The organism is Microbacterium sp. CCNWLW41 (assembly GCF_037083505.1).
This window is the reverse complement of record NZ_JBAOJP010000008.1, coordinates 171,308-400,688: the sequence shown is the minus strand read 5'-3', so window position 1 is coordinate 400,688 and position 229,381 is coordinate 171,308. Positions and strand designations below refer to the sequence as shown.

Here is a 229,381-nt window from a genome sequence, read left to right as displayed (position 1 = left end):
GGCCGCGGTCCTGCGCGCTGGTGACGAGGGCGCAGATCTCCTCCATGGACATCGGCACCTCGGGGATGCAGATCACGTGCGCCCCCGCGGCCATGCCCGCGTGCAGAGCGATCCAGCCGACGTGACGGCCCATCACCTCCGCGACCATGCACCGCTGGTGGGAGTCACCGGTGGTGCGGAGGCGATCCATGGCATCCGTGGCGATGTTCACGGCGGTGTCGAAACCGAAGGAGTAGTCCGTCGCGCGCAGGTCGTTGTCGATCGTCTTCGGCACGCCGAGCACCTGGATGCCGTCGCCGGAGAGGCGGTTCGCCGCGGCGAGCGTGCCCTCGCCGCCGATTGCGACGATGCCGTCGATGCCGTGCTTCGCGAGCGTGCGCGAGATGTTCTCCGGACCGCCGCGCTCACCGTCGTACGGGTTCGTGCGGCTCGTGCCGAGGATCGTGCCGCCCACCTTGGAGAGCCCCTTCACCTCGTGCCGGGTCAGCGGGAAGACATCGCCGTCGACCACTCCGCGCCATCCGTCACGGATGCCGACGAACTCCAGGTCGTAGGTGGTCGTCCCCTTGAGCACGATGCCGCGGATGACCGCGTTCAGGCCGGGACAGTCGCCGCCGCTGGTGAGGATGCCGATCTTCATGCTGCCGCCTTCGGGTGTTCGGGTGGGGGGGATCGGCGCCGTTGCCTCTCCCGACCCTAGCGTCGCAGGGCACCCGGCGCCATTCGACGGCGCCGAAAACCGAACTTCTTGACGCCGCTTCTCCGCGATTCTCCCGTTCTTGCCGTGGTTGCCCGCTCGGGGGCCGAAATGACAGGAAGGAATGTGACTTCTTGAGCCGAAACGACCGGAAGGCCCCGGCACGAGGTGCCGAGGCCTTCCGATGCCGGATGCCGTCACTCGCCGCCGAGCGCCTCCCGGACGAGATGCATGAGGGCTGCGAGCTGCACGGACTCGCTCGCCGCCTCGTCCACGGCCTCGCCGTCGAGCGCGCGGGCCGCCAGGCCCTGCTTCTGATCGATGAGCTCCGCGATCTTCGTGTCGATCGTGTGCGCCGCGAGAATGCGCCATGCGGTGACCGGCTCGTCCTGACCAATGCGGTGCACACGGTCGATCGCCTGCGTCTGCTCCGCGGCCGTCCAGCTCAGCTCCGCGAGCACCACGTTGGACGCGGCCTGGAGGTTGACGCCGACGCCCGCGGCGGTCAGCGAGCACACCGCGATCCCGACCTCCGGATCCGCGTTGAAGTCGTCGATCGCCTGCTGGCGGGCGGGCGTCGACTGGTCGCCGCGGATCGAGACGGCCCGGATGCCTGCGGCGGCGAAGTGCGCCTCGGCCTGATCCATGACGTCGATGTGCTTCGCGAAGAACACGACCTTGCCGACGGACCGCTGCAGCTGGGCCGCGTAGTCGGCGGCCAGCAGCGCCTTCGCCTGGCCGATCCGGCGCACCATCGTGAAGACGTTGTCCCCGCCGGTGCCCGCGGCCTTCGATTCCTCGAGCTCGTTCTGAGCGACGAGGCGCACGATGTCGTCGTCGATCTCCCCCGCTTCGAGGGTGCTGCCCATGCCCCGCTCGCCGCGCGCCTCAAGGATGCGGCGGTAGCGCGCCGCGAGCCGCTCGCCCAGCTCGCGCTCCGCCTCGCGGATGCTGCGGCCGTACTCGTCGTCGAGCTGGACGGGAAGGTCCGCGATGAGCTTGTCGGGCAGGTCCGCCGCGACGTCGATCTTCTTGCGCCGCACGATCCCCATCGAGATCACCGCGTCGCGCGCTTCCGGGTAGAAGGCCTTGTCCGCGGGGGTGAGCCCGGTCTCGTCGAGCTTCTCCATGAGCAGCGGCGCGGGCTTGTCGCCCGTGGTCCAGCCGAGGAAGCGCCAGATCGCGTCGAAGTCCTCGACGTCGTTGATGAGCGGCGTCCCCGTGAGCGCCATGAGCAGGGGCGCACCGCCGGGCGTCGTCTCCCGCACCCGCGAGGCGAGCGCCAGGACGTTCTGGGATCGCTGGGACGAGAGGTTCTTGATGAAGTGCGCCTCGTCCACCACCATGCCGCGCAGCCCGATCGCTCCGAGCCACGACAGGTGGCGGTCCAGGATCTCGTAGTTGACGATGAAGACGTCGGCGAACGCGTCGATGTCCTGCCCGTCCCCCTGGATGACGGTCGCACGGCGCCGGGGCGTCCAGCGCTCGACCTCGCGCGCCCAGTTCATCTTGACGACGTTCGGGACGACCACGAGCAGCGGGTAGGCGTTCGCGACGGACGCGGCGAGCACCGACTGCGCCGTCTTGCCGAGGCCGGGCTCGTCGGCGAGGAGGAAGGAGCGGTGCCCGGCCCGGACGGCCTCCAGGAACCGCGCCTGGTGGACCATGACCTCGAGCCCCTTGGGAGAGATGTGGTCGTACTCCGGAACCGGGGGCAGCTCCATGGTCGCCGCCTGCCCTCCGGCACCGGTCTCGAACGCCTTGTACAGCGGCCCCATCAGCTCCCAGCCGTCGAGACGACGCCGCGGCGTCGTCGTCGGTCGCGGCGTCAGGTCCGGGGCGAGGAAGGGGTTGGCCATCAGGCGGGACTCCACCGACGGCGGCGTCACCTGACGCTCAGCCAGGGCCGCGGGCACGACCGGGGCCTGGACCGGCGCCACGTCGGTGATGATGAGCTCCTCCGGGGGCAGCTCCGCCCCCGACTCGAGCAGCCAGTCGCGCCGCATCCGCTTGGCGACGGGGCTCGTCGCCTGGTCGGCCTCCAGCAGCTGGATGAGGGACGTGTCGCGCGCCGCCGTCTTCGCGAGAATCGTCGCGACGCCGTCCAGACGCTTGAGGAGCTCGGCGCGCGCGGCGTCCGCGATCTCCTCCTGCGCCTTCACCCGGGCGCGCTCCTCTCGCACGAGGAAGGCGATGACCTGGAACTTCACCCGGTTGGTCGGACCGAGCTTGCCCCGCTGGGCCTTGGCCTCGATCTCCCGCACCTTGCGCGCGAGGATCGGGATGAGGGGTGCGTCGTCGTCTCGACGCGACGTCTTCTTCCGCCGAGTGGCGGTCGCCGTGGTCGGCATGCTCCTCCTGAGCGTGGATGCCATCTTCGCCGGATGGCGAACGTACGGATGCCCCGCATGCGGCTCACGCCAGGACAGTGCGGGCGGCGGAGTCCTCCCGCGCACGGATCCGCACACGCGAACCGCGTCGGACCGACGCTCCCGATCGATGCACCGGAAAACATGGCGCAGGGACCGCGGAGGCTCCGCGGTCAAGTCTACGACATCGGAACGCCCCGACGCCGCAGCGCATCACCGCCCCGCGTCACCCAGAAGAAGTCGTCGTGCCTGCACGACGTCCGCGGCGATGCTCTCCTTGAGCTGCTCGATGCCGGTGAAGGCGGTCATCCCCCGCAGCCGCTGGGTGAACTCGACCACCGCGTCGTGTCCGTAGAGGTCCAGATCGTCCTGGTCGAGCACGTGCGCCTCGACCTGTCGCTGCGGCACGTCATCGAACGTCGGATTGGTGCCGACGGAGATCGCCGCGGGGTGGCGCACCCCTGTGGTGCGGTCCTCCAGCCATCCGGCGTACACGCCGTCGGCGGGGGCCAGCGCGTCGAGGGCGGGCTCGAGGTTGGCGGTCGGGAACCCGAGCTCCCGCCCCCGCTTGAGCCCGTGCACCACCTCGCCGCGGACCGTGACCGGACGGCCGAGGACCGCGGCCGCCAAGGACACGTCGCCGGCGGCGAGCAGCTCGCGGATCCAGGTGGACGACACCCGTCGGTCGGCGCCTTCCAGGAACACGTCCTCGACGAGGTCCACGATGAAGCCGGACTCCGCGCCCAGCTCTCGCAGCAGCTCCGGCGTCCCGGCCCCGCGGTGGCCGAACCGGAAGTCGCGACCCACGAGGATGACGGCGGCATGCAGCGCGTCGACGAGGATCGACTGCACGAAGTCGGTGGCCTCCCTCGCCGCGAGCTGCTCGTCGAACGTGAGGACGAGGGTCGCGTCCAGCCCGCACTCGGCCAGGAGCTCGAGCTTGCGCTCCACGGTCACGAGGCTGTCGGGGCAGCGATCCGGACGAAGGATGCTGAGCGGGTTGCGGTCGAACGTGACGGCGACGGTCCGCGCCCCCAACGCCTGTGCGTCCGCGCGGGCGCGTTCGATGACGGCGCGATGGCCGGCGTGGACGCCGTCGAACTTCCCGATCGCGACGACCGTGCGGCCGAAATCCGCCGGGATCTCGGACGGGTCGCGGAAGACGATCACGCCCGCTCCTCCCCCGCGTGTGCGGACGGGCGGTGCGTGCGCAACCACCACATCCCGAGGATCGGGAGGAACAACGGCACGAGGAGGTAGCCGAGCCCGAACTGCGACCAGACCGTCTGGTGCTGGAAGATCTCCGGCACGAGGAGGCTCAGCGCGCCGACGACGAGGACGCCGGTCATCTCGAACACGATCGCCACCCACGCCACCGTGTACCAGCCCGGGCGCCCGGCGAGGATCAGCGCGAGCGTCGCGACGATGTAGACCACCGCGGCGGCGGCGGACAGCGCATAGGCGAGCGGGGCCTCGTCGAACCGCTGCACGATCTGCACGAAGGACCGGCCGGTCGAGGCCAGGGCCATCACGGCGTAGACGATGACGAGGACGCGTCCGACGCCGCGCATGCGGCGGGTCGGGGGCGTGTCGGGGCGGGTCGAGACGGTGCTCATATCGCCTTCCATCCTACGGTGCGGAAGGATCGGCGATCCGCGCCTCCGCGCCTCCGACAAGGGCGCCCGCGGCGTCAGACGCCGGGGAACGGCGTGGTCCAGATCACCTGCATGCGCCAGATCATGACGGCAAGGGACAGGGCGACCACCCCCATGATCACGGTGCTCCAGCGGCTGCGTTCGAGGAGGGCCCAGAGGACGCCGCCGATCGGCAGCAGGACTGCGGAGACGAGATACACCCAGTACTCCAGCGCGTTGCCCAGCGTCGGGTTGCCCACGAACGGCGCGACGATCGCCACGACCACCTGCGCGACCAGCAGCAGCTCCAGCAGCGCCAGCGCGCCCACGGACAGGTCGCTGGGACGACGCCCCGCGAGCCCCAGGCCGACGCACAGCAGACCGCCGCCGATCGCCACCACGAGCTGAGCGATGGTGAACCCGATGATCATGCGTGCTCCCCCTCCGCCGTGGCGGGAGCATCCGGCTCGGGCATGTTCATCGTGCTCTTCAGGTCCGCGCCGCGCGGCTCCACGATCCCGACGAGCGATCCCGCCGGGTCGATGGCCGCGGCGCGCGTGCCGGGGATCCTCTCCCGCTGCCCGACCAGGCGTTTTCCGTGACGCAGATCGCGCGCCTCGTCCGCGGAGACGTCGAGCCGTGGGAGGACACGAGCCGCCGCGACGGCCGCGGACAGCCGGGGGTGCACGGCCAGTTCGTCGATCCCGCCCGCCTCGGCGACGTCGAACGGCCCCACCCGCGTGCGGCGCAGCCCGGTCAGATACCCGCCGACGCCCAGCCCTGTGCCCAGATCGCGGGCGAGGGCGCGGATGTAGGTCCCGGAGGAGCAGTCCACGATCACATCGAGGTCGATCCCGTCCTCGCCCCGTCGGATGTCCTGCACGTCGAATCGGGAGACGGTCACGTCGCGGGCGGCGAGCTCGACCTCCTCCCCCGCACGGACCCGGTCATACGCCCGACGCCCGTCGACCTTGATCGCCGACACCGCGCTCGGCACTTGCTGTAGGGGCCCGGTGAGCGCCTGCACACCGGCGGCGATCCGCGCGTCGTCGACGGCAGCGAGGGCGGCAGGCGTGGCCGGATCCGTGATCTCGCCCTCGGCGTCGTCGGTCGTCGAGTGCGCGCCGAGGCGGATCGTAGCGGTGTAGGTCTTGTCGGCTCCCACGATGAACGTGAGCAGGCGCGTCGCCGCCTCCACGCCGAGGACCAGGAGCCCGGTGGCCATGGGATCGAGGGTCCCGGCATGGCCGATCTTCCGCGTGCCCAGTCCCCGGCGTGCCCGCGCCACGACATCGTGGCTGGTCAGCCCACCGGGCTTGTCGACGAGGAGGATTCCGGGGGCGGTCACCTCTCCACCCTATCCGCGCGCGCGCTCCCCTCCCGCCGGGGCGACGTCCGCGGCCCGGTTATCGTGGAGGGATGTCCTCCGCCGGCCCCACCGCCCCTGCCGAGGCGGAGCGGACCGCCTCCCTCCTCGGCGACTGGTACCGCCGCCACGCCAGGGATCTGCCCTGGCGGCGGGCAGAGTTCCTGGAGCGCTACGGCGCGTGGGGCGTCCTGGTCAGTGAGTTCATGCTCCAGCAGACGCCCGTGACGCGGGTCATCCCCCATCTCGCGGCCTGGCTCGACCGCTGGCCCACCCCGGACGCCCTCGCGACGGCCACCCCGGCGGAGGTCGTGCATCAGTGGGCGAACCTCGGATACCCCCGGCGGGCGCTCTGGCTGCATCGCGCGGCCGGCGTCGTCGCGGCCGAGCACGGGGGGACGGCCCCGCGAGAGGTGGAGGCCCTTCTCGCGCTGCCGGGGATCGGCGACTACACGGCGCGGGCGGTCGCGGTCTTCGCGTACGGCGACCGCCACCCGGTCGTGGACACGAACACCCGGCGCGTCCTCGCCCGCGTGCGGCACGGACGCGCTCAGCCCGGCCCGCCCTCGCGAGGGGATCTGGAGGACATGCGGCGCATGCTCCCGGACGACCGCGAAGCCGCGGCCGTCGTGAACGCGGCGATGATGGAGCTCGGAGCGACGATCTGCGGGGCCCGCTCGACCGACTGCGGCTCCTGCCCCCTGGCCGATGAGTGCGCCTGGCGAGCGGCCGGGTATCCCCAGGGCGAGGACCGACGACGCCGGCAGGCGCGCTACGAGGGCTCGGACCGCCAGGCTCGCGGCGGCGTTCTGAAGGCGCTGCGCCACGCTCCGGAGCACCGTCTCCCCGCCGACGCGGTGCTCGCCGACTGGCCGGACCCCGCACAGCGAGACCGGGCCATCGACTCCCTGATCGCCGACGGGCTCGTCGAAGCCGATGACGCGGAGCTGAGACTTCCACACTGAGTCGCGCGCGGCGCTCAGCCGTGCTGATTCGTCCGGTGTGCCAACGCGGTGAGCTCGGAGCGGGAGCGCACGCCGAACTTGGCGAACAGCCGCCCGACGTGGACCTCCACGGTGCGCACGGACAGGCCCAGCGACGCGGCGATCTCGCGGTTCGTCGACCCCTCGGCCACACGCATCGCCACCTCCAGCTCGCGCTCGGTCAGCAGAGGTTCCCAGACGGTGCGGCAGGTCCCGAGCGGATCCACCGGCGTGAGATCGATGCCGGAGTCCTCGGCGAGGTGCAGCGAAGCGGATTCCTCCGCACCCAGGCGCGCGAGCCGCGCTGTGACCGACGCGGCCCAGGCGTCGGCGCCGGCCTCGGCGAACAGACTTCGGGCGGCGCGAAGGTGCCGCAGTCCGACTGCGCTCTCGCCACGCGCGGCGTTCGCGGATCCGAGCAGAGCCTCGATCCGTCCGCGCTCGAACGGTGATCGGACACGACGACCGGCATCGGCGGCGCCCGCGTAGTCGACGGCCGACCCGCCGTCGCCGAGCGTGCGGACGACCGCGCGCAGGTGCCGGGCATGCGCCGCGTCCGGAGGCTCGACCGTAGCGTCGACAGGGAGGGGCCCGACCTCGTCCAGCCCGGGGACCCCGAGACACGGAGAGGGTGCCCCGCGCTCCGACCAGAGCCGGAGGTGAGTGGCCGCCTCGTCGCTGCGACCGGCGAGATAGGCGGCGACGCCGCGCTCGACCAGACCGTCCGTGCCGGTTCCCGGGGCGAGGCCGGCTGCAAGCGCTTGCGAGAGCGGCCCCGTCCGCCCGTCGACGGCGAGCTCGAGCCGTCGCAGCACCGTCACGCCGAGGCCGGCGAAGGGGATCTCGACCGGGAGGACCCCACAGGACGCGCGCAGCAGCTCCGCGGCCGCCCGCACCTCCCCGCGCCAGAAGCGCAGCAGCGCCACGGCGACGATCCGATAGGCCTCCGCGACGGGGCTCCGCTCGAGGCCGCCCCAGAGCGCGTCTGCGCGCGGCCGCGGATTCCCCGGTGCGAGCAGGAACAGTCCCCCTTCGGCATCGCCGGCGAGAGCCCGGTACAGGGCGGCGCGAAGCGTGTCCGCCGACGGCGCCTCCTCGTCCCGCTCGCGTTCGTAGAGGGCGCACCACGCCGCGGCCGCGTCCCTGATCGTCCCGCCGGCGATCGCCAGCGCCATCGGGTCCCTGGTGAGCGCGAGCAACCGTCGAGACCGCGCTCGTTCGCCACGCTCCGCGCTGAGCGCGGCGCCCACCGCCGCGGCCCGGCTCCACGCGCGCCACTGCTCGGCACCGTCTTCCGCGGGACGATAGTCCGTCAGCTCGATCTCCGGCACTGCTCCGTGCAGGAAGGCCGTCGCGGCGAGATGCTCAGGCAGAGCGTCCAGGGCGATCGCGGGGTCTTCGAGGAGCGGTGAGAGCCACCGGGACGCTTCCTCGGCCCACCCCGCGGCCAGTGCGGCTCTCCCCGCGAGCAGCCGGCAGGAAGCGACATCGGCGGGTGCCGCGTGCCCCGCGGCCTCCCTGGCGACGAGGAACGCCCACTCGGCATCCCCGTCGGCGAGAGCGTCCGCGGCGAGCGTCAGCAGGTCGGGGACGAGGCGCGGGTCTCCGGTCGCGTTCGCGCACGCCCGGTGCCACTGCGCGCGACCGTGCTCGCCGACGGCGGCGTACGCGGCCGCCCACCGGTCATGGGCCGCGAGGCGCTCGGCGAGGTCCGCCGAGCCGAGCACCCAGGCCCTCAGGCGCTCGTCAGCGAAGACGAAACGCCCCGCAGAGATGGAGAGGTCTCTGCTCAGGCGGCTCCCGATCACCCGGTCCGCGCGGCATCGTCCGGCTCGCAGCAGCATCGACAGGCGGTCGTCCGCACTGAGCGCGGCCAAGAGAAGCACCCTCCGCTCCTCGGGCGTCCAGGTCGCCCCCGCGACACGCTCCGCGAGCGCGGGCGTCAGGGGAAGCGGGTGCGGCAACGGTCGCCGACCGGTCGCCTCCGCATGGGTGAGCCGACCGGCGACCTCCACGAGTGCTCGGTCATCGTCCTGCAGCTGCGCGCGAAGCCGCGCCACCACCCTGGGCACCGCGTGCACCCCGCGCGCGTGCAGAACGGCCAGGATCCGCTCGACGTCGGCGGGACACGGCAGGCCGGTTGCCCCTGTCGCCGCCTCCCGCGCCGCGCGCGGAGAACCCGCAAGACCCGTCCCCATCCGCACCCCGCTCACCCCGTCGTTCGCGGATCCATCCTAACAATGCATGCCAGACAACGACGCGACTGTCTGTGGAAAAAGGGGCGCATGACCGCAGAGTTCCGCTCTGCACGGGAACAGCATGCCAGCGTAGGGCCAGGAACGACGATGCCGCCCGCCCCGAAGGGCGGGCGGCATCGTGATCGACTCAGACGTCGTCGAGGTCGTCGTCCACGCGATACGGATCGGCGTCCCCCGCATGCCGCGCCGAGGACGCGAGCTCCGCCACCTCGGCATCACGCTCACGGGCCTGACGGAGCAGATCCGAGATGTGATCCGCGGACTCCGGCAGAGCATCGGGGATGAACTCCAGCGTCGGCACCAGACGGATGTTGAGCTGGCGGCCGACCTCCTTGCGCAGCAGCCCCGTCGCCGAGGCGAGGGCCGCACCGCTGGCGATCCGCTCCTCCTCGCTGCCGAGGACGGTGTAGAACACCGAGGCGTGCTGAAGATCGCCCGAGACCCGGACGTCCGTGATCGTGACGAATCCCAGACGCGGGTCGCGCAGCCCCTTCTCCAACCGCTCGGCGAGGATCACGCGGATCCGATCCGCGAGTCGTGCCTGTCGTTCTCCGGCCATCGTTCTCTCCTGCCCTGTGCCACCGCGGTCGTTGAGCGAAGAGCGAAGGGACGAGACGAAACGCCCTCAGATGACCTGAAAGCGTTTCGTCTCGTTTCGCTCGCCCAACGACCTGCTGTCGGATCAGCCTCGCGGCTTCTCCACCATCTCAGTGGTCTCGATCTCGTCGCCGACCTGGATGTCGTTGTACTTGCCGAGGCCGATACCCGCCTCGAAGTCCGTGCGGACCTCGGTGACGTCGTCCTTGAAGCGGCGCAGCGACTCGATGGCGAGGCCATCGGCGATGACGACACCGTCGCGGATGACGCGCGCCTTGGCGTTGCGCGTGATCGTGCCCGAACGGACGATGACACCGGCGATGTTCCCGAACTTGGAGGAACGGAACACCTCGCGGATCTCGGCGACGCCCGACTGGACCTCTTCGAACTCCGGCTTGAGCATGCCCTTCAGCGAGTTCTCGATCTCGTCGATGGCGTTGTAGATCACCGAGTAGAAGCGGATGTCCACGCCCTCGCGGGCCGAGGCCTCACGCGCTTTGGTGTCGGGGCGGACGTTGAAGCCCACGATGATCGCGTTGTCAATCGTCGCCAGGTTCACATCGGACTCCGTGATCGCGCCGACGCCGCGGTGGATGATCCGCAGCTGGACCGAATCGTCGACCTCGATCTTGAGGAGCGACTCCTCCAGCGCCTCGACGGCACCGGACACGTCACCCTTGATGATGAGGTTGAGCGTCTCGACCTTGCCCTCCTCGAGAGCACGGGTGAAGTCCTCGAGCGAGATGCGCTTGCGGGCCTTGGCCAGCAGGGCGTTGCGCTCGACGGCCTCCCGCTTCTCCGCGATCTGCCGGGCCATGCGGTCCTCTTCGGTGACGATGAAGATGTCCCCGGCACGAGGCACCGAGTTCAGGCCCTGCACCTGGACCGGACGGGACGGGGCGGCCTCCTCGACCGTCTCCCCGTTCTCGTCCAGCATCGCCCGTACGCGGCCGTAGGCCGTGCCCGCGACGATCGCATCGCCGACGCGCAGCGTTCCGGACTGGATGAGCACCGTGGCCACCGAGCCGCGCCCCTTGTCGAGCTTCGCCTCGATCGCGACACCGCGCGCCGCCTTGTTCGGGTTGGCCGTGAGGTCCAGCCCCGCGTCGGCCGTGAGCAGCACGGCGTCCAGGAGCTCCTGGATGCCGGTGCCCGCACGCGCGGACACGTCGACGAACATGACGTCGCCGCCGTACTCCTCGGCGACCAGGCCGTACTCGGTGAGCTGCTGGCGCACCTTGGCCGGATTCGCCTCGGGCTTGTCGACCTTGTTGACCGCGACCACGATCGGCACGTCCGCCGCCTGGGCGTGGTTCAGCGCCTCCACCGTCTGCGGCATGATGCCGTCGTCGGCGGCCACCACGAGGATCGCGAGGTCGGTCACCTGCGCGCCGCGGGCACGCATGGCGGTGAACGCCTCGTGACCCGGGGTGTCGATGAAGGTGATCGCACGCTCGTTGCCCTCGTGCTCCGTCCACACCTGGTACGCACCGATGTGCTGCGTGATGCCGCCGGCCTCGCCCTCGATGACGTTGGTCTGCCGGATCGCGTCGAGCAGTCGCGTCTTACCGTGGTCGACGTGGCCCATGACGGTGACCACGGGAGGACGGATCTCGAGGTCGTCCTCGCTCTCCGCCTCCAGCTCCGCCTCGAGGTCCAGACCGAAGCCCTCGAGGAGCTCCTTGTCCTCGTCCTCGGGCGAGACCATCTGGATCTTGTAGCCGAGCTCGGCGCCGAGGACCTCGAAGGTGGCCTCGTCCAGCGACTCCGTCGCCGTGGCCATCTCACCGAGGTTGAAGAGGATCGTGACGAGCGTCCCCGGCTGCACGGTGTACCCGTTCAGCGCCTCGAGCTTGTCCGCGAAGTCCGCGATGGACGCGCCGCGACGCAGTCGGATCGTCTCGCCGTTGCCCTTGGAGACATTGACGCCGCCGACGACCGGCGCCGACCGCATCTCGAACTCTTGCCGCTTCGCCCGCCGCGACTTGCGCTGCTTGCTCTTGCCGCCGCCCTTGCCGAACGCGCCGGCGGTACCGCCGCCGGGACCGCGTCCGCGGCCTCCACCGCCGCCCGGGCGACCGGCGAACCCGCCGCCGGGACGCTGGAAGCCGCCGCCGGCACCCGCGCCGGCTCCGGCGCCGCCGGGACGACCGGGACCGCCGGGGCGCTGCTGGAACGGCGCGCCGGGACGACCGCCCTGACCGCCGGGACGCCCCGGACGACCGCCGGGACCGGGGCGGGGGCCGCCGATGCGGGGCGAACCGGGACGCGGCGCCTGCGGCCGCGGGATGTTGCCGGGCGTCGGGCGCTGGCCCATGCCCTGCTGGGAGGCGAACGGGTTGTTGCCCGGACGCGGGCCGGCCGGGCGCTGGCCCATGCCCTGCTGCGACGCGAACGGGTTGTTGCCCGGACGCGGCGCTCCCGGCTTGGGAGCCTGGCCACCGGGCTTCGGAGCCGCGGCCGGACCGGGCTTCGGCCCGGTTGCCTGCTTGTCCGCCGGAGCCTCCGCCGCGGGGGCGGTCGGTGCGGGGGCGGAGGGAGCCGGGGCCTCGGCCTTGGCCGGGCCCGGCTTGGGACCGGGGACCGGAGCCTGGCCCTGGGGGCCGGGCTTGGGCGCGCCGGGCTTCGGCGCCGCGGCCGGCTTGGCGTTCGCGGGCGCGGCGGCCCCTGCCGGCTTGTCCGACTCGATGGCGGCCCGCAGCTTGCGCGCGACGGGGGGCTCGATGGTCGAGGACGGGGACTTCACGAACTCGCCGAGCTCCTTGAGCTTGGCGAGTGCGAACTTGCTGTCGACGCCGAGTTCAGCGGCGATCTCGTGCACACGTGGTTTGGCAGCCACAATTCTCCTGTCTGGGTCGGTCCGCCCAGGCAGGGCAGACCACTAGTCGCGGACGGGTCTCATTTCGAGCCGTTCACTTTGTTTCCATAGCCGTTCAGCCGTTTCTCGTTGGTCTGCGTGTTCTCCGCCCAGGGCGGTTCCTGGGCTTCCGGGAAGTCCAGGGCGGGCGACACACGGAGCGCACGGGCGAATGCGCGGCGCCGCTGGGCGGCTTCGACGCATTCGGGAGTCGGATGCACCCAGGCGCCTCGGCCCGGAAGCACGGCGCGAGCGTCGAAGACGAGCGCACCGTCCCGGACGACCACCCTGAGCAGGGCGGCCCGAGACGCACGAGTGCGACAACCGACGCACGTTCGTACGGGATCCATCCTACACCTCGTCGCCTCGCGGATCCGCCGCGGTCACCCCTCGTCGAGGATGCTGTCGGGCTGGATGTCGATCTTCGCGCCCGTGAGCTTGGCGGCCAGCCGGGCGTTCTGCCCTTCCTTGCCGATGGCGAGCGAGAGCTGGTAGTCCGGCACCAGTGCGCGCACGGCCTTGGTGGCGGGGTCCAGGACGAAGGCGCTGGTGACCTTCGCGGGCGACAGGGCGTTCGCGACGAACGTCGCAAGGTCCGCGTTGTGGTCGACGATGTCGACCTTCTCCCCCGCCAGCTCCTCGGTGACGGCGCGCACGCGACGCCCGAGCTCGCCGATGCAGGCGCCCTTGGCGTTGATCGCGGGGTCGTTCGCCTTCACCGCGATCTTGGTGCGGTGACCCGCCTCGCGGGCGAGGGCGACGATCTCCACGAGCCCCGCGGCGATCTCCGGGACCTCCAGCGCGAAGAGCTTCCGCACGAGACCCGGGTGCGTGCGGGACACCGTGATGGACGGGCCCTTCGCCCCCTTGGCGACGGACGTGACGTACACGCGCAGCCGCGATCCGTGACGGTACTCCTCGCCCGGGACCTGCTCCTCGGGGGGCAGGATCGCCTCGACCGAACCCAGGTCCACGTGGATCATGCGCGGGTTGGGCCCCTGCTGGATGACGCCCGCGACGATGTCGCCCTCCTTGCCGCGGAACTCGCCGAGGACGGCGTCGTCGGCGATGTCGCGCAGGCGCTGGCTGATCACCTGCTTCGCGGCGAAGGCGGCGATGCGTCCGAAGTCGGCCGGGGTCGCGTCCTCCTCGCCGATCACGGCGCCCTCGTCATCGTGCATCGGGACCAGGACGGCCACGTGGCCGGTCTTCCGGTCCAGCTCGACGCGGGTGCCGGCGGGCAGTTCGCCGTCCGAGGAGTCGTTCTTGGCGTAGGCCGTCAGGATCGCCTGCTCGATGATGGCGATCAGCTCGTCGAAGGGGATCTCCTTCTCGCGCTCGATCGTGCGCAGCAGTCCGAGATCGATGTCCATGGCGGGCCTCCCTATTCAGCTCTCAGCCGCGCGCCCCGCGCACGGCATCCGTACAACGATACCGGACCGGCCGGCCTCGATCCCCGGGGTCCGGCTGCCCTCTCGTGGATACTGGGCGGCATGGATGCGATCAACGAGTGGCTGCTGACGTGGGGCGATCGGTACTGGACCTGGGTCGTGCTGCCGATCGTGGTGGCCCTGGGTCTGTACTTCACCGTCCGCAGCGGCGTCGTGCAGTTCCGGCTCATCCCGGAGATGTTCCGGACCCTCACCAACCGGACGCCGCAGACGGCGGACGGGCGTCCGCAGTCGGTCTCCGCGTTCCAGGCCTTCACGATCTCCGCGGCCTCGCGGGTGGGCGTCGGCAACATCGCCGGCGTGGGGACGGCGATCGCGATCGGCGGCCCGGGCGCGGTGTTCTGGATGTGGCTGATGGCGTTCATCGGCGGCGCGTCCAGCTTCATCGAGTCCTCCCTCGCCCAGCTGTACAAGGTGCGCGATCGCGACGGGTTCCGCGGCGGCCCCGCGTACTACATGAGCCACGGTCTCCGCGCCCGCTGGATGGGCGTGCTGTTCGCGGTCGTGCTCATCGTCTGCTTCCCCATCGCGTTCAGCTCCCTGCAGGCGAACACGGTGCAGGCCACGCTGGCCGCGTCGCTGCCCGCCGGATCGGACGGCTGGCTGCCGCTGGTGAGCGGCATCGTGCTGGCCGGCCTCACCGCGCTGGTCGTGTTCGGCGGGGTCCGCCGGATCGCCTCGGTCACCCAGACGCTCGTCCCGCTCATGGCGATCGCCTATCTCCTGCTGGGCCTCGTCGTGGTCGTCATGCACGCCGACCGCATCCCGGAGGTCATCGGCGCGATCTTCGGGCAGGCGTTCGGTCCCAACGAGGTGGTCGGCGCCGCGTTCGGATACGTCGTGCTGCAGGGCGTGAAGCGGGGAATGTTCTCGAACGAGGCGGGACTCGGATCCGCTCCGAACGCCGGCGCGACCGCCGCGGTCACCCATCCGGTGAAGCAGGGGCTCGTGCAGACGCTCGGCGTCTACTTCGACACGTTCCTCGTGTGCTCCATCACGGCGTTCATCATCCTCGTCTCCGTCCCGGACCTCGCCCAGGCCGAACGGGGCATCGGGCTGACGCAGGGGGCCCTCGTCGGAACCCTCGGCGAGTGGTCGAACATCGTCCTGAGCGTCATCATCTTCCTGCTGGCCTTCAGCACGATCATCGGCAACTACTACTACGGCGAGTCGAACATCGAGTTCATCACCACCCGACGCGGGACGCTCACCGCGTATCGCGTGGTCGCCGTCGCCGCCGTGTTCCTCGGCGCCCTCGTGTCGGCCGACGTCATCTGGAACTTCGCCGACGGGGCGATGGGCCTCATGGCGCTGGTCAACCTCATCGCCATCCTGCTGCTTTCGGGCATCGCGTTCCGGCTGCTGAAGGACTACACCGCCCAGCGACGGGAGGGACGCGATCCCGTCTTCACCCGGGACCGGCTGCCGGACGTGCACGGGATCAGCGTGTGGGAGGACGAGGAGACCGTGACCGGTCCCATCTCCGCCCCGGCGCGCACGCGACGCTGATCCGGGGGTGCCGTCCTCGGGCATCGCCGGGCAGACTGGGCTCATGACCGGGACACCGATCCCCTGGGTGCTGCACGTCGATCTCGACCAGTTCATCGCCGCCGTCGAGGTGCTGCGGCGCCCAGAGCTGGCCGGCCTCCCGGTGATCGTCGGCGGTCGCGGGGATCCGGGGGAACGCGCCGTCGTGTCCACCGCGTCGTACGAGGCGCGGGAGTTCGGCGTCGGGTCGGGCATGCCCCTGCGGATCGCGGCCCGGAAGGTGCCGGACGCCGTGATCCTTCCCGTGGACGCGCCCGCCTACCTGGCCGCCTCCGACGAGGTCATGGCGGTGCTGCGCGCGCATCCGGGCGCCGTGGTCCAGGTCCTCGGCTGGGACGAGGCCTTCGTCGGGATCCGCACCGCTGACCCCGAGGAGTCCGCGCGGCAGGTGCAGCGCGCGGTACTCGAGCGCACCTCGCTGCACTGCAGCGTCGGCATCGGCGACACGCTCGTCCGAGCGAAGATCGCGACCGGCTTCGGCAAGCCCCGCGGGGTGTTCCGGCTCACCGCGGAGAACTGGTTCGACATCATGGGTGAGCGCCCCACCCGGGATCTCTGGGGCGTCGGCCCCAAGATCTCGAAGCGCCTTCTCGGCCTCGGCGTCCGTACCGTGGCCGAGCTCGCTTCCGCCGACGAGACGGCTCTGATCGACGAGTTCGGGCCTCGGATGGGCCCGTGGTACCAGGAACTCGGTCGCGGGGAGGGGGCCTCCGTGGTCGACGACACCCCGTGGGTCGCGCGCGGGCACAGCCGGGAGACCACGTTCCCGAAGGATCTCCTGGACCCGGGCGACATCGCGGAAGCGACCGGAACGCTGATCGATCAGGTCCTCGCCGACGTCACCGAGGAGGGGCGTCCTGTCGTCGGCGTCGCACTCAAGGTCCGGTACGCGCCGTTCGTGACCAAGACGTTCACGAAGCGGATCCCGGAGACATCCGCGCCGGACGACGTCCGCGCCGCGATCCTGGCGCTGGTGGCACGGATGGAGGAGAACCGGCCGGTGCGTCTGATCGGCGTGCGCGCGGAGATGACGATGCCCGAGGACGCGCGAGAGGGGCACACGCCGACCCGCGGCGGGTGGTGACCTGCCCTGAGCGTCCGTCAGTCCAGCGGATGCACCGCGTACTGCTGCACCAGGTCCGCGTCGCGACCCGTGCGCACCAGCAGGTGGCGCGCGCTCATCGAGACCACGTGGCCGGCGACGGGCGTGCTCAGCACGTTGCCGTGGACGTCGACCGCGACTGACGCGTCATCGTCGCCCTCCAGCCAGACGTATCCGGCCGGAGTGCTCTCGGGGACGCCGCCGATATCCGGGAACCATCCGGAGTCGGTCACGTCGCCGTCAGCGTCGACCGTGAGAAGCCGCGTCTCCCGTTCGTTCCCCGATCGGAAGCCCTGGCACACCAGCAGTGCACCTCCGCCGCAGCTGCCGAATCCCTCCGGCGGCTCGAGCTCGTCTCCGAGGGTCGTGACGATCTTCCCGCCCGCGGCGCCCGCCAGATAGGCGCCGCCGAGCGCGGACTCGGCCACGGCGAGATCCTCGGCCCGCCACAGCGACGTGCCGGTGCGCGCATCGATCCGGGACACACCGACAGCGCTGCCCGGGACCATCTGCTCATCCGGGTCGACGTGCTCCACCCAGGCGGCAGCGCCGGGAAGCTCCGGGAGGGCGAGACCGGGAACCGTCCAACGCACCTCACCGGTGGCCAGGTCGAGGCCCTGGGACTCGGTCGTCGCACGACCGGCCGGCGGCGGCGCGCCGTTCTTGTTGGTGAGAGTCACGACCACGGTGGCATCGTCGACGGCGATCCGCTCGAGCCACAGGCTCGAGTAGTAGCCGGCGGCGGGGTCGTCGACGGCGACGGACGGACGCAACGGCGTCGTCCAGAGCACCGACCCGTCGTCGGCGGACAGCGCGACCAGCCCGCGCTCATCGCTCACCGACACCTCTCCCGGCGCGCACAACGAGGTCGGGCATCGGGTGAGGAAGTACTCGGCGAGGAGGACCTCTCCGTCGGCGCTGGCCGCGAGGGGGCCGTCGATCACGGACGCGCCGTCTGCGTTCAGAGGCGTCTTCTCTTCGATCCGCCAGCGCTCCCCACCGCTCGCGAGATCCGTGACCACGACGGTCCTGCCGTTGTCCCGGCCATAGGCGATCGCGTCTCCGGCCAGAACGACCCGCCACACCTCGCCGAGCCCCGCGGTCGTCCACGAGGCCGACCCGACGTGGAGCCGCGGCAGTTCGGGCATCGGTCGAGGCGGCGCGGAGACCGGAGCCGTCGGTGCGGCCGTGTCCTGCGCCGTCGGCGACTCCCGCGACGCAACAGTTCCCGTGCAGCCGGCCACCGCCAGCGTCACGCCGATCACGAGGACGAGACTCCGAAAGATGGTGGTCCCGCGCACGGCACCTCCTGGTGTGCAATACGACCCACGTTTCCGGGGCGTCCGACGATTATGGCACCTCGGCGATCGGGACACGACGTGACGCGGACCGAAGCGACCACGCCGACCGCCGACGCCCGGGATCAGGGCACCAGGTCGTCGATCGCGCGGATCAGCTGGTACAGGTCGCCCACCGCACGCTGGCGCAGCCGCAGCACCAGTCGAGGGAGCTCGAGCTGGTCCTCGTCCGTGCGCTCCGGGCCCAACGGGCCGGATCGCTCGATCGCGCCGGAGGCGCACATCCCGCCGAAACGCTCGTTGAGCGCGGCGAGCTGCTCGTCGGTGGGCTCCTGGCGGATGCGCAGGACCAGACGATCCCCGACCCAGCGCAGCGAGTCGTAGTTGCGCCAGAAGCCCGTGATCTCCGCGGCGGCGGCGTCGACGGAGTCGGTGATGAGAACCCGGTCCAGGTCATCCGGGGAGATGACGCCCGCAGGGACCAGCTGCTCGTCCACGAATCTCCGGAGACCGGACCAGAAGCCGCCCCCGCGCGCATCCAGCAGAGCGATCGGCATGGGCTCCGCCTTGCCGGTCTGCTGCAGGGTGAGCAGCTCGAACATCTCGTCCAGCGTCCCGAACCCGCCGGGCAGACACACGAACCCGCGGGACTCCTTCATGAGCATCAGCTTGCGGGTGAAGAAGTACTTCATCGCCACCACCTGCGACTCCTGCGCGACGATCCCGTTCGCCTTCTCCTCGAACGGGAGCCGGATCGACACGCCGAGGGACTTCTCGGGCCCGGCGCCCTCCGCGGCCGCCTGCATGATGCCCGGGCCGGCGCCGGTGACCACCATCCACCCCTCTGCGGCGAGCGCCGCGGCGACGTCCCTGGCCTGACGGTAGAGCGGGTCGTCCTGCCGGGTGCGGGCGGATCCGAACACGGTCACCTTCGGCACGCCGTGGAAGGGACGGAAGAGCCGGAAGGCGTCACGCATCTCGGCGAGCGCCGCCGACGCGATCTTCAGGTCGAGCCGGTCGGTCTCCTCCTGACCGAGCCGCAGGGCGGTCTGCAGCATCCGCGAGACCAGTGTGCGCTCCCCGTGCACACCGGCCTCGTCCATGAGCGCGTCGATGTCGGTCTGCAGCGTCTCGGGAAGGATCACGTCGGTCATGCTTTCAGCCTGGCACAGCCCGCCGCCCCTTCAGCGCACCGCGTCGCCGAGGTCCACGCCCCGGAGTTCCGGCACGCGAGAACAGGCGAACGCCCGGGATCAGGCGGATCGCGCCGATCCCTGCCTGTTCCCGGGCGTTCGCCTGATTCGGGGTGTCAGCGTGACGCGGCGAGGCGTCGGACGGCCTCGTCGGCCGGCAGCGCCTCGCGCTCGCCGGTCCGGCGGTCCCAGAGCTCGACCTGGCCGTCGGCCGCGCCGCGGCCGACGATGAGGATGCGCGGCACGCCCACCAGTTCGGCATCGCCGAACTTGACGCCCGGCGACACCTTCGGGCGGTCGTCGTAGAGCACCTCGAACCCGTCGGACTCGAGCTGCGCGGACAGGCTCTCGGCGAGGGCGAACGCCGCCTCGTCCTTGCCCGTCGCCACGACGTGCACGTCGAACGGGGCGACCGAGGAGGGCCAGATGAGCCCCTTGTCGTCGTTGTTCAGCTCGGCGATGATCGCGAGGATCCGGGTCACGCCGATGCCGTAGGAGCCCATGGTGACCGTGACGAGCTTGCCGTTCTCGTCCAGCACCTTCAGCCCGAGGGCCTCGGCGTACTTCCGCCCGAGCTGGAAGACGTGGCCGATCTCCATGCCGCGCGCGAGCGTCACCGGGCCCGAGCCGTCGGGAGCCGGGTCGCCCTCACGGACGTTCGCGATCTCCACGTAGCCGTCAGCGGAGAAATCGCGGCCGGCGACGACGCTGTGCGCGTGCTTCTCGTGGATGTTCGCCCCGGTGATCCAGCGGGTCCCGTCGGCGACCCTCGGGTCGAGCAGATAGCGGATGCCGGTCGCCGACTCCTCGCCGAGCACGGCACCCGTGGGCGACCAGGGACCGATGTAGCCCTTCACGAGAAGCGGGTGCTTGGCGAAATCGGCGTCGGTCGCGGGCTCGACCTCGGCCGGCGCGAAAGCCACCTCGGCGCGCTTCTCATCCACGTCCCGATCGCCCGGGACGCCGACGACGACGAGCTCGCGCGATCCGTCGAGGTGCGTGAGCGCCAGGACGACGTTCTTGAGGGTGTCCGCGGCGGTGACCTCCCCGTCCAGGACACGGTTGCTGTGCGCGACGAGCGACTCGATCGTCGGGGTGTCCGGCGAGTCGAAGACGGTGGCCTCGGGGGCGTCCTCCCACCCGAGCGCCTCGGGCGCCGTCGTCGTGTACGCCTCGACGTTGGCCGCGTAGCCTCCGGCCGAGCGCACGAACGTGTCCTCACCGACGGGCGTCGGGTGCAGGAACTCCTCGCTGCGAGAGCCGCCCATGGCGCCGGCGTCGGCCTGCACGATCACGTACTCCAGGCCCAGGCGCTGGAAGATGCGCTCGTACGCGTCGCGTTGAGCCTGGTAGCTGGCGTCGAGCCCCTCGTCGGACGCGTCGAACGAGTACGCGTCCTTCATGGTGAACTCGCGTCCTCGGAGCAGGCCCGCCCGGGGACGCGCCTCGTCGCGGTACTTGTCCTGGATCTGGTAGATCGTCAGGGGCAGGTCCTTGTAGGACGAGTACAGGTCCTTCACGAGCTGCGTGAAGGCCTCCTCGTGCGTGGGCGCGAGCAGGTAGTCGCCGCCCTTGCGGTCCTGGAGACGGAACAGCAGCTCGCCGTACTCGTCCCAGCGGCCGGTCGCCTCGTACGCCTCGCGGGGCATGAGCGCCGGGAAGTGCACCTCCTGCGCCCCGGCCGCGGCCATCTCCTCGCGGATGACCGTCTCGATCCTCGCCTTGACCCGCAGCCCCAGTGGCAGCCACGCGAAGATGCCGGCCGCCTGCGGTCGGATGTACCCGGCGCGGATCAGCAGCTTGTGGCTGGCGACCTCGGCGCCGGCGGGGTCTTCGCGGAGCGTACGGAGGAAGAAATTCGACAGACGTGTGACCACGCGATCAGTCTAGTGATGCCCGGGGTACCGCTTGTGCGGCCGCGGGCTGCCGGGCTCTGCATCGATCCCCCTCCTCCCTTTTGTGTCAGGCAAATGGTACATTCGGCACACCTGCCGACCGGTCAAAGGGGGAACACCGATGATCACCGCACTCACGCTGGCGTGGACGCTCGGCCCTCCGGTGACGGCGCTCACGATCGCCGCCCTCGCCCGGTTCGTCGCGCTCCGCTCGGTCCCCGCTCTTGGGCCCCGCCTCACCGCTGCGACGGCGACGACGGGGACCGCGCTCTTCCTCGCGCAGGTGGGGATCGCCGTCCTCGGGGTCGCCGGCGCCCTCGCTCTTAGCTCCCCCGAGGCGGAGCGGGTCCGGGCCATCGCCCCCCTGGTCATGGGAACACTCGGCGTCATGGGCCTGTCGATCCCCGCCGAACGCCGCCCACGCGCGAGAGCCGCGACAGTCGCCCGGCGTACGGTCAGCGTGTTCCTCTCCCGAGGCTGGCCCCTCGCCATCACCGGGATCGGCGCCCTCGTCCTCATTCTCTCGCTGGCCGCGGGTTCGGTGTCCCGCCCCGACGCCGAAGGAAGGAGTGTGGAGTTCGCTCTCCCGATCGGGCCAGGCGGCGAGGCGAGGACGACGATCTACGGCTGGTACTTCTCAGTCCCCGCACTCATCGTCACCGGTCTGCTCCTGGTCGTCACCGCCATCGCCTGGCACGCGCTGACCCGCTTCCCTTGGGGGGAGGACATCGCGCTGGATACAGCCGTCCGCCGTACCCGCGCCGCGAACATCGGCCGCGCGACCACCGGAGCCCTGCTCATCCATCTGTCGTTCATCACGCGTTCCCTCGCCGGAACGGCCAGCATCTCCGGACGCTTCGAGTCCGGACCGTGGATCGTGCCCTCCTTCGCGGCGATGGGGCCGGCTCTCTCCGTCGCGAGCCTGATCGCGCTCATCGGCGGGTTGGCGCTCTGGGCGGTCGTCGCCTTCACCGCCATCCCCGGACGCGGCCTCCGGACGCGGGATCCGGCGGAATGAGGATCTCCATCTCCCCGACGGGCGGGACGCCCGCGGAGCAGGTGCACAGTCAGCTTCGGGGCCTCATCACGACCGGCGGTCTCGGCGCGGGGGAACGTCTGCCGTCCGTGCGTCAGCTCGCAACGGACCTGGGCGTGGCGCCGGGGACCATCGCCAAGGCATACAAGCAACTGGAGGCCGACGGCTTCGTGGTGTCCCGCACCGGCGCGGGGACCCGGGTCAGTCATTCGGCTACCGCTGTCTCGCAAACTGTCGCCGACGCGGCACGTCGGCTGGTCGCGGCCGCCAAAGCCGACGGCTTGGGACGGGAGGACACCGAACAGGTGCTGCGAGCGATCTGGTGACGGCGTTCAGTTCAGGGGACGGGTGCCCTCCGGGATGCCTGCCCCCGCGTAGATCCCCGACGCGGCGTCCTGGAGGGCGGTGAGCGCCACGCGCTGCGGCAGCGGTCCGTAGGAGATGCGGGCGACGCCGAGCTCCTCGTACTCGGGCGCGGTGAGCGCTCCGGGCAGCCCGATCACGCTGACCTTGCGCACGCCGATCCCCTCGACGAGCTGCCGGGTGACGTCGGCGTCGAGGATCCCCGGGACGAAGACGCAGTGCGCTCCGGCTTCCAGGTACGCCCGCCCCCGGGCGATCGCGTCGGCGACGCTCTCTTCCACCGGACGGCCGCCGGCGCGGACGAACGCGTCCGTCCGCGCGTTGAGCACGAACGGCACGCCCTCGGACTCGGCCGCGGCGATGATCGCCTCGACCGCGGCGACGGACTCCGCCAGCGGCTTCAGACGGTCCTCCACGTTCGCGCCGACCACGCCCGCGCCGATCGCGAGACGCGTCGTCTCCCCCGGCGCGCCGTAGGCGTCGTCGAGGTCCGCGGTCACCGGCAGATCCGTGGACGCGGCGATGCGCCCCACCATGTCGATCATCAGGTCCCGCGGGATCGCACCGTCGTCATAGCCGAAGCTCGACGCGATCGAGTGCCCCGCGGTGGCCAGGGCGGTCGTCTCCGGGAGGGCGGCCACGGCAGACGCCGAGACCACATCCCAGACGTTCACCACCCGCAGGATCTCCGGAGCGTCATAGAGGGCGGCAAGACGGACGGCACGATCGGTCGAAGAGGTCATGCGACCACGCTACCCACGCGGACGGACACCGGGGCCGGATCCGCGCCGAAGGCCGTCGCCGTAGGCTGGCGTCATGCCGCAGCGCCGATCGCACGTCGCCCCGTCCGCCGAGCAGAGCGAGCTCGCCGCCGCCCTCGCCGACCTCCGGACGAGCCTGGACGCGCCGGCCTCCTTCTCGGCCGAGGCGGAGGCGGAAGCCGCCGAGGCGACCGCGACGGCCCCCGACCTCGACCTGCGCGACATCCCCTTCGCCACGCTGGACCCGGCCGGCTCCCGAGACCTCGATCAGGCCTTCCATCTGGAACGGGCAGGATCCGGCTTCACCGTTCGCTATGCGATCGCCGACGTCCCCGCGTTCGTCCGCCCGGGCGGAGCCGTGGATGCGGCGGCCCGCGAACGTGGTCAGACCCTCTACGCCGCCGACGGATCCATCCCGCTGCATCCTCGAGCGCTCAGCGAGGATCGCGCGTCCCTCCTGCCGGACGTGGACCGCCCCGCGCTCGTGTGGACGTTCGTGCTCGACGCCGAGGGAGCCGTGACCGATCGCCGCCTGGAACGCGCGCTGATCCGATCCCGCGCCCAGCTCGACTACGTCGGCACCCAGCGGGCCCTGGACGCCGGCGAAGAGTCCCCCGCGTCCCTGCTGCCCGAGGTCGGCGCCCTGCGGTTCGCCCAGGAGAGCGCCCGCGGCGGCGCCAGCCTGAACCTCCCGGACGAGGAGGTCGTGCGCCGCGAGGACGGCACGTACGCGATCGAACGGCGCCACCCGCTCCCGGTCGAGGAGTGGAACGCGCAGCTCTCGCTGATGACGGGCATGGCCGCCGCCGAGATCATGCTGGAGGCCCGGATCGGCGTGCTTCGCACCATGGCGCAGCCGGACGACGCGGCGTTCGAGGAGTTCCGCCGCCGCACCCGCGCCCTCGGACGACCGTGGACGACAGGACGATACGGCGACTACCTGAGAGGTCTCGACCGCGCGGATCCGCTCACCCTTCCGATCCTCGAAGCCGCGACCACCCTCTTCCGGGGCGCCGGCTACGTGACCTTCGACGGCACGGTGCCGCAGGACGCCGGCCAGGCCGCGATCGGCGCCCCGTACGCGCATGCCACCGCGCCGCTGCGTCGCCTGGTCGACCGCTGGGCGCTGACGATCTGCCTCGCCGCGGCCCGGGGCGAGGAGGTCCCGGATTGGGTCCGGGAGAGCCTGTCGTCGCTTCCGGCGATCATGCAGGCGAGTGGCCAGCGCGCCTCACGACTGGAGTCCGAGACGGTGAACCGGGTCGAGGCGGCTCTGCTCACTCCCCTGATCGGCTCCTCGGTGCCGGCGACGATCATCGAGATCCGCAGGGACCGAGCCGAGGTCCAGCTCACCGACCCGGTGGTCACCGCCACGGCGCCGGTCCCTCCCGGGGCGGCGCCGGGCTCGGTGGTGTCGCTGCGGGTCGTCGGGGCCGACATCGCCCGCGGCGAGATCGAGTTCGCACTCTGATCTCGCCGTTCGGGGCGCGTCCCGGGGCATGAGGACCCCGCGGAAGACCCCGATCCCCCGGCGGGCGCCCCGAATCAGGCCGAGGCCGGGACCGCCGTCGTCGTCATGACGAGCAGCTGCGGGTCGGACAGGTCCAGCGTCACCCGGATCGCGGCGAACTCCGCGGTGCTCGTGACGTGCGTGCCGCCGCAGAGGATCGAGGCCGTGCCCTCGGGAAGCTCGCACACCCAACGACGCCGGTCCGTGATGGCGGGGCCGTCGGCCTCGATCCGGCTGGGGGCGCCGGCCGCCACCCAGGCCGCGAGCTGCGCGTTGATCCGTTCCTCGCGCTCCGAGAGCGAGGCTGCGAAGGTCTCGGTGTCGAACCCCGCCTTGCGCAGGCTCTTCCCCAGGCGGTACTCGTCGACCGATCCGTCCGGGCGGATCCGGCTGCTCTGATTCGCGCGGCCCTCGAAGTCGGGGGTCCCCAGCGCGTCCGACCCCGGATCCTTGCGCCAGAGGTCCGCGACGGCGAGGTCGAGGGCGAGGGAGGCGAGGTGACACGCCGTGTGCCCCCTGCTCAACCCCGCGCGGCGATCGGCGTCGACGTCCAGGACAACGCGGGCCCCCGGAGCGAGCCATCCGGGCGCCTCGCCTCCGAGACGGTGCCCCACGCCCCACGTCCATCCCTCGGCGCCGCGCTTGACCGGGATGTCCGTCCCGACGGCGAAGGCGCCGTCGTCGGACACGGCGACCATCACGGCCTCGGTGACCTCCACGGGCTCCCCGTCAGCGCCGCGAACCCATCCGGTGTCGCCGGGCTGGTCCGGCCAGGTGTGGTCGACGGGATGGAAGGGCGTGGCGTCCACCACGAGGACGTCGCCGTCCACCCGCGCCACCTGCGCGTCGCCGTGCACGTCCCCCTGCGCGAACGTCACCGTCGTCATCTCGTCTCCTCCGTCTCGTCCAGGACGTCCGCGATCATGCGATGCCCCTGTGCCTCGAACTCGTCGTCGCCCGTCTGGTACGCCCAGGCCGCGGTCCCCACGGCCTCTGCGAGCCGCAGCGCCGTCCAGTGGTCGTGCGCGCCCTCGCCGCCGAGGCGGGGATCCGCGCCGTAACCGTCGAGGAACGCATCCTCACACGACGGAGCGTCCCGCCATTGCTGCGCCGCGAGGCGCAAGAGGTCCGATGCGCGGCTGCGGAAGGAGAACCGTCCGAAGTCGATGACGCGGAGCCCCCGGGCCGGATCGTCGCCGGCGAGGAGCCAGTTGCGCGGCTGCCAGTCGCCGTGGGTCGGCACGAGCTCCGGGGTCCCCGGCCGGAGCCGGTCGAGCAGCGCCCGCACCTGCTCCTGGACCTCCGGGCGGATGCGGTGCGGCGAGGCGAGGGAGCGGCGGACGCGGTCGAGCACCCCCTCGTCGCCGGGGCGGGACGCCTGGTCGTGGAAGCGGCGCAGCAGCTCGCCGGCACGGCGGTGGACCGCAGGATCGAACGCCGCGTCCGTCCCGTCCACGAGCTCGCCGGGAAGGTGGTCCGCCACGAACACGCGATCCTCCCGCGAGGCGTGCCGGAGCCGCGCCGCGAGGCCGTCCCGCGACCAGACGTCGGTCCAGCCGTCGTGCGCGTCGAGCTCCCGCCCGATGTGGTGGTTCGACGGATCGCCCGCCTTGACGATGAGACGACTCCCGTCGTGCTCCGCCTCGTACACGAACGCCGAGACGGAGCCGTGCCATCCCCGGTCGGCGACGATCCGCGCTCCGGGGATCCACTCGCTCAGGCGAGCCCGCTGGGCGGCACTCAACCGGTCCGCCCCGGGGAAGTCCCGAGCGCCCGGACCCGCGGTCACGCCGTGACGACCTGGGCGGTCCCGATCGGCGCGTCCGGGCCCATCTCGTCGGCGATCCGGTTCGCCTCTTCGATCAGCGTCTGCACGATATCCGCCTCGGGGACGGTCTTGATGACCTCGCCCTTGACGAAGATCTGCCCCTTGCCGTTGCCGCTGGCCACCCCGAGATCCGCTTCGCGGGCCTCACCGGGACCGTTCACGACGCAGCCCATGACGGCCACGCGCAGCGGGACGGTCATGTCCTTGAGCCCCTCCGTCACGCTGTCCGCCAGGGAGTACACGTCCACCTGCGCGCGTCCGCACGACGGGCAGGAGACGATCTCGAGCTTGCGCTCGCGGAGGTTCAGCGACTGCAGGATCTGGTGGCCGACCTTGACCTCCTCCGCCGGCGGCGCGGACAGCGAGACCCGGATGGTGTCGCCGATCCCCTCCGCGAGGAGGATCCCGAAGGCGGTGGCGGACTTGATGGTGCCCTGGAAGGCCGGGCCCGCCTCGGTGACACCGAGGTGCAGCGGCCAGTCGCCCATGGCGGCGAGCAGTCGGTACGCCTTCACCATCACGATGGGGTCGTTGTGCTTGACCGAGATCTTGAAGTCGTGGAAGTCATGCTCCTCGAACAGCGACGCCTCCCAGCGCGCGCTCTCCGCGAGCGCTTCCGGGGTCGCCTTGCCGTACTTCTCCAGCAGGCGCTTGTCGAGCGAGCCCGCGTTGACGCCGATGCGCAGCGAGACGCCGGCGTCCTTCGCGGCCTTGGCGATCTCGCCGACCTTGTCGTCGAACTGCCGGATGTTGCCGGGGTTCACCCGGACCGCCGCACAACCGGCGTCGATCGCCTGGAAGACGTACTTGGGTTGGAAATGGATGTCCGCGATGACGGGGATCTGGCTCTTCTTGGCGATGATGTGCAGCACATCCGCGTCGTCCTGGGACGGAACGGCGACGCGGACGATCTCGCAGCCGGACGCCGTCAGCTCGGCGATCTGCTGCAGGGTCCCGTTGATGTCGGTGGTCTTGGTCGTGGTCATCGACTGCACCGAGATCGGGGCGTCACCGCCCACGAGCACCTTGCCGACCCGGATCTGACGGGTCTTTCGGCGCGGAGACAGGATGTCGGGGACGCGGGGCATCCCGAGGTTCACGGCTGGCACCCTTCCAGGGTAGTCGTCCGTTACGCGACAGGGCCGGATGCACGCTGTGTGGTACCTTCAGGCGCATGTCCGTGAACTCCGACCGCCCGTCATCCTGTGGCTGGTGGCCCGCCTTCTAGGCGGACCGTTCGCGTACCACGAGACCGAGACCGCCCTCCCGGGGCGGTCTTCGTCGTTCGGCCGCACCGGATTCCCTCCAGGAGACACCGATGACCCCCACCGCCTCGCCGGAGTCCGACGCGACCAGGCTCCCGGCGCGTCTGCGCGCCCTCGCCGCCGATGCCTCCGCGTCCTTCGTCCTCCTCGCCCGCGAGGGCACCGACGCGGTAGAACTGCTCACCGGTCCGATCCGGGACGTCGATCTCCTCGCCGACATCCCTCTGCACGGGGCGGACGGCGGATCCCGCGAGGTGTTCGCGCTCGTCCCCTTTCGCCAGGTGCGCGAGCGGGGGTTCGAGGCGCAGGACGACGGGGCCCCGCTGCGGTGCCTCCTCGTGGAGGAGCATCTGACGGCGGACGCCGACACGGTGCGCCGGGCCCTCCCCGACGAGGCGATCCCGCTCCGGGACGGCGGGTTCGACCTCAGCGACGACGACTATGCCGCGATCGTCGAGACGGTGATCTCCGAGGAGATCGGGCGCGGCGAGGGCGCGAACTTCGTGATCCGCCGCGACTACACCGCGCGCATCGACGCGGATGAGCGCCACGCGGCGCTCACCTGGTTCCGCGCGCTGCTGGAGCACGAGCGGGGTGCCTACTGGACTTTCGCCGTGGTGACCCCGGACGTCGTCGCCGTCGGGGCGAGCCCGGAGGCTCATGTGGTCGCCCGCGACGGGATCGTCACGATGAACCCGATCTCGGGAACCTTCCGTCACCCGGCGGGCGGGGCGACCGCCGAGACCCTGACCGCGTTCCTCTCCTCCACCAAGGAGACGGAGGAGCTGTTCATGGTCGTCGATGAAGAGCTCAAGATGATGAGCGCCGTCTGCTCGGACGGCGGACGCATCACGGGGCCGCATCTCAAGGAGATGTCCCGCCTCACCCACACCGAGTACATGCTCCGCGGCCGGAGCCGGCTGGATCCGCGGGAGATCCTGCGCGAGACGATGTTCGCCCCGACCGTCACCGGGTCCCCGATGCAGAACGCCTGTACGGTCATCCGGCGCCACGAGCGCAAGCCGCGCGGGTACTACTCCGGCGTCGCCGCACTGTTCACCCCGAACGCGGAGGGCGGACACGACGTGGACGCCCCGATCCTCATCCGCACCGTCTATCTGAGCGACGGCGCCCTCAGCGTCCCGGTCGGCGCGACCCTCGTCCGTCACTCGGACCCCGCCGGCGAGGTCGGCGAGACGCACGGGAAGGCCGCCGGGGTGCTCGGGGCGATCGGGGCCGTCGCCCGCGACGCCGCCGCCGAGGCCCGGGCGGATGCGGACGCCCCGGGTGCGGAGAAGGATGCCGCTCGGCTCGCCGACGACCCCGCGATCGCCGCTCTCCTCGCCTCGCGCAACGAACGGCTCGCGGAGTTCTGGATCCAGCCGCAGGAGGACGACTCGGCCGCCGGGCCGTTCGCGGGCAGGACGGCGCTCGTCGTGGACGCCGAGGATCGGTTCACCACCATGCTCGCGCATCAGCTGCGCCATCTCGGCCTGGAGGTGCGGATCGCCGCCTGGAGCGAGGTCGCCGACGAAGACGTCGACCGGGCAGACCTGCTCGTCGCGGGGCCCGGCCCCGGCGACCCCCGCGATCCGTCCAGCCCGCGGATCACCCGGATGCGGGAGGTGGTCGCCCGGCGGCTCGACGCCGGCCGCCCTCTCTTGGCCGTCTGCCTGAGCCACCAGATCCTCGCTGACCGTCTGGGCATCGGTCTCGCGCCGCTGCCCAGCCCTCATCAGGGAGTGCAGAAGACCGTGCCCGTGTTCGAGGAGGACGCCTCGATCGGCTTCTACAACACGTTCACCGCGCGGGTGGCGCCGGGAACGGCCGCGGTGGGAACCGCGGAGGTGTCCGCGGATCCGGCGTCCGGCGACGTCTATGCCCTGCGCGGACCGGCGTTCGCCTCGGTGCAGGGGCATCTGGAGTCGATCCTCTCCCGTGACGGGATGCGCACGCTGCAGCGGCTCATCGCACACGCCCTGTCCTGATCCCCGGCCGGGCCGCCCGCCGCGGCGCCTCGCCCGAGGAGCCATCCGAATCAGGCATTCGCGCGGGATCAGGCAACCTCTCGCTTTGTTCGCCTGATCTCGCGCGAATGCCTGATCCCACGCGGGCTGGCGCGGGCCCACCCCAGAACCTTTAGCAACCCTAGTTGACAGCATGCAATAAGCAACGTAGGTTGCTTGCATGGAGTCGACACGGATCGCGGACGTCGCCGCGGACACCACCGATCCCCGCGCGGGACTCAGGGCCGTCGCGACGCTGCGCGCGCTCGCGGACACGCTGGAGCTGCGCCAGGTCGAGGCGGCTCTCCGCAGCGGCATGAGCTGGCAGGAGGTCGCCGACGCCCTCGGCGTCACCCGCCAGGCCGCGCACAAGAAGCACGCGAAGCGGATCGATCCGTCGATCCCCGTTCCCCGGAGGACCTCATGACGTTCACGCAGACCCTCACGACCAGCCACACCCTGTCGGTCACCGCCATGGAGGAGGCCTCCCGCCTGGGCCAGCACGAGGCCGACATCGATCATCTCCTGCTCGCGTTGACCCTGACCGAGCAGCCGGCGGGCCAGGTGCTGCGGGCGATGGGGGTGACCCTTCAGACCGCGCGGGACGCGATCGCGGAGCTTCGCGCGGATCAGCTCCGCTCCCTCGGCATCGCCACGTCGGAGCCCGCACCGGGTCGCATCACGATGCAGGAGGGCGGCGAGTACACCTGGACGCCTCGCGCGCTCGAGCTGATGAGTCGCGCCGCCAAGCACGGCGGGGACGCGACCGCGGTGCTGCGCCAGCTCATCGCCGAGCCCAGCGGACTGATCGTCGACCTGCTCGAACGCATGGGGCATAGCCCCGAAACGGTCGCCGACCGCCTCGACGAGGTCGGCACGCTCTCGCGCCATCACCCGCGGACGGAGCCGGGGGCCATCGTCGGCACCTCCGAGGCTTTCGTCCCTGCACCGATGGCGGACGTCTGGGCGTTGCTTGCGGATGCGCGACGCATGCCGGAGTGGGAGCCGATGACCGAAGACGTCGAGCCGCCGGAGGGATCCCCCTCCCCCGGATCGAGCTGGACGACGCTCGGACCCCGGACCTCGTCGAACGGCAAGTCCCTGCCCGCACAGACCCGTCGCCGGACCGTGGAGCTGCTCATCGCCGACGAGCCTGCGCAGATCGGCTGGGCCTTCCGGTTCCCGGATGCCCCGCGAAGCAACTCGGCCCGGCTGGACATCGTGCTGTCGCCCGCGGCGGGAGGCACGCAGCTCCGCCTGACCTGGGGCTGGGTGCGCACACGACGGCGGCGGTCGATCCTGGGTCTCGTCCTGCGCCCGCTCTACCGCTTCTTCCTGTGGCTCCAACTGCAGCAGATCTCCGGCGGGATCAGCCGCGCCCTCCGGTCCCCGAGCTGACCCGTGGCGCGGGCCCCGAAGCGGGTCAGCCGGCCACGCCGGCCGCGGCGATCCTGGCGTCGAGCAGGCGCCGTTCGGCGTCGTTCCCGCTGAGCTGTCGCGCCCGCTCATCCGCCGCCCGAGCCTCATCGGCGCGGCCGATCCGTCGCAGGAGAGCGGCGCGCACGGCATGCCAGAGGCGGTAGCCCTCCAGGCGTGATCGGACGGCTTCGACCTCGTCGAGACCGGCGCGCGGCCCGGCGCACTCGGCGAGCGCCACCGCACGGTTCAGCCGGACCAGCGGCGACGAGTCGTAGACCAGGAGCAGGTCGTACAGGGCGAGGATCTGGGGCCAATCCGTGTCCGCTGCGTCCTGGGCGTCGGTGTGGCACGCCGCGATCGCCGCATGCAGCTGCCAGCGACCGGGCCGCCGAAGCGCACCGGCTCGCTCCAGTGAATTCCTCGCTGTCGCCAGATCGGCCGCATCCCACAGCGAACGGTCCTGGGCATCGAGAGGGACCAGACTGCCGTCCATCACGCGAGCGGGTCCGCGCGCCCGATGGAAGTGCAGAAGCGCCCGTAGCCCGTGCGCCTCGGCCTCGTCCGGGAGACAGAGCGCGATCACCCCCGCGAGCCACAGCGCGTCGTCGGCGAGATCGTGTTCGGGGTCGGCGCTCTCGCCGTCGCGGAGCTGCGCCGCGTCGTACATCACCGAAACGACGGTGAGGACGAGGTCGAGCCGGGCGGCGCGCTCCCGCCCACGCGGGACACGGAGGGGGATGCCGGAGGCGGCGATCTTCCGCTTGGCCCGCACGATCCGTTGCGCGACCGTCGACTCGGGCTCGACGGTCGCGCGGGCGATCTGCGCCGTGGTGAGGCCCACGACCGCGCGAAGCGTCAGCGCGAGCTGTCCGGCGGGGGCGATGGCGGGGTGGCAGCAGCCGAACAGGAGCGGGAGCCGCTCGTCCAGCACCTCCTCAGCCTCTTCGCCCGCGGGCGCCGGGACGTCCTCCCCCGCACCCGTCATCGCCGTGGCGGCGACAGCCTCGACCTTCTCGCGGTATCGGCGCGAGCGCCGGACGAGATCGAGCGCGTCATGCCGGGCTGCGGTCATCAGCCAGGCTCCTGGCCGCGGAGGCACCCCGTCGCGGCGCCACGCCCGGAGCGCCTCCTCGATCGCGGAGGACGTGGCCTCTTCGGCGACGTCCAGGTCGCCGAAGGAGCGGTGCAGCGCCGACACGACCCGCGCGGCCTCCCCGCGGACGACCCGCGCCAGCTCGGTGTCGGACCGGGAGGCGGCCCGGTCCGACACCGGTGCGCCGTTCATCAGGCGAACAGCTCCTCGTCGTCGTACATGGGGCGGATCTCCACGGCGTTGCCGGGGTGCTCCAGGGACGGCCAGGTCCGGGCGAGGGCCAGCGCCGCATCGAGATCGGGAACGTCGATGAGGGTGAAGCCGCCGATGACCTCCTTCGCCTCGGAGAAGGGGCCGTCCACGACGACCGGACCCCGGTCGGAGGCCCGGACCGTTGTCGCGGATTCTGCGCTGTGCAGCGCCGCTCCGCCGTCGAGGATGTGCTGCGCGTTCGCCTCGTGCCATTCGAGGATGCGTGCGAGGTCCGCCTCCTGCACCTCCTCCGGCACACGGGCGTCCAGCTCGGGGTCGGAGGTGAACATCAGAACGTACTTCATGGGCGGTCCTTTCCTGATCGGGAACGGTTGGGGGAACCGTTTCACAGGAACAGCGCTCGGGCAACCGCGAGATCGACACCGATGGCCGATCTCGCCCGAGCCCGCGTCCGACTACCGCACCGGCACCCCCGCCACGGGCTTCTCCTCAGCCAGCGCGTCGACGGTGATCCGCCCCGTGTCGTCCGCCACCCCGCGCGTGGGCAGCGTGAGGATGAAGGCGATGCCGACCAGCGCCGCTCCGATGGCGAGGAAGGCGGCGGCGTAGGGGTTGCCGGTGAGCTGGGTGAGCTGCGCGGCGAGGTACGGACCCGCGCCTCCTCCGATGGCGGCGCCGAGCCCGAACCCGAGGGCGGCCCCGGTGTAGCGCACGCGTGCGGGGAAGACGGCCGTCATCGACGCGTACGCCGGGGCGGCGACCGCACCGCCCAGGCCGCCGAGCAGGCAGAAGCCCGCCGCGCTGACCCAGAAGTTCCCGGCCGTCGCCTTCATGAGCATCATCACGGGGAGGAAGGACACCGCCAGGACGCCCATGATGATGATCATGGTCTTGCGCCGGCCCAGCCGGTCGATCACGAGCCCCGTCAGGATCGTGAGGACGATCGCGGCGATCCCTTGCAACGAGGCCATGACCGCCGTCGCGCCCGGCTCGAATCCCGCCTCCCGCTGGAGGAACAGCGGGATGTACACGGCCAGGATGTAGCCGATCATCAGGACGGTCCCGGTCAGCACCATCACCTTGAGCAGCGGACGCCAGTAGCCGACGATCAGCTCTCGGACCGGCGAACGCTCGACCTTGTGCGCCGCCGCGAGGCGGCGGAACTCCGGCGAATCCTCGAGACGGAGGCGCAGGAGCAGGCAGAGGAGTGTGAGCGGGAGCGACAGCAGCAGCGGGACCCGCCAGCCCCACTCGGCCATGACGCCTTCCGAGAGGATGGCCGTGATGACCGCCACCGCTCCCGGGGCGAGGAACGCCCCGGCGGCGGAGCCGAGCGGCGTGATGGTGCTGAGCAGACCGTGGTTGCCGCGGTGGGCGTGCTCCGAGACGAACGTGGTGGATCCGGCGAGCTCGCCGCCGGCGGAGAACCCCTGCAGGAGTCGGAGGATGACGAGCAGCAGAGGCGCGAGAGCGCCGATCGCGGCATAGGTCGGGAGCAGGCCCATCGCCGTCGTCACGACCCCCATGCCGATCACGGTGACCATGAGGGCGAAACGCCGCCCCATCCGGTCCCCGAGGCGTCCGAAGAACAGCCCGCCGAGCGGACGGGTGAGGAAGCCGCTGCCGAGGGCGAGGATGGAGCTCAGGATCGACAGGAAGGGATCCTCCCCGGGGAAGAAGAGCGGCGCCGTGTAGACGATCAGGTAGGCGTAGACGAAGAAGTCGTAGGACTCGACGATCGTGCCGAGCAGCCCCGCGAGGGACGCGCGGCGCACCATCGCGGGGGTCGGGATGGGGGCGGAGACGTGCGATGCATGGTGGCTCATGGTGACCTCTCTGTCACGGACCGGGTGGGGGCACGGCGGCGGGGCGTGTGTGCCGCGCGGGACCTCGGCGTCCCGCGCGCACCCCTTGAACATTGACGGATGTGGCCAACGGCCACTGGCTGGACTCTAGCACCAAGCAAGCGCTTCGTCACGAGTTCTTCGGGCGCCGTTGACAGCCCTTCGCGCCGCCGGTTAGCGTCCCCGGATGACGCACCGACTCGAACACCGCCTCCGCGCGCTGGAGGATCGCCTCCACCTCCTCGAGCTGGAGGGCCGCTACGCACGCTTCTTCGACGATCACGACGGCGACGCGTGGAGCTCCCTGTTCACCGAGGACGGGATCTACCGGTCGCGCATCGCCGACGAGACGTTCGTCCAAGGCCGATCCGCACTGCGGCGGTTCTGCGATCAGGCGCCGTTCGACGGACTGCACCTGTTCCACGTACCCCAGGTGTCTCTCGACGGCGACTCGGCGACCGCACGGATCCACCTGGAGTACCGCGGGGTGTGGGCCCGGGACCCCGGAGCGCCGAGCATCACGATGACGGGGTACTACGACGTCGCCTACGCACGCGTCGACGATGGGTGGCGGATCAAGGAACGGGTCACCACGACGTTCTCCCGGGAGCACTCCGTGACGCACGGCTATCCGCGAGGAAGCGGACTGACTCCGGAGCACGCCTGACGCGACGCGCCCCGGTCAGCCCGGCATCCCTGCGCCGCCGTTGGGTCGAAGGACCTGTCCGGTCACGAAACGCGACGCGTCGGCGGCCAGGTACAGCACGGCCAGCGCGATGTCGACCGGCTCGCCCGTGATGCCGAGCGGGGACACGGCGGCACGGCGGGCGAAGACCTCGCGCCGGGCCTCCTCGTCGACCGCGCCGTCCGCCGTCGTCCAGTGGTGCGCGACCATCGGGGTGTCGACCCACCCGGGGGCCACGGCGTTGACCCGGATGCCCTGCGGTCCGACCTCGACGGCCAGCGACCTCGTCAGCATCGCCACGGCGGCCTTCGTCAGCGAGTATCCGGCGATGCCGGCGGTCGGCAGGTCGATCGCGCTGGAGGCGACGTTGACGATGGATCCGGCTCCCTGGGCGGACATCGCGCGGACCGCGCTGGCGCAGCCCCAGTACGTGCCCCGGAGATTGACGTCGAGCAGGAGGTCCACCTCCTCCTCGGGCATGTCGGCGACGGCGCCGTAGCGGATGACGCCCGCGACGTTGGCCCAGACGTCGATCCGTCCATGTCGATCGCGAGCGGCCGTCGCGAGATCCTCCATGTCCGTCCGTCGCGAGACATCGGCGACGAACCCGGTCGCAGCACCGCCGGACGCGCCGACGAGCGCGACGGTCTCGGTGAGCGTCAGGGGATCGGCGTCGCTGACGAGCACGGCGGCCCCCGCCCTGGCGAGCGTGAGCGCCACGCTGCGCCCGATCCCTCCGCCAGCACCGGTCACGACCGCCACGCGGTCCGTCAGGTCGAAGTACGGCTCGATGTCGGCGTGCATGCGGGCGCCTCCCGGATCAGGCGGCATCATTCGCACCGCGCTTCGCGTCGTTTGTCGCGAGCGTAGCCATTGGCCACAAGCACGTCAAACATCCCCTCGCAGGAGCGCTCCGCATCAGGCGTTCGCGCGAGTTCAGGCAACGCACGGGCGGTGTCGCCTGATCCGGCGCGAACGCCTGATCTCGCGCGGGGCGCGGCAACGGCCACGCCTCGCGCTCGCGGGGTGTCGGCTCCGGGCTCAGCCGCCCAGGAGATCCACGGGGTTGAAGAGGTCCGCGATGAGCAGCAGCGCGCCCATGGCGATCAGGACGCCCGCGACGACGATGGTGAGCGGAACGAGGCGCGTCGCGTCCACCGGCTTCGGCGGGGGCCGGCGGAACAGCCGTGCCCAGGCCCGCTTGACCCCGTCCCAGAGAGCCACCACGATGTGCCCTCCGTCGAGCGGAAGAAGCGGGACGAGGTTGAAGACGAACAGGGCGATGTTCAGCGAGCCGAGGAGGCTGAACAGCACCACGAAGCGGTTCAGCACCGGCGCGTCCGTGGCGGCGACCTCGCCGGCGAGCCGCCCGACGCCGACGACGCTGAGCGGACCGTTCGGATCGCGCTCTCCCCCGGTGACCAGCGAGACGCCGACGTCCCACAGCCGCACCGGGAGGGTCGCGATCATGGACGCCACACGTCCGACGTTGTCCGCGGCCGCCTCGACACCCGCGGTGAGCGGCTGGGGCACGTACGCGAGCTGCGCGCCGACCCCGGCGTACCCGACCGTCTTCAGGACCGGTGCGCCCCGCTCGTCGACGACCGCTCGACCGTCGGCGTCCACCTCGCCGCGCTGAGCGGCCACGGGCGTCAGGGACAGCTCCACCGGGCCGCCGTCGCGCTCGACGACCACCGCGAGCGTCCTGCCGGGCGAGGCCTGGATGATCGCGCTGGCCTCCGCGAAGGTCGTGACCTTCTCGCCGTCGATCGAGACGAGCACGTCCCCCGGGAGGATCCCGGCCTGTGCGGCGGGCGCCACGGGGTCGCCGGGCGCGCACTCCTCCTGGGTGGACCCGGCAGGCAGCACGCATTCGGACACCGTGGCGATGGTGGTCGTCCCCTGCTGAACCCCGATGCCGCTGAGCAGCACCGTGAAGATCAGCACGGCGAGCACCAGGTTCATGAAGGGCCCGCCGAACATGACGATGATCCGCTTCCACACGGGCAGCCGGTAGAACACCCGGTCGGCGCGCGAGGGGTCGATCGTCTCGTCGTTCGCGGTGCGGGCGTCCTGGATGAGGGCGCGGAACATCCCGCTGCCGGCTCGCCCCTCGCCCTCGCCGTCCGCTGCGGGCGAAGGCGGATACATCCCGGACATGGAGATGAAGCCGCCGACGGGCAGGACCTTCACGCCGTACTCCGTCTCGCCGAACCGGCGGGACCACACGCGCGGACCGAAACCGATCATGTACTGGCCGACGTGCACGCCGAAGAGCTTCGCGGGCACGAGGTGCCCGATCTCGTGCAGCGCGATCGAGACGCCGATGCCGACCAGCATGAACAGCAGGCCGCCGATGTACAGGAGGATCTCCACCCGGACACGCTACCGTCCGGGATTAGGAGAAGGCCGAGTCCCTCGGGATCCGCGCCGCCTCAGGAGCCCGCGGCGATGAGGCGGTCCGCGCGCCGGCGCGCCCACTCCTCCGCCTCGGCCAGGCTCTCCAGGGTGAGGCTCTGGGGCGGCTCATGAGCGTCCACCACGGCCGCGATCGTGTCCACGATCCCGAGGAAGGACAGACGCCCCTCGTGGAACGCCGCAACCGCCTGCTCGTTGGCGGCGTTGTACACCGCGGGGAACGTCGCGCCGGCCCGCCCGACGCTCCTGGCCAGGTCGACGGCGGGAAAGGCGTCGTCGTCCAGCGGCTCGAAGGTCCAGGACGTGGAGGCCGTCCAGTCGATCGGTCGCCCGACACCTCCGACGCGGTGGGGCCAGTCCAGGCCCAAGGAGAGCGGAAGACGCATGTCGGGCGGCGACGCCTGGGCGATCGTGGAGCCGTCCACGAACTCGACCATCGAATGCACGACGGACTGAGGGTGCACGACGACCTCGATGTCCTCGTAGTCCACGTCGAACAGCAGGTGCGCCTCGATGACCTCGAGACCCTTGTTCACGAGCGTCGCCGAGTTGGTCGTGATGACCTTGCCCATGTCCCAGGTCGGATGCGCGAGGGCCTGCTCCGGCGTGATCCCCGCCATCTCGGCGCGAGACCTGCCGCGGAAGGGACCGCCCGACGCGGTGACGATCAGCCGGCGGACCTCGCCGTGCCCGCCCGAGCGCAGCGCCTGCGCGATCGCCGAGTGCTCGGAGTCCACCGACACGATCTGCCCGGTCTGCGCAGCCGCCGTGACCAGGGATCCCCCGACGATGAGCGACTCCTTGTTCGCCAGCGCGAGGGTCCGTCCGGCACGGAGCGCGGCCAGTGTGCTGCCGAGCCCCACTGAGCCGGTGATCGCGTTGAGCACGACGTCGGCGTCGACGTCCCGGACCAGCTGCTCCGCCTCGGATGCGCCGAGCGCGGTGTTCTCCACCCCGAACTCCTCGGCCTGCGCGGCGAGGGTCCGCGCGTCCGTTCCCGCGGCCAGCCCGACGACCTCGAAACGGCGGGGATGGGCGCGGATCACGTCCAGCGCCTGGGTGCCGACGGAACCGGTCGAGCCGAGGACGATGATGCGACGCATGACGCCAGCCTACGGCGCCGGGGCGCGGCGGTGCGGAGCCCGGACGCCGGGTTACTGGGCCGGAGTCGTGATCAGCGGCGTCGTGCCGACGATGTCCACCACGAACACCAGTGCTTCGCCAGCCAGGTCGCTCGTGTTGCTGTCGCTCTTCTCGCCGTACGCGTCCTTCGGCGGCATCTGCACGATCACCTGCGAGCCGACCTTCTGCCCCTCCAAGGCGGCCTTGAAGCCGGCCACCACCCCGGTCGTCGGGAACTGCGCGGGGAAGGCGTCCCGCTTCCACGACGAGTCGAACTCGCTGCCGTCGCTCCACTTCACGCCGCGGTATTGCACCGTCACGAGATCACCGGGCGACACCTCGGGGCCGTCGCCCTCCTTCAGCACCCCGACCGCGGTCTCGGTGGGCGCGTCGCCGCCCGGGATCGTGATCGTCGGCGCGCCGTCATCAGCCAGCTTCACGGCGGGCATGCCCTTGGGCGCGTCGACGTCCTTCCCCGTCGCGATCGTGCTGAGCTCGTCGATCGACTGCACATAGATCACGACGGGGTTCTGCCCCTCCTGGCCGGGGAGGGCGAGGACGACCTCCGAGCCGAGCGGCACGCACTCGAGCGCCGCGACGAAGATCGGCGACTGGGTGGAGTCGTAGATCTGGCCTCCGGTGTTGCTGCTCAGGAGCACCGGAAGCGCGCCGTCCGGACCGCGCTCGGAGGTCTCGAGCACCTCGTTGGTCGTGGCGTCGACGATCTTGTACCGCGCCGACACGAAGTCTCCCGGCTTGACGTCCTCGCCGTCGCCCTCTTTCACGACCGTTCGCTCGATGTCGGGGACCTCCGTTCCGGCGGGGACGGTGATGGCTGCGTCGAGTCCGGAGCCTTTGACCTCGACCGCATCGGACGCCGCCCCTGGCTGCGCATTGATGAGACAGGACCCCGCCGACGGCGAAGAGGTCGGATCAGGGGACTCCGCTGCGCCTGCGCAGCCGGAGAGCAGGAGCGCCGACACAGCAGCGACGGAGAAGACGGCGACGAGACGATTGCGCACGGAGAACCTCGGGAGACATCGATCGGGAACACCCCATCCTCGCCCGCCGGGCTTTGCTGCGCCTGGGAGACGCGCCAGAAAGGACTGGGTCGACGGCGCGCCGGAGCATGCCCGCGCCGGCATGGACGCTGCCCTACCCTTGTCGGGTGACTCCCGAGCCCCAGCCCGTCGAAGACGCCCAGGACCCGACAGCCGTCGACGAGGCGGAGCTGCATCGCGCCGGCTTCTTGTACCTGTTCGGACGCGCGGTGCTCGCGCCGCTGGCCCGCCTCATCTACCGCCCCCGCGTGGAGGGACGGCGGAACGTGCCCAAGACCGGACCGGTCATCATCGCCTCCAACCATCTGTCGTTCATCGACTCCGTCGCGATCCCGGTCGCGGCTCCGCGCCGCGTGCACTTCCTGGCGAAGTCGAGCTACTTCGAGGGCAAAGGGATGAAGGGCCGGATGGTGGGCGGCTTCATGCGCTCCGTCGGCGCGATCCCGGTCAATCGCGGTGCGGGGCAGGCAGCGCTCGACGCGCTGGACCAGCAGCGCCGTCTGCTCGACGAGGGGCTCGCCGTGGCGCTCTACCCCGAGGGCACGCGCTCGACCGACGGGCGCCTGTACAAGGGCCGCACCGGCGCCGCGTTCCTGGCGCTGCAGACCGGAGCCCCCGTCGTGCCCGTCGGCCTCGTCGGCACGGCCGATGCGATGCCGGTGGGTGCGAGCATGCCTCGGCTCGGCACCCGGGTCACGGTCCGCTTCGGCGAGCCGCTCGACCTCTCGCACCATGGGCCGGCCACGTCGGGACGGGCCCGCCGTCAGGCCACGGACGAGATCATGTCCGCGATCCACGCGCTGTCCGGGCAGGAGCTCGCCGGCGTCTACAACGAGGTCCCCGCGCAGGGCGCGATCGAGAAGATCAAGCAGGCCCTCCCTCACGAGCGCCGCTGAGGCCGGCCTCAGCGACTCACGGCGCCACCCGGATCGTCGCCTCGTGCCGGACCGGGAACGACACCGAGTTGGCGATGAAGCACCACTCGTGCGCCTGCGTGTGCGCGCCGCGCGCCGCCGGGACCATGGACTCGTCGGCGACGGTGACGACCGGTCGCAGCACGACCTCGGTGAAGGCGCCGCCACCCCTGCCGTCCTCCACCATCGTGCCGCGGGCGTCGTCCCGGTACTCCATGACGACCACTCCCGCTGTCACGCACGCGTGCAGGTACGACAGCAGGTGGCACTCCGACAGCGCGGCCAGGAGCAGGTCCTCGGGGTTCCAACGCGACGGGTCTCCGCGGAAGGGCTTGTCCGAGGAGGCGAGGAGGTCCGGCTTCCCGGTGATCGAGATCGTGACGTCGCGCGCATAGTCGCGATACCCGCTCGTTCCGGTCCCCCGGTTGCCCGTCCAGGTCGTCGTGAGTGCGTAGCCGTGCGTCCCGATGTCCATCCCGTCATCGTGCCACGCACGCCGGTAGGCTGGCGGACGTGGTGGAGACTCTGACCGTTCAGGATGCCGTCGAACTCGCCGTCGTCGAGCGGGGAGGGTTCGTCGAATCCCGCCACGTGGGCGCCGCGGTGGTCCTGTCCCCCGAGGGCGAGGTCGTCGCCGCGCACGGGAATGCGAGCGCCCTCGTGCTGCCGCGCTCGAGTCTCAAGCCGCTGCAGGCGATCGCCTGCCTCACCGCGGGCGCGCCGCTCGAGGGCGAGCAGCTCGGACTCGCGACCGCCAGCCACGCCGGCACCGACCGCCACGTGGAGGTCGTGCGCTCGATGCTGGTGGAGGGCGGACTCACCGAGGACGACCTCGGCTGCCCCGCCGACTGGCCGTCCGACTCCGCGACGCGCGACGAGCTCGTGCGGGATCACGGCGAGCCGACCCGGATCCGGATGAACTGCTCCGGCAAGCACGCGGCGATGCTGCGGGCCTGCGTGGCGACCGGGTGGCCCACGGACGGCTACCTCGCGCCCGACCACCCGCTCCAACTCCACATCCGCGACGTCGTCGAGCGTCTGTCCGGGGAGAAGATCTCCGCGACGGTCGTCGACGGCTGCGGCGCTCCGGTGCACGCGCTGACCCTGATGGGCCTCGCCCGCGCGGTGCACCGCGTCGGAACGGCCTCGGAACGCTCCCCGTTCGCCCTGCACCGGGTCGCCGGCACGCTGGTGCGGACCGTGCGGGAACGGCCGTGGACGATCGACGGACCGGGACGCCCCGACACGCTCGCGATCGAGAAGCTGGGCGTGTTCGTGAAGGGCGGCGCCGAGGGCGTCATGGTCATGGTCGCCCCGAACGGCGCCACGGTGGCGCTCAAGACGCTCGACGGCTCGCTGCGGGCGAGGACGATCGTGGCGGCGACGCTGCTGCTGCGCGCCGGCGCGCTGGAGCAGGGCGCGGTCGACGAGCTCGCCGCCGTCCTTCCGCTCGCCGTGATGGGCGGCGGTGTCGAGGTCGGGTCCATCCGGCCTGCCGCCGGGATCTAGCGTCCTGGCCTGGGCCCTTCTCGACCGATCGGATCACACTCCGCCGTCTCCCCGGCCGTCCGCACGCGCTGCGGCCCGCCGCGCCGCGCGCCTCGTCTGCGGGGCGGCTCTCGGCACAGGAACGCCCTCCGCGCGGGCGGGGTCTGCCGCAAACGGAAGCAGGACGCGGGCAGGGCCCCGCCCGTCGCGGATCGACCAGGCGCGTCCTGCGTCCGGACGTGCGTACGGCGGCAGATCACGCACGCCGACGAGGGTGCGGAGCTCACGGGCCGCCTCGGCCACCACGAGGATCTCGCCCCGGTCCCGCACGCCGTGCCAGAGGCTCCAGTGCCGTTGCCATGCCTCCGCCTCGCCGACGAGCAGGAGGGTCCGCGAGGGCGCGATGAGGTCCTGGACCCCCGTCCCCGGAGCGATCTGGTCCAGCGTCCGGACCGTGACCCCGGGAGCACCGGAGGCCAGCGCGGCCGCGGTCCTCCTGGGGAACGGTGCGATCACCCCGCACACCCCGGCCGACGGCCGCCAGGGCGCAGTGCGGTGCTCCTCGGCCGCCGATCCTGCGCCGTGGCGTCCCGCGGGGCCGCTCAGGCGTGCGATCTGGATCTCGCGACCGGCCAGGTCCGCCCGCCCGTCCGGACGCATCGGATCGAACGACGCCGGCTCGCCACCCGCCGCGAGATGCTCTCCCCGGCTCGGCATGCGGAGCACCGCCCGCTGCGGCAGGAGGTCGGCGAGGGCCGCGACCGGTCCGGCGCTCCGCGACGCGGTGAGGACGACGAGGCATCCCCGTGTCGCCGCGGCACGGACCACGCGCTGCAGGCGCTCCGCCCACGCGGCGGCGTACTCAGCGGGGAAGGACGCCAGTCGTGCGTCGAGATCGTCACAGACGAGCGCACGAGGCCACGCCGCCCGCCCCTCCGCCAGATCCTCGACGATCGACCAGGCCGCTTCCGGGTCGTCCGGGATCGTCCGGTGCGACGGAACCTGTCCGATCACCGTGCGCACGAGCGTGCTGCGGCCGGCGCCCGGCCCGCCGAAGACGGCGAGACCGCGGTCGTGTCCGGGGCGGAGAACGACGACCGGCTGCCGTTGGTGTTCGGGGTCGTCGGAGAGGCCGAGGACGACGGCGTCCTCCGGCATCGCTTCGGGTGAGGCTGCGCGCAGCGTCGCGGCGTCCACGTCCGTCGGAAGGGGCGGGAGCCACGGGCTCGTCGCCCGCCGCGACGCAACATGGTCCTGGGCGATGCGACGCAGATCCTCCTCCTGCGTCCGACCGACCCGCATCAGCACGGGAGCGGTGTCCTGCGGACGACGGACCAGGACGAGACCGCGTCCTCCGGCGTCACCCGGCAGCTCCGCCGCGTCGTCCACTCCGATCATCACGCGACTATCGGCGGGGTCGGACACACGGAGACAGAGCCGCAACGGGCAGTTGGCGGCGAGCGCGTCGCGTACCACGCCCGTCGCTCGTTGCGTGCCCAGGACGAGGTGCATTCCGAGCGCGCGCCCCCGCGCCGCGATGTCGGTGAACACGGCTCCCAGGTCCGGATGCTCCTGGAGGAGCGCGGCGAACTCGTCGACGACGATGACGAGGCGCGACAGCCGCCCCTCCGCCTCGGCGACGCTCCGGGCTCCGCAGGCGCCGAGCTCCGTCTCGCGCCGCCGCAGCTCGGCCCGGAGGCTCCGGACCCCGCGCGCGGCGCCGTCGCCGTCGAGATCCGTGATGATCGCGGCGACGTGCGGCAGGTCCCGCAATCGTTCGAACGCGGTGCCGCCCTTGAAGTCGGCCAGGACGAACGACACCTCCTCCGGTCCGTGCGACGCGGCCAGTGCCGCCACCCACGACACGAGCAGCTCGCTCTTGCCGGTGCCCGTCATGCCCGTGACCAGCGCATGCGGTCCGTCCTCCGCCAGATCGATCGCGACCTCGCCGTGCGTCCCGGCGCCGAAGACGGCGCGGAGGCTCCCCGGCGCGGCGGGGCTCCGTGTCAGCTCCGCCAGTGCGACGGCGCCGGGAAGGCCGGGTTCCGCATCGGCGGCGGCGCGGAGCACATCCGCGATCTCCGCCGCCTGTGCCGCAGAGATCGCTTCGACCGCACAGCGCTCGTCCCCCGACGGAGTGCGCAGGAGCCCGGTCGCCGGATCCGTGACGTCGAGCACCGTGGCGATCCCGGACGGCGGCTCTTCGTCGGCCCCCACCGCGACCAGGTTCGTCCCCACGACGGCATCCGCCGAGTCCCGCCGTCCGACGAGGACCGTCCACGTCCCCCGCACGCGGCCGTGCGCATGCGGGAGCCCGGCGAGACCGAGGGCTTCGAGGTCCTCTCCCACGATGCGCATCCGAGACGCCGGGAAGCGCAGGCACAGTTGCACCACGAGGGCCCGAAGGACCGCCTCCGCCACCGGGCGGGGTCCGCGGACGCACACTCCGTCGGCGAGCGGGACGGTCAGCGGCACGTCCTCCAGCAGACGCCGCTCGTTCCGGAAGAGACGGGCACGCTCCCCCTCCCCGCCGTGGAGCCGGATGGGGTTGGCGACCGCGCCGCGACCGAGCGTCACCGTCGCCGCCTCCGGAGCCTCCGCCGGACGGACCGGAGCCACGAGGACGCCGAGGGCGTCCGGAGCGCGTCGTCGAAGCGCCGCGCGAACCTCGTCCGCGCGCTCGTCGTACTCACGGTGCACGCGCGTCCAGGCCTCGTCCTGCTCGCTCCGCGCCCGTCGAGCATCGCGTCGCCGATGTCGAGCCGCGTCGGCGAAGGAGGCGAGCAGCATGAGGGGCCCGAGCGCGGCGAAGGCGAGCGAGAGCATCGAGCCGGTCAGCGCCCACTGCGTCGTGCCGGACGCGACGGGAACGAGAGCGGCCACCACCGGCAGCGTCGTCCGTCGCGGCGGAGCGGGAGCGGCGGGGAGCACGAGCGGTTCGACGGGGTCCATCACCCCAGTCCATCGTCCGCACGCCCCTCAGAGCGCGTCGGTCACGATCTGCGTGGACTACTCCGTCGTATCACCGACGGTGGAGGACGAGGACGCGTCCGGGAAGGTCTGCAGCTCCGCGGTCGGCGCGTCCTGTGCGGATGCCGGGGTGCGCACCACGTCGAGGACGATCAGGGTGACGTTGTCCCGTCCGCCGTTCTCCAGGGCGGCCGCCATCATCGCCGCCACCGCGTCCGCCGGGTCCGCGTTCTGGGCGAGGAAGTGCTGGATCCCGTAGTCCGTGAGCTCCTTGGTGAGACCGTCCGAGCAGATCACGAAGCGGTCACCGTCCTGCACCGCGAGCTCGCGGTAGTCCGGCGGCGTCGCCTCGCTCACGCCGACGGCCCGGGTGATCACGTTGCTGTAGGGGTGCCCCTCGGCCTCCTCCGGGCTGAGGCGACCGGCCGTGATGAGCTCCTGCACCACCGAGTGGTCGGTCGTCACCTGCACCAGCGCGCCGTCCCGCAGGAGGTACACGCGGGAGTCGCCGATGTTCAAGGAGACCCAGCGCGGGTCGCCGTCGTGCGTGTCGAGGAAGACGCCCGTCAGCGTGGTCCCGGTGCCCTCGTCCGTCGTCTCCGGATGCGCGGCGATGTCCTCGATCGCCGCTGCGAGCGCGGCCTCGATCGCTGCGGCGGTGATCGAGCCGTCGTGGACCGCGTCTCCCAGACGGGCGATGGTGCGCTGGCTCGCGATCTCCCCGCCGGCGTGGCCGCCCATGCCGTCGGCGACGACGAACAGCGGATACTCGGCGAGGAAGGCGTCCTGGTTGTTCTCGCGTCGCCGACCGCGGTCGGTCGCCCCCGCCCAGCGGAGATCGACGACGTCGCCGGAGGGGAGGGTGATCTCCCGCATGTGCGGTGTCGGCGTGTCAGGCACAGGATTCTCCCCGTCCTCGCGCGATCCGTGCGATCGTTCGAGTCTCACACATCGTAGTCGATGCTCCGGAGCGGTCAGACCGCACCGGCAGCCGGATCGGCGGGCAGCGGGAACAGCGCGTCGATCGCGTCCAGGTCCTCGTCCGACGGGGTCCACGCCGAACCGGCCAGCGCGTTGGCCTCCACCTGCTCGGCGGAGGTCGCCCCCGCGATGACGGAGGAGACGCCCGGCTGCGCGAGGAGCCACCCGAAGGTCGCCTCCAGCATCGTGATCCCTCGTTCGTCGCAGAACGCCCGGTACGCATCCAGGGCGTCCCAGGGCGCGTTCTCCCAGAGGTGGGATCGCGTCGACATGATGCGGCTCTGCGCCGGGCCCCCATCCCTCGTGAACTTGCCGGTGAGCAGGCCGTTGTGCAGCGGGAAGAACGGGAAGAAGCCCAGGCCGTACCGGTTCACGGCCGGGAGCACCTCCCGCTCCGCGGCACGGGCGAGCAGCGAGTACTGGTTCTGCGCCGAGACGAACCGCGGCCCGAGACGCCGCGCGGCGACGAACTCGGCCTCGGCGATCTGCCACCCGGTGAAGTTCGAATGGCCGAAGTAGCGGATCTTGCCGTCGCGGACCAGCTCGTCCAGGGCGTCGACGGTCTCCTCGATCGGAGTGACCGGATCGGGGAAATGGAGCTGGTACAGGTCGATCCAATCCGTCCGCAGACGCCGGAGGGACTCCTCCACGGCACGGCGGATGTACCGGCGCGACCCCATCCCGGCGGGGAAGTCGTACCCCATGTCGTAGTGCCCGTGTCCGAACTTCGTGGCCAGCACCACGCGGTCCCGACGGCCGTCCAGGACCTCGCCCATCAGCGACTCGCTGAGGCCCGGCTCCTTGCCGTAGATGTCTGCGGTGTCGAGGAAGGTCACCCCGCTGTCGATGGCGGCGTCGAGCACGAGCCGCGAGCCCGCGATCGTCTCGGTGACGGTCCCGGCCCTTCCGAAGTTGTTGCATCCGAGTCCGGTGGCGGACACGAGGAGCCCGGAGGAGCCGACACGACGATCTGTGGTCACCATGCCTCCCACGTTACAGGCGGGGGCGGCGAGCGCACGACGAAGGCCCCCGGTCCGAGGACCGAGGGCCTTGCTGCCGCCTACGCGGGGGGCGTGTTGGGGTCGGCGGGCTTCTCCGGCTCCGTCGACGGCGGGGTCGGCGGCGCGGGCGGAGCCGGCGGCGCGGACGGCGGCGTCACCGGCGGGACCGGAGGAACGGGAGGAACCGGCGGCACGCCCGCCCCGGTCTCCGGGGCCGACGGCGGGGCGTACCCGGGCTGCGCCGGGGGTGCGTATCCGGGCTGGGCCGGCGGCGCGTATCCCTGCGGAGCCGGGGACTGGTAGCCCTCGGGAGCCGGCGCGTAGCCCTGGGCTGCGCCGTAGGCGCCGCCCGCCTGGGGCTGCGCGGACGGCTGCACGGGGATGCCCTCCCACTGCGTGCGGTCGGCGAAGAAGGCGTTGTTCGCCCACGGCGCCGGGGCGATGTTCGGGTTCCAGCGAGACTTGTCGAACGCCGCGATACCCATCCAGACCAGGCTGAGGAAGATGTAGAGGACGACCCAGACGGCCTCCTTCTGCAGCTTCAGGCCCACGCGCCACGCGGCGAGGATCATTACGACAGCGCCGCCAAGGGAAAGCAGGCCCGCGAGGATGTTAAGGATCGGAATCCAGGACAGGACAAACGCACCACCGAAGGCGATCAGCGGCAGCCACGGGGAAAGGTCGCCGAGCTTCACGAACACCATCGAGTTGTAGACCGGAACCCAGGCACGCCACTTGCCCTGCACACCGGCCTTCTCGAAGATCTTCATCAAGAACAGCGATGACAGAACGTACCCGATAGCACCGAGGAACAACCCCACGACCGCAATCCCTGCCATCGCCGCGAAGATCGCCCCGTTGTAGTCCGAATAGTCCACGTAGTTTGCGAAGACGTCCATGGTCCCTCCCGATGGATGATGTCGCGACACAGTCCGTATCGCGTTGAACACCTTAGCGTGCCCGCGGAAACCGCACACTCCCCCGCGCCGCGCATCGGTATACCGGCGCCGACATCCGCGGGGCGTCAGCGTCAGCGTTTCGCGACGGGCTGTTCCGTGACGAGCTCCAGCACGGAGCGATCGGCGGTCTCCCGCAGATCGATGCCGCTCCCCGCGGCCCAGGCGAGCAGACCCTTCCGACTGCTCGCTCGCGGGCGATCCTCCGCGAGGGCGCGCACGAGCGCCCCCTTGGCATGCTTGTTGAAGTGGTTCAGGGCGCGGCCGCCCTCGGTGACCACGCGGACGTAGGCCGAGGCCGCTTCGGTGGGCACGGGGCCCAGCGCCACGTACGCCTCGGACCGCAGATCCAGGACGAAGGAGGGCGACGCGGCCCGGATCGCCTCTGTCACGGACGATGCCCAATGCCGCGTGAGCGGTGCGAGCCCGGGAACTGAGACGCCGGCGCCCAGACGGTAGGACGGGATCCGATCCAGCGCCCCCACCGGACCGAACGGCGCGCTGTGGATCCACACGTGGGCACCCAGCCAGCGCCGGGCGGCGGAGGGCAGCGACGGCGCGTCCAGGGCGTCGAAGAGCACGCCCGTGTAGCGGTCGACCGCCGGCATGCACCCCGCGGTCCGCAGGCGCGCGTTGTCCTGGACCGCCTCGCGCTGCCGGGCGCTGAGCTTGAGGACCCGCGCCGCCTCGTCCTCGTCGGCGGACAATCGCACCAGCGCGTCCACCGCCTCCTCACGACGACTCCGGAGGGAGGGCAGCGCCAGTGCCTCGAGATCGAGGGACGCACCGGATCCGCCCGGGCGCTTGGTCTCGGACGGCGGAAGCAGGATCTTCACGCGATGGTCTCCTTCTGCGGGTCGATCCCGGCCCCGACGGACGGAGGCCGAGCGGACGGCGAAGCGCCGGTCCCCGTTCTCGGGGACCGGCGCTTCGGACGTGGATCAGGCGATCAGCGCCGCGTTGCCGGCGACGATCGTCAGGACGTTGCCCTCCATGGAGAGGAAGCCGTCCTGCGCGTTCGCCAGCACCTTCGCGCCGTCCTCCTGGGTGATGCGCACCTGGCCCTCGGCGAGGATGGCCAGCACCGGCTCGTGCCCGGGCATGATGCCGATCTCGCCCTCGACGGTCTTGGCGACCACCAGGCTCGCCTCACCCGTCCAGACCTCCGCGTCCGCGGAGACGAGGCTGACGTGCAGGGTTGCCATGATCAGGCGTTCTCCTTCTGGATCTGCGCCCACTTCTCCTCGACGTCGCTGATCGCGCCGACGTTGAAGAAGGCCTGCTCGGCCACGTGGTCGAAGTCGCCGCGGGCGATGGCGTCGAAGGACTCGATCGTGTCCTTCAGCGGCACCGTCGATCCCTCGACGCCCGTGAACTTCTTCGCCATGTAGGTGTTCTGCGAGAGGAACTGCTGGATCCGACGCGCACGGGCGACGATGATCTTGTCCTCTTCCGAGAGCTCGTCGACACCCAGGATCGCGATGATCTCCTGCAGCTCCTTGTTCTTCTGCAGAATCTGCTTGACCGTGGTGGCCACGCGGTAGTGGTCCTCGCCCAGGTAGCGGGGGTCCATGATGCGCGACGTCGAGGTCAGCGGGTCGATCGCCGGGTACAGACCCTTCGATGCGATCTCACGCGAGAGCTCGGTGGTCGCGTCGAGGTGCGCGAACGTGGTGGCCGGGGCCGGGTCGGTGTAGTCGTCCGCCGGCACGTAGATCGCCTGCAGCGAGGTGATCGAGTGACCACGCGTCGAGGTGATGCGCTCCTGGAGCACGCCCATCTCGTCGGCGAGGTTCGGCTGGTAGCCCACCGCGGAGGGCATGCGGCCCAGCAGCGTCGACACCTCGGAGCCCGCCTGCGTGAAGCGGAAGATGTTGTCGATGAAGAGCAGCACGTCCTGCTTCTGCACGTCGCGGAAGTACTCCGCCATCGTCAGGGCGGACAGCGCGACGCGCAGACGCGTCCCCGGCGGCTCGTCCATCTGGCCGAAGACGAGGGCGGTCTTGTCGAAGACGCCCGCCTCCTCCATCTCGCCGATGAGGTCGTTGCCCTCACGGGTACGCTCGCCGACACCCGCGAACACCGACACACCACCGTGGTCCTGCGCGACGCGCTGGATCATCTCCTGGATGAGGACGGTCTTACCCACGCCCGCGCCGCCGAACAGGCCGATCTTTCCGCCCTGCACGTACGGGGTGAGGAGGTCGATCGACTTGATGCCGGTCTCGAACATCGTGGTCTTCGACTCGAGCTGGTCAAAGTTCGGCGCCTTGCGGTGGATCGGCCACCGCTCGGTGATCTCGATCTGCTCGCCCGGCTCGGCGTTGAGGACCTCGCCGATGACGTTGAAGACCTTGCCCTTGGTGACGTCGCCCACCGGGACCGAGATCGGCGCACCGGTGTCGCGCACTTCCTGTCCACGCACGACGCCGTCGGTCGGCTTGAGGGAGATGGCGCGGACGAGGTCGTCGCCCAGGTGCTGGGCGACCTCGAGCGTGATCTCGGACGACTCGTCGCCGATCGTGATCGTGGTCTTCAGAGCGTTGTAGATGTCGGGGATCGAGTCGTGCGGGAACTCGATGTCGACGACCGGTCCGGTGACGCGCGCGACGCGCCCGACGACCGCGGTCGTGGCGTTCTCAGCCGTGGCGGTGGTGGTCATTTCTTCGTCTCTCTCTTAGAGGCTTACTTGCTCGATGCGAGGGCGTCGGCTCCACCGACGATCTCCGCGATCTGCTGCGTGATCTCGGCCTGACGCGCGTTGTTGCGCAGGCGGGTGTAGTCGGTGATGAGCTTGTCGGCGTTGTCGCTGGCCGACTTCATCGCCTTCTGCGTCGCGGCCTGCTTGGCGGCCGAGGACTGCAGGAGGGCGTTGAAGACGCGGCTCTGGATGTAGACCGGCAGGATCGCGTCGAGCACCGTCGCCGCGTCCGGCTCGAACTCGTACAGCGGGTAGACCGCGCTGCCCGCCTCCGACTCGTCGGCCTCCGCGATCTCCAGCGGGAGCAGACGGACCGTCTCCGGCGACTGCGTCATCATGCTGACGAAGCGGTTGTAGACGAGGTGGATCTCGTCCACGCCGCCCCCGTCCCCGCCGCGCGAGAACGCCTCGAGCAGCGTCGCCGAGATCTCCTCGGCCGTGTGGAACGACGGCGTGTCCGTGTCCCCGGTCCACTCCGCCGCCGCGGCCAGGCCGCGGAACTGGAAGTAGCCGACCGCCTTGCGCCCGATGAGGTAGAACACCGGCTCCTTGCCCTGTTCGCGCAGGAGCTCCGCCATCTCCAGGCCCTCACGGAGGATCTGCGAGTTGAACGCGCCGGCGAGGCCGCGGTCGCTCGAGAAGATCACGACCGCGGAGCGGGTGATCTTCTCGGGCTCACGCGTGAGCGGGTGGTCGACGTTGGAGTGCGTGGCGACGGCGGACACGGCCCGCGTCACGGCCCGCGCGAAGGGCGAGGACGCCTTGACGCGCGCCATCGCCTTCTGAATGCGCGAAGCCGCGATGAGCTCCATCGCCTTCGTGATCTTCTTGGTCGTCTGAGCAGAAGAGATCTTCTGCTTGTAGACCCGGAGTTGTGCGCCCATATCTCAGACTCCCCCGCGACTACGCGCGACGGCCCTTGACGATCTTCTCCTGGTTCACGTCGTCGACGTCCTGCGCCGCGTGCTCCTCGTGGCCGGGAGCCCCGATGCCGTGGCCCTTGCCGCCCTGGAACTCGAGGATGAAGGCGTCCGTGGCCTTCTCCAGCTCGGCGACGGTGTCGTCGTCGAGGACGTTCGTCTCGCGCAGGGTGTCGAGCACCTTCGTGTTGCGACGGAGGTGGTCAAGGAGCTCGCGCTCGAAGCGCAGGACGTCCTCGACCTCGATCGTGTCCAGCTTTCCATTGGTGCCGGCCCAGATCGAGACGACCTGGTCCTCCACCGGGTACGGCGAGTACTGCGGCTGCTTGAGCAGCTCGGTCAGACGCGCGCCGCGGGCGAGCTGACGACGCGAGGCCGCGTCGAGGTCCGACGCGAACATCGCGAAGGCCTCGAGCGAACGGTACTGCGCCAGCTCCAGCTTCAGCGTTCCGGAGACCTTCTTGATCGACTTGACCTGTGCGTCGCCGCCGACGCGGGACACCGAGATGCCGACGTCGACCGCGGGGCGCTGGTTCGCGTTGAACAGGTCCGACTGGAGGAAGATCTGGCCGTCGGTGATGGAGATCACGTTGGTCGGGATGTAGGCCGAGACGTCGTTGGCCTTGGTCTCGATGATCGGCAGACCCGTCATCGACCCGGCGCCGAGCTCGTCCGACAGCTTCGCGCAGCGCTCCAGGAGACGAGAGTGCAGGTAGAAGACGTCACCCGGGTAGGCCTCACGCCCCGGCGGGCGGCGCAGCAGCAGGGACACGGCGCGGTAGGCCTCGGCCTGCTTCGACAGGTCGTCGAAGATGATCAGGACGTGCTTGCCGCCGTACATCCAGTGCTGACCGATGGCCGAGCCGGTGTAGGGGGCGAGGTACTTGAAGCCCGCGGGGTCCGAGGCCGGAGCGGCCACGATCGTGGTGTACTCCATCGCGCCGGCGTCCTCGAGCGCGCCCTTCACCGAGGCGATGGTCGAGCCCTTCTGACCGATCGCGACGTAAATGCAGCGCACCTGCTTGGTGACGTCGCCGGACTCCCAGTTGGCCTTCTGGTTGATGATCGTGTCGATCGCGAGGGCCGTCTTGCCGGTCTGACGGTCGCCGATGATGAGCTGGCGCTGACCGCGGCCGACGGGGATCATCGCGTCGATGGCCTTGACGCCCGTCTGCAGCGGCTCGTGCACGCTCTTGCGCTGCATGACGCCGGGCGCCTGCAGCTCGAGCTCGCGGACGCCCTCGGTCGCGATCTCGCCGAGACCGTCGATGGGGGCGCCGAGCGGGTCCACCACACGACCGAGGTAGCCGTCGCCGACCGGGACCGAGAGGACCTCGCCGGTGCGGGTGACCTCCTGGCCGGCCTCGATGCCGGTGAAGTCGCCGAGGACGACCACACCGATCTCGTGCTCGTCCAGGTTCAGCGCGAGGCCCTTGGTGCCGTCCGCGAACGTGACGAGCTCGTTCGCCATGACGCCGGGCAGGCCCTCGACGTGCGCGATCCCGTCGGCGGCGTCGATGACGGTGCCGACCTCGGTCGCCGCAGCTCCCGTGGGCTCATACGCGGCGACGAAGTCCTTCAGCGCGTCACGGATGACGTCGGGGCTGATCGAAAGTTCTGCCATTGTCTTCCCTTTGTATCTGGGTGCGCGGTTCCCCGCGCGAAGTCCGTTTGTCAGCCTGCGAGCCGGTGCCGCAGGTCGGCGAGACGGGCGGAGATGCTGCCGTCGATGACGTCGTCCGCGACCTGCACGCGCAGGCCTCCGACGACGGAGGGGTCGAGGACCACGTTGAGTGCGACCCGACGGCCGTAGCGGCGGCTCAGCACGTCGCTGAGGCGGGCGCTCTGCGCATCCGAGAGCGGCGCTGCGGTGTGCACCGTCGCCACGATCCGGTCGCGCTGTGCGGAGACGATCCGCATCGCACGGCTGAGCAGCTGACGCACCCGGCGCTCGCGCGGCTGGCGCACGAGCGAGGCGACGATCAGACCGGTGGCGGCGCTGACGTCGTTGCCGAGGAGCTTGTGCACGAGAGCGCCCTTCGCCGCACCGTCGCCGAGACGGCTGCCGAGCGCGAGCTCAAGCTCGGGGTTGGCCGCGACCAGACGCGAGACGGAGAACAGCTCCCCCTCCACGTCGCTGTCGGGCGCGGCGATCGCCGCCGCACGCACGGCCAGCTCCTCGATGCCGTCGACGAGGTCAGCGGCGCTGGACCAGCGCTCGCCGACCGCGACGCGGAGCACGTCCTGCACGGGTGCCGAGGCACCGCCGAAGACGCGGGCCACGAGGGCCGCGCGCGCCTCGCCGGACGCGGAGGGATCAGCGAGCGCGCCGCTCAGCGGGGACGACTCCCCGATCAGCCGCGCGGCGGAGAACAGCTCGCCGGCGCTGTCGAGGGTGATCCCGGTCGCCGCGGTCAGCGCCTGGCTCGACGCCGCGAGGGCCTGAGTGGTCGCGCTGCCCATTACTTCGCCGCCTCGGACGCCTCGAGGTCCGCGAGGAAGCGGTCCACGACGGCGGTCGCACGGGCGTCGTCGGAGAGGGTCTCCCCGACCACGCCGCCGGCGAGGTCGAGGGCCAGCGTGCCGACCTCGCCGCGCAGCGACACGAGCGCCGCCTGGCGCTCGGCCTCGATCTGCGCGGACGCCGCGGCGGTGACGCGCGCGGCCTCGGTGGTCGCGGCCTCCTTGGCCTCGGCGACGATCTTCTTGCCGTCCTCGCGGGCGGCCTCCCGGATCTCCCCGGCCTCGACGCGGGCCTCGGCGAGCTGGCGGGTGTACTCCTCCAGCGCGGCCTCGGCCTGCTTCTGCGCCTCATCGGCCTTGGCGATGTTGCCCTCGATGGCGGCGGAGCGCTCGTCGAGCATCTTCGTCAGACGGGGAAGGGCGACCTTCCAGACGACGATGAGGATGATGAGGAACCACAGCCCCGACCAGATGATGTCGTACCACGCGGGGATGAGGGGGTTCGGTGCCTCCCCGCCCTCGGCCGCGAGGTTCGTGACAAGAGCGTTCAGCATCCTGTCTCCTTCAAAGGTCTGTGGGGATTACGGGAAGGGGATGAAGGCGACGGCGATGCCGACGAACGCCAGCGCCTCGGTGAAGGCGATACCGATCCACATCAGGACCTGGAGGCGGCCGGCCAGCTCGGGCTGACGGGCGACGCCCTCGATCGTCTTGCCCACGACGATGCCCACGCCGATGGCGGGACCGATCGCGGCGAGGCCGTAGCCGACGGCTCCGAGGTGACCGTTGATCTCAGCGAGAACCGTAGTAGCGTCCACGGGGTTTTTCCTTTCGTTGGGTGGGAAGGCTTGTCGCCGACCCGCTCAGTGCTCTTCTGCGACCGCGAGCTGGATGTAGACCGCGGTGAGGACGGTGAAGACGTAGGCCTGCAGGACGACGACCAGCATCTCGAAGACGGTGAACGCGCCGCCGAAGGCGAGGGTTCCGACACCGAGCGCGGCCCAGCCGCCGCCCGCGGTGAAGAAGAAGAACTGGGTCGCCGCGAAGCAGAGAACCAGGATCATGTGACCGACGACGAGATTCATCATCAGTCGGAGGGTCAGCGTGACCGGGCGCAGGACGAACGTGGAGATGAGCTCGATCACGGCCACGATCGGGAGCGCGAAGCCCGGAACACCCTGCGGCAGCAGCGAGTTCTTGAAGAAGCGCCAGCCGTGGCGGCGGATCCCCGCGTAGATGAAGGTGACGTAGCTGATGATCGCGAGCGTCAGCGGGACGGCGACGATGGCCGTCCCCGGCATGTTCAGGAACGGGATGATCCCGGTCACGTTCATGAACAGCACCATGAAGAAGATGCTCACGAGGATCGGGAGGAACCGGTCGCCGTCCTTGCGCCCGAGCAGGTCGTGCGCGATGCCGTTGCGGACGACGCCCAGCCCCATCTCGACCAGGCTCTGGAACCGGCCGGGGACGACGCGCATGTTGCGCGTGCCCAGCCAGAGGATCAGGACGACCGCGATGACCGAGAGGAACTGGATGAGGTGGATCCGGTGGATCGGGATGACGCCGAAGACGTTGAAGAGGATCTCGGGGAAGAACTCTTCCATCGAGGGGCCGTGGAACTCGCCGCCGTCAGAGGCCAGTCGTGGGATCAGGGTCGCAGCGAGATTCAACAGCGCGGGCTCCAGCTTCGGGGCACCGGTCAGTACCGGGGCGACGATGGTCGGGGTGGATCACGGCGCAGCGCTCGCGGTCCGCGAGCGGGCACGTGTCAAGACTATCAGAACCGGGAGTTTCCTGAATCCGCGGCGCCGTCCGCCGAACCGGGCGCGCGGTCCTCGGGGACCTCGGTGGGCAGCTGCGCATCGCTGACGTTCGGCAGACGCATCCGCAGCAGCACGATCACGTCCACGACGAGCGACATCAGCACCCCGGCGACGATCGACAGGAAGAACACCATCGGCGAGATCCAGGGCTGCCCGCGCAGGACGAGCATGACGACGACGAACAGGCCGAGCTTGAGCAGCCATCCGCCGAGCACGATGGCGAAGAAGAGCTGGACGTAGAGCGCGTCGCCGTACCAGCGGTTGGCGATCAGGATGCTCAGCGCCGTGATCGCGAGGAACACCACGGCGAGCAACACGCCGACGAGGCCGCTCCAGACCCCGGAGACACCGGCCACGAGCCCGCCGACGGTGGCGGCCACGGCGGCGAGGACGACGGCCGCGACGGCAGACCAGATCAGGGTGCGCCGCAGGATGGGCGTGCTGGACACGGGGCTCGGGCTCATCGGGGTTCCTCGGGTTCGGGGTCGGCGGCACGGGGCTCGGAGGCGGCGAGGGCGCGACGGCGGCTGGGGAGCAGGGTCACGGTGAGGCAGGCGGCGACGCCGAGGACGCCGAACAGCACGCCGAGAAGGTAATCGCCGTACCAGCCCTCCCGCGTGCCGATGTACATCAGCAGCACCGACAGCGAGATGATCGCCGTCCACGCGTAGAAGATGAGGACAGCGTCGCGGTCGCGGTGGCCGAGATCGAGCATGCGGTGGTGCAGGTGCTTGCGATCCGGGGAGAACGGGGACTTGCCCGCGCGCATGCGCCGCAGCACGGCCAGCCCGAAGTCCAGCAGCGGCAGCAGCACCACGACCACCGGCAGCAGGATCGGGATGAACGCGCCGAGCAGCTGGGAGCGCCCGATCTGGTCCGGGGCGAGCATGGACGGGTTCAGCGAGCTCGTCAGCGAGATCGCCGAGGTCGCCATGAGCAGGCCCATGACGAGGGCTCCGGAGTCGCCCATGAACAGCTTCGCTGGGCTCCAGTTGGTCGGCAGGAACCCCAGGCACGCGCCGATGAGGACCGCGGCGAGGAACGAGGCGAGGTTGAAGTAGCTGGACTGGCCCGTGTCCCTCGCCAGGATGTAGGAGTACGCGAAGAAGACGCCGTTCGCGATGAGGCACACCCCCGCGACCAGCCCGTCCAGCCCGTCGATGAAGTTGATCGCGTTCATCACGATCACGATCGCGAACATCGTGATCGCGATGCTCACCCAGCTCGAGCCGACGATCGGCTCACCGATCGGGAGGAAGAGGATCTGGAGACCGCCGACCACGGTGATGAGCCCCGCAGCGACGAACTGCGCGCCGAGCTTGATCATCCAGTCGAGGTCGAACAGATCGTCGATCACGCCCACGACGGCGATCAGCAGCGCCGCGCCCAGCACCGCCCACATCGTCTGCGGCTGCGCCCAGATCGTCGCGAAGAAGGGGTTCGCGGAGGAGGCTCCGAAGGCCGCGGCGATCCCCAGGAAGATCGCGACGCCTCCCAGACGCGGCGTCGGCGTCGTGTGCACGTCGCGCTCGCGGATCCCCGGGTACAGCTTGAAGCGCAGGCTGAGCTGCCACACCGCCCACGACAGCGCCAGCGTGATCGCGGCCGTGAGGATGATCGTGAAGAGGTACTGCTTCACGCGGGCTCTTCGAGGAGGTCGCCCAGCACGCGCGCCAGCTCGTCACGCGAGACCGCGCCGTTGCGCAGCACCCGCACGCGGGCATCGTCGCCCCTGGGGCGCACGAGCGACGTGGCGTCGACGATGGTCGAGGGCACGCCGGTCGCACTGGGTCCGTGGTCGAGGTACACCGAGACGCTGTCGCCCAGCATCCGCTCGGCCGCGGCGGCCTCGACGGCCGCGTCCTTCCCGGTGAGGTTCGCGCTGGACACGGCGAGCGGCCCCGTCTCCTCCAGCAGCTCGAGGGTCACCCGGTAGTCGGGCATGCGCACCGCGACGGTGCCGTGGGTGTCGCCGAGATCCCACGCGAGGGACGGCTGGGACGGAAGCACGATGGTCAGCCCGCCGGGCCAGAACTCGTCCACGAGGCGCTGCACGGGTTCCGGGATCGTCTCGACGAGCGCCGCGAGCGCCGCCGTCGACCCGACCAGGACGGGCGGCGGCTGGTCCCTGCCCCTCCCCTTCGCGTCGAGCAGCCGCTGGACGGCGGCGGGGTTGAAGGCGTCGGCGCCGACGCCGTAGACGGTGTCGGTAGGGAGCACGATCAGCTCACCGCGGCCGATGGCCTGGCGCGCACGGCGCATGCCGGTGAGGAGCTGATCCGCGTCGCGGCAGTCGAAGACGGGGGACATGACCCCGTCATTCTACGGGGCGACGCCCCGGAATCCGCTCAGGGGCGGATGGCGGTCGTCGCGCGATCCCGCTGCGTGAGGTCGCGGTGGGTCGCCGTCGCCCGCCAGCCGTCGTCCTCCAGCAGCGCGCGGATCTGCGCGCCCTGCAGCTCGCCGTGCTCGAGGACGAGCAGCCCCCCGGGACGCAGGAGGGTGAGCGCGCGCCCGCTGATGACGCGGACCACGTCCAGGCCGTCCTCTCCCCCGTACAGCGCCAGGGCCGGGTCGTGCAGCCGCACCTCGGGGTCGCGGGGGACGGCGGCGTCCGGGACGTACGGCGGGTTGGAGATGACCACGTCGGCCCGACCCGCCAGCTCCTCGAACGCATCGGCGAGGTCGGCCTGCACGAGCGTCAGGTTCTCCTGCCGCTCGGTGTTGCGTCGCGCCCACGCGTGCGCCTCCGGCGACACCTCCGCGGCGAAGACCCGGGCGTGCGGCACCTCTGTGGCCATCGCCAGGGCGATCGCGCCGCTCCCGGTGCCGAGGTCGATGCCGATCGGTGCGGGCACGGGCGCCGCCCGCAGCGCATCGATCGCGAACTGCGCGACGGTCTCGGTCTCGGGCCGAGGGACGAACACGCCGGGTCCCACCGCGAGCTCGAGGTGCCGGAACGGCGCACGGCCGGTCAGGTGCTGCAACGGCTCGCGACGGGAGCGGCGCTCCGCGAGGGCGCCGATCTCGGCGGCGGCAGGGCCCTCGATCTCGTCGCCGCGCAGGGCGGCGGCCTGCACGGCGCCCCGGCTCCAGCCCGGTGCGCCGTGCCCGCCGCCGAGGACGTGGGCGGCAAGTAGCTCGGCGTCCACGACGGGGTCGGGCACGCCCGCCTCCGCGAGCAGGCGGGCGGTTTCGCGCAGGATGCGGTCGAGGGAGTGCGGCACGAGCACCCAGCGTATCCGCCCTGCGCCGGAAGCCCTCCGCCATGGGGCGTCACACGTCTCCCGTCGATGAGGCCGCTCGCCTAGGCTGACACCGCGCCCGCCTCCGCGGGCGCCCGTCGACGAAAGGGCAGCCATGGCCGGCATCCACTCCGACATCACCACCGCGTTCGGGAACACTCCCCTGGTGCGGCTGAACCGCGTGACCGAGGGACTCGACGCGACGGTCCTCATCAAGCTCGAGTTCTACAACCCGGCATCCAGTGTGAAGGACCGCATCGGCATCGCCATGATCAACGCCGCCGAGAAGTCCGGGGCGCTGGCACCGGGCGGGACGATCGTGGAGTCCACCAGCGGCAACACCGGCATCGCCCTGGCGATGGTCGGGGCCGCACGCGGCTATCGCGTGATCCTGACCATGCCGGCGTCGATGTCAAAGGAGCGCCGGGTCCTCCTCAAGGCCTTCGGCGCCGAGGTCGTCCTCACCGACCCGACCAAGGGCATGGCCGGAGCCATCGAGGTCACCAAGCAGATCGTCGCGGACACCCCCGGCGCGGTCTGGGTGCGCCAGTTCGAGAACGCCGCCAACCCGCAGATCCATCGCGAGACCACCGCACAGGAGATCCTGCGCGACACCGACGGCGCCGTGGACGTCTTCGTCGCCGGGGTCGGCACCGGCGGGACCGTCACCGGGACCGGCCAGGCGCTGAAGGCGGCGAAGCCCGACGTGAAGGTCATCGCGGTCGAGCCGAAGGACTCCCCCGTCCTCACGGAGGGACGCCCCGGACCGCACAAGATCCAGGGCATCGGTCCCAACTTCGTCCCGGACGTGCTCGACCGCGAGGTGCTGGACGAGGTCATCACCGCGGACTTCGACGAGTCGCTGCGCGTGGCGCGCGAGCTCGCCGCCAAGGAGGGCCTGCTGGTCGGCATGTCGACCGGCGCCGCCGTCTCCGCCGCCCTCCAGGTCGCCGCGCGCCCGGAGAGCGCCGGCAAGACCATCGTCGTCGTCGCCCCCGACACGGGCGAGCGCTACCTGTCCACCGCTCTGTTCGAAGACCTCCGCGACGAGCCGAAGGACTGAGCCGGGTGGGGGCTCTGGCGCGGATCCGCGAGGACATCGCGGCCGCTCGTCGGCGCGACCCGGCCGCCCGGGGGCCGGTCGAGGTCGCCGTGCTCTATCCGGGGCTGCACGCCGTATGGGCGCACCGGGTCAACCACGCGCTCTGGCGACGGGGGCTGCGCTTCCCCGCGCGCCTCGGCTCGCAGGTGGCGCGATGGCTGACGGGTGTGGAGATCCACCCCGGTGCCCGGATCGGACGGCGATTCTTCATCGACCACGGCATGGGCGTCGTGATCGGCGAGACCGCGGAGATCGGCGACGACGTCCTGATCTACCACGGCGTCACGCTCGGCGGGCGCACCCGCAGCGCCGGCAAGCGGCACCCCACACTCGGCGACGGGGTCGTCGTCGGCGCGGGGGCGAAGATCCTCGGGCCGATCACGATCGGGGCGCGAACGGTGGTCGGCGCCGGGGCCGTGGTCACCAAGGACGCACCGGCCGATGCGCTCCTCGTCGGGGTTCCGGCCGCGCCTCGCGCACGGCGGCCCGATGGTGAGGCCGCGGCGCTGCTGCGCGCGCCCGAGTACACGATCTGACCGGGCGTCCGGGCGGACGACGCGTCAGTCGTCGCCGCCCAGCGCGGACAGCCGCGCCTCCTCGTCGGCGTGGATGGCGGACTCGATGATCGGGTCCAGCGCGCCGTCCATCACCTGATCGAGGTTGTACGCCTTGAAGCCCGTGCGGTGATCCGCGATGCGGTTCTCCGGGAAGTTGTACGTCCGGATCCGCTCCGACCGGTCCATCCCCCGGATCTGCGAGCGGCGCGCATCGGATGCCGCGGCCTCCCGCTCCTCCTGCTGACGCGCGAGCAGCCGCGCCCGCAGCACGCGCATCCCGGCCTCGCGGTTCTGCAGCTGTGACTTCTCGTTCTGCATCGACACGACGATGCCCGTGGGCACGTGCGTGATCCGCACCGCGGAGTCGGTGGTGTTCACCGACTGCCCTCCGGGCCCGGACGAGCGGAACACGTCGATCTTGAGATCGTTCTGGTTGATCTCGATCTCGTCCGGCTCGTCCACCTCGGGGAAGACGAGGACGCCGGTCGTCGAGGTGTGGATCCGCCCCTGCGACTCGGTGGCGGGAACACGCTGGACGCGGTGCACGCCGCCCTCGTACTTCAGGTGCGCCCACACGCCCTGCGCGGGGTCGGACGAGGATCCCTTGATGGCCACCTGGACGTCCTTGTAGCCGCCGAGGTCGGACTCCGTCCGCTCCAGCAGCTCCGTCTTCCAGCCCTTCGCGGCGGCGTACTGCACGTACATGCGCAGCAGGTCGGCGGCGAACAGCGCCGACTCGGCACCGCCCTCGCCGGCCTTGATCTCCATGATCACGTCACGGGCGTCGTCCGGGTCCCGCGGGATGAGCAGCCGTCGCAGGCGCTCCTGCGCCTGCGACAGGCCCTCCTCCAGGGCGGGGACCTCCGCGGCGAAGGCGTCGTCCTCCCTGGCCAGCTCCCGGGCCGCGGCGAGGTCCTCCCCCGCGGCGACCCAGTCGTCGTGCGCCTTGACGATCCGGCTCAGCTCCGCATAGCGGCGGTTGACGCGCTTGGCGCGGGCCGCATCGGCGTGCACGTCCGGGTCGGAGAGCTCCCTCTCCACCCGGGCGTGCTCGTCGCGCAGCGCCGAGACCTGTTCGAACATGACGGCTCCGGCCGGGTCCGGGTCAGCGGATGTTGTTCTCGTGACCGTGGCTGTGGCCGGCCGCGGGCGGCGCCGGGATCGACTTCTGCATCTGCACGAGGAACTCCACGTTGGAGCCGGTCTCCTTCAGCTTGCCGAGCACGACCTCCAGCGCCTGCTGCGGGTCGAGGCCCGCCAGGGCGCGGCGCAGCTTCCAGGTGATCTTCACCTCGTCGGGGCTCAGCAGCATCTCCTCGCGGCGGGTGCTGGACGCGTTGACGTCCACGGCCGGGAAGATGCGCTTGTCGGCCAGCGCGCGCGACAGTCGCAGCTCGCTGTTGCCGGTGCCCTTGAACTCCTCGAAGATGACCTCGTCCATCTTGGAGCCGGTCTCGACGAGCGCCGTGGCGAGGATGGTCAGCGAGCCGCCGTTCTCGATGTTGCGCGCCGCGCCGAAGAACCGCTTGGGCGGGTACAGGGCGGCCGCGTCCACGCCGCCGGTGAGCACGCGCCCGGACGCCGGGGTGGAGATGTTGTAGGCACGGCCGAGGCGCGTGATCGAGTCGAGCAGGACCACGACGTCACGGCCCAACTCCACGAGGCGCTTGGCGCGCTCGATGGCGAGCTCGGCGACGGTGGTGTGATCCTCCGCCGGGCGGTCGAACGTCGAGGCGATGACCTCGCCCTTCACCGTCCGCTGCATGTCGGTGACCTCTTCGGGCCGCTCGTCGACGAGGACGACCATGAGGTGGACCTCGGGGTTGTTCTGCGCGATCGCGTTCGCGATCTGCTGCAGCACGATGGTCTTGCCCGCCTTCGGCGGAGCGACGATGAGACCGCGCTGCCCCTTGCCGATCGGGGCGACCAGGTCGATGATCCGCTGGGTCAGCTTCTCCGGCGCCGTCTCCAGACGCAGGCGCTCCTGCGGGTAGAGCGGGGTCAGCTTGCCGAACTCCACGCGGGTGGCGGCGTCGTCCACCGACAGCCCGTTGATCGAGTCGACCTTGACCAGCGCGTTGTACTTCTGCCGGCCCTGCTGCTCGCCCTCGCGCGGCTGCTTGATGGCGCCGACGACGGCGTCGCCCTTGCGCAGGTTGTACTTCTTGACCTGGCCGAGCGAGACGTAGACGTCGCTCGGGCCGGACAGGTAGCCGGTGGTGCGCACGAACGCGTAGTTGTCGAGGACGTCGAGGATCCCCGCGATCGGGATCAGGACGTCGTCCTCTCCGATCTCGGTCTCGAACTCGTCGTTCGTGCCGCCGCCGCGTCGCTTGTTGCGCTGGCGGGTCCGGGACGAGGCGGACTCTTCGGACGACTCGTCGGCGCCGCCGTTCTGGCCGCCGTTGCCGTTGCGGTTGCGGTTGCGGTTGCGCGAACGCCCCCGCGACCGGCCGCCCTGGTCCTCCGCGTCGCCGTCCTCCTGCTTCGGAGCCTCGACCGGCGCCTCCGCCTCGGCCGGGCGCTCCGCCGACTCCTCCGTGGCCGCCGCGGCGCCGCGGCCACGACCCGAGCGGCCACGGCCGCTCTTCGGCTTCGCCTGCTCCGCGGCGCCCGCGTCAGTCCCGTTCTCGGCCTTGTCGCCCGCGGCGTCGCCGGACGACTCCGGGGCCGGCGACGCGGCGTCCTTCTCGGCGCCGGCGGATGCCGGGACGGCCTCGGGCGCCGCCGCCTCGGCGTCGCCGTCGGTCTTGGTCGTCCGCGACTTGCGCGCACGGGACGGCTTCTTGGGCGCCTCCGCGTCCGCGCTCGCGGGCTCCGCCGCCGGGGCCTCGCCGTCGGCGGCGGGCTCCTCGGTCTTCTTCGCGCGGGATCGGCGCGGCGCCTTGGCCTTGGGGGCTTCGTCGCCAGCGTCGGCCGGGCTCTGGTCCGCCGGCGCCTCCGCGGGCTGAGCTCCCGCCTCCGTCGTCTCGGCGGCAGCGGCCGCCGACGCGGTCGTGGCGCGGCGCGGCGCGCGCTTGCGGGCCGGCGCCTTCGCCGCCTCCGCGGGTGCGGCCTCGGCGGTCGCCGGGGCGTCGGACGCCGGAACCGGCGCGTCGGACTGGGTCTCGGAGATGGTCTCCACGAGTACTCCTCTTCACGTCTGTGGGTGTGAGCGGATGGGTGCCGCAGCCTCGGCATGCGGCTGCACCGGCGATGCGCTGGGCCCGATGCTCAGCGCACGCGAAAGGACTCGGCGAGTCGTTCGGGTGGTGCGAGTGCGGCGCAGATTGCGCCTCGGGCCGGAATCACGATCGTGACGAAGAGCCCTCCGCTCGGTTCCTCACTGTACCACCTCGGACATCCACTGCGACGGCGCGGTGCTCCCACGGAGTGTCCGTGGCCTCCTCGGCGACCCGCGCGGCGTCCATCCGGCTTCCGGGGCCGTCGCACAGCACGAGCACGCTCGGCCCGGCGCCGGACACCACTGCGGCGAACCCCTCGGCGCGCAGCGCTCGCACGAGCCGGCTGGTCTCCGGCATCGCGGGGGCGCGATAATCCTGGTGCAGACGGTCGTCCGTGGCGTCCAGCAGCACGTCCGGGCTCTGCGTGAGCGCCGCGATCAGCAGCGCCGAGCGCGACACGTTGAACACGGCGTCCTCGCTGGGGACCTGTTCCGGCTGCAGGCTGCGGGCGGCCTTGGTGGACATCGTGTACCCCGGGACGAGCACCAGCGGGGAGACCCCGCGATGGACGAGGAGCTTCTTGTGCCGCGGGCCCTGCTCCCCCGTCCAGGCGATCGTCAGCCCGCCGAAGAGCGCCGGGGCGACGTTGTCGGGATGTCCTTCGAGCTCCGTGGCGAGCCGCAGCAGCGCATCGTCGTCGAGGTTCGCGATCCCGTCCAGCAGCCCCTGGGCGGCGAGCACGCCGGCCACGACGGCGGCGCCGGAGGATCCGAGCCCCCGGCCGTGCGGGACGCCGTTGCGCGCCACGAGGCGGATCCCCGGCATCGGCCTCCCGACGTCCGAGAACACGTGCGCGATCGAGCGGATCACGAGGTTCGTCGCGTCCCGGGCGATCTCCTCCGCGCCCGATCCGCTCACCTCCACCTCGATGCGCGCCTGTTCGCCGGTTGCGGGGGTCGCGAGCGCCGTCACCTCGAGCTCGTCGTACATGCTCACCGCGAGCCCTAGGGTGTCGAATCCCGGTCCGAGGTTCGCACTCGTCGCCGGGACCCTGACCTCGACGCTGCGACCCTCCGGGACGACGGCGCCGTCCTCCATCACTCCCCCTCCACGCGCAGCACGGAGACCACGCGCTGCACGACGCTGCTCTCCGCGAGCCGGGCCACCGTGTCGCTGAGCGCCTGCTCGGACGCGCGATGCGTGCCGATCACGATCCGTGCCGTGGCGCTGTCCTCGCCCTCCACGGTCTGCAGCGCCGTCGCGACGGACACGCCCTCCTCGCTGAGGATCCCGGCCACGGTCGCCAGGACCCCCGGGAGGTCCTCGACCTCGAGCGTGATCTGGTACCGGGTGGTGATACGGCCGATCGGCGCGACGGGCAGGCTCTGCCTCGCCGACTCGCCGACGCCGACGCCACCGGCGAGGTGGCGACGGGCGGCCGAGACGACGTCGCCGAGCACGGCCGACGCCGTCTGCACGCCGCCGGCTCCTGCCCCGTAGAACATCAGCGGCCCCGCGGCCTCGGCTTCCACGAACACGGCGTTGTTGCCGCCGTGCACCGTCGCCAGCGGATGCTCGCGATCGATGAGCGCCGGGTAGACGCGCACCGAGACGCCGCCCTCGGGGCCGGACAGCCGCTCGCAGATGGCGAGGAGCTTGATCACGTAGCCCGCGCGACGGGCGTCGGCGATCATGTCCGCGGTCACCGACTCGATGCCTTCGCGGTGCACGTCCTCGAAGGAGACCTGCGTGTGGAAGGCGAGGCTGGCGAGGATCGCGGCCTTCTGCGCGGCGTCGTAGCCTTCGAGGTCCAGCGTCGGGTCCGCCTCGAGGTATCCGAGCTCGGTGGCGATGCGCTGCGCCTCCTGCGCGCTCAGGCCGTCCCGGTCCATGCTGTCGAGGATGAAGTTCGTGCTGCCGTTCACGATCCCGAAGATCCGGACGATCCGATCGCCGGCGAGCGAGTCCCGCAGCGGTCGGATGATCGGGATGGCGGCGGCCACCGCGGCCTCGTAGGACACGGACGCGCCCACCTGATCGGCGGCCTCGAAGATCTCAGCTCCGTGCGTGGCCAGCAGTGCCTTGTTGCCGGTGACCACGTCCGCCCCCGAGCGGATGGCCGCCAGCACGTGCGACCGCGCCGGCTCGATGCCCCCCATCAGCTCGATGACGATGTCGGCGCCGAGGATCAGCGCCTCCGCATCGGTGGTCAGCAGCTCCCGGGGCAGCTCCGTGTCGCGCGGCGCGTCCGGGTCGCGCACGAGGATCCCGGCGAACTCCAGTCGGGCGCCGCTGCGCTCGGACAGCTCCTCGCCGTGCTCGAGCAGAAGACGGGCGACCTGGGATCCCACGGATCCCGCACCGAGCAGGGCGATGCGGAGGGTGCGCTGCGGCGTCATGCTTCTCCTTCTCCGGCGGAGCCGGGCTGGGCGGCGGACGACTCCGCCGGTTCGGGTACGGCGTCGAGGCCCGCGTCGCGGCCGAGGAGGTCCGCGAGGGTCTCGCCGCGCACGATCAGGCGTGCGTGTCCGTCCCGCACCGCCACGACCGGCGGGCGGGGGGTGTGGTTGTAGTTGCTCGCCAGCGCGTGGCAGTACGCGCCGGTCGCCGGCACTGCGAGCAGGTCTCCGGGGGTCACGTCGGCGGGCAGGTACTCGTGCTCGACGACGATGTCGCCGGACTCGCAGTGCAGCCCCACCACCCGGACGAGCACCGGGTCCCCTGTGCCCGCGCGGGAGGCGATCCTCGCCGAGTACGGCGCGCCGTACAGCGCGGGTCGCGCGTTGTCGCTCATCCCGCCGTCGACGCTGACGTAGAGCCGCTCGCCGCGCTCCCCCAGCGACACGGGCTTGGTCGTGCCGACCTCGTACAGGGTCACCCCGGCCTGGCCCACGACCGATCGCCCGGGCTCGAAGGCCAGCGTCGGCACGGCGATCCCGCGCACCTCGCACTCGCGCGCCACCGCGTCGACGATCGCGGACGAGAGGAGCTCGATGGGCGTGGGATCGTCGGCCGCGGTGTAGGCGATGCCGAAGCCCCCGCCGAGGTTCAGCAGCGGGAGCTCCCCTCCGGCGAGGAGCTCGGCGTGCAGGTCGACCACGCGGGCCGCGGACTCCGCGAACCCCGCAGCGCCGAAGATCTGGGAGCCGATGTGGCAGTGCAGTCCGAGCAGGTTCAGGCTCGGCATCTCGCGGATCCGCGCCGCCGCCGTGTGCGCCTCGTCCAGCGCGAAGCCGAACTTCTGATCCTCGTGGGCCGTCGCCAGGAAGTCGTGCGTCTCGGCGTGCACGCCGCTGTTCACGCGGATCAGGACGTCCTGCACGATCCCGGGGCGATCCGCACCCAGGCGGGCGGCGATCGCGCCCAGGCGCTCGATCTCGATCAGGCTGTCGACGACGATGGTCCCGACTCCGACCTCCACCGCGCGCTCGAGGACGGCGACCGACTTGTTGTTGCCGTGGAAGCCGAGCCGGGCGGGGTCCGCGCCGGCGGCGAGCGCCGTCTCGAGCTCGCCGCGGCTGCACACGTCCAGGCGCAGACCCTCCTCGCTCACCCAGCGCACCACGTCGGCGCTGAGGAACGCCTTCCCGGCGTAGTACACACGGGATCGGGTGCCGTGCGCCGCGGCGGCCGCGTCGAACGCCTCGCGGATCCGGCGGGCGTGGGCGCGCACCTCGTCCTCGTCGAGGATGTACAGGGGCGTGCCGAAGCGCGCACGGAGCTCGGACACCCGGACGCCGCCGAGACGCAGCTCCCCGTCGTCGTCGCGACGCGCAGAGGCCGGCCAGACGGCGGGGACCAGGTCGTTCGGGTCGGCGGGCACGGCGAGCCATTCCGGAGCGAGGGGTTCGTCGGGCAGGGCGGAGACCACGGAGCACCAATCGTCGGGAGGGGTGTCGCCGCTTCCCGGGTCGCGTCGAGGACGGACCGCCGCGGAAGCGGTGCTCGGCGGGGCGTCCGGCCGAGTTCCCCAGCAGTCTAGGACACGCGAGGAGGGCGCCCCGTCGCGGTGCGACATGTCATGACGCGCCTCGTCGGGGTGCGTTTCGGTCGTTGAGCGAGCGAAGCGAGACGAAACGCCGCAACCCTCGGCTGGCACCGATTCGTCTCGGTCCTCCGATCCCCCGGGGGCGCCGGATACGCTCGACGCATGGACGCGACGCCGGAAGCCGAGCGACAAAACCCGTTCGCGCGGGCGATTCAGGCCGTGATCGCTTTCGCGCTGAGACGCCGAGCGGTCCGGGCGGCGCTCCTCTACGTCGAACGCCGCGGACCGGTGCTGGCGGACAGCATCACCTACCGCGCCCTGTTCAGCGTGTTCGCGGCGGTGCTCCTCGGCTTCTCCGTCGCGGGTCTGTGGCTCGCGGGGAACCCGGAGGCGTTCCGCGCCCTCGTCGCGGCGGTGGACTCCGCGATCCCCGGGCTGGTGGGACCGGACGGCATCGTGGACGCCGAGGCCATCACCGCGCCCACCGGCCTCACCCTCACCGGCATCGCCTCGCTGGTCGCGCTCGTCGGCGCCGCGCTCGGGGCGATCGGAGCCCTGCGGACCGCATTGCGCTCCCTCGCCGGCACCGTGGGCGACGACGTGTTCTGGCTCTGGGTGATCCTGCGCAATCTCGCCCTGGCGATCGGCATCGCCCTCGCCGTCGCGGTGACGGCGTTCCTGACCGTCACGGGCGGCTCCGGCATCCGGGCGCTCACGGGGGCGCTCGGTGCGGAGGACTCTCCCGCGGCCGTGTGGGCGGAGCGGGCTCTGGACATCCTGATCATCCTCGTGATGGACACGCTGCTCGTCGCCGCGCTGTTCGTCGTGCTGTCCGGCGTGCGGGCCTCGGCGCGCGCGCTGTGGTCGGGGGCCCTCCTCGGCGGCCTCGGGCTCCTCGTGCTCCAGCAGCTGTCCGGCCTCTTCATCGGCGGCGCGCGGGCCAACCCGCTGTTGGCCTCCTTCGCCGCCCTCATCGCCCTCCTGATCTGGCTGAACCTCTCGGCGCAGGTCGTGCTCTACGCGGGCGCGTTCATCATCACCGCCGTCGAGGACCAGGAGGACGCGTCCGCCGGGCGAGCGCGCACCTTCGAGGAGCGTCGACTGGAGCGCGCGGAACGGATGCTCCGGGCCGCGCAGGAGGAGCGCGACGCCGCGAGCGCGGCCGTGCGGAAGGCCGAGCCGTCCGCAGACGCGGCGGTCACCGCGAAGGGCAGGTCCCGTTCCGCTGCAGGGACGCGTCCGACGTGATCGCGCCGTCGGCGCGGAGCCCGGCGACGAGCTGCCCGTCGGTCACCCCCAGCGAGACCAGGTGCAGCCCGGCGGGGATCTGGTCGGCGATGCAGATGCGCTGCGGCGCCGTCAGCCCGTCCGCGAGGCCGCCGAAGCGGCCCGCCAGCTGAGCCGCGTCCAGCGTGACGCCCGCGACCGACGCCGAGACGGGCGTCAACGCGATGTCGCCCTCCACCGCGTCGGGCTTCAGGGTGAGGGCGATCGGCAGGCTCTGTCCGAACAGGCTCAGAGCGCCCTTCGCTGTCACGTTCGCCCCTTCCAGGGCGATCTCCTCGACGGGGAGATCGGTGGCGGATCCGACGAGGTCGCCGAGCTGTTCCGCGGTGACCCTGATCGTTCCCGTCGCTCCCGTCATCGGCCCGCCGCGCAGGGGGAACCCCCGGGCCTCCGCGGTGACGGCTCCGGCGAACGGCCCCACGGCGACGTCGTCGGAGGACAGGTGCAGGGCATCGAGCCTGCCGGCGAGCAGCTGCGCGAGGACGATGCCGTCGGTCGCGACGTCGATCTGCTGGTCCTCCGGCAGGTGCAGAGCCGTGATGACCTGCGTGCGCGCCACGTCGGCGACCACCGCCCGCGCGACGAACTCCGCCACGACGACGAGCGCGGCCAGCACGACGACCGCTGCGGTGACGATCCACGGCCATCGCCGTCGCGTGCGCGTCTCCGGTGCCGAGCCGTCACGCGGCAGCGGCACCGTGGCGTGCTGCGTGCCGAGATCTCGCGGGTACGGCTCCGTGTCGCCCATGCGCTTTGCTCACATCCGCTCGGGCGCCGAGACGCCGAGCAGCTCCAGTCCGTTGCGCAGCACCTGGCCCGTCGCGTCGTTGAGCCACAGACGGGTCCGGTGCACCGCCTCGACGGGGTCGTCGCTGAGCGGGATGACGCGGCAGTTGTCGTACCAGCGGTGATACAGGCCGGCGAGCTCCTCCAGATAGCGGGCGACGCGGTGGGGCTCGCGGACCTCCGCGGCGAACGCGACGATCCGCGGGAACTCCTGGAGGGCGCCGAGCAGCGCCGACTCGGTCTCGTGGGTCAACAGCTCGGGCGCGAACTCGGAGCGGTCCACGCCGGAGTCGGCGGCGTTGCGGGCGACGTTGTGCGTACGGGCGTGCGCGTACTGCACGTAGAAGACGGGGTTGTCGTTCGTCCGCTTCTGCAGGACGTCGAGGTCGACGTCGAGGTTCGAGTCCGAGGCGCTGCGGGTCAGGGCGTAACGTGCGGCGTCCACACCGACGATCTCCACGAGGTCCTCCAGCGTCACGACGGTGCCCGCTCGCTTGGACATCCGGACGGGCGTGCCGTCCTTCACAAGATTCACCATCTGCCCGATGAGGATCTGGAGGTTGACCTCGGGCTCGTCCCCGAACGCCTCGCACATCGCCATGAGCCGCTTGACGTAGCCGTGGTGGTCGGCGCCGAGCATCATGATGCAGCGGTTGAACCCGCGCTCGCGCTTGTCGAGATAGTACGCGAGGTCGCCGGAGATGTAGGCGGGCTGACCGTCAGACTTGATGACGACGCGGTCCTTGTCGTCTCCGAAGTCGGTCGTGCGCAGCCAGAGGGCACCGTCCGCCTCGAACATGTGGCCGAGCTCCCGCAGCCGTGAGACCGCGCGCTCGACCGCGCCTGAGGTGTGCAGGTCGTTCTCGTGGAAGTAGACGTCGAAGTCGACACCGAAGTCGTGCAGGCTCTTCTTGATCTCGTCGAACATGAAGCCGACGCCGAGGTCGCGGAACGCCTCCTGCTTGTCGTCGGGAGCGAGCTCGTCGAGGTTTCCCTCGTACGCCAGAGCCACGCGTCGCGCGATGTCGCCGATGTACGCTCCGCCGTAGCCGTCCTCCGGCGCCGGGCGGCCCTCGTGCGCCGCGACGAGGCTCCGCGAGAAGCGGTCGATCTGCGCGCCGTGATCATTGAAGTAGTACTCGCGCGTGACGCGGGCGCCCTGCGACGTGAGGATCCGGGCCAGCGCGTCCCCGACGGCCGCCCAGCGGGTGCCGCCCAGGTGGATGGGACCGGTCGGGTTGGCCGAGACGAACTCGAGGTTGATGACCTCGGCCGCCCGCGAGTCGTTCGTGCCGTACGCGGGTCCGGCCTCGACGATCGTGCGGGCCAGGGCTCCGGCCGCCCCCGCCTCGAGGCGGATGTTGATGAAGCCGGGACCGGCGACGGAGACCTCGGCGACCCCGTCGACGGCGCCCAGTCCGTCCGCGATCCACTGTGCCAGCTCGCGGGGGTTCGTCCCGAACGGCTTCGCCAGGCGCATCGCGACGTTGGTCGCCCAGTCGCCGTGATCGCGGTTGCGCGGGCGCTCCAGCACGATGTCGGAGGCCGTGATCCCCAGCGGCTCGCCGGGTCGTCGCTCGTCCGAGATCGGGGTCAGGACGGCGAGGACGGCTTCGGCGAGGGCTGCAGGGTTCATAGACCACCCATCCTAGGACCGCGGGCGCATCCGCACCGCGCGGCCGCCGAGGTCAGCGGAAGCGCGCCAGGGTCGCGGTGAGCGCGGCCAGCGCGGAGGCGTCGGGCTCGTCCCCTGCCTCGCGCAGAGCCAGGTAGGCCGCGCCGGCGGCGCCGTCCCCGACCCGCAGGATCTCGAGCGCCTCTCCGCTGCGCGACGCACGACGGATGAACTCGTCCCGTAGGCCTCCGGGCCTGGACAGCACGCTCCCGCCGACCACGATCGGGCCCGGTCCCGTCCGGACGACCTCGAGGGTCGCGGCGAGCGCGGCTCCGGCCTCGCGCAGGATGCCGCGCGCGGTCTCGTCGTCCTCGTGGTCGAAGGCGAGCGGGGCGAACCGCGACAGCTCGACGGGGCGCCGCGCGTAGAGGGTCTCGACCAGCCGGGACAGCTCGCCCGGCCGCCCCTCCACGGTCGTCCCGCCGCGCTCGATGCCGCACGCGGACAGCACGGCGTCGGTCAGCGCCGTCGGCGGTCCCCCGCCGTCGAGATCGGCGGCGGCCGCGCGCGCGACCCGGTGACCGATCCAGAAGCCGCTGCCGCGATCGCCGAGCAGCCACCCCAGTCCGTCGGCGGCCGCGGCGACGTCCCCGTCCTCGACGCGGATCACGCAGGCGCCGGTCCCCGACACCAGCGCGTATCCGGCCGGTGCCGCCGTCCCGCTGAAGTACAGCGCGAGCAGGTCGGACCGGAACTCGAGCCGCCCGGCGAAACCGTGCTGAGCCAGCAGTCCGCGCAGCTGATCTCCGCCGCCGCCGGACGTGTAGCCGGCCATCGCCGCGACGATCACCGAGACATCCTCCGCCCGGCGGCCGGCGACCGCGAGCGCCCCGCGCACGGCGTCGAGCACGGCCCGCGCGGAGGCCTCGGCCCCGACCGAGATCGGGTTCCCGCCCCCGCCGACGCCGTAGCCCAGGCATTCCCCCCGAGGGGTGGCGAGGACGGCTCTGGTCGAGGTGCCCCCGGCGTCCACTCCGAGCACCAGAGCGTCGTGACTCATTCGTGACCCGTCCTCGTTGACGCAGGGGCGAAATAAGAATAGTTTTCATCCGACGGCGCCAACGGTGGCCCGTTTTCAATGGAGGCAATGGTGCCACGGACATTGGACATCGGCAACGATCAGTCGATCTCGCGACGCATCGCGGCCCGCCGCGGCTCGATGCCCACGGCCATGTCCAAGATCGCCGACGTCATCGCCGATCAGCCCACCGCCCCGGTCGAGCTCACGATCACCGAGCTCGCCGCGCTCGCGGGGACGTCCGCCGCCACCGTCACGCGATTCAGCCGTGCCCTCGGCTTCGACGGCTACACGCAGTTCCGCGTGGGCGTGGCCAGCGAGATCGGCCGCGGCGACGCCGACGAGTCCTGGCGTGCGGACATCGGACGCGAGTTCGCGCCGGACGACGCCCCGGAGAAGGTGCTGCAGACCCTGCTCGCCCTGCACATCCGCAGCCTGGAGACCACCAGCGCCTGGCTCGATCTCGACGCGGTCGAGGACGTGGCGCGCGCGATCGCGACGAGCCGTCACGTCGACATCTACGGCGTCGGCGGCAGCGGCGTGATCGCCGAGGAGTTCCAGGGGCGGCTGTACCGGATCGGAGTGAACGCGCACGCGTGGCGGGACGTGCACGACGGGCTGACGAGCGCGGTGCTGCAGGACGCCTCCTCGGTGGCGATCGGGATCTCCAGCACGGGGCGCACCGAGGAGACCGTGCAGATGCTGTCCCAGGCCGGTGCCGTCGGCGCCCGCACGGTCGCGATCACGCACGACAGCGCCTCGTGGATCGCCTCCGTCGCCGACGACGCGCTGTGCACGGCCGCACCGATGCCCTACCTGCGACCGGACGACCTCTCGGTCAAGCACTCGCAGCTACTCGTCATCGACCTGCTCTACCTGCTGGTCGCCCAGCACATGTTCTCGGACGCCGCCACCCGCCTCGCCGCGAGCGCCATGGCGGTCTCCGCCCACCGCCGCCCCGACCGTCCCAGCCGTCGCCGCACCGATCGCACCCCCACGGAGGAGACCCGATGACCGCCACCCCCGCCGCACTGCTGCACGAGGCGACCAGCCGGCTCGAGCGACTGGCCCGCGACGCCGAGGAGGGCGCCCTCGACCCGGCGATCGCCCTGCTGGTGCGCAGCCTCGAGGACGGCGGGGTGATCCAGGCGTTCGGGACGGGACACTCGGAGGCGTTCGCCATGGAGATCGCAGGACGCGCGGGCGGTCTCATCCCCACGAACCGGATCGCGTTGCGCGACATCGTCCTGCACGGCGAGCGCACGGTGGACGTCCTGACCGGAGCGCTGGAACGCGAACCGTGGGTGGTGGACGAGCTCATGGCCGTCTCGCCCGTCGGCGCGCACGACGCGTTCGTGATCGCCTCCAACTCCGGCGTGAACGGATCGATCGTCGGGGTCGCCCTGTGGGCCAAGGAGCACGGACACCCGGTCATCGCGGTGACGAGCCTGGAGCACACCGCCCGGGTCGAGCCGAAGCACCCCAGCGGCAAGCGACTCAGCGAGATCGCCGACGTCGTGATCGACAACCTCGCCCCCTACGGGGACAGCACGCTGGAGCTGCCCGGCGGGTTCGGCATCGGAGCGATCTCCTCGATCACCGCCGCGTTCATCGCGCAGCTGCTCACCCTCGGCGTCGCCCGGGCGATCGGAGACGCCGGCGACACCCCGCCGCTGTACATCTCCGCGAACATCCCCGGCGGCGACGAGCACAACTCCGCTCTGGAGGACCGCTACCGCGACCGACTGCGCCGCGGCGCCTGACCGCTCCTGCTCTCTCACCCCCACCCGCACACATCAATGGAAGGCAGAACACACATGGAACTCAACGAAGCGTCCATCAGCCGCCGCACCCTGCTGCGCGGAGCCGCGCTCGCGGCCGTGCTCGTCCCCTTCGGCGTGAGCCTGGCCTCGTGCGCCGCTCCCGGTGGCGGCGGAGGCGGGACGGCGCCGAAAGGCGAGGTCACCGCGGACAACCCGTTCGGCGTCGCGGCCAACACCAAGGTCGACGCGGTCATCTTCGACGGCGGCTACGGCGTGGACTACGTCGAGAACGCGGCCAAGATCATGCAGGGCAACCACGACGGCGTCGAGGCCAAGGTCTCCCCCTCCACGAAGATCGCGCAGGAGCTCCAGCCCCGGTTCGTCGGCGGCAACCCGCCCGACCTCGTGGACAACTCCGGCGCCAACTCGATCGGCTGGAACACGATCCTCGACCAGCTCGAGGAGCTCGACGAGGTGCTGGAGGCGAACAACCTCGAAGGCGAGAAGATCAGCGACACCCTCTACGACGGCGTCAAGGCGCCCGGGACGTTCGACGGCCGGTTCGTCGCGCTGAACTACGTGATGACGGTGTACGGCATCTGGTACTCGGCGAGCCTTTTCCAGCAGAACGGATTCACGGTCCCGACGAGCTGGCAGGACCTGAAGGCCCTCGGCGAGGCGGCCAAGGCCAAGGGGAAGTACCTGTTCCTCTGGGGCAAGGAAGCGGCCACGTACTACCAGACCATGGTCGTCGACTCGGCCGTCATCCAGTCCGGCGACGACGTGCGTCTGCCGCTGGAGAACCTGGAGGAGGGCTGCTGGTCGCACCCGACGATCCAGGGCATCCTCACGATCCTGCACGACCTGATCCAGTCCGGGTACGTCAAGCCCGGCGGTGGCGGCACGCAGTTCACCCAGGCCCAGTCCCAGTGGAGCCTCGACCAGGAGGCGCTGCTGTACCCGTCGGGTTCCTGGATCGAGAACGAGATGAAGAAGCAGACCGCCGATGACTTCCAGATGACGGGGATCGCGGAGCTGCCGCTGGACGGGAACCAGACCACGCCGAAGGGCACCATGCGCGCGGAGGCCGGCGAGCCGTTCATCGTGCCGTCCAAGGCCAAGAACCCGGCCGGCGGCAAGGAGCTGCTGCGCACGATGCTCTCGAAGGAGAACGCGACCTACTTCGCCAAGGAGAAGCTCGCGCCCACCATCGTCAAGGGCACGGTGCCCGAGGACGGCTTCGGCTCGACCGCCCTGGTGTCGCAGACGAAGCTGCTGGAGGCCGCGGCCGGAAACGTGTTCACGATCAAGTCCTTCAACCTGTACGGCATGAACTCCGACCAGCTCCCCATCTGGAACTCGTTCCTGGACGGGAAGATGTCCGTCGAGGAGATCACCAAGCAGCTGCAGGATCTGACGGACAAGGTCCGAAACGACGACTCCGTCACGAAGATCGAGATCAAATGAGCCTCAGCGCTCCCGGTCTCGACGCGGCGCTGGACACCAGCGCGGTCGTCACCGCCCGCACGGCGCGCCGCAAGGCGCCCCGTGCGGGCCTGCGCCGCAAGCTCACGTTCGACTACGTCTCGTTCCTGCTGGTCTTCCTGGGCCTGCCCGTCGCGATCTTCCTGATCTTCGTCATCTCGCCGTTCATCCAGGCCGTCTACTACTCCATGACGAACTGGACGGGCTTCTCGACCGAGATGGACTTCGTCGGCGTCAGCAACTTCGTCCGGCTGTTCCAGAACGAGACGTTCCTGCAGGCCATGGGCAACAACGCTCTGCTCGCCATCGTCGTCCCGCTCATCACGCTCACCATCGCCCTGATCTTCGCGAGCATGATCACCGTCGGCGGGCCGAGCCACGGCCAGGTCCGCGGGCTCAAGGGCTCGAGCTTCTACCGCGTGGTGTCGTTCTTCCCCTACGTCATCCCCGCCATCGTCATCGGCATCCTGTGGAGCATGATCTACCTCCCCAACGGGCTGCTCAACGGTCTGCTGGGCCTGGTCGGGATCGACACGAACGACTTCGCCTGGCTCGGCGACGAGCGCACGGCGATGCCCGTCACGATCTTCGTGATCGTGTGGGGCATGGTCGGCTTCTACATGGTGCTGTTCATCGCGGCGATCAAGGGGATCCCCGCGGAGACCTTCGAGGCCGCGCGCCTGGACGGCGCCGGACGCACGCGCACCATCCTCTCGATCGTGCTGCCGCAGATCCGCGACAACGTGCAGACCGCGTACATCTACCTGGGCATCATGGCGCTGGACGCCTTCGTCTACATGGCCGCCCTGAACCCGACCGGAGGACCGGGCAACACCACCCTGGTGATGAGCCAGTACCTGTTCCGCACCGCCTTCGAGAAGGGACAGTTCGGTCTGGCGAGCGCCATGGGCGTCGTGCTGGCCGTGATCACCCTGGTCTTCGCCGGACTCGTCATCGGGCTGTTCCGACTCATCGGCGGCAAGGACGAAGGAGGACGCGCATGAGCCTCGACACCCGCACGAGCGTCACCATCGACAAGAGAGCCGCGCGGAGCTCCGCCCGCACGGTGCAGAGCACGACGAGCGACAAGGTCGTCGGCGGGATCTCCCATGTGGTCCTCGTGATCTGGTCGATCGCCGTGATCCTCCCGATGCTGTGGACGCTGCTCAGCTCCTTCAAGACGACCCGCGAGATCTTCGCCTCACCGTTCAGCCTCCCGGCGAGCTGGAACCTCGACAACTTCTTCTCCGCATGGACGAAGTACAACTTCGGGCTCATGTTCCTGAACACCGTGATCGTCGTCGGCGTCTCGCTGGTCCTCGTGATGGTGCTCGGGGCGATGTGCGCCTACGTGCTCGCGCGCTTCGCGCTGCCGGGCAGCCGGGTCATCTACTACCTCATGCTGGCGGGCCTCACCTTTCCGGTCTTCCTCGCCATCGTCCCGCTGTTCTTCATCCTTCAGGGGATGGGGCTGCTGAACACGCTCCCGGGGCTCATCCTCACCTATGTCGCCTTCGCCCTCCCGTTCACGGTGTTCTTCCTCTTCTCGTTCTTCAAGTCCCTGCCCTACGAGATCCAGGAGGCCGCATACGTCGACGGCGCGAGCGAGTGGCGGACGTTCTTCCAGGTGATGCTGCCCATGGCCCGCCCCGGTCTCGCGGCCGTGGCGATCATGAACTTCCTGGGCCTGTGGAACCAGTTCCTGCTGCCGATCTCGCTGAACACCGATCAGACCAAGTACGTCCTGTCCCAGGGCATGGCGAGCTTCGCCTCCGCCGCCGGCTACCAGGTCGACTTCGGCGCCATGTTCGCCGCAGTCATCATCACGATCGTCCCGGTGCTGATCGTCTACATCGTCTTCCAGCGCCAGCTCCAGGGCTCGGTGTCGCAGGGCACCTCCAAGTGACCGCGGGATGACGCGATGACGCCTCGCTCCGCCGGGGCCGCGACGGGACGCGCCGTCTTCCGTGCCGCGGACTCGTCCGTGGACGGGAGACGGCGCGCGCTCGCTTATCCTCGACGCATGCCCCGATCCGTCCGGCGCCTCCCCCGGCGCCGTCTCGCCCTGGTCGCCGCTCTCTCCGCGATCGCCCTGTGCGCCGCCGTGCTCGGGCTGTGGCGCCCGTGGACGCCCGCGACGCCGATCGCGGCGGGTCCGGGAGAGCCGGTCGTCGCCGTCGAGCCCGCTCCGCTCGCGCTGCCCGAGCACCCGCGCGTGCTCGTCTTCGGGGACTCGTGGACCTACGGCTCGGCCGCCGCCTCGCCCACGCTCGGATACGCCTACGTGCTGTCGGAGCTCCTCGGCGCAGAGACGATCGTGGACGGCGTCCGTGGCAGCGGATACCTCAGGCCGGGTTGGGACGGGCCCGACTTCGGCACGCGCATCGCGGCGCTGGACCCGGCGATCGACCCCGATCTCGTGATCGTCCAGGGCTCGATCAACGACCGTCTCCTGATCGACGAGGACTATCCGCACGCCGTCGACGCCGCATGGGACCGGCTGCAGGCGCTGTTCCCCCGGGCGCGCATCGTCGTCCTGGGGCCGGCGCCGCACGCGCTTCCGATCGCCAAGGGCACGATCAGGATCGATCACGCGCTCGACCGCCTCGCCGCGGAGCGCGGCTGGCATTACCTCTCCCCCATCGCCGAGGACTGGATCACCGAGGCGAACTATGCGCAGGTCATCGACACGGGCGCCGGGCGCCTGCACCCGACGACGGCGGGGCACCGCTACCTGGCCGAGCGCGTGGTCGAGTCGCTGCGGGCCCTCGCCGCAGACGAAGCCGCGAGGTGAGGCCCGTCCCGCCCATCACGGGCGACGCGGGATCACCAGCGGCGTCCCCGTCTCCGGATCGGGCATGATGCGGCAGGGCAGGTCGTAGACCTGTTCGACGAGCTCGGGCGTCAGGATGCGGGACGGATGCCCCGCGGCGACCACCGCGCCGTCCTTCATGACCACGAGATGGTCCGCGTAACGCGCCGCCTGGTTGAGATCGTGGAGCACCACCACGATCGTCCGGTGCAGTCGCGAACGGAGCCGTTCGAACAGCTCCAGGAGACCGTACTGGTGCGAGATGTCGAGGAAGGTCGTCGGCTCGTCCAGCAGCAGCACCGGCGTCTCCTGCGCCAGCGTCATGGCCACCCAGACGCGCTGCCGCTGGCCCCCGGAGAGCTCCTCCACCAACCGACCGGACAGCTCGGTCGTCCCGGTCGCCTCCAGCGCCGCCGTCACCGCGGCCTCGTCCGCCTCCGACCAGCGATCGAACATCCCCTGGTGCGGGTGCCGCCCGCGCGCGACGAGGTCCGCCACCCGGATCCCCTCCGGCGCGAGGGACGACTGCGGGAGCAGCCCGAGCCGCGTGGCCAGGCGACGCGTGGGGATGCGGTGGATGTCCGTCCCGTCGAGCAGGACCGCCCCGTCCGCCAGCGGCAGGACGCGGGCGATGGCGCGCAGCAGCGTCGACTTCCCGCACGCGTTCGGACCGATGATCGCCGTGTAGGACCCCGGGGCGATCGAGATGTCGACGCCGTCGAGGATCATCCGGCCGTCATAGCCCGCGCGCACGCCCTGCGCGCGGAGGATCTCCGAGGCGGCTGCCGCGTTCACCGGGGTCCCTGACGGCCCGCGCGGTCCGATGGTGCGACGGGGACGGGTGAGCGGGGTCATGTTCTCCTCCGGAACTCCGAGACCAGGAGCCACGCCAGATAGGCGCCGCCCAGCGAGACGGTGACGACCCCGACCGGCAGCCCGAGCCGCTGCGCGAGCACGTCCGAGGCGAGGAGCGTGAACGCCCCGACGAGTGCCGAGGGCATGAGCATCAGCCCGGATCCGCCTACGAGACGACGCGCGATCTGCGGGGCGGCGAGCGCGACGAACGAGATCGGTCCGGCCCCGGCGGTCACCAGCGCGGTCAGGGCCACGCCCAGCACGACCGCTGCCGCACGGATGCGATTCGCTCGCAGCCCCAGGCCTCGCGCGGCGTCGTCGCCCAGCTCGAGCTGCCGCAGCCCCGGGAGCACGGGGACGAGTGCGACGAGCAGCGCCACGAGGAGCGCGGTCAACGGCCAGAGCTGGTCGTAGCCGAGCGCGTTGAAGGAGCCCGCCGCCCAGAGCGCGGCGAGCATCGCGGTGTCGGCGTCGACGGCGAGCATGAGCGCCGAGTTGAGCGAGGACAGCAGCGCGGCCACGCCGATCCCCATGATGATGAGCCGGAAGGGCTGCACGGTCCCGCGGCGCGAGGCGAGCATGTAGACCACGGCGGCCGTTGCGCACCCGCCCAGGATCGCCCCGGCCGCCACGTCGAGATAGCGGGTCGATCCGAGCAGCAGCATCATCACCACGGCCCCGGAGTAGGAGCCCGCGGAGAAGCCGATGACGTCCGGAGAGCCGAGCGGATTGCGGGTCAGCGACTGGAAGATCGCGCCCGACACCGCCAGTGCGACGCCGCAGGCGATCGCGAACAACGCCCTGGGCAGCCGCCACTGCACGACGAGCATGCGCGCCTGCTCGTCGCCCGCGCCGATCAGGGCGCCCACCACGGCGTCGAGGGGCACGGAGAGGCTCCCCCCTGTGAGCGAGAGCAGGGCGAGCAGTGCCGTCGCACCGGCGAGCGCGCCGCAGACGACCGCCGAGCGCGTCCCCGCCATCGTGGAGACACGCGGCAGACGCACCACGACGGCACGGTAGCCGTGGTCCAGTGCCGGGCGGCGGAGCCAGCGGGATGCGAGGCGCGGTGGAGTGTCACCGTCGGTCACAGCCCGCTCACCGACCTCCGACGCGCGAGGAGGATCAGGACGGGCGCGCCGACGATCGCGGTCACGAGTCCGACCCGCAGCTCGCCGCTGGGCAGGATCACCCGCCCGAGGATGTCGGAGACCAGCAAGAGGATCGGGGCGAGGACGATCGTGTACGCGATGATCCAGCGCTGATCGGGACCGACGAACCACCGGACGGCATGCGGGATCATGAGCCCCACGAAGCCGATCGGACCCGCCAACGCCGTGGCCGTGCCCGCGAGGAGGGTCACGGCGACGATCACGACGACTCGGATGCGCCCTCCCCGGACGCCGAGCGAGGACGCGAGCTCGTCGCCCAGCGCCAGGGCGTTGAGGGAGCGGGCGACCGCGACGCTCAGCACGAGGCCGAGGAGGATCAACGGGGCGAATGACAGCACCACGTCGAGTGCGCGTCCGCCGAGCGAGCCGACGCCCCAGAACCGCAGGTCGTCGAACGTGTCCCGATTCCCCAGCACGATCGCGCTGCTGACTCCGCCGAGCACCGCGCTCAGGGCGACGCCGGCGAGCGTGAGCTTCGCCGGCGTCGCTGTGCCGCCGCCGGTCGCTCCGAGCAGGGAGACGAGCACGGTCACGGCCGCCGCGCCCAGCAACGCGAACCAGACGTAGCCGAGCGGGGCCGTGACGCCGAGGAATCCGACCGTCGCCGTGACGGCGAAGGTCGCTCCGGCGTTGACCCCGAGGATCCCCGGGTCGGCCAGCGGGTTGCGCGTGTAGGCCTGGATGAGGGCTCCGGAGACGCCCAGCGCCGGGCCGACCACGAGCCCGACAACGGTCCGCGGAAGGCGCAGCTCCCGGATCGTGACGTGGGCGTCGATCCCGTCGTCGTAGAACCACAGCGCCTCCCAGACCGTGCGCAAGGACATCTCGCGGGCGCCGATACCGATGCTCGCCAGCACAACGACCGCGAGCACCACGATGGCCGCCACCAGGCCGACCAGACGCAGCGCCGAGGAGCGGGCGACGCCGGCCGGCGCGGTCCGCTCCTCGATCGCGCGCGCCGTGACCGGGATGGTCACCGTCGGTGCATCCGTCGACCGGGCCGGAGCGTCATTCGGCGCCGCCGACCACGGCGCCGCCGTCGATCGCCGCCGAGATGTCCTCGATGTAGCCATGCTCGATCGCCCACGGAATGCTGAGGACGTCGGGGCCGCTCGTGGCCATACCCAGCGTCGCCCCCTCCGCGACGTAGTAGCGTCCCGCGACGATCGGCGCCCAGCGACGGAAGACCGGGTGCTGGAGGGTGTAGGCGGTCTCCTCGGCGGAGTTGGACCAGGCCAGGACGACGTCGGCCTCGACATCGGAGAGCTTCTCGAGACTGATGCCGGTGTAGAAGAGCTCCGGATCCAGTCCCTCGCTCGCCGGGGCCAACGCCGGGCTGTCCACCATGCCGAACTCATGCAGCAGAGAGACGCGCGCGTCCTCGGTGATGTACGCGGCCATCTCCGCGGAGCCTTCCGCGAGGGCGAGGCTGTAGAGGAACGAGGCGCCCTCCAGGTTCGGATACCTCGCGGTCTCGGCGGCGATGGCCCGCTCGGTGCTCTCGATCACCTCGTCGGCCCGTTCCTGCTCTCCCAGGATGGTCCCGATGATCTCGGTGTGCTCCTGCCACGTCCCGGACGTGAACGGGCGGTCCATGTAGGCGACGGTCGGCGCGATCTCGCTCAGTCGCCGATACTGGACCTCGGTGAGGCCCGAGTACACGGCGACGATGACGTCGGGACGAAGGCTCAGGATCTGCTCGTAGTCGGGCCCGTCCTCGCTGCTGCGCAGGATCTCGGGCATCTCGCCTCGAAGCTCGCCTTCCACCTGCTCGCGGAACCACGGTGAGAAGCCCTCATCGTCACCTCCCCAGGTCTCCGGGACTCCGACGGGCACGACGCCGAGAGCCGCCACGATGTCGTGGTTCATCCAGCTGAGGGTGACCACGCGTTCGGGCTTCTCGGGAATCGTCGCCGTGCCCAGCGCGTGTTCGATGGTCACCGGGAAGTCCCCCGACGTCGTCACGGAGGACGGGTGTTCCTCCGCCCCGGCGGATGACGAGCAGCCGGCGACCACGAGGGCCAAGGCGGCCAGGAGGACGAGAACACCGGAACGGCGGAGTGCAGACATGGAACCTCTCAGCGGGCTACCGGCAGCCAAGTAAGGCTTGCCTTAGTCGAGCCTAGGGAGGACGACTTGCCACGGACTGACACGTCTTATCGCCGAGCGGACAGCCCCGTCCGGCTCACTCGTCCGCGGATCCCGGCAGGAAGCGGTGTGGCGGGCGTCCCATGACGCGGTGGAACGCGGCGCTGAACGCGCTGATCGTCGCATAGCCGACGCGGCGAGCGACGATGCCGACCGGGATCCCGTCCCCGAGCAGGCGCACCGCGGCGGACATCCGCGCGGCCGTGCGCCATTGACTGAACGTCATGCCGGTCTCGGCCCGGAAGGCCCGTGCGAGCGTCCGAGCGCTCAGCGAGGCGGACCAGGCCCAGTCGTCCAAGGAGCGCCCATCCCCCGGGTCCACCATGATGGCTCGGGCGATCGCAGCGATGCGGTGGTCCCGCGGCAGGGGCAGCTCGATGACGGGCCGGGCCTCGTCGGCGATGAGCTCCAGGCACACGCGCTGCGCCCTCAGCCGCTGCTGCTTCGGCATCCCCGTCTCGGACAGGTACGCCAGCAGCTCCCGCAGAGCCGGGTTCACACAGACCGCGCGCACCTCGCCGATCGGCGCCTCCCACGCATGGGGCAGCACATGCAGCGCCGCGAGCGTCGTCGCCGCCGACCGAGCGGCGGTATGCGCCGTGCCCGCCGGCACCCAGAGGCCCTGCCCCAGCGCCAGCCGATGCCGCACCCCCTCGACCTCGACGGCCGCCGTCCCGCGCTCGGGCCAGAAGACGACGTGCTCGGGATGCCGGTGCTCCTCGGGAGAGCAGCCGTCCACGTCGTCGACATACGCATGGCGGAGATACCGGGTGGTGAGCAGATACCCCTCGGGGACGATCGAGCCGCGCAGCGGAGACTCCGACCCCTGCAGCCGACGCGCATCCGACAGCGGAGCGACAAGCGTCACCATCCGTCCTCCAGTTAGGTAAGGGTTACCTTCATTCTATTGTCTGGTCGGCGACAACTTCCGTCGCCTGCGGAGATGCCCCGCTCCCTAACGTGAGAGGAGTGACTCCCCCGCCCCCGACCGCCCCGGCGACGCCGGGACGCCTGATCCGCATGGCGCTGATGTCGCACGGACGGGGATGGCGCCTGACCGCAGCCACGGCCGGGTTCATGCTCCATCAGGCATCCGAGGCGCTGGTGCCGGTGCTGATCGGCGTCGTCATCGACCGCGCCGTCCTCCCCCGCGACCCGGCAGCTCTCCTGCTCTGGTGCGGTGCGCTCGCCGCTCTGTTCGTCGTGCTGTCCGTCAGCTATCAGACGGCGAGTCTGGCCATGGTGCGGGTCTACGGCCACGGCGAGCACCACCTCCGCCAGCTCGCCATCGGACGCGTCCTGCATGTACGGCGTCTCGCTCCTCGCCCAGCCGGGGAGATCCTCTCCATCGCGACGAGCGACACCTACCGCGTCGCCGGCGTGGCCTGGAGCGTCGCCGAGCAGGGTGCCACGATCGCGGCGCTCCTGACGGCGGTGGTCACGCTCCTGCTCGTCTCGATCCCGCTGGGCATCGGCGTCCTTGCGGGCGCCCTCCTCGTCCTCTGGGCGATGGCGGCCCTGGCTCGCCCGCTGGAGCGGCGCGGCGCGGCGGAGCAGCGAGCGGCCGCGGCGGCGAGCGCCATGGCGACCGACGCGATCGCCGGCCTCCGGGTCGTACACGGCCTGGGCGCCCAGGGGGCGCTGCTGGCGCGCTACCGGCGAGCCAGCGCGGAATCGTGTTCAGGAGCGGTGCGCGCATCGCGCGCGCTCCTGAACTATCAGGCGGTGAGCACCGCGGTGTCGGTCGGCTACCTCGCCGTGCTCGCCGGGGTCGCGGGGTGGATGACGCTGCAGGGCGCGCTCAGCCCCGGCCAGCTCGTCACGGTCGTCGGCCTGGCTCAGTTCCTTCAATCCTCCCTCGAGCACATCGGGACATTCGGCGCGAACTGGGCGCACAAGCGCGCCTCCGCACGACGCCTGCATGAGCTGGTGACGGCCCCCTACGTCCTCCCAGGCGGGGAGTCCGTCGCCCCTTCCTCCGGGCCGCTGCGCTGGGCGCGGCCCGGAGGCGCTCCCGTCATGATGCGCGAGGGACGCATGACGGGCGTGCGGGTGAGCCGCGCCGATCAGGCCCGCGCGGTCGCGGCGCGGCTCGCCTTCCGCACCCCGCCGCACCCCGGCGAGGTCCTCCTCGGAGGCCGGGATGCACTCGCGCTCGGCCCCGGCGCCTACCGCTCGCGGGTCCTCGCCCCGCCCCACGACGCGACCCTCTTCACCGGGACGCTGCACGAGAACGTGGCCCCCGCGGGACCGCTTCAGGGCGACCTCGTGCGCACGACCGCGCTCGACGACGTCATCGCTCATGCAGGATCGGCGAACCACCCGATCGGGGAGTCGGGCCGTCGCCTCTCCGGAGGGCAGCGGCAGCGTGTGCTGCTCGCCCGCGCCCTGCATTCCCCGGCCGACGTCCTCGTGCTCGACGAGCCGGTCACCGCCCTGGATCCGGTCACGAAGCAGCGCGTCGCCGCCGGCCTGGCCCGCACCGGGCGCACGATCGTCGTCATCACCGCCGATCCGGTCCTTCTCTCCGCCTGCCACGAGGTCGTCGATCTCGGCGCTGCGGAGACGGAAGGGGACAGGGCACGCCCATGACCGATGTCCTTCCCGTCGCCGGCCCTCGCGACACCCTGCGCACGCTCGGACCCCTCCTCTCCCGCCGACGCGGCTCCGTCTCCGCAACGATCCTGCTGCTGCTCGCGGGATCCGCCAGCGCTCTGGCGATCCCGCCCGTTCTCGGCCGCATCGTCGACATCGCCCTCGACGGCGGTCCCCCGGTCTCGATCGCGTCGTGCGCCCTCGTGCTCGCCGGCGCCGGTGCGGCCTCCGCCGTGTGCTCCTGGTGGGGCGGGAGGCTGCTGGTCGCCAGCATCCAGGGGATGCTCGCAGAGCTCCGCGAGGGGGTGTTCGACGCCGCGCTGCGTGTCGATCCCGCCGTCGTCGAGGACGCCGGCAGCGCGGACGTCGTATCCCGGCTGACGGGCGACGTCGACGCGGTGACCGAAGCGGCGTCGGGGGTCCTCCCCCGCTTCGTCGGCGCCCTGTTCACGATCGTGCTCACCGCCACGGGCATGGCCGTGCTCGATCCCTGGCTCGCGGTGGCGGCGCTCGTCGCCGTGCCGATCCAGTTCCTCGCCGCAGCCCAGTTCCTCCGGCGCTCTCGGCCGCTCTATGTGCGGCTGCGCCGCGAGGAGGCATCCCGTGCGCAGGCGATCATCGAGGGCGTCACCGGTGCGGAGACCATCCGCGCGCACGGACGCGAGGAGGCGCGGCTCGCCCTGGTCGCGCGGCGTAGCCTCACCGCGATCGAGACCCAGCGATCGGCCGCCCGCGCACGCAATGTCTTCAACGGCACCCTGAACCTCGCCGAGCTCGCGGGGCTCGTCGCCGTGCTGGCGACGGGACTGTGGCGGGTCGGCGACGACGCGGTGACCGTGGGCGCCGTCACGGCGGCGGCGCTGTTCTTCCACCGGCTGTTCGGTCCGATCGGCGCGCTCCTGTCGAGCATCGACGACCTCCAGCGCGCCCACGCCGGCCTCGAACGCCTCGCCGGTCTCCTCGGACTGCCCCCGCAGGAGCGCACGGGGATCGTGATCCGAGACGGCGCCGTGATCCTGCACGACGTCTCGTACTCCTACCGGTCCGCGTCCACGACGCGGCCCGCCGTGGACGGCGTGAGCCTGAGCATCCCCACGGGCTCCTGCGTCGTCATCGTCGGCGCGAGCGGATCCGGCAAATCGACGCTCGCGCGCCTCGTCTGCGGCCTCGCCACCCCCGACGCCGGGACGGTCCTCGTGGGCGGCGCCCCCGCCGCCCGGGCGATGCGTGCCGATCACCGTCCGGCCGTGATGACCGTGACGCAGGAGACGCACCTGTTCCCCGGCACGCTCGCAGACAATCTGCGCCTGGCCCGCGCGGGCGCGACCGATGAGGAGCTCCGAGAGGCGCTCGACCGGGTCGGCGCCGAATGGACCGGCCCCTTCGAGGACGGCGTCGACGCCGAGCTCGGCCCGGACCTCGACGCGCATCGGATCCAGCAGATCGCGCTCGCCCGCGTCATCCTCGCCGACCCGCCCGTGGTCGTGCTCGACGAGGCCACGGCCGATGCCGGATCCGACGCCGCCGTGGACCGCGCCGTCGCCGCTGTGGCCCGGCACCGCACGGCGGTCGTGATCGCCCACCGACTGCACCACGCCGCGCTCGCGGACGACATCGTCGTGCTCGAGAACGGCCGGATCGTCGAGCACGGCACGATGTCCTCCCTGCTCGCCCGCGAGGGCCCGTTCCGGACTCTCTGGGCGGCGTGGCGCGACACGGCGCCACGCCGGCCCGTCGACACCGCGCGAACCATCACCGAGACCGACGCCCTCGAGATCGACCCCGCCGAAAAGGAGAACAGCCCGTGGCCGTGCCCTGCGCCCCCGCCCGCGTCGTGACCGTGACGCGCCTCACCCCCCACATGATCCGGGTCAGCCTGGAACCCCTCGGCGGATGGCGTTGGCACACGGACGGCATCGGAGACGAGCGCATCGACATCGCCCTTCCCCGCCCGGGCGAGACCGTCGCCGACATCGCCGTCTTCAACCTGCCCGAATACGGCTCGGGCTGGCAGGGTGAGGAGCCGCCGTGGCGCCACTACACGGTCCGCGCCGTGCACGACGGCGGACGACGGTTCGACATCGACTTCGTCGTCCACGGGCACGGCGTCGCCTCGTCCTGGGCGGAGCGGGCGGCCCCGGGTCACGTCCTCGGAGTCTTCAACGATCTGCCGAGCCGCTCGTACTACGACCCGCCCGAGGATGCGGTCGAGCAGATCCTGGTCGCCGACGCCACGGGCCTGCCCGGACTCGGTCGGATCGTCGAGGGCCTCGCACCGGGCACACGCGCGATCGCGATCGCGGAGGTTCCCGACGAGGCGGATGTCCAGGAGTACGCCACCGAGCGCGACGTCGAGTTCCGCTGGCTGATCGGCACGGGCAACGGCCGTGGTCCGAGCTCGCTCCCGCTCGCCGTCGCGGAGCTCGTCGCCCCCGCATCGCCCTGGTACGCGTGGGTCGCCTGCGAGGCGTCCGCCAGTCGTGCCATCCGTAGGGACCTCCGCGTACGACTCGGCTCCCCTCGGGATCGCCATCACGCGATCGGGTACTGGACGATGGACAAGGCGGGCGACGCTCCCGCCGAGGTCGACTGAGCCGGACGCTCCGCGCGGACCAGGGCGGCGGGGTCGACGCTCAGGAACGCGTCGCCGGCCTCCGACGGACGAATCGGGGAATGCCCACAACCGACACCGCGACGCCTGCGACCGTGAACGGGACGGCGCCCAGAGCCAGCATGGCGGCGACCTCTCCACCGGCGAACGCGACCACGTCGTGGGAAAACACGAGCTGCGAGCCCGTCTGGAACGCCGTGTGGAACCCGACGCCGACCCAGATCGACCCCGTGATCATCCGGAGATAGCCGAGCCCGATCCCCATCGTCAGGAAGAGGGACAGGTCCACCGGGCTCGCACCCCCGCGGAGCCCGGCGGCGAACAGCGTGAACAGCAGCGCCTGCACGACGATCGCCCACCACCGGGGTATCTCCCGTCCGATCAGTCCGCCGATGTAGCCCCGGAACGCCGCTTCCTCGGGCAGCGCCTCGAGGAGCAGCACCGCGGGGGTCAGCAGGAGCACCGTCCGCACGACGTCCTCGGGCGGTGCGGTCACCGTGAGCGGCGCGCCCAGCCCCGCCAGGACGCCGAACGCCACCGCTGCAGGAGCCAGCCACAGCAGCGCTCCCCACAACGCGAGCCGGATGCCTCCTCTCCCCCCGAGGCCCGCCTCGACCGTGGTCATGCGATCGCCACGTCTCAGGATCGCGATGACGGCGAACGTGAGAAGCGCGATCGCCGCGCCCCCCGCGCCGCGGGCGAGCAGGGTCCCGGGCGCCGAGGGCGCCGCATCATGCGGGATCAGCGCCGCCAGCAGCGTGACACCGATCCCGAGAGGCAGGACCGCGACGACGATCCGCCCGCTGACGACGAGGAGACGGAGGGCGGTGTCGGCTCTCACGGGCCTTCTCCGATGTCGTCTTCCCCGACGGCGAATGCGCGCAGGAGGAACGGGAGGGCGTGTCGGCGCAGGTCGCGGAGGTCCGCGTCCGGATCGCGCTGCACGACGGTGATCGCACGGTCGAGGACGCTCTCGGCAAGTCCCACCGCGACATCGAGGGGGAGGCGCCGGAACGCCCCGTCCTCCATCCCCTGTGCGAGGATGCCCCGCAGCAGCGCCGTGTCGTCGTCGGCCTCCACGAGGTACAGCGGTCTGCCGTCCGCCAGGCGGTGCGAGACGACGATCTCGACGGCTGCGGCGATCCGGCGACGATGGGCATCGACGTGCGCCAGGTACGCCTCGGCGTAGGCGCGCAGGCGATCGGTCGGCCCGGACATCCCCGCGACCGCGGAGACGAGGTCGTCGCCGAGCGCCGTGAACACGCTGTCGACCAACTCAAGAAGCAGGGCTTCCTTGGCGGTGAAGTAGTAGACGACCGCGCTCTTCGCGATGGCCGCCCTCTTCGCGATCTCAGCCAAGGAGGCGCGATGGTATCCGAGCTCGGTCACGGCGTCGACCGCCGCGTCCAAGAGCTGGCGGCGCCTCGCCGTCTCCGTGAACGTGGGCCCCGACGGCCGCGCACGCACCGTCGGCGCCTCGTGCGGGGGGTGAGAACGCATGGTCTCATCTTAGACCGATCGGTCTGATCCGCGATCCGGACTGCACCCTGCAGTCGGACACGGTATGGAACCCCGACGATGACCAGGAACGGAGAGAGCCCCGGCATGCTGTGCATGCCCGGGCTCTCTCGATCGTCCTGCTGACGTGCCCCCGACAGGAATCGAACCTGCGACCTACGGTACCGGAAACCGGCGCTCTATCCGCTGAGCTACGGAGGCGTACCGAACGATCCTATCAGCGCCCGAGGGGCTTCTCGGACACCGGCGTCCCGCGGGACCGTCGCCCCGCGACGATCAGGGCTCCGCCGACGAGGAACAGCCCGGCGAAGACCGGATACGCGGCGACGCGCTCGATCCCGCCGAGCCCGAGCCCGAGGTCGGATCCGAGCAGTCCCGCGGCGATCGCGCCCAGGCCGATCGCGGCCAGCACGGCGATCGCGAGGGCGAGCACCGGTCGCCCCTCGCGCGGGGCGAGGACGGCCACGGCGACCATCAGCAGGTTGCCGCCGAGGATCGCGAACAGCGCACCCAGGCTGTGCAGGAACAGCCGGACGGGATCGCCTCCGATCGCCTCTGCGAACGAGCCGGGGAACAGTCCGACCACGATCAGACCGATCGCGTGGACGACCGCGAGGACGGCGACGACCATGCGCGCGATACGGTGCGGGCGTCCGGCACGAAGGGCGTCGCCGAGGACGATCACCGCCGTCAGGACGAGGAGGCCTTGGAGCACGAGGGAGACGTCCATGAGGAGATAGGCGGGCGAGCAGACGGTCCGCCCGAGCTCCACGCATTCGGGAACCCCGAGGTCGCTGATGTAGTTCTCGCCGTAGCTGTACGGCGTCCTCGTCCAGGCGGCCGCCGTGATCGCCTCCGCGAGGAAGTACTGCACCCCGGCGAGCAGCAGCACGCCCGCGGTCGTCAGCCGAGTCCGGTCCATGGCTCCATCGAACTCCGTCGAAGAGCTTCGAGCATCTCGGGGCCGACGCCCCGCCTGTCAGGACAGGAGGTGGAGCACGAGAACGCCGACGGCGAGGAGCGGGAACGTGCCCTGCATGGCGGCGGCACGGAGCTTGCTGCCGTCCGCGAGGACGAGCACCAGGGCGGCGGCGAGCATGGTCCCGGTGCCCGCGAGCATCAGCGTGACGCCCGCGCCGACGATGCCGACCGCGGCCAGCACGATCCCCACCGCGGCCATCACCGCCAGGAACAGGTTGTAGAAGCCCTGGTTGAAGGCGAGCTGGCGCATGACGAGCGCATCCTGCTCGCTCGCCACTCCGAACACCTTCCGCGTCGCGGGCGCGGTCCAGCGCACGGACTCCAGGACGAAGATGAAGACGTGCACGAGCGCGGCGAGACCGGCGAGGATCGATCCGAGAAGGAGCATCCGACGATTCTGCCGCCCGGGACGCACGACCGCCAGCGCGTGGTCACCGGGGCGCGGCTCCGTCGGGGCGCTCGGCGTGTCCCCGCAGCGCTTCTCGGCGCCGCGCGGACGCTCTCGCCCGCAGGGATGCCGTGACCTCCGGCTGCGGGCTCCCCCAGCGGTACCAGCCCACGACGCTGATCATCAGCGCCAGGATGAGCCCGGCGATCACCCAGAGCACCACCAGATAGTCCACCCAGGACCCGACCGGCGGCTGGCCGGGCAGGAAGTTGCGCAGCGTCGGCGTCGCGAACAGCATGCCCGCGTTCCAGGTGAAGAAGCCGACCTCGACCCTCCGGCGCCCGCGGAACACCATGATCGCGACGGTGAGCCCGAGCACGGGCATGATGACCATGAGAGCCAGCAGGACGAGTCCGAACGCGATCGCCGCGGTCGCCCGCCGCACCTCGATCTCGTACTGCACGACGGAGCTCTGCCCCAGGACGTACGTCTGGTCGGTCTGCGCGAGCGAGATCACCCACCCCGGGACGTGGTGGGCGTCGAGCACCAGCCCGCCGGGCAGCGTCTGTGAGGCACCGTCACCCGCGGTGTATCCCACCGTGACGAGCGTTCGGGCGGGGTGCCGGTCGAACGGCCACTGCTCGATCTGGCCGCTCGTCGGAAGCCGGACGGTCTGCGGCACGTCGAGGTACCCGCCCGCGAAGGTCACGGTGCTGCTTCCGCCCGCGGACGTGAACAGCACCACCACGTCGCCGCCGTCCGACGCCTCGCTCAGCTGATCGCGGCTCTTCTTCGTGAGCGACACGTCGAAGGAGAGCCGATCCGTTCCCGCATCGACGTCGGTCGGCGTGAGACGCACGTGGACGGCGGCCGGGTCCTCGTCGGCCGGCGAGGGGGAGATCACCGGCGTCGTGCCCCGTGCATAAAGGAGGACGACGGCGGCGTACAGGGCGACGAACACCAGCGCGCACACCACGATGAAGGTCGGGAACGGTCGTCTCCTCGACGCCTTCGCCAGCCCGCTCACGCTCCGCCCCTCTCCGCCGTCCCGCTGCGGGCACGGCTTCTCCGACGCTAGCAGCGGGCCGGACGCCGCTTCGGCTCAGACGAGGAAGATCGGGAGCAGCCCCGGGTTGTGCGCGTGCACCAGCACGAGGAAGACGACCGCGTCGAAGAGCAGGTGCACGGTCACGACATAGGCCAGCGAGTGGGTGCGCAGGAAGATGAACCCCTGCAGCAGCGCGAACGGGATCGTGAGCACCGGCCCCCAGGCCCGATACCCCAGCTCCCAGAGGAACGACACGAACACGATCGCCTGCAGGAGGTTGGCCGCCGTGTCCGGGAAATGGCGGCGCAACAGGGCGAAGACGGTGCAGATGAAGAACAGCTCGTCCCAGATGCCCACGGCTCCGACCCCGACGAAGAGCCGGGCGATGAGGTCAGGGGTGTCGACCACCGGCCAGTTGAGATAGACGCCGCTGGTGATGAAGTAGTACGGCAGGATCGCCCAGCCGAGGACGAGCACCAGGACGAGCCATCCCCACTGCCAGGTCGTCCAGCGGCGCCCCGTCCGCCACGGGAAGCGGATCGCGCGATCGCGGAAGACGAAGCGGGACACCACGTAAGGGACCACCACTGCGCCGCCGAGCGCCAGGGTGAAGCGGAGCATCGCCGCGTTGTCCAGCTCGGCCGCCAGCGGGATGGCGCTGACGATCAGCAGGCCGAGGGCGATGAGGGTCAGGTCCCGGGTGAGGCTCTTCTCCCCCCGGTTCAGGATCCGTCCTCGCTCGGAGACCGCGGCGATGCCGATCCCCACGGCGAGCAGCGTCATGCCGAGCCAGGGCAGCAGGAGGACGAAGAAGGCCGGCGCCGCGAGGCACACGGCGAGGGCGGCGACGACCTGTGCGGCGCGCGGCCCTGACATGACCGGCGTCCCGCCGGTCGCGTCCACCTCCGCTTCGCCCATGGTCACCCCCGGTCGACGCGCCGATAGACGAGATCGCGGATGTCTCGCCCCTTGGCGATGCCTTTGCGCTCGAACGCCGTCATCACCCGGCCGTCGAAACGCTCGGCCCATTCACCGTCGAAGGCGCGCACGAACTCGGGCTCCGCGTCGAGGACCTCGCGCATCTGCAGGGCGTAGTCCTCCCAGTCCGTGGCCAGACGCAGCAGTCCGCCGTCGCGCAGCGCGTGCCCGGCGATCCGGCCGAACCCCGGTCGCACGAGACGACGCTTCGTGTGGCGCTTCTTGTGCCACGGATCGGGGAAGAAGACCCACGCCTCGTCCGCCGCCGCCTCGGGGAGGAAGGAGGACAGCACCTCGGGCGCGTTGGCCTCGACGAGACGGAGGTTGCGCACCCCGGCGCGGTCGGCGTCGAGCATGGTGCGGGCGAGCCCCGCCCGGAACACCTCGACGGCGAGGAAGTCGGTGTCCGGCCGCGCCGACGCCGCGGCGACGATCGCATGCCCCTGCCCCGACCCGACCTCGACGATCAGCGGGGCCGCCCGCCCGTAGCGCTCGGCGGGGTCCAGTCGGGCGTCCGGGTGCACCGACGTCCAGGCGACGTCGCGCGGCACGTCGATGAGGTATTGCGCGGACAGCTCCGCGAACGCACGCTCCTGCGCCTCGGACATCCGTCCGCTCCGGCGCACGAAGGAGACCGGTTCATCGCGGAAGGTGCGGGGCTCTGGCATCCCTCCAGGGTATCCGGGCGCAGACGCGGGCTCAGCCGGTCGGCTCGGTGACGAAGTCGATGAGCTCCTCCACCCGGCCGAGCAGGGAGGGCTCCAGGTCACGGTAGCTGGAGACCCTCGACAGGATCCGCTTCCACGCGTGCGCGATGTCGGCCTGCGTCTCGGCGGGCCAGCCGAACGCGTGGCAGATCCCGGTCTTCCAGTCCGTGCCCCGAGGGATCTGCGGCCAGGCGCGGATGCCCATCGCCGCGGGCGTCACGCACTGCCAGACGTCGATGTAGGGATGCCCGACGATCCGCAGATGCGCACCGTGCGGGCCTTGCAGGATGCGGTCGACGATGCGCGACTCCTTCGACCCGGCCACGAGGTGGTCCACCAGCACGCCGTAGCGGCGGGATCGACTCGGCGGCTCGGCGGCGAGCAGGTCGTCGAGCAGATCGATCCCCTGCAGGTACTCGACGACGACGCCCTCCACCCGGAGGTCGTCCCCCCACACCTTCTCGACCAGTTCGGCGTCGTGGCGCCCTTCGACGAGGATGCGGCTGGGCAGCGCGGCGCGGGCGCGCTGGTCGGCGACGGCGAACGAGCCCGACGCCGTGCGCTTCGGTCCCGATGCCTTCGCCGCCGGCACCACGAGCCGCACAGGCTCGCCGTCGATCAGGAAGCCGCCGCCGAGGGGGAACGCCCGCCGGCGCCCCTTCCAGTCCTCGAGCTCGACCAGGCCGCCCTCGACCCGCGTGATCGCCCCGCAGTACCCGTCGACCGCGACCTCGACGACGAGGTCCTTCTCCGCCTCGACATCCGTCGCCTTCTTCGTGCCCTTGTCCCGCCAGCCGGCGGCAAGGACATCCGATCCGTACCTGTCGTCCATCCCGACCAGCCTAGGTTCGGATGCTGCGCGGCAACGGACCGACGCGGGCACCTTAGCGAGCCACGACTCGTCGCACGCCGAGGTCGACGACCCTGGTGTCGAAGCGCAACACGGTGAAGACGACGGGTGTCGACGACGACGTGTACCCCGTGCTGGTGAGCTGGACGAGCGGGACTCCGGCCATGCTGTCCGGGAGACCGGGCGGGTCGAGGATCGCGTCGATCCTCCCGTCGATCCGTTGCAAGGGCTCGGGCAGACGCTCCCGCAGCGCCGAGATGAGGTCGCTGTCGGCGTCGCTGAAGGTGCTGAGATCCACGGGTGTCCCGTCGAACTCCCGAACGCACCAGTCCAGGACGTGCACCGCAGGCACCCCGTCCACCGTGAAGACGCGTTCCACCGCCCAGACCGGCTCGTCCGCCCCCAGGGCGGATGCCGCCTCGGGAGGGGCCGCGATCGCCGCCACCGAGAAGCGCTCGAGTCCCGCCGTGTGCCCTGACGCGGCGATGATCTCCGGCACGGGCACGATCTCACTGCTCAGGCTGAACGACGCCCGTTCGGGCGGATCGAGCACGATCGTCCCCACACCCCAGCGCCGCGCGACGAGTCCTTCGTTGACGAGCAGGCCCATCGCCTCGCGTACCGTGTTGCGGCTCAGTCCGACGCGTTCCGCGAGCGCGACCTCGGGCGGCAACCGGTCACCCGCTGCGTAGTCGCGGCGGATGAGCTCGCGAAGCTCCTCGGCGGCCTGATCGCGGAGAGTCCTCAGACGCGCCACTGCCGCACCCCCTCTTCGCCATCGCTCGGCCGTAGCGAAAGGCTACTCGATCCGGACCGGCGACCCCTTCGTCTCCGCAGGAGCGGGGACGATGCCGACGTTTCGCGACGGGATCAGCAGCGCGAAGGCCAGGCCCGCCAGAACCAGAGCCGCGCAGATCCACAGCGCGACGACATAGCCGGCGGAGGTCGGGGCGCCGTCCGTCTGCAACGAGGTGATCACTCCCCCGGTGACCGCGACGCCCAGTGACGCACCGATGCCGAAGGCCGCGGTGTTGAAGCCCGTGAGCGCGCCCGGCTCCTCTCGGGAGGCCAGGAGGACGCCGAGGCCGTCGAGCGCGGTGAGGACCATCCCGGTGTAGAACCCGCCGAGGACCAGCGCGACGACGAACGCCACCACCGGCTGTCCGCTGAACGCCGCGAGCACGCCGAGGGCGAGGACGGTGACGGTCGTCCCGACGAGGAGGATGCTCCGCCATCCGACGCGCGGCGCGATCGTCCCCGCCACCGGGGCGAGCGCGAAGCCGACGAGGGACACGGGCATGACGTACAGCAACGCCGCCTGCGTTGCACTCATCCCGAACCCGACCGCCGCGTTCTGCGCGAGCAGCGGGAGCACGAACCCCGTCGCACCGAAGGCGCCGGCGAGGATCAGCACGTTGGCCGCCAGGAGCGGCCAGGCGTTCCTCGACCGCAGCTCGGAGGGACGCATGAGCGGAGCGACCGCGCGGCGCTCGACCACCGGGAAGAGCAGCAGCAGTGCGAGGCCGCCGAGGAGCACCGCCCACGTGGGGACGCTCGCCCATCCCCACTTCCCGCCCTGAGACAGCGCCAGGGACACTCCGGTGAGGCCGCCTGCGATGAGCAGCGATCCCGCCCAGTCGACCCGCTGCGGACGCTGCGACACGGTCTCGGGCACGGCCAGCCGGCACACGACGAGCGCGACGGCCGTGAATCCGAGCATGATCCAGAAGACCGCGCGGAACCCCAGCCCGTCGACGACCGCGCCCGCGAGGACCGCCTCCCCTCCGCCCAGTCCGGCTTTGACGGCCGCGATGATCGCGAGCGCACGACTGAACGTCTTCAGCTCGAGCACGTCGTGGAGGATCAGGAAGGCGAAGGCGTAGACCGCGCCACACATCCCCGAGACCGTCCGTCCGACGAGGAACAGGCCGATGTTCGGCGCCAGCGCCGCCGCGAGATTGCCGGCCATCAGCACGCCCAGGCTGAACAGCAGCGCCTTCCGTCGGCCCGTCCAGTCGCTGATGCGCGTGACGATGATCGCCGAGATCGCGCCCATCAGCAGGAACAGCGTCTGTGCGAGCCCGACCGTCGCCGTGTCGCTCCCGAGCTCCTGGATGATCAGGGGGTTCGCCGGCGCGATCATCGTGTTGTTGAGCTGATAGCTGCCGACGGCGAGCAGGAGCGCGACGATCAGCCACGCGATCCGGCGTCGGGAACGGATCATCGTCTCGGCGGCTTTCATCCCTGCTCCTTCACAAGATTGGACCTTTGGATCTCTCCAACCACGGAGCAATCTCGCGCATTCGCGGCTCCTTGTCAAGCTCTAGTGGATGGTTTACAGCATTAAGGTCCAACCTTTAGTGTCTCAGGGGAAGGGAGCTCATCATGCATCCGAACATCCTCGTCTTCCTCAGCGACGACCACGCCCAATGGGCCGCCGGAGCCTACGGCAACCAGGAGATCCAGACGCCGACGCTCGACCACCTCGCCCGGACCGGGGTGCGCTTCGACAACGCGTTCACCAACTCGCCCGTGTGCTCTCCGGCACGCGCGTCCTTCTTCACCGGCCGGATCCCCTCTCAGCACGGCGTGCACGATTACCTGGGCAATGCGGACCCCGATCCTGGCGCCCCCGAGTGGCTGCGCGGCGAGAGGCTGCTGCCCGAGATCCTGAAGGAGCACGGGTACGTCACCGGGCTGAGCGGCAAGTGGCACCTCGGAGACGACGCCGCACCCGCCCGCGGATTCGACTTCTGGTACAGCCGCGGCGCCGCCGTCTCCGAGGCCGACGGGTACGAATCCCCCTGGCCTCGCCGCGCAGACGTGGAGCAGGCCTACGACCACCACGCGATCACGACCCATGCACTCGAGTTCCTCGAGAACCGCCCGCGGGATCGCCCGTTCTTCCTCGTCGTCGGACACATCGCCACCCACAGTCCGTGGTCCCGCGGGCTCGAGCGGCTCGTCTCCCGTTACCGCGGCTGCGCATTCACCGACATCCCGGATGACATCACCTATCCGTTCGGTCGGCTCCGCTCGGAATCGCTGTACCCGTCGCGCCGGGAGCCCTCCGAGGCGCTCGCGCAGTACTACGCGTCCGTCACCGAGATCGATGAGCAGGTCGGACGACTGCTCGACTCCCTCGCCTCGACCGGTGCGGCCGAGAACACCGCGGTGGTCTACACCTCGGACCACGGGCTCAACACCGGCCACCACGGAATCTGGGGCAAGGGAAACGGCACTCTCCCGTACAACGTCGTCGAGGAGTCGATCCGGATCCCCCTGATCGTCAGGTTCCCGGGCGGAGCGTTGGGAGGCCAGCGGAGGGCGGAGCCGGTGACGCACGTCGACACGTTCCAGACGATCCTGGACCTGACAGGGGCTGCCTGCCCATCGGATCGGGACACGCCGTACCCCGGCCGCAGCTATGCTCCGCTGCTGGTCTCGGCGCCGGATCCGGGGCGTGATGACGCCGTCTTCGTCGAGTACGGGACCCTGCGAGCGGTCCGGCTCGGCGACCTCAAGCTCGTGCGGCGGTACCCCGAGGGCCCGGACGAGCTCTTCGACCTCGTGCGGGACCCTCGGGAGACGCGGAACGCCATCCACGACCCGCAACACCACGAGGCGGTTGCTGCTCTCACCGCGCGGCTCGAAGAGTACTTCGCCCGCTACGAGGTGCCGGAGCACCGCGGGGTGGACGCCCGGCTGCAGCCCCGGCACAACCGCGACGAGGCCTGGAGGGACGACGGCACGATCCGCCTTGAGGAAAGCGCGGAATGGCTGGATCGCCTCGAGCAGCGCGCTCAGGACCGTCGGGCCCGGGTCGGCGCGGGCGCTGTCGAGCACGCGGGCCCTCACCCGCACGCCCGCGGCGACGATGCGTTCGCTGAGAGCGCTCGAGTCCGCTACCCGCTGTCGGAGGCCTGTGAATAGACTCGCAACCGGGGCCGCACGGCTCCGCGGAGGGAGCGAGCATGCGGGCGCGCTGGACGATCGTGGCCGGCCTGGTGCTGGCGTTCCTCGTGTCGGGGACCTTCGCATCCGCGGCGTCGGCCACCGATCCCGGGCGCCTGGACGAGGGGCACGTCACCGACGTCAGCGGCGTGCTCACGCCCGCGCAGGAGGACGCCGCCGAGGCACGGCTGGCCGAGCTCGCCGAGAAGGCCGGCGCCGAGCTCTTCGTCGTGTTCGTCCCGGAGTTCACGAACCCGTCCGACAACGTCGACTGGGTGGCCGCGACCGCGAACGGCAACGGCTTCAACTCCCGCCAGTACCTCGTCGGCATCGCGACCGAGGGGCGGACGTTCGCCATCGCCGGCCCGAAGCAAGACGGCCCGATCTCGGTCGCCGACCGCGAGAAGATCACCGACGCGATGCTCCCGGCGCTTCGGGAAAGCGACTGGGCCGGCGCCGTCACCGCCGGCGCGGACAAGGTGCAGGACATGCTGGTCGATGCTCCGGCCCGCGCGGCGACGACCTGGGCGATCATTGGCATCGTCGCCCTCGTCGCTGTCGTGGTCGTCGTGATCGTGGTCCTCGTCCGCCGCGCTCGCCGGCGCGCTGCGGAGCGCGCCCGCAAGGAGCAGGAGATCGCCGACCTCGCCCAGCAGGCCGGCGTCGCGCTCGTCCGGACCGACGACGTGGTCCGCATGAGCGAGCAGGAGATGGAGTACGCCAGGGCACAGTTCGGCGACGAGGTCATCGGCGAGTTCCTGACGGCTCTGCAGACCTCGCGAAAGAACCTGGACGAGGCGTTCTCCCTGAAGCAGAAGCTCGACGACGAGATCCCCGACACGGACGCCCAGCGGCGGGAGTGGAACCAGCGGATCATCCAGCTCTGCTCGGAGTCGACCCAGGTCCTGGAGGAGCGCAAGGCCGACTTCGACGCGCTGCGGAAGCTCGAGCAGAACGCGCCCGAGGCGCTGGAGAACGTCCGCCGCCTCCGCGCCGCCGCCGGGGCGGAGATCGACCGTGCGGAGCAGATCCTCGCGACCCTGACGGCCACCTATGCCGCGACGGCCGTCTCCGCTGTCACCGACAACCCCGCACAGGCACGCTCGCGTCTGTCCTTCACGGACCAGCAGATCCAGGCCGCGGAGCAGCAGATCGCGGCCGGCGAGACGGGCGACGCCGCCGTGTCGATCCGTGCGGCCGAGGGCGCGGTGCAGCAGGCGACGCAATTGGAGGACGCGGTCGAGCGCCTCGCGACGGACCTCAAGACCGCCGACGACGGCACCACCGGCCTCCTCGCCGAGATCCAGCAGGATCTGCAGACGGCACAGAGCCTGCCGGACGCGGACGGGTCCGTGGCCCGTGCGATGGACGTGGCCCGAGGCCAGGTCGCACAGGCCCAGGCGCTGCTCGGCCCCTCCGGGCGCGACCCGCTCACGGCGCTGCGCGTGCTCGACGCCGCGAACGACGCGCTCGACGCCGTCATCCAGCACGTCCGCGACGAGCAGGCGAAGATCGCGCACGCGCGCAGTGTGCTCGGCAGCACGATCCAGCGTGCCGACGCGCAGATCGCGTCCGCCGACGGCTTCATCCGCAGCCGCCGCGGCGCGATCAGCTCGGCGGCCCGCACCCGGCTCGCCGAAGCCCAGACCGTCCGCGACCAGGCCCGCAGCGCCGCCGACGGGGACCCGGTCGCGGCCTTGGCGCTGGCTCAGCGCGCCGACAGCCTCGCCACCGAGGCGCTCCGACAGGCGCAGCAGGACGTCAACGCCTGGGACGACGGCCCGTGGGGCGGGGGCGGCGGGCGCGGAAACGACGACACCCTCGGCGCTCTTCTCGGCGGCATTCTCATCGGCCGCGCCTCGGGAAACCGCGGCGGCGGCGGAGGCTGGGGCGGCGGTGGCGGCGGCGGACTCTTCGGCGGGGGCGGCAGCAGCGGAAGCAGCGGCGGCTTCTTCGGCGGAGGCGGCGGAGGCTTCTCCGTCGGCGGCTTCGGCGGAGGAGGAGGCGGCAGCCACTCCGGATCCAGCGGAGGCCGATTCTGATCCTGTCCTGTCCCTGACCCACAAGCACGACACGCAATGCGAAAGGAAACGCCCATGACCAAGCAGTCGATCTTCGGTCGCATCTCGACCCTGGTGAAGGCGAACATCAACGCGCTCCTCGACTCCGCCGAGGACCCGCAGAAGATGCTCGACCAGCTCGTGCGCGACTACACCAACAACATCGCCGACGCCGAGTCGGCCATCGCCGAGACCATCGGCAACCTGCGTCTACTGGAGCGCGACCACGAAGAGGACGTCCAGGCCGCGGCGGAATGGGGCAACAAGGCCCTCGCCGCCAGCCGCAAGGCCGACGAGCTGCGCACCTCGGGCAGCGCCGCCGACGCGGACAAGTTCGACAACCTCGCCAAGGTGGCCCTGCAGCGCCAGATCAGCTCGGAGCGCGAGGCGAAGGCCGCCGAGCCGCAGATCGCGTCCCAGACGGAGATCGTCGACAAGCTCAAGAGCGGCCTCAACGGCATGAAGCAGAAGCTCGAGGAGCTGAAGAACAAGCGCAGCGAGCTGCTCGCCCGCGCCAAGGTCGCCGAGGCGCAGACCAAGGTGCAGGACGCCGTGGGCTCCATCAACGTCCTGGACCCGACCAGCGAGCTGGGCCGTTTCGAGGACAAGATCCGTCGTCAGGAGGCGATCGCCCAGGGCAAGGCCGAGATCGCGGCCTCGTCGATCGACGCGCAGTTCGAGAGCCTCGAGGACCTCGGCGAGCTCACCGAGGTGGAGGCGCGCCTGGCCGAGCTGAAGGCCGGCGGCGCTCCCAAGCCGCAGGCCGCGATCGAGGACTGAGGTCCTCCGCCGCACCCATGACGGGGAGGGCTCCCGACAGGGGCCCTCCCCGCTTCGATCCAGGGAGAAGGATCATGTCCCGTTTCCTCGTCGTCCCGCAGTGGCAGGGCTCCCCCGCTCCCCGCGCCATGCTCCTCACGGACGGAGCGGCCGCCATCGCCGGGGACCTCCCACGGGCGGCCACCACCCTCCTCGACGTCCCCCTGGAGGCCGGCGACGCTCAGGGCACGGCCGTGCACCGGCTGAGCAGCCTGCGCCGGACGCAGGAGCTCATGCGGGACGTCCTGACCCAACCGGGATCCGGGGCCGTCGACGAGCCGACGATCGTCATCGGCGGCGACTGCGGCGTCTCGGTCGCTGCCGTCGACGCCCTGCCCGGCGGCCTGGACGACGTCGCGATCGTCTGGTGCGATGCGCACCCCGACCTCCACACGCCGTCGTCCTCCCCGTCCGGCGCGTTCTCCGGCATGTCCCTCCGTGCGCTCCTCGGCGACCCGGCCTCCCCGCTTCCCGCGCGTTCGGGCATCGCTCCCGAGCGCATCGTGCTCGTCGGAGCGCGGGCGATCGACGAACCGGAACGCCGGTTCCTCGACGATTCCGGGATCGCCGAGCTCTCCGCGCTGGAGGATCCCGCCGCCCTCGCCCAGGCGGTCGCCGACACCGGAGCATCCCGCGTCTACGTCCACGTGGACGTGGACGTGATCGACCCCGCCGAGCTCGCCGGCGTCTCCCATCCCGCCCCCTTCGGCCTCTCGGTCGCCGACCTCGTCGCGGCCCTGCGCGGCCTGCGCGCGCAGCTCCCCCTCGCCGGGGCGACGATCGCCGGATTCGCTCCGCGGTCGCCGCTGGCCGCGGTCGACGACATGGGCGCGATCCTCCGACTGATCGGCGCCCTCGCGTGACGCGGACCGAACCGGACTCGGTGCGCCGAGAGGCGGCGGACGTCCTCGCGCGCGGGCGCCGATTCGACGCGAGGATCCCCTCGATTCTTCTGCGCTCCCCGCTCAGCCGGCTCGGCTACCTCTGGGGCACGGCCGTCGGGTGGGTGTGGGGCGGCCTGTGGAGCACCGGCCCCGTCGAACGGCGCGGGGGCCTGTGGGTCTTCCGCGGCATGCCCTCATGGACCTTCGCTCGCGGCGGCGTGTGCGTCGGCGGCTGCTTCCTGACCGGCGACGCCGAGCCGGATGAGCGTTTGCTGCGCCACGAGGCCGTGCACCGCACCCAGTGGCTCCGCTACGGGTTCCTCATGCCGGTGCTGTACCTCTTCGCCGGGAGAGACCCGCTGCGCAACCGCTTCGAGATCGAAGCCGGCTTGGAGGACGGGAACTATCTGCCGCGGCGCGCTCGCAACGACGGAGTCGTCCGAGCTCAGACCAGCCGGGAGAAGCGCTCCGGCGCGTCGATGGCCGCCCGCTCGACGCCGAGGCGCCCGGTGAGGTGATCCACGATGTCGGCCGTGCCGACGAACCCGCCGAGCAGGGTGATGCGCGTGGGCAGCGAGGCGGCGGCATCCGTGTCGCCGACGCAGAGCATCTCATCCGCCCAGGCGATCGCCGCCCGGGAGACGGCGGCTCCCGGAGTGCAGCGGCGTCCGGTTCCCGGAGCGCCCGAGCGGGACGCACGGGGCAGCCAGGAGATCGTCATCCGCGGCGGTGCGGACAGAGGCACGATGGAGTCCGCATCCGGCACCTCGACGAAGATCCGCCCCGTCGTGCACAGCGGCAGAGTGGCCAGCAGCGCCTCCAGCTCCACGAGGGAGTGCTCGTCGGCCGTGATCAGGTGCTGGACCTGAGGGCGACGAGACGCCCGGCGCTGGGCGCGGGGCTTCGTGGCGAGGGCGGTGCGGGGAGTCATCGTGCCTTCAGCTTAGCACCGAAGAAGGGTTGCCTTACCTTGCTCGACCTCGTCCCGCAGTCACTCGACCAGCGCGGCGCCCAGGGCATCGAGCTCGCGGCGGGTCAGCCCCGCGGCCAGCAGGTATTCCGCGGCAGATCCGTAGCGCTCGTCCACATGGACGAGCAGGTCGCGCATCACCGGCGCCGGCGATGCCGTGGCCAGGGCGAGAGCGTGGCGCGCGTCCGGGTGATGCGCACGGAGCCGCTCCGCGACCATCCGCACGTGCTCCGGCGGCATGAGCGTCTCCGTCAGTGCGTAGTCGGCGATCACCGCCTCACGATCCGCTCCGACCGCGGACAGGGCGAGCGCAACGCTCACGCCAGTGCGGTCCTTCCCCGCCGTGCAGTGCACGAGCGTCGGCTCCCCGTCGGCGAGCAGACGAGCCACCTCGACCATCCGCGCCGCGGCGTCGTCGACGAGGCGGCGGTACATCATCGGCAGGCTCACATCCTCCACGAACAGGGAGGCGACCGATCCGTGGAAGAGCGGAATGCGCGTGACCGGCACCTCGACGAGCGCGGACGGCTGGTAGCGGACCTCGTCGTCGTCGCGGAGGTCGACGACGCGGCGCACACGATCACGCAGGATCGCCCGCCCGTGCGCCGTCAGGCCGGAGAGGTGCCCGGAGCGCAGGAGCACGCCCTGCCGGATCCGGGAGGCTCCGGCAGGGATCCCGCCGACGTCGCGGACGTTCGCGGCGCCGGGGACGTCGAGGACGGTCACCGCGCCTCGCGCGGAGGAACCGGGTACCGCCCGGCGATGACGATCCGGTTGAACGCGTTGATCGAGACGCAGGCCCAGCTGAGGGCCGCGTACTCCTTCTCCGTGAAGACGCTCCCCACACGGTCGTACACGTCGTCGGGGATCCCCTCGTCGTGGATGAAGGTGAACGCCTCGGCGAGCTCGAGAGCCGCGCGCTCGCGGTCGGAGAAGACGCCCGACTCGCGCCAGGTCGGCAGCTGCGTGAGCGTGTCGACGTCGACGCCGGCGGCGAGAGCCCGGTCGACGTGGATTCGTGCACAGTACGCACAGCCGTTGAGCTGGGAGCAGTGGATGAGGACGAGCTCCTTCAGCCGGTCGTCGATGCCGTTGGCCCGGCAGATGTCCCCGACCGTGTTCGAGAAGGCGTCCAGCGCCTGATAGGCCGTCGGCTCGGTCCGGGACAGGTGCACACGCTTCTCGCTCATGGCCTCAGCGTACCCGCCCGCGCCCGCACCGGGACCGATGCGGAACGACATTGTTCGTCACATCGAAAATCAGATCGACAATCAAATTCACCTTCTGATGCTCATAGTGACGGTACCCACAGGCATTTCCTTGTCACTTTGCTCTCACATTTCTCCCGAGGGCTCCGGGGGGAGCACAATGAGGGCGTGCCCACCGAGACCACCGAGTTCTCCTTCCTCGACGCCCAGGCCCGCGCGCTCGGAGCGAGCGTCCCGTCGGTGGCGCGGGTGTCGCTCCCCCTGCCGGACGGGCGCAACCTCAGCGCGCTCCGCTTCGGGGACGACGCCCCCGACGTCACCTTCCTCCACGGTGCCGGGCTCAACGCGCACACGTGGGACGCGACCATCCTGGCACTCGGGAAACCGGCGATCGCGATCGATCTCGCCGGCCACGGCGATTCCTCCTGGCGCGACGACCTCGACTACTCCGCCCGCACGCTCGCCGCCGACGTCGCCGTCGCGCTCGAAGCGTGGACGCGGACGCCGCAGGTCGTCGTCGGACAGTCGCTCGGCGGCCTCACCGCCGCCGCCCTCGCGGCCTCGCACCCCGACCTCGTACGGGAGGTGATCGTCGTCGACATCACCCCCGACGTCGACACGAACGCCGGACCGGCGGTGCTGAGGACCTTCTACGAGCAGACGGACGCCGCGTCCCGCGACGAGTTCGTGGACAGGGCGATGGCGTTCGGCCTGGGCGGAAGCCGGGAGGACACCGAACGCGGCGTGTACCTCAACACCCGCGTCCGCCCCGACGGCCGTGTCGAGTGGAAGCACCACTTCGCCCGTCTCGCCGCTCAGCTCCTCGCCGCGCCGGCCACGGGGACGGACGCCTCGGCGGCAGGCCCCGCCCTCGGGGAGGACGGCTGGGAAGACCTCGCCGCCGTCACGGCTCCGCTCACCCTCGTGCGGGCGTCGCAGGGATTCGTCACGGAGTCCGACGCCGCCGCGTTCGCCGCGCGGGTCCCCGGAGCACGCGTCGTCGAGCAGGACGCGTCCCACAACGTCCAGGAGACCGCCCCGGCCGCGCTGGCCGCGCTGATCCGCACCGCCGTCGACCGCACCGCCGCCCGTCCGTGACCCGGCGTCCCCCGCACACACCCCGCTTCTTCCCGTCCCTCCCCTGCACCCCGACACCGGCTACCGCCGCCCTCCGAGAGGAACTCCCATGAGCCGCCGTTCCACGGGTCTCGTCCTGATCACCGGCCTCGCCGCCGCCGCGCTCGCGCTCAGCGCGTGCTCGACGCCGTCCGGCTCCGGCACCGGTGAACCGGATGCCGGCGCCACGCTGAACGTCGGCTTGGTGCTGGAGCCGACCAACCTCGACATCCGGCGCACGAGCGGCGCCGCGCTCGAGCAGATCCTCGTCGACAACATCTACGAGGGCCTGGTGACCCGGACGCCCGACAACCAGATCACCGAGCGTCTCGCCTCCGAGTACTCGGTCTCCGAGGACGGCCTCACGTACACCTTCACCCTCAACGAGGGCATCACCTTCCACAACGGCGACCCGCTCACCTCGGTGGACGTGGTGTCCTCGCTGCAGGCTGTGAAGGACGACGAGTCCCTCCAGGGCCACGCCGAGCTCGCCGGCGTCGCGCAGATCGCGGGGCCCGACCTCGAGACGGTGGTCATCACGCTCTCGGCCCCGAACCAGAACTTCCTCTTCTCGCTCACCGGCGTCGCCGGGCTGGTGTTCCAGAACGGGGACACGACCGACCTCAAGGACGCCGAGAACGGCACGGGGCCCTTCACCCTCGATGCGTGGCGCAAGGGCAGCTCCATCACCTTCACCCGGTACGAGGACTACTGGGGCGACAAGGCCGGCGTCGCCGAGGTCGTGTTCGACTACATCCCGGACTTCACCGCCGGCGTCAACGCGGCGCTCGACGGATCGCTCGACGTGCTCACGGCGGTGGATCCGAACCTCGCCCCGCAGCTGGAGAAGAGCGGCCAGTTCACCCTGACCACCGGTCGCACCACGGACAAGGCCACCCTCGCGTTCAACAACGCGAAGCCGCCGCTGGACGACGTCCGCGTCCGCGAGGCGCTGCGACTGGCGATCGATCACGACGCGCTCGTGGAGGCCGTGGGTGCGGGGCAGACCCTCTACGGTCCGATCCCTGAGCTCGACCCGGGTTACGAGGACCTTTCCTCCGTCGCCCCGCACGACCCCGAGAAGGCCAAGCAGCTCCTCGCCGAGGCCGGCCACGAGAAGCTGGATCTGGCCCTCACGATCCCGAACTTCTACGGCACGACGGTTCCCCAGGTGCTCGTCTCCGACTTCAAGAAGGTGGGGGTCGACCTCACCGTGAACTCGGTCGAGTTCCCCGCGTGGCTCGAGGACGTGTACAAGAACCACGACTACGACCTGAGCTTCGTGCTGCACGTGGAGCCCCGCGACTTCGGCAACTTCGCCAACCCCGAGTACTACTTCGGCTACGAAAACCCCGAAGTCCAGAAGCTGTACGCCGACGCGCTCGCCGCCCTGGACGAGAAGACCTCGAACGAGCTGCTGGCCCAGGCCGCGCGCCTGGTCTCCGAGGACCATGCCGCGGACTGGCTGTACAACGGTGCGACGATCACCGCATTCGTTCCCGGTGTGAGCGGGTTCCCGGAGGACTCCATCAACTCGCGCCTGGACCTGCGCGGCGTCACCCTCGCGGACTGATCCGCCCGATCTCCCGTCGTGCTCCGCTACGCGCTCATCCGAGGAGCCCTGCTGATCGCAGGGCTCCTCGTGGCGAGCATCGTCATCTTCCTCGCTCTGCGGGTCTTCCCCGGGGACGTCGCCCAGCTCATCGCCGGGGACAAGGCCACCCCGGCGCAGGTGGCGGCGCTCCGTGAGGCCCTGGGTCTCGATCGGCCGCTGTTCGTCCAGTACGGCGAGTGGATCGGCGGGGTCCTGCGCGGCGACCTCGGGACCTCGCAGCTGAGCGGCGCCTCGGTGGCCGCGGAGATCGCGGCGAAGGCGCAGGTCACGGTCCCGCTGGGCGTCCTGGCGCTGCTCATCGCCCTGCTGATCGCGATCCCGCTCGGGATCCTCGCCGCGCTGCTCCGCGGTCGCCGCGCCGGCGCTGCCGTCAACGTGGCGGCTCAGGCGGTCGCCGCGGTGCCGGTGGTGTGGGCCGGGATGATGCTCGTCGTCGTCTTCGCCGTGTGGCTGGGCTGGCTGCCCGCGCAGGGCTTCCCGCGGGACGGATGGGCGCGGCCGGACGCTGCGCTCCGCGCGCTGATCCTCCCCGCGCTGACGATCGGCGTCGTCGAGGGCGCCATGCTGCTGCGCTTCGTCCGCAGCGCGACGCTCCAGGCCGCGTCCCAGGACTTCGTCCGCACGGCCGCGGCCAAGGGGCTCACCCGCTCCCGCGCGCTCGTGCGCCACGGGATCCCGGCGGTCGGCCTCTCCATCGTCACCGTCCTCGGGCTCCAGGTGGCCGGGATCGTCGTGGGATCGGTCGTGATCGAACAGCTCTTCACGCTGCCGGGGATCGGCCGGATGCTCGTCGCCGACGTCGGCACCCGGGACCTGGTGAAGGTGCAGAGCGAACTGCTCGTGCTCACCGGGTTCGTCCTCGTCATCGGCTTCCTGGTCGATCTCGTCCACCACCTCGTGGATCCCCGGCAGAGGGAGGCCGCATGACCGACACGGCTCGACCGATCCCCCGGAGGCGCGGGGTACGCCGGATCTGGACCACGGCGGGAGGCCGGTTCGGTCTCGTGGTCGTCGCGATCATCGCCCTCCTCGCACTCACCTCGCTCGTGTGGACGCCGTTCGACCCCCGCGCCACCGACGTCGCGGCCCGGTGGCAGGGACCCGGATGGCCCCACCTCCTCGGCACCGACGGCACCGGGCGGGACATCCTCAGCCTGATCATGGCGGGAAGCCGCACCACGGTGCTCGTCGCGGTGGGAGCGGGCCTCGTGGCCACCGTGGTCGGCGTCCTCCTCGGGGCACTCGGAGCGCTCACGACCCGCGCGATCCGGGAGACCGTCGCGGTCCTCGTCGACATCCTGATCGCGTTCCCGGTCCTCATCATCGCGATGATGATCTCAGCGGTGTGGGGCGGTTCGCTGTGGGTGGTCGTGTGGGCCGTGGGCCTCGGCTTCGGTGTGAACATCGCCCGCGTCACCCGCCCGGAACTGCGTCGGGTGCAGCAGAGCGACTTCGTGCTCGCCGGTCGCGCCTCGGGCCTCACTCCGCTGCAGAGCCTGGTGCAGCACCTGCTTCCCAATGTGGCACCGGTCTTCATCGTGCAGCTGTCGTGGTCGATGGCCGTCGCCGTGCTCGCCGAGGCCGGACTGTCCTACCTGGGCTTCGGCGCCTCGGTCGTGGATCCGTCCTGGGGCGTCCTCCTGGCGGACCTGCAGCGGTACATCGCCGTCCATCCGCTGTCGGTGGTCTGGCCGGGGCTCGCGATCACGCTGACCGTGCTCGCGCTCAACCTCCTCGGCGACGGCCTGCGTGACGCGACGGATCCGACCCTGCGACAGAATCCGCGGGCCGCCGCCGCGCGCTCGCATGTCCCGGAGGTGGTCGCGTGAGCCTCGAGGTCTCGGATCTGCGCATCGACATCGACGGCCGCCGCGTCGTGGACGGCGTCAGCTTCAGCGTCCCCGACGGCGCGCGGGTCGGTCTCATCGGCGAGTCCGGGTCCGGCAAGTCCCTGACCGCGCTCGCCGTGCTCGGCCTGCTCCCCGAGGGCGCGATCGCCACCGGTTCCGTGCGCTGGCGGGGGCGGGAGATCCTCGGCCTGCCCGACCGCGAGCTCGCTACGGTGCGCGGCGACGAGATCGGGATCGTGTTCCAGGAGCCCCGCACGGCGCTGAACCCGATCCGCACCGTCGGGCGCCAGATCGGCGAGAGCATCCGGATCCACGAACGGATCGGACGCCGCGCGGCGCGGTCGAGGGCGATCGCCGAGGCGGAGCGCGTCCGCCTTCCCGACCCCGCGTCGATCATCGACCGCTATCCCCATCAGCTCTCCGGGGGGCAGCGGCAGCGGGTCGCGATCGCCATGGCGCTGGCCGCCCGTCCGCGCCTGCTGATCGCCGACGAGCCGACGACCGCGCTGGACGTGACGATCCAGGCGGAGATCCTGACGCTGCTGCTCTCCCTCGTCGCCTCGGAAGGGATGTCGCTCGTGTTCATCACCCATGACCTGGCGGTGCTCGCCCAGGTCGCGACCCACGGCGTGGTCCTGGAGGACGGCCGGGTGGTCGAGGAAGGGCCCGTCGACACCCTGCTGAGCGCCCCGGCGTCCGCGGTCACCCAGGGGCTGCTGCGTGACGCGACCGCCACGCTCTGGCGTCCGGAGCCGAGCTCGCCGGGCGAACGGGAGCAGCCATGACCGCTCTGATCCGCGCACGCGGCCTCGGCCGCTCCTTCCCGGTCCCCCGCCGCTCCCTCGGCGAGCCCCGGCGCACGACCACGGCCCTGGACGGCGTCGACCTCGACGTCGCCGAGGGGTCCGCGCTCGGCCTCATCGGCGAGTCCGGATCGGGGAAGTCGACCCTCGTCCGGCTGCTGCTGGCCCTCGATCGCCCGACGACCGGCTCCGTGCAGATCGCGGGTCGTCCCGTGGACGCCCGCTCCTCCGCGCGGGACCTGCACTGGCTGCGGCGCCTGACCGGCCTGGTGTTCCAGGATCCCTACGCCTCGCTCGATCCGCGACTGAGCATCGCGCGGATCGTATCTGAGCCGCTGCGCGCCCTGGACATCGACGGAGATCACGCGGCGCGCGTCGCCGAGGTCCTGACGCAGGTCGGACTCGACCCGGATGCGGCGGAGCGGTATCCGCACGAGTTCTCCGGCGGGCAGCGCCAGCGGATCGCCCTGGCCCGCGCGATCGCCCACCGGCCCCGCATCCTGGTGGGTGACGAGCCGCTCTCGGCGCTCGACGTCACGGTGCGCGCGCAGATCCTGGCGCTGCTGTCCGAGCTTCGCACCGACGGACTGACCCTCATCCTCGTCTCGCACGACATCGGCGTGGTGCAGAACCTCTGCGACGCCGTCGCCGTGATGAAGGACGGCCGGATCGTGGAGCAGGGACCGACCGACGACGTCCTGCGCAGACCCGCCGCGGACTACACGCGACAGCTGCTCGCGGCGATCCCCGTGATCCCTTCGTCCGGCGATGCCGGGGCAGCCGCGGCGGGCGCCTGACTCCCCGGGCTGCCGTCCGCGCGCGACGCCGCGTCAGAGGGACTTCTGCAGGAACAGCACGTCCAGCGACCGGCCGAACTTCACCCCGACCCGCTCCAGCCGGCCCGCCTCCTCGAACCCGAACCGTCGATGCAGCGCGATGGATCCCGCCGCGGCGGTCGGCTCGATGACGGCGATCACCTCACGGAGCCCGGCGGCCGTCCCGGCGTCCAACAGGGCCGACAGCAGGACGCGCCCGAGCCCGCGCCCTCCGGCGCCGGGCCGGAGGTAGATCGAGTCCTCGACGGAGAAGCGATACGCCGACTTGGGACGCCAGTGCTGGAGCAGGGCGTACCCGATCACGCGGTCCGCCCCGTCCTCCGTCTCGGGCCCTGTGTCCTCGGCCACGAGGAACGGCAGGCCCGCCGCGGCGAGCACGCCCGCCTTCGTCTCCCAGTCCGCGAGCGTCGTCTCGATCTCGTCGAAGGTGACGGTGCTCTCTCGCACGTAGTGGTTGTAGATGTCGCGGATCGCGGGGAGGTCGCCGGCGACGGCCGGCCGGATCTCGACGCCCGCGGCCGGGGCGGCACCGACGCTCACGCGACCCGCCAGTCCACGGGACCCGCGCCGAGCTCGGCGAGCAGCGCGTTGGCCCGGGAGAACGGGCGGGAGCCGAAGAAACCGCGGCTGGCGGACAGCGGTGACGGGTGCGGCGAGGCGATCACCGGGGTGTCCCCCAGCATCGGACGAAGCCCCTCCGCGTCGCGACCCCACAGGATCGCGACCAGCGGCGCACCCCTCGCGACCAGGGTGCGGATCGCGAGCTCGGTGACCTTCTCCCATCCCCACCCGCGATGGGAGGCGGGCGTTCCGGGCCGTACCGTCAGGACGCGGTTCAGCAGCATCACGCCCTGATCGCTCCACGCCGAGAGGTCGCCGTGCGCGGCCGGGGGGATCCCGAGGTCGCTCTCCAGCTCGCGATAGATGTTCGTGAGGCTCCGGGGCAGCGGCCGCACGGATCGCTCGACCGCGAAGGACAGCCCGATGGGGTGCCCAGGGGTCGGGTACGGGTCCTGGCCGACGATGAGAACGCGGACGTCCTGGAGCGGACGGGAGAACGCGCGGAGGACGTGGGGTCCCGCAGGGAGGTAGCCGCGCCCGGCCGCGTTCTCCGCGCGCAGCCGGTCGCCCAGCTCGGCGATGAGGCCTCCCGCGGGGGCGAGTGCCTCGGCCCACCCCGGATCCAGCTGCCCGCTCTCCGCGAGCTCGGCGAGGGTCTGCGGCATGGGTTCAGTCCTCCCGGCGGGGCCGCAACGGGCCGCGCGCGAGGAGGTAGTGGGCGGCCTGCGCCACCGGGCGCATCGTCACGAGATCGAGGTTCACGTGGCCGGGGGCGTTCAGCGCGTACGCGATGACGTCGGCCACGTCGTCCGCGACCAGCGGGGCGTCGATCCCGGCGTAGACCGCCTCGGCGGCGGCGACGTCTCCGCCCAATCGATTCAGGGTGAACTCGGGGGTGTGCACGAGGCCCGGGGCGATCTCGACGACCCGGATGGGCTCCCCGTGAAGCTCCAGGCGGAGGGCGTGCACGAGCATCGACTCGCCGGCCTTGGCCGCGTTGTAGCCGGCTCCTCCCGGGTAGGCGGCCTGCGCCGCCGTGGAGGTGACGAACAGCACGTCGGCGTGCCCGTCCTCTGCGGCTGCGGAACGAAGCTGAGGCAGCAGCGCGGCGACGAGACGCTGCCCGGACAGCACGTTGGCCTCGTACATCCAGAGCCAGTCCTCGGGGGATCCGTCCTCGACGCGATCGGTCCCGCGGGCACCGCCGGCGACGTGCACGAGGGCGTGCACCGGCCCCGTCTCGGCGAGGTGGGCGGCGAGCGCCGACACGTCGTCCGCGTCCGTCAGGTCCGCCGCGAACGCGGCGGCCCCGGTCTCCTCCGCGAGCGCCTGCAGACGCTCCTCGCGCCGAGCCACCCCGACGACGTCCCACCCGCTCGCCCGCAGAGCGCGGACGGCTGCCTCGCCGATTCCCGTGCTCGCTCCGGTCACCACCGCTCGCCTGTTCACCATGGCTCCCACCGTACGACGAATCCTCGGCCGCGCCCGTCACCGGGCCAGCGTCGTCGCTTTTCCTGTTACGTCACATTTCCCGCGCGTTGTTGACAACGCGCGGGATCCGTAGTGTCGGGGTCAACATCGCGGCTCGCCCGATCCGCATCCCATCCGCATCCGCATCCGCATCCGCATCCGCATCCGACCGTCGTCACGGCGGCCACGAGCAAGGGGAGACCATGTCCGACACCGACAACTGGCGTTTCGAGACCAAGCAGATCCACGCCGGCGCCGCTCCGGACCCGGTCACCAAGGCGCGCGCCACGCCGATCTACCAGACCACCTCGTACGTGTTCGACAGCGCCGACCACGCCGCGAACCTCTTCGCCCTCGCGGAGTTCGGCAACATCTACACCCGCATCCAGAACCCGACGCAGGACGTCCTCGAGCAGCGCCTGGCGGCGCTGGAAGGCGGCACCGGCGCCCTCGTGCTCTCCAGCGGCCAGGCGGCGTCGACCTTCGCCATCCTGAACATCGCGCAGGCCGGCGACCACTTCGTCTCGTCCAGCTCCATCTACGGCGGCACCTACAACCTCTTCAAGTACACCCTCGCCAAGCTCGGGATCGAGGTCACCTTCGTCGAGAACCAGGACGACCCGGAGGAGTGGCGCCGCGCCGTCCGCCCGAACACCAAGCTGTTCTTCGCGGAGACCATCGGCAACCCGAAGATCAACGTCCTCGACATCCGAACCGTCGCCGACATTGCGCACGACAACGGCGTGCCGCTCATCGTCGACAACACGATCGCGACGCCGTACCTGATCCGTCCGTTCGAGCACGGCGCGGACATCATCGTCCACTCCGTGACCAAGTTCCTCGGCGGGCACGGCACCACGATCGGCGGCGCCGTCATCGACGGCGGCTCCTTCGCGTGGTCGCAGAACGTGGAGAAGTTCCCCGGGCTCACCGAGCCGGACCCCTCCTACCACGGGGCGTCCTACACCACGGCGGTCGGCGACGGCCTCGCCTACATCATCAAGGCCCGCGTGCAGCTGCTGCGCGACCTGGGATCGGCGATCGCGCCGCAGAGCGCCTGGAACCTCATCCAGGGCGTCGAGACGCTGTCGCTGCGCGTGGAGCGCCACGTGCAGAACGCGCAGGAGATCGCCGAGTGGCTGGATGCGCGCGACGACGTCGCGGCCGTGAACTACTCCGGCCTGCCGACCTCGCCCTGGTACGCCACGGCGAACCGGTACGCGCCCAAGGGCGTCGGCGCGGTGCTGTCGTTCGAGCTCAAGGGCGGCGTGGAGGCCGGTCGCGAGTTCGTGAACAGCCTCTCGCTCTTCAGCCACCTCGCCAACATCGGGGACGTGCGCTCGCTCGTCATCCACCCCGCCTCGACCACCCACGCGCAGCTCACGCCGGAGCAGCAGCTCTCCGCCGGGGTCACGCCGGGCCTGGTGCGCCTGTCGGTCGGTCTGGAGAACATCGAGGACCTGAAGGCGGACCTCGAGCAGGCCCTCGCCGCCGCGCGCACGGTCTCCGAGGCCGCCCGCGCCTGACACGCTCCTCCTCAGAGACGGAAGGGCCCCGGATCCACGATCCGGGGCCCTTCCGTCTCCCTCTCCTTCCTCCCCGTCAGGTCGTCGAGACCCCCTCGCGTCGCCCAGACCCCCCCTTGGAAACGCGTATCTGCGAGGGGGTCTCGGCGCTCCGAGGGGGTTTCGGCACGAAGAGGGAGGAGGGAGGAGGCAGGAGCGAGGGCGTAACGTGCGGGCGGAGCGGGGCGGGGCACGGGAGAATGGAGGACATGGACTGGCAGACCACCTCGGAAGACACCGTGCCCTCGGCGCGAGTGTCGGATGCGGACGCGCGTCTGCTGCGTGCACGTCCCCCGGCGACCGGAGCCTGGCGGGACGGAGACGCCCCCGGCGACCGGCGGTTCGCGGCGTTCGGCGCCTTCCGCACCGAGGGCGGCGAGGAGCTGCCGGCGATCCGCCTCGCGTACGAGACCTGGGGCGAGCTGAACGCCGCGCGCGACAACGCCGTCCTGGTCCTGCATGCCCTCACCGGAGACAGCCACGTCGTCGGCGACGCGGGCCCGGGGCACCCCACGAGCGGCTGGTGGGGAGACGTCGTCGGCCCGGGCGCACCGATCGACACCGATCGCTGGTTCGTCGTCGCGCCGAACATGCTCGGCGGGTGCCAGGGGTCCACCGGCCCCGCGAGCATCGCGCCCGACGGGTACGAGTGGGCGTCGCGATTCCCGTACCTCACGATCCGCGACCAGGTCGCCGCGCAGGTGCGCCTCGCCGACGCCCTCGGGATCGAGCGGTGGGGCGCCGTGATCGGGGGGTCGATGGGCGGGATGCACGCGCTCGAGTGGGCCGCGGGTTTCCCCGACCGCGTCGCGCGTCTTGCGATCCTCTCCTCTCCCCCGGTGACGACGGCCGACCAGCTCGCCTTGAACTTCGTCCAGCTGGAGACGGTGCGGATGGATCCGCGCTTCGCCGGCGGCGAGTACTACGACGCACCGGTCGGCGAGGGCCCGCACCGCGGTCTTGCGCTGGCCCGCCGGATGGCGCTGCTGAACTACCGGAGCCCGGTCGAGCTGAACCAGCGCTTCCAGCGCTCCTGGCAGTCGGACGTGTCGCCGCTCGGACGAGGCGGACGCTTTGCGGTGGAGAGCTACCTCGACTTCCATGGCAACAAATTCACCCGACGCTTCGACGCGAACAGCTACCTGACCCTGGTCGAGGCGATGAACTCGCACGATGTCGGCCGCGGCCGCGGCGGCGTGGAGGACGCGCTCGCCCGCGTCACGGCGACGACGCTCGTCCTCGGCATCGACACGGACCGGCTCTTCCCCGTCGACGGACAGCATCGGATCGCGCGCGGGATCCGGAACACCCTCGACGGAAACCAGGCGGTGGTGCTCGCGAGCGACTTCGGTCACGACGGCTTCCTCATCGAGACCGACGAGGTCGGGATCCACCTCCGGCGGCTCCTGGACGCCTGACGGCGCCTCACGGTCGGGTCCTGATCGGGCGGGGGAACCGATCAGGCGACGGCCACGAGTGCCCGCCGTTCCGACCGATACGCGGCGAGCGCGACGAGCAGTCCGCCCGCTGCGAGAGCGGCGCCCACCCAGGCGGGCGCGGCGTAGCCCCAGCCGGCCGCGATCACGAGGCCCCCGAGGAAGGCGCCGAGGCTGTTGCCGATGTTCAGAGCCGAGTGGTTCAGGGCGGCGGCGATCGACTGGTTGTCCCCCGCCACGTCCATCAGACGGGTCTGGATGGCGGGTCCGAGAACAGACGACAGGAGACCCACGGCGAAGGCGAGCGGCACGAGGAGCCAGATCGAGAAGGACAGCAGCGCCAGGAGCACCAGCGCACCGCCCATCAGCACGAGTCCGCCGAGCAGGGTCCGGGCGAGCGCCCGGTCCGCGAGATGCCCGCCCAGCAGGTTGCCGACGGTCATCCCCACGCCGAACACCACCAGCGTGACGGGCACCATCCAGGGCGGCGCGCCGGCGTGCTCCGTGACCAGCGGCGCGATGTAGCTGTACACGGCGAAGAAGCCGCCGAAGCCGATGGCCCCGGTGGCGAGAGCGAACCACACCTGCGGGCGGCCGAAGACCCGCAGCTCCGAACGGAAGGTGCGGCCGGGGTCGCCGACGTGGTCCGGGACGAAGAGCGCGATGCAGAGGACCGCGAGCGCGAAGACGACCGTGACGACCAGGAACGCGCTGCGCCACCCCAGGTGCTGCCCCAGGAACGTCCCGGCAGGGACCCCGACGACGTTCGCCACGGTGAGACCGGTGAGGATGAAGGCGACGCCCTGCGCGCGTTTCCCGGGGCCGAGCACGTCGGCGGCGACGAGCGCGCCGATGCCGAAGTAGGCGCCGTGCGGCAGTCCCGCGAGGAAGCGGGCGATCCCGACGGTCTCGAAGGTCGGCAGGACCACGGCGAGGCCGTTACCGATCATCAGCGCGACGGCGAGCCCGATCATCACCCGGTGCCTCGGATACCGGGCGACGACGCCGGCGATCGTGGGCGCGCCGAGCACGACGCCGAGGGCGTAGAGGGACACGAGGATCCCGGCGCGGCCGATCGCCTCCTCGGGGCTCTGCGCCCAGAGGGAGGGAAGGAGGTCCTGCGCGATGTCGGGCAGGAGCCCCATCGCGACGAACTCGGTCATGCCGATGCCGAAACTGCCGACGGCGAGGGAGAGGAGCGCCCTCGCCGCCGCACCCCTCGAGAGAGTCGAGGGTTTCACCGGTTCAGTGTACCGGCGCGCGGATGGAGGATCGGCCGGCTCAGGGGCCGATGTAGCGCCAGGGCAGCGTCGCCATCTCCAGCCGGTGCCGGCCGCCGGGCGCCGGCGCGAGGTCGTGGGCGTCGTCGCCCTCCCACACCAGCACGGATCCGTCGAGCACGCGCGTCGAGAAGCGGAGGGGCGGCGCCGAGTGATGGCCGTCGACCGCTTCCGTGCCGCGCAACCGGTGCAGGGTCACCCAGGTCGGCGGGAAGAGCCGGAGGGATCCGCCCGCATGCGCCGCGAGGGCGTCGTGCGGCGTGAGCCAGGCCGTCTCGGCGACCTCGTCCGGAGAGGCGACGATCGCTCCACCGGGATCCTCCGCCTGGAAGAACCAGGTGCGGATCCTGGGGCGCGCCTGGATCGGCGGTGTCCAGCAGGAGATCGGCGACACCGCGCCCAGTCGCAGGCCGACCTCCTCGGCGGTCTCGCGCACCGCCGCCCGCGCCGCGTGGTCGCGCTCGGTTCCGCCGCCGCGCCGGTCCGACTCCTCGACGCGTCCGCCCGGGAACACCCATCCGCCCGCGAAGGATCCGCGATCGGGACGGCGCAGCAGCAGTACGGCGGGTCCGCGATCCGTCATCCGGAGGATCACCGCCGTGCCCGCGATGGGCAGGATCTCCGACGGGGCATCGGCGCGCATGGCCTCACTCTAGGCCCGTCCCGCCGCGGACGGCGGCAAGGCGGGACGCCGGGGGTTGACAAACGGTATACCACGCGCTTCACTGGAGTTCACTCAGCGGAAGTTCTTTTCCATTCTATGGAAGTAATAAGACGAGGAGCAAGCAATGACGCTTGAGATCGACACCGCCCGACGCCAGGGACGAACGGCATGATCGCCAAGGACCGTGCCACCGGCAAGGCTCGCACCCGGAAGAGGACGAGCAGACGTGACGCGCAGGGCGCCGCCCACGCCGCTCGGCCGGAGGACGAGCGCCTGCCGCTCGCCACCTCCTTCGCCTACGGCTTCCAGCACGTGCTGACGATGTACGGCGGGATCATCGCCCCGCCCCTGATCGTCGGATCCGCCGCCGGCCTCTCCCCTGCCGACATCGGTCTGCTCGTCGCGTGCTGCCTGTTCGTCGGCGGCCTCGCCACCGTTCTGCAGACCGTCGGCGTCCCCTTCTTCGGCGCGCAGCTGCCCCTCGTGCAGGGCGTCTCGTTCGCGAGCGTGGCGACCATGACCGCGATCGTCAACGGCGGCGGGATCCAGGCGGTCTTCGGAGCCGTCATCGTGGCGGGCGCCATCGGCTTCCTCATCACACCGGTCTTCTCGAAGGTCATCCGGTTCTTCCCGCCGGTGGTCACGGGCGTCGTGATCACCGCGATCGGCATCTCGCTGCTCCCCGTCGCAGCGAACTGGGCGATGGGGGGAAACCGTGCCGCGCCCGACTACGGCAGCCTCGGCCACATCGGGCTCGCCGGGCTGACGCTGGCGATCGTGCTGCTGCTGTCCAAGCTCGGCAACGCCGCGATCTCCCGCCTGTCGGTGCTGCTCGCGATCGTCATCGGCACGCTCGTGTCGGTCCCCCTCGGGATGGCCGACTTCTCCCGGGTGGGCGAGGGGCCGGTCTTCGCCTTCCCGACCTTCTTCGCCTTCGGGATGCCGACCTTCGACATCGCCGCGATCGTGTCCATGCTGATCGTGATCCTGGTCATCCTCACCGAGACGACGGCGGACATCCTGGCCGTGGGCGAGATCGTCGGCACCAAGGTCGACGCCAAGCGCATCGGCAATGGTCTGCGCGCCGACATGCTCTCGACCATGGTCTCCCCGGTCCTCAACTCGTTTCCCCAGAGCGCGTTCGCGCAGAACGTCGGACTCGTGGCGATCACCGGGATCAAGAGCCGCTTCGTCGTGACGGCGGGCGGGGTGATCCTGATCGTCCTCGGGCTGCTTCCGGTGCTGGGCCGGGTCGTGGCCGCCGTCCCGACTGCGGTGCTGGGCGGCGCGGGCATCGTGCTGTTCGGAACCGTCGCGGCAAGCGGCATCCGGACGCTCTCGAAGGTGGACTACCGCGGCAACATGAACCTCGTGATCGTGGCCGCCTCGCTCGGCATGGGGGTGCTGCCGATCGCGGCGCCGACGTTCTACGACCAGTTCCCGACCTGGTTCAGCACGATCTTCCACTCCGGGATCAGCTCCGCGGCCGTCACCGCGATCCTCCTCAACCTCCTGTTCAACCACCTGACGTGGGGCAACTCCAAGAACGGGTCGGTGTTCAACGCCGCTCCCGTGCGGATGGTCAGGGAGGAGGAGCTGGCGGCGCTGGAGGACGGCGACTACTACGTCGGCGGGAAGCTGATCGACGCGGGCGGCGCCGAGGTCCGGATCATCCCGACCGGCTCCGTGCCCGTCGTCGGGGGCGCCGAGGCGGCGGCGAAGAACGCCCGCTGACCGTCACGGAGACGACGGGGGGCTCGTCCGCGAGACGGACGGGCGCCCCCGTCTTCCGGTGATCGGGATGCGCGGCACGGTGAGAGGGCGGGCAGGGGCCACCCGGCCCGGGAGCACGCCCTCTGCGCCGACGGCCGGCGACACCGCGAAGGATAGATCTCGTCGAGCCGTTATCCCTCGATCTCGTCGATCGCCTGCTCCAGGCGCTCGATCTTCGCGTCCAGCTCGCCCGTGTAGCCGGGGCGGATGTCCGCCTTGAGGACGAGGGAGACGCGGGACCCGAACGGCATGACCGCGTCGGTGGCGCGCTTGACGACGTCCATCACCTCGTCCCACTCCCCCTCGACCTCCGTGAACATCGAGGTCGTCCGGTGCGGGAGCCCGGAGGCGCGGACGACGGACACGGCCGCCGCGACGGCGTCGTGCACCGACCCGTCGGGGCGGTCGACCCCGCTCGCCGGCGAGCCGGACGGGGCGACGGAGAAGGCGATGAGCATGGTGACCTCCAGGGATCGATGGGTGGGCGAGGACTCAGGCGGAGCGGGCGGGGACGGGCTTCGCCGCGGGAACGGGACCCGCGAGCAGGCGGCGGACGGCGACGACACCGATGGCCACGACCACCAGGTTCCGCACGGTGAGGAGAAGGACCGGAAGGGCCTGAGCCCTCAGGAGGCCGTCGTAGGCGATCGGGTAGACGGCCTGGGTCAGGAGGCTCGCCGCCAGCACCAGCAGCGCCGGCAGCAGTGCCCTCCGCCAGTCGAGCAGCAGCCAGAGGACGATCGGGGCGATCAGCCAGGTCTGGAACTGGGGCGATCCGACCTTGTTGCAGACGATCAGCACGACCGTGAGAGCCAGGGCGGCCGGACCGAGGAGTCGGCGGGCGCTGGCGCCCGCACGCAGCCTCAGGAAGACCAGCCCGGCGACGGCCAGGGCGACGACGGCCATGAGCGGGGTGAGCACCGAGGAGACCGCGTCCGCGCCGGGCGCGACGATCTGGAAGGTGAGGATCTCTCGGCTGTACTCGATCCCTGCAGTACCCGCTACGGCGAGCCACAGGAACGGCGTCGCTGCGACCGCTTCGATCTGCAGCCCGCGCCCCGTCTGCTCGGTGAGGAAGCCGAAGAGGTACGGCGATCCGCCCAGCAGCGCGAGCGTCCCTACGACGAGGGCGGTGACACCGACGGCGGACGCGATCAGCCGTCCCCGCGAGCGCAGGAGGACGACGGCGGCCACGAGCACCGCTCCGGGCCAGATCTTGATCCACGCGCCGATCGTGAGCAGCGCCGAGGCCACGGCGGGGCGGGCGCTCAGCAGCAGCACCGCCAGCACGGCCACCGGCACCGTGATCGCGTCGATCCGGTACACGGCGATGGGGCCGAGCAGCGTCATCGCGAGGATCCAGAACCAGGCCGCACGCCGCCGCGCGGTCGACCTCCCGGTGCCCAGCAGCACGCCGAACGCGACGGCGTCCAGGATCGTGACGAGCACCGCCCATGCGACGAGGTAGCTCGCCGCGCCCGCCACCGGGGCCAGCAGCGTCGCGATTCCCTGGGCGGCGAGCATCGGCAGGAGGGCGAGCTGCGGATAGACCCAGGGCTCGGTCACCCCGACGATGGATCCGCCGGTCAGCGCGCTGCGGGACCAGGGCTCGTAGACGAGCACCACGTCGCCCATCGGCATGCTGGGCAGGATCCATCCCAGCACCGCGACGAGCGCGTGCGCGGCGAGGAAGGCGCTCCACAGCAGCGTCCGCGATCGCAGGCCCGCCATCGTCCGCCCGGTCCCGCCGGTCACGTGAGCAGGTCCTCGACCACGGCGGGGATCGCCTCCGCCACGTCCAGCGCGACGATCGGGCGGCCGACGGCGCCGGGACCGGTCCTCGAGGCGGATCGCCCGGCGCGGCCGTGGATCCAGGCGCCCGCCGCGGCGACGTCGGCCGGCGACGCCCCCGGGGCGGCCGCGAGCAGCGCGCCGAGCACACCGGCGAGCACGTCGCCGGTCCCGGCCGTCGCGAGCCAGGGCGTCCCGGCCTCCACCACGGTCACCGGGCCGTCGGGGCCCGCGACGAGCGTCCGCGCCCCTTTGAGGAGCAGCGTCCCGCCCAGGGCGCGGGCGGTCTCCTGCACGGCGTCGGCCCGCCGGCCCTCGTCCGCGCCGTCCCCCGCAGTGAGCGCGCGCAGCCCCAGCGCGTCCCGGAGCCGGCCGAACTCCCGGTCGTGGGGCGTTGCGAGGATCGGCGCCGAGGCGTCGGCGAGGAGGTCGAGCGCACCGGCGTCCACGACGACCGGTACCGTTCCCGAGAGGATCCGCCGCAGCACCCGCGTCGCGGCAGGGTCCCGCTGCGACGCGTCCATCCCCGATCCGACGACCCAGGCGGAGGCCCGTGGGAGCGCGCCTGCGGATTCGTCATCGTCGCCCTCGGGAAGGAGCTCGACCACGGTCTCGGGCCGCCGAGCGAGGACGGCGTCGCCGACCCGCCGCGCGCCGAGGTGTCGGACGAACCCGGCGCCGGCGCGCCACGCCCCCTCGACGCCGAGCACGGCGGCCCCGGGGTACGCGTCCGAACCGGTGCACAGGGCGACGGCGCCCCGCCGGTACTTGTCGTCGTCGGGCCGCGGCGCACGCACGAGACGGCGCGTGTCGTCGCGGGACCACTCCCGAAGCTGCGGCATGGGTCCACGCTACCCGGGCGCGGAAGCGATCCCGCAGTCCCTCCCCGCGAGCGCGGCCGTGTGACGCGGGTTCGGGCCGGTCCCTGCGGGGCTGGGCTAGCGTCGAATCGTGAGCATCCTGTTCTCTCCCCTGACCATCCGCGGCACGACGTTCCGCAATCGCCTCTGGGTCTCCCCGATGTGCATGTACAGCGCTGTCGACGGAGTCCCGCAGAGCTGGCACCGCGCCCATCTCGCGCAGTTCGCGTCGGGCGGCGCGGGACTGATCGTGGCCGAGGCCACCGCCGTGGTGCCGGAGGGGCGGATCAGCCCCCGCGACACCGGGCTCTGGACGGACGAGCAGCGCGACGCCTGGACGCCGATCGTCCAGGACGTGCACGAGCGCGGCGCGCTCATCGGCGTCCAGCTCGGCCACGCCGGTCGCAAGGCGTCGACGTGGTGGCCCTGGGCCCCGCAGCGCGGGTCGGTCCCCGCGTCCGAGGGCGGCTGGACCACGGTCGCGCCGTCCGCGGTCCCGTTCGAGGGCTTCGCCGCGCCGGCCGCGCTCGACGCGGCGGGGATCGAGCGCGTCGTGGACGGCTTCGCCGCCGCCGCGCGCCGCGCGATCGAGGCCGGTTTCGACGTGCTGGAGCTCCACGCCGCCCACGGCTACCTCCTGCACCAGTTCCTCTCCCCGCTGAGCAACCGACGCGAGGACGAGTACGGAGGCACGCCGGAGAATCGGGCCCGCCTGCTGCTGCGCGTCGTGGACGCGGTGCGCGCCGAGGCGGACCCGGGTATTCCGCTGTTCGTACGGATCTCGGCGACGGACCACGCCGAGGGCGGGTTCACGCCGGAGCTCGCCGCCGCGGTCGCCGACGCCGCGGTCGCGCGCGGCGCGGACCTGATCGACGTGTCCAGCGGCGGTCTCGTCGCGCACCAGCGCATCGACGTCCACCCCGGCTATCAGGTGCCGCTCGCGGCGGCGGTGCGGCGCGGCGGGCGGATCCCCTCCTCGGCCGTGGGGCTCATCACCGCGGGCGCGCAGGCCGAGCAGGTGCTCGCCGACGGATCGGCCGACGCCGTGTTCGCAGGTCGGGAGTGGCTGCGTGATCCCCATTTCGCCCTGCGCGCGGCGCACGAGCTGGGGGTCGAGCTCGACTATTGGCCCGACCAGTACCTCCGCGCGCGCTGGCGCTGATCGACGCGAACGAGGCCCCGCGATCCGCCGGACGGATCGCGGGGCCTCGGCGCGAGCGGGTCAGCGACCGTGACCGCGCCGTGTGGCGTCCTGCACCTCCCCGACGAGCTCTTCGAGGATGTCCTCGAGGAACAGCACCGCGGTGGTGCGCCCCTCGGCGTCGCGCACCTGCGCCAGATGGCGTCCGGCCCGGCGCATGATCGCCAGGGCGTCCTCCAGGTCCGTGTCCTCCTGCACCGGCACCATGTGATGGATGCGCTTGGCAGGGATCGGCTCGAGCGCACGCTCCGCCGCATCGGGGCCCTCCGCGGAGCGGAGCACGTCCTTGAGGTGGACGTAGCCGACGGCGGCGCCGTCCGGATCCACGATGACGTAGCGCGAGAAGCCGTGCTTGGCGACGGCGCGCTCGACGTCGTCCGGCGTCGATCCCATGGGCATCGTCACCAGCGCGTCCAGCGGCACCGCGATGTCGCGTGCCTTCTTGTCCGTGAACTCCACCGCGGCCGCGACCGTCCCGGACGCGTCGTCCAGCAGACCCTCACGACGCGACTGCGTGACGATGGTCGCCACCTCGTCGAGCGTGAACGTCGACGCCGCCTCGTCCTTGGGCTCCACGCGGAACAGCCGCAGCACGCCGTTGGCGGTGGCGTTGAGTCCCCGGATGATGGGGAAGAACAGCTTCGACACCCACACGAGCGGCGTCGCCAGGATCAGCACGGCGCGATCCGGCACGGAGAACGCGAGGTTCTTCGGCACCATCTCGCCGAACACCACGTGCAGGAACGAGACCAGCACGAGCGTGATCGCGAACGCGATGACGTCCACGGCGCCGTCCGGGAGCCCGACCGCGTGCAGCGGCACGGCGAGGAGATGGTGGATCGCCGGCTCGGAGACGTTCAGGATGAGCAGCGAGCACACGGTGATGCCCAGCTGCGAGGTGGCGAGCATGAGCGTCGCATGCTCCATGGCGTACAGCGCGGTCTTCGCGGAGCGGGACCCGCGCTCGGCCAGCGGCTCGATCTGCGAGCGCCGGGCGGAGATGACGGCGAACTCGGCGCCCACGAAGAACGCGTTCGCCAGGAGGAGCACGAAAAGCCAGACCAGGCCTGCCCAGTCGCTCATCGGTCCGCCTCCGATCCGTCGGCGCCCCGGTCGGGCGCATCGCCGCCGTCCGCAGGCGCGGGCGTGAAGCGCACCCGGTCGACACGACGACCGTGCATGCGCACCACCGTCAGCGTGCCGCTGTCGATCGAGACCTCGTCACCCACCGAGGGGACGCGCTCCAGCACGCTCATCACGAACCCGCCGACGGTGTCGTAGACGTCGCCCTCCGGAACAGTGATCCCGGTGCCGGAGAGCAGCTCGTCCGGACGCAGCTCGCCGGGGAAGGTGATCGCGTCCTTGCCGCGCACGACGCCGGCTCTGCTCCGGTCGTGCTCGTCGGACACCTCGCCGACGATCTCCTCCACCAGGTCCTCGAGCGTGACGACGCCGGCCGTGCCGCCGTACTCGTCCACGACGATCGCCATCTGATATCCCCGCGACCGCAGCTCCGCGATGAGGGCGTCGAGATGGACCGTCTCCGGCACGCGCAGCGGCTCGGTCGCGAGCGCGGCGGCGGGCACCTCGGCCCGGCGCTCGCGCGGCACCGACACCGCCGCCTTGAGGTGTACGACGCCCGTGATGTCGTCGAAGTCCTCGTCGTAGACCGGGAAGCGGCTGTGACCGGTCCGTCGCGCGAGCTGGATGACATCGTCCGCCGAGTCGCCGGCGGCCACCGCGTGCATGCTGGGACGCGCCGTCATGACGTCGGCCGCGGTCAGCCGCGAGAACGTCAGGCTGCGATCCAGCAGCGTGGCGGTGTCAGCCTCCAGAAGCCCGGCGCTCGCCGAGCGGCGCACCAGCGACGAGAGCTCCTCCGCCGAACGCGCGCCGGAGAGCTCCTCCTTCGGCTCGATCCCCATCGCCCGGAGCACACCGTTGGCGCTGCCGTTGAGGAGGGAGATCGCCGGGCGGAACACCCAGGTGAAGGCGGTCTGGAACGGGATCACGACCTTGGCGGTCGCCCGCGGCAGCGCCAGCGCGAAGTTCTTCGGCACCAGCTCGCCGAGGATCATCGAGAGCATCGTGGCCACCGTCATCGCCACCACGACCGCCACGGCGTTGACCGCCGCCTCCGGCAGACCCCAGGAGGTCAGCACCGGGCGGAGCAGGTTCGACAGCGCCGGCTCCATCGTGAACCCGGTCAGCAGCGTGGTGAGCGTGATGCCCAGCTGCGCCGACGACAGGTGCGTCGAGGTGATCTTCAGCGCGGCGATCGTCATCGCGAGGCGGGTCTCCCCGCGCTTCTGCCGCGCTTCGAGATCCGCACGGTCCAGGTTCACCAGGGCGAACTCGCTGGCGACGAACAGACCGGTGCCGATCGTGAGCAGGAGCCCCACGCCCAGCCAGATGTAATCCATCATGGCGTCACCTCCGCGGAAGCGGAGACCGGGCAGTGGGGCATGGGACTACAAGAAGGAGGGTCGTCCATAGTGGCTCAGAGTGTAGCGGCCGTCCCTGTGGTTCTGCCGCGACCCGCACCTCACGGCCCGCTTCAGCGCTCGTCGGCTACCAGCTGACCGGCAATGCCTTGCCCTCCTCGTATCCGGCGGCGGACTGGAGCCCCACCAGCGCACGTTCGTGGAACTCCGGGACGGACGAGGCGCCTGCGTAGGTGAAGGAGGACCGCACGCCGGAGGTGATCATGTCCAGGAGGTCCTCGACGCCGGGGCGGAGCGGATCCAGATAGATCCGCGAGGACGAGATCCCCTCGGCGAACAACTCCTTCCGGGCCCGCTCGTAGGCGTCGAGCCGGCCGAACCGCGCCTGCACGGCCTTCGTGGAGGCCATGCCCCACGACTCCTTGTAGATCCGGCCGTCCTGGTCCGTCTGGAGCTCGCCCGGGGCCTCGATGGTCCCGGCGAACCAGGATCCGATCATCACGGACGCCGCACCGGCGGCCAGGGCGAGCGCGACGTCGCGCGGATACCGCACCCCGCCGTCGGCCCAGACGTGTGCACCGTGCTCCCGCGCCGCCTCGGCGGTCTCCAGCACGGCGGAGAACTGGGGCCTGCCCACCGCGGTCATCATGCGCGTCGTGCACATCGCCCCGGGACCGACGCCGACCTTGAGGATCGTCGCGCCGGCGTACACGAGGTCGCGCACGCCGTCGGCGGTGACGATGTTGCCTGCGACGATGGGGATGCCGAGCTCCAGTGCGGAGACCGTCCTCAGAGCGCGCAGCATGCCCTCCTGGTGACCGTGCGCCGTGTCGACCACGAGGACGTCCACGCCGGCGGCGGCCAGCGCCCTGGCCTTCGCCGCCACGTCGCCGTTGATCCCGACGGCGGCGGCGACGGCGAGTCGCCCGTCGGCGTCGACCGCCGGCGCGTACAGGGTGGATCGCAGCGCGCTGCGCGCGGTCAGCGTGCCGACCAGATGCCCGTGCCGAAGCATGCAGACGGTCTCGGCGCCGGTCGCCGTGATCGCGTCGAACGCCGCGCGCCCGTCCGTCACGTCCTCGACGTCGAGCGCGGGCGAGCCCTCGCGAACGAGGTCGCCGAGGGCGGCATCGGGCAGGGCCGTGGCCAGACGGGTCGCCGGGAGGATCCCGCGGATGCCGTCGGCGTCGACCGCGCCGTCGCGCGAGGTCGCGACGACGACCCCGTGCCCCTCGGTCGGCGGCAGCAGACGCAGGGCGTCCTCGACGGACGCGGACGGGTCCAGCACCAGCGGGGTGTCCCAGGCGACAGGCTGCCGCTTGACCCAGCGGATGGCCTCGTCCAGCTCCTGGAGCGGCATGTCCTGCGGCAGCACGCCGATCCCGCCGCGGCGGGCGAGGACCGCGGCCAGTCGCGGCCCCGTCACCGAGTTCATGTTGGAGGAGACGAGCGGGATGGTCGCGGGCGTCCCGTCCAGCGGCGCGAGGTCGACCTGCAGACGGCTCGTGACCCCCGATCGGCGGGGGACGAGGAACACGTCCGAATAGGTCAAATCCACCATGGGGCGTTCACCGGAGAACTGCATGAGGCCAGGCTACCGACACGCCGTCGGCATGGGACCGGGCGAGGTCGTCGTGGCATGCCGTCCCCCGCCTGAAACGCGTTAGGCTTGAACACCAGAAGCGTGGCGATACCGGGGAAGGCCCGGAGCGGAAACCACCGATCTTCAGCGATGAAAGAGGCGATCCAGCGTGTCGAGCCAGGGGACCGGCGTCGGGACTTCGACTGACGGGGAGTTCGGAGCCAATTCCTGGCTCGTCGACGAGCTGTACGAGCAGTTCAAGGCGGACCGCGACTCCGTCGACAAGGAGTGGTGGCCGATCCTGGAGAAGTACCAGCCCGGCCAGGCCACGACCGCCGCGGCCCCGGCGTCCGAGCCGCATCCGGTGACCGCGCCGATCCCGGTGATCGGTCAGCAGCCCGTGGCCCGCACCACGGCGAAGCCGGCGAAGGAGGCGCCGATCCCTGCACAGGCGCCGGTCAAGAAGGACGACGGCGACGCCGAGGAGGCCCAGGACGTCGTCACGCCTCTGCGCGGCATGCCGAAGACGCTGGCGCACAACATGGACGAGTCCCTGACCGTCCCGACCGCGACGAGCGTCCGCACGATCCCCGCGAAGCTGATGATCGACAACCGCATCGTCATCAACAACCACATGTCGCGCACGCGCGGCGGCAAGGTCAGCTTCACCCACCTCATCGGGTGGGCCATCATCCGGGCGCTCAAGGAGTTCCCGAGCCAGAACGTCTTCTACTCCGAGGTCGACGGCAAGCCGTCCGTGGTCGCCCCCGCGCACATCAACCTCGGGATCGCCATCGACCTGCCCAAGCCCGACGGCACCCGTGCACTGTTGGTGCCGAGCATCAAGCGGGCCGACACGATGACGTTCAACGAGTACCTCAGCGCCTATGAGGACCTCATCCGCCGCGCTCGCGGGAACAAGCTGACCGCAGCCGACTTCCAGGGCACGACGATCTCCCTGACGAACCCGGGCGGGATCGGCACCGTCCACTCCGTGCCGCGTCTCATGAAGGGCCAGGGCTGCATCATCGGCGCGGGCGCCCTCGAGTACCCGGCGGAGTTCCAGGGCTCGAGCCAGAAGACCCTCAACGCGCTCGGCATCGGCAAGACCATCACGCTCACGAGCACCTACGACCACCGCGTGATCCAGGGCGCCGGATCCGGAGAGTTCCTGAAGAAGGTGCACGAGCTGCTGCTCGGACAGCGCGACTTCTACGAGGACATCTTCCGGGCGCTGCGCATCCCCTACGCCCCGATCCAGTGGGCCGACGACATCGCCGTCGACCTGGCGGAGCGCATCGACAAGACCGCGCGCGTGCAGGAGCTCATCAACTCCTACCGGGTCCGCGGCCACCTGATGGCCGACGTCGACCCACTCGAGTACGTCCAGCGCTCGCACCCGGACCTGGAGATCGAGAACCACGGGCTGACGTTCTGGGACCTCGACCGCGAGTTCGTCACCAACGGCTTCGGGGGGCACCGCGTCCTCAAGCTCCGCGACGTGCTCGGGGTGCTCCGCGACTCGTACTGCCGCACCATCGGCATCGAGTACATGCACATCCAGGACCCGGAGCAGCGGCGCTGGTTCCAGGACAAGGTCGAGGTCAAGTACGTCAAGCCGGGCCACGACGAGCAGCTGCGCGTACTCAGCAAGCTCAATGAGGCCGAGGCCTTCGAGACCTTCCTGCAGACCAAGTACGTGGGCCAGAAGCGCTTCAGCCTCGAGGGCGGCGAGTCGCTCATCCCGCTGCTCGACGAGATCCTCCAGGGCGCCGCGCAGGCCGGCCTCGACGGCGCCGCCATCGGCATGGCGCACCGTGGCCGACTGAACGTCCTGACGAACATCGCCGGCAAGACCTACGGCCAGGTGTTCCGCGAGTTCGAGGGCTCGACCCTCCCGGGCAACCAGCGCGGATCCGGCGACGTGAAGTACCACCTCGGCACCGAGGGGACCTTCGTCGCCGACGACGGCTCCGAGCTGCCGGTCTACCTCGCCGCCAACCCCTCCCACCTGGAGACCGTCGACGGCGTCCTCGAGGGCATCGTCCGCGCCAAGCAGGACCGCAAGCCCATCGGCACCTTCACCTGGCTGCCGATCCTCGTCCACGGCGACGCCGCGTTCGCGGGCCAGGGCGTGGTCGTCGAGACGCTGCAGATGTCGCAGCTGCGCGGGTACCGCACCGGCGGGACGATCCACGTGGTGGTCAACAACCAGGTCGGTTTCACCACGCTGCCGACGGACTCGCGCACCTCGGTCTATGCCACCGACGTCGCGAAGACCATCCAGGCGCCGATCCTGCACGTCAACGGGGACGACCCCGAGGCCGTGATCCACGTCGCGCAGCTCGCGTTCGAGTACCGCGAGCGGTTCCACCGCGACATCGTGGTCGACCTCGTCTGCTACCGCCGACGCGGGCACAACGAGGGCGACGACCCGTCGATGACGCAGCCGCAGATGACGGACCTCATCCAGGCGAAGCGATCGGTCCGCAGCCTCTACACCGAGGCCCTCGTCGGTCGCGGCGACATCACCCAGGAGGAGTACGACCAGGCGAAGGCGGACTTCCAGAACCGTCTGGAGATCGCCTTCGCGGAGACGCACGCCGCCGAGACCGGCGCGACCCCCATCGCACCGGAGGTGCAGGCCGTCGAGGAGCAGGCCGGAGCGCCGGAGACGACCGGTGTGCCGCGCGAGGTCATCCACCTGATCGGCGACGCGCACGCGAACAAGCCCGAGGGCTTCACCGTGCATCAGAAACTGCAGCAGGCGCTGGACAAGCGCGTCGAGATGAGCCGGAACGGCGGCATCGACTGGGGCTTCGGCGAGCTGCTCGCCTTCGGCTCCCTGCTGATCGAGGGCACCCCGGTCCGCCTGGCGGGGCAGGACTCCCGCCGCGGCACCTTCGTGCAGCGTCACGCGACCCTGCACGACCGCGCCAACGGCCAGGAGTGGCTGCCCCTCACCAATCTGTCGGACAACCAGGGCCGCTTCTTCGTCTACGACTCGCTGCTCAGCGAGTACGCGGCCCTCGCGTTCGAGTACGGCTACTCCGTCGAGGCGCCCGAGGCCCTCGTGCTGTGGGAGGCGCAGTTCGGCGACTTCGTGAACGGCGCCCAGTCCGTGATCGACGAGTACGTCTCTGCGGCCGAGCAGAAGTGGGGTCAGCAGTCCGGTGTCGTCCTGCTGCTGCCGCACGGCTACGAGGGTCAGGGGCCGGATCACTCCTCGGCGCGCATCGAGAGGTTCCTGCAGCTCTGCGCCCAGGAGAACATGATCGTCGCCCGCCCGTCCACGCCGGCGTCTTACTTCCACCTCCTCCGGCGGCAGGCGTACGCGCGACCGCGCAAGCCCCTGGTCGTGTTCACGCCGAAGGCGATGCTGCGCCTGCGCGGCGCGACGAGCCCGGTCGAGGACTTCCTGCAGGGCCGGTTCGAGCCGGTCATCGATGACGACCGGGAGCTCGACCGCTCCGCCGTCAAGCGCGTGATCCTGCACTCCGGAAAGGTGCACTGGGACCTGCGCGCGGAGCTGGAGAAGAACCCCAACCCCGAGATCGCGCTCGTCCGCGTCGAGCAGCTCTACCCCGTCCCGCTCGCGGCGGTGAAGTCGGTCGTCGACACCTATCCGAACGCGGAGATCGTCTGGGTACAGGAGGAGCCGGAGAACCAGGGCGCATGGCCGTTCCTGGCGCTGCACTTCCTCCGCGCCGAGGGCCCGCGCTCGGTGCGCGGCATCACTCGTCCGGCCTCGGCGGCGCCGTCGACCGGATCGTCCAAGGTGCACGCGGCCGAGCAGGCCGATCTGCTCAAGCGGGCCCTCACCCTCTGAGCGTGCGCGGGACGCGGGTCCGCGATCCTCACCGCGAAGCGGCGCTCCGGTTCTCCGGAGCGCCGCTTCGGCGTCTCCGGCGCACGACGCCCACGAGGACCGCCGCGATCGCCAGGACGACCGGGACCACCAGCGCGGCTCCGGCGAGCACGAGGAGACCCGCAGTGAGCACCGTCGCCACCACTGCCATCGCGTGCCCGAACGTGCGGCGAGGGAGGATCCGCACCGCGGCGATCATGCCGACCACATAGATCGCGACCATGCTCGCCGTGTGCACGAGGATGAACGGCTGCAGGTCGAACCCCGTCGCCCATGCGGCGGCGAAGTAGACGAGCACGAGCACGCCGCTGAACAGGAGCGCCCTCCGCGGCACGGCGCCGCTCTCCACCCCGCGGGCGAGGGCGCGCGGGATGTCGCCCGTCGAGGCCAGCGAGGCGCCGAGCTTGGCGAACGCGGACAGGTACACGTTGAGCACGCCCACCGCGACGATGCCCGCCACGGCGCCGATCAGGAAGGGGGCGGCGTCGAGCTCGCCGACCCGGGCGAGATCCAGGAGCACCACGTCCCCGGCTCCGGACCGGTCGCCGAGCGCGCCCACGGTGACGGCCTGCAGGGCGAGATACGCCGCCCCGGACAGGATCAGCGTGACCGCGGTCGCGATCGGGATGGTACGCCGCGGCGACGCGAACTCGCCCGAGATGTGCGTGCCCACCTCCCACCCGGCGAACGCCCAGACGAACATGACGATCGCCGTCCCCACCCCGCCCCAGCCGTACGGCAGGAACGGCTGGAAGCTCTCCGCCCGGACGGCGGGCGCCGCCACCGCGAGCACGAGCACGACCACGCCGACGAGCAGTCCGGTCAGAGCCAGCTGGAGCCAGCCGGTCACACGCACCCCGAAGAGGTTCGCCCCGAACGGCACGGCGAGGAACACCAGAGCCAGAAGCGGCACAGCGCCGGCGTCGATCCCCGCGATGGTCGCGATGTAGCGCGCGCCGAGAACCGCCACGACGGGTCCTCCCGCCGCCACGCCGAACAGGAACCAGTACCCGGTCGCCCTCGCCGCCGTGGGGCCGAGCGCCCGTCGGGCATAGCTGGCGACCCCTCCCGGGTCCGGATAGCGGGCGGCGAGCGCCGCGAACGTGCCGGCCAAGGGGATCGCCAGGAGCGTCACCGCCGCCACCGCGACCACGCTGGCCGGGCCGGCGACCTTCGCCGCCAGCCCGGGCAGCACCAGCAGGCCCGTGCCGAGGACCGAGGCGAGATAGAGGGCGATCCCCTGGGCGAGCCCCAGCCCTCCCCTGGCCGGGGCGGGAGCGTCGGCGACCGCCGCACGTGTGGTCATGCGGCCACGCTAGCCGCGGGCACCGACAGCGGTCACCGTCCGCCCGGCGGCGCGGACGACTTTGGCAGGAACCCGACGGCGGATGACGGGATCGGCGTCGTCCGGCCTGACCGGGGCGTCAGTACCAGATGCCGAGGAGGGGCGCCGCGCTCGTCCGAAGCGCCGCGTCCAGCGCCGCCACGCGCTCCGGCGACGCGTCCAGGCGCCCCGCGGCGTGCAGCGCACCGGGTGCCACTCCCCCGGCGTACAGCGCCGACAGCGTCTCGACGTCCGCCTGCAGCTCCGGCTCCGCGTCGGTGACCTCGACCTGCGCGACGCCGTCGTCCCCGATGACGACCTGCCACGTCCCGCCGGCGATGCCGAGCGGATCCTGCACGCCCAGGACCAGGGACAACGGCGAGGCGTAGGTCCTCGCCGTCAGGACGGCGGGGACGTCGAGCACGCGCAGCCAGCCGTGATCGTGGACCGTCATCTCCACCGACCGCTGATCGACGACCAGCCACGGCAGGGGGTCGTCGAGCGGTCGGAGGTCGGCGGTCACCGTGTCGACCAGGTCGTGCTGGAGGGCGAAGGCCCACAGCGCCCGCGTCGCCTCCGCCGTCTCCGCGCCGAGGTGGCTGACCGACAGGGTGAAGCGGAACGCGTCGGGAGACGACGGGGAGAGGGAGAACACCAGGACGCCGCGCACGGCGCCGTCCTCGTCGAGGTAGCGCACGGCACGGACGGAGGAGGCCTTGTCGTCGCCCGGCGCGAGCCCCGCCATCCGCTCCCACCGTCCCGGCCAGCCCGGGATGTTGCCCACCCGGTCACCGCGGCTGCGCTCGTGGACCTCGGAGAGCGTGGTCGCGAGCTCCTCCTTCTCGATGTACTCGAACCGTCCGGGCGCGGGCGCGGCGCGCCACCCGGCGGTACGCGTGTCGATCCGCATCCGGGCGACGGGGAGCGACGGGGCGAAGCCGTAGCGGCCGTAGATCGTCGCCTCGGACGCCGTCAGTCCGGCCAGCGGCACCCCCGCGGCCGCGGCGGCCCGCAGCTCCCCTTCGAGCAGGTTACGGGCGATCCCCCTCCGGCGGTGCGTCGCCGACACGGTGACCGCGCTGATCGCCCACATCGGGATCTCGCCGCCGGGCACGGTCATGGGCGTCACCCAGCCGTTGACGGTGGCGACCGGGAGCGCCTCCGGGCCGGCCGCGGGAGGAAACACCCCGACGTTGCGGCGATAGGCGAGCGCGTCCCTCATGAAGTCCGCCGACTCCTCGCTCGGTGCCGCGTCGAGGAAGCCCCGCGCATCCGCCCGAGCGAACGCCCGGCCGGCGGCCGGATCGGCGAGGTCGACGATGCGGTACTCGAGCCCCGACGCAGCCAGCCGATCGCGGGAGGTCGGGTCGAGGGGGACGTCGTGCGCGTCGATGAGGCTCATGCGACCAGCCTACGGTCGACGTGCCGACCCGGGCGGCCATCGCCTGCGGGTTCGCACGGACGCCGCCCTCGCGGTACCGCTCAGTGCGCGGTGGCCTGGACGGCGCGCAGACGCGCCAGCACCTGATCGCGCAGCTCCTCCGGTGCCGTCTCCTTGCACGCGCGGGAGATGACCTCGGTCAGCGTCGTCGCCACCAGGGCCTCCTCGCGGCAGGACGGGCAGGACTCCAGATGCGCACGGATGTCGGCGTGCTCGGTCTTGCACACCTCGTCCCGCAGGTACTCCTCCAGATCCCGCCGCGCCTTCTCGCAGCCACAATCGTTCATTTCTTGCTCCTCGTGCCGGCCGCGGAGATGCCTCGCTCCGCGGCGTAGTCCGCCAGCAGCTCCCGGAGCATGCGTCGTCCGCGATGCAGACGGCTCATGACGGTGCCGATGGGCGTCTTCATGATGTCGGCGATCTCCTGGTAGGCGAAGCCCTCGACGTCGGCGAGGTACACCGCCAGCCGGAAGTCCTCCGGAACGGCCTGAAGCGCATCCTTGACGACGGACGCGGGCATGCGATCGATGGCCTCCGCCTCCGCCGAGCGGCTGTGCGAGGCGGTGGTCGACTCGGCCCCGCCGAGCTGCCAGTCCTCGAGCTCGTCGATCGTGCCCTGGTGCGGCTCGCGCTGGCGCTTGCGGTAGATGTTGATGTACGTGTTCGTGAGGATGCGATACAGCCACGCCTTGAGGTTCGTCCCCTGCGTGAAGCTCGACCACGAGGCGTACGCCTTGACGAACGTCTCCTGCACGAGGTCCGCGGCGTCCGCCGGGTTCCTGGTCATCCTCATGGCCGCCGCGTAGAGCTGGTCCATGAAGGGGATCGCCTGCTCCTCGAACTCCTGCCGCGCGTCCGTCTCGCCCGTCGCCGTGATCGCGGGCGCGTCCTCCGATGCCTGGTCATCCATCGCCAGCCAGTCTAGGCCGTCGGGGTCCACGACCACGGGTTCGAGCGTCGCGATCATCGGTCGCCTTCCTGGGATCCGCCGGCGCTGCGGGAACAGCGCTTCAGTAGGGTAGGAACCGATGAGCGACGACAGGTATTCCCCCTCCCCGGCCCCGCCGCACGCCGGGCGCTATCCCGCGCCCGTCGCCACGACGCCGCTGGCGAGCACCGTCTCGGTGCCCGGCTCCAAGTCACTCACCAACCGCGAGCTCGTCCTCGCCGCGATCGCCGACGGCCCCGGGCGCCTGATCGCGCCGCTGCACTCGGACGACTCAGCGCGCATGGTCCAGGCGCTGCGGGCGCTCGGCGCCGCCATCGAGGAGGTCCCCGGCGCCGGAGCCGGCCCGGATCTGCAGGTGACCCCCTCCGCCATCCGCGGCGGCTCCACGATCGACTGCGGGCAGGCGGGCACGGTCATGCGCTTCATCGCCCCGCTGGCGGGTCTGGCGGACGGCGACATCACGCTCACGGCCCACGAGACCGCCCTGCACCGGCCGATGGGGGCGATGATCCATGCCCTGCGCGATCTCGGAGTGGACGTCGACGACGAGGGAAGCTGGTCCCTCCCGTTCACCGTCCGCGGACACGGCCGGATCCGCGGCGGCCGCGTGGAGATCGACGCCTCCGCCTCCAGCCAGTTCGTCTCCGGGCTGTTGCTCGCGGCACCGCGCTTCGACGTCGGGCTGCACCTCGTCCACACCGGCGAGCGGCTGCCCAGCATGCCGCACATCGACATGACCGTGGAGGCTCTGCACCGCCGCGGCATCCACGTGGAGCGTCCGGCACCCGGGGAGTGGGTGGTGGAGGCGGGCGCGCCGCGGGCGAAGGAGCTGCCGATCGAGCCCGATCTGTCGAACGCGGCGCCGTTCCTCGCGGCGGCGCTCATCGCCGGCGGGGAGGTCTCCGTGACCGGCTGGCCCGCGCACTCCACCCAGCCGGGAGCCCTGCTGCCGGATCTGCTCTCCGCGCTCGGCGCGCACACGTCCCGTCGCGGCGGCGTCCTGACGGTGCGCGGCGGAGAGCGCATCCACGGCGCCCAGCTGGACCTCTCCGCGGCCGGTGAGCTGGCGCCCACCTTCGTCGCCCTGGCCGCGTTCGCCGATGCACCGACGACCCTGCGCGGGATCGGGCACATCCGCCTCCATGAGACGGATCGCATCGCCGCGCTGTCGGGGAACCTGCGCGCGCTCGGAGGCGACGTCGAGGAGCTCCCGGACGGGCTGCGGATCACACCGGCGCCGCTGCACGGCGGGGTGTGGCCGGCACACCACGACCACCGGATGGCGACCACCGGCGCGCTGATCGGTCTGCGCGTGCCCGACGTGGAGATCGACGACATCGGAACGACGGCCAAGACGCTGCCCGGCTTCACGCGCCTCTGGGAGGACATGCTCGCCGGATCCTCGGCGCCGATCGTCGGGGGCGCCTCCGCGTGAGCTGGCTGGGCGACGACGACGAGGACGACTTCGACGACTACGACGAGGCGCGGATCCGGACGCGTCCGAACCCGAAGGCCAACCGCCCGCGCACCAAGCGACGTCCCGCCCACGCGGAGGCCGAGGTGGGTCGGGTGCTCGGCGTCGACCGCGGACGCTACGCGGTCCTCCTCGGCGAGGGCACGAACGAGGAACGCACCGTGACGGCCGCCCGCGCCAGGGAGCTGCGGCGCACGCCGATCGTCACCGGGGACCAGGCCCGCGTGGTCGGGGACGTGAGCGGCGACGAAGGCACGCTCGCCCGGATCGTGGGAATCGTCGATCGCACGTCGCTGCTGCGACGCAGCGCCGACGACACCGATCAGGTGGAGCGCGTGATCGTGGCGAACGCCGATCAGATGCTCGTCGTGGTCGCCGCGGCGGACCCGGAGCCGCGCGAACGCCTCGTGGACCGCTATCTCGTCGCGGCGCTCGATGCGGGGATCCGCCCGCTCCTGGTCGTGACGAAGACGGATCTCGCCGACCCCGGTGCGTTCCTGACGCACTTCGACGGGTTGGACGATCTCCGCGTGTTCACCAGCGCTCGCGGGCACATGCCCGTCGAGGACATCGGCGCCGCCCTGGTCGGCCATTCGACCGTCTTCGTGGGTCACTCGGGCGTCGGCAAGTCCACGCTGGTGAACGCGCTCGTGCCCGGAGCCGACCGGGCGACGGGACACGTCAACGAGGTCACCGGACGGGGGCGGCACACATCCTCGTCCACGGTGTCGCTCCGGTATCGGGGGCCGCACGGGTCCGGGTGGGTCATCGACACGCCGGGCGTGCGCTCGTTCGGCCTCGGTCATGTCGACCCCGCCAACATCCTCGCCGCGTTCACCGAGCTCGCGGCCATCGCCGAGGACTGCCCTCGCGGCTGCACGCACCTTCCGGACGCCGAGGACTGCGCGCTCAACGAGGCGGCGGCATCGGGGGGACTCAGCGAGGCGGGGCGTGCTCGCCTGGACTCCCTGCAGCGCCTCCTGGAGACGTTCGGAGACCGCCCCTGAGCCCCTCCCCCAGGCCTCCGGTCGTCAGGCCGACTACGCTGGGACCGTGACGACTGAGCGACTCGAACCCGGAACGCCCGCCCCCGACTTCACGCTGAGCGACCAGGACGGCTCCCCCGTCTCCCTGGCCGACCTTCGCGGCCGGAAGGTCGTCCTCTACTTCTATCCCGCGGCGATGACGCCCGGCTGCACCACGCAGGCGTGCGACTTCCGCGACAGCATCTCGTCCCTGCAGGGCGCCGGGTACGAGGTCGTCGGCGTCTCCCGCGACGAGCCGGCCAAGCTGAAGGAGTTCCGCGAGCGCGACGGCCTCACGTTCACGCTGCTGAGCGATCCGGACCACGCGGTGCACGAGGCCTACGGGGTCTGGGGCGAGAAGAAGAACTACGGCAAGGTCATCCAGGGCGTCATCCGCTCCACCTTCGTCCTCGACGAGCAGGGCATCGTCACCCACGCCCTTTACAACGTCAAGGCCACCGGGCACGTGGCACGTCTGCGCAAGACCCTCGGCATCGACGCCTGATCAGGCTCGGCCGGCCGGTCAGCGATCGGCCGGCGGATCCTGGCCGTCGGGCTCCTCCAGGAAGCGACGGCGGGCTCGCGGCCCCTCCCTCCGCGTGAGCAGGAACAGCAGCACGATCCCGAGCGCGCCGGGAACCCCCACGGCCAGCACGAAGGCGGTCGGGAAAGGACGCACGGACAGCGCGCTGAGCGCGGTCGCGACGGCGAGGATCTGCAGCACCATCCCGCCGGAGCGCCCCCAGGAGCGCCCGCGCAGCACGGCGATCGCCATGGCGACGAGCCCCAGCCCCCCGATGGCCGTCAGCACGATCAGCGCGAGCGCGGACGGCAGGGACGCCGCGTCCCCGGCACCGAGCTGGAAGGCCTCGATCAGGGCGATCACGACGAGCGCGATCCCCTCGAGCGCCAGCAGTGCCGCCGTGACGATGGTGAGCTTCGAGGCGCGCATGGCCCTCCCGGTGTCGATGCTCCGCCCTGCCGATGCGCGGGCACGACGGACGGAGTGCGGAAAAACCCTTGATCATACGAGTTTCATGTAAGAGAATAGATCACAGCCATGTGCTCCCACAGCGGCGTGGGGCGAGCATCCGCTTGCAGTTCCCCTATGCATGACCGCGGGCAGCGCACCCGAACGTCGCCCGTTTCCGGAGTGCGCGTACGCGCGCTCATACGAATCCACACCGAGGAGCCCCCATGGATTGGCGCGACAAGGCCGCCTGTCTCACCGTCGACCCCGAGCTGTTCTTCCCCGTCGGGAACACCGGACCCGCCGTCGACCAGATCGAGAAGGCGAAGGCCGTCTGCGCCCGCTGCACCGTGACCGAGATCTGCCTGCAGTACGCCCTCGAGTCCAGCCAGGACTCGGGCGTGTGGGGCGGTCTCTCCGAGGACGAGCGTCGCGCGCTCAAGCGCCGCGCCGCCCGCGCCCGCCGCGCCTCCTGAGCCCCTTCGGGGCGTCTTCCCGCTGTTCGGGGCCCGTTCCGGACACCCGCGGCCCCATCCGGCGCCCCGATCCCCGGCCGTCCGCCCCGACGTGCGGATGCGTCAGGACCGGACCCAGCGCATCGGGATGTCGATGGTCACCTCGGTGCCTTCGCCGTCCGTGCCCTGCCAGTCGATGGTCCCGCCGAGCTCACCCTGGATCAGGGTGCGGATGATCTGCGTGCCCAGGCCCTGGCCGATCCGCCCCTCGGGCAGGCCGTGCCCGGTGTCGCGGACGATCACCCGCAGGTTCTCGTCCGTCCGCTTGGCCTCGATCGTGACCACGCCCTCCTGGCCGGCGAGCCCGTGCTCGACGGCGTTCGTCACGACCTCGGTCAGGGCGAGGGCCAGCGGCGTCGCATAGTCGCTCGGAAGCACGCCGAAGCGCCCGCTCGACTGCGTCCGCGCCCGCGTGTTCGGCGCCGCGGCGACCTCGGCCACGAGCTTGAGCACACGGGCGAAGACCTCGTCGAAGTCGACCTTCTGCGCCAGTCCTCCGGCCAGGGTGTCGTGCACCACGGCGATCGACTCCACCCGTCGCATGGCCTGGGTCAGCGCGTCCCGCGCCTCCTCGGAGTGCGTGCGCCGCGCCTGGATCCGCAGCAGCGAGGCCACCGTCTGGAGGTTGTTCTTCACTCGGTGGTGGATCTCCCGGATCGTCGCGTCCTTCGTGATGAGCTCCTGCTCCTGGTGCCGGAGCTCCGACACGTCGCGGCACAGCACGATCGCGCCGATCCGCGTGCCGTGGTCCCGCAGCGGGATCGCGCGCAGCGACACCGTGACACCGCGCGCCTCGACGTCCGTGCGCCACGGCGCCCGGCCGGTGACCACGACGGGGAGCGACTCGTCGACCTGACGCGTGGCCGGGAGGATCCGGGCGGTGACCTCCGCCAGGGACTCCCCCTCGAGCTCGTCGTCGAAGCCCATCCGGTTGAAGGCGGACAGCGCGTTCGGGCTGGCGAAGGTCACCACCCCGTCCACGTCGATCCGGATGAGACCGTCCGAGGCGCGCGGGGCTCCGCGCCGCGGAGACGTGGGGGCGGCCAGGTCGGGGAACTCCCCGCTCGCCACCATGCGGAACAGATCGTCGGCGCACTCGTTGAAGGTGATCTGCTGGCGGGACGGCGTCCTCGCCTCACCCAGGTTGGTGTGCCGGGTGAGCAGGCCGATGACCCGCGGTGCGACGCCCTCCTGCACGCGCTCGCGGACGATCGGCACGGCGCGCACACGCGTCGGCGTCTCCTCGAACCAGTCCGGGGACGACGAGTCCACGATGTGCGCGGTGTCGAACGCCTCCTGCACCTGCGTGCGCCACTGGGGCCGGACGCGTTCGCCGACGATGTCCCGATAGAAGAGCGTCGCCGCGCCGCTCGGCCGGGTGTGCGCGACCGCGATGAACGAGCCGTCCGAGGTCGCCACCCAGACCACGATGTCCGCGAAGGCGAGGTCCGCCAGCAGCTGGCCGTCTCCGGCGAGACGGTGGAGCCATTCGACGTCGTCGTCGTTCAGGCAGCCCTGGGCATGCACGAGGTCACTGAGAGTCGACACCCTCTCAGCCTACGGCCCGCGCAGGATCGACCCGTCCGCGGCCGCTGTGCGTCGTCAGAGGACCGCGAGCGTGGTGACCCGCCATCGCCGGTCGTACCCTTCCAGCCGGATCGCCACGGCGCGGGTGCGGGCCGGACCCGCCACCACGATGGTCGCCTCGACCACACCGTCCGCGGGCGCGGAGCAGCGCGTGGACAGGATCCGGTACACCGGGCGCGTCGGCGCGACCCGGCGCGCGCTGCGTGCCCGCGCCGACAGGTTGGCGCGCGTGACGAGCGCCGCGTACGCCTCTTCCGTGAACCAGCGGGCGAGCTGCTCGACCTCGCGCACCCCGGCGAGGACCTCCAGAGCGCCCTGCGTGAGGCTGCGCAGCAACGGCAGCGGATCGGGCAGCTCGGCGGACGAGGTCGGCTGCGGCGCGAAGTCTTCGTACAGTGCCATCGATGGGCCCTCCCGGGATCGGACCTTCGAAGTAGAGCACGGGCCCGGGGCGCCGAACGGGCTGCGCGAGGAGGAATGTGGATAACGCGTACGCGCGAATGCGATGGTCCTCTACGCTCGGCCGGATGGCATGGGAGCACCTGTTCGAGGACCTCGAGGACCAGCTCGCCTCGGGGTGGGAGGCGCAGCGGGCCGCGCTGGACGCGGAGTCCGAACGGCTGCGCATCGCCCGGCTGGAGCTGCGCACCCGGCTCGGCGCGCTGGCCCGCAGCGCCACCACGGTCACCGCCACGCTCGTCGACGCCACCACGGTCCGCGGGCGTCTGTGCGGGGCGGGCGCGGACTGGGCCGCGCTCGTCCCGACGGGAACGTCCGCGATGACGGTGCTCCCCCTGACCGCCGTGACGCTGTGGGGTCTCGACCACGGCGCGGTCCTCGACAGCAGCACCGACGGAGAGCCGCTGACGCCGCTGCAGGAGCGGATGACGCTCGGCTTCGTCCTGCGCGACCTCGTCCGCCGCCGCGCCGGCGTCACCGTCCGGATCCGGGGCGGACTCGTGCTCGCGGGGACGATCGACAGAGCCGGCGCCGATCATCTCGACCTCGCCCTGCACGACGCGGGAATGCCGCGCCGCACTCAGGCGGTGCAGGGGTTCCGCCTCATCCCGCTGGAGGCGCTCCTCAGCATCCGCACCGAGGGTCCGACCCGCCTGCGCGCCTGACGGCCTCCGCGTGGGGAGCCGGGTCCTCGCACTGTCAGCGCCGGACCGACGGACCCCACAGCTCCGGAAAGCTGGCGGCCTCGGCCTGGCGCCACAGCGCGGCTCGCCGGCTGTCCTCGATCTGCGCGTCGAGATAGTCGGCGATGCTCTCCTCGTCGACGCGCCATCGCGCCGGGACTCCGACGCGGACCCCGCGCAGCCGCCCCTGAAGCACGAGGTCGATGACCTCGTCGACCTCGATCGCGAGCAGCTCGGCGACCTGTGCCGGCGCGAGGAGGGGCGCCTGCGGCGGGGGGTCCTGGGACATGCGACCATTGTCCTCCGGCACGCCGTTTCCGGTCCGAGGCCTGCCCTGCTGTGGATAACTCCGTCGACACATGGCCCCGTTCTGTGACGATGTCCGGATGATCTCCGTACGTTCCTCCCGTCGCCCCTGGGCGGATCTCCGCTTCCTCATCGGGCTGGCCCTCATCGCCGCCTCGGTCGGGGGCGTGTGGCTCGTCGTGTCCGCCGCCCGGCAGACCGCCCCGGTGCTGCAGGCCACCCGTGTCATCGTCCCCGGGCAGGCCCTGACCTCCGCGGACGTGCGCGTCGTGGACGTGGCGCTCGCCGCCGCCGGGGACAGGTACCTCACGCCGACCTCCCTGGAGCCAGGATCCGTCGCCACGCGCACCATCGAGAACGGCGAGCTGGTGCCCGCCGCGGCGACCGCACCGGCGGACTCGACGTCGGTCACCTCGATCGTCGTGGACAGCGCCATCGCCGTCCCGCCGTCGATCGTCCCGGGCAGCGTCGTCGAGGTGTGGACCGCACCGCCTCTCCCCGACGGGCCGGGCTTCGCGCCGCCGAGGATCCTGCTGGCCGACGCCACCGTGGCCGCCGTCACCCGCGAGGAGAGCATGCTCGGCGGTTCCCGGGCGTCGCTGGAGCTGGTCGTCGACCGCGCCGAGGTCGGAGACGTCCTGGGCGCGATCACCGACGGCTCGGCGATGTCCGTCGTGCCGGTGCGGAAGCACCCCTGATGGCCGTTCTGCTCGCCCTCGACGAGGTCGTCGCGCAGGACCTGCGCGACGACCTCCCGCTCGCCGGGCACGTCGTCGCAGAGTGCATCCCCCCTTCCGTCCTCGCCGAGCGGATCGGTCGGGGACGGGCCCTGACCGCCGCCGGCCCGGTCCAGGCGGTGATCATGCCCGCCGATCGCGCGCTCGTCGGGACCACGCTCCTCTCCGCCTGCGACCGCGCCGGCGTGCGCATCCTCCTGCTGGGCGACGGCGAGCGGGCGCGACGGCTCGCCCGTCGTCACGGTCTCGCCGATCCGCTGCCCGCCGACGCCACGGCCTGGGCCATCGCGGATGCGCTCGCGGCCGCGAACCGCGCGGGCCTCGCGCCGCCGACGGACCCCACCGACGAACCGCCGAGAGCGGGACGCCTCATCGCGGTCTGGGGGCCGCACGGCGCTCCGGGCCGCACCACGGTGGCCGTGCAGCTCGCAGCGACGCTCGCAGGATCCGGATCGGTCGCTCTCGTCGACGCGGACACGCACGCACCCGCGATCGCGCTCCTGCTGGGCATCGACGACGACGCGCCCGGCCTCGCGGCCGCCTGCCGCCGCGCCGAGCGCGGTCAGCTCGACGGAGCGGAGCTGAGCCGACTGGCCCGTCCGGTCGAGACGGCGAACGGAACACTCGACGTCCTCGCGGGCCTGAATCGACCGTCCCGCTGGCCCGAGCTCTCCACGGATCGGCTCCGTGCCGCGCTCACGGTCTGCCGGGCATGGGCCGACACCACGATCGTCGACGTCGCCGCGGGGCTGGAGGCGGACGAGGAGCTCCTGAGCGACCTGAGCATCCCCTCACGCAACGCCGCGACACGGACCGTCCTCGACGAGGCGGACCATGTCCTGGCGGTCGCCGCGGCGGACCCGCTCGGTGTCGCCCGGTTCGTCCGGGACTACCCCGAGGTCCGCGCGCACGCCGCCGACGCGCGCATCTCGGTCCTGGTCAACCGGCTGCGACCCGGTCCGCTCGGAATCGACGCCCGCGGACAGGTCCGGCGGGCGCTCGACCGGTTCTCTGGAATCTCCGACGTGCAGTTCCTGCCGGCGGATCCGAAGGGGTCGGACGCCGCGCTCCTGCATGCGCGGCCGGTCTCCGACGTCGCGCCGCGCTCTGCCTTCGCCGCCGCGATACGCCGCGTCGCCGCATCCCTGGAACGTGCGGACGCGCCGCTTGCCCCCTCCCCCGCCGGCGCGTCCGGCCGCCGCCGACGCAACGGGCGGCGGCCGGACGCACTCCGGTGAGCGCGGACCTACTGGCGGTAGCTGGAGAGGAAGTTGCCCAGGCGCTCGATGGCCTCGGTGATCACCCGCGGCTCGGGCAGGGTCACCACCCGGAGATGGTCCGGGGTGGGCCAGTTGAACCCGGTCCCCTGCACCAGCAGGATGCGCTCGGCGACGAGCAGGTCGTAGATGAGCCTGGCGTCGTCGTGGATCTCGTGCACGTTCGGGTCGAGACGCGGGAAGGCGTACAGCGCGCCCGCCGGCTTCACACACGAGACCCCCGGGATCGCCTCCAGGCCTTCCCAGGCCGCGTCGCGCTGCTGGTGCAGCCGTCCGCTGGGCGCGATGAGGGCCTCGATCGACTGCACCCCGGACAGCGCCGCCTGGACGGCGTGCTGCGCCGGCACGTTCGGGCACAGCCGCGTCGACGCCAGGAGCGTGATGCCCTCCAGGAACCCGCGAGCGTGCTCCTTGGGCCCCGTGATCGCGAGCCAGCCCGACCGGTACCCCGCCACGCGATAGGTCTTGGACAGCCCGTTGAAGGTCAGGCACAGCAGGTCCGGCGCGAGCGTCGCCGTCGGGATGTGCACGGCGTCGTCGAACAGGATGCGATCGTAGATCTCGTCGGAGAGCAGCAGGAGGCCGTGCTCGCGCGCGATCTGCACCATCCCGGCCAGCACCTCACGGGAGTACACCGCGCCCGTGGGGTTGTTCGGGTTGATGATCACGAGCGCCTTCGTCTTCGGCGTCACTTTGGAGCGCAGGTCCTCCAGATCCGGGTTCCAGCCGTTGTCCTCGTCGCAGAGGTAGTGCACCGGGGTACCGCCGGCGAGGCTCGTCATGGCCGTCCAGAGCGGGTAGTCGGGCGCGGGAATGAGCACTTCGTCGCCCTCGTCGAGGAGCGCCTGCATCGTCATCGTGATGAGCTCGGAGACCCCGTTCCCGAGGTACACGTCGTCCGGGTCCAGCGGCGGGAAGCCGTCGACCTCCTCATAGCGGCTGACGACCGCCCGGCGCGCCGAGACGATCCCCTTGCTGTCGCTGTACCCGTGCGCGGTCGGGAGGGTCGCGAGCATGTCCTGCACGATCTGGGGCGGGGCCTCGAACCCGAAGATCGCCGGGTTGCCGGTGTTGAGCTTGAGCACCGCGTTGCCCTCTGCCTCCAAGCGCGCCGCCTCGATGAGTGCGTTGCCGCGGATCTCGTAGAGGACGTGCTTCAGCTTGGACGACTGATCGAACTGGCGTGGTGTCATCGCCCAAGGCTACCGCCCGGCGAGGGCCTCCTCGGTCGGGTCGGCGCTCTCCGCCCGGGTGCGCACCGCCGCCGCGTGCGCTTCCCTCTCACGGCGGCTGCTGGCGATGTGCGCGGCAGCGAGCTCGGCGGCGCGGTCGCCGTCGCGGAGGCGCACGGCGTCGAACAGCCCCAGGTGCTCGTCGCCCATGTGCTGCACGTCGCTGTGCTGGGACAGCGCCCACCGCAGCCGGCTGCGGATGCTGCGCATCATCGCCCGCAGCAGGTCGTTCTCACTGAGGTCGGTGACGATCTCGTGGAAGTCGGCCGCCGCGCGACGGGCGAGGACGTCGTCGCCCGCACGCGCCGCACGCTGTTCGGCGGTCAGGCATCGGTGCAGCCGCTCGAGCCCCTCGCGACGGTGGCGTTCGGCGGCCAGACGGAACGCCAGGGGCTCGAGCACCCCTCGCACCTCGTCGAGGTCCGTCATGTCGGCATCCGTGAACTCGCGGACGACCGCCCAGGTGCGCGGGCGCAGCTCCACCAGTCCCTCGGCGTCCAGCTCCTTGAGCGCGTCGCGCACGGGCACGCGGCTGACGCCGATCTCAGCGGCGAGGTCGCGTTCGATGAGTCGGCTTCCCGGGGCGCGCTCGCCGTCGAGGATCGCGTCCCGAAGCCAGGACGCGACCCGCGTGGATTCGAGCTCACGGTCGTCGGCGGTGGTCACGGGGGCCATTCTTCCACTCCGTTGGCGTTCCGGACGGCAGCGCCCGCCCGCAACGACGACGGCCGGCCCCGAGGGGCCGGCCGTCGTATCGTCTCCCGCTACTTCTTCTTCGCCTGGGCGCGCCGCTCGGCGCGGTTCCCGGCGGGCGCGTCCTGCTCGACCCGCTGGCCGAAGGCGCCGCGCGCGGCCGACGCGGCCGGCTCCTCGGCCTCCTCGCCGCCCTGAGCCGCACGGGCGGCCGCCTGGCGCATCCGGTCCGTGGCCGCCTGCTGCACCTGGCCCCGGTCGTTGCGGACCTCCACGTCCCCGGCGTCGTTGGGCGCCGAGTACTCCAGCCGCTGCTCGGACCCGGCTCCCACCAGGCCCTTCGCCTCGACCTCGGCGACGCCCTCCTCACCGGCGCGGCGCACCTCGACCTCGAGGTTGTAGAGGTAGCCGACCGACTCCTCCTTGATCTGTCCCATCATCGACTGGAACATCGCGTAGCCCTCGCGCTGGTACTCGACCAGCGGGTCGCGCTGCGCCATGGCGCGCAGGCCGATGCCGTCCTTGAGGTAGTCCATCTCGTAGAGGTGGTCGCGCCAGCGGCGGTCGAGGACCTGCAGCACCACCCGGCGCTCCAGCTCGCGCGTGGCGGCCTCGCCGAGCGTCTGCTCGCGACGCTCGTACGCGATCAGGGCGTCCGAGAGGAGCTCCCGCTTGAGTCCCTCGGCGCTGATGCCGCCCTTGCGTCCGCCGGCCTCCGCGACGACCTCATCGATCGTGACGCCGACAGGGTAGAGCGTCTTCAGCTCCGTCCAGAGGCTGTCGAAGTCCCAGCTCTCGGTGTGCCCCTCGGCGGTGTGGTCATCCACGACCGCCGTGATGGCGTCCTCGATGAAGTGGCGGACGCGGTCCGCGATGTCGTCGCCCTCGAGGATGTGCCGACGGTCGGCGTAGATCGCCTCACGCTGGCGGTTCAGCACGTCGTCGTACTTCAGGACGTTCTTACGCATCTCGGCGTTGCGCGCCTCGACCTGGCTCTGCGCGCTGCGGATCGCGCGGGTGACGAGACCGGACTCGATCGGCTGGTCGTCCGGGAAGTTCGAGCGCGCGAGGATCGCCTCGGCCGCCCCCGACTGGAACAGCCGCATCAGGTCGTCGGTGAGGCTGAGGTAGAAGCGGCTCTCGCCGGGGTCGCCCTGACGACCCGACCGTCCGCGGAGCTGGTTGTCGATACGGCGGGACTCGTGACGCTCGGTGCCGAGGACGTACAGCCCACCGGCCTCCGCGACCTTCGCGCCCTCCTCGGCGACCGTGGCCTTCATGGCCTCGTACGTCTCGTCCCAGGCGGCCTCGTACTCCTCCGGCGTCTCGACCGGGTCGAGACCCTTGCCCTTGAGCTCCTGCACCGCGAGGAACTCCGCGTTGCCGCCGAGCATGATGTCGGTGCCTCGTCCGGCCATGTTCGTGGCGACGGTGACGGCGCCGAGGCGTCCGGCACGCGCCACGATCTCCGCCTCGCGCGCGTGGTTCTTCGCGTTCAGGACCTCGTGTTTGATGCCCTTCTTGGACAGCAGCCGCGACAGGTACTCGCTCTTCTCCACGCTGACGGTGCCGACCAGGACGGGCTGCCCCTTGGCGTGACGCTCCGCGATGTCCTCGACCACCTGCGCGAACTTGGCCGTCTCGTTCTTGTAGACGAGATCGGCCTTGTCCTTGCGGATCATCGGCTTGTTCGTCGGGATCTGGACGACGCCCAGCTTGTACGTCGACATGAACTCCGCCGCCTCGGTGTCGGCGGTACCGGTCATGCCGGCGAGCTTCTCGTAGAGGCGGAAGTAGTTCTGCAGCGTCACCGTGGCCAGGGTCTGGTTCTCGGCCTTGACCGGGACGCCCTCCTTGGCCTCGATCGCCTGGTGGATGCCCTCGTTGTAGCGGCGCCCCACGAGGATGCGCCCGGTGTGCTCGTCCACGATCATGACCTCGTCGTTCATCACGACGTAGTCGGTGTCGCGCTTGAACAGGGCGAGCGCCTTGATCGAGTTGTTCAGGAACGAGATGAGCGGGGTGTTCGCGGACTCGTAGAGGTTGTCGATGCCGAGGTAGTCCTCGACCTTCTCGATGCCCGGCTCCAGCACGCCGACGGTGCGCTTCTTCTCGTCGACCTCGTAGTCCTCGCCGGCCTCGAGGGTCTTCGCGATCTTCGCGAACTCGGTGAACCAGCGGTTGGCCTCCCCCGACGACGGGCCCGAGATGATGAGCGGCGTCCGGGCCTCGTCGATGAGGATCGAGTCGACCTCGTCGACGATCGCGAAGAAGTGACCGCGCTGGACGAGGTCCTCCTTGCGCCAGGCCATGTTGTCGCGGAGGTAGTCGAAGCCGAACTCGTTGTTCGTGCCGTAGGTGATGTCGGCGGCGTACTGCTCACGGCGCACGTCCGGCGTCTGCCCGGAGACGATCACGCCCGTGGTCATGCCGAGGGCGCGGTACACGCGGCCCATCAGCTCGGACTGGTACGACGCGAGGAAGTCGTTCACAGTGATGACGTGGACGCCGCGTCCCGCGATGGCGTTGAGGTAGCTCGGGAAGGTCGCGACGAGCGTCTTGCCCTCACCGGTCTTCATCTCGGCGATGTTGCCGCCGTGCAGGGCCGCGCCGCCCATGATCTGCACGTCGTACGCCCGCATGCCGAGGGTCCGCTTGGCCGCCTCGCGGACGGCCGCGAAGGCCTCGGGCATGAGCTGGTCGAGGGTCTCGCCCTTCTCGAACCGCTCCCGCAGCAGCGCCGTCTCGCCCCGGAGGTCCTCGTCGCTGATCTTCTCGAAGTCCTCCTCGAGGGCGTTCACGGCCTTGACGACCTGACCCAGACGACGCAGGGTCCGACCTTCGCCCGCGCGCAGCAGCTTCTCAAGAGGATTCGCCACGGATGTCTCTCCTTGTGGTGGATGAAGCACGGCACGCAGAGGCACGCCGAACACATCCACCCATGTTACCGGCGCGTGACCTTGGCATCGCCTCCGAACTTCGCGCTCCGCGGACATCCGTCGCCGGACACGCCGCCGGTCGCGACGTGCAGACGCGCGGAGGCCCATCCCTATACTCGGAAACAGTTTCCGAGAAAGGGGACAGATGTCGGTCCGCCAGAGCCTCCTCGCGATCCTCGACCAGGGCCCCTGCTACGGGTACCAGCTGCGGGCGGAGTTCGATCGGCGCACGGGATCCGCCTGGCCTCTGAACGTCGGCCAGATCTACAACACCCTGGAGCGCCTGGAGCGGGACGGCCTCGTCGCGCGCGGCGAGCCGGACGAGCAGGGACACGTGTACTGGCGGATCACCCCGGCCGGCTCCGCGGACGTCGCCGCCTGGCTGGACTCCCCGGTCCTGCGCGAACAGGCGACCCGGGACGAGCTCGCCATCAAGCTCTCCGTGGCCGCCACGCTCCCGGGCGTGGACGCCGCCGAGGTCATCCGCCGCCAACGCGAAGCCTCGTCCGCCCGCTTGCAGGACCTCCGGCGGACGACGCGCGCCGGTGCCGATCCGGAGGGGCCGGAGGATCTGGCCCGATCCCTCGTGCTCGACTCGATGATCTTCGCCGCCGAGGCGGAGCTGCGCTGGCTCGACCACGTCGAGCAGCGCCTCGCCGCCCATCCCCGCCACGCGATGGCCCTGGAGCTCGCCACCGAGCGCCCCAAGCGGGGCCGGCCCGCGCGATCGGCCCCGGCGGCGGTGCTCGCCTGATCGCGCACAGCGAAGCGGAACCCCAGCCGCGACATATCGGGACCTCGTAGGATCGACTCATGGCCGGGTTCTGGGGCAAGAGGAAACGTGAGCAGGAGGCGCTGCAGGCGCAGGACGACGATCTCGCACGGCGCGCCGAGCAGGCGCTGGTCTCCGCCGATGAGCGGATCCGCACGGCCGGCGACGAGGTCGCCTTCGCCGTCGCCGAGCTGGGCGAGTCGCTGACCAAGGACTTCCGCGAGGCGCTCGACGCCGTGCGCTCGCACATGCGCGAGGCGTTCCAGCTGCATCAGCTCAACCACGACGAGATCCCCGACACGGCCGAGGAGCTTCGCACCCGCAACGCGCGCATCGTCCAGCTGTGCGAGTGGGCGGAGGACCTCATCGATGAGAAGTCCTCCGCGCTCGCGGAGTCCGTCTCGCGCGTGCGCCGCGCCCCGGAGATCACCGCGCAGGTGCGCACGGACGCCGCTGCCCTCGCCGAACGCCTCCCGCACGCCCGTCAGACGATCGAACGACTGAGCCGCCGGTACTCGGACGAGGCGATGCTGCAGGTCTCCCGCAGCGCCGACGAGGCCGAGCAGCTGATCGCCTTCGCGCAGCACGGCGCCGACGTGTCCGAGCGCCGCCGCTCCGCACGCCAGAACGAGGAGGCCGTACTGGCGCTGGAGACGGCGACGGAGGCCGTGCGCCGCGCCGGCGTGCTGCTCGACGCGGTCGAGGACTTCGAGATCGAGGCGCTGCGTGCGGAGTCCACCCTCGCCGAAGTCGTCACCGACTCCCGCGAGGACATCATCGCCGCACGATCCGTCGCCTCCGTCCCCGCCGTGGGCGAGGCGCTGCGGGCGCTGGAGCGGGCTCTGGCGGCCCTCCCCCCGGCCGGCACGCGCTCGGATCCGTTCGCCGAGCTGTCGCAGCTGCGCGCCGCGAACACGGCGCTGGACGAGGCGGTGGCCAAGGCGCGCTACCGGGCCGAGAACCCGTTGCCGTCCGTCGAGCACGTGCAGCACGCCATCGACGACGCCGACCGGCAGCTGGGCGTGGCGCGTTCGCTGATCGCGGGCCACCGCGGCTGGATCGGCGCCGACGCTCGCACCCGGCTGGCCGAGGCGGAGCGGCTGCGCGTCGACCTTCCCGCGCTGCTTCCCGCGGAGGACACGCGCGAGCAGGCCCTCGCCGCCGCGCGCCGGGTGGCTCAGCTCGCCGCCGAGGCGCTGCAGCTCGCGCAGCGCGACATCGACTCCTCCCGGCCGGATCAGGGCTGGGGCGGCGGTGACTCCTGGGGCGGCGGCGGTCGTCGCGGCCCCGGCGGCGGCGACATCGTCTCCGGCGTCCTCGGGGGCCTCGTCATCGGCAGCATCCTGGACGGCATCTTCGACTGAGGCCCTGCGCCGGGGCCCGTACGCCCCGCCCCGCTCACGCGAGATCAGGCGAACGCGTCACTCGGGATCAGGCGAACGCGCGACATCAGGCGATCCTGCTCTCTCGCCGCCTGATCTCGCGCGTTTGCCTGATCTCGCGCGTTCGCATGTTTCCCTGACATCTCCTGTGCCTGCGTCGATGCAGACCCCAGAGCTGCTCCCCTCACCACGCGAGATCAGGCGGACGCGCGGGCCCAGGCGATCCTGCCCGCCAGGCGCCTGAACTGGCGCGTTCGCCTGATCCGGCGTGCTGCCGTCTCGTCCCTTCCCTGGCCGCTGTCCCGGCTGAGGCCACCACCGTGACGCGACGCCCCTCGCTCGGCGAGGAACGTCGCGGGTGGGAGCCGCGTCCCTGCACCGGCGACATCTCGTTGACATACGGACGGTTCGTCCCGTAAGTTCCCGATATGCCGCAGAACAGCGACGCGATGGGGCGCCCCACCGACGAGGAGCTCACGGAGCGGATCCTCACGGAGACCCGCGATCAGCTCGCCAGGGACGGCTACGCCGGGCTCCGGATCGATCGGATCGTGCGCGCCGTCGGCTGCGGCAAGTCGGCGGTGTACCGCCGGTACCCCGACAAGGCGTCCCTCGTCGCGGCGGCCGTCATCCATGTGTCGGCGCTCGGCGAGATCCCCGACACGGGTTCCGTGCGCGAGGACCTCCTCCGCCACGCGATGCAGAACCAGCGGACGCAGTCGCAATCGCCCTCCCGCATGATCGGGCTCGTCCTCTTCGACCCCGAGGTCTTCCCCCTGATCTGGGAGGGCTTCCTCTCCCACCGGCGTGACGCCGGTGTCCTGATCCTCGACCGGGCCATCGCCCGCGGGGAGCTCCCTTCGAACACGGCGCGGGACATCATCCTCGACGCCATCGCCGGCCTCACGCTGTACCACCAGACGGTCAAGGGCCACCGCGTCTCCCCCGACGACTACCGCGGGGTCATCGACGCGCTCATCCGCACTCCGCCGCTCCAGGCCGACCCGGAGACCCCATCCCCGTGAACACACCTCAGACGACCGGCCTTCCCATCGCCGGCTCCCGCGCCCGCAGCGTCGTGGGCTTCCTCATCTTCTGCGAACTCGCCAGCGGCTTCACGCAGGGGTTCTATCCGCCGCTGCTGAAGGACTTCGCTCTCCACCTCGGCGTCTCCGACGCCGACATCACCTGGTTCCTGACGCTGCAGACGCTGGCGGCCGCGGTCTGCGTGCCGCTGCTCTCCAAGCTCGGCGACATCTTCGGACACCGCCGGATCCTGCGCATCGCGATCGTCTCCGTGCTCATCGGCACGCTGATCACCGCCCTGGTGCCGAGCTATCCCGTGGTTCTCGCCGGCCGGCTCCTGGTCGGCCCGCTCGCCGTATGGCTGCCGCTGGAGATCGCCCTGGTGCACAACCGCATCACCGGAGACCAGGCACGCAAGGCCATCGGCCTGCTGGTGACCTTCCTCACGGGAGGGGCGATCCTCGGGACCTTCGCCGCCGGCGGGATCTCGGCGATCTCGCCGAACATCTCCGTCACGATGCTCGCCCCGGTGGTCCTCGTGCTCGTCTCGGCCTACGCCGTGTTCTTCAAGGTCCCCGAATCCGCGAACCGGACGAGCACACGCATCGACTACCTCGGCTTCGCCGGCATCGCGGTCTTCATGATCGCGGCGCTCATCGGACTGCGCTTCGCCGGTTCGGGCGGGTTCCTCAGCGCTCCGACGCTCGTCGCCCTCGGGGTCGCCGTCCTCGCCTTCGCGCTGTGGGTGGTGTGGGAGCTCCGGACCCCGACACCCGCCGTCGACGTCCGGCTGGTCGTCTCCCGGCGTGTGGGGCCCATCTACCTGGCCGCCCTGTGCTTCGGGATGGTCATGTTCGGAGGGCAGGCCCCGATGTCGACCTTCCTCGGATCCCGCCCCGACGTCGAGGGCTACGGATTCGCGGCGACGCCCGGGCTGATCTCCCTGGTGGTGGGCTCCGTGACGATCCTGGCGACCGTCGGCGCGGCGCTCTTCAGCCTGCTGGCCGCGCGGATCGGGATCCGTACCGTCCTGCTGTCCGGGGCGGCTCTGTCCGCCGTCGGGAACCTGCTGGTCATCCCGCTGCACACCTCCCTGGGCGGCTACCTCACCGCCGCGATCGTGCAGGGCCTCGGCTACGGCCTGCTGCTGGGCGCCTTGCCAGCACGCCTGGCCGAGCTCGCCCCGGCCGACGCGACCGGCATCGCCGCGGGCGTGTACAACTCCCTGCGCACGCTCGGCGGATCGCTGGCCGGAGCGATCTTCGCCGCCCTGCTGGGGGCGGCACTGGTCGCCGGCACCGCGTACGCGTCCGTCGAGGGCTACATCGCCATCTGGGTGTTCAGCGGCGCGGCCTTCGTGGTGTGTTTCGTGGCCCTGATGTTCCTTCCGCGCGAAGAGCGCTCCCCCGTTCCGGCGACGACGCCCGCCTCCGCCCGCTGACCCGACCTCCGAGGAGACCGACATGACCATCCCCGCCTTCGCCACCGAGGCCGCTGACATCCTTCCCGACCTGCAGACCCTGCGACGGGACCTGCATGCGCATCCCGAGCTCGGCCTAGAACTGCCCGAGACCCAGCGACGGGTCCTGCGCGATCTCGAGCCGCTCGGGCTGGAGATCACCCTCGGCGAACGGCTGAGCTCGATCGTGGCGGTCCTCCGTGGCGGGCGTCCCGGCCCCACCGTGCTCCTGCGCGGGGACATGGACGCCCTCCCGGTCGTCGAGCAGACCGGCCTCGACTACGCGGCGACCAACGGCCGGATGCACGCGTGCGGGCACGACCTGCACACCGCGGGGCTCGTGGGCGCGGCGCGTCTTCTCGCGGCGCACCGCGAACAGCTCGCCGGAGACGTGCTGTTCATGTTCCAGCCCGGCGAGGAGGGATACGGCGGGGCCAAGATCATGCTCGAAGAAGGCCTCCTCGACGCCTCCGGCAGCACCCCCGTCGCCGCGTACGGCATCCATGTCGCCCCCGGGCCGCGGGGACTCTTCGTCACCCGCGCCGGAGCGGTCGCCGCGGGATCGAATCAGCTCACCGTCACCGTACGGGGGCGCGGAGGACACGGGTCCCAGCCGCACCAGGTGCTCGACCCGGTCCCCGTCGCCGCCGAGATCATCCTGGCGCTGCAGACCTTCGTGACCCGCCGGTTCAACGCGTTCGACCCGATCATCCTGTCCGTCACGCAGCTGGAGGCGAGTGACGCCGTGAACGTGATCCCGGAGACGGCGACGCTGCGCGCGACGGTGCGGACGCTGTCGGCGGAGTCGCTGTCGCGTCTGCAGGAGGAGGCGCCGCGCTTGGCCGAGCACATCGCCGCCGCGCACGGGCAGACGGCGGAGGTCGACTTCGAAGTGATGTACCCGGTCACGATCAACGACGCGGCGGCGACCGACGAGGCACTCGCATGGCTGGGCGAGGAGTTCGGCGCGCAGCGCGTGCAGACGATGCCCACCCCCGGCATGGGTTCCGAGGACTTCTCGTTCGTGCTGAACGAGGTGCCGGGGACCTTCGTGATGCTCGCCACCACGCCCCCGGAGGTCGACGTGGAGACAGCGGAGTTCAACCACTCTCCGCGAGTGCTGTTCGACGACGCGGTCCTGGGCGACCAGGCGGCCGCCCTCGCGACCCTCGCGTGGCGCAAGCTCGCCGCGCTCGCCGCGTCCTGACCGCTCGGAGCTGATCCGCCACACGCGAGATCAGGCAGACGCGCGGACTCAGGCGATCACGCGCTCTGGGCGCCTGAACTCGTGCGTTCGCCTGAACTCGCGCAGGCACAGGACGCACGATGCGGCCCGGGGCACAGCGCCCCGGGCCGCATCGTGCGTCCGGCCGTGCGTCAGGAGGCGAGCTCCTCGGCCGGGGCCGCCTGGGTCGTCAGCGAGATGACGCCGTAGTCCCAGCCCTTGCGCCGGTAGACGACGCTGGGGTGGTCGGTGCGGGCATCGACGAACAGGAAGAAGTCGTGCCCGACGAGCTCCATCCGATCCACGGCCTCCTCGACCGTCATCCACTCGGCGTCGAAGTTCTTGGTGCGGATGACCACCGGGGAGTAGCTCTCCTCGTCGTCTCCCGCGATGGGGATCTCGCCCGTCGCGACGGCGTGCAGCACATCGGCGGGCGCGGGGCGGACGTCGATGCCGGTCAGCTCTCCGCTGCCCTTCTCGAAGTGCGCTCCCCTCGGGTGGTTGCGGCCGTCCACGCGCTTCTCCTTGGCGCGGCGGACCTGCTCCATGAGCTTGTCGATCGCCATGTCCAATGCGGCGAACTTGTCGCCGTCTCGCGCCTCGGCGCGGATCACCGGACCGCGCCCGACCAGGGTGAGCTCGACGGTCTCGTCCTCGACCCGGCCGTTCCGATAGGACCGATGGGTGACCTTGACGTCGAGGCGTTGGGCCTTGGTCGCGAGGGTCGCGATCCGGGCCGTCTTCTCCTCGACGACCGTCCGGAACCGATCGCTGATGCTCACTCCCACACCGACGATGTTCGTTTCCATCCCTGACCTCCTTGTCCCGGTCCTCCCGGCCAAGGGCGGACCGTGGTCGCCTTGTGAACCCCTACCGTAGTCGCGGACGCGCGACCTGTCACCACCCGGATGCCCGTGTGTCGCCGCCGCCCGCGCCGCCCCGGTGCGCGTCGTCCGCCCACCCCGGCCGCACGAGCCCGGCACCCGGCGGCGTCGCGGCGAGCACGACGCCGCCGACCACGCGGAACCCGGCGGCTCCGAGCGCCCGCGCCGCCTCGTCGAGCGTCGCGCCGGTGGTCACCACGTCGTCGACGACGAGGACCGACCATCCGTCTCCCCCGCCCCGCGCCCGCATGCTGCCCGCGACGTTGCTCCGCCGTTGCGCCCTCCCGAGCCCTCGCTGATCCCGCACCCGCCGGGTCGGGGTCAGGATCCGGCGCACCTGACCGCCCGTCCTGCGGGCGAGCAGCTCCGGGAGGCGGAACCCGCGACGCCGGAAGGACGCGTGCGAGGTGGGCACCGGGACGACGAGGTCGATGGGATCCGCATCCGGCGGGAACGTGGCGAGGCACGCGCCCGCCGCCTCTCGCATGGCGGGAACGAGGGCGGGCAGCAGGCTGGTCCGCCCGTGCTCCTTGATGTCGCGGACGACCTGCGCGACGACGCCCTCGTATCGCAGCCCCGCGTGCACCGGCAGGCCGTCCGGCGTCCGCACGCGCACCGGTTCGGGGCGGAGCTGGGCCCGGCAGGTCGTGCACAGCGAGGTCGTCACCGCCCCGCACCCTGCGCACTCCGCCCCGAGGAGCATGTCGGCGATGTCCGCGCCGAGCAGTCTCAGGCGGTCACGCGGCGATGGCCGAGTGTTCTGGTCCATCCCGGCACCCTGCCGCAGCGGACCGCGCCGCGGGGACGCCCGCTCCGATCTGTGAGCCGTCCGTCGCCGGTCAGGACGGTGCAGGACGAGCCCGCGCCCACCCGCGGATCACGGGCTGTCGATCTGGGTCGCCAGCACCTGCACGCCGGCGCGCTCCGAGGACCAGGTCGTGCCGCTGCGCATCCACAGCGCACCGTCGTCCCCGCGCAGCCGCACGTTCGAGACAGGAGCAGCGGGCGCCACCGCCTGCGCGGCCACCGGCGTGTCCGTCGCCGTCGACGGCCCGCCGACCATCTGCTCGATGAGCTCCGGCCGCCCGTCGTCCTCGGCCAAGATGCCCAGCGTCCGGTCGTCGAGCCAGACCAGGTCGCGGACCTCGCCGGACACCCGCCCCGCGACGAAGTACGGCCGTCCGACGCCCGTCGGCTCCCCCTTCGCGTCGCGTTCGATGCCGGCGACCTCGATCCGCACCTGGGAGCCGACGGAGAGAGCCACGGCCACCCGGGCCCCGTCCCGGCTCACCGCCAGGGCGGAGATGCCCTGGGCGTCCTCGAACGCCGACAGCGGATGGGAGACCACCCCGGGCGACCAGACCTGCACGCCGCCCGGGCTGGTGCGGGGCACGGTCCACGTGAACCCGTACGGATCCAGCGACGGTCTGATGAGGCCGGGGCGGCTGTCCAGCTCGTCCACCTGTTCGCCCGACACCGCGTACACGCGGCCGCCGGTCGTCTGCACGATCGCCCGGGACGCCGCGCCGCTCGCCGTGATGGACGAGATCGGCTCGGGGAACCGTGCGATCGGCCCGGAGACACCGTCGATCGGCGACACCTCGCTCCCGGACAGGTAGCCGAAACCGTCCTCCGTCAGGACGAGGGGGCGCGTGTCCACCGTGGTCGACGAGAAGGGCGCCGCCGAGGTGCCCAGCTCGGTGCCGTTCACCGTCAGGCGCACCTGGAGCACGCCGACCGCGGCCAGGCTCCGCTCGAGCTGCGTCCGCATCCGTGCGAGCGTGACGTCGTCGACGCCGAGCGCCGCCTGGCTCAGGTCCACCTCGGCGATCTGCGCGTCGACGGAGACCGTCTCCCGGCCGAGCTCCACGTCGCCGGTGAACGCCGTGCGCACCGACTCCACGAGCCAGGGACTGGGGGCTCCCGCCACCAGGGCCTGGACGATGCGCGACGCGGTGTTCTTGCGCTTGGGGAACCACCGCACGTCCGGCACCAGGTAGGTCCAGGTCGCGTCGAAGTAGACGACCGGGTACGGCCGGAGGACGTCCTCGGCGGCGAAGGTCCGCGCGTCCAGCAGGATCCCGTCCGGCGCCCGGGCGATGCGCCACTGCCCCGCGTCGTCCTTCTTCAGCTCGTAGGAGACCTCCGCCGCGCCGGAGGCGACCGTGTAGGAGCCGTTCTGATCGATGGTCGCCGACTGCTGGATGGCGAGCCGGACGCTTGTCTCGTCCGTGTCCGCCTCGGGGGTCGGTCCCGCGTAGCGGCGCTCCGCGGACGCGTCGATGGTCACGCCGGCGTTCGGCTTCCAGCTCTCCTGGAACGGGCCGATGAGGAAGCTGCGGGCGACGTCCCAGTTGTCGGCGGGGTTCGCGGCGGCATCGATGAAACCGCGCACGATCTGCTCGGGATCGGCGCCGTCCGAGGGCCCGCGGGCGAGGTAGGTCAGATCCGACTCGTCCGACGCACCGTCGCCCGAGTTCCCCGGCCGCACCTCGCCGGTCGTCGGGAGCGATGCGCACGCGGCCAGGCTCAGGGCCAGCAGCGCGACGACGGCGGAGCGGATGACGCGTCCGACGCTCATGAGTCCTCCTTCCCCGGCGCGGCGGACGACGGCGGCTCCGCACGCGGCACCACGATCGGCTCGGTGACGACACCGAGATCCACCAGGCTCGTCTGGGGCTCCAGGGGGACCGGCGAGGGGCCGTCCAGCGTGCGGCCGTGCCGCGGCAGGGTGAGCACGAAGTTGGTCCCCACGCCCCGTTCCGACCACACGGCCAGCGTCCCGCCGTGCAGACGGGCGTCCCCGAGCGCGATGGACAGGCCGAGCCCCGTACCGCCGATCGTGCGCTGTCGCGAAGGGTCCGCACGCCAGAACCGATCGAACACCCGCGCGGCGTCCGCCGGCGCCATGCCCATCCCCGAGTCCTGCACGCCGACGGCGACCGCGTGCTGGTTGCTGTCCACCGTGATCACCACCGGCCGGCCTTCGCCGTGCTCGATGGCGTTGCCGATGAGGTTGCGCAGCACCCGGCGGACCCGCCGCGGATCCATGTCGACCGGCGTGTGACCGCCCGGTGCCACGAAGCGCAGCTCCGTCCCGTGGCCGGCGGCGAGCGGGCGCAGCTCCTCGGTCATGTCCTCGGCCAGGTGCGCGAGGCTGGTCGCCTCCGTCTCCAACTGCACGGACCCGGCGTCGTAGCGGCTGATCTCGAGCAGGTCCGCGAGGAGGGTGTCGAAGCGCTGCACCTGGGTGTGCAGCAGCTCCACGGTCCGGCCCGTCGTCGGGTCGAAGTCCGCGCGCTGGTCGTTGAGGATGTCGGCCGCGAGGCGGATCGTGGTCAGCGGCGTGCGCAGCTCGTGCGAGACGTCGGACACGAAGCGCTGCTGGACCAGCGAGAGCTCGCTGAGCTCCTTGATCTGCGCCTCGATGCTCTCGGCCATCGCGTTGAACGATCGCCCGAGCGTGGCGAGCTCGTCGTCGCCGCGCACCGGGAGGCGCACGGCCAGCTCCCCCGCCGCCAGCCGGGCGCTGGTCTCCGCGGCCTCCGTCACCGGCTGGACCACCGACCGCAGCGCCACCCAGGCGATCGCGGCGATGAGGGCGACGAGGACGATCCCCGCCACCCACAGCACGCTCTGCACGAGCTGGAGGGTCTGCGCGGTGTCGGCGAGGTCGTACGCGATGTAGAGCTCGTACGCGCCCGCCCCGGGCAGCGTCAGGAGCTGCCCGACGACGATCCCGGCGTGCGCGGGCCCCTCCCCGTCCTCCAGGGCCACGGGCTGCCACCACTGCGTGTCCGCGTGCTCGATCACCGCCCGCTGGAGCTGCGGCGAGATCAGCGACTCCGTCATTCCCCGCTGGTACCCGGGCGGCGCCGTCAGCGACGGTGCGTCGTCGACGCGGCGGATCGTGATCATGTCCGACGAGGAGAACGTGCCCAGTCGCTCGATCGCGTCGCGCATGAGGCCGTCCAGAGCGGAGCGCTCTCCCTGGGCGTCACCGGAGTTCAGCACGGACTGCGCGGAGGCGGTCGCTCGCTGCGCGTCGTCCAGCACCTGGGCCTTGCGCGCCTCCCAGAGGTTGTTCTGGATGGCCAGGGCCATCGCCACGCAGGTCACCAGGATCGCCACCGAGGTCAGGGCGAGCGTGACCACCAGCGTGCGGAACCGCAGCGAACTGCCCCAGAGCGCGGCGAGCGCCTGCGGCCAGCCCCTCCAGTCGCGCACGATCGCGGAGCCGGAGACCGGGGACGATGCGGGCGGCACGATGGCCTAGCCCGCGCTCCCGGCCCGGTAGCCGACGCCGCGCACGGTCATGACGATACGGGGGTTGTCGGGGTCGAGCTCGACCTTCGCGCGCAGCCGCTGCACGTGCACGTTGACCAGCCGGGTGTCGGCCTTGTAGTGGTATCCCCAGACCTGTTCCAGCAGCATCTCGCGGGAGAAGACCTGCTGCGGCTTGGAGGCAAGGGCCACGAGGAGCTGGAACTCCAACGGCGTCAGCGCGATCGGGTCCGTCCCGCGGCGCACCTCGTGCGCGTCGACGTCGATCGTGAGATCCCCGATGCGCAGCACGTCCGTGCTCGACTGGGGCGTCGGACGGAGGCGAGTGCGGATCCGGGCGACGAGCTCCTTCGGATTGAACGGCTTGATGATGTAGTCGTCGGCGCCGACCTCGAGCCCGCGGACCACGTCGGCCGTGTCGCTGCGCGCGGTGAGCATGATGATCGGGACACCGGACTCCGCCCGGATGCGGGTGCAGATCTCGATCCCGTCCATGCCCGGGAGCATGAGGTCCAGCAGCACGAGGTCGGGACGCTGGGTCCGCCACTCCTCCACGGCACGGGCGCCGTCCGCGCAGAAGACCGGTTCGAAGCCCTCGGTGCGCAGCACGATACCGATCATCTCGGCGAGAGCCGTGTCGTCGTCGACCACGAGGATGCGTGAGGTCATGGTGCCCAGTCGTCTTTCGTCGCTCGAATGCAGGCGCGGACGATCCACGGCGCCCCCGCATGGGCACCAGCGTACTTCACCGCCGCGCGACGGACGGGGAGGCCCGGTGGCGGGTCGCCCGTGGCCCCGGGGCCCGCCGGAGCCGGGTGTGACACGATGGACGCAGATCCACGACCTCCGGAGGAGCACGTGAGCGGACCGACCTGGACACCCGCCCCCCGCCCGGGGCTGATCCCGCTGCACCCGCTGGGCTTCGGCACCCTCCTGGGGAAGGCCTTCGCCGCCCTGCGCCACAACCCCAAGGTGCTGTTCGGTTTCGCGGTGGTCGTCCAGCTCGTCGTCGTGATCGTCACCGCGGCCCTGCTCGGCGCCGTCATGGTCGGCGCCTTCTCCCGGCTGAACACCCTCCGCCAGGGCTCCGACGAGTTCCTCACGATCCTCATCGGCTCGACGGCCCTCGTGGCCGTGGCCGGGATCGCGATCAGCCTCGGGTCCGTCGCCTTCTCGGCTCTCGTCCAGGGCGTCGTCGCCTCCGACGTGGCGGCCGCTGTGCTCGGCGACAAGGCGACGCTCGGGGCCCTGTGGCGCCGCGTGCGTCCCGTCGCATGGCGGCTCATCGGATACGCCCTGCTCCTGGGCGTCGCCGTCTCCGCGCTCCTGCTGCTCCTGGCCGCCGTCACGTTCGGCGGGATCGGCGCCCTGGGCGGGTACTCGGAGGCGTCCCTGGCGATCGCGACGGTCGTCGCGATCCTCGCCTTCCTCGGCGCGCTCCCCCTCGGGATCTGGCTGAACACGAAGCTGCTGCTCGTGCCGAGCGTCCTCGTGCTGGAGCGGGCGACGATCCGCGGCGCGATCGTGCGGTCGTGGCGGCTGACCCGAGGACGGTTCTGGGTCGCCTTCGGGGTGACGGCGCTGATCGGGCTCATCATGGGCCTGGCGGCGCAGGTCGTCGGCATGCCGGCCTCCATGCTCAGCTCCCTGTTCATCCCCGTGATCGCGCCCACCGGGACCAACGACGCCTCCGCCATCGCGGGGTTCGTGCTGGCGATGCTCGTGCCGCAGCTGCTGATCATCGTGATCCAGGCGATCGCCGCGGTCGTCCAGGCCACCGGCGCCACGCTGGTCTACCTGGACTGCCGGATGCGGCACGAGGGCCTGGACCAGGACCTGCTCGCGGCCGTGGAGCGGCGTCAGGCCGGGCAGGACCTCGGCTCCGACCCGTTCGCCGTCGACCCGTCGCGCGCCGTGACCGCCGAGTACCGGCCGCTGCAGAAGACGGTGTGGGACTCCGCCGCCGCCCCCTATCCCGGGCCCGCCCCCTTCCCTGCGGGTACCCCGTACCCGCCCGCGCCCGGCTCCGTCCCGCCCGGGTCGTACCCGCCCGCGCCCGGGTCTTTCGCACCGTCCGGGTCGTCCGTCCCGCCGTACGCGACGCCGGCACCGCCGGCCGCCGCCCCCGCGCCGGCTGCACCGCCCGCCGCCCCCGCACCGCCGGTGGCCCCTCTGCCGCCGACCGACGACAGCCCCTGGGCGCCGCGGGACGGCGAGCGTCGCTGGACGGCTCCGGGATCCGACGGCGCATGAGCCGGATGCACCTGCAGATCCCGCTCATCCCCGACGGGGACGAGGCCCAGCGCTGGGCGGAGCAGGAGCTCTCGCGACCCGAGTACGCCGAGGCACGGCCGACGCTGTTCGACCAGTGGGCCCGCGCCGTGGCGGAGTTCCTTGCGGACCTGTTCACTCCGCAGGGCGGCGCGAACCTCGGCCCTGTGGCGTTGACACTCGTCTGCGTCGTCGTCGTCGCCGCGCTCGTCATCGTCCTCATCCTCTGGGGCCGTCCGCGACGGTCTTTCGCCCGCCGCGCCGCCACGGACCTCCTCGGCAGCAGGGACGCCCGCTCCGCCGCGGAGCTGCGCGCGGACGCCGAGCGCAGCGCTCGCGCGGGAGACTGGGACGAGGCCGTCGTCCTCGGGTACCGGGCGCTCGCCCGCTCACTGCAGGAGCGCGACCTCATCGCGCCCGCGCCCGGTGCGACGGCGCAGACGATCGCCCGGGAGGCGACGGTCGCGTTCCCGGAGGAGGCCGAAGCGCTGCGGCGGGCGGCCGAGTCCTTCGACGACGTGCGGTATCTCCGTCACCCCGGCACGTCCGAGCGGTACCGCGACCTCGCGGACACCGACGCACGCCTCCTGGCGGCGCGGCCGGAGCTGGTTGCCGTATGAGCACCGCGCAGGACAGCACGACGCAGGACGCCTCGACGGCGTCGACGGTCGTCCGCACGCGCGGCGGCGTCTCCCGCGCGCTCGCGTGGATCCTGATCGTCCTCGTCCTCCTCGGCGTGGCGGTGGTCGCGCTCCAGGTGGCGGCGCAGCGCCCCGGGCTGCGCACGGGATTCGACCCCGAGGGCAACGGCCCCGGCGGCACCCGTGCGCTGGCGGAGATCCTCCGCGCTCAGGGGGTGGAGGTCGACGTGGTCCGCAGTCGTATCGAGGCCGCGCGGACGATGGACGAGCGCTCGACGCTCGTCCTGGCCGATCCGTACGCGCTCTCCGACGACGCCGTGCGGACGCTGATCGGCGAGGCGGACGACGTCGTGATGCTCACCGGCAGCGCCCGCATGCTGCGCATCCTCGGGCTCGGCGACTACGCCGCAGGGAGCGCGTCCGGCCCGCTGACGGCCTCGTGCGACCTGCCGGAGTTCGCCCGGGTCGGCGAGATCGAGCCGGGTCAGCTCTTCCGGCCCGCGGACGGGGTCACCGCCTGCTTCGCAGACGATTCCGGGGCGGCCGTCCTCGTGGCCGACGAGGGCGACCGCCGCCGCGCGATCGTCGACGGCTCGCGCCTGCTCACCAACGAGCGCCTCGCGGAGAAGGGCAACGCTGCGTTGGGCCTGGCCCTCCTCGGTCAGCACGAGCGCGTCGTCTGGTACGTCCCCTCGTTCGGCGACACCGACCTCGAACCCGGCGACGCGGAGGCCACCCTGGCCGAGCTGACACCGGGATGGGTGACCCCGGCGATCCTCACCCTCCTCGTCGCCGCGATCGTGACCGGCGTCTGGCGGGGCCGCCGCTTCGGCCCCCTCGTGGCGGAGACCCTCCCGGTGACCGTCCGCGCTTCCGAGACCATGCACGGGCGGGCGCGCCTCACCGCGCACGCCGCGGACGCCGGGCACGCCGCCCAGGCGCTGCGTGCGGGCACCATCGGACGCCTCGCCGCACGGCTGGCCATGCCCGCCGCCGATCCCGCCGCCGTCGCCGATGCGGCGGCGGACCGCGTGCAGGCGTCCCGGGACTCCGTGCGCCCGCTGCTGACCGGCCCGGTGCCGAGCACCGATCCCGACCTCATCCTGTTCGCGCGCCGGCTCGCCGCGCTCGAGACCGCGGTCGACGACGTCGTCCGCATCGAAAGGAGCACCCCGTGACCGATCCCCGCGACCCGGCCGCAGCGCCCCCTCCGCCCGCCGCCCCTCCGGCGCCCCCCACACCCGCGCCGGGCCCGGGCGGGACGACGCCGGCGCCGGCGGACACGGCCCCGCAGCCCGCACCCGATCCCGACGCCGGTCTCCGCGAGGCGATGCACCGCGTCCGGCTCGAGGTCGACAAGGCGGTGGTCGGGCAGCCGGGCACCGTGACCGGGCTCCTCGTGGCCCTGCTCGCCCGCGGACACGTGCTGCTCGAGGGTGTGCCCGGCGTCGCGAAGACCCTCGTCGTCCGCGCGTTCTCCCGCGCCCTCGGGCTCGACACCACGCGCGTGCAGTTCACGCCCGACCTCATGCCCGGGGACGTGACCGGATCGCTCGTCTACGACGCCCGATCCGGGGAGTTCGAGTTCCGGCCCGGCCCGGTCTTCACTCACATCCTGCTGGCCGATGAGATCAACCGCACCCCGCCGAAGACCCAGGCCGCCCTGCTGGAGGCCATGGAAGAGCGCCAGGTGTCCTCCGACGGCGGCAGCCGCGCGCTGCCCGACCCGTTCCTCGTGGCCGCGACGCAGAACCCCATCGAGCACGAGGGCACCTACTCCCTTCCGGAGGCGCAGCTCGACCGGTTCCTCATGAAGCTCGTGGTCGGGATGCCCGAGCGCGACGCCGAGGTGTCGGTCCTCCGTCGGCACGCGGACGGCTTCTCGCCGCGGGAGCTCACGGACCTCCGCGCCGTCGTCTCGCGCGACGAGATCGTCGCCGCGCAGCGCGCCGCCGCCCGTGTGGAAGTCACCGACGACGTGCTGGGCTACGTCGTCGATCTGGCCCGCGCCACGCGACAGGCCCCGTCCGTGCAGCTCGGCGCCAGCCCGCGCGCATCCACGGCGCTGCTGGCCGCCGCCAAGGCCTGGGCCTGGCTCAACGGATCGAGCGCGGTCACGCCGGATCATGTGCAGACCATGCTCGTCCCGGTGTGGCGGCACCGGCTCCAGCTCCGACCGGACGCCGAGATGGAAGGAGTGTCGGCCGACGCCGTGCTCTCCTCCGTCGTCCAGCAGACCCGGGTTCCGATCTAGGTGTTCGTCACCGGCCGTCTCGTCCTGCTCGTCGCCCTCGGCGTGGTCCCCGTCGTCCTGCTGGACGTCGCGGGGGTCTCGGCGTGGGTCGCGTTGGCCGGCTGGCTGATCCTCTGCGCCGTGCTCGTCGCCGTCGACGTGCTCGTCGCCACCTCCCCCGCCGCGCTCCGGATCTCCCGTGACGTTCCGGCCCGATTGCGGCTGGGCGAGCCGGCCACGGCGGCCGTATTGGTCCAGAACCCCGGCGCCCGTCGTCTGCGCGGCGTCCTGCGCGACGCCTGGCAGCCGACGGCGGGGGTCTCCGCCGCTCGGATCCCGCTCGACGTCCCGCCCGGGGAACGGCGTCGCCTGCCGGTTGCGCTGCGCCCCCGCCGCCGCGGCGAGCTGGAGAGTGCGTTCGTCGCGGTGCGCTCCGTCGGTCCGCTGGGGCTCGCCGGGCGACAGGCGCGGCACGCCGTGCGCGGCGTCGTGCGGGTCCTTCCCCCGTTCGCGTCCCGCCGTCACCTCCCCTCACGGCTCGCCCGGCTGCGCGAGCTGGACGGGAACACGAGCATCCAGGTGCGCGGTCAGGGCACCGAGTTCGACTCGCTGCGCGAGTACGTCCGCGGCGACGACGTCCGCTCCATCGACTGGCGGGCCACCGCGCGCGCGGGCACGACGATGCTGCGCACCTGGCGGCCCGAGCGCGACCGGCACGTCGTGATCCTCATCGACACCGGCCGCACCTCCGCCGCGCGCGTCGGCGACGGCACCCGGCTGGACGCCGCGTTCGAAGCGACGCTGCTGCTCGCCGCTCTCGCGCAGCGGGCCGGCGACCACGTGCACCTGCTGCTGTTCGACCGGGTCGTGCGGGCCCGGGTGAGCGGGGTGGACGGCCCAGGGCTGCTCCCGGCGCTGACCGACGCCATGGCGCCCGTCCATCCGCGGCTGGTCGACACGGACTGGGGAGCGGCGTTCGCCGCGGTGCGGACGACGACCACACGTCCGTCGCTGATCGTCGTCCTCACCGCGCAGGACGCGCCTGAGAGCGCCCGGAGCTTCCTCGGCGCCTTCCCCGCCCCGTCCCGCGCGATGACCGTGCTCGTCGGATCCGTCACCGACGAATCGGTCGGCGACCTCGCGCGCGCCCGGCAGACCCGCGAGGACGTGTACCTCGCCGCCGCGGCCGAGCGCACCCTCCACGACGCCGCGTCCGTGGCCGACGCCGTGCGCCGCGCCGGCGGCGAACCGCTGGCGGCGGATCCGGAGGCGCTGCCGCCGCGGATCGCCGACCGCTACCTGGAGTTGAAGGCGGCCGGCCGGCTCTGACGTCGAGCGGCGCGTCGCCGGCGTTCGGGGTCCGATTCCGGCCGAATCCCACCCGTACCGCGCCCCGAACCCCGCGAACGCGCCCCGAAACGAGGACGACCCCCGCCCGAGAAGGGCGGGGGTCGTCGTCACCGGACGAGTGTCAGCGCAGGTCGAACCGGTCCAGCTCCGTGACCTTGGCCCAGGCCGCGACGAAGTCGCGCACGAACTTCTCGGCCGCGTCGTCCGAGGCGTAGACCTCGGCGAGCGCGCGCAGCTCCGAGTTCGAGCCGAAGACGAGGTCGACGCGGGTGCCGCGACCGACGAGCTCACCGGAGCCGTCCTTGCGGCCCTCGAACGCGTGGGAGCCCGGGTCCAGAGGCTTCCACGTCGTGCCGAGATCGAGCAGGTTCACGAAGAAGTCGTTCGTGAGCACGCCCGGGCGGTCCGTGAAGACGCCGTACGCGGAGCCGTCCCAGTTCGCACCGAGGACCCGGAGGCCGCCGACGAGCACGGTCATCTCCGGAGCGGTCAGGGTGAGCAGGTTGGCGCGGTCCAGCAGCAGATGCTCGGCGGGGATGCCGGCGACGTTCGACGCCGCGTAGTTGCGGAACCCGTCCGCCATCGGCTCCAGGAAGCGGAACGACTCGACGTCCGTCTGCTCCTGGGACGCGTCCGTGCGACCGGGGTGGAACGGCACCTCGATCTCGACCCCGGCATCCCGCGCCGCCTTCTCCACCGCGGCGTTGCCGGCCAGGACGAGGAGGTCGGCGAGCGACACCCGGACGTCATCCGTCCGCGACGCGTGGAACGCCTCCCGGATCGACTCCAGCGCACCGATCACGCGGGCGACGCGGGCCGGGTCGTTGACCTCCCAGTCCTTCTGCGGCGCGAGGCGGATGCGGGCGCCGTTGGCGCCGCCGCGCTTGTCGCTGCCGCGGAACGAGGCCGCCGCCGCCCACGTCACCGACACGAGGTCGGAGACCGAGAGGCCGGACTCGACGATGCGTCCCTTGAGATCGGCGATCTCGGCGGCGCCGACCAGGGCGTGGTCGACGGCCGGCACGTTGTCCTGCCAGATGAGCTCCTCGGCCGGGACCTCGGCTCCGGCGTAACGGGCCCGCGGGCCCATGTCGCGGTGGGTCAGCTTGAACCACGCGCGGGCGAAGGCGTCCGAGAACGCCTGGGTGTCGTCCTTGAACCGGCGGGAGATCTTGTCGTACTCCGGGTCCATGCGCAGCGCCAGGTCCGTGGTGAGCATCCGCGGCTCCCGGCGGCCGTCGGAGTGTGCGAGCGGGACCATGTCCGCTCCCCCGCCGTTGATCGGGCGCCACTGGTGCGCGCCGGCCGGGCTCTGGAACAGCTCCCACTCGTAGGCGTAGAGGATGTGGAAGAACTCGTTGTCCCAGCGGGTCGGGTGGTAGGTCCACGTGACCTCGAGGCCGGAGGTGATCTGGTCGTCGCCCTTGCCGGTCCCGTGGTTGTTCTTCCAGCCCAGGCCCTGCATCTCCAGCCCTGCGGCCTCGGGGTTGTCCTCCACGTTCTCATCGGACGCGGCGCCGTGGGTCTTGCCGAACGTGTGACCGCCGGCGATGAGGGCGACGGTCTCCTCGTCGTTCATCGCCATGCGGGCGAACGTCTCGCGGATGTCGCGGGCCGCGGCGATCGGGTCCGGATTGCCGTTGGGACCCTCCGGGTTGACGTAGATCAGTCCCATCTGGACGGCGGCGAGAGGACGCTCCAGCTCGCGGTCGCCCGAGTAGCGCTCGTCGCCCAGCCAGGTCGTCTCCGGGCCCCAGTACACGTCGTCGTCCGGCTCCCACGCGTCGACCCGGCCGCCGGCGAAGCCGAAGGTCTCGAAGCCCATGGACTCCAGCGCCACGTTCCCGGCGAGGATCATCAGGTCGCCCCAGCTGAGCGCCTGGCCGTACTTCTTCTTGACCGGCCACAGCAGGCGACGGGCCTTGTCGAGGCCCACGTTGTCCGGCCAGCTGTTCAGGGGGGCGAACCGCTGCTGCCCGGTCCCGCCGCCGCCGCGCCCGTCTGTGACGCGGTAGGTGCCCGCGCTGTGCCAGGCCATGCGGATGATGAGCGGACCGTAGTGGCCGAAGTCGGCGGGCCACCAGTCCTGCGAGACCGTGATGACGTCGTGGATGTCCTTCTTCACCTCGGCGAGGTCGAGCGCCTCGAACGCGGCCCTGTAGTCGAAGCCCGGGTCGAGCGGATTGCGCTCAGCGGTGTTCTTCGCCAGGATCCGGACGTTGAGCTGCTCCGGCCACCACACGCGGTTGGCCGAGCCCATCGTGGGGTGCGGCTGGGCATGCACGACCGGGCATGCGCCCGCGTCGCTCGGCTCGTCCGTCACGGTGACGGACTGGTCGATGTCGGTCGTGTCGTCGGTCCCCGGCGTCTGGAGATCGGTCATGGGTGTCCTTCCCTTGATGGCGGTCGATGAGGTGCGGTGGGGTCGGTGAGGAACGGCCGGAGCCGTTGCGGTATGAGGGGCGGTCAGGCGGGATCGGTCTCCGCAGCGCACGCCGCGCACAGGCCCCAGTAGGTGACCTCGGCGGTCGCGATCCGGTACCCGTGCGTCTCGCTCGGGATCAGGCAGGGCGCATGGCCGGTGGCGCAGTCGACGTCCTCGACGCCCCCGCAACGCGTGCAGATGAGGTGATGGTGGTTGTCGTCCACGCGCAGCTCGAAGAGCATGGGGTGCCCCGCGGGCTCGATGCGTCGCACGATGCCGGCCGCGGCGAAGTCGCCCAGTGCGTTGTAGACCGACTGACGACTCGTGGAAGCCAGCGCCGGGCGCACCCGCTCGTACACGTCCTCCGCACTCGCATGCGGGTGGGCGCGCAGCGCCTCGAAGACCTGGCGACGGGACTCCGTCACACGCAGACCCGCACGCCGGATCGCCGCGTCCGCGACGAGGGGGGCGTGCGTCTCGGTCATGTCCCCAGCCTACCCGTTTCTTTGAACCATTCAAGACAACCCCGGTCCCGGGCGCGTCGCCGCAGCGGCCCGGCCGACAGGCGCTCGCCCCGGCGGCGCGCCTCGGAGCCGGTCGTCGCGGCGCGCGGGATCATCGGGAGAGCGCGACCCCCACCGCCGCTCCGAAAGGACCTCGAGCGCCATGAGCGACACCTCTGTCAGCGTCCCGCCTCCGCCCTACGGCACCCGCCTGGTCGCGGAGGCCTTCGGCACGTTCCTCCTGGTCTTCGGCGGGATCGGGACGGCCCTGTTCGCCTCGACGCGATTCACCGATCCGGCGGCGGGCCCCGGCGTCTACCTGGCCGTCGCGCTCGCTTTCGGCCTGACCGTCGTCGTCGGCGTCTACACGTTCGGGCCGTTGTCCGGCGGCCACTTCAACCCGGCCGTGTCGATCGGCGCCGCCGCGGCGGGCCGCCTGCCGTGGCGGGACGTCGGCGGCTACGTCGTGGCGCAGTTCGTCGGCGGAGCCGTCGCGACGACCGTGCTGACACTCCTGGGCACTTTCGGCCCCGACGGATGGCTCGCCCGGGTGCAGGACGGCGGATTCGCGAGCAACGGCTGGGGCGAGAGATCCCCGGGCGGATTCGGTATGTTCGCCGCGATCACCGCAGAGATCGTCCTCACCGCCGTCTTCCTGTTCGTCGTCCTCGGCACGACCCACCCCCGCCGGGGCACCCCGTTCGCCGGTCTCGCGATCGGGCTCTCGCTGACCCTGATCCACCTCGTCAGCATCCCGATCGACGGCACGTCGGTGAACCCCGCGCGCTCTCTCGCGACGGCGATCTACGGGGGCATCGTCCCCCTGTCGCAGCTGTGGGTCTTCCTCGTCTTCCCGTGCGTCGGAGCCCTCATCGCCGGGTACGCGCACCGCGCGCTGTTCGAGGGACGCGCACCGCACGCGGACCCGGCCTGACCGGAGCGCCGTCGCGCGCCTCGTGGGTTCAGCGGGCGCCGGGCAGCGGGCGCCGCTCAGCCGGCCATGAGCGTCGGCGTCCCGGCCTCGTACTCGACCAGGTCGCCCGTCTCCCCCTGCCGGGCGGCCCGGCGCCCGACGCCGAGCATGTACACGAGGAACACGGCGAGCGCGGCGACGCCGATCCCGATCTTGATCGGCCAGGGAAGCGCCCAGCCCGTGACGAACCCCTCGACGAGCCCCGCCAGCGCCAGCGCGAACACGAGCCCCATCGCGACGGTGGCGAGGGATCGCCCCGCCTCGGCGAGCGCGGCGCCGCGGGTGCGGGCCCCGGGCGCCACCCACGCCCAGAACACGTGGAGACCGGCCGCCGCCGCCACGAAGATGCAGGTGAGCTCCAGCAGCCCGTGCGGCAGGAGGTACAGCACAGCGACGTCGCCGCGGCCGTGAGCCGCGAGGATGGCGATCGCGACTCCCACGTTCATGGCGTTCTGCACGATCGCGTACACGGGCCAGATCCCCGTCACCCCGAAGAGCACGCACTGCGCGGCGATCCACGCGTTGTTGGTCCAGACCATGCCGGCGAACACCGCCGGCGGATTCTCTGTGTAATACCCGGTGAAGTCCTCGTCGGCGTACTGCGCGAGCAGGTCCGGCGGGCCGAGCGCCGCCACGAGGGCGGGGTCGGAGGAGATCCATGCCGCAGTCCCCGCGATGATGACGAGGGCGACGAGCGTGACCGCGAGGGTCGTCCAGCGCAGTCGGTACAGCGCGGCCGGGAGCTGCCGGGCGAAGAAGCGCCCGGTCTGGACGAGGATGTTGTCCGCGGCCCCGGTCAGCCGCAGGCGTGCCCGCGCGAGGATCGTCGACACGTAGGCGCTCTGCGGCGACGTCCCGACCGAGGTCTTCAGATCCGCGAGGTCCGCCGAGGCCGCGCGATAGCGCATGATCAGCTCGTCGACGCCCTCTCCGTCCAGGCGTGCGCGCGTCAGCTCGTCCAAGCGCGCCCACTCGGCGCGGCGGGCATCGGCGAGGGCGTCGGCATCCACCCGACTCACTGTACGCGTCCCGAGAGCGTCGGCATCGTCAGCCCTGTCAGCCGGCGCGGACCGCAGCGGAGAACTCGCACAGCCGCAGCGGGACAGGGATGGCGGCTCCGCGTGAGCGTGTGGTCTCCGGGGGTGCGCGTGGTCCTCTCGTTCGCACGGCATGCGCGCACTACAGCGGCGAGACCCCGGCCCCGGCTCCGCGTGAGCGTGTGGTCTCCGCCGGTGCTCGCGCGGCTCGCGGCGCGACCGCACGGACGTGGGCTTCGCAGGCGACCGGGCCGCGTCTGATTTACTGTCCTCATGTCCGAACCGCAGGCCGCCGTCTCCCGGCCTGCCGACGACGAGGTGCTGTCCGGCGAGGCCGTCGCGATCGACGTGCAGCCGGTCGGCTTCTTCCTCCGGGCCCTCGGCGCGGCGATCGACGTCCTGCTGTCGCTGATCGTGATGGCCGCCTTCCTGTTCCTGCGGCTGTGGCTCGTCTCGGCGCTCGGATTCGACCCCGCCATCGACCGCATCCTCACCGTTCTCATGGCGGTCGTCGCCTTCGTCGTCGTACCCTGCACCATCGAGGTGGTCACCCGCGGGCGCAGCCTCGGGCGACTCGCCGTCGGCGGGCGGATCGTCCGCCTCGACGGCGGTGCGACCGGCTTCCGCCACGCCTTCATCCGTGCGCTCATCGGCGTCCTCGAGATCTACATGACCTTCGGCGCCGTCGCCGTGCTGACCGGCGCGTTCTCCGCCCGCTCGCAGCGCCTGGGCGACCTCGTCGCGGGCACGTACAGCCAGAAGGTGCGCACGCCCCGGCTGCCCGTGCACACGCCGAGCATGCCGCCCGCCCTGGCCGAGTGGGCGCGGGTCGCGGACGTCGCCCGGATGCCCGACCGCCTGGCGCGGCGGATCTCGCAGTTCCTGGAGCACGCCGATCGCCTGCTGCCCGCGGCGCGCGTCCGCGTCGCCCACGAGCTGCTCGCGGAGGCCGCGCCGTACATCTCGCCCCTGCCTTCCGCTCCGGACGAGGTGGTGCTGGTCGCGGCGACCGTCCTGCGCCGGGAACGCGAGACGCGCGCGCTGCGGATCGCGGACGAGCGCGCAGAGCAGCTCACGGGAACGCGCCTGCGCTCCTGACCTCGCCCCGCCGCATCCGCGCCGGCGACCGCTCCGTCAGTAGCGGTAGTCGTCCCGCTTGTACGGACCCTCGACCGACACGCCGATGTACGCGGCCTGCGCGGGCGTGAGCTCGGTCAGGACCGCGCCCAGCGCGTCCAGATGCAGACGGGCCACCTTCTCGTCCAACGCCTTCGGCAGGGTGTACACGCCCAGCGGGTACTGCTCCGGGCGCGTGAAGAGCTCGATCTGGGCGAGCACCTGATTGGTGAACGAGGCGCTCATCACGAACGACGGGTGCCCGGTCGCGTTGCCGAGGTTCATCAGCCGGCCCTCGCTGAGCACGAGGATGCTGCGCCCGGTGGGCAGTCGCCACTCGTGCACCTGCGGCTTGATCTCGACCGCCTCCGCGCCCTCCAGCGCGGCCAGCCCGGCGATGTCGATCTCGTTGTCGAAGTGGCCGACGTTGGCGACGATCGCGAGGTGCTTGAGGGCGAGCATGTCCGCTGTGGTGACCACGTCGCGGTTGCCCGTGCCGGTCACGACGATGTCGACCTGGGGCGCCACGTCCGTCAGGCGCGCCACCTGGAACCCGTCCATCGCGGCCTGGAGCGCGCAGATCGGATCGACCTCGCTGACGAGCACCCGTGCCCCCTGGCCCCGCAGGGCCTCGGCCGCGCCCTTCCCGACGTCTCCGTAGCCGCAGACGAAGGCGACCTTGCCTCCGATGAGGACGTCGGTGGCGCGGTTCAGCCCGTCCGGCATCGAGTGGCGGATCCCGTACTTGTTGTCGAACTTCGACTTCGTGACGGAGTCGTTGACGTTGATCGCGGGGAACAGCAGCTCCCCCGCGGCCTCCAGTTCGTAGAGCCGGTGCACGCCGGTCGTGGTCTCCTCCGTGACGCCGACGATGCCGGCCGCCGCCCTGGTCCACCGCTGAGGATCCGCGTCCAGCGACCGTCGCAGCAGATCCAGGACGATCCGGTACTCCGGCGCGTCGTCGGCGCCGGCCTCGGGCACGGATCCGGCCGCCTCGAACTCGCGCCCCTTGTGGACGAGCAGGGTCGCGTCCCCGCCGTCGTCGAGGATCAGGGTCGGGCCGTCGTGGCCCGTGGCGGACCAGTCGAAGATACGGGCCGTGCAGCCCCAGTACTCCTCGAGGGTCTCCCCCTTCCACGCGAACACGGACACGCCGGCCGGCTCGTCCAGCGTGCCGTCCGGGCCGACCACGACCGCCGCGGCGGCCTCGTCCTGCGTGGAGAAGATGTTGCAGCTGGCCCAGCGGACCTCGGCTCCGAGCGCCACGAGCGTCTCGATGAGCACCGCGGTCTGCACCGTCATGTGCAGGGACCCGGCGATCCGCGCGCCCTTCAGCGGTTGGGACGGCCCGTACTCCGCGCGCAGCGCCATGAGCCCGGGCATCTCGTTCTCGGCGAGCCGGAGCTGGTGGCGGCCTGCCTCGGCCAGGGAGAGATCGGCGACGGCGTACTCGGGCGTGGTCGGCATCCGACCATCATCCCACTCCCCGCCTGCCCGGTGCAGACGGATCGTCACACGCGGATCTCAGGCGCGGAGGGTCTCGTGGCGGACGACGATCCACCCGGCCGGGACCGAGAGCCGGTCGGCGTGGATGGCGCAGAGGTCGTGCGCGTGCGGATCGTTCTCGGCACCCAGCGGACCCAGCGCGGCCATCTGGTCGCCGTAGTCATAGGTGAGCGTGGCCACGGCCTCTCGCGCGCAGCCGACCTTGGAGCAGAGTCGTCCGGACATCGATGCCAGCCTAGGCCCGGTGCCGCCGTGTCTGCGGGACGCCGCGCGGACATCGTCGGTCCTGCCCGCGAGACCCCCTCGTCCCGCCCGGACCCCCTCCCAGATCCGTGTGTGGAAGGGGGTATGGGCGGGCGGAGGGGGTCTCGCCTGGTGCGCTGGCGGACCTAGACTGGCGGCATGCACCGCCGTCGCCCGTCGCGCAACGCCGTCCCGCCCCGTCGGGCCGCGCGTCACGGTCGCCACGGCCGCCTCGGCCGGAGCCCGGTCGTCCGGCCGCCGCTGCCTCCGCTGGACGGTCGCCTGGATCGCTTCGATCTCGCCGTCGGCACCGCGGTCGACTTCCTCCGCTCCACGTGGCCGGAGCTGCGCGACGTGCGCTTCGACATCGCCTCCATGCCGTCCGTCGTCGACGGCGAGCGGGTGCCGCGCTGGCACGTGGACACGCAGCGGCAGCGGATCGTCCTTTATCGGGTGCCGATCGAGCGGCTGCTCGTGCCGGGGCACGACGACGACCTGCACCGGCGGGTGGCGACCGAGGGCGCGGTCTTCCGCGCCGCCGCGGAGTACGCCGGGCGCGATCCGTGGGAGTTCGGCGCGCCGGGACACCCGGACGACTGAGCGCGTCGTCCTGACCGGGCGTCTGAGCGCGTCAGCGGCGTCCGGACGACCCGCCCTAGGGGTAGACGGTGATCTGCGGAGACGTCGCGGTCGCCGGCCACACCGGATAGCCCGCGATCTGCGAGGGCCCTGAGAACGCCACCGCCGCGCGCACCGGCGTCGCGGACGTCATCGTGTACACCTGCTCGCCGTCCACCGCCGAGACCGCGGAGCCGCCCGCGGGCACCTGGACCGTGACCGGGGCGCCCCCGCCGACCGGCTCCAGCGTCACCTCGGCGTCGTCCGATCCGTCGTTGTGCAGGTGCAGCGTCGGCGACGGGCCCTTCGCGACAGCGAAGGCGGTCGTCCCCTCGAGCTCCGGCGCCGGGGTCATCCACGCGAAATCGGCGCCGCCGCCGCGTCCCGTCGTCTGCCAGGCCGCGGCGACCACGGGGGCGCTCGCGTCGATGTCGATGCTGTAGAAGCCGGGCTTCAGCTCGGACATGTCGACCTCGGCGGGCTGCCCCTCCGTGAGCGACACGCTCTTGGGCTCGCCGACCGCCGCGCCGCTGTCCGCCATGCGCGCTTGCAGGGTCACCGTCGCGTCCGACGACGGGGCAAGCAGGCGCACGATCGTCGACGCCCCCTCCCCGTCCGGCGGCAGCACGACGCGCACCCCGAGCAGGGAGACCTCGGTGTCCGGACGAAGGACGCCGTCCTGGACGTCGATCCCGGCCGGGTCCAGCGTGCGGATGAGGCTCGACTGCAGAGCGACACGCACCGGAGCGCCCTCGGCCGTGGCCTGGACGACGGGAGCGGTCTGCCCGGCGGCACCGGAGGCGAGCGGGACCGAGCGCTGCGACCCCGGGGGGATCACGAGCTCGCTCGTCGTGCGCTCCCCCTGCGTGCCGAAGAACCGGAACGTCACCGTGGCGGTGACGTCGCTCGGGTTCGCGACGAGGATGACGTCCCCCGATCCCGTCCCGGCGGCGCCCCCGACGATCCACGACTCCATGCTGGGCGTGCGGCAGGCGGCGGCGGCGTATCCGGACACGTCCGGAGCCGCGATCGCGACCGACTCCGCGGCGGCGGCCTGCGCGGGTTCGCGGTCGACCGGAGGGGCCACGAACATCGGCGCCTCCGTGGTGCCGTCGACATCGGGGATCGCGATGGTGCGTTCCTCGAGCTCGACGCCGTCGACCGCTCCGTGGACGATGCCGGGCGTCCCGGCGGTGGAGAGGCGCCCGGCGTCCTGCGCGTCACGACCGAGGGCGCGGAAGGGGCCTGAGCAGGTGAGCAGCGCGTCTCCGGCGACGGGGGCGACGGAGCGGTGCGCGGGCTCCTGGGCGACGACCGGCCAGGCCGCCGGCACGGCCAGGACGACGCCGGCGACGCACGCGGCGCTGACGACGACGCCCGCGATCACTCGCGCACTGGTGGCGGCGGCTCGCGCGGCGGTGGGGCGGGTCATCGCTTCGGCTCCTCGGTCTCGGCGGCGTTCGCGGGTCGGGCCTCCGGCTCGGCGGCGGGGCCGTCGTGGGCCCCGGCCTGCCCCGGCTCGGGCGAGGCGGACGACGTCGGCTCGGGCGAGGCGGCGCCGTCCGCGGCATCGTCGTCGACGGCATCGTCGTCAGCGGCAGCGTTGTCGACGACCTCGACGACGGCGCCGGGATCGGTGCCGTCGGCGACGCCGGACGTCGTTGCGTCGGACTCGGGGCGGGCTGGACCGGGATCGGTGTCAGGAGCGTGGTCCTCGGGGGTCTGGTCCTGCGCCGTCACGCCCGCGGCGGACGAGCCTGCGGTCTCCGCGGTCGCGCGCCCGGGGGACGCCTCCGGCGCACCGCCGCCCGTCGGCGCATCCGCATCCGCATCCGCATCCGCATCCGCATCCGCATCCGAGGATCCCGGTTGTGCGGGGGCGGCGACGGCCGACTGCTCGTCCCCGGGACCACTCAACGGCGCGGAACCCGTGGCGTCCGCAGCGCCCGGGCGGCGATCCTTCGCCTCCCGCTTGTTCCGCGGGGCGCGCTTCGGGCGCTCCGGCTTCTCCCGGGCCGGCAGCGGTTCACGCTCGGGCACCAGTCCGACCGCGCGGGGCAGGCCGCGCGCGGCGCGGCGGGACGCGCGCGTGGGGATCGCGAGCAGCAGGGCGGCGAGCAGGATGACGAGCTGGACGGTCACCACGAGCTGCGCCATGCTCCGCTCGTGCGCCGGCAGCTCCGCACGCGGTGCCGGAACGGACTCCATCCGCCACAGGGCGCCCTTGTCGGTATTGCCCGCACGGAGGAAGCCCGCGCGCTGGTCGAGCGCGGTCACGGCCTCCAGGCGCAGTGCCCGGGCGGCGTCCGTCTCCTCGCCCGGTGCCGAGTTCAGCAGCACGTAGCGGATCCCCAGCGCGGACAGCTCGCTGGGGGCGTCGAACGCCCGCGAGGACACCAGGTCGACGGCGAGCTCGGACAGATCCCGTCCGCGCGGCTCGGTCGCGGTGCTGAGGAGCGTCGTCTGGGCGCCGAGCGTCTGGCTCGCCCCCCACACCGCCTCGACGCCGAGCCCCCCGGAGGGCTGGGGCGTGAGGACGAGGGTCCCGAGATCCTGGTCGTCGCGCGCCTGGGCGTTGATGAAGGCGGGCAGCGTGCTCTCCGTGGACTTGACGACGTCCGCGGTGCCGCGCGCGACCGCGGTCAGCGACGGGACCGCGCACACGGCGATGGCCGCCGCCGCGACGAGAGCGGAGACCCGTCGCAGCGACGGGAGCGTCACGAGGCTGTCCAGCGTGACGAGCGCCGCGCCGAGCGCGCCCGCCCAGGCCAGGCTGAGCCCCGTCCCCGGCCAGATCGCGACCGGAGCCGACTGGGCGAAGCTCACCGCGACCCCCACCGCGAGGAATGCGGTCGCGAGACCGGCGGCCGCGACGACCACCGAGAGGATGCCGGCACTCCAGCGCGGCGCGATCGGTGCCAGCAGCGCGAGCACCGCCAGCGGAGCGGCGAGCCACAGGGCCCACGGGGCCGCCGTGCCGAGCAGCGCCGCCCAGCCCGCGTCGTCGTTCGTCGGCAGCCCCGCGGCGATCGCGAGGCGACCCGCGGCGTCGGCGCCGGCCTGCGGCAGGGCGACCACCGCGCCCGGGTCGGCGAAGATCGCCCAGGTCTCGCCGTGGAGCAGCTGCCAGAGGACGAGCGGCGCGAAGACGACGACAGCGGGGATGAGGGTCCAGAGCACCCGCACGGCCCCGCGAACCGAGCGTCGTGCCAGGAGGATGACGATCGCGACGAGCCAGAGCAGCACGAGCGCGGGAGCGAGCGACGGCGCGCACGCGAGGACGCCCGCGATCAGCAGCGACGCCGCGCCCGCGGCCCCCCAGGAGCGGTGCGCGACGAGGCCGGCGTGGAAGACCCAGGGCAGGAGCAGGTGGGCGATGACCGCCGCCGGGCGCCCTTGCGCCAGCGCGATGACGAACGGGGGCGAGAGCGCCCACACCGCGGCGGCGAAGATCCGCAGTCCCGCACGGTCGGTCAGCCGGGTGGCCGCGAACCACGCGCCGAGCACGGCGAGCGGCAGCGCGGCGACCCACAGCAGGACGAGCGCGTACGAGGGCGCGCCCGGCCAGAGGGTCCCCAGCAGCGCGACCACCCCGGCGAAGGGATCCGCGGGTCCGAACACCTCGACGCCGAGTCCGCGCTGTCCGTAGGCGGCGTCGCGCCACAGTGCGGCGACCGTCTGACGCAGCGGGAGCAGCGCCCCGCCGCCCAGCGCGGGCCAGGCCAGCAGCGATGCGAACGCGACGACGCTCACGACGAGCGCCGCGAGCACCGCCCACGCTCCGCCGCGGGAGAAGAACCCGAGCTCCTGCACGGCCCCGCCCTCGGAGCCGTGCCCGTCGTCGAGGCGCTGGCGGAACTGCGACCGGCTCATCCGCAGCGGCGCCAGGCTCGCCCAGCTCGCCGCGCGGCCCGCCTTCACGGCGCGGCGGGACTGCGCGACCGCTCCGCCGCTCACCATCGCGAGCGCGGCGGCGCCCCACTCCGGTGCGACCGCGGCCGGTCGCTTGCCGACGAGGTGCGTCACCGAGCGCCACAGCGCCAGGGGAAGCAGGGAGAGCCAGTGCAGCGGCACGGCGGCCGCGGGAGCGTAGACCAGGCGGCGGTGCAGCTGCGCCCGCCGTTCCTCAAAGGCCCTCGCCGCGCTCGTCGCCCTCCCGGGGTCGACGACGGTGGCCACGCGGGCGTCCGCGGTGAGCACGACCCGTCCGCCGGCCAACCGCGCGCGCACGCCGATGTCGAGCCCCTCGTCGGCGCCGCCGAGCCCGGGGTCCGGGCGCAGCGACTCCTGCCGCTCCGCGCGGATGAGCATGCCGCGGACATCCGCTCCGAGCGCGTCGTCCGTGCCGTCGTGCTGCCCCTGGTCGTACTCGCCCGCGGCGGGATCGACCGCGCGGCCGTACCGCGTCATCGTCTGGCCGAAGGAGACGATCCGGTCCGGGTCGTCCGCGCCGACGAGCTTGGGGGCCGCGGCGGCGGCGGACGGCGAGCGCTCCAGCGCTCCGGACAGGCGTTCGAGAGCCGACGGCTCCGGCACGGTGTCGTCCGTCAGGATCCAGACGGCGGATCCCGGCGCGACGCGCGCGGCGGCGAGGCCGACGGCGGCGGCGAGCGTCGCGTTCGCCCGGGTCTCGATCACGGCCTCGGCGGCGCGGGAGACGGCGGCGCTGCCGCGCAGGGGTGCCGAGGATCCGCACACCACGATGGTGAGCGCGGCCGGCGGGAGGGTCTGCGCGGACAGGGCGTCGAGGGTGCGCAGGACCCGCGCGAGGGAGGTCGCGCTCGTTCGGGTGACGAGGATGGCGTGTACTCGGGCAGGCATGACCTGGCCAGCCTAAGCGGGTGTCCGCGCGGGACCCGTACGTGGCCGGGCGCGTCGAGGATTACGCGCCCGGAGGGGCCGGCCGGCGTCGCAGTCCGGCGGCCTTCTGCACGAAGAATTGCGTGATGGTCAGCTCGCGCGGCGCTTGAGCTTCCGGCGCTCGCGTTCGCTGAGCCCGCCCCAGATGCCGAAGCGCTCGTCGTTGTTGAGCGCGTACTCGAGGCACTCGCCCCGGACGTCGCAGGAGGCGCAGATCCGCTTCGCGTCCCGTGTGGATCCGCCCTTCTCCGGGAAGAACGCCTCGGGGTCCGTCTGCGAGCAGAGCGCGTCGGTCTGCCAGGCCAGGGCGTTGTCGTCCCCCTCCGCCGGCGGGCGGCGGACGCCGGGGACGCCGAGGTTGACGGGGTCGACGAACCAGTCCTCGGGAATGTCGGAACGGTAACCCGTCATATTCGCCCTCCCTGTCTGGCCCCCCGGTCGCATCGCGGGCCGCGTGCACCACTAATTACACCCGTGTGATTCGTCATGGTCAAGTCGCGGATCGTAAACCCTCAACCGGGCCTTGAACCTTCACGACGCGCCACCGGCGTGTCGCCGCTCGCGTGACGCTCCGCGCGCGTCCGCCCGCCGACGAGTGGTCAGCTTCTGTGGGTCGCGCCATGCTGAGCCCGCAGAAGCTGACCACTCGACGCAGGGCGAGGGGGGTCAGGCGGGCGAGCCGGGCTCGGCCAGGAACGCCTCGCCCGGGCCCGAGAGCACGAGGCGCGTCTCGTCCGCCGACGCGTAGAGGGCAGCTCCGACCCGCACACGATGCTCGTCGCCGCCGGGGACCGACACCCGCACGTCGCCCGCCGTGGCGAGGACGATCGCCGGGCCGCGCACCTCGATCGCGCGGGGCGCGTCATCCAGCGTCAGCCGTCGCAGCGCGAAATCCGCCACCGAGACGGGGTAGGCCTGCTCCGCGGCGCCGGCGTCCGCGCGCAGCACCGGCACCTCGCCCGGGGTCGTGTCGACGACCGACAGCAGCTCCGCCACATCGATGTGTTTGGGCGTGAGTCCCCCGCGCAGCACGTTGTCGCTCGCGGCCATGATCTCCACCCCGAGTCCGGACACGTACGCGTGCAGGAGCCCGGCGCGGAGGAAGAGTCCCTCGCCCCGCGAGAGCACGACGCCGTTCATCAGCAAGGCGACGACGACGCCCCGATCGCCCGGGAACCGATCCGCCACGCGGCGGACGAGGTCCAGCTCTCCGGTCTTGGCGGCGTCACCGTGCTCCACCGCGGCGATCACCTCGGCCACCTCGGACTCGCTGGCGTCCGCGAGCGCCCAGCGCAGCGCGGCACGCAGGGGATCCGTGTCTCCGGCGAGCAGCTCGCGGAGTCGGACCACGCCGGGCGCCGACCCGAGGCCGGCGACCAGGCGACGGGTCTCTGCGAGCGGGCGCAGGCCCGACAGCGCCTCGAAGCGCTCGCTCAGCGCAACGATCAGCTCCGGCTTGTGGTTGTCGTCCCGGTAGTTGCGCGACGGGTCGTCCATGCCGATGCCCGCCTCCCGGGCGAATCCCTCACGAGCCTGCTCCCGCGTGGGATGCACCTGGATGGACAGGGGCGCGTCTGCGGCGAGGAGCTTGAGCAGGTACGGGAGCGTGCCGCCGGTGACCGCGTCGAGCGTGCGGCCGTCGCCGAGGTCGGCCGGGTCTCCGGGATGGTCCCCGAACCACACCTCGGCCTCCGGGCCCGACGCCGGCGGGCGGGACTCGAGGTCGGCGAGCAGGGTCGAGGATCCCCACGCATAGTCGCGCGGCGTGTTCGTCAGCTCATGCAGCATGCCCTCAGCGTAGGGGCGCCGGGCCGCGCTCGCCCCCGCCGGCGCCTTACCCGGACCCGCCCGAGTGCGCGCGATACCCTGAACCTCGTGGCGCAGCACTCCCGGATCCCGGTCGCTCCCCCGCCGACCGCGCCCGTGCGCGAGTCCACGGGGAACATCGTCCTGCGCGGGTACGTCGTGCTGCTGCTGTTCGCGGTCCTCGCGCACACGGCCGTGTTCAACCTCCTCGGCGAGCCCGGGGCCCTCGTCGTGCTCGTCGTGCTCTTCGGCGGCGTCCTCGCGATCGGCGTCCCGTTCGTCGTCCGTCGGCGGCCCGTCGCCTTCCCGTGGCGCCGATTGCCGTGGACCGCGCTCGGCTACGTCGCGTTCGGCCTGACCTCGGTGCTGTGGTCGCGATGGCCGGGCGCCACGGTCCTGACGGGCGCGCTGCAGGCCGCGATCACGGTGACCGCGCTCTTCATCGGCTTCGCCCTGAGCTGGCAGGAGATCGTCCGCGCCCTCTCCTCCGCCCTCAAGTGGATCCTCGGGCTGTCGCTCGTCGTCGAGGCATGGATCGGACTGCGCGGCTTCCCGCTGCTGCCCAACTTCGCGGATCTGCCGGACGGGAAGATCGACCCGCACTGGTACTGGGTCCGTGGCAACCTGTTCGACGGCGGCCGGGTGCAGGGCATCGTCGGCAACTCGAACTCGCTGGCCATCCTGTGCCTGCTGGCGCTGATCGTGTTCGGCGTCCTCTTCGCGGCACGGGTCCGCCGACGCGGCGCGCTCGTGGTGTGGTCCGCGATCGCCGTCTGCCTGCTCGTGCGCGCCTCGTCCGCGACGACCTACGCGTGCGCGGCGGCCGTCGTCGTCGTCCTGGTGACCGCGCTCCTCATGCGTCGCGCGCACCGCCCGCGCCAGCGCACGCCCCTGTACCTCGTGTTCGGGGCGACCGCCGTCCTCGCCGCCGCGGTCCTGTGGTTCGCGCACGACGCCCTCTTCCGGCTGCTCGGCCGCAGCTCGGACCTGACAGGACGCCTCGAGATCTGGGAGCGCGTGCTCGAGCGCGCCGGCGAGCGCCCCGTGGCCGGGAACGGCTTCTCGTCCCCGTGGGTCCCCTGGGATCCGGCCTTCGACGGATGGATCCGCGATCACGGCATCACCGTGTTCCACGCTCACCAGATGTGGCTCGACGTCCTCCTGCAGCTCGGGGTGATCGGGCTGGTGCTCATGGCCGTCACGTACGGGGCGCTGGTGTGGCGGGCCTGGTTCTTCGCCGTGGACCGCCCCCGCTGGGACCTCGACGCTCGCCGTCCGTACTCGGCGCTCGCGCTGCTGCCGACCCTCACCGTCGCGATGCTGCTCGTGCAGGGGCTGGCCGAGTCCGGACCCATCATGCTGTGGGGCTGGATGCTCGTCGTGCTGTTCTCGTTCAAGATCAAGTCGGTCCCCCTCATCGGGCGCGGACTCAGCGAGCGGGACCGCACCGTGGAATGGGGCGCGCGGCAGCGGCGCGCGACGACGCCGGGGACGGGACGGACGCCGTGACCGCACCGCGCCATCCGCTGGCGCGCCTGCTGTCCTCCGTCGAGATGGCGCGGGCGTTCACCCTCGCCACCCTGCTGGCCGTCTTCGGCTCGTTCGCCGTGGCGAGGCTGACCGACACCGTGACGCTCGTCACGATCGTCGCGTCGCTCTGCGTGATCGGCGCCGGCATCCTCTTCGTCCGCCGCGAGGAGCTGTCCGCCCTGCGCCTGGCGCCCTCGACGCTCCTCGCCTTCCTCGCGTGGACCCTGTCCACCGCGATCTGGTCCACCCACACGACGCAGACCCTGCGCGGGTGGGCGGCGCTGCTCGGATTCGCCTTCCTCGCGGTCGTGATCGGCCACATCCGCGACACCCTCCAGACGGTCCGCGCGCTCGGCGACGCGCTGCGGATCCTGCTGTGCCTGTCCCTGGCCGTGGAGATCCTGTCCGGGATCCTCCTCGACATGCCGATCCGGTTCCTCGGCGTGCAGGGTGACATCGCCCTGGGCGGACCGGTCCAGGGACTGTTCGGAAGCCGCAACATGCTCGGCTTCCTCGCCGTCGTCGCGCTCATCACCTTCGTCGTGGAGTGGCGCTCCCAGTCCGTCGCGGCGCCCGTGGCGATCCCCTCGATCGCACTGGCGGGGTTCCTCGCCCTCCTCTCCGATTCGCCGACCGTGCTCGTCCTCGCCGTCGCGGTGGGCATCGCGGCGACGGCCCTGGTCCTCGTCCGCCACGCCCGGCCGGAGCGGCGGGCGCCGCTGCAATGGACGCTCGGCGTGCTCGTGACCCTGGGACTCGTGATCGCCTTCGTCTTCCGCCACGGGATCATCGCGTGGCTGGACGCCGGATCGGACTTCAGCACCAGAGCAGACCTCTGGAACGCCCTCCTGGAGTACTGGAAGGCGCGCCCGATCCACGGGTGGGGCTGGTTCGGTCCGTGGACGCCCACGGACTACCCCTTCAACGCGATCAACTTCGTCGTCGGCGATCATCACCGCACGGCACTCAACGCCTTCTTCGACACGCTGCTGCAGACGGGGGCGGCCGGGCTCAGCCTGTTCGCCCTGCTCGGGGGGATCGCGCTCGTCCGGTCCTGGCTCGTGGCGAGCGTCCGCCGGTCGGTCGTCTACGCCTGGACCCCGCTCGTGCTGGTCACCCTCGCCGTGGACTCGGTGTTCGAGAGCTTCACCCTCGCCGACGCGGGCTGGTTCCTGCTGGTGCTGTGCGCCCTGCGCGCCGGTCAGTCGCGGTCGTGGCGGGAGAACATCGACGCGGCGCAGACCGGCACGCTCCCCATACTGCCCTCCCGGTGAGCGCGGGCCCGTCCTCCGCGCGGGGATCCCGCGTGCCCCGCGGGGCGGGGCGGGATCGACGAGCGGCGCGGGTAGGCTGGAACCCGGCCGCAGGCCGCCCTTCCCAACCCGCCGGAGCCTCTTGCCGTGACCTCATCAGCGTTCGATCCCGCCTCAGCGACGATCGTCATCGTCACCTACAACCGTTCGCATCTGCTCCGTGGGCTGTTGGAGAGCATCGAGGCGATGGACCCGAAGCCCGGGCGCGTCGTCGTCATCGACAACGCCTCCGCGGACGACACCGGCGACCTCGTGCAGGGCTTCCGCGACCGGATCGGCCCGGAGCTCGTCTACCGGCGACTGGAGACGAACACCGGCGGGTCCGGCGGCTTCAGCGAGGGCATGCGCACGGCGTATGAGCTCGGGGCGGAGTGGATCTGGCTCATGGACGACGACGTCGAGGTGCTGCCCGACGGGCTGGCCAAGATGGGCAAGTGGGCCCCGCGCTTCAAGAGCATCCAGGGGCGCCGCTACGACTACGACGGCAGCGCCTTCTACTGGCAGTACCGGGTGGCGGAGCGCATGGGGATCCCGATCCCGTTCGCGCCCGCCGGCTTCGACGCGTCCGGCTTCAAGGAGATGAACAGCGGCTGCTTCGAGGGCATGTTCATCCATCGCTCGATCGTGCAGCAGATCGGACTCCCCGACCCTCGCTTCTTCATCTACTGGGACGACCAGGTCTACGGCTGGCTCGCGTCCCGCAGGACCACCGCGGTGATCGTGGACGACTTCGTGCTCCGCCGCACGCGCGAGATCAAGCAGTGGGACATGGGCATCCGCCACATGAACGCGTCGAGCAACGCGTACCGGTACTACATCATGCGCAATCGCGCCTACATCAAGCAGTACTACCGCGTGCACGGCGTGTACAACCCGGTGATCTTCGGTCTCGGCACCGCGATGACGTTCGCGAAGGAGATCATCCGGCTGCTCTTCGTCGAGCGGACCGTGCGGGGCACCAGCAATCTCTTCCGGGGTCTCCGCGACGGCGGGCGACTCGGACGCGACCGCTCCTGGCGGCCGATGGCACCTCTGGAGGCGTGACATGAGCGATCAGCAGCCGACGCAGCCCCGGGCGGAGTGGGTCTTCCCGCCCGAACGGAACCGGAAGGGCCGCGCCGCCCTCATCGTGATCCTCGTGCTGGTGGTCGTCCTCATCGCGGCGCTGCTGGTCTTCTTCATGATCCCGAAGGGCGCACCGGGGCCGGACCCGACCTCCTCGCCCTCGGCGTCGTCCAGTCCGACCGGGACGCCCTCGCCCACGCCGAGCGGGGGCCCGTCCCCGACGACGGCGCCCTCCCCGGCACCGACCACGCCCGCGCCGACCCCGGATCCGACCGTCCCCCCGACCGAGCAGCCTCCGCCGCCGGATCCCGACGTCGAGACCTTCCGTGGCTCGGTGGCCCCGCGTCTGGACGACGCCGTCAACGGGCTCGACATGGTGACGGGCACGACGGGGCAGGAGGCGCTGGACGTGGTCGACCAGCTCCAGCAGGACGCCCAGATCCTCAACGACACCCCGGCGCCCTCGTCGCTGGCGGAGAGCTGGCCGGCCGCGCTCGGCGACTACGCCGCGCGCCTGGCGGACCTGCGCGGTGCCGCCGAGGCCGGATCCGACACGCAGCCGGCGCTCGACGCGGCGAAGGGCGCCCTCGGGTCCCTGCGCGCCCTGATCGGCCTCTGACCCCCGTTCCTTCCCCTTATTGTCGAGACCCCCTCTGGGCCTCGAGACCCCCTCGGGGCGTCGAGACCCCCTCGCAGATACGTGTCTCAGAGGGGGTCTGGACGACGGGAGGGGGTGTCGACGAGCTGGCTCGGGCTCGTTACGACGCGTGGTCGGCGTCGTAGCGCTCCAGCACCTCGTCCAGCGGCGCGTCGAGGACGAGCGAACCCTTGTTCAGATAGAGCCCGCGTGTGCAGAAGCGTCGCAGATCGCGTTCGCTGTGCGAGACGAAGAACAGGGTCCGCCCCTCGGCGAGCAACTCGTCGATCCGGCGGTAGCACTTGTCGCGGAACGCCTTGTCGCCCACCGCGAGAACCTCGTCAACGAGCAGGATGGGCTCGTCCAGCTGCGACACCACGGAGAACGCCAGGCGCACCTTCATGCCGTTGGAGAGATGCTTGTAGGGCGTCTCCTGGAAGTCCTCGAGCTCCGCGAATGCGATGATCCCGTCATACCGGCGGCTGACCTCGGCCTTGGACATGCCGTGCAGGCCGGCGGTCATCCGGACGTTCTCCCGGACGGTGAGGTCGCCGACGAACCCGCCGGTGAGCTCGATGAGCGGCGCGACGCCGCCGTTGACCCGGACCGTCCCCTCGTCGGCGAGCAGCACCCCGGCCACGAGGCGCAGCAGGGTCGACTTGCCCTGTCCGTTGCGCCCGACCACACCGATGGACTCCCCCTTCTGGACGGTGAAGGAGACGTCCCGCAGCGCCCAGAACTCGCCCGAACGCGAGCGTCGGGATGAGCCCCCGAACAGGTCCTTGAAGTTGGGGCGCCCGCGCCGGCGAGTCCGGAAGCGGACGCCGACTCCGTCGACGGTGATGGCCGCTGACATCACAACTCCTTCAGAACCGTGCGCTCGAGCCGACGGAAGACGAAGATCCCGAGGGCGAGGATGCCGACGCTCATCACGGCGCTGACGACGACCGGGTACGTCACCCACTGATCGGGGAAGAAGGCGACCCGGTACAGGATCATGATCCCCGTCAGCGGGTTGTAGGCGCCGAGGTGCTCGAAGACCCCGGGGAGGTCCTTCACGCTGTAGATGATCGGCGTCGCATAGAACAGCGCGCGCAGGATGAGGCCGGTGGTGCGCTCGAGATCGCTGAACAGGACGCACAGCGGGGCCACCAGATACCCGAGACCCACCAGGAGGACGACCTGCAGGATCACCGCGACGGGGAACAGCAGGATCCCCCAGCCGATGTGGACGACCTTCGACGGATCGGTCTCCGTGAGGAGGTTGACGACGACGAACAGCGCCAGCACGGGGAGGGAGAACAGGAACTCCATGCCCTTGCTCAGCACGGTCCGGTTCACCCAGATCGTGCGCGGGATCGCCGTGGAGCGGACCAGCCGAGCGTCCTTGCGGAACGCCCTCGTGAAGTCCTTCACCGCGATGTTGAACCACACCCACGGCAGCAGCGCGCTGACGAGGAAGAGGATGTACGGCTCCTCCCCGACCGTGCGATGGAACACCTGGGTGAAGACGAACCAGTAGATCACGCTCATCGCGAGCGGATCGAGGACGCTCCACAGGTAGCCGAGGACGCTCGTCGAATAGCGGACCTTGAGATCCCGCGCCGAGAGCAGCCACAGCGAATGCAGGTAGCGCCGGGGCGTGCCCGGCTCACCGATCGTCGTGGCGCTCACCTCTTCGCGTCCTCCGTCACCCGGCGTGCGTGCCGGATTCCTCGGCCGCGCTCGTCGCGGCGAACGTGCGCCGCCAGCTCTCCGGGGAGGTCACCTCCGGCATCTGCTGGGCGTACTGGTCGGCCAGCGCCTTCCACTGCCGCGACAGCCGCCAGTTCAGGCGGATGCTGCGCCACAGGAACTTGTGCATGGTCGCACGGTCGCGCTGGTACCAGGCCACGCCGATCCCGTCCGGGGAGGTCACGAGCGCCGAGTCGATGTCCGCGAACCGCCACCACGTGATGTCCTGCGCGGGGATGATCCGCTCCGGGTTGCGGCGGCTTCCCGACGCCTGCTTGATGAGGAGCTGACGCACGCCGACCCGGGCCGCCAGGATCAGCGCCGCGATCGGGTTCGTCGGCCGGCTGACCCGACCCAGCAGTGCACGCGACGAGCGGCGCACCGGCGGGAGCGTCAGCAGATCCTCGACCACCTTGGAGTCGATGTAGTCCCCGCGCAGCGCGCGGATCTCGGCCTGTTTCACCGGGAGCATCTCCGGGAGGCGGTGGGGTCCGCCGAACACGTCGAACAGTGCCTCGTGACGAAGCCGCACGGACGAGTACTGCAGCATGAACAGCAGCTTGATGTCTCCGAGGAGACTGTGCAGCGGCAGGTAGCCGCCGCCCTTCACGTGCGAGTGCAGCAGACCCGTGATCACCCGGTTGCGGTGGATGAAGTACTCCTCCCACGTCCGGGTGGGGTCCTTGTCGTGCCAGGCCATGTGCCAGACGGCGACCCCGGGGAGGCACACGGTCGGGTAGCCGCGCTCCCGGGCCCGCAGCGAGAACTCGATGTCGTCGAACTTGAGGAACACCGGGATCGACAGCCCGAGCTCACGCAGCAGCTGCGTGGGGATCAGGCACATCCACCAGCCGTTGAAGTCCGCACCCAGGTAGCGGTGCAGCTCCGGGGTCTCGCGCAGCGGCTCCTCGGCGAAGTCGTGGTCGTACTCGCTCGCGCCCGAGGGACGCATCCAGCTCTTCCGCGGGTCCCACACCTCGCCCTGCGTGTACAGCACCGAGCGGTCGTCGAGGTGGAGCATCCCGCCGCCGACGATCGTGGGCGTGGTCGCGAAGTCCCCGAAGCGCACGGCTCGGACGATCGCCTCCGGCTCGGAGATCGCGTCGTCGTCCAGGAGCAGCACGTAGCGGCTGTCCTCCGAGTCCAGCGACTCCAGCATGGCCCGGGAGAAGCCGCCGGATCCGCCCATGTTGGGCTGACGGATGATGGCGAGCTTCGATCCGAGCCGCTCGGCCGCCTCGGCGAAGCCGGGCTGGTCCGAGACCAGGTCGGTGCCCTGGTCCACGACCACGACGCGGTCGATGACGTCATGGACGTGCTCGTTCTGCCCCACCGCGATGATCTGGTTCAGGCAGTACGAGGGGCGGTTGAACGTCGTGATCCCGACGGTCGCCTTCCCCGGCGTCCACCCCTCCGGCGCCTCGACCTGCCATTCGGCCGACACCAGCGTCGCGTCCTCCGCGCCTGCGGCGATGTCGAACCAGTACGAGCCGCCGTCGATGAACGACGTGATCGGGAGGTCGAAGGAGACGGACTCGCCGTCGAACCGCTGCGACGCCAGCGCGGAGGCGCGGCCCCGGGCACTCGACTTGTAGACCGACAGCAGCCCCCGTCCCTCGAGGGTCGCGACCAGGCGCACCGAGCGCACCTTCGTCCAGTGCTGCCAGTAGCTGGCCGGGAAGGCGTTGAAGTAGGTGCTCAGCGAGACGCGGCGGTGCGCGAAGACCCGGATGGAGCGACGCCCGAGGATCTCGTACGCCTCGCCGGGCTGGGATCCGTCGCCGGTGCCGGTGTCGACGTAGAGCGCGGAGACCTCCGCGACGCCTTCGACCGGGAACACCGCGTGGTTGACGGTGACGAACTGCGGCGCGCCCTGCGCCTCGACGCCGGGCGCCTTCTTCTCAGAAGCCATGTCCTCGCTCTTCCTCACGCCAGTTGGTTGTTCCACATGGACAGTGCGGAGCCGATGGCCATGTGCATGTCGAGGTACTGGTAGGTGCCGAGGCGTCCGCCGAAGAACACGTCCTTCTCGCCCTTGCCGAGCTCACGGTAAGCCAGCAGCCCCTCACGATCCGACGCGGTGTTGACCGGGTAGTACGGCTCGTCCCCGCGCTCCGCGAACCGGGAGAACTCCCGCATGATCACGGTCTTGTCCGTCGGGTACCGGTCGGCGCGCTCGGGATGGAAGTGACGGAACTCATGGATGCGCGTGTACGGCACATCCGCATCCGGATAGTTCATCACGCTCGTGCCCTGGAAGTCACCGACGTCCAGCACCTCCTGCTCGAGATCGATCGTGCGCCACCCCAGCTCGCCCTCGGCGTAGTCGAAGTACCGGTCGACCGGCCCCGTGTACACGACCGGCACCTGCCCGACGGTCGCCTTCTTGTTCAACGGCTGCGCCTCGTCGAAGAAGTCCACATTCAGCTTCACCTCGATATTCGGGTGATCCGCCATCCGCTCCAGCCACGCCGTGTACCCGTCCGTCGGCAGGCCCTCCCACGTGTCGTTGAAGTAGCGGTTGTCATACGTGTACCGCACCGGCAGACGACTGATGATCGACGCGGGAAGCTCCCTCGCGTCCGTCTGCCACTGCTTGGCCGTGTAGTCGCGGATGAACGCCTCGAACAACGGCCGCCCGATCAGCGCGATCCCCCGCTCCTCCAGGTTCTTCGCCTCGTGCGCGTCGAACTCGCCCGCCTGCTCCGCGATCAACGCGCGCGCCTCGGCCGGCGTGTACGCCGCCTGGAAGAACTGGTTGATCGTGCCCAGGTTGATCGGCAACGGGTACACGACGCCCTTGTGCGTCGAGTACACGCGGTGCACATAATCCGTGAACGTCGTGAAGCGATTCACGTACTCCCACACCGTCGGGTTCGAGGTGTGGAACAGATGCGCACCATACCGGTGCACCTCGATCCCGGTCTCCGGCTCGTCCTCGCTGTACGCATTACCACCGATGTGATGACGACGATCGATCACAGTGACCTTACGGCCCGCAGCAGCCGCCCGCTCGGCGATGGTGAGTCCGAAGAATCCGGACCCGACGATGAGGAGATCCATGTATGTCGCTTTCTGTCGGCCGTTCGAGGCCCGTCAACGTGCAGGTGCGCCACGCCGGGCGCACGACAGACAGAGTCTACCGGGCGCCGCTGGGCGCACCCTTGAAGCGCGCGGCTCAGCGCGGCAGGATGCCGTTGCGGTCGAGCATCCGCGCCAGGACGGGGGCGAGGGTCTCGCCATACACCCGCGACAGGTGGTTGTCGTCGATGTAGAGCGCGATGTTGCCGATCACGCCCTCGCAGACGCCGTCCGGGCAGAGCCACGGCGTGTAGTCGATCGGGATGACGCGCTCGTCCAGCCGCATCATCGGGTCGTCCTCCCCCAGCGCGTCCTCGATGGGCACCGCGCAGTCCTCGCCGTCATCGGCGCCGGCGACGCACTCGTACATGTCGAAGGCGAAGCGCGGGTTGTCGCGGACCCCGAGGACGGGGATGTCGGCGTCGAGGAGGGTCGACAGCGAGGTCTCGACGCCGCGCAGCAGCCGTTCCGGCTCGGCGGCGGACGCCCGGGTGGTCACGACGTACACCGCGTCCGGCGCGAGGTCGACGGCATATGCGAGGGCGGCGCCGAGCCAGTCCTGGCACGCCGGGCCGCCCACGCCCCGGTCCTCCTCCTCGGCGCCGATCGTGCACCCGCCCTTGAGCAGCGTCACGACGCCGATGCCGCGCTCGTCGGCGACGCGCTCCAGAGGCGTGGCGAGCTGCTGCGCGTGCGAGTCGCCGATGACGAGCACGGTCCGGTCGGCGTCGAGCGCGTGCGGGCTCTGGTCGCAGGACCCGCTGAGCACGTCGTCGGCGGGCGCGAACCGGCCGCTGCACGGACCGCCGACGGCGACCCACTCGGCCGACAGCTCGGTCGCGACGGGGATGAGCGGCGCATCCGGGTCGGTGATGTCCAGCGGGGTGTCCAGCTGCCCTGCGCCCGGATACCCCTGCGCAGAAGCGGAGGCCATGATCTCGGCAGCCTTCTCCTGCTCGCGCGCCTGCCATCCCCAGGTGGTCGCCCCCACGAGGCCCACGCAGACGAGCACGACGACCGCGCTCAGCGACCACGACCGGTCCAGGATCTTCGCGCGTCGCAACGGCGACTCCACGAGGGCGGACAGGATCCGCGCGAGCACGAGCGAGATGCCGATGATCGCGGCGCCGGCGGCCAGATCCGGGTGCCCGGTACCGCTGACCACGATCCACGTGATGAGCACCGGCCAGTGGATCAGGTACAGCGCATACGCGTCGCGCCCAAGGAACAGGAGGGGCTTGGCGGACAGCAGCCGCACCGGCGAGCCGCGCACGGCGCCCTCGCCGGAGACGATGACGAACGCGGTGCAGAGCACGGGCCACAGCGCCAGGTAGCCGGGGAACCCGCCCTGGACGTCGAGAACGATGCCGCAGGCGATGATGCCGGCGAGCCCGATCCATCCCAGCGACGCGCGGAGCCAGGGCCAGAGCCGGACCGACGGCAGCACCAGGGCGACGAGGGATCCGGCGGCGAACTCCCACAGGCGGGTGCGGGTGTCGAAGTAGGCGAACTGCTGGTGCGCCTGGGTCTCGACGATCGAGAACCATAGCGAGACCGCGAACACCGCCGCGAACACCACGACGAGCGCCGGACGGATCCAGTGGCGTCGCTTGAGGAACACCAGGGTGACGAGGCCGATGAGCAACGGCCACAGGACGAACACCTGGCCCTGCACCGAGAGCGACCAGAAGTGCTGCAGCGGGCTCGCGATCGCGCCGTCGCGCGCGTAGTAGTCGACCTCGTTGAAGGCCAGGGACCAGTTCTCGTAGTAGAACTGGCTCGCCAGTGTCTCCTGCCACAGTCGCGGCCAGTCGGTGGCCGGGTACAGGAAGTAGGCCGCCGCCAGGACGCCGATGAGCGTCACGCTGGCCGCGGGGACCAGACGCCGGAACTTGCGCAGCCAGTACCGGCCGAGATGCAGCCGCCCTCCCCCGGCGGCCCGGCGCGCGAGCGAGGCCGTGAGGAAGAACGCCGAGATCATCAGGAAGACGTCGACGCCGCCCGACACCCGGCCGAGCCAGACGTGGTACACGACCACGAGGAGGATCGCGAGCGCGCGCAGCCCGTCGATGTCGGCGCGGTAGCCCGCGGTCCCGTCCGCGGACAGCGTCCGCGCGGGACCGGTCCTCTTCGCCGCCACCGAGGACGCGGGACGCTTCTCCTCCGCCAGTACCCCGGTCATCGCCGTCCCTCCTCGGACGAGGCGTCGGGGTGCGGGTCGGGATACAGCATGCGGGAGGGCGCTCCAAAGGTCGTTCGGGTTGCGGCGCGTCTCGTGCGGCGTCCACCTCGTCGTGGGGCGATGGACGAGCGCGCGACGATGTCGGGGTCGATGAGCGAGTCTACGGGGTTCCCCTGATCCCCGCTGGGAGCATCCTCAATCGGACAGCGCACGGTCGATGGCAGGGAGGAGGTCCGGGGCGAGCCGCGCCGCGTACGGTCCGCTCATGTGGTCCGCGTCGAAGTAGACGGGCATGCCTCCCACCGCGGCAAAGCACCGCTCGGCGTCGCAGAACCGGTCGCTGAGGTCGAGCGGATGGACGCCGTCCTGTGCCGACGCGGTCGCCAGGACGAGGGGGTCCGGCGGGAGGGCCGCGTCGCGGGGGACGGCGCACTGCTCCGGCGACGAGGCGCGCAGCACCACGCAGTCGGGATCGCGCACATCCGCGTTGAGCGGGATGTCGATGATCGGGAGGATCCGGATCCCGGCGTCGGTCCACCGTGTCCAGGTCCGGCGGAGCCCGTCGGCGAACACCGCGTCGTGTCCCACGCCCGCCTCGTCCGCGACGAGCTGCTGTCGCGCCGCCATCGAGGTGATGACGAGATCCGGAGACTCGCTCACGAGGGTCTCGGTGAGCTGCGCCGCCCACATCCGGCAGCGCTCGTAGTCCACCGGACCCCACTCCGTGTCGAACCCGATGAACGGGACATCGGCCGCCGGACACCCCGGGAACGTGCTGATGGTGAGCCGCCAGCCCCGCTCGCGGGCGATCGCGAACAGCGCCCCCTGCCACTGCTCCGCGTGCGAGTCTCCGACGAGCCACACGCGCGGGCCGTCGCCGAAGTCGCACTCCCTGGTCGTCTGGCGGTCGTCCATCCGCAGCCGGTCGTCGTACGCCGCGCACTCGGGCGCCAGCGCATAGTAGGCATCGGCGTCGGAGACGACCGGCTCCGCCACGGCGAGCGAGGGGTCGCAGCCGCTGCCCGGCAGCAGAGCCCCGGGTCCGGCGCAGTCCGCGGGGACACCGGCGGGAAGCGCGATCGGCTCTCCCACCGGCACGGGTATCGCGCGTGTGGATCCGGCGAGCGCGGCCGCACCGGCCGTCATCACCACGACGAGCATCATCGCGCCCATCCCCAGCAGCGCTCGCCGCGTCGTGCGCCACCAGGGCGAGCGCTGTGCCGGGACCTCGACGAGACGCCGCGTGGCCCCCGCGAGCACGAGGGCGACACCGAGCACGCCGAGCTCGACGGGGAGCGTGAGGGGATGACGCAGCAGGAACGGGATCAGGATGATCAGCGGCCAATGCCACAGGTACAGCGAATAGGAGACGTCGCCGAGCCACTGCACCGGACGGCTGTGCGTCACCCGCGACAGCACCGGCAGGGCGGGACGCCCGGTACCGGCGACCAGCACCAGCACCGTGCCGAGGACCGGCAGCAGCGCCGCCGCCGACGGGAAAGGGGTCCGGGAGTCGAACAGCACGGCCGAGACCGCGATGGCGGCCGCGCCCGCGACCGCGACCGCCGCGGCCACGGAGGTGCCGAAGCGGGCGAACACGGCGCCGGGGACCAGGGCGACGAGAGCGCCCGCCGCGAACTCCCACATCCGGGTGAACGTGACGAAGTACGCCGGGGCCGGCGCGGCCGCGGTGAACAGGACGCTGACGGTGAGGGAGACCGCCGCCACGCCCCCGGCCACGCTCGCGAGCAGCCAGCCGGTGGATGCGGCGTCGACGGTCCAGACGGGGTTCTGCGACCGCGTCGTCACCGGGCCGTTGGCCCGGCGCCGGCGGGCGAGAAGCAGGAACGCCGCCAGCAGCAGCACCGGCCAGACCAGGTAGAACTGCTCCTCCGCCGACAGCGACCAGTAGTGCTGGACGGCGCTCGCGGCGCCGTTGTGCGCCGAGTAGTCGACCGAGAGCCCCGCGAGCGTCCAGTTCTCCACGTACACCGCGCTGGCGATCGTCTGGAGGGCGTTGTCGGTCCACCGCGTCGGAGGGAGCAGGACCCACACCCCGACGATCGTCACGAACAGCACCAGGAGCGCCGCGGGGAGGAGCCGACGGATCCGTCGGGCGTAGAACGCACCCAGGCGTACCCGTCCGTCCCGGCGGAGTTCCGCGACGAGGTGCCCGGTGATGAGGAACCCGGAGATCACGAAGAACACGTCGACACCGACGTACCCGCCGGTGAGGACGGACGGCCAGAGATGGTTCGCCACCACCAGCGCGATCGCGACGGCGCGCAGCGCCTGGATGTCCGGCCGGAATCCCCGAGCCCGCCGCGACGCTGCGACGGCGGTCCGCGTCGCCGCGGGCGCGGTCACGTGCGGAGGTACTCCCGGAGCTGGGCACGGAAGTCGCGGGGCACGAAGCCCGTCGCCTCGATCGCGCCGAGGTCGAGCACGCTGTTGCGAGGACGCGGGGCGACGGGACCGGCGGCGGAGGCGAAGTACTCCTCGGTGCTCACCCCCGTCACCCGATCGGGGTCGGCTCCGACGAGCGCGAAGACCTCACGCGCGACGTCCGCCCACGTCGCCGGCTCGCCGGATCCGCTGAGGTTGTAGACCCCGTACGCGGGGCGCTGCGCCAGCAGGTGCAGGATCGCGCGGGCGATCTCGTCCGCGAAGGTCAGCCGGCCGCGCTGATCGTCGACGACGGACGGATCGATGCCGCGCTCGGCGAGCGACGCCATGGTCCGCACGAAGTTCTTCCCGTCGCCGATCACCCAGGACGTGCGCACGACGTAGTGGCGCGGGACCGTCGCGACGACGGCGTCGCCGGCGGCCTTGGTCTGGCCGTACACGCCGAGGGGGCAGACGGCATCCGCTTCCCGATACGGCTCCGCGGAGGTCCCGTCGAAGACGTAGTCGCTGGACACGTGGACGAGGGTGAGGCCGTTCTCGGCGGCGACGCGCGCCAGGGCGGCGACGCCGGTCACGTTGGCCGCCCACGCCTGAGCGCGCCCTTCAGCCGTCTCCGCCGCATCCACGGCGGTGTACGCGGCGGCGTTGACGATCACGCCGTAGTCGCGCCAGCGACGCGAGGCGACGAAAGCCGGATCGGCGAGGTCCAGCGTCTCCCGGGTCGCGTACTCGACGTGCGCGGCATCGCCCAGCGCCTGGCGCAGCGCCCGCCCGAGCTGTCCGTTCGCCCCGACCACCAGCGTCTTGCGCGGCGGGATCGGGGCGACCTCGGCGAGCCGCGGGTGGGCCTTGTCCTTCTCCGAGATCTCGACGTCGGCCAGAGGGATGGGCCAGTCGATCGCGACGGTCTCGTCGGCGAGATTGAGGAACGAGTAGCTCGCATCCGGCGACCAGTGGTCGTTCACGAGGTACGTGTACGCGGTGTCCGGTTCCAGGGTCTGATACGAGTTGCCCACGCCCCGGGGCACGAAGATCGCCTTCGACGGGTCGAGCTCCGCGGTGAAGACCGTGCCGAAGCTCGGTCCCTCTCGCAGGTCCACCCAGGCTCCGAAGATCCGCCCGGTCGCCACCGAGACCCACTTGTCCCACGGCTCCGCGTGGATGCCGCGGGTGGTGCCCACCGCGTCGTTGAACGAGATGTTGTTCTGCACCGGACCGAAGTCCGCCAGCCCCAGCGCGGTCATCTTCTCGCGCTGCCAGTTCTCCTTGAACCACCCGCGCGCGTCGCCGTGCACGGGCAGGTCGAGGACGATCATCCCCGGGATCGGCGTCTCCTGCACGGAGAGCTGCTTGCCGAACTCGACCGCCATCAGAGCCCCGCCTTCCGGTCGTCGAGCGGGCGCAGCGACACGAAACGCGCCACGGCCATCACCGTCTCACTCCCCGTTCGTCGAGCGAGCCCAGCGAGACGAAACGCAGCCATCACTGTCCCTTCGAGGCGTAGAACGCCTCCGTCGCGTCCTTCGCCGGGGCCCACCAGGCCTCGTTGTCCCGATACCACTGGATCGTGGCCGCCAGACCCGCCTCGAAATCGGCGTACTGTGGCGTCCACCCGAGCTCCGTGCGGAGCTTGGTCGAGTCGATGGCGTACCGCAGGTCGTGGCCGGCGCGGTCGGTCACGTGGTCGTAGGCGTCGCGCGGCTGGCCCATCTCCTGGAGGATCAGCTCGACGACCTCCTTGTTGTTGCGCTCCCCGTCGGCGCCGATGAGGTAGGTCTCCCCCACCCGGCCCTTGTCGAGGATCGTCAGCACGGCGGAAGAGTGGTCGTCGGCGTGGATCCAGTCCCGCACGTTCTCCCCGGCGCCATAGAGCTTGGGGCGGATGCCGCGGATCACGTTGGTGATCTGGCGCGGGATGAACTTCTCGACGTGCTGGAACGGACCGTAGTTGTTCGAGCAGTTCGAGATGGTGGCCCGCACGCCGAAGGAACGCACCCACGCGCGCACCAGCAGATCGCTGCCCGCCTTGGTGGACGAGTACGGGGACGACGGGTTGTACGGCGTCTGCTCGGTGAAGCGCTCCGGGTCGTCGAGCTCCAGGTCGCCGTACACCTCGTCCGTCGAGATGTGGTGGAAGCGACGGCCGTGGGCGCGCGCCGCCTCCAGCAGCGTGTAGGTCCCGACGATGTTCGTGTCCAGGAACGGCCGCGGGCTGTGCAGGGAGTTGTCGTTGTGGGACTCGGCGGCGTAGTGCACGACCGCGTCCACCTCGGCGAACAGGCGGTCGACGAGGGCGGCGTCGGCGATGTCGCCCTCGACGAAGCGCACCCGGTCCTCGGGAAGCCCCGCCAGCGAGGCGCGGTTGCCCGCGTAGGTCAGCTTGTCCAGCACCGTGACGGTGTGATCGGTGTGCCCGATCACGTGGTGCACGAAGTTGGAGCCGATGAAGCCGGCACCGCCGGTGACGAGGAGGTGAGACATCAGCGGCCCCTTTCCAGGACTTCGATCAGGTAGTTGCCGTAGCCGGACTTCACGAGGTTCTCCGCCCGCTCGCGCAGCTCCGCGTCGGAGAGGAAGCCCTGGCGCCAGGCGACCTCCTCGGGCACGCCGATCCGGAGCCCGGTGCGCCGCTCCATCGTGCGGACGTAGTCGGCGGCGTCGGTCATCTGGTCGAATGTCCCGGTGTCCAGCCAGGCCGTGCCCCGCGGCAGCACCTCGACCTGGAGGGATCCCCGGCGCAGGTACTCGCGGTTCACGTCGGTGATCTCGTACTCGCCGCGCGCGCTCGGCGCGAGGCCGCGCGCGATCTCGACGACGTCGTTGTCGTAGAAGTACAGCCCGGGGACGGCGTAGTTGCTCTTCGGCTGCGCCGGCTTCTCCTCCAGCGAGACCGCCGTGCCCTCCGCGTCGAACTCCACCACGCCGTACGCGCTCGGCTCGGCCACCCAGTACGCGAACACGGCGCCGCCCTCGACGTCGGCGTACCGCTTCAGCTGGGTGCCGAGCCCCGGGCCGTACAGCAGGTTGTCGCCGAGGACCAGGGCCACCTTGTCGTCGCCGATGAAGTCGGCGCCGATGGTGAACGCCTGGGCGAGGCCGTCGGGCGAGGGCTGCTGGGCGAACGTGATCGAGATGCCGAACTGCGATCCGTCGCCGAGGAGCCGCTCGAAGTGCTCCGCGTCGTGCGGGGTGGTGATGATCAGGATGTCCTTGATCCCCGCGAGCATGAGCGTCGACAGCGGGTAGTAGACCATCGGCTTGTCGTAGACCGGGATGAGCTGCTTGGAGACGCCGAGGGTGATCGGGTGCAGCCGGGTCCCGGAACCGCCGGCGAGGATGATGCCTTTCACCCGACTATCGTGGCACACGGCGCCCGAAAGACCGCCTCGTGCACGCCCTCTGCGCGCGGGATACCGGCACGGCAGCGGTGAGCAGGGATGATGGAGCGGTGCGCCCCCACAAGACCTCCCCCCGCCGCTGGGTCGGCATCGTCGCCGCCGTCGCGGTCGCCGCAGCGCTTCTCAGCGCGTCGCCGGCCACCGCCGCCGTGCCCGCCGCCCTCACCTCCGACACCGCCGCCGCGACCGCGCTCCCCGCCGACACCGCCGCGACCGCGCTCCCCCAGGACGTCCCCGCCGCCGTGCGCCCCGCCGCCGACCTCTCCCAGTTCCGCGCCGGGAACATCATCTCGGACCGGGTGTTCACGGACGCCGGGACGATGACCGCCGGCCAGATCCAGTCGTTCTTCGAGGGCAAGGTCTCCAGCTGCCGGTCGGGCTACACCTGCCTGAAGGACTTCCGCATCTCCAGCGTGAACCGCCCGGCCGACAGCTACTGCCGCGGCTACAGCGGCGCCTCGAACGAGCTGGCCTCGACCATCATCGCGCGCGTCGCCCAGTCCTGCGGCATCAACCCCCAGGTCCTCGTCGTCATGCTCCAGAAGGAGCAGGGCCTGGTCACGCACACGTGGCCGAGCCAGTGGCGCTACGACGCCGCCCTGGGCCAGGGCTGCCCCGACGACGCCCCGTGCGACCCGTCGTTCGTCGGGTTCTTCCACCAGATCTACGGCGCCGCCCGGCAGATGAAGATCTACCTCGAGGGCGAGTGGTTCACCTGGTTCGCTCCGGGCAACACCTGGAACATCCTCTACAACCCCGACCGCGGCTGCGGGTCCTCCCCCGTCTACATCGAGAACGCCGCCACCTCCGCGCTCTACTACTACACGCCCTACCAGCCCAACGCGGCCGCCCTGCGCGCCGGCTACGGCGAGGGCGACGGCTGCTCCGCGTACGGCAACCGCAACTTCTACAACTACTTCACCGACTGGTTCGGCAGCACCCAGGGAGGAGGCGGCCCGACGGGCCCCGTGCCCAAGAGCGGACTGGTGCAGGCCTCCGGACAGGAGGCGATCTACCTCATCATGAGCGGGGTTCGCCACCACGTCGTCTCGGGCGAGGACCTCGCCGCCTTCACCTCGCGCCTCGGCGGCGTCGCGGTCACCAGCGCATCGGCGCTGGGCGCAGTGCCGGAGGGCAGGCCGATCACGCGCTACGTCCACGATCCGCGCAGCGGCACGCTGTACCTCCTCGAGCGGGACGGCACGAAGCACGCCTTCGTCAACGCCGCACAGGTGGCGCTGTTCGGGTACGACTTCGGTTCCTACGTCAATCTCGACGCCGCCACATCGGACCGCTTCACGAAGGGCGCCGCGATCGGGACGTTCTTCCGCTCCGGGACCAGAGCCGAGGTGTACCTCTATCAGGACGGCAAGCGCCGGCACGTGGCCAACCAGGAGATCTGGCGACGGGTGTCCAAGGGCACCTCCGGGTACGTGGCGTCGATGACCCCGTCTGCGGCCGCGAAGATCCCCGTGGGCAAGGTCGTCCTCTTCGCCAACCGCCTGATCCGAGGCGCGGGGGCCGATCCCATCTACCTCTCGCTCGTCGGAGAGCGGCTCCTGCACATCCCGAACGTCTCCCTAGCGACCGAGTTCGGCGCTCCGCCGCAGGACACTCTCGTTCCCGCAAGCTCCCTCTCGGCGAACGCGAAGGCGCCCGGCACCCTGCGTCCCATCGTGCTCTGCGGGGACCAGGCCTACGTCGCCGCCAGCGGCACCGTGTATCCGATCTCCACGCGGTCCTCCTTCTCGGCCATGGAGGAGGAGCTCCCCGAGGACGAGAGCGTCGCCCCCGACGACGACACCGCGGACACCACGGAGGAGACGCCCGAGAGCGGAGGGCTTGCGGTGCGTACCGAGAACGACGACCCCTCCGGCACCGACGGCCCTGACGCGCCGGCCTCGTCCGGGGCCGACCCCGCGACACCGACGCCGACCGCACCGTCCGACGCCGAGACGCCGACGGAGACCGCACCGTCGGACACCGGGACGCCGGACCCGACCGAGAGCGTGCCCCCGGCCCCCGCCGAGACGACGGCACCGGCGCCGACCGAGGAGCCCGCCGCGCCGGAGGACGGCGACGAGGAATCGCCCGACGCCGTCGACGGTGATGAGCCCGCTCCCGGTGACCAGGACGACAGCGGGGAGACTCTCGACGCCGAGCTCCGCGCGACCGCATACGCCGGGATCACGCCGACCCGGCTCACCGCCGCCGAGTGCGGCACGTTCCGGAAGTCCCGCACCACGCTGACCGGGCCGCTCTTCGTCCAGCCCAAGGGCTGGACCCAGATCTACATGATCGGCGGAGGGAAGCTGCGCCACGTGCAATCGATCGAGGATCTGCGCACTCTCAACGGTAACCGTGCGCTCACGGTGCTCGCCTGGGCGCCCGACACCGCGCGGTGGCTGGGCTTCGGGTCCTCGGTCCTGCCCGAGAAGTCGTTCGTTCGTTTCGAGGGACGCGACGAGATCTATCGATACACCGGCGGGGCCCTCCACCATGTCCGCAGCGTCGAGACGCTCATCCGGCTCGGCGGCGGCCGTGCACCCGCGGTCCAGGTGCTCCCGGGCGACCGGCTCGGCGGATTCACGGTCGGGTCGCCGCTGCTGACGGACCGAAAGGACTTCGTGCGCTTCCAGGGGTCGGACGCCGTCTACTACTGGCAGTCCGGTCGGCTGCGCCACGTCCTCTCGGGCGCGACCCTGATCCGCCTCAACGGCGGAACTCCGCCGGTGCTGCTGGACCTGCCTGCCGCCTACAAGCGCGACTACCCGGTCGGGACCGACATCCCGTGAGCGTGGGCGCATGAGCGGATCGGATAGGATCGGGGCACTATGACCTTCTCGTCGGGCCGCGTCCTCGTCATCGTCCCGGCGTGGAACGAGGCGCGCAACGTGGGCGCCACCGTGCGGGAGATCCGTGCCGCGGACGGTGAGTACGACGTGGTCGTGATCGACGACGGATCCGAGGACGATACGGCGGAGGTCGCGGCCGGGGCGGGCGCGATCGTCATCTCGCTGCCGTTCAACCTGGGCGTCGGCGGCGCGATGCGCACGGGGTTCACCTACGCCCAGCGGCACGGATACCCGCGCGCGATCCAGGTCGACGCGGACGGGCAGCACAACCCCGCGGACATCGCCCGTGTCCTCGCCGGTCTCGACGAGGCCGACATCTCGATCGGAGCCCGGTTCGCGGAGGTCGGCGACTACACCGTGCGCGGGCCCCGCCACTGGGCCATGCTGTTCCTCGCCAAGACGATCTCGCGCGTCGCGAAGACGCGTCTGACGGATGTCACGAGCGGGTTCCGCGCGGCGAATGCCCGGGCGATCGCCCAGTACGTGCGCTACTACCCCGCGGAGTACCTCGGGGACACCATCGACTCCCTCGTCGCCGCCTGCCACGCGGGCCTCACGGTGACGCAGGTGCCCGTGGCCATGCGGCCCCGCCAGCACGGGACGCCGAGTCAGGGCCCCATCGGGGCGTCGGTCTATCTCCTGCGTTCGGTCTTCGCCCTGGGCCTGGCGATGCTGCGCCGCTTCACGGGCCGAAGCCGACGCGCATCCGCCCCTGTCGAACCGGAGGCCGCCCGGTGATCATCTTCGTGGGCATCGCGCTCGCCCTGGTCATCCTCACTGTCGTGCTGTGGATGCTCATCACCCGTCGCATGCGTGAGAAGTACGCCGCGCTGTGGATCGTCATCGCGCTCTTCGTGCTGATCCTCGGCCTCTTCCCGGGTCTGCTGCTGTGGGTCACCGCCCTGCTCGGCGTCCAGGTACCGGCCAACATGCTCTTCGCCCTCGCGATCGTGCTGCTGCTCGGAGTCACGCTGCATCTGTCCTGGGAGCTGTCGCAGGCCGAGGACGAGATCCGGCGGATCGCCGAGGAGGCCGCACTGTCCCGCACCGAGCTGGAGCGGCTGCACGCCCGCGTCTCGGCCCTCGAATCGGCCTCGGGTCCGGCCAGCGGCACGACGCCCGCGGCCACCGACGGTTCCCCTGAGGCCGCCCCGGACGGTCCTCCGTCCGCATGATCCGCGCGGTCACCGGTGTCTGGGGCGTGGTCACGCTCTTCCGCCCGGATGAGGCCCCACGGCTGTTCACGGACCTCCTGCCCCAGGTCGACGGTATCGTCGCGGTCGACGACGGCAGCGGCCCCGCCTCGGACGCCGTGCTCGCACGCATCGCGGAGGGCGGCGTGCGCGTGGTCCGCCTGGAGGAGAACTCGGGCATCGGCGCGGCGCTGAACCTCGGCATCCGCACCGCTCGGGAAGCGGGTGCGCACGCGGTCGTCACGTTCGACCAGGACTCGACGGTCGCGCCCGGTTTCGTCGCGGCTCTGCACGCTGCCGCGGTCGCCGCGAAGGAAGCCGGCATTCCCTCCGGCCCCGTCGTTCCCCAGTACTTCGCCGGCGTCGACCAGGCGGGCGATCCGATCGTGGACGGGGTCGTCCGCGCCGCCCATGCGATCCAGTCCGGGATGCTGATCGATGCCGAGACGCTCGACCGCGTCGGCCTGATGGACGCCGCGCTCTTCATCGATCTGGTCGACACCGACTACGAGCTGCGTTGCGCGGACGCCGGTCTGCCCTGCATCGTGGCCCCGGGTCTTGCTCTGCCCCACCAGCTCGGCGCGCAGTACCGGATCTCCGGTCCCCTCGGACGGAGGCTCCCCGTCCTCACCCTGAGCACGCCGTTCCGCTACTACTACCGGGCGCGCAACCGCATCGTGCTCGCACGGCGCTATCCCCATCACCGGACGCGCCTGCGCCGCGACGGCCTCGCCGATCGCGCCTACTTCGTCATCGCGGCCCTGCTCGCACGACCGCGACGGGCGATGTGGCGCCTGCTGCGCGCCGGGGCAAGAGACGGGCGAGCGGGACGACTGGGGCGGATGGACGCCGAGCTCGCGTCCGCCGCCGCCGGGATCTCCTGGCACGCCGTGCGCGTGTCCCAGGACTGACCGAGCCCTGCCCCTCGCTCGCCGGCCGGATCAGAGGGACGGAGGAGCCGACGGCGCCCGACGGCGCCCGCGCACGATCCACCCCGCCGCCCAGCTCGCCAGGTAGGCGATGACGAACGCGGCCGGGACCGTACCGTCCGCCTGCACCCGCCGCAGAAGAGGGAGCGTGTCGCGGAGACGGCGTCCGCGCGCCCCGAAGCGACGTGCGGACCGCTGGGCGGCCGGAGAACCGTCGCGTGCCGCGAGCGTGTCCGCCATGAGCTGGCGCCAGCCCACCGAGATCCAGAAGAGCATGCGCAGCATCGCGGCCGGGCTCGCGGACCCCTCGTACCGGCGAGAGAAGCGAACGACGTTCCGCCACGCGCGCGTCACTGTGGCGAGCGGGCCGACGGAGAGCCGGCTCGGATCGCCGAAGACGTTCGCCGCGTGCTGGACGTAGTCCTGCACCACTTCGTCGACCACGCGCGCGCCGTGCTGCGCCCCCGCGACGACGGCCAGCCAGTGATCATGGGCCACCGTGTGCGACGAGAGCCGCGGGAACGGCAGCGCGACGCCGAGCAGATCCCTGCGGAACACGCACAGCGAGCCGGTGTACTGGTTGACGACCATCGTGGCATCCGCGTCCTGGTGGCGTCGGCCGGTCTCCCCCAGCACCTCCCCCGACGGATGCGCGACCAGACGCGCCTGTCCGGAGACGAGCGACACCTCGTCCAGGTGCGGGAGCAGCGTCTCGAGCTTGGTCGGGTACCAGACATCGTCCTGATCGCTCAGAGCGATCCACTCCGCACTGTCGGACACAGCGGCCAGGCCGCGCTCGAAGTTGAGGTAGAAGCCGCGTCGGTCGCCGTCCGCGATCACCCGGAACCGAGAGTCCTCGCCGACGGTCTCCGCCACGACCCGTTCGACGGTCTCGGCCTCCCCGTCAACGGAGATGAGGCACTCCCAGTCGGCGCGGGTCTGGTCCCGGATCGTGCGCAGCTGCCGCGCGAAGAGCTCGGGATCGGGTCGATAGGCGGCAAGGACGATCGCTCCGCCCATCCGTTCCCCCGATTCCTCAGCCGACTCCAGTATTCTAGAGGTCCATGTGCGCACGTCCGACCGACACCCGAACGGCCGTGCCCGGACCCCCCGCCGACCGAAGCGCCGACGGGACGAGAGGGCGGCGGACCACGTGAACGGAACGCTCAAGGAGGCGTCGGGGCGGATCAGCCAGTTCGCCATGGCCGTCGGTCTGGTAACGCTCGTCGGGGTCCTGGCGATCCCCGTGATCAGCGCGGTCGCCGGCACCGCCGCCACCGGGACCCTCTTCACCGTCCAGGCGACCGCGCAGCTCGGAGCGATCCTCGTCGCCTTCGGCTGGGGAGCCGCTGGGGCCGCCACGGTGGCCGGGATGCCGGAGGCCGACCGCGCGGAGTACTTCCGCCAGTCCTTGCGCGCGCGCCTCGTCCTCTACGCCGTCACCGCGCCCGTGCTCGCGGTTCTGCTCTGGGCCCTCACCCGGGGGGATCTCGCCGTGTCCATCGTCGGCGCCTTCGCCTACCTGCTCCCGGCCGTCGGCGGCAACTGGTACTTCGCCGGGCGGTCCGAACCGCTGCGCCTGTTCCGCTTCGACACGATCCCCGCCATTTGCGGCACGCTCCTCGGCATCGCGGGCGTCTGGTGGACGCACGAGCTCTGGGTCTTCTGCCTCGGACAGGGGCTCGGATACCTCGCGGCCGCCGTGATCACCGCGGTGGTCGTGCTGCGCGGCGCGCCCCGATCGGAGCGGATCCCGTCGTTGCGCGACACGCTCAGCGCTCAGCGTGCGGCCGTTCTGGCCACCGCGACGACCGGACTGTATGTGAACCTTCCCGTCATCGCGGTCGGCGCCTTCTTCCCCCGCGAGACCGTCGCGGTGTTCGGGATGGCGAACACCCTGTTCCGCTACTGCACGCTGGCGTTCCAGCCCTTCCAGCAGTTCTTCCAGGGCTGGGTACCCGCCGACCGCGACCAGCTCGCCCATCGGGCCCGCGTCTCGGCGCTGGCGGCGCTCGGGATCGGAGCCTTCGCCGGTGTCTGCATCGCGGTGCTCTCTCCACCGGTGTCGTCGCTGCTCCTGGTCGGCAAGGCGCATGTCCCCTACGAGATCTCCATCCCGTTCGGCGTCGCGTTCGTCGGGGTCGCCGTCTCGGCGGTCGTCGGGTATGCCAGTTTGGTCGCTCTCGGCCGCGTCACCGTCCTCGCCGTGTCGACCCTCATCGGCGCCGCCGTCGGCGCTCCCCTGGTGATTCTGTTCGCTGCGCTCGGACACGCCCCCGCTGTCGCATGGGCTGTCGCCGTTTCCGAGTTGTGCGTGGCAGGATACCAGGTGTACTCCCTCCGTCGTCGTCTCACCCCCGTCCGCGACGAGGAGGTGAAAGGACCCCGAAAGGACGAGGAATGAGCCGAGCCACGACCACGGCGGACAAGGTCACCCGATCCCTGATCGGCCGCGTGATCGGGTTCTCGGTCCTCCCGTTCCTCGCCGCACTGCTCCCACTCGTCGCCCTCCCGGTCGTCGCGCACGCCGCCTCCACGGCGGAATGGGCCGGGCTGAACATCGGCCTCGGGGTCGGCGGGTTCACCGCCGCGGTCGGCCTCGTCGGGTGGAACGTGTTGGGCACGCCGCTCGTCGCGATGACGACCGACCCCGCCGAACGCCTCGCCCTGTACGGCCGGTCCTTCTATATCCGTCTGCTCGCCGTCGGCGCGACCAGCGTGGTCGGCGCCGCCGTCGCGGCGGCCATCGCCCCCGACGGCACGAAGCCGCTGGCCGCCGTCTTCGCGATCTCCGGGGGCCTCACCGCGATCGGTCTGAGCTGGTATGCCGTCGGGGTCGCCGCACCGCGCCTGGTCTTCTGGTACGAGGTCGTGCCGCGCAGCGTGGCGACGGCGCTCTCCATCGCCGTCGTCCTGCTCACCGGGCAGATCCTCTGGTACGGCCTGCTCCTGTGCCTTTCGGCCATCGTGGGCACGCTCTGGTTCCACGTCCGCCACCTCGGTCGCCTGCTGCCCGCCTGGCCGGGCGCCGCGCGGCTGCGGGAAGACATCGGCGACATGTCCTCCTCGTGGGGCGTCGAGTCGGTGGGCAGCCTGTACGCCAACGCCCCGGTCCCGATCGCGGGCGTCATCGGCAGCACCTCGGCGACCGCCGCCTACTCCTCGAGCCACCAGATCTTCCGATACGGGCTCCTGGCGGTCAGCGCCGCCGGTAACGCCCTGCAGGCCTGGGTGCTGGAGACCGAGGGGACGCATCGGCGCCGGAGGCACCAGGTGGCGTTCGTCGTCATGGGCGCCGTGGCCCTTGTCGGGTGGGTCGTGCTCGCCGTCCTCGGACCGGTGCTGAGCGGGCTGCTCTTCGCCGGCAAGCAGGGAGAGCCCGCGGTCTTCCACGCCTATGCGATCGCCTTCGTGGCCGTTGCCCTGTCCACGCCGCTGATCCGCAACATTCTCATCCCCCACCGCCGGGACCGGCAGGTCCTCGTCGTCACGATCGTCTCGGCGCTCCTCGGACTCACCGCGATGTTCGTTCTCGGGAACGCGATCGGCCCGCTCGGCGTCGCCGTCGGATTCGCGCTCAGCGAGGTCTTCACCCTGGTCGCCTGCACCGTTCTCGCCGTCCGCCACGCTCGTCGTCGGGCTTCCGAGGTGGCGCACGACGAGGACGAGCGCCCCGAGGTCCACATCGTGCTCCTCGCGATCGCCTGGACGCCGGTCGGCGGCTACAAAGTGGCGTACGAGTACGCGAACGCCCTCGTGGCGCAGGGCGTCCCGGTGACGGTGTGGCACTCGGAATCCTTGCACGCCTTCCAGGGCGGGAGACGCCGGCTGTGGGCGGCTGTACGCGGCTGGCTCGCGTGGTGGCTCCTGGACCATCGCGGCCAGTGGGCGCGCGGCGGCGTCTCCTGGTTCCCCGTCGATCCACGCGTCCGCCTCCGAGCGACCAGCTGGTTCCCGAGGATCCCGGCTCGCGTCGGCGACGTGATCCTCGCGACAGCAGCGCAGACCGCACCGTTCGCGGCGCGCGTCGCGGCCCGGAGCCGGGCTCGGACCGCGGTGCTCATCCAGCACCACGAGACGTGGGCGGAGACACCGGACCACATCGCAGCAGGCTGGGCCGCGATGGACGAGCGCATCGTGATCGCTCCGTGGCTCGCCGACCTGTGCGCCGGGCGCGGGCTGACGACGCATCTGCTCCCGAACGCACTCGTCCCGGAGGCGTTCCCGCTCGGCCCCGCGCTCGATCAGCGGTCGGCGCAGGTCGTGTCGCTGCTCTCGCCGCACGGCTACAAGCGGGCGGACGTGGTGATCGGAGTCCTCGAAGAGGTGCTCCGGCGCCGCCCCGACGTGATCGTCGAGACCTTCGGCCAGAGCCCCGAGCGCCCCGCCATGGCCGAGAGGATCCGGTACACCCCCGACCCCTCGCCCGAGCGCCTCCGCGCGCTGTACCAGGGCAGCCAGGTCTATCTCTGCGGCAGCGACGAGGAAGGGTGGCACCTTCCTCCGGCGGAGGCCACCCTCTGCGGAGCCGCCGTGGTCTCCACGGATATCGGGGGTGTGCGGGCGTCCATGGCCGACGACGCCCTCTATGCACAGCGCGGCGATGTCGCCGCGCTGGCGGATCGCGTCGTGGAGGCGCTGTCGGACCTCGCGGCCGCACAGCGGAGGGTCGACGCGGCCCGCGCACGACTGCTGGAGGTCACCTACGAGGCGAACGCGCGGAGGCTGCGCGAGATCCTGCGCGTCTGACTCATTCCCCCCCCCCAGACGGCACGGACCGCGACGGCGGCATCCGTCCGCGCTACGCTGAAGGTGATGGCCGTTCCCGTTCCCTCCGCGTCCACTACGCGCGTCAGCGTCTGCATGGCCACCTACAACGGGGCCCGCTTCCTGCGCCCGCAGGTCGAGTCGATCCTCGCCCAGCTTCGCCCCGACGACGAGATCGTCGTCGTCGACGACGCCAGTCGGGACGACACTGTCGCCGTCCTCGAGTCCTTCCGCGACGACCGGCTCCGCATCATCCGCAACGATCGCAACGTGGGTTACGTCCGCACGTTCGAGCACGCGCTCTCGCTGGCCACCGGCGATGTCCTGCTGCTGAGCGATCAGGACGACGTCTGGACGGACGGACGCCGTGACGCGCTGGTCGCCGCGGCCGGGGAGACCGGCTTCGCCGCGGGGGATCTCGTCCTCCTGGGCGATGACGCCCCCCTGCGATCGCCCCTGACGGGACGACCGTGGCGGCTCGCCCCCCTGCCCGGCCACGGGTCCCTGCGCAACGAGCTGCGGCTGCTCGCGGGAGACGCCCCGTACTACGGCTGCGCCATGGCGATCCGCCGGGACGACGCGCTCGACCTCGTCCTCCCGTTCCCGGCGTATCTCACCGAGTCGCACGACCTGTGGATCGCCACCATGGCGAACACGGGACGCATGATGACCCACGTCCACATGCCGGTCCTGCGCCGACGCCTCCACGAGGACAACGCGTCGGCGCCCCGGCCGCGCGGCGTGATCCCGGCGCTGCGCTCGCGCCTGCTGCTGCTGCGCCTGTGGCGCGAGGCCCGCCGCCGCCTGCGCTCGCGCTGACCCGTCAGCGCTCCGTCAGAACCGGAAGATGTGCGCGAGGGCGGATCGGATGCCGCGCCGATCGCCGGTCGGCACGACGCGGGGAAGCTCCGTGATCGCATGCAGGCGCGACATCAGCCGGATCCTCGCCGTCCGGGCCGTGCGCCGCCAGCCCTTGCCGAGCGCCAGCCGTCGGGCCAGCGCGTAGTACTCCCGCTCGTCGCGGAACCGGCTGCCGTCGAGCAGCGTGCGCTGCGACGCGCTCGAGTCGTGCCGGCGGTAGGCGAAGGCGACCTCGGGGTTGTAGGCGAGCGTGCCCCCGTCGTAGGCGATGTCCATGAGCAGCGCGAGATCCTGGATGACGGCGAAGCCGTCGCGGAAATCGATCCGCCGGAGGGTCTCGGTACGGAACGCCAACGACGGCCAGTACAGCCAGTTCCCCCGGATCAGACTGGTCGCCATCCGCTCGCCCCGAAGGACCGCGATGCCCCGTCCTCCCCGGGGAGCGAGCAGCCCGCGCTTGACCCGGTCGACGAGCGGGGAGACCACCTCGCCGTCCTGGTCGATCACGAGGGCTCCCGGCTGGACGACGTCGGCGTCGGGCACGGCGGCGACCGTCCGGGTCACGACCTCCAGGTAGTTCGGGCGCAGCAGGTCGTCGCACCCCATGATCGTGACGTGGGTGCTCTGCGCGCGTCGCACCGACTCCCGGAAGTTCTCCGTAATGCCCACGTTCTGCGCGTTGCGGACGTAGTGCACGCGTTCGTCGTCGATCGCCTCGACGCGTTCGCGCACGGAGGGGTCGGGATAGCAGTCGTCGATGACGACCAGCCGCCAGTCCGGCACAGTCTGTGCCCGGACCGAGTCGATGGCCAGCATGAGCTGATCCGGATCGCCCCAGAACGGGATGAAGATGTCGTGCGTCACCGCGTCACCCGGCGTCCCCGCACGCGGTCACGCGGTAGAGCCGCGCCCGTCCCTCTTCGTCCACCAGCTCGACCGCCGACGACGTGGCCAGCCGATCCAGACCCTTGGAGGGATGCCGCCCCCCGTTGACCTCCTGGCGGCCGAAATCGAGCACGAACTCGACGCCGAGGCGATGGATGGCAGCGCACACGGGGCTGCCTGCCTCCGCCTCGTCGAGCTCGTCGTTCACGAGCTCGGCGTCCTTCGACACGTCGGTGAGGGTATGGCGCAGCAGAACCTCGCGGTCGCTCAGCGCGTACGCGAGGGCGGTCCCCGTCCACGGGCTCCCCGCGATGACCGCGTCCTCCGGCACGTGCTGGTCGAGGCGCTCCAGGATCGCCATCTCGTCGAGCGTCAGCAGCTCGGACTTCTCCGTCAGCGCGAACCCTGCCCGCGCGTTCGAGACCGCCTGCCGCATGCTCATCGCCTGCGGCAGCACCACGGCCGCGACGACCAGCGCCGCGAGCGCGCCGAGCGCAAGCCGTTGGCGGCCCGCGGCGCGGAACCGCTGCACCCCGTCCCAGGCCGCGGCGACACCCAGCCCGACGAGGGGGACCCAGGCCAGGGGAAGGAGAGCCGCCAGCCTTGGGGCGTTGTTGTACCAGGCGCCGGTGAGGATGTCGCGAAGAAGCAGGTACGGCAGCCCGGAGACGGTCACGAACAGCCCCGCGAGCACCACGTAGGAGACCAACGCCACGATCGACGCCCTGTCCCGGCGTCGCACCGCGGCGACGACGCCGAAGCCCACGAGCGCCGCGATCCCGAGATTGATCGCCGCGCCGAACGGCGAGACCGCCAGGACCTCGCCGATGGCCTGGCTCACCGTCTCCGTCTGCAGCCAGGTCCGCGCCGGGGCCGGCGGCCGCAGGACGTACCACGCCGCTCCCGCGACCACGAGATACCCGGCCACTCCGATCCAGATCCACGCGTTCCGCGCCGCCGAGGGCCGGGCTCGCAGGAACAGCACGAGCGCCACGGCCAGGATCGCGCTCGACAGGACGAGCAGGGCGACGAACGCCCCCGGATGGCTGACGCCGATGGCGGGAATCGTCCCGGCGAACGCCAGGAGCAGGATCACTCGGGCCTTGGCGTCGACATCGCGGTCGATGACCGCGGCGACGATCAAGGCCAGGGCGACGGGCACCATGCTGAGTCCCATGAGGTACGGGAACAGGACGCCGTACGTCATCATGAGCATCGGGAACGCGGCGACGCCGGCGGCGCCCGCCGCGGCACCCGCGATGACCGCCGTGCGCGATCCCCACAGTGTGCGCGTGAGCACGACGATGCTCAGCGGCCACACGACGGCGGCGAACACGATCGTGAGCGCGTTGGAGGCGATCGGGATCGAGGTGCCGGAGATGGTGAGGATCAACGATCCGACCGCGTGCCAGGCCGACGGGTAGAAGGGCACCCCGCCGGATTCGGCGCTGGTCATGTTGCCCAGCCACAGCGGCGACGCGTTGCCGGTGTCGAGGATGAAACGCATCGCGTTCAGATGGAAGATGTTGTCGAAGGTCTGGGAGATGTTCGCCGGCCGGCCGATCGCCACGAGCACCTGGGCGAGCACCACGAGCAGACCCGCCTCCAGGAAAAGCGTTCCGCCCCGGGTCAGTGGCGTCTCCGACCGCGGGACGACGCCCCGCCAGAGCAGCCGGCGGAGCACAAGGAGCACTGCGGCGAGGACCACGGTGACGGCGAAGACCGGCAGCGCGCCCCAGCGAATCCCGAGGAAGGGCGCGACGAGTGAGGTGAGGGCGATGACGGTCACCGATGCGGGGGCGGCGAGCGCGGCCGCCCAGAGTCCGCGGAAACCGAGGACGAACGCGATGAGCAATCCGGGGATCGCGAGGAGGAGTCCGAGAACGCCGACAGCCGCCGCCAGTTCCAGCCAGCTCATCATCACGAACGCTCGTCCCCTCGTCGACGGTCTTGTTCCCTTGGCCGTCGCGGACGGCGCGACACATCGTCCGGGGAGACCGCGACGAGTCTACCCGTGAGCCCCGCGGACGACCTCCACGCACGCCGTGCGCTCGGCACGCGCGCCGTGCCCGGCTGACGGTCGCGGGGAGATCCGACACCCTAGGATGGGTGGGGATCTCGCCCGAAGAGACCCGTATGGAAGTGAGAACCGTCGTGTCGCAGCCCTCTGCCGCAGCCGCGGACCGCCTCATCGCGCCCGGCGCCAGCGGCGGCTTCTTCGACGTGTTCCGTCGACGCTACCTGCTCAGCCTGATCGTGAAGAAGGAGGTCGGCATCCGCTATCGCGGATCCGTCCTCGGGTGGCTGTGGTCCTACGTCAAGCCGCTCATCCAGTTCCTCGTCTTCTTCTTCGCCCTGGGCGTCTTCATGGGGCTGAACAGGTCGATCGACTACTACCCCATCTATCTGCTGTCCGGCATCACCGCGGTGACGTTCTTCAACGAGTCGTTCGCCAACGGGACCCGTTCCCTCGTCGACAACGCGGCCCTCATCAAGAAGATCTACTTCCCGCGGCAGATGTTCCCCGTGGCGAGCACCTTCGTCGCAGCGGTCAACACGGTCCCTCAGATCATCGTCGTCATCGTCATCGCGCTGTTCTTCGGCTGGACGCCCTCGCTCCTGCACATCGCGGCGCTCCTGCTCGGCCTGGTGATCATCGCCCTGCTCGCCACCGGGCTGGGAATGCTCTTCGGCGCGATCAACGTGACGTTCCGGGACGCCCAGAGCTTCGTCGAGATCATCGTGATGATCTCGGTGTGGGCATCGCCGGTGATGTACCAGTGGCAGATGGTGCAGTCGCAGGTCCCCGAGACGGTCTTCCAGCTCTATGCGCTGAACCCGATCACCGCGGCCGTGGAGCTGTTCCACTACGGCATCTGGCAGCCGCTGGACCCCGGCGAGGGCACCGTCTTCCCCGACCTGTGGATGCACGCCGGCATCGCCCTGGGCGTGTCCCTGATCATCGTCGTCCTCGGCGAGCTCGTCTTCCGGCGACTGGAGGGTCGTTTTGCACAGGACCTCTGACGTGACGCACGCCGCCACGGGCACGACCCGGATCGTGGTGGACGACGTCCACAAGCACTTCAAGCTGCGCCATACCCACTCGATCAAGGAGACCTTCGTCGCGGCCATGCGGCGCAAGAAGCTCACCACGGACTTCCAGGCGCTCGACGGCGTCTCGTTCTCGATCGACCAGGGAGAGTCCGTCGCGCTGCTGGGCTACAACGGCTCGGGCAAGTCGACGATGCTGAAGCTGATCTCCGGCGTGCTGCAGCCCGATGAGGGGCGTGTGCTCACCCGGGGACGGGTCGCCGGTCTCATCGAGGTCGGCGCCGGGTTCCATCCCGACCTCTCCGGACGGGAGAACATCTTCCTCAACGCCGCCATCCTGGGGATGACGAAGAAGGAGATCGAGGAGCGCTTCGACGCCATCGTGGAGTTCAGCGAGATCGAGAAGTTCATCGACACCGAGGTCAAGCACTACTCCTCGGGGATGTTCCTGCGCCTCGCGTTCTCCGTCGCGATCCACACCGAGGTCGACATCCTTCTCATCGACGAGATCCTCTCCGTCGGCGATGAGCCGTTCCAGCAGAAGTGCCTCGCGCGCATCCGCGAGCTGCACGACCAGGGCAAGACCCTCGTCGTGGTGAGCCACGACCTGGACATGGTCTCCGACCTCTGCGCGCGCGGCGTCCTCCTGCGCGACGGCAAGGTGCGCTTCGACGGCCCCAGCAAGGAGGCCGTGGAGATCATGCGCGCCTAGAGGCGCCAGCGGGAGGCAACGACGTCAGAGCTCGGCGTGCAGCGCCCACACCTGCGCGGCCGCGCCGTTCCAGCTGAAGGCGCGCGCCCGATCTCCGGCGATGATCCGGAGGCGCTCCCCGCCCGCGTCGATCGCCTCAGCGAGCGCGTCCGCGATCGCCTCGGCGGGCACGAGGAGGCCGCCGTCGGCGACCACGTCGCGGTGTAACCCGGTGTCGCGGGCGACGACCGGGACGCGCAGCGCCATGGCCTCCAGCAGACGCCAGGGCCAGGACGCGTGCGGATCGAGACAGACGAACGCGTCCGCACCGTCGAGGACCGCGGCACGGTCGGCGGGAGACGACCGCTCCCGCACGTGCACCCGTGCGGCGGGCAGTCCTGCGGACTCGGCGAGATCGATGATCCCCGCCTCGCCCCCGTCGGCCACATCGAGGACGACGACCGCGCGGCGCAGCGCCGCCGCCGCGCGCAGGCCCGGGAGCAGGTCCTCCCCGGCACCGGCCAGCACGACGTAGTCGTCCGGCAGGCCGGCCGCAGAACGGCGCGCAGCAGCGTCCGAGGGGACCGCGATCTGCGGGGACGGGGCTCCGGCGATGACGCGGATGCGGTCGCCGAGCGCCGCGATCTCCGCCAGCCGCGCCGCCACCGCGTGCGTGGGCACGACGACGGCGTCCGCGTGACGCACCGCACGGCGCAGCAGCGCGCGCTGCGAGAGGACGACCGCCCTCGGCAGGGTCTCCGGCGCGTCCCAGGGGCGAAGATCCCACAGCGTCGGCACGGTCTGATCGTGATCGTTGAGGCGATCATGACGGATGAGGGGCGCGAGCAGCGTCATCGCGTGGATCATCCCGCCGCCGACGCGCGGGGCGAGCCCCATCTGCCATGCGGCCGTCAGCTCCCGGCGAGCGAGCGGCAGTCGCCGCACCGAAGCGACGCCCTCCGGGATCCCTTCCACGCCCGCCGGCACGATCGCCTCGACGGTGCAGCCCCGAGGTGCGGTCTCGATCAGGCCCGCCACGAGCGCGGTCGAGGCCTCGGACAGGTCGGCGGCCCCGTCGGCGCCGAGCTGATCCAGGACGACACGAAGCTGAGCCATAGCGCGAGCCTACTGCGGCGGCCCTCGGAATCCGCCGAGGCACGTCCCGGGCCGAGGCCGTACGGTCCCTCATCCGCTCATGCTTGAATGCTTCCCATGAGCGATGGGCGGCTTCCGGTTCGACGGCGATGGATCGGCACGACGGTCGGCGTCCTGGCGATCGCACTGCTCCTCGCGATCGGGTGGCTGGTCGTGCGCGGTCTCGGCGCTGCGAACGACCTGTCGCAGGTGGCCGCCAACGCCTCCGCGCTGAAGGCCGCGATCGCGAAGGGCGAGCTGGACCGCGCGGACACGCTCTCCCACCGCATCGCCGACCACGCGGCATCCGCGCGCGGTCTCACCTCGGACCCGGTGTGGCGCGCCTTCGAGGTCGTCCCCTGGCTCGGACCGAACCTCACCGCCGTGCGCGAGGTGTCCGAGATCGCCGACGACGTGTCCGAGGACGCGCTCGGACCGGTCGTCTCGGTCGTCGGCGACGTGGATCTCAGCGCGCTGGGCCTGTCGGGAGGCGCGATCGACCTCGCGCCGTTCACCCAGGTCGAGGCGCCGCTGGGTCAGGCCTCGGCCGCGCTCGCGGACGCCTCCGCCCGCGCCGCCCGCATCGACGCCGAGGCGACGCTTCCCGCGCTCGCCGACGCCGTCCGCGAGCTGCGCGGCACGATGGACGATGCGACGACCGTCGTCGGCGCGCTGCACGGCGCCGCGCAGCTGCTGCCATCGATGCTCGGCGGGTCCGGACCACGCACATACGTGGTGGCGATGCAGAACAACGCCGAGCTGCGCTCGTCGGGCGGGATCATCGGCGCCCTGGCCGTCGTCCGCGCGGAGGGCGGGCGGATCGGGCTCGTCGGGCAGGCGTCCTCGGCGGACTTCCGTGCGCTGGCGTCCTCGCTGCCCCTGTCGGAGCCCGTGGTCGCCCTGTTCGAGGACCGGCCCGGCCGCTTCATCCAGAACGCCACGAGCATCCCCGACTTCCGCGAGGCGGGTCCGGTGATCGCCGAGATGTGGACGCAACGCTTCGGCGGCCCCGTGGACGGCGTGATCGCGGTGGACGCGGTGGTCGCCGCCCACCTGCTCGAGGCGACCGGACCGGTCCAGGCCGGGCCGGTGACGCTGGACGCCGAGTCGGCCCGGGAGCTGCTGCTGTCCGGGATCTATCAGAGCGTCCCGGACCCCGCCGCGCAGGACCAGGTCTTCGCCCAGGTCGCGGGCACGCTGTTCTCGGCGGCCCTCGGCGCGCCCCCGCGTGCGCTGCTCAGCGCCCTGGCCGACGCGGCGGACGAGCACCGCATCCGGATCTGGAGCGCGCATCCCGAGGAGGAGGAGATCCTCGCGGCCTCGACGCTCGGTGGCGGTGTCCCCGCCGACGGCGCCGACACCGCCACCGTGGGCGTCCTCCTCAACGACATGACCGGCGCCAAGATGGACTTCTACGCGAACGCGCAGGTCGCGGTCTCGTACGGAGTCTGCGACGGCGAGCCCACGACGAGGGTGAGCGCGACCTGGACCAACGCGGCCCCGGCGGACGCCGCCGAGACCCTCCCGCCGTACGTCACGGCGGGAGGCGCCTTCGGGGTCCCGCCGGGCTCCACGGAGACCCTCGTGGCCGTCTACGGCCCGGAGGGCGCGCTCCCGTCCCGCTACGACCGCGACGGCGAGAAGGGCTCCGTGCAGACGGCGACCCTCGAACGACGACCCGTGATCCAGCACTCCGTGCGCCTGGCCCCGGGAGAGTCCACCACCATCACGGTGGACTTCACCGGGGAGGGCGCCGGCCGGCGGCTCACCGATGTCCGCTACACGCCGATGGCGGGTCCGATCGACACGTCGGTGAAACCCATCGTGTGCGATCGGTGACGGATCGCCCTCTCATGGGGTAGTGTTCTGAGCAACAACTGGGGATACCGGGTGATCCGCGCGCTATGGGGGCGTACGGGGCACCCGACGATCGATCATCGCTGGGGAGTGATGCCGATCGATTCCGCGTGAATCTCACTGGGGGAGAAACATGCTCAAGAAGGCTGCTGCCATCACTCTGGCCGCGGGTGCGCTCGTCTTCGCTGCGCCCGCCGCCTCGTTCGCCGCGGATCCGTACGTCGGACCGCCCTCGGTGGCCGTCGACGGACCGATCATCGACGTCTGCAACGTCTCGACGGTGTCGTTCGGCGCCGGGTACTTCGTGCCCGGTGAGGTCGTCGGGATCTCGATCGCCGGTGCGTCCGCCGAGACCGCGCAGTACTCCGGCAACACCGCGATGGAGGACGGGAGCCTGGTGCTGACGTTCATCCCGCCGGCCGACGGCCAGGGAGCGTATGCGGTGACGTTCGCGGGCGCGGAGCGCTCGTATACAGCGACGATCACGGTGCAGAGCGGAACGGACGCGGCCTCGAGCTGCGATCACGATCCGTCGGTCGGCGCCGGAAGCTCCGAGGCGACGTCTGGGGACGCCGGTCTCGCGGTGACGGGCGGGGACATCTCGCCGTGGATCGTCGGCGGAGGCGCCCTGGGCGTCGCCGCCGGTGGCGTGCTGGTGGCGGCTGGGGTTCGCCGCAAGCGCGCCTGAGGGGTCTCGTCGTCGGCCCGGTGAGGCCGTCCGAGACCGCCTGGGCGGTGGAGGCTCCCCTCCCCTCACACCCCTGCCGCCCAGGCTTCCTCCTCGGTGCCCGCGCGCTGTCTGGCAGCGGGCGCCGGTGAGGGCGAGGGAGCGGACGTCGCGAGACGCACGGCTTCGAGGGGCCGCGCTCAGCTCTGCGGTGACGCTCAGCCGTCGGTTGACGAGCCGCGCTCCGGCGACGCGAACCGCCCTCGAGCGGCGCTGATCAGCCCTCGGAAGGCGCGGACCCGTCCTCCGGAGCCTCGGTGGGCGGGTGCAGCGCGTTCTGCACCATCTGCCGCACCTGCTCCCAGTCCGGCTCCCACTCGTCGACGCCGTTCTCCGGCGTCAGCTCGATCGTGGTGACCGGCTGCTCCTTGGCCTTCAGGACCAGGTCGAAGAACTCCGGGAGCTTGTCCTGGGGCAGGTCGGTGCGCACCATGTCGGTGCCCGCCTGTGCGACCTCGGTGAACCGGCTCAGCACGTTCTGCGGCGAGAACTGGCCGAGGATCGCCTCCTGCAACTGCCGCTGCCGCTTCATCCGGTCGAAGTCACTCGTGGTGTACCGCGACCGCGCGTACCACTGCGCGGTGTCGCCGTCCATGCGCTGCGTCCCCGGCTCGATCCACCCGATCGCCCAGTCCTCCGCGGGCTCGCCGTCGTATGAGGGCCCGCCGCCCTTGGGCAGCCGTTCGGCGACCGTGATCTCCACGCCGCCGAGCGCGTCGATCAGGGCGGCGAAGTGGTTCATGTCGATGAAGACGTAGTACGGGATCTGGATCCCCAGGACCCCTTCGGCCGCGTCCTTGGTCGCCTCGATCGCGGGGCTCGAGTCCTGTGCCTCCGCGTCCGGATACAGCGCCGCGCCGTCGCCGCACTGCTCCACCGCGTTCGTGAGCTGGTTGATCCCGGCGCCCCAGCCGCACTCCTCATCGTCGTGCTCCTGGAAGCCGTCCGGATACTGCTCCAGCATCGGCCCCTCGGCGAAGGGCACGTTCGGCATGTCCCGGGGGATGCCGGTGATCGTCACGGCACCCGATTCCGCGTTGACCGACACCACCGAGATGCTGTCGAAGCGCATCGAGTCCCGCCCGTCGCCGCTGTCGGCGCCGAGGAGGAGGATGTTGTAATAGCCGTCGCTCGGGGGAAGGCTCGGCCCTCCCCCGCCGAACAGCGTCGTGATCGCGCCGCGGCTCGTGCCGACGATGTTGGCGGCGTACGCCGCTCCCCCGCCGAGCAGCCCCAGCACGAGCACCGCCACCATCGGCAGCGCGATCCTCGCGTACGGCTTGACCCGGACGAGACGCACGAGTCGCAGCGTGTCGAACGTGAGCACGACCCACAGCAGGGCGTATCCGATCAAGAGGACCTGTACGAGGGTCAGCACGAGCCAGGAGATCCAGCCGCCGCCCACGGTGAGCCACAGCAGGCCCTGCCGCCAGAGCAGCCCGAACAGCAGCGTCACGACAAGCCCGGTCCACAGCGCCAGGGTGGCGCCCAGACCGAAGCGGCCCAGCCGACGGTTTCCCGCGAGCACCTGCGCCGAACCCGGCACCAGGACGTTCAACAGGACGAGCCACCAGCCCCGCGTGGTCATCGCGGCCGGAGACGAGGTGTCCGGCCGACGCATCGGCTTGGTCTCGATGACCCGGGTGCGCTGCACGGCGCGAGCCGGCGCCAGCGGTTCGCGCAATACGGTCACAGCGAGTCCTTCAACCGCTGGTTCTTCTCCTCGACGACGCCTTCGAGCTCACGCGCGTACGCTTCGACGCGATCCGCCAGTGCCGGGTCGGACGCGCCGAGGATCCGCGCGGCGAGCAGGCCGGCGTTGCGCGCACCGCCGATGGAGACCGTGGCGACCGGGATCCCCGCCGGCATCTGCACGATCGAGAGCAGGGAGTCCATCCCGTCCAGGTAGGCGAGCGGCACCGGGACCCCGACCACCGGCAGCGCGGTGACGGAAGCGAGCATGCCCGGCAGGTGCGCGGCTCCCCCGGCCCCTGCGATGATGACCCGCAGTCCGCGTTCGCGCGCCTCACGGCCGTACCGCACCAGCTTGTCGGGCGTCCGGTGAGCGGAGACGACCTCGACCTCGTGGGCGATACCGAAGTCCGTGAGCGCCTGCGAGGCGTCGCTCATCACGCGCCAGTCCGAGTCGGAGCCCATGACGACCCCGACCAGGGGCGCGGCGGAGGAGTGCAGTGTCCCAGTCACCAGAACAGGGTACGGGCGGGTGCTGGGAGATCGCCGGTGCGGCGCGCGATCACCGTCATGCTGGTGATCACCCCTTGTCCGCCCGACCCGCGCTCAGGCGAACCGCCCCGCCGCCGACCGCGCCTCGTACACCACGTCGTCGAGGTCGTCGCCCGTGACGTTGACGTGGCCGACCTTGCGACCGGGGCGCGGAGCCTTGCCATAGGTGTGCACCTTGGCGGACGGATGCGCGCCGAGCGCGGCAGGGAGCCGATCCGTCATCGCCTCATCCGCGGGCCCGCCGAGGATGTTCACCATGACGGCCCATGTCGCCCGCGGCGACGGATCGCCCAGAGGCAGATCGGCGACCGCGCGAAGGTGCTGCTCGAACTGACCCGTGATCGCACCGTCCTGGCTCCAGTGGCCGCTGTTGTGGGGACGCATCGCCAGTTCGTTCACCAGGATCCGTTCGTCGTCGGTCTCGAACAGCTCGACGGCGAGCATCCCGGTGACTCCCAGCCCCTCGGCGATGCGCACGCCGATGCGGGCCGCCACCTCGATGAGCTTCTCGCTCGCGCCAGGGGCCGGCGCGATCACCTCGGCGCACACGCCGTCGCGCTGAACCGTCTCCACCACGGGATACACGACCGCCTCTCCGGACGGACGCCGGGCCACCTGCTGCGCGAGCTCGCGCACGAACGGCACCAGCTCCTCGACCAGCAGCGCGTCCCCGTCCGCGATGGCGGCGAACCAGTCGGCCGCCTCCTCGGCGCGCGAGACGACGCGCACGCCCTTGCCGTCGTACCCGCCGCGCGGCGTCTTCACGACCGCGCGACCGCCGTGGTCGTCCAGGAAGGCCTGGAGGGCGGCCACGTCCTCCACGCGCGCCCAGTCCGGCTGAGGCACGCCGAGCTCCTCGAGCCGGGCGCGCATCGCCAGCTTGTCCTGCGCGAACTGAAGAGCATCCGGGCCGGGATGGACCTCCACGCCGTCGGCCTGGAGGAGGCGCAGCACCTCCTGGGGCACGTGCTCGTGATCGAAGGTGACCACGTCGACCTCACGGGCGAACCGGCGCACGGTCTCGGCGTCCCGGTAGTCGCCGACCTGCGTGGCCGCCAGCTGCGCCGCCATGCCGTCGTCCTCGGCGAGGACGCGGATGTCCAGACCGAGCTCGACCGCCGGGGCGATCATCATGCGGGCCAGCTGGCCTCCGCCGACCACACCTACGCGCACCGCCATACACACCGGCCCTTCGTCCATCGGCGCCGCCGACCGCGACGCACGCCCGATCCATTCTCGCGCACTCCCGTGCGGCGCGCCGCCGTCGCGTCTGCGGTGGGGCCGACCGATTGCCGGAACGGGTGTCAGTCGTCGAGCTGGCCGGTCGCCTGCGCGTTCCGGTGCGCGAGGATCTGTCCCACCTCGACCTGGTCGGCCAGCGTCTCGTGCACGAGCGCGACGTCGGGCACGCCGACGAGTCGCAGCGGAGCATCGACGCCGTTCGAGAGCGTGATGGTCCCGGCTCCGGCCATCCGCTGGAGCACTCCGCGGCGGACCTGGATCGTGTACCCGCGGGCGTGGGACATCTCCTGGCTGTGGTGCGCGCCGATGCCGCGGCGGGCGATGACCCGACGCGTCGTGATCGTGTACCCGCGGGAGAGCCACACGAAGTACGGCACGACCACGAGAAGCACGACGACGAGACCGGCCGCCGCCAGCAGCATCCAGTCCTGGAGGGGAGCCGGCAGGTTGCCGAGGAGGTACGCCGTGGCACCCGCGACGACGATCAGCACGAGGGCGGACCAGAACAGGTGACGGGCGTGTCCGTGGAACCGCGCGATGAGGCGCTCCTCGGTGGGCACCCCGGGCGGCGGCGTCATCGGTCGCCCGCCGAGCCCCACCGGTTGCGTCATGGCTCCATTCTGTCGCCCTGCCCCGGTGAGGCGGGCAGCCGCGCGGTGTGTCCCTCGCTCCTCGGCGACGCGGCGCTCACACCGTGCGCAGGTGGACGATGTCCCCCGCGGCGACGCGGTGTCCTGTTCCGTCCTCCGCGCGCACCTCCAGGCATCCGTCGCCCGCAAGGCCCGTGGCGACGCCGCGAAGGGTCGATCCGTCCGGGAGCTCCACGCGCACCGCCTGGCCGAGGGTCAGGCAGCGGGCCGCCACGGCGGCACGCACGCCGCCCGCGTCGGCGCCGTTCTCCGCCAACGCCGTGAGATGACGGTCCAGTCGCGCCAGGTAGCCCGCGACGAGGAGGTCGACGTCGCACTCCGCCCCCTCGACCGCGAAGGAGGTGGCGGTGTCGACCGGGAGCTGCTCCGGGGTCATGGCGGTGTTGACACCGGTGCCGACGATCACCGTGTCCGTCCCGACGGCCTCGGCGAGCACGCCGCAGATCTTCCGCGGCGGCCGCGTGCCGTCTCCGGAACCCGCGGCGGCCACGAGCACGTCGTTGGGCCATTTGACGCCCACCGTCCGCTCCGGCAGTTGCGCGGCGACCGCGTCCGTCATCGCCGCTCCCGCCGCCAGCGGGATCCACCCGCGCTCCGCCGCGGGGATGGCCGGGATCCGCAGCAGCACCGAGACGGCCAGCGCCGACCCCGCCGGGGCCACCCAGCTGCGGTCGAGGCGTCCTCGACCCGCGCGCTGGTCCTGCGTCAGGAGCACGGAGAGGTGCGGCCAGCCCGCGGCATCGGCGGCGTGTGCGCGCAGATCGGCGTTGGTGGATCCGGTGGCGTCGAGCACGTCGAGGCGCGACGCCGCCGCGCGGGTGTGGGCGAAGTCCATGCCGTCACCCTATCGATCCGCCGAGGTGCCCCCGAGACCCCCTCCTGTCGCCCGAACCCCCTCGTATCTACGTATCTGCGAGGGGGTCTCGGCGGCGCAAGGGGGTCTCGGCGACAGTACGGAAAGAACAGCGGATCGGCCGTCGCGTTGTGCGAGGCGTCCAACGTCTGCGGACACCCCGCCGCTAGGGTGGAACCCGTGACGGATACGCCTGACCTCTCCACCACCGCCGGCAAGATCGCCGACCTCCACGCGCGCTACGACGAGGCCGTCGTCGCCGCCGAGGCGAAGGCGAAGGAGAAGCAGCACGCCAAGGGCAAGATGACCGCCCGCGAGCGCATCGAGCTGCTCGTCGACACGGGCAGCTTCGTCGAGTTCGACGAGTACGTGCGCCATCGCACCACCGCTTTCGGCATGGACCGCAACCGCCCGTACGGCGACTCCGTGGTCACCGGCGTGGGCACCATCCACGGCCGCACCGTCGCGGTGTACTCCCAGGACTTCACGACCTTCGGCGGCTCCCTCGGCGAGGTGTCCGGCGACAAGATCATCAAGATCATGGAGTTCGCCCTCCGCAGCGGCATCCCCATCATCGGGATCCTCGACTCGGGCGGCGCCCGCATCCAGGAGGGCGTGCTCGCGCTGAGCAAGTACGGCGAGATCTTCCGTCTGAACACCCGCTCCTCCGGGGTGGTCCCGCAGATCTCGATCATCATGGGCCCGGCCGCCGGTGGCGCCGTGTACGGCCCGGCGCTGACCGACTTCGTCATCATGGTCGACAAGACCAGCCAGATGTTCGTCACGGGCCCGGACGTCATCAAGACCGTCACGGGCGAGGACGTCGGGATGGAGGAGCTCGGCGGCGCTCTGACGCACAACACCCGATCGGGCGTCGCGCACTACCTCGCCGAGGACGAGGACGACGCGATCGACTACGCCCGCACGCTCCTGAGCTACCTGCCCGACAACAACATGGCGGAGCTGCCCTCGTACGCGAGCGCGTTCGCGTTCGAGACGACGGACGCGGACCGCACGCTCAACACGCTGATCCCAGACTCGCCGAACCAGCCCTACGACATCCACACCGTCATCGAGCACGTGGTGGACGACGGCGACTTCCTCGAGGTGCAGCCGCTCTTCGCCCCGAACATCGTGATCGGCTTCGGCCGGGTCGAAGGGCGCTCGGTCGGCATCATCGCCAACCAGCCGTCGCAGATGGCGGGCACCCTGAACATCGAGGCCGGCGAGAAGGCCAGCCGCTTCGTGCGGTTCTGCGACGCGTTCTCGATCCCGATCGTCACTCTCGTCGACGTCCCCGGCTACCTCCCCGGCACCGACCAGGAGTGGACCGGCGTGATCCGCCGCGGCGCGAAGCTCATCTACGCCTACGCCGAGGCCACCGTGCCGCTCGTCACCGTGATCCTGCGCAAGGCCTACGGCGGCGCCTACATCGTGATGGGCTCGAAGCAGCTGGGCGCGGACGTGAACCTCGCCTGGCCGACCGCCGAGATCGCGGTCATGGGCGGCCAGGGCGCCGTCAACATCCTCTATCGCGGGGAGATCAAGAAGGCCGAGGAAGCCGGCGAGGACGTCGCCGCGGTGCGCACCCGGCTCGCCAACGAGTACACCTACAACGTGACCTCTCCGTTCCTCGCCGCCGAACGGGGCGAGATCGACGGCATCATCGAGCCCGCCAACACCCGGGTGTCCATCGCGAAGGCCCTGCGGGCGCTGCGCGGCAAGCGCGCGGAGCTGCCGCCGAAGAAGCACGGGAACATCCCGCTGTGACCGCGGCGGAGGACCGGGACGCGCCGGTGGAGATCCAGGTGGTGCGGGGCGCGGCGAGCGAAGAGGAACTGGCCGCGCTGATCGCCGTGCTCTCGGCGGCCTACACCGCCGAAGAGGAGGCGGCCGTGACTGTCGACCCTCCCGTGTCGGCGTGGATGCGGACCCAGCGCGCGCTGCGCGCGCCGCTGCGGCGGGACATCCCCTGGGGCCGGTTCTCGGGCTGAGGCGGCTCCGACGCCTGCCGTCGGTCGTCCTTCGGAACGGCCCGATCCGGTCGCGTCGACGCGCTTCGGGGCCGGGCAGCCCCCGTCCCGACCCCGTTCGCGTGCGCGACGCACCCGCGGAGCCGTCCCCCAGTGACATCCCCACGGATGCAGAGATACTACATCGATTGTAGTTAAGCCGGCAAGCCGCTCCCGTGCCCGTGCGCCTACGCCGGGTCGCCCGCCGGCAGGAACAGCGTGGCCGCGTGCGGCGAGTGCACGGCATCGAGAACCAGGCACGCCGCGCCGACGGCGGCGACGTCCTCCCCCGCGACCGCGCCCGTCACGGGAAGGGTCCGCATGGCCGCCGTCGCGCTCTGGGCGGCGAGCAGGCCGGGCAGCACGCGAAGATACACGGACTCCAGCCGGGACCAGGACGGGCCGCCGAGCACGACCCGGTCGACGTCGAGCATGTTCGTGAGCACCGAGATCGCCCGCGACAGGTGCTCCGCCGCCGTCTCCAGGACGCGGACCGCCCCACGGTCGCCGGCGCGCGCACGGTCGCACAGGCCCGTGAAGCGGGCGTCGGGGGTCTCGTCCCCCGCGACGAGCACCCCTTCTCGCTCCGCCCGTTCGACGATCGCCTGCGGCGTGCAGACGACCGCGACGCAGCCGCGCGCGCCGCACGTGCACACCGGGCCGTCGGGGTCGACCATGATGTGCCCGATCTCCCCGGCGTTCCCGGAGACGCCGCGCACGACCTCGTGCCCCATCACGAGTCCCGCACCGATCCCGGTCCCGAGATACACGAACAGGAACGACGACGCGGTGCGCTCGACCCCGCGCCACAGTTCGGCGACGGCGGAGGCCGTGGTGTCCTTGTCCAGCAGCAGCGGCATCGCCGTGGCCGCGCGCAGCTCATCCCGCAGCGCCACCCGATGCCAGCCGTCGAGCTTGGGCGGATCGATGATGGTGCCCGCCGTGTCGAGAGGCCCTGGGGCCGCCACGCCGACGCCGACGATGCGTTCGCGGTCGACGCCAGAGGACCCGATCAGCCGCTCGATCGCGTCGACGATCGCGTCGATCACCGCGGAGGGCGCACCCACGGCGGTGCGCTCACGGGCGTGCGCGACGACGTCGCCCGCGAGGTCGAGGATGACCACGGTCGTGACGGACGGGTCCAGATGCACGCCGACGGCGAGCTCGCGCGCCGCGTTGAGCTTGAGCAGGGTGCGGGGTTTCCCCGGCCCGCGGATCGTCCGCCCGGCCTCCAGGACGAGTCCCTCCTCCAGCAGGCGGCGAGCGATGTTCGTGACCGCCTGGGCCGAGAGACCGGTCACCTCCGCGATCTCGCTCCGGCTCAGCCCCGCGCCGGACCGGCGGACGGCCTCGAGCACCACCGACTGGTTGAAGTCGCCCATCCGCGGAAGGTTCGTTCCTCGACGAGGGCCGGGCTCGCTCATGGGTCCATTCTCATCCACCGCGGCTGTTCCGCCAGGGCTCGTCGGCTTTGTCCCCCAAAATACCTACAGACATTCCTCTTGCGCCCCGGAAGACTGTTCTTGCAACGCTTCGCGTTCGGCCGGTCCTCCGTCACAGGGTAGACGGACGATCACCGGCCTCCCGCGGACGGTTTTCGGGTAACCGCTCCGCATCTGGCGAGGGGCGGGCGGCTTCGCCGCCCCTCGCCTCCTTCTGACTCACGTCCGCTCGTCGCGTGATCCGTCCACGGTCCGACGGATCTCCCGCCACAGCTCGACCGAGTCCTCGTCGGATGACGCACCGGCGGCCGAGCGGCCCACGACGGTCACCGCGACCTCCGCGTCACGCGCCGCACGGATGATGAGTCGCGCCGAGTCGGCGTCGCGCAGCACGGCGGCGAGCTCCGCGCGGATGCGCTCCCGCGCCGCCTCGTCCAGCCCGTCCAGACCGCCCTCGTCGAACACCGTCACCGTCGCCCCGCGCCGCCGGGCGGCGGCGATCGAGGCGCGCGCCTCCTCGTTCAGCAGATTGGCACCGCGGATCTCGTCACGCAGGCGCCCCTCCGCCAAGCGCGCCTCGACGCGCTCGTCCTCGGAGAGGTCGCCGCGACTCTCGATCACCCGGGCGAGGCTCGGGCCCGCCACCGCCAGCGCGTACTGCACGCGTTCCCGCCGGGCGCGCTGCCGCACCGCCTGTGTCGCCTGCCAGGCGGAGGCCGCCTGCTGGATGCTCGCCAGACGGTCGGTGTCCCGCACGGCCCGCCCCCAGAACGCCACGAGCAGCTGCGCGATCACCATCCAGACCGCGGAGCCGACCAGTCCCAGAGCCAGCGCATCCCCCATGCCGAGCCAGGCGGAGGTCGAGGCGGCCAGCGCGACGAGCGCCAGCCAGCCGAACAGGCTCCGCCGGCGCACCACGCAGATCACTCCGATGACTCCGACGCCGCCGATGTACCACGTCGCATACGGTGCGCGCAGAGCATCCTGCGTCAGGGCGAGGTTGACGGCGATCGGGATGCCGACCCCGGCGGCCAGGGCGACGAGTGCGGCCCACAGCGGCATGCGCAGGCGTCCTCGCGCGCCGACCATCACGATGGTGACCACGACCAGCAGGAACGCGGCGATCGTCACGACGAGCAGCTGCGGGTTCGCCGGCGGCGTGGTCCACCACAGCGCGCGGGACGCGAAGTACAGGGCGAACCCCAGAGCCAGCGCGGTGGCGACGTTGCGGACGGTGAGCCTCATGACTCGGACCACCCCAGCGTCACGGTCGTGCCGCGCCGATCCGACTCGATCGTCGCCGTGCCCCCGACCGCGGCCATCCGGGCGAGGATCGAGGCGCGGATCCCCAGGCGATCCGCCTTCACCTGCTCGGGATCGAAGCCCGTCCCCGTGTCGCTGACCTTGATCGTGAGGCCCGTGTCGCCGTGTCCCTCCACCACGATCGCGAGCCCCCGGGCGCCCGCGTGGGCCACCGCGTTCCCGATCGCCTGGCGAGCGGCGAGGGCCACGGCGCGCGCCACCCGATCGGGCACGGATCCGTGCCCGAAGCGGTCCAGCACGGCGGTGGTGTCGAGCTCGGCGACGGCGCGTTCGAGGTCCTCCGCGATCCGCTCGATCGCCACCGGCTCCTCACTGCCCTCCTGCAGGCTGGCGGCCTCCGCATTCGCCAGGCGGGTCAGCGCCTCCCTCGCCATCGCGACGGCGAGGTCGCGCTCGCGCTCCGTCCTGGCCCGCTCGGCGGCGATGAGGGCGGCGAGCACGCTGTCGTGCATGAGGGCCGCGACCGCCACGCGCTCCTGCTCCGCCGCGGCCGCCGCGGCCGCGGCGGCGTACGACTCCACGGCTCTGGTCCGGGCGTCGTCGACCCCGGCGGCGACCGAGCGGAACATCCAGCCGAGCGCGACGAGCACGCAGCCGAGGATCAGGGTGAACGAGACGTCGAACGCGGTGGTGACCCAGAACTCCCGCTGGAAGTCACCCTGCGCGAGCCGGACCAGGCCGTAGAGGAAGGGACCGGCCAACGCCCACAGGAGTTGGAGCGCGAGCGGGAAGGCGACGACCGCGGCGACCCCGGCGACGTTGACGAGGAAGAAGATCCACGGCTGCTGATCGGGGTCCGCGGCCTGGCGCACGGCGACGAAGGGCCACAGCACGAGATCGAGGACATAGGCGACCGTGAACACGCCCGCCGCGACCCGCACCCCTCGGCCGACCACGCAGGTCACGAGCATGATCGCCCAGGGCACGAAGACGAGCGCCATCATGAGGACGTGCGGCGCGTCGAGCCGAGTGAGCGTGCCGACCGCGGAGATCAGCGCCTGGGTGCCCAGGGCCAGCGCGCCGACGCCGACGACGATGGCGATGATCCGCTCCATCCGCCTGCCGGCGAACCGCTCCAGCTCCCGGCCGACCTCGCCGGGCGTGGGGATGTTCGCCCACGCCTCGCGGAGCGTGCGCTCAGGGGACACTCGGGGCTTCCTCCTGCGGCGGCGTGACGATCCCGTCCTCCATCGCGCGCCGCAGCAGGTCCACCTTCGTCGGCGCCGGGCGGCCGACCTCGACGTACTTCACCCGCACCCGGGTGATGTTCTCCTTGGCGGTCGAGTACGCCACGCCGAGCCGTTCGGCGACCACCTTGAGCGGAAGCCCGGTGGCGTACAGCCGCAGCACCTCCCGTTCCCGGCTGGAGAGCTGCGCGTCGGCGAAGGCGCGGTCGCCGTCCACGGCGCTCGCCCACTCGACGTTGTTCAGCGCCTCGCCGCGCGCCACGGTGTGCACGGCGGCGATGACGTCGTCCAGCGGAGAGGACTTGCTGATCACCCCGGCGGCACCGGCGGCGAGCGCCTCCCGGACGGCGACGGGCCGGTCCGCCACGCTGTGGATGACGACGCTGGAGCCGTCCGCGACCAGGCGGGTGACGTTCTCGGTGACGGTCGTGCCGTCCCCGAGGGTGAGATCCAGCACGACCACGTCGGCCGGCAC

General features: G+C 71.6%; 203 protein-coding genes, 1 tRNA gene and 1 pseudogene (2 of these 205 cut by a window edge). 77 read left to right on the top strand and 128 right to left on the bottom strand.

All coding sequences use genetic code 11. From position 1 onward, the window contains the following. The 6 genes from V6R91_RS26445 to truB all read right to left on the bottom strand — a co-directional run. A protein-coding gene (locus V6R91_RS26445; protein WP_067247646.1) for a 6-phosphofructokinase crosses the window boundary here: on the bottom strand, positions 1–640 show its 5' portion. It extends 389 nt beyond the left edge of the window; the window shows 640 of its 1,029 coding nt (coding positions 1–640); the start codon lies at positions 638–640; its stop codon lies off the left edge, out of view. Positions 641–894: 254 nt separating this feature from the next. Beyond that, entirely contained in the window at positions 895–3,048 is a 2,154-nt protein-coding gene (locus V6R91_RS26440) for a DEAD/DEAH box helicase (RefSeq protein ID WP_336397673.1), read from the bottom strand. Positions 3,049–3,279: 231 nt separating this feature from the next. Then, on the bottom strand, positions 3,280–4,236 hold the full coding sequence (locus V6R91_RS26435; RefSeq protein ID WP_336397672.1) for a bifunctional riboflavin kinase/FAD synthetase: 957 nt from the start codon (positions 4,234–4,236) through the stop codon (positions 3,280–3,282). Further along, positions 4,233–4,637: a hypothetical protein gene (locus V6R91_RS26430; protein WP_174522544.1), complete on the bottom strand. Its 405-nt coding sequence runs from the start codon at positions 4,635–4,637 to the stop codon at positions 4,233–4,235. The genes V6R91_RS26435 and V6R91_RS26430 overlap by 4 nt, the downstream gene beginning before the upstream one ends. 119 nt (positions 4,638–4,756) lie before the next feature. After that, entirely contained in the window at positions 4,757–5,131 is a 375-nt protein-coding gene (locus V6R91_RS26425) for a hypothetical protein (protein WP_336397671.1), read from the bottom strand. Further along, positions 5,128–6,048 carry a tRNA pseudouridine(55) synthase TruB gene (gene truB / locus V6R91_RS26420; RefSeq protein ID WP_336397670.1) on the bottom strand — a complete coding sequence of 307 codons (921 nt, stop codon included), beginning with the start codon at positions 6,046–6,048 and terminating at the stop codon, positions 5,128–5,130. The genes V6R91_RS26425 and truB overlap by 4 nt, the downstream gene beginning before the upstream one ends. Positions 6,049–6,119: 71 nt before the next feature. On the opposite strand from truB, the gene V6R91_RS26415 reads away from it, so the two are divergent. After that, complete coding sequence (locus tag V6R91_RS26415; RefSeq protein WP_336397669.1) at positions 6,120–7,031, top strand: A/G-specific adenine glycosylase; 912 nt, start codon at positions 6,120–6,122, stop codon at positions 7,029–7,031. A gap of 14 nt (positions 7,032–7,045) precedes the next feature. On the opposite strand, the gene V6R91_RS26410 is transcribed toward V6R91_RS26415, so the two are convergent. From V6R91_RS26410 to nusA, 5 genes are all read right to left on the bottom strand, one after another. Further along, entirely contained in the window at positions 7,046–9,247 is a 2,202-nt protein-coding gene (locus V6R91_RS26410; RefSeq protein WP_336397668.1) for a helix-turn-helix transcriptional regulator, read from the bottom strand. A 187-nt stretch (positions 9,248–9,434) separates the two neighbouring features. After that, positions 9,435–9,866 (bottom strand): 30S ribosome-binding factor RbfA, encoded by a 432-nt coding sequence (gene rbfA / locus V6R91_RS26405; RefSeq protein WP_336397667.1) that lies wholly within the window; start codon positions 9,864–9,866, stop codon positions 9,435–9,437. A gap of 123 nt (positions 9,867–9,989) precedes the next feature. Then, positions 9,990–12,743, bottom strand: a complete 2,754-nt coding sequence (gene infB, locus V6R91_RS26400; protein WP_336397666.1) for a translation initiation factor IF-2 — start codon at positions 12,741–12,743, stop codon at positions 9,990–9,992. Between the two features lie 59 nt (positions 12,744–12,802). Next, on the bottom strand, positions 12,803–13,111 hold the full coding sequence (locus tag V6R91_RS26395) for a YlxR family protein (RefSeq protein ID WP_271062390.1): 309 nt from the start codon (positions 13,109–13,111) through the stop codon (positions 12,803–12,805). A 33-nt stretch (positions 13,112–13,144) separates the two neighbouring features. After that, a complete protein-coding gene (gene nusA / locus V6R91_RS26390; protein WP_336397665.1) occupies positions 13,145–14,134 on the bottom strand; it encodes a transcription termination factor NusA in 990 nt (329 codons plus the stop codon). A 120-nt stretch (positions 14,135–14,254) separates the two neighbouring features. On the opposite strand from nusA, the gene V6R91_RS26385 reads away from it, so the two are divergent. Both V6R91_RS26385 and V6R91_RS26380 read left to right on the top strand, forming a co-directional pair. Further along, positions 14,255–15,721: an alanine/glycine:cation symporter family protein gene (locus V6R91_RS26385; protein ID WP_336397664.1), complete on the top strand. Its 1,467-nt coding sequence runs from the start codon at positions 14,255–14,257 to the stop codon at positions 15,719–15,721. A gap of 43 nt (positions 15,722–15,764) precedes the next feature. After that, positions 15,765–16,844, top strand: coding sequence for a DNA polymerase IV (locus tag V6R91_RS26380; RefSeq protein ID WP_336397663.1), 1,080 nt, complete (start codon positions 15,765–15,767; stop codon positions 16,842–16,844). Positions 16,845–16,861: 17 nt separating this feature from the next. Here V6R91_RS26380 and V6R91_RS26375 read toward each other — a convergent pair whose 3' ends face one another. The 3 genes from V6R91_RS26375 to V6R91_RS26365 form a co-directional block, all read right to left on the bottom strand. Further along, positions 16,862–18,010: an outer membrane protein assembly factor BamB family protein gene (locus V6R91_RS26375; RefSeq protein ID WP_336397662.1), complete on the bottom strand. Its 1,149-nt coding sequence runs from the start codon at positions 18,008–18,010 to the stop codon at positions 16,862–16,864. Positions 18,011–18,285: 275 nt separating this feature from the next. Beyond that, positions 18,286–19,314 (bottom strand): TIGR00730 family Rossman fold protein, encoded by a 1,029-nt coding sequence (locus V6R91_RS26370; RefSeq protein ID WP_271062394.1) that lies wholly within the window; start codon positions 19,312–19,314, stop codon positions 18,286–18,288. Positions 19,315–19,469: 155 nt separating this feature from the next. Beyond that, positions 19,470–21,230 (bottom strand): proline--tRNA ligase, encoded by a 1,761-nt coding sequence (locus tag V6R91_RS26365; protein ID WP_336397661.1) that lies wholly within the window; start codon positions 21,228–21,230, stop codon positions 19,470–19,472. Positions 21,231–21,369: 139 nt separating this feature from the next. Between V6R91_RS26365 and V6R91_RS26360 the strand changes: the two genes are divergently transcribed. Further along, complete coding sequence (locus tag V6R91_RS26360) at positions 21,370–22,266, top strand: hypothetical protein (protein ID WP_336397660.1); 897 nt, start codon at positions 21,370–21,372, stop codon at positions 22,264–22,266. Beyond that, positions 22,263–22,610, top strand: a complete 348-nt coding sequence (locus V6R91_RS26355) for a GntR family transcriptional regulator (protein WP_271062396.1) — start codon at positions 22,263–22,265, stop codon at positions 22,608–22,610. The genes V6R91_RS26360 and V6R91_RS26355 overlap by 4 nt, the downstream gene beginning before the upstream one ends. A 6-nt stretch (positions 22,611–22,616) precedes the next feature. Here V6R91_RS26355 and V6R91_RS26350 read toward each other — a convergent pair whose 3' ends face one another. Continuing rightward, on the bottom strand, positions 22,617–23,390 hold the full coding sequence (locus V6R91_RS26350) for an isocitrate lyase/PEP mutase family protein (RefSeq protein ID WP_336397659.1): 774 nt from the start codon (positions 23,388–23,390) through the stop codon (positions 22,617–22,619). A 73-nt stretch (positions 23,391–23,463) separates the two neighbouring features. Between V6R91_RS26350 and V6R91_RS26345 the strand changes: the two genes are divergently transcribed. Next, positions 23,464–24,879 (top strand): RNB domain-containing ribonuclease, encoded by a 1,416-nt coding sequence (locus tag V6R91_RS26345; RefSeq protein ID WP_336397658.1) that lies wholly within the window; start codon positions 23,464–23,466, stop codon positions 24,877–24,879. Between the two features lie 74 nt (positions 24,880–24,953). Here the strand turns inward: V6R91_RS26345 and V6R91_RS26340 are convergent, their stop codons facing one another. Genes V6R91_RS26340 through ispG form a run of 3 tightly spaced genes read right to left on the bottom strand, consistent with a single transcriptional unit; the run spans position 24,954 to position 27,855 of the window. Then, a complete protein-coding gene (locus V6R91_RS26340; protein ID WP_336397657.1) occupies positions 24,954–25,805 on the bottom strand; it encodes a hypothetical protein in 852 nt (283 codons plus the stop codon). Continuing rightward, complete coding sequence (locus tag V6R91_RS26335; protein WP_336397656.1) at positions 25,802–26,707, bottom strand: phosphotransferase family protein; 906 nt, start codon at positions 26,705–26,707, stop codon at positions 25,802–25,804. The genes V6R91_RS26340 and V6R91_RS26335 overlap by 4 nt, the downstream gene beginning before the upstream one ends. Continuing rightward, entirely contained in the window at positions 26,704–27,855 is a 1,152-nt protein-coding gene (ispG, locus tag V6R91_RS26330; protein ID WP_271062127.1) for a flavodoxin-dependent (E)-4-hydroxy-3-methylbut-2-enyl-diphosphate synthase, read from the bottom strand. Before ispG ends, V6R91_RS26335 begins: the two co-directional genes overlap by 4 nt. Positions 27,856–28,064: 209 nt before the next feature. Here ispG and V6R91_RS26325 point away from each other — a divergent pair, with 209 nt between their 5' ends. The 3 genes from V6R91_RS26325 to V6R91_RS26315 all read left to right on the top strand — a co-directional run bounded on the left by V6R91_RS26325 (position 28,065) and on the right by V6R91_RS26315 (position 31,415). Continuing rightward, the gene (locus V6R91_RS26325; protein WP_336397655.1) at positions 28,065–29,999 is read left to right on the top strand and encodes an anthranilate synthase family protein; all 1,935 of its coding nucleotides are present in this window, start codon (positions 28,065–28,067) and stop codon (positions 29,997–29,999) included. 199 nt (positions 30,000–30,198) lie between these two features. Beyond that, positions 30,199–30,444 carry a hypothetical protein gene (locus tag V6R91_RS26320; protein ID WP_271062125.1) on the top strand — a complete coding sequence of 82 codons (246 nt, stop codon included), beginning with the start codon at positions 30,199–30,201 and terminating at the stop codon, positions 30,442–30,444. Further along, entirely contained in the window at positions 30,441–31,415 is a 975-nt protein-coding gene (locus tag V6R91_RS26315; protein ID WP_271062124.1) for an SRPBCC family protein, read from the top strand. Before V6R91_RS26320 ends, V6R91_RS26315 begins: the two co-directional genes overlap by 4 nt. A gap of 25 nt (positions 31,416–31,440) precedes the next feature. Here V6R91_RS26315 and V6R91_RS26310 read toward each other — a convergent pair whose 3' ends face one another. The 3 genes from V6R91_RS26310 to V6R91_RS26300 form a co-directional block, all read right to left on the bottom strand. After that, a complete protein-coding gene (locus V6R91_RS26310) occupies positions 31,441–32,721 on the bottom strand; it encodes an RNA polymerase sigma factor (protein ID WP_336397654.1) in 1,281 nt (426 codons plus the stop codon). Continuing rightward, positions 32,721–33,086: a YciI family protein gene (locus V6R91_RS26305; RefSeq protein WP_271062122.1), complete on the bottom strand. Its 366-nt coding sequence runs from the start codon at positions 33,084–33,086 to the stop codon at positions 32,721–32,723. The genes V6R91_RS26310 and V6R91_RS26305 overlap by 1 nt, the downstream gene beginning before the upstream one ends. 111 nt (positions 33,087–33,197) lie before the next feature. After that, positions 33,198–34,568 carry an MFS transporter gene (locus V6R91_RS26300; protein WP_336397653.1) on the bottom strand — a complete coding sequence of 457 codons (1,371 nt, stop codon included), beginning with the start codon at positions 34,566–34,568 and terminating at the stop codon, positions 33,198–33,200. Between the two features lie 205 nt (positions 34,569–34,773). Between V6R91_RS26300 and V6R91_RS26295 the strand changes: the two genes are divergently transcribed. Continuing rightward, entirely contained in the window at positions 34,774–35,253 is a 480-nt protein-coding gene (locus tag V6R91_RS26295; RefSeq protein ID WP_336397652.1) for a nuclear transport factor 2 family protein, read from the top strand. Between the two features lie 15 nt (positions 35,254–35,268). Here the strand turns inward: V6R91_RS26295 and V6R91_RS26290 are convergent, their stop codons facing one another. The 4 genes from V6R91_RS26290 to V6R91_RS26275 form a co-directional block, all read right to left on the bottom strand. Beyond that, positions 35,269–36,075 (bottom strand): SDR family NAD(P)-dependent oxidoreductase, encoded by an 807-nt coding sequence (locus V6R91_RS26290; RefSeq protein ID WP_336397651.1) that lies wholly within the window; start codon positions 36,073–36,075, stop codon positions 35,269–35,271. A 237-nt stretch (positions 36,076–36,312) separates the two neighbouring features. Beyond that, entirely contained in the window at positions 36,313–37,647 is a 1,335-nt protein-coding gene (locus V6R91_RS26285; protein WP_336397650.1) for a M50 family metallopeptidase, read from the bottom strand. A gap of 59 nt (positions 37,648–37,706) precedes the next feature. After that, positions 37,707–38,792 carry a 1-deoxy-D-xylulose-5-phosphate reductoisomerase gene (gene dxr, locus V6R91_RS26280; RefSeq protein WP_336397649.1) on the bottom strand — a complete coding sequence of 362 codons (1,086 nt, stop codon included), beginning with the start codon at positions 38,790–38,792 and terminating at the stop codon, positions 37,707–37,709. Between the two features lie 51 nt (positions 38,793–38,843). Beyond that, on the bottom strand, positions 38,844–39,833 hold the full coding sequence (locus V6R91_RS26275) for an FKBP-type peptidyl-prolyl cis-trans isomerase (RefSeq protein WP_336397648.1): 990 nt from the start codon (positions 39,831–39,833) through the stop codon (positions 38,844–38,846). A 146-nt stretch (positions 39,834–39,979) separates the two neighbouring features. Here V6R91_RS26275 and V6R91_RS26270 point away from each other — a divergent pair, with 146 nt between their 5' ends. After that, positions 39,980–40,768, top strand: a complete 789-nt coding sequence (locus V6R91_RS26270) for a lysophospholipid acyltransferase family protein (RefSeq protein ID WP_378817841.1) — start codon at positions 39,980–39,982, stop codon at positions 40,766–40,768. A 16-nt stretch (positions 40,769–40,784) separates the two neighbouring features. Here V6R91_RS26270 and V6R91_RS26265 read toward each other — a convergent pair whose 3' ends face one another. After that, positions 40,785–41,261: an OsmC family protein gene (locus V6R91_RS26265; protein WP_336397647.1), complete on the bottom strand. Its 477-nt coding sequence runs from the start codon at positions 41,259–41,261 to the stop codon at positions 40,785–40,787. 38 nt (positions 41,262–41,299) lie between these two features. Here V6R91_RS26265 and V6R91_RS26260 point away from each other — a divergent pair, with 38 nt between their 5' ends. Then, positions 41,300–42,295 (top strand): asparaginase, encoded by a 996-nt coding sequence (locus tag V6R91_RS26260; protein WP_336397646.1) that lies wholly within the window; start codon positions 41,300–41,302, stop codon positions 42,293–42,295. Positions 42,296–42,328: 33 nt separating this feature from the next. On the opposite strand, the gene V6R91_RS26255 is transcribed toward V6R91_RS26260, so the two are convergent. The 17 genes from V6R91_RS26255 to prmC all read right to left on the bottom strand — a co-directional run bounded on the left by V6R91_RS26255 (position 42,329) and on the right by prmC (position 59,319). Continuing rightward, positions 42,329–45,226, bottom strand: a complete 2,898-nt coding sequence (locus V6R91_RS26255; RefSeq protein WP_336397645.1) for an FtsK/SpoIIIE domain-containing protein — start codon at positions 45,224–45,226, stop codon at positions 42,329–42,331. Between the two features lie 57 nt (positions 45,227–45,283). Next, positions 45,284–46,144: a PP2C family protein-serine/threonine phosphatase gene (locus V6R91_RS26250; RefSeq protein WP_271061451.1), complete on the bottom strand. Its 861-nt coding sequence runs from the start codon at positions 46,142–46,144 to the stop codon at positions 45,284–45,286. A gap of 74 nt (positions 46,145–46,218) precedes the next feature. Beyond that, complete coding sequence (locus tag V6R91_RS26245; protein WP_271061450.1) at positions 46,219–47,208, bottom strand: aldo/keto reductase; 990 nt, start codon at positions 47,206–47,208, stop codon at positions 46,219–46,221. 77 nt (positions 47,209–47,285) lie between these two features. After that, the gene (locus V6R91_RS26240; protein WP_336397644.1) at positions 47,286–48,125 is read right to left on the bottom strand and encodes a large exoprotein; all 840 of its coding nucleotides are present in this window, start codon (positions 48,123–48,125) and stop codon (positions 47,286–47,288) included. Positions 48,126–48,256: 131 nt separating this feature from the next. Beyond that, positions 48,257–49,018 (bottom strand): YaaA family protein, encoded by a 762-nt coding sequence (locus tag V6R91_RS26235; RefSeq protein ID WP_336397643.1) that lies wholly within the window; start codon positions 49,016–49,018, stop codon positions 48,257–48,259. A 105-nt stretch (positions 49,019–49,123) separates the two neighbouring features. After that, the gene (locus V6R91_RS26230) at positions 49,124–49,387 is read right to left on the bottom strand and encodes a F0F1 ATP synthase subunit epsilon (protein ID WP_067248891.1); all 264 of its coding nucleotides are present in this window, start codon (positions 49,385–49,387) and stop codon (positions 49,124–49,126) included. Positions 49,388–49,389: 2 nt separating this feature from the next. Continuing rightward, positions 49,390–50,844, bottom strand: a complete 1,455-nt coding sequence (gene atpD / locus V6R91_RS26225) for a F0F1 ATP synthase subunit beta (protein ID WP_067248894.1) — start codon at positions 50,842–50,844, stop codon at positions 49,390–49,392. Between the two features lie 23 nt (positions 50,845–50,867). Continuing rightward, entirely contained in the window at positions 50,868–51,767 is a 900-nt protein-coding gene (locus tag V6R91_RS26220) for a F0F1 ATP synthase subunit gamma (protein ID WP_271061447.1), read from the bottom strand. A gap of 19 nt (positions 51,768–51,786) precedes the next feature. Further along, positions 51,787–53,427, bottom strand: a complete 1,641-nt coding sequence (gene atpA / locus V6R91_RS26215) for a F0F1 ATP synthase subunit alpha (protein ID WP_067248899.1) — start codon at positions 53,425–53,427, stop codon at positions 51,787–51,789. A gap of 50 nt (positions 53,428–53,477) precedes the next feature. Further along, complete coding sequence (locus V6R91_RS26210) at positions 53,478–54,266, bottom strand: F0F1 ATP synthase subunit delta (protein WP_271061446.1); 789 nt, start codon at positions 54,264–54,266, stop codon at positions 53,478–53,480. After that, positions 54,266–54,820, bottom strand: coding sequence for a F0F1 ATP synthase subunit B (locus V6R91_RS26205; protein WP_067248905.1), 555 nt, complete (start codon positions 54,818–54,820; stop codon positions 54,266–54,268). Before V6R91_RS26205 ends, V6R91_RS26210 begins: the two co-directional genes overlap by 1 nt. Positions 54,821–54,847: 27 nt before the next feature. Then, positions 54,848–55,084: an ATP synthase F0 subunit C gene (gene atpE / locus V6R91_RS26200; protein ID WP_017830994.1), complete on the bottom strand. Its 237-nt coding sequence runs from the start codon at positions 55,082–55,084 to the stop codon at positions 54,848–54,850. A gap of 45 nt (positions 55,085–55,129) precedes the next feature. Continuing rightward, complete coding sequence (gene atpB / locus V6R91_RS26195) at positions 55,130–55,873, bottom strand: F0F1 ATP synthase subunit A (protein ID WP_157518287.1); 744 nt, start codon at positions 55,871–55,873, stop codon at positions 55,130–55,132. 173 nt (positions 55,874–56,046) lie between these two features. Further along, on the bottom strand, positions 56,047–56,556 hold the full coding sequence (locus tag V6R91_RS26190; RefSeq protein ID WP_336397642.1) for a hypothetical protein: 510 nt from the start codon (positions 56,554–56,556) through the stop codon (positions 56,047–56,049). Continuing rightward, positions 56,553–57,731: an MraY family glycosyltransferase gene (locus tag V6R91_RS26185; RefSeq protein WP_067248914.1), complete on the bottom strand. Its 1,179-nt coding sequence runs from the start codon at positions 57,729–57,731 to the stop codon at positions 56,553–56,555. Before V6R91_RS26185 ends, V6R91_RS26190 begins: the two co-directional genes overlap by 4 nt. Continuing rightward, a complete protein-coding gene (locus V6R91_RS26180; RefSeq protein ID WP_336397641.1) occupies positions 57,728–58,402 on the bottom strand; it encodes an L-threonylcarbamoyladenylate synthase in 675 nt (224 codons plus the stop codon). Before V6R91_RS26180 ends, V6R91_RS26185 begins: the two co-directional genes overlap by 4 nt. A 38-nt stretch (positions 58,403–58,440) precedes the next feature. After that, on the bottom strand, positions 58,441–59,319 hold the full coding sequence (prmC, locus tag V6R91_RS26175) for a peptide chain release factor N(5)-glutamine methyltransferase (RefSeq protein WP_378817823.1): 879 nt from the start codon (positions 59,317–59,319) through the stop codon (positions 58,441–58,443). A 133-nt stretch (positions 59,320–59,452) separates the two neighbouring features. Here prmC and cysK point away from each other — a divergent pair, with 133 nt between their 5' ends. After that, on the top strand, positions 59,453–60,400 hold the full coding sequence (gene cysK, locus V6R91_RS26170; protein ID WP_067248920.1) for a cysteine synthase A: 948 nt from the start codon (positions 59,453–59,455) through the stop codon (positions 60,398–60,400). A 5-nt stretch (positions 60,401–60,405) separates the two neighbouring features. Further along, the gene (gene epsC / locus V6R91_RS26165; protein ID WP_271062251.1) at positions 60,406–60,975 is read left to right on the top strand and encodes a serine O-acetyltransferase EpsC; all 570 of its coding nucleotides are present in this window, start codon (positions 60,406–60,408) and stop codon (positions 60,973–60,975) included. Between the two features lie 24 nt (positions 60,976–60,999). Here epsC and prfA read toward each other — a convergent pair whose 3' ends face one another. The 5 genes from prfA to lysA form a co-directional block, all read right to left on the bottom strand. Further along, a complete protein-coding gene (gene prfA / locus V6R91_RS26160) occupies positions 61,000–62,079 on the bottom strand; it encodes a peptide chain release factor 1 (RefSeq protein WP_067248924.1) in 1,080 nt (359 codons plus the stop codon). A gap of 22 nt (positions 62,080–62,101) precedes the next feature. Further along, complete coding sequence (gene rho, locus V6R91_RS26155; protein ID WP_336397639.1) at positions 62,102–64,120, bottom strand: transcription termination factor Rho; 2,019 nt, start codon at positions 64,118–64,120, stop codon at positions 62,102–62,104. Between the two features lie 163 nt (positions 64,121–64,283). Continuing rightward, positions 64,284–65,258, bottom strand: coding sequence for a homoserine kinase (gene thrB, locus V6R91_RS26150; RefSeq protein ID WP_336397638.1), 975 nt, complete (start codon positions 65,256–65,258; stop codon positions 64,284–64,286). Beyond that, positions 65,258–66,559, bottom strand: coding sequence for a homoserine dehydrogenase (locus V6R91_RS26145; RefSeq protein ID WP_336397637.1), 1,302 nt, complete (start codon positions 66,557–66,559; stop codon positions 65,258–65,260). Before V6R91_RS26145 ends, thrB begins: the two co-directional genes overlap by 1 nt. After that, a complete protein-coding gene (gene lysA, locus V6R91_RS26140; RefSeq protein ID WP_336397636.1) occupies positions 66,556–68,031 on the bottom strand; it encodes a diaminopimelate decarboxylase in 1,476 nt (491 codons plus the stop codon). The genes V6R91_RS26145 and lysA overlap by 4 nt, the downstream gene beginning before the upstream one ends. A 336-nt stretch (positions 68,032–68,367) precedes the next feature. Between lysA and V6R91_RS26135 the strand changes: the two genes are divergently transcribed. Further along, on the top strand, positions 68,368–69,396 hold the full coding sequence (locus V6R91_RS26135; RefSeq protein ID WP_336397635.1) for a YihY/virulence factor BrkB family protein: 1,029 nt from the start codon (positions 68,368–68,370) through the stop codon (positions 69,394–69,396). Here the strand turns inward: V6R91_RS26135 and V6R91_RS26130 are convergent. The 3 genes from V6R91_RS26130 to V6R91_RS26120 are packed head-to-tail and all read right to left on the bottom strand — an operon-like array spanning position 69,347 to position 72,896. Beyond that, complete coding sequence (locus tag V6R91_RS26130; protein WP_336397634.1) at positions 69,347–70,183, bottom strand: LmeA family phospholipid-binding protein; 837 nt, start codon at positions 70,181–70,183, stop codon at positions 69,347–69,349. The genes V6R91_RS26135 and V6R91_RS26130 overlap by 50 nt on opposite strands. 9 nt (positions 70,184–70,192) lie before the next feature. Further along, positions 70,193–71,857, bottom strand: coding sequence for an arginine--tRNA ligase (gene argS, locus V6R91_RS26125; protein ID WP_336397633.1), 1,665 nt, complete (start codon positions 71,855–71,857; stop codon positions 70,193–70,195). A gap of 52 nt (positions 71,858–71,909) precedes the next feature. After that, the gene (locus V6R91_RS26120) at positions 71,910–72,896 is read right to left on the bottom strand and encodes an N-acetylglucosamine kinase (RefSeq protein WP_336397632.1); all 987 of its coding nucleotides are present in this window, start codon (positions 72,894–72,896) and stop codon (positions 71,910–71,912) included. Between the two features lie 87 nt (positions 72,897–72,983). On the opposite strand from V6R91_RS26120, the gene V6R91_RS26115 reads away from it, so the two are divergent. From V6R91_RS26115 to V6R91_RS26090, 6 genes are all read left to right on the top strand, one after another. Continuing rightward, complete coding sequence (locus V6R91_RS26115; RefSeq protein ID WP_336397631.1) at positions 72,984–73,928, top strand: MurR/RpiR family transcriptional regulator; 945 nt, start codon at positions 72,984–72,986, stop codon at positions 73,926–73,928. Continuing rightward, complete coding sequence (locus V6R91_RS26110; RefSeq protein WP_219084602.1) at positions 73,925–74,677, top strand: sugar isomerase domain-containing protein; 753 nt, start codon at positions 73,925–73,927, stop codon at positions 74,675–74,677. Before V6R91_RS26115 ends, V6R91_RS26110 begins: the two co-directional genes overlap by 4 nt. 54 nt (positions 74,678–74,731) lie before the next feature. Then, entirely contained in the window at positions 74,732–76,144 is a 1,413-nt protein-coding gene (ngcE, locus tag V6R91_RS26105) for an N-acetylglucosamine/diacetylchitobiose ABC transporter substrate-binding protein (RefSeq protein WP_067245068.1), read from the top strand. Then, positions 76,141–77,166 (top strand): carbohydrate ABC transporter permease, encoded by a 1,026-nt coding sequence (locus V6R91_RS26100; protein ID WP_271062475.1) that lies wholly within the window; start codon positions 76,141–76,143, stop codon positions 77,164–77,166. Before ngcE ends, V6R91_RS26100 begins: the two co-directional genes overlap by 4 nt. Beyond that, on the top strand, positions 77,163–78,068 hold the full coding sequence (locus V6R91_RS26095; protein WP_067245063.1) for a carbohydrate ABC transporter permease: 906 nt from the start codon (positions 77,163–77,165) through the stop codon (positions 78,066–78,068). The genes V6R91_RS26100 and V6R91_RS26095 overlap by 4 nt, the downstream gene beginning before the upstream one ends. Before the next feature lie 117 nt (positions 78,069–78,185). Then, positions 78,186–78,956 (top strand): SGNH/GDSL hydrolase family protein, encoded by a 771-nt coding sequence (locus tag V6R91_RS26090; protein ID WP_336397630.1) that lies wholly within the window; start codon positions 78,186–78,188, stop codon positions 78,954–78,956. Between the two features lie 15 nt (positions 78,957–78,971). Here V6R91_RS26090 and V6R91_RS26085 read toward each other — a convergent pair whose 3' ends face one another. The 5 genes from V6R91_RS26085 to V6R91_RS26065 all read right to left on the bottom strand — a co-directional run bounded on the left by V6R91_RS26085 (position 78,972) and on the right by V6R91_RS26065 (position 84,017). Then, positions 78,972–79,829, bottom strand: a complete 858-nt coding sequence (locus V6R91_RS26085; protein WP_336397629.1) for an ABC transporter ATP-binding protein — start codon at positions 79,827–79,829, stop codon at positions 78,972–78,974. Beyond that, positions 79,826–80,917: a FecCD family ABC transporter permease gene (locus V6R91_RS26080; RefSeq protein WP_271062473.1), complete on the bottom strand. Its 1,092-nt coding sequence runs from the start codon at positions 80,915–80,917 to the stop codon at positions 79,826–79,828. Before V6R91_RS26080 ends, V6R91_RS26085 begins: the two co-directional genes overlap by 4 nt. Then, on the bottom strand, positions 80,914–81,975 hold the full coding sequence (locus V6R91_RS26075; RefSeq protein WP_336397628.1) for a FecCD family ABC transporter permease: 1,062 nt from the start codon (positions 81,973–81,975) through the stop codon (positions 80,914–80,916). Before V6R91_RS26075 ends, V6R91_RS26080 begins: the two co-directional genes overlap by 4 nt. 31 nt (positions 81,976–82,006) lie before the next feature. Next, a complete protein-coding gene (locus tag V6R91_RS26070; RefSeq protein WP_271061530.1) occupies positions 82,007–83,068 on the bottom strand; it encodes an iron-siderophore ABC transporter substrate-binding protein in 1,062 nt (353 codons plus the stop codon). 115 nt (positions 83,069–83,183) lie between these two features. After that, positions 83,184–84,017, bottom strand: coding sequence for a helix-turn-helix transcriptional regulator (locus tag V6R91_RS26065; RefSeq protein WP_271061531.1), 834 nt, complete (start codon positions 84,015–84,017; stop codon positions 83,184–83,186). A gap of 98 nt (positions 84,018–84,115) precedes the next feature. Between V6R91_RS26065 and V6R91_RS26060 the strand changes: the two genes are divergently transcribed. The 3 genes from V6R91_RS26060 to V6R91_RS26050 are packed head-to-tail and all read left to right on the top strand — an operon-like array spanning position 84,116 to position 88,334. After that, positions 84,116–85,738 (top strand): ABC transporter ATP-binding protein, encoded by a 1,623-nt coding sequence (locus tag V6R91_RS26060; protein WP_336397627.1) that lies wholly within the window; start codon positions 84,116–84,118, stop codon positions 85,736–85,738. Beyond that, positions 85,735–87,579 carry an ABC transporter ATP-binding protein gene (locus tag V6R91_RS26055; protein ID WP_336397626.1) on the top strand — a complete coding sequence of 615 codons (1,845 nt, stop codon included), beginning with the start codon at positions 85,735–85,737 and terminating at the stop codon, positions 87,577–87,579. The genes V6R91_RS26060 and V6R91_RS26055 overlap by 4 nt, the downstream gene beginning before the upstream one ends. After that, on the top strand, positions 87,546–88,334 hold the full coding sequence (locus tag V6R91_RS26050) for a siderophore-interacting protein (protein WP_336397625.1): 789 nt from the start codon (positions 87,546–87,548) through the stop codon (positions 88,332–88,334). The genes V6R91_RS26055 and V6R91_RS26050 overlap by 34 nt, the downstream gene beginning before the upstream one ends. Positions 88,335–88,374: 40 nt before the next feature. On the opposite strand, the gene V6R91_RS26045 is transcribed toward V6R91_RS26050, so the two are convergent. The 11 genes from V6R91_RS26045 to V6R91_RS25995 form a co-directional block, all read right to left on the bottom strand. Then, positions 88,375–89,193, bottom strand: a complete 819-nt coding sequence (locus V6R91_RS26045) for a CPBP family intramembrane glutamic endopeptidase (protein WP_336397624.1) — start codon at positions 89,191–89,193, stop codon at positions 88,375–88,377. Next, the gene (locus V6R91_RS26040) at positions 89,190–89,852 is read right to left on the bottom strand and encodes a TetR/AcrR family transcriptional regulator (RefSeq protein ID WP_336397623.1); all 663 of its coding nucleotides are present in this window, start codon (positions 89,850–89,852) and stop codon (positions 89,190–89,192) included. The genes V6R91_RS26045 and V6R91_RS26040 overlap by 4 nt, the downstream gene beginning before the upstream one ends. Before the next feature lie 146 nt (positions 89,853–89,998). Beyond that, positions 89,999–90,071, bottom strand: a tRNA-Arg gene (locus tag V6R91_RS26035). Between the two features lie 16 nt (positions 90,072–90,087). Further along, positions 90,088–90,792, bottom strand: a complete 705-nt coding sequence (locus V6R91_RS26030; RefSeq protein WP_336397622.1) for a DUF998 domain-containing protein — start codon at positions 90,790–90,792, stop codon at positions 90,088–90,090. Positions 90,793–90,849: 57 nt separating this feature from the next. Then, positions 90,850–91,239 carry a DUF1304 domain-containing protein gene (locus tag V6R91_RS26025; RefSeq protein ID WP_271061538.1) on the bottom strand — a complete coding sequence of 130 codons (390 nt, stop codon included), beginning with the start codon at positions 91,237–91,239 and terminating at the stop codon, positions 90,850–90,852. A 43-nt stretch (positions 91,240–91,282) separates the two neighbouring features. After that, on the bottom strand, positions 91,283–92,266 hold the full coding sequence (locus V6R91_RS26020) for a DUF4436 family protein (protein WP_271061539.1): 984 nt from the start codon (positions 92,264–92,266) through the stop codon (positions 91,283–91,285). Positions 92,267–92,341: 75 nt separating this feature from the next. Further along, positions 92,342–93,163: a CPBP family intramembrane glutamic endopeptidase gene (locus tag V6R91_RS26015; protein ID WP_336397686.1), complete on the bottom strand. Its 822-nt coding sequence runs from the start codon at positions 93,161–93,163 to the stop codon at positions 92,342–92,344. A gap of 44 nt (positions 93,164–93,207) precedes the next feature. Further along, complete coding sequence (trmB, locus tag V6R91_RS26010) at positions 93,208–93,933, bottom strand: tRNA (guanosine(46)-N7)-methyltransferase TrmB (RefSeq protein ID WP_219084587.1); 726 nt, start codon at positions 93,931–93,933, stop codon at positions 93,208–93,210. Positions 93,934–93,964: 31 nt separating this feature from the next. After that, positions 93,965–94,804 (bottom strand): DUF3097 domain-containing protein, encoded by an 840-nt coding sequence (locus V6R91_RS26005; protein WP_271061541.1) that lies wholly within the window; start codon positions 94,802–94,804, stop codon positions 93,965–93,967. Between the two features lie 52 nt (positions 94,805–94,856). Further along, positions 94,857–95,579: a GntR family transcriptional regulator gene (locus tag V6R91_RS26000; RefSeq protein WP_336397621.1), complete on the bottom strand. Its 723-nt coding sequence runs from the start codon at positions 95,577–95,579 to the stop codon at positions 94,857–94,859. A gap of 42 nt (positions 95,580–95,621) precedes the next feature. Further along, positions 95,622–97,064: an MFS transporter gene (locus V6R91_RS25995; RefSeq protein ID WP_271061543.1), complete on the bottom strand. Its 1,443-nt coding sequence runs from the start codon at positions 97,062–97,064 to the stop codon at positions 95,622–95,624. 143 nt (positions 97,065–97,207) lie between these two features. Here V6R91_RS25995 and V6R91_RS25990 point away from each other — a divergent pair, with 143 nt between their 5' ends. From V6R91_RS25990 to V6R91_RS25970, 5 genes and pseudogenes are all read left to right on the top strand, one after another. Continuing rightward, complete coding sequence (locus tag V6R91_RS25990) at positions 97,208–98,755, top strand: sulfatase-like hydrolase/transferase (RefSeq protein ID WP_336397620.1); 1,548 nt, start codon at positions 97,208–97,210, stop codon at positions 98,753–98,755. Positions 98,756–98,796: 41 nt separating this feature from the next. After that, complete coding sequence (locus tag V6R91_RS25985; protein ID WP_336397619.1) at positions 98,797–100,818, top strand: TPM domain-containing protein; 2,022 nt, start codon at positions 98,797–98,799, stop codon at positions 100,816–100,818. A 54-nt stretch (positions 100,819–100,872) separates the two neighbouring features. Beyond that, a complete protein-coding gene (locus V6R91_RS25980; protein WP_336397618.1) occupies positions 100,873–101,616 on the top strand; it encodes a PspA/IM30 family protein in 744 nt (247 codons plus the stop codon). Between the two features lie 74 nt (positions 101,617–101,690). Continuing rightward, positions 101,691–102,518, top strand: a complete 828-nt coding sequence (locus tag V6R91_RS25975) for an arginase family protein (protein WP_336397617.1) — start codon at positions 101,691–101,693, stop codon at positions 102,516–102,518. Between the two features lie 74 nt (positions 102,519–102,592). Beyond that, positions 102,593–102,961: pseudogene (locus V6R91_RS25970) on the top strand (Fe-S oxidoreductase); the annotation flags it as partial. 23 nt (positions 102,962–102,984) lie between these two features. On the opposite strand, the gene V6R91_RS25965 reads toward V6R91_RS25970, so the two are convergent. Genes V6R91_RS25965 through V6R91_RS25955 form a run of 3 tightly spaced genes read right to left on the bottom strand, consistent with a single transcriptional unit; the run spans position 102,985 to position 104,699 of the window. Next, complete coding sequence (locus V6R91_RS25965) at positions 102,985–103,470, bottom strand: SIP domain-containing protein (RefSeq protein ID WP_336397616.1); 486 nt, start codon at positions 103,468–103,470, stop codon at positions 102,985–102,987. 60 nt (positions 103,471–103,530) lie between these two features. Then, entirely contained in the window at positions 103,531–104,235 is a 705-nt protein-coding gene (locus V6R91_RS25960) for a tyrosine-protein phosphatase (protein ID WP_336397615.1), read from the bottom strand. Next, complete coding sequence (locus V6R91_RS25955; RefSeq protein WP_067245092.1) at positions 104,232–104,699, bottom strand: carboxymuconolactone decarboxylase family protein; 468 nt, start codon at positions 104,697–104,699, stop codon at positions 104,232–104,234. The genes V6R91_RS25960 and V6R91_RS25955 overlap by 4 nt, the downstream gene beginning before the upstream one ends. A gap of 186 nt (positions 104,700–104,885) precedes the next feature. Here V6R91_RS25955 and V6R91_RS25950 point away from each other — a divergent pair, with 186 nt between their 5' ends. The 6 genes from V6R91_RS25950 (at position 104,886) to V6R91_RS25925 (ending at position 110,898) form a co-directional block, all read left to right on the top strand. Then, positions 104,886–105,815, top strand: a complete 930-nt coding sequence (locus tag V6R91_RS25950) for an alpha/beta fold hydrolase (RefSeq protein WP_336397614.1) — start codon at positions 104,886–104,888, stop codon at positions 105,813–105,815. An 88-nt stretch (positions 105,816–105,903) separates the two neighbouring features. Then, positions 105,904–107,406, top strand: a complete 1,503-nt coding sequence (locus V6R91_RS25945; protein WP_336397613.1) for an ABC transporter substrate-binding protein — start codon at positions 105,904–105,906, stop codon at positions 107,404–107,406. A gap of 18 nt (positions 107,407–107,424) precedes the next feature. Continuing rightward, on the top strand, positions 107,425–108,375 hold the full coding sequence (locus V6R91_RS25940; protein ID WP_336397612.1) for an ABC transporter permease: 951 nt from the start codon (positions 107,425–107,427) through the stop codon (positions 108,373–108,375). Beyond that, positions 108,372–109,277: an ABC transporter permease gene (locus V6R91_RS25935; RefSeq protein WP_336397611.1), complete on the top strand. Its 906-nt coding sequence runs from the start codon at positions 108,372–108,374 to the stop codon at positions 109,275–109,277. The genes V6R91_RS25940 and V6R91_RS25935 overlap by 4 nt, the downstream gene beginning before the upstream one ends. Continuing rightward, positions 109,274–110,083 (top strand): ABC transporter ATP-binding protein, encoded by an 810-nt coding sequence (locus V6R91_RS25930; protein ID WP_336397610.1) that lies wholly within the window; start codon positions 109,274–109,276, stop codon positions 110,081–110,083. Before V6R91_RS25935 ends, V6R91_RS25930 begins: the two co-directional genes overlap by 4 nt. Then, positions 110,080–110,898 (top strand): ATP-binding cassette domain-containing protein, encoded by an 819-nt coding sequence (locus V6R91_RS25925; protein WP_336397609.1) that lies wholly within the window; start codon positions 110,080–110,082, stop codon positions 110,896–110,898. Before V6R91_RS25930 ends, V6R91_RS25925 begins: the two co-directional genes overlap by 4 nt. A 33-nt stretch (positions 110,899–110,931) precedes the next feature. Here the strand turns inward: V6R91_RS25925 and V6R91_RS25920 are convergent, their stop codons facing one another. Genes V6R91_RS25920 through V6R91_RS25910 form a run of 3 tightly spaced genes read right to left on the bottom strand, consistent with a single transcriptional unit; the run spans position 110,932 to position 112,950 of the window. After that, a complete protein-coding gene (locus V6R91_RS25920) occupies positions 110,932–111,477 on the bottom strand; it encodes a GNAT family N-acetyltransferase (protein WP_336397608.1) in 546 nt (181 codons plus the stop codon). Next, a complete protein-coding gene (locus V6R91_RS25915; protein WP_336397606.1) occupies positions 111,474–112,163 on the bottom strand; it encodes a uracil-DNA glycosylase in 690 nt (229 codons plus the stop codon). The genes V6R91_RS25920 and V6R91_RS25915 overlap by 4 nt, the downstream gene beginning before the upstream one ends. A 4-nt stretch (positions 112,164–112,167) precedes the next feature. After that, the gene (locus V6R91_RS25910; RefSeq protein WP_336397605.1) at positions 112,168–112,950 is read right to left on the bottom strand and encodes an SDR family oxidoreductase; all 783 of its coding nucleotides are present in this window, start codon (positions 112,948–112,950) and stop codon (positions 112,168–112,170) included. A 221-nt stretch (positions 112,951–113,171) separates the two neighbouring features. Between V6R91_RS25910 and V6R91_RS25905 the strand changes: the two genes are divergently transcribed. Continuing rightward, positions 113,172–114,494, top strand: a complete 1,323-nt coding sequence (locus V6R91_RS25905; protein WP_336397604.1) for a bifunctional o-acetylhomoserine/o-acetylserine sulfhydrylase — start codon at positions 113,172–113,174, stop codon at positions 114,492–114,494. Positions 114,495–114,742: 248 nt separating this feature from the next. Continuing rightward, positions 114,743–115,951, top strand: a complete 1,209-nt coding sequence (metX, locus tag V6R91_RS25900) for a homoserine O-acetyltransferase MetX (RefSeq protein WP_271062587.1) — start codon at positions 114,743–114,745, stop codon at positions 115,949–115,951. A gap of 41 nt (positions 115,952–115,992) precedes the next feature. Here metX and V6R91_RS25895 read toward each other — a convergent pair whose 3' ends face one another. Together V6R91_RS25895 and V6R91_RS25890 are read right to left on the bottom strand one after the other, a co-directional pair. Further along, complete coding sequence (locus V6R91_RS25895; protein WP_336397603.1) at positions 115,993–117,210, bottom strand: MFS transporter; 1,218 nt, start codon at positions 117,208–117,210, stop codon at positions 115,993–115,995. 40 nt (positions 117,211–117,250) lie between these two features. After that, complete coding sequence (locus V6R91_RS25890; protein ID WP_336397602.1) at positions 117,251–117,892, bottom strand: NUDIX hydrolase; 642 nt, start codon at positions 117,890–117,892, stop codon at positions 117,251–117,253. Positions 117,893–118,081: 189 nt separating this feature from the next. On the opposite strand from V6R91_RS25890, the gene V6R91_RS25885 reads away from it, so the two are divergent. After that, positions 118,082–119,647, top strand: coding sequence for a nucleobase:cation symporter-2 family protein (locus tag V6R91_RS25885; RefSeq protein WP_336397601.1), 1,566 nt, complete (start codon positions 118,082–118,084; stop codon positions 119,645–119,647). Between the two features lie 170 nt (positions 119,648–119,817). On the opposite strand, the gene V6R91_RS25880 is transcribed toward V6R91_RS25885, so the two are convergent. The 3 genes from V6R91_RS25880 to V6R91_RS25870 are packed head-to-tail and all read right to left on the bottom strand — an operon-like array spanning position 119,818 to position 122,319. Beyond that, positions 119,818–120,144 (bottom strand): thiamine-binding protein, encoded by a 327-nt coding sequence (locus V6R91_RS25880; RefSeq protein WP_067245003.1) that lies wholly within the window; start codon positions 120,142–120,144, stop codon positions 119,818–119,820. Between the two features lie 34 nt (positions 120,145–120,178). Continuing rightward, positions 120,179–121,441, bottom strand: coding sequence for a hypothetical protein (locus V6R91_RS25875; RefSeq protein ID WP_336397600.1), 1,263 nt, complete (start codon positions 121,439–121,441; stop codon positions 120,179–120,181). Continuing rightward, the gene (locus tag V6R91_RS25870; RefSeq protein WP_336397599.1) at positions 121,438–122,319 is read right to left on the bottom strand and encodes an NAD(P)H-hydrate dehydratase; all 882 of its coding nucleotides are present in this window, start codon (positions 122,317–122,319) and stop codon (positions 121,438–121,440) included. Before V6R91_RS25870 ends, V6R91_RS25875 begins: the two co-directional genes overlap by 4 nt. 109 nt (positions 122,320–122,428) lie before the next feature. Between V6R91_RS25870 and V6R91_RS25865 the strand changes: the two genes are divergently transcribed. Then, entirely contained in the window at positions 122,429–123,499 is a 1,071-nt protein-coding gene (locus V6R91_RS25865) for an NADH:flavin oxidoreductase/NADH oxidase (protein ID WP_336397598.1), read from the top strand. Positions 123,500–123,559: 60 nt separating this feature from the next. Here the strand turns inward: V6R91_RS25865 and V6R91_RS25860 are convergent, their stop codons facing one another. The 3 genes from V6R91_RS25860 to V6R91_RS25850 form a co-directional block, all read right to left on the bottom strand. Continuing rightward, complete coding sequence (locus tag V6R91_RS25860; protein ID WP_219086882.1) at positions 123,560–124,621, bottom strand: hemolysin family protein; 1,062 nt, start codon at positions 124,619–124,621, stop codon at positions 123,560–123,562. Further along, positions 124,618–125,961 carry a hemolysin family protein gene (locus V6R91_RS25855; RefSeq protein ID WP_336397685.1) on the bottom strand — a complete coding sequence of 448 codons (1,344 nt, stop codon included), beginning with the start codon at positions 125,959–125,961 and terminating at the stop codon, positions 124,618–124,620. Before V6R91_RS25855 ends, V6R91_RS25860 begins: the two co-directional genes overlap by 4 nt. 148 nt (positions 125,962–126,109) lie before the next feature. Beyond that, positions 126,110–127,567, bottom strand: coding sequence for a GuaB1 family IMP dehydrogenase-related protein (locus V6R91_RS25850; RefSeq protein ID WP_336397597.1), 1,458 nt, complete (start codon positions 127,565–127,567; stop codon positions 126,110–126,112). A gap of 166 nt (positions 127,568–127,733) precedes the next feature. Between V6R91_RS25850 and V6R91_RS25845 the strand changes: the two genes are divergently transcribed. Further along, positions 127,734–131,393 (top strand): multifunctional oxoglutarate decarboxylase/oxoglutarate dehydrogenase thiamine pyrophosphate-binding subunit/dihydrolipoyllysine-residue succinyltransferase subunit, encoded by a 3,660-nt coding sequence (locus tag V6R91_RS25845; RefSeq protein WP_336397596.1) that lies wholly within the window; start codon positions 127,734–127,736, stop codon positions 131,391–131,393. A gap of 28 nt (positions 131,394–131,421) precedes the next feature. Here V6R91_RS25845 and V6R91_RS25840 read toward each other — a convergent pair whose 3' ends face one another. The 4 genes from V6R91_RS25840 to V6R91_RS25825 form a co-directional block, all read right to left on the bottom strand. Continuing rightward, on the bottom strand, positions 131,422–132,738 hold the full coding sequence (locus V6R91_RS25840) for an APC family permease (protein ID WP_336397595.1): 1,317 nt from the start codon (positions 132,736–132,738) through the stop codon (positions 131,422–131,424). 118 nt (positions 132,739–132,856) lie between these two features. Continuing rightward, positions 132,857–134,158: a GNAT family N-acetyltransferase gene (locus tag V6R91_RS25835; RefSeq protein ID WP_336397594.1), complete on the bottom strand. Its 1,302-nt coding sequence runs from the start codon at positions 134,156–134,158 to the stop codon at positions 132,857–132,859. Between the two features lie 80 nt (positions 134,159–134,238). Next, entirely contained in the window at positions 134,239–134,484 is a 246-nt protein-coding gene (locus tag V6R91_RS25830) for a zf-HC2 domain-containing protein (RefSeq protein WP_067248159.1), read from the bottom strand. Continuing rightward, the gene (locus tag V6R91_RS25825; protein ID WP_157518235.1) at positions 134,481–135,164 is read right to left on the bottom strand and encodes a sigma-70 family RNA polymerase sigma factor; all 684 of its coding nucleotides are present in this window, start codon (positions 135,162–135,164) and stop codon (positions 134,481–134,483) included. Before V6R91_RS25825 ends, V6R91_RS25830 begins: the two co-directional genes overlap by 4 nt. Positions 135,165–135,225: 61 nt before the next feature. On the opposite strand from V6R91_RS25825, the gene aroA reads away from it, so the two are divergent. The 3 genes from aroA to bcp are packed head-to-tail and all read left to right on the top strand — an operon-like array spanning position 135,226 to position 138,150. Continuing rightward, positions 135,226–136,581, top strand: coding sequence for a 3-phosphoshikimate 1-carboxyvinyltransferase (aroA, locus tag V6R91_RS25820; protein WP_336397593.1), 1,356 nt, complete (start codon positions 135,226–135,228; stop codon positions 136,579–136,581). Next, the gene (gene rsgA, locus V6R91_RS25815) at positions 136,578–137,627 is read left to right on the top strand and encodes a ribosome small subunit-dependent GTPase A (protein WP_271061874.1); all 1,050 of its coding nucleotides are present in this window, start codon (positions 136,578–136,580) and stop codon (positions 137,625–137,627) included. The genes aroA and rsgA overlap by 4 nt, the downstream gene beginning before the upstream one ends. Before the next feature lie 46 nt (positions 137,628–137,673). After that, positions 137,674–138,150: a thioredoxin-dependent thiol peroxidase gene (gene bcp / locus V6R91_RS25810; RefSeq protein WP_271061873.1), complete on the top strand. Its 477-nt coding sequence runs from the start codon at positions 137,674–137,676 to the stop codon at positions 138,148–138,150. A gap of 18 nt (positions 138,151–138,168) precedes the next feature. Here bcp and V6R91_RS25805 read toward each other — a convergent pair whose 3' ends face one another. Further along, the gene (locus V6R91_RS25805; RefSeq protein ID WP_271061872.1) at positions 138,169–138,597 is read right to left on the bottom strand and encodes a hypothetical protein; all 429 of its coding nucleotides are present in this window, start codon (positions 138,595–138,597) and stop codon (positions 138,169–138,171) included. Positions 138,598–138,842: 245 nt separating this feature from the next. On the opposite strand from V6R91_RS25805, the gene V6R91_RS25800 reads away from it, so the two are divergent. Beyond that, entirely contained in the window at positions 138,843–139,091 is a 249-nt protein-coding gene (locus V6R91_RS25800) for a WhiB family transcriptional regulator (protein ID WP_067248175.1), read from the top strand. 102 nt (positions 139,092–139,193) lie between these two features. On the opposite strand, the gene V6R91_RS25795 is transcribed toward V6R91_RS25800, so the two are convergent. Beyond that, a complete protein-coding gene (locus tag V6R91_RS25795; RefSeq protein WP_271062936.1) occupies positions 139,194–140,678 on the bottom strand; it encodes a sensor histidine kinase in 1,485 nt (494 codons plus the stop codon). Positions 140,679–140,732: 54 nt separating this feature from the next. Further along, positions 140,733–141,119, bottom strand: coding sequence for an Rv3235 family protein (locus tag V6R91_RS25790; RefSeq protein WP_067248180.1), 387 nt, complete (start codon positions 141,117–141,119; stop codon positions 140,733–140,735). Positions 141,120–141,244: 125 nt separating this feature from the next. Between V6R91_RS25790 and V6R91_RS25785 the strand changes: the two genes are divergently transcribed. Beyond that, positions 141,245–141,841 (top strand): hypothetical protein, encoded by a 597-nt coding sequence (locus V6R91_RS25785; protein ID WP_271062937.1) that lies wholly within the window; start codon positions 141,245–141,247, stop codon positions 141,839–141,841. A 34-nt stretch (positions 141,842–141,875) separates the two neighbouring features. Here the strand turns inward: V6R91_RS25785 and V6R91_RS25780 are convergent, their stop codons facing one another. Further along, entirely contained in the window at positions 141,876–142,148 is a 273-nt protein-coding gene (locus V6R91_RS25780) for a helix-turn-helix domain-containing protein (RefSeq protein ID WP_336397592.1), read from the bottom strand. 97 nt (positions 142,149–142,245) lie between these two features. On the opposite strand from V6R91_RS25780, the gene V6R91_RS25775 reads away from it, so the two are divergent. After that, on the top strand, positions 142,246–142,863 hold the full coding sequence (locus V6R91_RS25775) for an SAF domain-containing protein (RefSeq protein ID WP_231821244.1): 618 nt from the start codon (positions 142,246–142,248) through the stop codon (positions 142,861–142,863). Further along, a complete protein-coding gene (locus tag V6R91_RS25770) occupies positions 142,863–144,140 on the top strand; it encodes an AAA family ATPase (protein ID WP_336397591.1) in 1,278 nt (425 codons plus the stop codon). The genes V6R91_RS25775 and V6R91_RS25770 overlap by 1 nt, the downstream gene beginning before the upstream one ends. An 8-nt stretch (positions 144,141–144,148) precedes the next feature. On the opposite strand, the gene V6R91_RS25765 is transcribed toward V6R91_RS25770, so the two are convergent. The 3 genes from V6R91_RS25765 to secA form a co-directional block, all read right to left on the bottom strand. Then, complete coding sequence (locus V6R91_RS25765; RefSeq protein ID WP_336397590.1) at positions 144,149–145,372, bottom strand: pyridoxal phosphate-dependent aminotransferase; 1,224 nt, start codon at positions 145,370–145,372, stop codon at positions 144,149–144,151. Between the two features lie 9 nt (positions 145,373–145,381). Beyond that, on the bottom strand, positions 145,382–146,086 hold the full coding sequence (locus V6R91_RS25760; RefSeq protein WP_219086830.1) for a GntR family transcriptional regulator: 705 nt from the start codon (positions 146,084–146,086) through the stop codon (positions 145,382–145,384). Between the two features lie 89 nt (positions 146,087–146,175). Beyond that, entirely contained in the window at positions 146,176–148,983 is a 2,808-nt protein-coding gene (gene secA, locus V6R91_RS25755; protein WP_336397589.1) for a preprotein translocase subunit SecA, read from the bottom strand. Between the two features lie 205 nt (positions 148,984–149,188). Here secA and V6R91_RS25750 point away from each other — a divergent pair, with 205 nt between their 5' ends. The 5 genes from V6R91_RS25750 to V6R91_RS25730 all read left to right on the top strand — a co-directional run bounded on the left by V6R91_RS25750 (position 149,189) and on the right by V6R91_RS25730 (position 154,889). Next, positions 149,189–149,797 carry a PadR family transcriptional regulator gene (locus V6R91_RS25750; protein WP_336397588.1) on the top strand — a complete coding sequence of 203 codons (609 nt, stop codon included), beginning with the start codon at positions 149,189–149,191 and terminating at the stop codon, positions 149,795–149,797. A 59-nt stretch (positions 149,798–149,856) separates the two neighbouring features. After that, entirely contained in the window at positions 149,857–151,179 is a 1,323-nt protein-coding gene (locus tag V6R91_RS25745) for a hypothetical protein (RefSeq protein WP_271062621.1), read from the top strand. A 446-nt stretch (positions 151,180–151,625) separates the two neighbouring features. Continuing rightward, positions 151,626–152,222 carry a TetR/AcrR family transcriptional regulator gene (locus V6R91_RS25740; protein ID WP_271062622.1) on the top strand — a complete coding sequence of 199 codons (597 nt, stop codon included), beginning with the start codon at positions 151,626–151,628 and terminating at the stop codon, positions 152,220–152,222. Then, a complete protein-coding gene (locus V6R91_RS25735; protein ID WP_336397587.1) occupies positions 152,219–153,664 on the top strand; it encodes an MFS transporter in 1,446 nt (481 codons plus the stop codon). Before V6R91_RS25740 ends, V6R91_RS25735 begins: the two co-directional genes overlap by 4 nt. Positions 153,665–153,686: 22 nt before the next feature. Next, positions 153,687–154,889 (top strand): M20 metallopeptidase family protein, encoded by a 1,203-nt coding sequence (locus tag V6R91_RS25730; protein WP_271062624.1) that lies wholly within the window; start codon positions 153,687–153,689, stop codon positions 154,887–154,889. A gap of 170 nt (positions 154,890–155,059) precedes the next feature. Here V6R91_RS25730 and hpf read toward each other — a convergent pair whose 3' ends face one another. The 5 genes from hpf to mtrA all read right to left on the bottom strand — a co-directional run bounded on the left by hpf (position 155,060) and on the right by mtrA (position 160,744). After that, entirely contained in the window at positions 155,060–155,716 is a 657-nt protein-coding gene (gene hpf / locus V6R91_RS25725; RefSeq protein ID WP_271062682.1) for a ribosome hibernation-promoting factor, HPF/YfiA family, read from the bottom strand. A gap of 88 nt (positions 155,717–155,804) precedes the next feature. Then, the gene (locus V6R91_RS25720; protein WP_336397586.1) at positions 155,805–156,560 is read right to left on the bottom strand and encodes a ComF family protein; all 756 of its coding nucleotides are present in this window, start codon (positions 156,558–156,560) and stop codon (positions 155,805–155,807) included. Between the two features lie 108 nt (positions 156,561–156,668). Further along, the gene (locus V6R91_RS25715) at positions 156,669–158,372 is read right to left on the bottom strand and encodes an LpqB family beta-propeller domain-containing protein (protein WP_271062684.1); all 1,704 of its coding nucleotides are present in this window, start codon (positions 158,370–158,372) and stop codon (positions 156,669–156,671) included. Next, positions 158,369–160,057 carry an MtrAB system histidine kinase MtrB gene (mtrB, locus tag V6R91_RS25710; protein WP_271062685.1) on the bottom strand — a complete coding sequence of 563 codons (1,689 nt, stop codon included), beginning with the start codon at positions 160,055–160,057 and terminating at the stop codon, positions 158,369–158,371. The genes V6R91_RS25715 and mtrB overlap by 4 nt, the downstream gene beginning before the upstream one ends. Before the next feature lie 6 nt (positions 160,058–160,063). Then, positions 160,064–160,744: an MtrAB system response regulator MtrA gene (gene mtrA / locus V6R91_RS25705; RefSeq protein WP_067250429.1), complete on the bottom strand. Its 681-nt coding sequence runs from the start codon at positions 160,742–160,744 to the stop codon at positions 160,064–160,066. A 189-nt stretch (positions 160,745–160,933) separates the two neighbouring features. Here mtrA and V6R91_RS25700 point away from each other — a divergent pair, with 189 nt between their 5' ends. From V6R91_RS25700 to V6R91_RS25680, 5 genes are all read left to right on the top strand, one after another. Continuing rightward, positions 160,934–162,328 (top strand): hypothetical protein, encoded by a 1,395-nt coding sequence (locus V6R91_RS25700; protein ID WP_336397584.1) that lies wholly within the window; start codon positions 160,934–160,936, stop codon positions 162,326–162,328. After that, positions 162,325–162,966, top strand: coding sequence for a DUF4129 domain-containing protein (locus tag V6R91_RS25695; protein ID WP_336397583.1), 642 nt, complete (start codon positions 162,325–162,327; stop codon positions 162,964–162,966). The genes V6R91_RS25700 and V6R91_RS25695 overlap by 4 nt, the downstream gene beginning before the upstream one ends. Then, positions 162,963–164,165 carry a DUF4350 domain-containing protein gene (locus tag V6R91_RS25690; protein WP_336397582.1) on the top strand — a complete coding sequence of 401 codons (1,203 nt, stop codon included), beginning with the start codon at positions 162,963–162,965 and terminating at the stop codon, positions 164,163–164,165. Before V6R91_RS25695 ends, V6R91_RS25690 begins: the two co-directional genes overlap by 4 nt. A 152-nt stretch (positions 164,166–164,317) precedes the next feature. Then, positions 164,318–165,241 (top strand): AAA family ATPase, encoded by a 924-nt coding sequence (locus V6R91_RS25685; protein ID WP_067250832.1) that lies wholly within the window; start codon positions 164,318–164,320, stop codon positions 165,239–165,241. Then, positions 165,242–166,549, top strand: a complete 1,308-nt coding sequence (locus V6R91_RS25680; protein ID WP_336397581.1) for a DUF58 domain-containing protein — start codon at positions 165,242–165,244, stop codon at positions 166,547–166,549. Between the two features lie 142 nt (positions 166,550–166,691). Here V6R91_RS25680 and katG read toward each other — a convergent pair whose 3' ends face one another. Further along, positions 166,692–168,953, bottom strand: coding sequence for a catalase/peroxidase HPI (katG, locus tag V6R91_RS25675; protein WP_336397580.1), 2,262 nt, complete (start codon positions 168,951–168,953; stop codon positions 166,692–166,694). Between the two features lie 83 nt (positions 168,954–169,036). Then, positions 169,037–169,480, bottom strand: coding sequence for a Fur family transcriptional regulator (locus tag V6R91_RS25670; RefSeq protein WP_336397579.1), 444 nt, complete (start codon positions 169,478–169,480; stop codon positions 169,037–169,039). Between the two features lie 181 nt (positions 169,481–169,661). On the opposite strand from V6R91_RS25670, the gene V6R91_RS25665 reads away from it, so the two are divergent. Further along, positions 169,662–170,432, top strand: a complete 771-nt coding sequence (locus V6R91_RS25665; RefSeq protein ID WP_336397578.1) for an aquaporin — start codon at positions 169,662–169,664, stop codon at positions 170,430–170,432. 56 nt (positions 170,433–170,488) lie between these two features. Here V6R91_RS25665 and V6R91_RS25660 read toward each other — a convergent pair whose 3' ends face one another. Beyond that, a complete protein-coding gene (locus V6R91_RS25660) occupies positions 170,489–171,481 on the bottom strand; it encodes a stage II sporulation protein M (protein ID WP_067250019.1) in 993 nt (330 codons plus the stop codon). 300 nt (positions 171,482–171,781) lie between these two features. Here V6R91_RS25660 and V6R91_RS25655 point away from each other — a divergent pair, with 300 nt between their 5' ends. Continuing rightward, complete coding sequence (locus V6R91_RS25655; protein WP_336397577.1) at positions 171,782–172,606, top strand: RDD family protein; 825 nt, start codon at positions 171,782–171,784, stop codon at positions 172,604–172,606. Between the two features lie 36 nt (positions 172,607–172,642). On the opposite strand, the gene ahcY is transcribed toward V6R91_RS25655, so the two are convergent. Further along, positions 172,643–174,091, bottom strand: coding sequence for an adenosylhomocysteinase (gene ahcY, locus V6R91_RS25650; RefSeq protein ID WP_336397576.1), 1,449 nt, complete (start codon positions 174,089–174,091; stop codon positions 172,643–172,645). Between the two features lie 57 nt (positions 174,092–174,148). Further along, positions 174,149–174,355, bottom strand: a complete 207-nt coding sequence (locus V6R91_RS25645; protein WP_067250009.1) for a DUF3499 family protein — start codon at positions 174,353–174,355, stop codon at positions 174,149–174,151. A 177-nt stretch (positions 174,356–174,532) separates the two neighbouring features. On the opposite strand from V6R91_RS25645, the gene V6R91_RS25640 reads away from it, so the two are divergent. After that, a complete protein-coding gene (locus tag V6R91_RS25640) occupies positions 174,533–174,973 on the top strand; it encodes a hypothetical protein (RefSeq protein ID WP_174522562.1) in 441 nt (146 codons plus the stop codon). Positions 174,974–175,028: 55 nt separating this feature from the next. On the opposite strand, the gene V6R91_RS25635 is transcribed toward V6R91_RS25640, so the two are convergent. The 4 genes from V6R91_RS25635 to manA all read right to left on the bottom strand — a co-directional run bounded on the left by V6R91_RS25635 (position 175,029) and on the right by manA (position 181,639). Next, the gene (locus V6R91_RS25635; RefSeq protein WP_336397575.1) at positions 175,029–176,423 is read right to left on the bottom strand and encodes a DUF5719 family protein; all 1,395 of its coding nucleotides are present in this window, start codon (positions 176,421–176,423) and stop codon (positions 175,029–175,031) included. After that, complete coding sequence (locus tag V6R91_RS25630) at positions 176,420–179,812, bottom strand: glycosyltransferase (protein WP_336397574.1); 3,393 nt, start codon at positions 179,810–179,812, stop codon at positions 176,420–176,422. Before V6R91_RS25630 ends, V6R91_RS25635 begins: the two co-directional genes overlap by 4 nt. 129 nt (positions 179,813–179,941) lie before the next feature. Further along, positions 179,942–180,262, bottom strand: coding sequence for a WhiB family transcriptional regulator (locus V6R91_RS25625; protein WP_067246627.1), 321 nt, complete (start codon positions 180,260–180,262; stop codon positions 179,942–179,944). Between the two features lie 255 nt (positions 180,263–180,517). Then, positions 180,518–181,639, bottom strand: coding sequence for a mannose-6-phosphate isomerase, class I (gene manA / locus V6R91_RS25620; RefSeq protein WP_336397573.1), 1,122 nt, complete (start codon positions 181,637–181,639; stop codon positions 180,518–180,520). Between the two features lie 87 nt (positions 181,640–181,726). Between manA and V6R91_RS25615 the strand changes: the two genes are divergently transcribed. From V6R91_RS25615 to V6R91_RS25600, 4 genes are all read left to right on the top strand, one after another. Beyond that, entirely contained in the window at positions 181,727–183,166 is a 1,440-nt protein-coding gene (locus tag V6R91_RS25615) for an O-antigen ligase family protein (protein ID WP_336397572.1), read from the top strand. Next, positions 183,163–184,461 (top strand): O-antigen ligase family protein, encoded by a 1,299-nt coding sequence (locus V6R91_RS25610; protein WP_231821265.1) that lies wholly within the window; start codon positions 183,163–183,165, stop codon positions 184,459–184,461. The genes V6R91_RS25615 and V6R91_RS25610 overlap by 4 nt, the downstream gene beginning before the upstream one ends. A gap of 126 nt (positions 184,462–184,587) precedes the next feature. Further along, positions 184,588–185,544 carry a glycosyltransferase family 2 protein gene (locus tag V6R91_RS25605; protein WP_067246624.1) on the top strand — a complete coding sequence of 319 codons (957 nt, stop codon included), beginning with the start codon at positions 184,588–184,590 and terminating at the stop codon, positions 185,542–185,544. Between the two features lies 1 nt (position 185,545). Next, positions 185,546–186,184: a hypothetical protein gene (locus V6R91_RS25600; RefSeq protein ID WP_231821266.1), complete on the top strand. Its 639-nt coding sequence runs from the start codon at positions 185,546–185,548 to the stop codon at positions 186,182–186,184. 139 nt (positions 186,185–186,323) lie between these two features. On the opposite strand, the gene V6R91_RS25595 is transcribed toward V6R91_RS25600, so the two are convergent. The 9 genes from V6R91_RS25595 to rfbA form a co-directional block, all read right to left on the bottom strand. Beyond that, positions 186,324–187,058 (bottom strand): ABC transporter ATP-binding protein, encoded by a 735-nt coding sequence (locus V6R91_RS25595; RefSeq protein WP_067246620.1) that lies wholly within the window; start codon positions 187,056–187,058, stop codon positions 186,324–186,326. After that, on the bottom strand, positions 187,058–187,876 hold the full coding sequence (locus tag V6R91_RS25590; RefSeq protein ID WP_067246616.1) for an ABC transporter permease: 819 nt from the start codon (positions 187,874–187,876) through the stop codon (positions 187,058–187,060). Before V6R91_RS25590 ends, V6R91_RS25595 begins: the two co-directional genes overlap by 1 nt. A gap of 16 nt (positions 187,877–187,892) precedes the next feature. Next, entirely contained in the window at positions 187,893–189,848 is a 1,956-nt protein-coding gene (locus V6R91_RS25585; RefSeq protein WP_336397571.1) for a glycosyltransferase, read from the bottom strand. 14 nt (positions 189,849–189,862) lie between these two features. Then, on the bottom strand, positions 189,863–190,999 hold the full coding sequence (glf, locus tag V6R91_RS25580; protein WP_336397570.1) for a UDP-galactopyranose mutase: 1,137 nt from the start codon (positions 190,997–190,999) through the stop codon (positions 189,863–189,865). Positions 191,000–191,114: 115 nt separating this feature from the next. Beyond that, positions 191,115–193,199, bottom strand: a complete 2,085-nt coding sequence (locus V6R91_RS25575) for an acyltransferase family protein (protein WP_336397569.1) — start codon at positions 193,197–193,199, stop codon at positions 191,115–191,117. 195 nt (positions 193,200–193,394) lie between these two features. Continuing rightward, positions 193,395–195,566 carry an acyltransferase family protein gene (locus tag V6R91_RS25570; protein ID WP_336397568.1) on the bottom strand — a complete coding sequence of 724 codons (2,172 nt, stop codon included), beginning with the start codon at positions 195,564–195,566 and terminating at the stop codon, positions 193,395–193,397. Continuing rightward, entirely contained in the window at positions 195,563–196,975 is a 1,413-nt protein-coding gene (rfbD, locus tag V6R91_RS25565) for a dTDP-4-dehydrorhamnose reductase (RefSeq protein ID WP_336397567.1), read from the bottom strand. Before rfbD ends, V6R91_RS25570 begins: the two co-directional genes overlap by 4 nt. A 112-nt stretch (positions 196,976–197,087) precedes the next feature. Further along, entirely contained in the window at positions 197,088–198,086 is a 999-nt protein-coding gene (gene rfbB / locus V6R91_RS25560; RefSeq protein ID WP_336397566.1) for a dTDP-glucose 4,6-dehydratase, read from the bottom strand. Further along, positions 198,086–198,955: a glucose-1-phosphate thymidylyltransferase RfbA gene (gene rfbA / locus V6R91_RS25555; RefSeq protein ID WP_336397565.1), complete on the bottom strand. Its 870-nt coding sequence runs from the start codon at positions 198,953–198,955 to the stop codon at positions 198,086–198,088. The genes rfbB and rfbA overlap by 1 nt, the downstream gene beginning before the upstream one ends. Positions 198,956–199,053: 98 nt before the next feature. Here rfbA and V6R91_RS25550 point away from each other — a divergent pair, with 98 nt between their 5' ends. The 4 genes from V6R91_RS25550 to V6R91_RS25535 are packed head-to-tail and all read left to right on the top strand — an operon-like array spanning position 199,054 to position 203,962. Next, positions 199,054–201,798 (top strand): hypothetical protein, encoded by a 2,745-nt coding sequence (locus V6R91_RS25550; protein WP_336397564.1) that lies wholly within the window; start codon positions 199,054–199,056, stop codon positions 201,796–201,798. Between the two features lie 39 nt (positions 201,799–201,837). Beyond that, positions 201,838–202,596, top strand: coding sequence for a glycosyltransferase family 2 protein (locus V6R91_RS25545; protein ID WP_271062578.1), 759 nt, complete (start codon positions 201,838–201,840; stop codon positions 202,594–202,596). Beyond that, positions 202,593–203,033, top strand: a complete 441-nt coding sequence (locus tag V6R91_RS25540; RefSeq protein ID WP_271062579.1) for a DUF2304 domain-containing protein — start codon at positions 202,593–202,595, stop codon at positions 203,031–203,033. Before V6R91_RS25545 ends, V6R91_RS25540 begins: the two co-directional genes overlap by 4 nt. Then, positions 203,030–203,962, top strand: coding sequence for a glycosyltransferase (locus tag V6R91_RS25535; RefSeq protein WP_271062580.1), 933 nt, complete (start codon positions 203,030–203,032; stop codon positions 203,960–203,962). The genes V6R91_RS25540 and V6R91_RS25535 overlap by 4 nt, the downstream gene beginning before the upstream one ends. 30 nt (positions 203,963–203,992) lie before the next feature. Here V6R91_RS25535 and V6R91_RS25530 read toward each other — a convergent pair whose 3' ends face one another. Then, the gene (locus tag V6R91_RS25530; protein WP_336397563.1) at positions 203,993–205,000 is read right to left on the bottom strand and encodes a glycosyltransferase; all 1,008 of its coding nucleotides are present in this window, start codon (positions 204,998–205,000) and stop codon (positions 203,993–203,995) included. 133 nt (positions 205,001–205,133) lie between these two features. Between V6R91_RS25530 and V6R91_RS25525 the strand changes: the two genes are divergently transcribed. The 3 genes from V6R91_RS25525 (at position 205,134) to V6R91_RS25515 (ending at position 209,566) form a co-directional block, all read left to right on the top strand. Further along, a complete protein-coding gene (locus tag V6R91_RS25525; protein ID WP_336397562.1) occupies positions 205,134–206,384 on the top strand; it encodes a lipopolysaccharide biosynthesis protein in 1,251 nt (416 codons plus the stop codon). Next, on the top strand, positions 206,381–208,729 hold the full coding sequence (locus tag V6R91_RS25520) for a glycosyltransferase (protein WP_336397561.1): 2,349 nt from the start codon (positions 206,381–206,383) through the stop codon (positions 208,727–208,729). Before V6R91_RS25525 ends, V6R91_RS25520 begins: the two co-directional genes overlap by 4 nt. Before the next feature lie 66 nt (positions 208,730–208,795). Continuing rightward, positions 208,796–209,566 carry a glycosyltransferase gene (locus V6R91_RS25515; protein WP_336397560.1) on the top strand — a complete coding sequence of 257 codons (771 nt, stop codon included), beginning with the start codon at positions 208,796–208,798 and terminating at the stop codon, positions 209,564–209,566. A 15-nt stretch (positions 209,567–209,581) separates the two neighbouring features. On the opposite strand, the gene V6R91_RS25510 is transcribed toward V6R91_RS25515, so the two are convergent. Further along, complete coding sequence (locus tag V6R91_RS25510) at positions 209,582–210,472, bottom strand: glycosyltransferase family 2 protein (protein WP_336397559.1); 891 nt, start codon at positions 210,470–210,472, stop codon at positions 209,582–209,584. A gap of 4 nt (positions 210,473–210,476) precedes the next feature. Then, positions 210,477–212,414, bottom strand: coding sequence for a DUF6541 family protein (locus V6R91_RS25505; RefSeq protein ID WP_336397684.1), 1,938 nt, complete (start codon positions 212,412–212,414; stop codon positions 210,477–210,479). A gap of 215 nt (positions 212,415–212,629) precedes the next feature. Here V6R91_RS25505 and V6R91_RS25500 point away from each other — a divergent pair, with 215 nt between their 5' ends. Continuing rightward, positions 212,630–213,517, top strand: coding sequence for an ABC transporter permease (locus V6R91_RS25500; RefSeq protein ID WP_336397558.1), 888 nt, complete (start codon positions 212,630–212,632; stop codon positions 213,515–213,517). A 1-nt stretch (position 213,518) separates the two neighbouring features. Then, a complete protein-coding gene (locus tag V6R91_RS25495) occupies positions 213,519–214,256 on the top strand; it encodes an ABC transporter ATP-binding protein (RefSeq protein ID WP_271061782.1) in 738 nt (245 codons plus the stop codon). Positions 214,257–214,280: 24 nt separating this feature from the next. Here the strand turns inward: V6R91_RS25495 and V6R91_RS25490 are convergent, their stop codons facing one another. Further along, positions 214,281–215,351 (bottom strand): glycosyltransferase, encoded by a 1,071-nt coding sequence (locus V6R91_RS25490; protein ID WP_336397557.1) that lies wholly within the window; start codon positions 215,349–215,351, stop codon positions 214,281–214,283. 96 nt (positions 215,352–215,447) lie between these two features. Between V6R91_RS25490 and V6R91_RS25485 the strand changes: the two genes are divergently transcribed. Both V6R91_RS25485 and V6R91_RS25480 read left to right on the top strand, forming a co-directional pair. Next, positions 215,448–217,208 carry a DUF4012 domain-containing protein gene (locus tag V6R91_RS25485; protein ID WP_336397556.1) on the top strand — a complete coding sequence of 587 codons (1,761 nt, stop codon included), beginning with the start codon at positions 215,448–215,450 and terminating at the stop codon, positions 217,206–217,208. Positions 217,209–217,359: 151 nt separating this feature from the next. Next, on the top strand, positions 217,360–217,914 hold the full coding sequence (locus V6R91_RS25480; RefSeq protein WP_271061785.1) for a hypothetical protein: 555 nt from the start codon (positions 217,360–217,362) through the stop codon (positions 217,912–217,914). 256 nt (positions 217,915–218,170) lie between these two features. On the opposite strand, the gene V6R91_RS25475 is transcribed toward V6R91_RS25480, so the two are convergent. From V6R91_RS25475 to V6R91_RS25455, 5 genes are all read right to left on the bottom strand, one after another. Next, positions 218,171–219,646 carry an LCP family protein gene (locus tag V6R91_RS25475; protein WP_442928179.1) on the bottom strand — a complete coding sequence of 492 codons (1,476 nt, stop codon included), beginning with the start codon at positions 219,644–219,646 and terminating at the stop codon, positions 218,171–218,173. Next, complete coding sequence (purE, locus tag V6R91_RS25470; RefSeq protein ID WP_067248789.1) at positions 219,643–220,110, bottom strand: 5-(carboxyamino)imidazole ribonucleotide mutase; 468 nt, start codon at positions 220,108–220,110, stop codon at positions 219,643–219,645. The genes V6R91_RS25475 and purE overlap by 4 nt, the downstream gene beginning before the upstream one ends. 141 nt (positions 220,111–220,251) lie before the next feature. Then, positions 220,252–221,376, bottom strand: coding sequence for a 5-(carboxyamino)imidazole ribonucleotide synthase (locus V6R91_RS25465; RefSeq protein WP_336397555.1), 1,125 nt, complete (start codon positions 221,374–221,376; stop codon positions 220,252–220,254). Between the two features lie 125 nt (positions 221,377–221,501). Beyond that, positions 221,502–222,050, bottom strand: coding sequence for a PH domain-containing protein (locus tag V6R91_RS25460; protein WP_271061788.1), 549 nt, complete (start codon positions 222,048–222,050; stop codon positions 221,502–221,504). A 76-nt stretch (positions 222,051–222,126) separates the two neighbouring features. After that, entirely contained in the window at positions 222,127–222,924 is a 798-nt protein-coding gene (locus tag V6R91_RS25455) for a biotin--[acetyl-CoA-carboxylase] ligase (protein WP_271061789.1), read from the bottom strand. Positions 222,925–223,113: 189 nt separating this feature from the next. On the opposite strand from V6R91_RS25455, the gene V6R91_RS25450 reads away from it, so the two are divergent. Together V6R91_RS25450 and V6R91_RS25445 are read left to right on the top strand one after the other, a co-directional pair. Further along, complete coding sequence (locus V6R91_RS25450) at positions 223,114–224,712, top strand: acyl-CoA carboxylase subunit beta (protein ID WP_067248765.1); 1,599 nt, start codon at positions 223,114–223,116, stop codon at positions 224,710–224,712. Next, the gene (locus V6R91_RS25445) at positions 224,709–224,936 is read left to right on the top strand and encodes an acyl-CoA carboxylase subunit epsilon (protein ID WP_067248768.1); all 228 of its coding nucleotides are present in this window, start codon (positions 224,709–224,711) and stop codon (positions 224,934–224,936) included. Before V6R91_RS25450 ends, V6R91_RS25445 begins: the two co-directional genes overlap by 4 nt. Before the next feature lie 206 nt (positions 224,937–225,142). Here the strand turns inward: V6R91_RS25445 and V6R91_RS25440 are convergent, their stop codons facing one another. From V6R91_RS25440 to V6R91_RS25425, 4 genes are all read right to left on the bottom strand, one after another. Then, positions 225,143–226,378, bottom strand: coding sequence for an ROK family protein (locus tag V6R91_RS25440; RefSeq protein WP_336397554.1), 1,236 nt, complete (start codon positions 226,376–226,378; stop codon positions 225,143–225,145). Positions 226,379–226,615: 237 nt separating this feature from the next. Beyond that, positions 226,616–227,641 (bottom strand): hypothetical protein, encoded by a 1,026-nt coding sequence (locus V6R91_RS25435; protein ID WP_271061792.1) that lies wholly within the window; start codon positions 227,639–227,641, stop codon positions 226,616–226,618. After that, on the bottom strand, positions 227,638–228,867 hold the full coding sequence (locus V6R91_RS25430) for a sensor histidine kinase (RefSeq protein ID WP_336397553.1): 1,230 nt from the start codon (positions 228,865–228,867) through the stop codon (positions 227,638–227,640). The genes V6R91_RS25435 and V6R91_RS25430 overlap by 4 nt, the downstream gene beginning before the upstream one ends. After that, on the bottom strand, positions 228,857–229,381 hold the 3' portion of the coding sequence (locus V6R91_RS25425) for a response regulator transcription factor (RefSeq protein ID WP_219086152.1). It continues 141 nt past the right edge of the window; 525 of the gene's 666 nt are visible here — the last part of the coding sequence; its start codon lies off the right edge, out of view; its stop codon occupies positions 228,857–228,859. Before V6R91_RS25425 ends, V6R91_RS25430 begins: the two co-directional genes overlap by 11 nt.

Coding starts and splice junctions, on each gene's coding strand:
- V6R91_RS26145 (WP_336397637.1), bottom strand. CDS start 66,559: ATGACGCCGCAGCGCACCCTCCGCATCGCCCTGCTCGGTGCGGGATCC.
- V6R91_RS26190 (WP_336397642.1), bottom strand. CDS start 56,556: ATGAGCCCGAGCCCCGTGTCCAGCACGCCCATCCTGCGGCGCACCCTG.
- V6R91_RS26300 (WP_336397653.1), bottom strand. CDS start 34,568: ATGAGCCACCATGCATCGCACGTCTCCGCCCCCATCCCGACCCCCGCG.
- atpA (WP_067248899.1), bottom strand. CDS start 53,427: ATGGCAGAACTTTCGATCAGCCCCGACGTCATCCGTGACGCGCTGAAG.
- V6R91_RS25945 (WP_336397613.1), top strand. CDS start 105,904: ATGAGCCGCCGTTCCACGGGTCTCGTCCTGATCACCGGCCTCGCCGCC.
- atpB (WP_157518287.1), bottom strand. CDS start 55,873: ATGGAAGAGTTCTTCCCCGAGATCCTCTTCAACGTCTTCGGCGTCATC.
- V6R91_RS25465 (WP_336397555.1), bottom strand. CDS start 221,376: ATGGCGGTGCGCGTAGGTGTGGTCGGCGGAGGCCAGCTGGCCCGCATG.
- V6R91_RS25440 (WP_336397554.1), bottom strand. CDS start 226,378: ATGAGCGAGCCCGGCCCTCGTCGAGGAACGAACCTTCCGCGGATGGGC.
- V6R91_RS25640 (WP_174522562.1), top strand. CDS start 174,533: ATGCACCGCCGTCGCCCGTCGCGCAACGCCGTCCCGCCCCGTCGGGCC.
- argS (WP_336397633.1), bottom strand. CDS start 71,857: ATGAACCCTGCAGCCCTCGCCGAAGCCGTCCTCGCCGTCCTGACCCCG.
- V6R91_RS25720 (WP_336397586.1), bottom strand. CDS start 156,560: ATGGACCAGAACACTCGGCCATCGCCGCGTGACCGCCTGAGACTGCTC.
- V6R91_RS25715 (WP_271062684.1), bottom strand. CDS start 158,372: ATGAGCGTCGGACGCGTCATCCGCTCCGCCGTCGTCGCGCTGCTGGCC.
- V6R91_RS25745 (WP_271062621.1), top strand. CDS start 149,857: ATGGCCGGGTTCTGGGGCAAGAGGAAACGTGAGCAGGAGGCGCTGCAG.
- V6R91_RS26320 (WP_271062125.1), top strand. CDS start 30,199: ATGGAGTCGACACGGATCGCGGACGTCGCCGCGGACACCACCGATCCC.
- V6R91_RS26015 (WP_336397686.1), bottom strand. CDS start 93,163: ATGTCAGGGCCGCGCGCCGCACAGGTCGTCGCCGCCCTCGCCGTGTGC.
- V6R91_RS26230 (WP_067248891.1), bottom strand. CDS start 49,387: ATGGCAACCCTGCACGTCAGCCTCGTCTCCGCGGACGCGGAGGTCTGG.
- mtrA (WP_067250429.1), bottom strand. CDS start 160,744: ATGACCTCACGCATCCTCGTGGTCGACGACGACACGGCTCTCGCCGAG.
- V6R91_RS26350 (WP_336397659.1), bottom strand. CDS start 23,390: ATGACCTCTTCGACCGATCGTGCCGTCCGTCTTGCCGCCCTCTATGAC.
- V6R91_RS25505 (WP_336397684.1), bottom strand. CDS start 212,414: ATGATGAGCTGGCTGGAACTGGCGGCGGCTGTCGGCGTTCTCGGACTC.
- V6R91_RS26425 (WP_336397671.1), bottom strand. CDS start 5,131: ATGATCATCGGGTTCACCATCGCTCAGCTCGTGGTGGCGATCGGCGGC.
- manA (WP_336397573.1), bottom strand. CDS start 181,639: ATGCTGCATGAGCTGACGAACACGCCGCGCGACTATGCGTGGGGATCC.
- V6R91_RS26120 (WP_336397632.1), bottom strand. CDS start 72,896: ATGAGTCACGACGCTCTGGTGCTCGGAGTGGACGCCGGGGGCACCTCG.
- V6R91_RS25595 (WP_067246620.1), bottom strand. CDS start 187,058: ATGTCAGCGGCCATCACCGTCGACGGAGTCGGCGTCCGCTTCCGGACT.
- V6R91_RS26340 (WP_336397657.1), bottom strand. CDS start 25,805: ATGACGACGGTGACGTTCGCGCAGGGGGACGTGCACGGCGACGCGCAG.
- V6R91_RS25685 (WP_067250832.1), top strand. CDS start 164,318: ATGCACCGCGTCCGGCTCGAGGTCGACAAGGCGGTGGTCGGGCAGCCG.
- V6R91_RS26370 (WP_271062394.1), bottom strand. CDS start 19,314: ATGACCGACGTGATCCTTCCCGAGACGCTGCAGACCGACATCGACGCG.
- V6R91_RS25530 (WP_336397563.1), bottom strand. CDS start 205,000: ATGGGCGGAGCGATCGTCCTTGCCGCCTATCGACCCGATCCCGAGCTC.
- V6R91_RS26355 (WP_271062396.1), top strand. CDS start 22,263: ATGAGGATCTCCATCTCCCCGACGGGCGGGACGCCCGCGGAGCAGGTG.
- V6R91_RS25545 (WP_271062578.1), top strand. CDS start 201,838: ATGACCTTCTCGTCGGGCCGCGTCCTCGTCATCGTCCCGGCGTGGAAC.
- V6R91_RS25670 (WP_336397579.1), bottom strand. CDS start 169,480: ATGACCGAGACGCACGCCCCCCTCGTCGCGGACGCGGCGATCCGGCGT.
- V6R91_RS25995 (WP_271061543.1), bottom strand. CDS start 97,064: ATGAAAGCCGCCGAGACGATGATCCGTTCCCGACGCCGGATCGCGTGG.
- V6R91_RS25910 (WP_336397605.1), bottom strand. CDS start 112,950: ATGGTGAACAGGCGAGCGGTGGTGACCGGAGCGAGCACGGGAATCGGC.
- V6R91_RS26440 (WP_336397673.1), bottom strand. CDS start 3,048: ATGCCGACCACGGCGACCGCCACTCGGCGGAAGAAGACGTCGCGTCGA.
- V6R91_RS25905 (WP_336397604.1), top strand. CDS start 113,172: ATGTCCGACACCGACAACTGGCGTTTCGAGACCAAGCAGATCCACGCC.
- V6R91_RS26115 (WP_336397631.1), top strand. CDS start 72,984: ATGGTGCCACGGACATTGGACATCGGCAACGATCAGTCGATCTCGCGA.
- thrB (WP_336397638.1), bottom strand. CDS start 65,258: ATGGAGGACGGCGCCGTCGTCCCGGAGGGTCGCAGCGTCGAGGTCAGG.
- V6R91_RS25825 (WP_157518235.1), bottom strand. CDS start 135,164: ATGATCGCGACGCTCGAACCCGTGGTCGTGGACCCCGACGGCCTAGAC.
- V6R91_RS25515 (WP_336397560.1), top strand. CDS start 208,796: ATGGCCGTTCCCGTTCCCTCCGCGTCCACTACGCGCGTCAGCGTCTGC.
- nusA (WP_336397665.1), bottom strand. CDS start 14,134: ATGGACATCGATCTCGGACTGCTGCGCACGATCGAGCGCGAGAAGGAG.
- V6R91_RS26315 (WP_271062124.1), top strand. CDS start 30,441: ATGACGTTCACGCAGACCCTCACGACCAGCCACACCCTGTCGGTCACC.
- V6R91_RS25800 (WP_067248175.1), top strand. CDS start 138,843: ATGGATTGGCGCGACAAGGCCGCCTGTCTCACCGTCGACCCCGAGCTG.
- V6R91_RS25630 (WP_336397574.1), bottom strand. CDS start 179,812: ATGCCTGCCCGAGTACACGCCATCCTCGTCACCCGAACGAGCGCGACC.
- V6R91_RS25635 (WP_336397575.1), bottom strand. CDS start 176,423: ATGACCCGCCCCACCGCCGCGCGAGCCGCCGCCACCAGTGCGCGAGTG.
- rfbD (WP_336397567.1), bottom strand. CDS start 196,975: ATGGCGGTCGAGTTCGGCAAGCAGCTCTCCGTGCAGGAGACGCCGATC.
- V6R91_RS26290 (WP_336397651.1), bottom strand. CDS start 36,075: ATGCACGCCGACATCGAGCCGTACTTCGACCTGACGGACCGCGTGGCG.
- V6R91_RS26205 (WP_067248905.1), bottom strand. CDS start 54,820: ATGCTGAACGCTCTTGTCACGAACCTCGCGGCCGAGGGCGGGGAGGCA.
- V6R91_RS25985 (WP_336397619.1), top strand. CDS start 98,797: ATGCGGGCGCGCTGGACGATCGTGGCCGGCCTGGTGCTGGCGTTCCTC.
- V6R91_RS25915 (WP_336397606.1), bottom strand. CDS start 112,163: ATGCCGCAGACCCTCGCCGAGCTCGCGGAGAGCGGGCAGCTGGATCCG.
- V6R91_RS25980 (WP_336397618.1), top strand. CDS start 100,873: ATGACCAAGCAGTCGATCTTCGGTCGCATCTCGACCCTGGTGAAGGCG.
- purE (WP_067248789.1), bottom strand. CDS start 220,110: ATGGGCTCCGACTCGGACTGGCGCGTGATGAGCGACGCCTCGCAGGCG.
- V6R91_RS25840 (WP_336397595.1), bottom strand. CDS start 132,738: ATGACCACACGTGCGGCGGTCGCCGACGCTCCCGCCCCGGCCAGGGGA.
- rfbB (WP_336397566.1), bottom strand. CDS start 198,086: ATGTCTCACCTCCTCGTCACCGGCGGTGCCGGCTTCATCGGCTCCAAC.
- V6R91_RS25740 (WP_271062622.1), top strand. CDS start 151,626: ATGCCGCAGAACAGCGACGCGATGGGGCGCCCCACCGACGAGGAGCTC.
- V6R91_RS25490 (WP_336397557.1), bottom strand. CDS start 215,351: ATGGCTCAGCTTCGTGTCGTCCTGGATCAGCTCGGCGCCGACGGGGCC.
- V6R91_RS25655 (WP_336397577.1), top strand. CDS start 171,782: ATGTCCGAACCGCAGGCCGCCGTCTCCCGGCCTGCCGACGACGAGGTG.
- V6R91_RS25750 (WP_336397588.1), top strand. CDS start 149,189: ATGTCGGTCCGCCAGAGCCTCCTCGCGATCCTCGACCAGGGCCCCTGC.
- V6R91_RS26065 (WP_271061531.1), bottom strand. CDS start 84,017: ATGGTGACGCTTGTCGCTCCGCTGTCGGATGCGCGTCGGCTGCAGGGG.
- V6R91_RS26265 (WP_336397647.1), bottom strand. CDS start 41,261: ATGGACATCGGGACGCACGGCTACGCACTCACGACGACCTGGACGGGC.
- ahcY (WP_336397576.1), bottom strand. CDS start 174,091: ATGCCGACCACGCCCGAGTACGCCGTCGCCGATCTCTCCCTGGCCGAG.
- V6R91_RS25485 (WP_336397556.1), top strand. CDS start 215,448: ATGAGCGATGGGCGGCTTCCGGTTCGACGGCGATGGATCGGCACGACG.
- hpf (WP_271062682.1), bottom strand. CDS start 155,716: ATGGAAACGAACATCGTCGGTGTGGGAGTGAGCATCAGCGATCGGTTC.
- V6R91_RS26210 (WP_271061446.1), bottom strand. CDS start 54,266: ATGGGCAGCGCGACCACTCAGGCCCTCGCGGCGTCGAGCCAGGCGCTG.
- V6R91_RS26325 (WP_336397655.1), top strand. CDS start 28,065: ATGACCCCCACCGCCTCGCCGGAGTCCGACGCGACCAGGCTCCCGGCG.
- dxr (WP_336397649.1), bottom strand. CDS start 38,792: ATGCGTCGCATCATCGTCCTCGGCTCGACCGGTTCCGTCGGCACCCAG.
- V6R91_RS25775 (WP_231821244.1), top strand. CDS start 142,246: ATGATCTCCGTACGTTCCTCCCGTCGCCCCTGGGCGGATCTCCGCTTC.
- V6R91_RS25665 (WP_336397578.1), top strand. CDS start 169,662: ATGAGCGACACCTCTGTCAGCGTCCCGCCTCCGCCCTACGGCACCCGC.
- V6R91_RS26410 (WP_336397668.1), bottom strand. CDS start 9,247: ATGGGGACGGGTCTTGCGGGTTCTCCGCGCGCGGCGCGGGAGGCGGCG.
- V6R91_RS25695 (WP_336397583.1), top strand. CDS start 162,325: ATGAGCCGGATGCACCTGCAGATCCCGCTCATCCCCGACGGGGACGAG.
- V6R91_RS25455 (WP_271061789.1), bottom strand. CDS start 222,924: ATGGACTTCGCCCACACCCGCGCGGCGGCGTCGCGCCTCGACGTGCTC.
- V6R91_RS26415 (WP_336397669.1), top strand. CDS start 6,120: ATGTCCTCCGCCGGCCCCACCGCCCCTGCCGAGGCGGAGCGGACCGCC.
- V6R91_RS25645 (WP_067250009.1), bottom strand. CDS start 174,355: ATGTCCGGACGACTCTGCTCCAAGGTCGGCTGCGCGCGAGAGGCCGTG.
- V6R91_RS26055 (WP_336397626.1), top strand. CDS start 85,735: ATGACCGATGTCCTTCCCGTCGCCGGCCCTCGCGACACCCTGCGCACG.
- V6R91_RS25480 (WP_271061785.1), top strand. CDS start 217,360: ATGCTCAAGAAGGCTGCTGCCATCACTCTGGCCGCGGGTGCGCTCGTC.
- V6R91_RS25975 (WP_336397617.1), top strand. CDS start 101,691: ATGTCCCGTTTCCTCGTCGTCCCGCAGTGGCAGGGCTCCCCCGCTCCC.
- V6R91_RS26360 (WP_336397660.1), top strand. CDS start 21,370: ATGATCACCGCACTCACGCTGGCGTGGACGCTCGGCCCTCCGGTGACG.
- aroA (WP_336397593.1), top strand. CDS start 135,226: ATGAGCGACGACAGGTATTCCCCCTCCCCGGCCCCGCCGCACGCCGGG.
- V6R91_RS25520 (WP_336397561.1), top strand. CDS start 206,381: ATGAGCCGAGCCACGACCACGGCGGACAAGGTCACCCGATCCCTGATC.
- V6R91_RS25585 (WP_336397571.1), bottom strand. CDS start 189,848: ATGGCTTCTGAGAAGAAGGCGCCCGGCGTCGAGGCGCAGGGCGCGCCG.
- V6R91_RS26090 (WP_336397630.1), top strand. CDS start 78,186: ATGCCCCGATCCGTCCGGCGCCTCCCCCGGCGCCGTCTCGCCCTGGTC.
- V6R91_RS26085 (WP_336397629.1), bottom strand. CDS start 79,829: ATGACCCCGCTCACCCGTCCCCGTCGCACCATCGGACCGCGCGGGCCG.
- cysK (WP_067248920.1), top strand. CDS start 59,453: ATGGCCGGCATCCACTCCGACATCACCACCGCGTTCGGGAACACTCCC.
- V6R91_RS25460 (WP_271061788.1), bottom strand. CDS start 222,050: ATGACGCAACCGGTGGGGCTCGGCGGGCGACCGATGACGCCGCCGCCC.
- ngcE (WP_067245068.1), top strand. CDS start 74,732: ATGGAACTCAACGAAGCGTCCATCAGCCGCCGCACCCTGCTGCGCGGA.
- V6R91_RS25935 (WP_336397611.1), top strand. CDS start 108,372: ATGACCGACACGGCTCGACCGATCCCCCGGAGGCGCGGGGTACGCCGG.
- V6R91_RS25805 (WP_271061872.1), bottom strand. CDS start 138,597: ATGCGCGCCTCGAAGCTCACCATCGTCACGGCGGCACTGCTGGCGCTC.
- prfA (WP_067248924.1), bottom strand. CDS start 62,079: ATGTTCGAACAGGTCTCGGCGCTGCGCGACGAGCACGCCCGGGTGGAG.
- V6R91_RS25785 (WP_271062937.1), top strand. CDS start 141,245: ATGGCATGGGAGCACCTGTTCGAGGACCTCGAGGACCAGCTCGCCTCG.
- V6R91_RS26395 (WP_271062390.1), bottom strand. CDS start 13,111: ATGGATCCCGTACGAACGTGCGTCGGTTGTCGCACTCGTGCGTCTCGG.
- V6R91_RS25835 (WP_336397594.1), bottom strand. CDS start 134,158: ATGAGCCTCATCGACGCGCACGACGTCCCCCTCGACCCGACCTCCCGC.
- V6R91_RS25855 (WP_336397685.1), bottom strand. CDS start 125,961: ATGGATTACATCTGGCTGGGCGTGGGGCTCCTGCTCACGATCGGCACC.
- V6R91_RS25435 (WP_271061792.1), bottom strand. CDS start 227,641: ATGAGGCTCACCGTCCGCAACGTCGCCACCGCGCTGGCTCTGGGGTTC.
- V6R91_RS26430 (WP_174522544.1), bottom strand. CDS start 4,637: ATGCGCGGCGTCGGACGCGTCCTCGTCATCGTCTACGCCGTGATGGCC.
- V6R91_RS25860 (WP_219086882.1), bottom strand. CDS start 124,621: ATGAGCGACTGGGCAGGCCTGGTCTGGCTTTTCGTGCTCCTCCTGGCG.
- glf (WP_336397570.1), bottom strand. CDS start 190,999: ATGGATCTCCTCATCGTCGGGTCCGGATTCTTCGGACTCACCATCGCC.
- V6R91_RS26345 (WP_336397658.1), top strand. CDS start 23,464: ATGCCGCAGCGCCGATCGCACGTCGCCCCGTCCGCCGAGCAGAGCGAG.
- V6R91_RS26375 (WP_336397662.1), bottom strand. CDS start 18,010: ATGCCCGAACTGCCGCGGCTCCACGTCGGGTCGGCCTCGTGGACGACC.
- V6R91_RS26110 (WP_219084602.1), top strand. CDS start 73,925: ATGACCGCCACCCCCGCCGCACTGCTGCACGAGGCGACCAGCCGGCTC.
- V6R91_RS25880 (WP_067245003.1), bottom strand. CDS start 120,144: ATGCTCATCGCCTTCTCCGTCGCCCCGTCCGGCTCGCCGGCGAGCGGG.
- V6R91_RS26220 (WP_271061447.1), bottom strand. CDS start 51,767: ATGGGCGCACAACTCCGGGTCTACAAGCAGAAGATCTCTTCTGCTCAG.
- V6R91_RS26040 (WP_336397623.1), bottom strand. CDS start 89,852: ATGCGTTCTCACCCCCCGCACGAGGCGCCGACGGTGCGTGCGCGGCCG.
- V6R91_RS25890 (WP_336397602.1), bottom strand. CDS start 117,892: ATGCGCGCCGATGCCCCGTCGGAGATCCTGCCCATCGCGGGCACGGCG.
- V6R91_RS25575 (WP_336397569.1), bottom strand. CDS start 193,199: ATGACCGGGGTACTGGCGGAGGAGAAGCGTCCCGCGTCCTCGGTGGCG.
- V6R91_RS26305 (WP_271062122.1), bottom strand. CDS start 33,086: ATGAAGTACGTTCTGATGTTCACCTCCGACCCCGAGCTGGACGCCCGT.
- V6R91_RS26070 (WP_271061530.1), bottom strand. CDS start 83,068: ATGTCTGCACTCCGCCGTTCCGGTGTTCTCGTCCTCCTGGCCGCCTTG.
- V6R91_RS26025 (WP_271061538.1), bottom strand. CDS start 91,239: ATGCTCCTTCTCGGATCGATCCTCGCCGGTCTCGCCGCGCTCGTGCAC.
- V6R91_RS25990 (WP_336397620.1), top strand. CDS start 97,208: ATGCATCCGAACATCCTCGTCTTCCTCAGCGACGACCACGCCCAATGG.
- V6R91_RS26380 (WP_336397663.1), top strand. CDS start 15,765: ATGACCGGGACACCGATCCCCTGGGTGCTGCACGTCGATCTCGACCAG.
- V6R91_RS26005 (WP_271061541.1), bottom strand. CDS start 94,804: ATGGACGACAGGTACGGATCGGATGTCCTTGCCGCCGGCTGGCGGGAC.
- V6R91_RS25965 (WP_336397616.1), bottom strand. CDS start 103,470: ATGACTCCCCGCACCGCCCTCGCCACGAAGCCCCGCGCCCAGCGCCGG.
- katG (WP_336397580.1), bottom strand. CDS start 168,953: ATGACCGATCTCCAGACGCCGGGGACCGACGACACGACCGACATCGAC.
- V6R91_RS25625 (WP_067246627.1), bottom strand. CDS start 180,262: ATGACGGGTTACCGTTCCGACATTCCCGAGGACTGGTTCGTCGACCCC.
- V6R91_RS26240 (WP_336397644.1), bottom strand. CDS start 48,125: ATGGACGTCTTCGCAAACTACGTGGACTATTCGGACTACAACGGGGCG.
- V6R91_RS26180 (WP_336397641.1), bottom strand. CDS start 58,402: ATGTCCCCCGTCTTCGACTGCCGCGACGCGGATCAGCTCCTCACCGGC.
- V6R91_RS26030 (WP_336397622.1), bottom strand. CDS start 90,792: ATGGACCGGACTCGGCTGACGACCGCGGGCGTGCTGCTGCTCGCCGGG.
- V6R91_RS26385 (WP_336397664.1), top strand. CDS start 14,255: ATGGATGCGATCAACGAGTGGCTGCTGACGTGGGGCGATCGGTACTGG.
- V6R91_RS26295 (WP_336397652.1), top strand. CDS start 34,774: ATGACGCACCGACTCGAACACCGCCTCCGCGCGCTGGAGGATCGCCTC.
- V6R91_RS25780 (WP_336397592.1), bottom strand. CDS start 142,148: ATGTCCCAGGACCCCCCGCCGCAGGCGCCCCTCCTCGCGCCGGCACAG.
- V6R91_RS25830 (WP_067248159.1), bottom strand. CDS start 134,484: ATGAACGATTGTGGCTGCGAGAAGGCGCGGCGGGATCTGGAGGAGTAC.
- V6R91_RS26255 (WP_336397645.1), bottom strand. CDS start 45,226: ATGGACCCCGTCGAACCGCTCGTGCTCCCCGCCGCTCCCGCTCCGCCG.
- V6R91_RS25925 (WP_336397609.1), top strand. CDS start 110,080: ATGACCGCTCTGATCCGCGCACGCGGCCTCGGCCGCTCCTTCCCGGTC.
- V6R91_RS25870 (WP_336397599.1), bottom strand. CDS start 122,319: ATGCCGCAGCTTCGGGAGTGGTCCCGCGACGACACGCGCCGTCTCGTG.
- V6R91_RS25760 (WP_219086830.1), bottom strand. CDS start 146,086: ATGGCCCCCGTGACCACCGCCGACGACCGTGAGCTCGAATCCACGCGG.
- V6R91_RS25885 (WP_336397601.1), top strand. CDS start 118,082: ATGATCGCCAAGGACCGTGCCACCGGCAAGGCTCGCACCCGGAAGAGG.
- V6R91_RS25500 (WP_336397558.1), top strand. CDS start 212,630: ATGGAAGTGAGAACCGTCGTGTCGCAGCCCTCTGCCGCAGCCGCGGAC.
- V6R91_RS25955 (WP_067245092.1), bottom strand. CDS start 104,699: ATGAGCGAGAAGCGTGTGCACCTGTCCCGGACCGAGCCGACGGCCTAT.
- V6R91_RS25850 (WP_336397597.1), bottom strand. CDS start 127,567: ATGCAGTTCTCCGGTGAACGCCCCATGGTGGATTTGACCTATTCGGAC.
- V6R91_RS26100 (WP_271062475.1), top strand. CDS start 76,141: ATGAGCCTCAGCGCTCCCGGTCTCGACGCGGCGCTGGACACCAGCGCG.
- V6R91_RS25790 (WP_067248180.1), bottom strand. CDS start 141,119: ATGGCACTGTACGAAGACTTCGCGCCGCAGCCGACCTCGTCCGCCGAG.
- V6R91_RS25600 (WP_231821266.1), top strand. CDS start 185,546: ATGAGCGATCAGCAGCCGACGCAGCCCCGGGCGGAGTGGGTCTTCCCG.
- V6R91_RS25770 (WP_336397591.1), top strand. CDS start 142,863: ATGGCCGTTCTGCTCGCCCTCGACGAGGTCGTCGCGCAGGACCTGCGC.
- rbfA (WP_336397667.1), bottom strand. CDS start 9,866: ATGGCCGGAGAACGACAGGCACGACTCGCGGATCGGATCCGCGTGATC.
- V6R91_RS25690 (WP_336397582.1), top strand. CDS start 162,963: ATGAGCACCGCGCAGGACAGCACGACGCAGGACGCCTCGACGGCGTCG.
- V6R91_RS26095 (WP_067245063.1), top strand. CDS start 77,163: ATGAGCCTCGACACCCGCACGAGCGTCACCATCGACAAGAGAGCCGCG.
- metX (WP_271062587.1), top strand. CDS start 114,743: ATGGACTGGCAGACCACCTCGGAAGACACCGTGCCCTCGGCGCGAGTG.
- V6R91_RS25765 (WP_336397590.1), bottom strand. CDS start 145,372: ATGACACCACGCCAGTTCGATCAGTCGTCCAAGCTGAAGCACGTCCTC.
- V6R91_RS25535 (WP_271062580.1), top strand. CDS start 203,030: ATGATCCGCGCGGTCACCGGTGTCTGGGGCGTGGTCACGCTCTTCCGC.
- trmB (WP_219084587.1), bottom strand. CDS start 93,933: ATGCCAGAGCCCCGCACCTTCCGCGATGAACCGGTCTCCTTCGTGCGC.
- V6R91_RS26130 (WP_336397634.1), bottom strand. CDS start 70,183: ATGGGCGACACGGAGCCGTACCCGCGAGATCTCGGCACGCAGCACGCC.
- atpD (WP_067248894.1), bottom strand. CDS start 50,844: ATGACCACCACCGCCACGGCTGAGAACGCCACGACCGCGGTCGTCGGG.
- V6R91_RS25730 (WP_271062624.1), top strand. CDS start 153,687: ATGACCATCCCCGCCTTCGCCACCGAGGCCGCTGACATCCTTCCCGAC.
- V6R91_RS26245 (WP_271061450.1), bottom strand. CDS start 47,208: ATGGTGACCACAGATCGTCGTGTCGGCTCCTCCGGGCTCCTCGTGTCC.
- V6R91_RS26310 (WP_336397654.1), bottom strand. CDS start 32,721: ATGAACGGCGCACCGGTGTCGGACCGGGCCGCCTCCCGGTCCGACACC.